Source organism: Pantoea sp. C8B4 (assembly GCF_051336905.1).
Lineage (GTDB): Bacteria > Pseudomonadota > Gammaproteobacteria > Enterobacterales > Enterobacteriaceae > Pantoea > Pantoea rwandensis_B.
The window spans coordinates 1-230,686 of the sequence record NZ_JBGMNK010000007.1 but is presented as its reverse complement, the minus strand read 5'-3'; the positions used below and the strand labels follow the sequence as shown (position 1 = coordinate 230,686).

The 230,686-nt window shown below is 54.7% G+C and carries 196 protein-coding genes, 2 tRNA genes, 1 riboswitch and 1 other annotated feature (1 of these 200 cut by a window edge); of the genes, 80 read left to right on the top strand and 118 right to left on the bottom strand.

All coding sequences use genetic code 11. From position 1 onward, the window contains the following. Positions 1 to 472 carry the end of a proline--tRNA ligase gene (gene proS / locus ACCW76_RS11520; RefSeq protein ID WP_045813798.1) on the top strand. Its footprint begins 1,247 nt before the window's first position, so the window shows 472 of its 1,719 coding nt (coding positions 1,248-1,719); its start codon lies beyond the left edge, outside the window; its stop codon occupies positions 470 to 472. Positions 473 to 502: 30 nt separating this feature from the next. On the opposite strand, the gene arfB is transcribed toward proS, so the two are convergent. After that, on the bottom strand, positions 503 to 913 hold the full coding sequence (arfB, locus tag ACCW76_RS11515; protein ID WP_038648886.1) for an alternative ribosome rescue aminoacyl-tRNA hydrolase ArfB: 411 nt from the start codon (positions 911 to 913) through the stop codon (positions 503 to 505). 216 nt (positions 914 to 1,129) lie between these two features. On the opposite strand from arfB, the gene ACCW76_RS11510 reads away from it, so the two are divergent. Further along, entirely contained in the window at positions 1,130 to 1,330 is a 201-nt protein-coding gene (locus ACCW76_RS11510) for a YaeP family protein (protein ID WP_013507964.1), read from the top strand. Further along, the gene (rof, locus tag ACCW76_RS11505; protein WP_038648888.1) at positions 1,317 to 1,580 is read left to right on the top strand and encodes a Rho-binding antiterminator; all 264 of its coding nucleotides are present in this window, start codon (positions 1,317 to 1,319) and stop codon (positions 1,578 to 1,580) included. Before ACCW76_RS11510 ends, rof begins: the two co-directional genes overlap by 14 nt. A gap of 40 nt (positions 1,581 to 1,620) precedes the next feature. On the opposite strand, the gene ACCW76_RS11500 is transcribed toward rof, so the two are convergent. The 21 genes from ACCW76_RS11500 to rpsB all read right to left on the bottom strand — a co-directional run bounded on the left by ACCW76_RS11500 (position 1,621) and on the right by rpsB (position 25,834). Next, the gene (locus ACCW76_RS11500; RefSeq protein WP_436338591.1) at positions 1,621 to 1,929 is read right to left on the bottom strand and encodes a c-type cytochrome; all 309 of its coding nucleotides are present in this window, start codon (positions 1,927 to 1,929) and stop codon (positions 1,621 to 1,623) included. Positions 1,930 to 1,943: 14 nt separating this feature from the next. Then, positions 1,944 to 3,245 (bottom strand): tRNA lysidine(34) synthetase TilS, encoded by a 1,302-nt coding sequence (gene tilS, locus ACCW76_RS11495; protein ID WP_436338585.1) that lies wholly within the window; start codon positions 3,243 to 3,245, stop codon positions 1,944 to 1,946. Positions 3,246 to 3,298: 53 nt separating this feature from the next. Continuing rightward, positions 3,299 to 3,688: a VOC family protein gene (locus tag ACCW76_RS11490; RefSeq protein WP_038648896.1), complete on the bottom strand. Its 390-nt coding sequence runs from the start codon at positions 3,686 to 3,688 to the stop codon at positions 3,299 to 3,301. Between the two features lie 72 nt (positions 3,689 to 3,760). Continuing rightward, complete coding sequence (locus ACCW76_RS11485) at positions 3,761 to 5,911, bottom strand: lysine decarboxylase LdcC (protein WP_097118392.1); 2,151 nt, start codon at positions 5,909 to 5,911, stop codon at positions 3,761 to 3,763. 204 nt (positions 5,912 to 6,115) lie between these two features. Then, the gene (gene accA / locus ACCW76_RS11480) at positions 6,116 to 7,075 is read right to left on the bottom strand and encodes an acetyl-CoA carboxylase carboxyl transferase subunit alpha (RefSeq protein WP_034829454.1); all 960 of its coding nucleotides are present in this window, start codon (positions 7,073 to 7,075) and stop codon (positions 6,116 to 6,118) included. Positions 7,076 to 7,087: 12 nt separating this feature from the next. Beyond that, on the bottom strand, positions 7,088 to 10,570 hold the full coding sequence (gene dnaE / locus ACCW76_RS11475; RefSeq protein ID WP_436338584.1) for a DNA polymerase III subunit alpha: 3,483 nt from the start codon (positions 10,568 to 10,570) through the stop codon (positions 7,088 to 7,090). Between the two features lie 31 nt (positions 10,571 to 10,601). Next, on the bottom strand, positions 10,602 to 11,228 hold the full coding sequence (gene rnhB, locus ACCW76_RS11470) for a ribonuclease HII (RefSeq protein WP_436338583.1): 627 nt from the start codon (positions 11,226 to 11,228) through the stop codon (positions 10,602 to 10,604). Next, positions 11,221 to 12,369 (bottom strand): lipid-A-disaccharide synthase, encoded by a 1,149-nt coding sequence (gene lpxB / locus ACCW76_RS11465; protein WP_038648907.1) that lies wholly within the window; start codon positions 12,367 to 12,369, stop codon positions 11,221 to 11,223. Before lpxB ends, rnhB begins: the two co-directional genes overlap by 8 nt. Positions 12,370 to 12,372: 3 nt before the next feature. Further along, the gene (gene lpxA / locus ACCW76_RS11460) at positions 12,373 to 13,161 is read right to left on the bottom strand and encodes an acyl-ACP--UDP-N-acetylglucosamine O-acyltransferase (RefSeq protein WP_045832791.1); all 789 of its coding nucleotides are present in this window, start codon (positions 13,159 to 13,161) and stop codon (positions 12,373 to 12,375) included. Between the two features lie 3 nt (positions 13,162 to 13,164). Then, entirely contained in the window at positions 13,165 to 13,620 is a 456-nt protein-coding gene (gene fabZ / locus ACCW76_RS11455; protein ID WP_013507953.1) for a 3-hydroxyacyl-ACP dehydratase FabZ, read from the bottom strand. Positions 13,621 to 13,814: 194 nt separating this feature from the next. Next, positions 13,815 to 14,840 carry a UDP-3-O-(3-hydroxymyristoyl)glucosamine N-acyltransferase gene (gene lpxD / locus ACCW76_RS11450; protein ID WP_436338582.1) on the bottom strand — a complete coding sequence of 342 codons (1,026 nt, stop codon included), beginning with the start codon at positions 14,838 to 14,840 and terminating at the stop codon, positions 13,815 to 13,817. Positions 14,841 to 14,843: 3 nt separating this feature from the next. After that, on the bottom strand, positions 14,844 to 15,344 hold the full coding sequence (locus ACCW76_RS11445) for an OmpH family outer membrane protein (protein WP_034829472.1): 501 nt from the start codon (positions 15,342 to 15,344) through the stop codon (positions 14,844 to 14,846). A gap of 95 nt (positions 15,345 to 15,439) precedes the next feature. Next, positions 15,440 to 17,851, bottom strand: coding sequence for an outer membrane protein assembly factor BamA (gene bamA, locus ACCW76_RS11440; protein ID WP_034829474.1), 2,412 nt, complete (start codon positions 17,849 to 17,851; stop codon positions 15,440 to 15,442). A gap of 51 nt (positions 17,852 to 17,902) precedes the next feature. After that, positions 17,903 to 19,252, bottom strand: a complete 1,350-nt coding sequence (gene rseP, locus ACCW76_RS11435) for a sigma E protease regulator RseP (protein WP_436338581.1) — start codon at positions 19,250 to 19,252, stop codon at positions 17,903 to 17,905. A 12-nt stretch (positions 19,253 to 19,264) separates the two neighbouring features. After that, positions 19,265 to 20,122, bottom strand: a complete 858-nt coding sequence (cdsA, locus tag ACCW76_RS11430; protein WP_038648924.1) for a phosphatidate cytidylyltransferase — start codon at positions 20,120 to 20,122, stop codon at positions 19,265 to 19,267. Between the two features lie 18 nt (positions 20,123 to 20,140). After that, entirely contained in the window at positions 20,141 to 20,893 is a 753-nt protein-coding gene (ispU, locus tag ACCW76_RS11425) for a (2E,6E)-farnesyl-diphosphate-specific ditrans,polycis-undecaprenyl-diphosphate synthase (protein ID WP_034829480.1), read from the bottom strand. A 166-nt stretch (positions 20,894 to 21,059) separates the two neighbouring features. Next, positions 21,060 to 22,262, bottom strand: a complete 1,203-nt coding sequence (gene ispC, locus ACCW76_RS11420; RefSeq protein ID WP_196250123.1) for a 1-deoxy-D-xylulose-5-phosphate reductoisomerase — start codon at positions 22,260 to 22,262, stop codon at positions 21,060 to 21,062. A gap of 238 nt (positions 22,263 to 22,500) precedes the next feature. Then, positions 22,501 to 23,058 carry a ribosome recycling factor gene (frr, locus tag ACCW76_RS11415; protein ID WP_038648929.1) on the bottom strand — a complete coding sequence of 186 codons (558 nt, stop codon included), beginning with the start codon at positions 23,056 to 23,058 and terminating at the stop codon, positions 22,501 to 22,503. Positions 23,059 to 23,201: 143 nt separating this feature from the next. Continuing rightward, complete coding sequence (gene pyrH, locus ACCW76_RS11410) at positions 23,202 to 23,927, bottom strand: UMP kinase (protein ID WP_034829488.1); 726 nt, start codon at positions 23,925 to 23,927, stop codon at positions 23,202 to 23,204. Positions 23,928 to 24,081: 154 nt separating this feature from the next. Further along, positions 24,082 to 24,933: a translation elongation factor Ts gene (tsf, locus tag ACCW76_RS11405; RefSeq protein WP_045813809.1), complete on the bottom strand. Its 852-nt coding sequence runs from the start codon at positions 24,931 to 24,933 to the stop codon at positions 24,082 to 24,084. 181 nt (positions 24,934 to 25,114) lie between these two features. Then, positions 25,115 to 25,834: a 30S ribosomal protein S2 gene (rpsB, locus tag ACCW76_RS11400; protein ID WP_038648935.1), complete on the bottom strand. Its 720-nt coding sequence runs from the start codon at positions 25,832 to 25,834 to the stop codon at positions 25,115 to 25,117. A gap of 320 nt (positions 25,835 to 26,154) precedes the next feature. Here rpsB and map point away from each other — a divergent pair, with 320 nt between their 5' ends. From map to ACCW76_RS11375, 5 genes are all read left to right on the top strand, one after another. Further along, the gene (gene map / locus ACCW76_RS11395; protein ID WP_038648936.1) at positions 26,155 to 26,949 is read left to right on the top strand and encodes a type I methionyl aminopeptidase; all 795 of its coding nucleotides are present in this window, start codon (positions 26,155 to 26,157) and stop codon (positions 26,947 to 26,949) included. 67 nt (positions 26,950 to 27,016) lie between these two features. Next, a complete protein-coding gene (gene glnD, locus ACCW76_RS11390) occupies positions 27,017 to 29,671 on the top strand; it encodes a bifunctional uridylyltransferase/uridylyl-removing protein GlnD (RefSeq protein WP_436338580.1) in 2,655 nt (884 codons plus the stop codon). A 202-nt stretch (positions 29,672 to 29,873) separates the two neighbouring features. Then, positions 29,874 to 30,698, top strand: coding sequence for a 2,3,4,5-tetrahydropyridine-2,6-dicarboxylate N-succinyltransferase (gene dapD / locus ACCW76_RS11385; RefSeq protein WP_436338579.1), 825 nt, complete (start codon positions 29,874 to 29,876; stop codon positions 30,696 to 30,698). Positions 30,699 to 30,991: 293 nt separating this feature from the next. Beyond that, positions 30,992 to 31,384 (top strand): DUF3461 family protein, encoded by a 393-nt coding sequence (locus ACCW76_RS11380; RefSeq protein ID WP_034829501.1) that lies wholly within the window; start codon positions 30,992 to 30,994, stop codon positions 31,382 to 31,384. A 142-nt stretch (positions 31,385 to 31,526) separates the two neighbouring features. Next, positions 31,527 to 32,231, top strand: a complete 705-nt coding sequence (locus ACCW76_RS11375) for a FadR/GntR family transcriptional regulator (RefSeq protein ID WP_436338578.1) — start codon at positions 31,527 to 31,529, stop codon at positions 32,229 to 32,231. 8 nt (positions 32,232 to 32,239) lie between these two features. Here the strand turns inward: ACCW76_RS11375 and ACCW76_RS11370 are convergent, their stop codons facing one another. The 4 genes from ACCW76_RS11370 to dgt form a co-directional block, all read right to left on the bottom strand. After that, positions 32,240 to 33,508 carry an alginate lyase family protein gene (locus ACCW76_RS11370; RefSeq protein ID WP_436338577.1) on the bottom strand — a complete coding sequence of 423 codons (1,269 nt, stop codon included), beginning with the start codon at positions 33,506 to 33,508 and terminating at the stop codon, positions 32,240 to 32,242. 25 nt (positions 33,509 to 33,533) lie between these two features. Beyond that, positions 33,534 to 34,691 (bottom strand): CdaR family transcriptional regulator, encoded by a 1,158-nt coding sequence (locus ACCW76_RS11365; RefSeq protein ID WP_038648948.1) that lies wholly within the window; start codon positions 34,689 to 34,691, stop codon positions 33,534 to 33,536. Positions 34,692 to 34,932: 241 nt separating this feature from the next. Continuing rightward, a complete protein-coding gene (degP, locus tag ACCW76_RS11360) occupies positions 34,933 to 36,378 on the bottom strand; it encodes a serine endoprotease DegP (RefSeq protein WP_038648951.1) in 1,446 nt (481 codons plus the stop codon). A gap of 136 nt (positions 36,379 to 36,514) precedes the next feature. Next, a complete protein-coding gene (gene dgt / locus ACCW76_RS11355) occupies positions 36,515 to 38,008 on the bottom strand; it encodes a dGTPase (protein ID WP_038648953.1) in 1,494 nt (497 codons plus the stop codon). Between the two features lie 98 nt (positions 38,009 to 38,106). Here dgt and mtnN point away from each other — a divergent pair, with 98 nt between their 5' ends. From mtnN to ACCW76_RS11340, 3 genes are all read left to right on the top strand, one after another. After that, positions 38,107 to 38,805 carry a 5'-methylthioadenosine/S-adenosylhomocysteine nucleosidase gene (mtnN, locus tag ACCW76_RS11350; protein ID WP_045813812.1) on the top strand — a complete coding sequence of 233 codons (699 nt, stop codon included), beginning with the start codon at positions 38,107 to 38,109 and terminating at the stop codon, positions 38,803 to 38,805. Further along, entirely contained in the window at positions 38,798 to 39,607 is an 810-nt protein-coding gene (btuF, locus tag ACCW76_RS11345; RefSeq protein WP_436338576.1) for a vitamin B12 ABC transporter substrate-binding protein BtuF, read from the top strand. Before mtnN ends, btuF begins: the two co-directional genes overlap by 8 nt. Before the next feature lie 107 nt (positions 39,608 to 39,714). Beyond that, positions 39,715 to 39,966, top strand: a complete 252-nt coding sequence (locus ACCW76_RS11340) for a hypothetical protein (RefSeq protein WP_436338575.1) — start codon at positions 39,715 to 39,717, stop codon at positions 39,964 to 39,966. Positions 39,967 to 40,001: 35 nt separating this feature from the next. On the opposite strand, the gene erpA is transcribed toward ACCW76_RS11340, so the two are convergent. Continuing rightward, the gene (gene erpA / locus ACCW76_RS11335; protein WP_034829523.1) at positions 40,002 to 40,349 is read right to left on the bottom strand and encodes an iron-sulfur cluster insertion protein ErpA; all 348 of its coding nucleotides are present in this window, start codon (positions 40,347 to 40,349) and stop codon (positions 40,002 to 40,004) included. A 222-nt stretch (positions 40,350 to 40,571) separates the two neighbouring features. Between erpA and hemL the strand changes: the two genes are divergently transcribed. Beyond that, complete coding sequence (gene hemL, locus ACCW76_RS11330) at positions 40,572 to 41,852, top strand: glutamate-1-semialdehyde 2,1-aminomutase (RefSeq protein WP_038648963.1); 1,281 nt, start codon at positions 40,572 to 40,574, stop codon at positions 41,850 to 41,852. 238 nt (positions 41,853 to 42,090) lie between these two features. Here hemL and fhuB read toward each other — a convergent pair whose 3' ends face one another. The 6 genes from fhuB to hrpB all read right to left on the bottom strand — a co-directional run bounded on the left by fhuB (position 42,091) and on the right by hrpB (position 53,370). After that, positions 42,091 to 44,067, bottom strand: coding sequence for a Fe(3+)-hydroxamate ABC transporter permease FhuB (gene fhuB / locus ACCW76_RS11325; protein ID WP_436338574.1), 1,977 nt, complete (start codon positions 44,065 to 44,067; stop codon positions 42,091 to 42,093). Then, a complete protein-coding gene (fhuD, locus tag ACCW76_RS11320; RefSeq protein ID WP_436338573.1) occupies positions 44,067 to 44,945 on the bottom strand; it encodes a Fe(3+)-hydroxamate ABC transporter substrate-binding protein FhuD in 879 nt (292 codons plus the stop codon). Before fhuD ends, fhuB begins: the two co-directional genes overlap by 1 nt. 9 nt (positions 44,946 to 44,954) lie before the next feature. Next, positions 44,955 to 45,749, bottom strand: a complete 795-nt coding sequence (gene fhuC / locus ACCW76_RS11315) for a Fe3+-hydroxamate ABC transporter ATP-binding protein FhuC (RefSeq protein ID WP_160868774.1) — start codon at positions 45,747 to 45,749, stop codon at positions 44,955 to 44,957. A gap of 92 nt (positions 45,750 to 45,841) precedes the next feature. Continuing rightward, positions 45,842 to 48,055, bottom strand: a complete 2,214-nt coding sequence (gene fhuA / locus ACCW76_RS11310) for a ferrichrome porin FhuA (protein ID WP_436338572.1) — start codon at positions 48,053 to 48,055, stop codon at positions 45,842 to 45,844. 216 nt (positions 48,056 to 48,271) lie between these two features. Beyond that, positions 48,272 to 50,800 carry a bifunctional glycosyl transferase/transpeptidase gene (mrcB, locus tag ACCW76_RS11305; RefSeq protein ID WP_436338571.1) on the bottom strand — a complete coding sequence of 843 codons (2,529 nt, stop codon included), beginning with the start codon at positions 50,798 to 50,800 and terminating at the stop codon, positions 48,272 to 48,274. Between the two features lie 98 nt (positions 50,801 to 50,898). Further along, positions 50,899 to 53,370, bottom strand: a complete 2,472-nt coding sequence (gene hrpB / locus ACCW76_RS11300) for an ATP-dependent helicase HrpB (protein ID WP_436338570.1) — start codon at positions 53,368 to 53,370, stop codon at positions 50,899 to 50,901. A gap of 25 nt (positions 53,371 to 53,395) precedes the next feature. Here hrpB and thpR point away from each other — a divergent pair, with 25 nt between their 5' ends. The 9 genes from thpR (at position 53,396) to panD (ending at position 60,473) form a co-directional block, all read left to right on the top strand. Beyond that, positions 53,396 to 53,935, top strand: coding sequence for an RNA 2',3'-cyclic phosphodiesterase (thpR, locus tag ACCW76_RS11295; protein ID WP_038648981.1), 540 nt, complete (start codon positions 53,396 to 53,398; stop codon positions 53,933 to 53,935). Further along, on the top strand, positions 53,936 to 54,652 hold the full coding sequence (gene sfsA / locus ACCW76_RS11290; protein ID WP_166934101.1) for a DNA/RNA nuclease SfsA: 717 nt from the start codon (positions 53,936 to 53,938) through the stop codon (positions 54,650 to 54,652). Positions 54,653 to 54,909: 257 nt separating this feature from the next. Further along, on the top strand, positions 54,910 to 55,365 hold the full coding sequence (gene dksA, locus ACCW76_RS11285; protein WP_034829547.1) for an RNA polymerase-binding protein DksA: 456 nt from the start codon (positions 54,910 to 54,912) through the stop codon (positions 55,363 to 55,365). Between the two features lie 70 nt (positions 55,366 to 55,435). Continuing rightward, entirely contained in the window at positions 55,436 to 56,371 is a 936-nt protein-coding gene (gluQRS, locus tag ACCW76_RS11280; protein ID WP_436338569.1) for a tRNA glutamyl-Q(34) synthetase GluQRS, read from the top strand. Positions 56,372 to 56,408: 37 nt separating this feature from the next. Continuing rightward, positions 56,409 to 57,824 carry a polynucleotide adenylyltransferase PcnB gene (pcnB, locus tag ACCW76_RS11275; RefSeq protein ID WP_205625007.1) on the top strand — a complete coding sequence of 472 codons (1,416 nt, stop codon included), beginning with the start codon at positions 56,409 to 56,411 and terminating at the stop codon, positions 57,822 to 57,824. Beyond that, positions 57,821 to 58,306, top strand: a complete 486-nt coding sequence (gene folK / locus ACCW76_RS11270) for a 2-amino-4-hydroxy-6-hydroxymethyldihydropteridine diphosphokinase (RefSeq protein WP_436338568.1) — start codon at positions 57,821 to 57,823, stop codon at positions 58,304 to 58,306. Before pcnB ends, folK begins: the two co-directional genes overlap by 4 nt. Before the next feature lie 82 nt (positions 58,307 to 58,388). Further along, positions 58,389 to 59,183, top strand: a complete 795-nt coding sequence (panB, locus tag ACCW76_RS11265; RefSeq protein ID WP_436338567.1) for a 3-methyl-2-oxobutanoate hydroxymethyltransferase — start codon at positions 58,389 to 58,391, stop codon at positions 59,181 to 59,183. Positions 59,184 to 59,198: 15 nt separating this feature from the next. Continuing rightward, positions 59,199 to 60,053, top strand: coding sequence for a pantoate--beta-alanine ligase (gene panC, locus ACCW76_RS11260; protein ID WP_038648994.1), 855 nt, complete (start codon positions 59,199 to 59,201; stop codon positions 60,051 to 60,053). Positions 60,054 to 60,092: 39 nt separating this feature from the next. Next, on the top strand, positions 60,093 to 60,473 hold the full coding sequence (gene panD, locus ACCW76_RS11255; protein WP_038648996.1) for an aspartate 1-decarboxylase: 381 nt from the start codon (positions 60,093 to 60,095) through the stop codon (positions 60,471 to 60,473). A gap of 37 nt (positions 60,474 to 60,510) precedes the next feature. Here panD and ACCW76_RS11250 read toward each other — a convergent pair whose 3' ends face one another. From ACCW76_RS11250 to hpt, 3 genes are all read right to left on the bottom strand, one after another. Next, complete coding sequence (locus ACCW76_RS11250; RefSeq protein ID WP_034829563.1) at positions 60,511 to 61,281, bottom strand: ABC transporter permease; 771 nt, start codon at positions 61,279 to 61,281, stop codon at positions 60,511 to 60,513. Next, entirely contained in the window at positions 61,278 to 62,201 is a 924-nt protein-coding gene (locus tag ACCW76_RS11245) for an ABC transporter ATP-binding protein (protein ID WP_034829565.1), read from the bottom strand. The genes ACCW76_RS11250 and ACCW76_RS11245 overlap by 4 nt, the downstream gene beginning before the upstream one ends. A 245-nt stretch (positions 62,202 to 62,446) precedes the next feature. Continuing rightward, complete coding sequence (gene hpt / locus ACCW76_RS11240) at positions 62,447 to 62,983, bottom strand: hypoxanthine phosphoribosyltransferase (RefSeq protein ID WP_034829567.1); 537 nt, start codon at positions 62,981 to 62,983, stop codon at positions 62,447 to 62,449. A gap of 166 nt (positions 62,984 to 63,149) precedes the next feature. Here hpt and ACCW76_RS11235 point away from each other — a divergent pair, with 166 nt between their 5' ends. Further along, complete coding sequence (locus ACCW76_RS11235) at positions 63,150 to 64,439, top strand: cystathionine gamma-synthase family protein (protein WP_045816818.1); 1,290 nt, start codon at positions 63,150 to 63,152, stop codon at positions 64,437 to 64,439. Between the two features lie 185 nt (positions 64,440 to 64,624). Here ACCW76_RS11235 and cueO read toward each other — a convergent pair whose 3' ends face one another. Then, positions 64,625 to 66,247 carry a multicopper oxidase CueO gene (gene cueO / locus ACCW76_RS11230; RefSeq protein ID WP_436338566.1) on the bottom strand — a complete coding sequence of 541 codons (1,623 nt, stop codon included), beginning with the start codon at positions 66,245 to 66,247 and terminating at the stop codon, positions 64,625 to 64,627. A gap of 177 nt (positions 66,248 to 66,424) precedes the next feature. Between cueO and ACCW76_RS11225 the strand changes: the two genes are divergently transcribed. The 3 genes from ACCW76_RS11225 to speD all read left to right on the top strand — a co-directional run bounded on the left by ACCW76_RS11225 (position 66,425) and on the right by speD (position 68,559). Further along, positions 66,425 to 66,772: a YacC family pilotin-like protein gene (locus ACCW76_RS11225; RefSeq protein ID WP_007888732.1), complete on the top strand. Its 348-nt coding sequence runs from the start codon at positions 66,425 to 66,427 to the stop codon at positions 66,770 to 66,772. 108 nt (positions 66,773 to 66,880) lie between these two features. Continuing rightward, on the top strand, positions 66,881 to 67,744 hold the full coding sequence (speE, locus tag ACCW76_RS11220) for a polyamine aminopropyltransferase (RefSeq protein ID WP_436338565.1): 864 nt from the start codon (positions 66,881 to 66,883) through the stop codon (positions 67,742 to 67,744). A 5-nt stretch (positions 67,745 to 67,749) separates the two neighbouring features. Continuing rightward, a complete protein-coding gene (gene speD, locus ACCW76_RS11215) occupies positions 67,750 to 68,559 on the top strand; it encodes an adenosylmethionine decarboxylase (protein ID WP_045816815.1) in 810 nt (269 codons plus the stop codon). 112 nt (positions 68,560 to 68,671) lie between these two features. On the opposite strand, the gene ACCW76_RS11210 is transcribed toward speD, so the two are convergent. Genes ACCW76_RS11210 through dtnK form a run of 3 tightly spaced genes read right to left on the bottom strand, consistent with a single transcriptional unit; the run spans position 68,672 to position 71,684 of the window. Beyond that, a complete protein-coding gene (locus ACCW76_RS11210; RefSeq protein WP_038649008.1) occupies positions 68,672 to 69,433 on the bottom strand; it encodes a DeoR/GlpR family DNA-binding transcription regulator in 762 nt (253 codons plus the stop codon). A 6-nt stretch (positions 69,434 to 69,439) separates the two neighbouring features. Further along, positions 69,440 to 70,420 carry a D-threonate 4-phosphate dehydrogenase gene (locus ACCW76_RS11205; RefSeq protein ID WP_034829583.1) on the bottom strand — a complete coding sequence of 327 codons (981 nt, stop codon included), beginning with the start codon at positions 70,418 to 70,420 and terminating at the stop codon, positions 69,440 to 69,442. Beyond that, on the bottom strand, positions 70,413 to 71,684 hold the full coding sequence (dtnK, locus tag ACCW76_RS11200; protein WP_436338564.1) for a D-threonate kinase: 1,272 nt from the start codon (positions 71,682 to 71,684) through the stop codon (positions 70,413 to 70,415). The genes ACCW76_RS11205 and dtnK overlap by 8 nt, the downstream gene beginning before the upstream one ends. A gap of 189 nt (positions 71,685 to 71,873) precedes the next feature. Between dtnK and ACCW76_RS11195 the strand changes: the two genes are divergently transcribed. The 6 genes from ACCW76_RS11195 to ACCW76_RS11170 all read left to right on the top strand — a co-directional run bounded on the left by ACCW76_RS11195 (position 71,874) and on the right by ACCW76_RS11170 (position 78,849). Next, positions 71,874 to 73,022 (top strand): iron-containing alcohol dehydrogenase, encoded by a 1,149-nt coding sequence (locus tag ACCW76_RS11195; RefSeq protein ID WP_436338563.1) that lies wholly within the window; start codon positions 71,874 to 71,876, stop codon positions 73,020 to 73,022. A 17-nt stretch (positions 73,023 to 73,039) separates the two neighbouring features. Continuing rightward, positions 73,040 to 73,924 carry a dihydrodipicolinate synthase family protein gene (locus tag ACCW76_RS11190; protein ID WP_045816812.1) on the top strand — a complete coding sequence of 295 codons (885 nt, stop codon included), beginning with the start codon at positions 73,040 to 73,042 and terminating at the stop codon, positions 73,922 to 73,924. Positions 73,925 to 73,978: 54 nt separating this feature from the next. After that, a complete protein-coding gene (locus tag ACCW76_RS11185) occupies positions 73,979 to 74,932 on the top strand; it encodes a phosphoglycerate dehydrogenase (protein WP_038649018.1) in 954 nt (317 codons plus the stop codon). Positions 74,933 to 75,081: 149 nt separating this feature from the next. Then, entirely contained in the window at positions 75,082 to 76,401 is a 1,320-nt protein-coding gene (locus ACCW76_RS11180) for an MFS transporter (RefSeq protein WP_436338562.1), read from the top strand. Between the two features lie 70 nt (positions 76,402 to 76,471). Then, a complete protein-coding gene (locus ACCW76_RS11175) occupies positions 76,472 to 77,809 on the top strand; it encodes an MFS transporter (protein ID WP_200678481.1) in 1,338 nt (445 codons plus the stop codon). After that, positions 77,806 to 78,849: a cyclase family protein gene (locus ACCW76_RS11170; protein WP_436338561.1), complete on the top strand. Its 1,044-nt coding sequence runs from the start codon at positions 77,806 to 77,808 to the stop codon at positions 78,847 to 78,849. Before ACCW76_RS11175 ends, ACCW76_RS11170 begins: the two co-directional genes overlap by 4 nt. A 289-nt stretch (positions 78,850 to 79,138) precedes the next feature. On the opposite strand, the gene yacL is transcribed toward ACCW76_RS11170, so the two are convergent. The 8 genes from yacL to ACCW76_RS11130 all read right to left on the bottom strand — a co-directional run bounded on the left by yacL (position 79,139) and on the right by ACCW76_RS11130 (position 89,147). Continuing rightward, positions 79,139 to 79,501: a protein YacL gene (gene yacL, locus ACCW76_RS11165; protein ID WP_436338560.1), complete on the bottom strand. Its 363-nt coding sequence runs from the start codon at positions 79,499 to 79,501 to the stop codon at positions 79,139 to 79,141. A 112-nt stretch (positions 79,502 to 79,613) separates the two neighbouring features. Then, positions 79,614 to 80,549 carry a Csu type fimbrial protein gene (locus ACCW76_RS11160; RefSeq protein WP_436338559.1) on the bottom strand — a complete coding sequence of 312 codons (936 nt, stop codon included), beginning with the start codon at positions 80,547 to 80,549 and terminating at the stop codon, positions 79,614 to 79,616. After that, on the bottom strand, positions 80,546 to 82,906 hold the full coding sequence (locus ACCW76_RS11155; RefSeq protein ID WP_436338558.1) for a fimbria/pilus outer membrane usher protein: 2,361 nt from the start codon (positions 82,904 to 82,906) through the stop codon (positions 80,546 to 80,548). The genes ACCW76_RS11160 and ACCW76_RS11155 overlap by 4 nt, the downstream gene beginning before the upstream one ends. After that, positions 82,903 to 83,667 (bottom strand): fimbrial biogenesis chaperone, encoded by a 765-nt coding sequence (locus ACCW76_RS11150; RefSeq protein ID WP_436338557.1) that lies wholly within the window; start codon positions 83,665 to 83,667, stop codon positions 82,903 to 82,905. Before ACCW76_RS11150 ends, ACCW76_RS11155 begins: the two co-directional genes overlap by 4 nt. 2 nt (positions 83,668 to 83,669) lie before the next feature. Beyond that, positions 83,670 to 84,185 (bottom strand): Csu type fimbrial protein, encoded by a 516-nt coding sequence (locus ACCW76_RS11145; RefSeq protein ID WP_436338556.1) that lies wholly within the window; start codon positions 84,183 to 84,185, stop codon positions 83,670 to 83,672. A 7-nt stretch (positions 84,186 to 84,192) separates the two neighbouring features. Continuing rightward, entirely contained in the window at positions 84,193 to 84,735 is a 543-nt protein-coding gene (locus tag ACCW76_RS11140) for a Csu type fimbrial protein (protein WP_436338555.1), read from the bottom strand. Positions 84,736 to 85,316: 581 nt separating this feature from the next. Further along, the gene (acnB, locus tag ACCW76_RS11135; RefSeq protein ID WP_200678483.1) at positions 85,317 to 87,914 is read right to left on the bottom strand and encodes a bifunctional aconitate hydratase 2/2-methylisocitrate dehydratase; all 2,598 of its coding nucleotides are present in this window, start codon (positions 87,912 to 87,914) and stop codon (positions 85,317 to 85,319) included. Positions 87,915 to 88,151: 237 nt separating this feature from the next. Then, complete coding sequence (locus ACCW76_RS11130) at positions 88,152 to 89,147, bottom strand: aldo/keto reductase (RefSeq protein ID WP_436338554.1); 996 nt, start codon at positions 89,145 to 89,147, stop codon at positions 88,152 to 88,154. Between the two features lie 98 nt (positions 89,148 to 89,245). On the opposite strand from ACCW76_RS11130, the gene ACCW76_RS11125 reads away from it, so the two are divergent. Together ACCW76_RS11125 and ACCW76_RS11120 are read left to right on the top strand one after the other, a co-directional pair. Continuing rightward, positions 89,246 to 90,145, top strand: coding sequence for a LysR family transcriptional regulator (locus ACCW76_RS11125; protein ID WP_436338553.1), 900 nt, complete (start codon positions 89,246 to 89,248; stop codon positions 90,143 to 90,145). A gap of 281 nt (positions 90,146 to 90,426) precedes the next feature. Beyond that, a complete protein-coding gene (locus ACCW76_RS11120) occupies positions 90,427 to 90,573 on the top strand; it encodes a Hok/Gef family protein (RefSeq protein ID WP_436338552.1) in 147 nt (48 codons plus the stop codon). Positions 90,574 to 90,718: 145 nt separating this feature from the next. Here the strand turns inward: ACCW76_RS11120 and lpdA are convergent, their stop codons facing one another. The 4 genes from lpdA to pdhR all read right to left on the bottom strand — a co-directional run bounded on the left by lpdA (position 90,719) and on the right by pdhR (position 97,779). Next, on the bottom strand, positions 90,719 to 92,143 hold the full coding sequence (lpdA, locus tag ACCW76_RS11115; RefSeq protein ID WP_038650261.1) for a dihydrolipoyl dehydrogenase: 1,425 nt from the start codon (positions 92,141 to 92,143) through the stop codon (positions 90,719 to 90,721). Positions 92,144 to 92,318: 175 nt separating this feature from the next. Continuing rightward, positions 92,319 to 94,205 (bottom strand): pyruvate dehydrogenase complex dihydrolipoyllysine-residue acetyltransferase, encoded by a 1,887-nt coding sequence (gene aceF / locus ACCW76_RS11110; protein WP_436338551.1) that lies wholly within the window; start codon positions 94,203 to 94,205, stop codon positions 92,319 to 92,321. A 14-nt stretch (positions 94,206 to 94,219) separates the two neighbouring features. Next, positions 94,220 to 96,886, bottom strand: coding sequence for a pyruvate dehydrogenase (acetyl-transferring), homodimeric type (gene aceE, locus ACCW76_RS11105; RefSeq protein ID WP_034829620.1), 2,667 nt, complete (start codon positions 96,884 to 96,886; stop codon positions 94,220 to 94,222). Between the two features lie 128 nt (positions 96,887 to 97,014). Then, positions 97,015 to 97,779, bottom strand: coding sequence for a pyruvate dehydrogenase complex transcriptional repressor PdhR (gene pdhR, locus ACCW76_RS11100; RefSeq protein ID WP_034829622.1), 765 nt, complete (start codon positions 97,777 to 97,779; stop codon positions 97,015 to 97,017). A gap of 513 nt (positions 97,780 to 98,292) precedes the next feature. On the opposite strand from pdhR, the gene aroP reads away from it, so the two are divergent. The 3 genes from aroP to ACCW76_RS11085 all read left to right on the top strand — a co-directional run bounded on the left by aroP (position 98,293) and on the right by ACCW76_RS11085 (position 102,167). After that, complete coding sequence (gene aroP, locus ACCW76_RS11095; RefSeq protein WP_436338550.1) at positions 98,293 to 99,648, top strand: aromatic amino acid transporter AroP; 1,356 nt, start codon at positions 98,293 to 98,295, stop codon at positions 99,646 to 99,648. A gap of 162 nt (positions 99,649 to 99,810) precedes the next feature. Beyond that, positions 99,811 to 101,217, top strand: coding sequence for a glycoside-pentoside-hexuronide (GPH):cation symporter (locus ACCW76_RS11090; RefSeq protein ID WP_200537438.1), 1,407 nt, complete (start codon positions 99,811 to 99,813; stop codon positions 101,215 to 101,217). Then, positions 101,214 to 102,167, top strand: coding sequence for a glycoside hydrolase family 43 protein (locus ACCW76_RS11085; protein ID WP_436338549.1), 954 nt, complete (start codon positions 101,214 to 101,216; stop codon positions 102,165 to 102,167). The genes ACCW76_RS11090 and ACCW76_RS11085 overlap by 4 nt, the downstream gene beginning before the upstream one ends. Here the strand turns inward: ACCW76_RS11085 and ampE are convergent. Continuing rightward, complete coding sequence (ampE, locus tag ACCW76_RS11080; RefSeq protein ID WP_436338548.1) at positions 102,149 to 103,003, bottom strand: beta-lactamase regulator AmpE; 855 nt, start codon at positions 103,001 to 103,003, stop codon at positions 102,149 to 102,151. The two genes, ACCW76_RS11085 and ampE, sit on opposite strands and share 19 nt — an antisense overlap. A 16-nt stretch (positions 103,004 to 103,019) precedes the next feature. Further along, the gene (ampD, locus tag ACCW76_RS11075) at positions 103,020 to 103,571 is read right to left on the bottom strand and encodes a 1,6-anhydro-N-acetylmuramyl-L-alanine amidase AmpD (RefSeq protein WP_045816802.1); all 552 of its coding nucleotides are present in this window, start codon (positions 103,569 to 103,571) and stop codon (positions 103,020 to 103,022) included. 181 nt (positions 103,572 to 103,752) lie between these two features. Between ampD and nadC the strand changes: the two genes are divergently transcribed. From nadC to hofC, 4 genes are all read left to right on the top strand, one after another. Then, entirely contained in the window at positions 103,753 to 104,649 is an 897-nt protein-coding gene (gene nadC, locus ACCW76_RS11070; protein ID WP_436338547.1) for a carboxylating nicotinate-nucleotide diphosphorylase, read from the top strand. A gap of 178 nt (positions 104,650 to 104,827) precedes the next feature. Further along, a complete protein-coding gene (gene ppdD, locus ACCW76_RS11065) occupies positions 104,828 to 105,271 on the top strand; it encodes a prepilin peptidase-dependent pilin (protein WP_200537435.1) in 444 nt (147 codons plus the stop codon). After that, entirely contained in the window at positions 105,271 to 106,659 is a 1,389-nt protein-coding gene (gene gspE, locus ACCW76_RS11060; RefSeq protein WP_436338546.1) for a type II secretion system protein GspE, read from the top strand. The genes ppdD and gspE overlap by 1 nt, the downstream gene beginning before the upstream one ends. Further along, positions 106,652 to 107,851, top strand: a complete 1,200-nt coding sequence (gene hofC / locus ACCW76_RS11055; RefSeq protein ID WP_436338545.1) for a protein transport protein HofC — start codon at positions 106,652 to 106,654, stop codon at positions 107,849 to 107,851. The genes gspE and hofC overlap by 8 nt, the downstream gene beginning before the upstream one ends. A 222-nt stretch (positions 107,852 to 108,073) precedes the next feature. On the opposite strand, the gene ACCW76_RS11050 is transcribed toward hofC, so the two are convergent. Next, positions 108,074 to 109,114, bottom strand: coding sequence for a GMP reductase (locus tag ACCW76_RS11050; protein ID WP_436338544.1), 1,041 nt, complete (start codon positions 109,112 to 109,114; stop codon positions 108,074 to 108,076). Between the two features lie 219 nt (positions 109,115 to 109,333). Here ACCW76_RS11050 and coaE point away from each other — a divergent pair, with 219 nt between their 5' ends. From coaE to yacG, 3 genes are read left to right on the top strand one after another with little or no spacing between them, the layout of a single operon-like run. After that, positions 109,334 to 109,942, top strand: coding sequence for a dephospho-CoA kinase (gene coaE, locus ACCW76_RS11045; protein WP_038649058.1), 609 nt, complete (start codon positions 109,334 to 109,336; stop codon positions 109,940 to 109,942). A 4-nt stretch (positions 109,943 to 109,946) separates the two neighbouring features. Further along, the gene (zapD, locus tag ACCW76_RS11040) at positions 109,947 to 110,690 is read left to right on the top strand and encodes a cell division protein ZapD (RefSeq protein WP_034829657.1); all 744 of its coding nucleotides are present in this window, start codon (positions 109,947 to 109,949) and stop codon (positions 110,688 to 110,690) included. 7 nt (positions 110,691 to 110,697) lie between these two features. Continuing rightward, on the top strand, positions 110,698 to 110,895 hold the full coding sequence (yacG, locus tag ACCW76_RS11035) for a DNA gyrase inhibitor YacG (RefSeq protein ID WP_034829659.1): 198 nt from the start codon (positions 110,698 to 110,700) through the stop codon (positions 110,893 to 110,895). 29 nt (positions 110,896 to 110,924) lie between these two features. Here yacG and mutT read toward each other — a convergent pair whose 3' ends face one another. The 22 genes from mutT to ilvI form a co-directional block, all read right to left on the bottom strand. Next, a complete protein-coding gene (gene mutT, locus ACCW76_RS11030; protein WP_034829661.1) occupies positions 110,925 to 111,320 on the bottom strand; it encodes an 8-oxo-dGTP diphosphatase MutT in 396 nt (131 codons plus the stop codon). 111 nt (positions 111,321 to 111,431) lie between these two features. Beyond that, complete coding sequence (secA, locus tag ACCW76_RS11025; RefSeq protein WP_436338543.1) at positions 111,432 to 114,137, bottom strand: preprotein translocase subunit SecA; 2,706 nt, start codon at positions 114,135 to 114,137, stop codon at positions 111,432 to 111,434. A 75-nt stretch (positions 114,138 to 114,212) separates the two neighbouring features. Beyond that, complete coding sequence (secM, locus tag ACCW76_RS11020) at positions 114,213 to 114,713, bottom strand: secA translation cis-regulator SecM (RefSeq protein ID WP_197079625.1); 501 nt, start codon at positions 114,711 to 114,713, stop codon at positions 114,213 to 114,215. 268 nt (positions 114,714 to 114,981) lie between these two features. Continuing rightward, the gene (gene lpxC, locus ACCW76_RS11015) at positions 114,982 to 115,899 is read right to left on the bottom strand and encodes a UDP-3-O-acyl-N-acetylglucosamine deacetylase (RefSeq protein WP_034829665.1); all 918 of its coding nucleotides are present in this window, start codon (positions 115,897 to 115,899) and stop codon (positions 114,982 to 114,984) included. Between the two features lie 101 nt (positions 115,900 to 116,000). Then, entirely contained in the window at positions 116,001 to 117,155 is a 1,155-nt protein-coding gene (gene ftsZ, locus ACCW76_RS11010) for a cell division protein FtsZ (RefSeq protein ID WP_034829667.1), read from the bottom strand. A gap of 71 nt (positions 117,156 to 117,226) precedes the next feature. Further along, a complete protein-coding gene (ftsA, locus tag ACCW76_RS11005; protein ID WP_013507861.1) occupies positions 117,227 to 118,483 on the bottom strand; it encodes a cell division protein FtsA in 1,257 nt (418 codons plus the stop codon). After that, complete coding sequence (gene ftsQ, locus ACCW76_RS11000) at positions 118,480 to 119,319, bottom strand: cell division protein FtsQ (RefSeq protein ID WP_436338542.1); 840 nt, start codon at positions 119,317 to 119,319, stop codon at positions 118,480 to 118,482. Before ftsQ ends, ftsA begins: the two co-directional genes overlap by 4 nt. 1 nt (position 119,320) lies before the next feature. Next, a complete protein-coding gene (locus ACCW76_RS10995) occupies positions 119,321 to 120,241 on the bottom strand; it encodes a D-alanine--D-alanine ligase (RefSeq protein ID WP_038649068.1) in 921 nt (306 codons plus the stop codon). Then, complete coding sequence (gene murC, locus ACCW76_RS10990; protein WP_436338541.1) at positions 120,234 to 121,709, bottom strand: UDP-N-acetylmuramate--L-alanine ligase; 1,476 nt, start codon at positions 121,707 to 121,709, stop codon at positions 120,234 to 120,236. The genes ACCW76_RS10995 and murC overlap by 8 nt, the downstream gene beginning before the upstream one ends. Positions 121,710 to 121,778: 69 nt before the next feature. Further along, positions 121,779 to 122,837, bottom strand: a complete 1,059-nt coding sequence (gene murG / locus ACCW76_RS10985) for an undecaprenyldiphospho-muramoylpentapeptide beta-N-acetylglucosaminyltransferase (RefSeq protein ID WP_436338540.1) — start codon at positions 122,835 to 122,837, stop codon at positions 121,779 to 121,781. Continuing rightward, on the bottom strand, positions 122,834 to 124,048 hold the full coding sequence (ftsW, locus tag ACCW76_RS10980; RefSeq protein WP_038649075.1) for a cell division protein FtsW: 1,215 nt from the start codon (positions 124,046 to 124,048) through the stop codon (positions 122,834 to 122,836). The genes murG and ftsW overlap by 4 nt, the downstream gene beginning before the upstream one ends. Further along, positions 124,048 to 125,364, bottom strand: coding sequence for a UDP-N-acetylmuramoyl-L-alanine--D-glutamate ligase (gene murD, locus ACCW76_RS10975; RefSeq protein ID WP_436338539.1), 1,317 nt, complete (start codon positions 125,362 to 125,364; stop codon positions 124,048 to 124,050). The genes ftsW and murD overlap by 1 nt, the downstream gene beginning before the upstream one ends. A gap of 2 nt (positions 125,365 to 125,366) precedes the next feature. Then, the gene (gene mraY / locus ACCW76_RS10970) at positions 125,367 to 126,449 is read right to left on the bottom strand and encodes a phospho-N-acetylmuramoyl-pentapeptide-transferase (protein ID WP_034829683.1); all 1,083 of its coding nucleotides are present in this window, start codon (positions 126,447 to 126,449) and stop codon (positions 125,367 to 125,369) included. Then, positions 126,443 to 127,804, bottom strand: coding sequence for a UDP-N-acetylmuramoyl-tripeptide--D-alanyl-D-alanine ligase (murF, locus tag ACCW76_RS10965; RefSeq protein ID WP_436338538.1), 1,362 nt, complete (start codon positions 127,802 to 127,804; stop codon positions 126,443 to 126,445). Before murF ends, mraY begins: the two co-directional genes overlap by 7 nt. Continuing rightward, complete coding sequence (gene murE / locus ACCW76_RS10960; protein WP_436338537.1) at positions 127,801 to 129,288, bottom strand: UDP-N-acetylmuramoyl-L-alanyl-D-glutamate--2,6-diaminopimelate ligase; 1,488 nt, start codon at positions 129,286 to 129,288, stop codon at positions 127,801 to 127,803. Before murE ends, murF begins: the two co-directional genes overlap by 4 nt. Then, complete coding sequence (locus ACCW76_RS10955) at positions 129,275 to 131,041, bottom strand: peptidoglycan glycosyltransferase FtsI (RefSeq protein ID WP_038649080.1); 1,767 nt, start codon at positions 131,039 to 131,041, stop codon at positions 129,275 to 129,277. The genes murE and ACCW76_RS10955 overlap by 14 nt, the downstream gene beginning before the upstream one ends. A gap of 20 nt (positions 131,042 to 131,061) precedes the next feature. Then, entirely contained in the window at positions 131,062 to 131,382 is a 321-nt protein-coding gene (gene ftsL, locus ACCW76_RS10950; RefSeq protein ID WP_034825986.1) for a cell division protein FtsL, read from the bottom strand. Then, positions 131,379 to 132,320 carry a 16S rRNA (cytosine(1402)-N(4))-methyltransferase RsmH gene (gene rsmH, locus ACCW76_RS10945; RefSeq protein WP_436338536.1) on the bottom strand — a complete coding sequence of 314 codons (942 nt, stop codon included), beginning with the start codon at positions 132,318 to 132,320 and terminating at the stop codon, positions 131,379 to 131,381. Before rsmH ends, ftsL begins: the two co-directional genes overlap by 4 nt. Positions 132,321 to 132,322: 2 nt before the next feature. Further along, a complete protein-coding gene (mraZ, locus tag ACCW76_RS10940; protein WP_038649082.1) occupies positions 132,323 to 132,781 on the bottom strand; it encodes a division/cell wall cluster transcriptional repressor MraZ in 459 nt (152 codons plus the stop codon). Positions 132,782 to 133,274: 493 nt separating this feature from the next. After that, positions 133,275 to 134,285, bottom strand: a complete 1,011-nt coding sequence (gene cra / locus ACCW76_RS10935; RefSeq protein WP_045832872.1) for a catabolite repressor/activator — start codon at positions 134,283 to 134,285, stop codon at positions 133,275 to 133,277. A gap of 197 nt (positions 134,286 to 134,482) precedes the next feature. Further along, positions 134,483 to 134,974, bottom strand: a complete 492-nt coding sequence (gene ilvN / locus ACCW76_RS10930; RefSeq protein ID WP_034825997.1) for an acetolactate synthase small subunit — start codon at positions 134,972 to 134,974, stop codon at positions 134,483 to 134,485. A 2-nt stretch (positions 134,975 to 134,976) separates the two neighbouring features. Then, positions 134,977 to 136,701 (bottom strand): acetolactate synthase 3 large subunit, encoded by a 1,725-nt coding sequence (ilvI, locus tag ACCW76_RS10925; protein ID WP_034825999.1) that lies wholly within the window; start codon positions 136,699 to 136,701, stop codon positions 134,977 to 134,979. Between the two features lie 733 nt (positions 136,702 to 137,434). Here ilvI and leuL point away from each other — a divergent pair. The 5 genes from leuL to leuD all read left to right on the top strand — a co-directional run bounded on the left by leuL (position 137,435) and on the right by leuD (position 142,293). Beyond that, positions 137,435 to 137,518, top strand: coding sequence for a leu operon leader peptide (gene leuL, locus ACCW76_RS10920; RefSeq protein WP_101749442.1), 84 nt, complete (start codon positions 137,435 to 137,437; stop codon positions 137,516 to 137,518). 98 nt (positions 137,519 to 137,616) lie between these two features. Continuing rightward, positions 137,617 to 139,179 (top strand): 2-isopropylmalate synthase, encoded by a 1,563-nt coding sequence (gene leuA, locus ACCW76_RS10915; protein ID WP_038649086.1) that lies wholly within the window; start codon positions 137,617 to 137,619, stop codon positions 139,177 to 139,179. Positions 139,180 to 139,181: 2 nt separating this feature from the next. Beyond that, complete coding sequence (gene leuB, locus ACCW76_RS10910) at positions 139,182 to 140,273, top strand: 3-isopropylmalate dehydrogenase (protein WP_436338535.1); 1,092 nt, start codon at positions 139,182 to 139,184, stop codon at positions 140,271 to 140,273. Between the two features lie 4 nt (positions 140,274 to 140,277). Further along, positions 140,278 to 141,684, top strand: coding sequence for a 3-isopropylmalate dehydratase large subunit (gene leuC, locus ACCW76_RS10905; RefSeq protein WP_436338534.1), 1,407 nt, complete (start codon positions 140,278 to 140,280; stop codon positions 141,682 to 141,684). A gap of 3 nt (positions 141,685 to 141,687) precedes the next feature. Next, positions 141,688 to 142,293 (top strand): 3-isopropylmalate dehydratase small subunit, encoded by a 606-nt coding sequence (leuD, locus tag ACCW76_RS10900; protein WP_038649091.1) that lies wholly within the window; start codon positions 141,688 to 141,690, stop codon positions 142,291 to 142,293. A gap of 83 nt (positions 142,294 to 142,376) precedes the next feature. Here the strand turns inward: leuD and ACCW76_RS10895 are convergent, their stop codons facing one another. Continuing rightward, positions 142,377 to 143,558: an MFS transporter gene (locus ACCW76_RS10895; RefSeq protein WP_436338533.1), complete on the bottom strand. Its 1,182-nt coding sequence runs from the start codon at positions 143,556 to 143,558 to the stop codon at positions 142,377 to 142,379. 253 nt (positions 143,559 to 143,811) lie between these two features. Here ACCW76_RS10895 and sgrR point away from each other — a divergent pair, with 253 nt between their 5' ends. The 4 genes from sgrR (at position 143,812) to thiQ (ending at position 148,908) form a co-directional block, all read left to right on the top strand. Beyond that, complete coding sequence (gene sgrR, locus ACCW76_RS10890; protein WP_436338532.1) at positions 143,812 to 145,473, top strand: HTH-type transcriptional regulator SgrR; 1,662 nt, start codon at positions 143,812 to 143,814, stop codon at positions 145,471 to 145,473. Between the two features lie 35 nt (positions 145,474 to 145,508). Continuing rightward, positions 145,509 to 145,603, top strand: a riboswitch (TPP riboswitch). A gap of 47 nt (positions 145,604 to 145,650) precedes the next feature. Continuing rightward, positions 145,651 to 146,637 carry a thiamine ABC transporter substrate binding subunit gene (thiB, locus tag ACCW76_RS10885; protein WP_436338531.1) on the top strand — a complete coding sequence of 329 codons (987 nt, stop codon included), beginning with the start codon at positions 145,651 to 145,653 and terminating at the stop codon, positions 146,635 to 146,637. Next, complete coding sequence (gene thiP / locus ACCW76_RS10880) at positions 146,637 to 148,223, top strand: thiamine/thiamine pyrophosphate ABC transporter permease ThiP (protein WP_436338530.1); 1,587 nt, start codon at positions 146,637 to 146,639, stop codon at positions 148,221 to 148,223. The genes thiB and thiP overlap by 1 nt, the downstream gene beginning before the upstream one ends. Continuing rightward, positions 148,207 to 148,908: a thiamine ABC transporter ATP-binding protein ThiQ gene (thiQ, locus tag ACCW76_RS10875; protein ID WP_436338529.1), complete on the top strand. Its 702-nt coding sequence runs from the start codon at positions 148,207 to 148,209 to the stop codon at positions 148,906 to 148,908. Before thiP ends, thiQ begins: the two co-directional genes overlap by 17 nt. Here the strand turns inward: thiQ and ACCW76_RS10870 are convergent. Continuing rightward, positions 148,905 to 149,669, bottom strand: coding sequence for a DedA family protein (locus ACCW76_RS10870; RefSeq protein WP_200537420.1), 765 nt, complete (start codon positions 149,667 to 149,669; stop codon positions 148,905 to 148,907). The genes thiQ and ACCW76_RS10870 overlap by 4 nt on opposite strands. A 166-nt stretch (positions 149,670 to 149,835) precedes the next feature. Here ACCW76_RS10870 and polB point away from each other — a divergent pair, with 166 nt between their 5' ends. The 3 genes from polB (at position 149,836) to rluA (ending at position 155,935) form a co-directional block, all read left to right on the top strand. After that, entirely contained in the window at positions 149,836 to 152,196 is a 2,361-nt protein-coding gene (gene polB / locus ACCW76_RS10865) for a DNA polymerase II (protein ID WP_436338528.1), read from the top strand. A gap of 152 nt (positions 152,197 to 152,348) precedes the next feature. After that, positions 152,349 to 155,255 carry an RNA polymerase-associated protein RapA gene (gene rapA, locus ACCW76_RS10860; RefSeq protein WP_200537418.1) on the top strand — a complete coding sequence of 969 codons (2,907 nt, stop codon included), beginning with the start codon at positions 152,349 to 152,351 and terminating at the stop codon, positions 155,253 to 155,255. A 20-nt stretch (positions 155,256 to 155,275) separates the two neighbouring features. Further along, the gene (gene rluA / locus ACCW76_RS10855; protein ID WP_045816732.1) at positions 155,276 to 155,935 is read left to right on the top strand and encodes a bifunctional tRNA pseudouridine(32) synthase/23S rRNA pseudouridine(746) synthase RluA; all 660 of its coding nucleotides are present in this window, start codon (positions 155,276 to 155,278) and stop codon (positions 155,933 to 155,935) included. 67 nt (positions 155,936 to 156,002) lie between these two features. Here the strand turns inward: rluA and djlA are convergent, their stop codons facing one another. Continuing rightward, the gene (gene djlA / locus ACCW76_RS10850; protein WP_034826068.1) at positions 156,003 to 156,815 is read right to left on the bottom strand and encodes a co-chaperone DjlA; all 813 of its coding nucleotides are present in this window, start codon (positions 156,813 to 156,815) and stop codon (positions 156,003 to 156,005) included. A gap of 181 nt (positions 156,816 to 156,996) precedes the next feature. On the opposite strand from djlA, the gene lptD reads away from it, so the two are divergent. The 6 genes from lptD to apaH are packed head-to-tail and all read left to right on the top strand — an operon-like array spanning position 156,997 to position 163,833. Beyond that, positions 156,997 to 159,381: an LPS assembly protein LptD gene (gene lptD, locus ACCW76_RS10845; RefSeq protein WP_436338527.1), complete on the top strand. Its 2,385-nt coding sequence runs from the start codon at positions 156,997 to 156,999 to the stop codon at positions 159,379 to 159,381. Between the two features lie 54 nt (positions 159,382 to 159,435). Continuing rightward, positions 159,436 to 160,731, top strand: coding sequence for a peptidylprolyl isomerase SurA (gene surA, locus ACCW76_RS10840; RefSeq protein WP_436338526.1), 1,296 nt, complete (start codon positions 159,436 to 159,438; stop codon positions 160,729 to 160,731). Beyond that, positions 160,721 to 161,713 carry a 4-hydroxythreonine-4-phosphate dehydrogenase PdxA gene (pdxA, locus tag ACCW76_RS10835; RefSeq protein WP_436338525.1) on the top strand — a complete coding sequence of 331 codons (993 nt, stop codon included), beginning with the start codon at positions 160,721 to 160,723 and terminating at the stop codon, positions 161,711 to 161,713. The genes surA and pdxA overlap by 11 nt, the downstream gene beginning before the upstream one ends. Then, positions 161,706 to 162,530, top strand: coding sequence for a 16S rRNA (adenine(1518)-N(6)/adenine(1519)-N(6))-dimethyltransferase RsmA (rsmA, locus tag ACCW76_RS10830; protein ID WP_436338524.1), 825 nt, complete (start codon positions 161,706 to 161,708; stop codon positions 162,528 to 162,530). Before pdxA ends, rsmA begins: the two co-directional genes overlap by 8 nt. Positions 162,531 to 162,534: 4 nt before the next feature. Continuing rightward, positions 162,535 to 162,912, top strand: a complete 378-nt coding sequence (gene apaG / locus ACCW76_RS10825; protein ID WP_034826077.1) for a Co2+/Mg2+ efflux protein ApaG — start codon at positions 162,535 to 162,537, stop codon at positions 162,910 to 162,912. Positions 162,913 to 162,963: 51 nt separating this feature from the next. Continuing rightward, positions 162,964 to 163,833, top strand: coding sequence for a bis(5'-nucleosyl)-tetraphosphatase (symmetrical) ApaH (gene apaH, locus ACCW76_RS10820; protein ID WP_436338523.1), 870 nt, complete (start codon positions 162,964 to 162,966; stop codon positions 163,831 to 163,833). 185 nt (positions 163,834 to 164,018) lie between these two features. On the opposite strand, the gene folA is transcribed toward apaH, so the two are convergent. The 10 genes from folA to ribF all read right to left on the bottom strand — a co-directional run bounded on the left by folA (position 164,019) and on the right by ribF (position 177,765). Next, the gene (folA, locus tag ACCW76_RS10815; protein ID WP_038649129.1) at positions 164,019 to 164,498 is read right to left on the bottom strand and encodes a type 3 dihydrofolate reductase; all 480 of its coding nucleotides are present in this window, start codon (positions 164,496 to 164,498) and stop codon (positions 164,019 to 164,021) included. A gap of 287 nt (positions 164,499 to 164,785) precedes the next feature. Next, positions 164,786 to 165,931 (bottom strand): porin, encoded by a 1,146-nt coding sequence (locus ACCW76_RS10810; protein WP_200537415.1) that lies wholly within the window; start codon positions 165,929 to 165,931, stop codon positions 164,786 to 164,788. A gap of 241 nt (positions 165,932 to 166,172) precedes the next feature. Beyond that, positions 166,173 to 169,397, bottom strand: coding sequence for a carbamoyl-phosphate synthase large subunit (carB, locus tag ACCW76_RS10805; RefSeq protein WP_038649136.1), 3,225 nt, complete (start codon positions 169,395 to 169,397; stop codon positions 166,173 to 166,175). A gap of 13 nt (positions 169,398 to 169,410) precedes the next feature. After that, positions 169,411 to 170,559 (bottom strand): glutamine-hydrolyzing carbamoyl-phosphate synthase small subunit, encoded by a 1,149-nt coding sequence (gene carA, locus ACCW76_RS10800; protein WP_034826093.1) that lies wholly within the window; start codon positions 170,557 to 170,559, stop codon positions 169,411 to 169,413. A gap of 471 nt (positions 170,560 to 171,030) precedes the next feature. Then, a complete protein-coding gene (gene dapB, locus ACCW76_RS10795; RefSeq protein WP_436338522.1) occupies positions 171,031 to 171,846 on the bottom strand; it encodes a 4-hydroxy-tetrahydrodipicolinate reductase in 816 nt (271 codons plus the stop codon). A gap of 222 nt (positions 171,847 to 172,068) precedes the next feature. Then, positions 172,069 to 173,022: a 4-hydroxy-3-methylbut-2-enyl diphosphate reductase gene (gene ispH / locus ACCW76_RS10790; RefSeq protein ID WP_034826097.1), complete on the bottom strand. Its 954-nt coding sequence runs from the start codon at positions 173,020 to 173,022 to the stop codon at positions 172,069 to 172,071. After that, positions 173,003 to 173,473: an FKBP-type peptidyl-prolyl cis-trans isomerase gene (gene fkpB, locus ACCW76_RS10785; protein WP_034826099.1), complete on the bottom strand. Its 471-nt coding sequence runs from the start codon at positions 173,471 to 173,473 to the stop codon at positions 173,003 to 173,005. The genes ispH and fkpB overlap by 20 nt, the downstream gene beginning before the upstream one ends. A 3-nt stretch (positions 173,474 to 173,476) precedes the next feature. Then, positions 173,477 to 173,980: a signal peptidase II gene (gene lspA, locus ACCW76_RS10780; protein WP_038649144.1), complete on the bottom strand. Its 504-nt coding sequence runs from the start codon at positions 173,978 to 173,980 to the stop codon at positions 173,477 to 173,479. Beyond that, positions 173,980 to 176,799, bottom strand: coding sequence for an isoleucine--tRNA ligase (gene ileS / locus ACCW76_RS10775; protein ID WP_436338521.1), 2,820 nt, complete (start codon positions 176,797 to 176,799; stop codon positions 173,980 to 173,982). Before ileS ends, lspA begins: the two co-directional genes overlap by 1 nt. Before the next feature lie 27 nt (positions 176,800 to 176,826). Continuing rightward, entirely contained in the window at positions 176,827 to 177,765 is a 939-nt protein-coding gene (gene ribF / locus ACCW76_RS10770) for a bifunctional riboflavin kinase/FAD synthetase (protein ID WP_034826105.1), read from the bottom strand. A gap of 318 nt (positions 177,766 to 178,083) precedes the next feature. On the opposite strand from ribF, the gene rpsT reads away from it, so the two are divergent. Continuing rightward, a complete protein-coding gene (gene rpsT, locus ACCW76_RS10765) occupies positions 178,084 to 178,347 on the top strand; it encodes a 30S ribosomal protein S20 (protein WP_034826107.1) in 264 nt (87 codons plus the stop codon). 52 nt (positions 178,348 to 178,399) lie between these two features. On the opposite strand, the gene nhaR is transcribed toward rpsT, so the two are convergent. The 7 genes from nhaR to tal all read right to left on the bottom strand — a co-directional run bounded on the left by nhaR (position 178,400) and on the right by tal (position 187,133). Then, on the bottom strand, positions 178,400 to 179,302 hold the full coding sequence (gene nhaR / locus ACCW76_RS10760) for a transcriptional activator NhaR (protein WP_436338590.1): 903 nt from the start codon (positions 179,300 to 179,302) through the stop codon (positions 178,400 to 178,402). 33 nt (positions 179,303 to 179,335) lie between these two features. Then, the gene (gene nhaA / locus ACCW76_RS10755; protein WP_045832857.1) at positions 179,336 to 180,514 is read right to left on the bottom strand and encodes a Na+/H+ antiporter NhaA; all 1,179 of its coding nucleotides are present in this window, start codon (positions 180,512 to 180,514) and stop codon (positions 179,336 to 179,338) included. A 167-nt stretch (positions 180,515 to 180,681) separates the two neighbouring features. After that, the gene (dnaJ, locus tag ACCW76_RS10750) at positions 180,682 to 181,827 is read right to left on the bottom strand and encodes a molecular chaperone DnaJ (RefSeq protein ID WP_436338520.1); all 1,146 of its coding nucleotides are present in this window, start codon (positions 181,825 to 181,827) and stop codon (positions 180,682 to 180,684) included. Positions 181,828 to 181,930: 103 nt separating this feature from the next. Next, positions 181,931 to 183,841 (bottom strand): molecular chaperone DnaK, encoded by a 1,911-nt coding sequence (dnaK, locus tag ACCW76_RS10745; RefSeq protein WP_034826116.1) that lies wholly within the window; start codon positions 183,839 to 183,841, stop codon positions 181,931 to 181,933. Positions 183,842 to 184,053: 212 nt separating this feature from the next. Further along, positions 184,054 to 185,355 carry an MFS transporter gene (locus tag ACCW76_RS10740; RefSeq protein ID WP_436338519.1) on the bottom strand — a complete coding sequence of 434 codons (1,302 nt, stop codon included), beginning with the start codon at positions 185,353 to 185,355 and terminating at the stop codon, positions 184,054 to 184,056. 113 nt (positions 185,356 to 185,468) lie between these two features. Further along, positions 185,469 to 186,056, bottom strand: coding sequence for a molybdopterin adenylyltransferase (mog, locus tag ACCW76_RS10735; protein WP_436338518.1), 588 nt, complete (start codon positions 186,054 to 186,056; stop codon positions 185,469 to 185,471). Between the two features lie 123 nt (positions 186,057 to 186,179). Further along, a complete protein-coding gene (tal, locus tag ACCW76_RS10730; RefSeq protein ID WP_034826122.1) occupies positions 186,180 to 187,133 on the bottom strand; it encodes a transaldolase in 954 nt (317 codons plus the stop codon). 213 nt (positions 187,134 to 187,346) lie between these two features. Here tal and yaaA point away from each other — a divergent pair, with 213 nt between their 5' ends. Then, positions 187,347 to 188,123: a peroxide stress protein YaaA gene (yaaA, locus tag ACCW76_RS10725; RefSeq protein ID WP_436338517.1), complete on the top strand. Its 777-nt coding sequence runs from the start codon at positions 187,347 to 187,349 to the stop codon at positions 188,121 to 188,123. Positions 188,124 to 188,186: 63 nt separating this feature from the next. On the opposite strand, the gene thrC is transcribed toward yaaA, so the two are convergent. The 5 genes from thrC to ACCW76_RS10700 form a co-directional block, all read right to left on the bottom strand. Next, positions 188,187 to 189,470, bottom strand: coding sequence for a threonine synthase (gene thrC, locus ACCW76_RS10720; RefSeq protein ID WP_436338516.1), 1,284 nt, complete (start codon positions 189,468 to 189,470; stop codon positions 188,187 to 188,189). A 3-nt stretch (positions 189,471 to 189,473) separates the two neighbouring features. Continuing rightward, on the bottom strand, positions 189,474 to 190,403 hold the full coding sequence (gene thrB / locus ACCW76_RS10715) for a homoserine kinase (RefSeq protein WP_436338589.1): 930 nt from the start codon (positions 190,401 to 190,403) through the stop codon (positions 189,474 to 189,476). Between the two features lie 2 nt (positions 190,404 to 190,405). Further along, entirely contained in the window at positions 190,406 to 192,868 is a 2,463-nt protein-coding gene (gene thrA / locus ACCW76_RS10710) for a bifunctional aspartate kinase/homoserine dehydrogenase I (protein WP_436338515.1), read from the bottom strand. Positions 192,869 to 192,894: 26 nt separating this feature from the next. Further along, positions 192,895 to 193,017 (bottom strand) — a sequence feature (Thr leader region). Beyond that, on the bottom strand, positions 192,953 to 193,024 hold the full coding sequence (gene thrL, locus ACCW76_RS10705; protein WP_128601299.1) for a thr operon leader peptide: 72 nt from the start codon (positions 193,022 to 193,024) through the stop codon (positions 192,953 to 192,955). (Overlaps the previous feature by 65 nt.) 202 nt (positions 193,025 to 193,226) lie before the next feature. Next, the gene (locus ACCW76_RS10700) at positions 193,227 to 193,916 is read right to left on the bottom strand and encodes a tRNA/rRNA methyltransferase (protein WP_038649173.1); all 690 of its coding nucleotides are present in this window, start codon (positions 193,914 to 193,916) and stop codon (positions 193,227 to 193,229) included. Positions 193,917 to 194,525: 609 nt separating this feature from the next. Between ACCW76_RS10700 and arcA the strand changes: the two genes are divergently transcribed. Beyond that, positions 194,526 to 195,242 carry a two-component system response regulator ArcA gene (gene arcA, locus ACCW76_RS10695; RefSeq protein ID WP_034826183.1) on the top strand — a complete coding sequence of 239 codons (717 nt, stop codon included), beginning with the start codon at positions 194,526 to 194,528 and terminating at the stop codon, positions 195,240 to 195,242. 48 nt (positions 195,243 to 195,290) lie between these two features. Here arcA and creA read toward each other — a convergent pair whose 3' ends face one another. Then, on the bottom strand, positions 195,291 to 195,764 hold the full coding sequence (gene creA / locus ACCW76_RS10690; protein WP_034826184.1) for a protein CreA: 474 nt from the start codon (positions 195,762 to 195,764) through the stop codon (positions 195,291 to 195,293). Positions 195,765 to 195,958: 194 nt separating this feature from the next. Between creA and robA the strand changes: the two genes are divergently transcribed. Continuing rightward, positions 195,959 to 196,840 (top strand): MDR efflux pump AcrAB transcriptional activator RobA, encoded by an 882-nt coding sequence (gene robA, locus ACCW76_RS10685; RefSeq protein WP_034826193.1) that lies wholly within the window; start codon positions 195,959 to 195,961, stop codon positions 196,838 to 196,840. A 187-nt stretch (positions 196,841 to 197,027) separates the two neighbouring features. Here robA and gpmB read toward each other — a convergent pair whose 3' ends face one another. Next, positions 197,028 to 197,675 carry a 2,3-diphosphoglycerate-dependent phosphoglycerate mutase GpmB gene (gene gpmB, locus ACCW76_RS10680; RefSeq protein ID WP_038649182.1) on the bottom strand — a complete coding sequence of 216 codons (648 nt, stop codon included), beginning with the start codon at positions 197,673 to 197,675 and terminating at the stop codon, positions 197,028 to 197,030. A gap of 51 nt (positions 197,676 to 197,726) precedes the next feature. Between gpmB and yjjX the strand changes: the two genes are divergently transcribed. Beyond that, positions 197,727 to 198,245: an inosine/xanthosine triphosphatase gene (gene yjjX, locus ACCW76_RS10675; RefSeq protein WP_038649184.1), complete on the top strand. Its 519-nt coding sequence runs from the start codon at positions 197,727 to 197,729 to the stop codon at positions 198,243 to 198,245. On the opposite strand, the gene trpR is transcribed toward yjjX, so the two are convergent. Beyond that, positions 198,246 to 198,569 (bottom strand): trp operon repressor, encoded by a 324-nt coding sequence (trpR, locus tag ACCW76_RS10670; protein WP_038649187.1) that lies wholly within the window; start codon positions 198,567 to 198,569, stop codon positions 198,246 to 198,248. Between the two features lie 44 nt (positions 198,570 to 198,613). Continuing rightward, positions 198,614 to 200,533, bottom strand: coding sequence for a murein transglycosylase (sltY, locus tag ACCW76_RS10665; RefSeq protein WP_436338514.1), 1,920 nt, complete (start codon positions 200,531 to 200,533; stop codon positions 198,614 to 198,616). 256 nt (positions 200,534 to 200,789) lie between these two features. Here sltY and atzF point away from each other — a divergent pair, with 256 nt between their 5' ends. From atzF to urtE, 8 genes are all read left to right on the top strand, one after another. Further along, positions 200,790 to 202,586, top strand: a complete 1,797-nt coding sequence (gene atzF, locus ACCW76_RS10660) for an allophanate hydrolase (RefSeq protein ID WP_436338513.1) — start codon at positions 200,790 to 200,792, stop codon at positions 202,584 to 202,586. 2 nt (positions 202,587 to 202,588) lie between these two features. After that, positions 202,589 to 206,206 (top strand): urea carboxylase, encoded by a 3,618-nt coding sequence (gene uca, locus ACCW76_RS10655; protein WP_436338512.1) that lies wholly within the window; start codon positions 202,589 to 202,591, stop codon positions 206,204 to 206,206. Between the two features lie 9 nt (positions 206,207 to 206,215). Continuing rightward, on the top strand, positions 206,216 to 206,914 hold the full coding sequence (locus ACCW76_RS10650) for a GntR family transcriptional regulator (protein ID WP_038649195.1): 699 nt from the start codon (positions 206,216 to 206,218) through the stop codon (positions 206,912 to 206,914). A gap of 28 nt (positions 206,915 to 206,942) precedes the next feature. After that, on the top strand, positions 206,943 to 208,211 hold the full coding sequence (gene urtA / locus ACCW76_RS10645) for an urea ABC transporter substrate-binding protein (RefSeq protein WP_167139160.1): 1,269 nt from the start codon (positions 206,943 to 206,945) through the stop codon (positions 208,209 to 208,211). 258 nt (positions 208,212 to 208,469) lie between these two features. Further along, positions 208,470 to 210,035: an urea ABC transporter permease subunit UrtB gene (gene urtB, locus ACCW76_RS10640; protein ID WP_436338511.1), complete on the top strand. Its 1,566-nt coding sequence runs from the start codon at positions 208,470 to 208,472 to the stop codon at positions 210,033 to 210,035. Next, positions 210,035 to 211,111: an urea ABC transporter permease subunit UrtC gene (gene urtC / locus ACCW76_RS10635; RefSeq protein ID WP_436338510.1), complete on the top strand. Its 1,077-nt coding sequence runs from the start codon at positions 210,035 to 210,037 to the stop codon at positions 211,109 to 211,111. Before urtB ends, urtC begins: the two co-directional genes overlap by 1 nt. Next, entirely contained in the window at positions 211,104 to 211,895 is a 792-nt protein-coding gene (gene urtD / locus ACCW76_RS10630; RefSeq protein WP_034826215.1) for an urea ABC transporter ATP-binding protein UrtD, read from the top strand. The genes urtC and urtD overlap by 8 nt, the downstream gene beginning before the upstream one ends. A 1-nt stretch (position 211,896) precedes the next feature. Continuing rightward, a complete protein-coding gene (gene urtE / locus ACCW76_RS10625) occupies positions 211,897 to 212,595 on the top strand; it encodes an urea ABC transporter ATP-binding subunit UrtE (RefSeq protein WP_038649204.1) in 699 nt (232 codons plus the stop codon). Positions 212,596 to 212,698: 103 nt separating this feature from the next. On the opposite strand, the gene ACCW76_RS10620 is transcribed toward urtE, so the two are convergent. From ACCW76_RS10620 to rbsK, 4 genes are all read right to left on the bottom strand, one after another. Continuing rightward, positions 212,699 to 214,285, bottom strand: a complete 1,587-nt coding sequence (locus ACCW76_RS10620) for a methyl-accepting chemotaxis protein (RefSeq protein ID WP_436338509.1) — start codon at positions 214,283 to 214,285, stop codon at positions 212,699 to 212,701. Between the two features lie 163 nt (positions 214,286 to 214,448). After that, a complete protein-coding gene (locus ACCW76_RS10615; protein WP_436338508.1) occupies positions 214,449 to 215,462 on the bottom strand; it encodes an aldose 1-epimerase family protein in 1,014 nt (337 codons plus the stop codon). After that, positions 215,459 to 216,784: an L-fucose:H+ symporter permease gene (gene fucP, locus ACCW76_RS10610; protein ID WP_436338507.1), complete on the bottom strand. Its 1,326-nt coding sequence runs from the start codon at positions 216,782 to 216,784 to the stop codon at positions 215,459 to 215,461. The genes ACCW76_RS10615 and fucP overlap by 4 nt, the downstream gene beginning before the upstream one ends. Before the next feature lie 9 nt (positions 216,785 to 216,793). After that, positions 216,794 to 217,711 carry a ribokinase gene (rbsK, locus tag ACCW76_RS10605; RefSeq protein ID WP_436338506.1) on the bottom strand — a complete coding sequence of 306 codons (918 nt, stop codon included), beginning with the start codon at positions 217,709 to 217,711 and terminating at the stop codon, positions 216,794 to 216,796. A 363-nt stretch (positions 217,712 to 218,074) separates the two neighbouring features. Between rbsK and deoR the strand changes: the two genes are divergently transcribed. Next, a complete protein-coding gene (deoR, locus tag ACCW76_RS10600) occupies positions 218,075 to 218,839 on the top strand; it encodes a DNA-binding transcriptional repressor DeoR (RefSeq protein WP_436338505.1) in 765 nt (254 codons plus the stop codon). 2 nt (positions 218,840 to 218,841) lie between these two features. On the opposite strand, the gene ACCW76_RS10595 is transcribed toward deoR, so the two are convergent. Further along, positions 218,842 to 219,789 carry a 2-hydroxyacid dehydrogenase gene (locus tag ACCW76_RS10595; RefSeq protein WP_436338504.1) on the bottom strand — a complete coding sequence of 316 codons (948 nt, stop codon included), beginning with the start codon at positions 219,787 to 219,789 and terminating at the stop codon, positions 218,842 to 218,844. A 174-nt stretch (positions 219,790 to 219,963) separates the two neighbouring features. Between ACCW76_RS10595 and ettA the strand changes: the two genes are divergently transcribed. Continuing rightward, complete coding sequence (gene ettA / locus ACCW76_RS10590; RefSeq protein ID WP_436338503.1) at positions 219,964 to 221,631, top strand: energy-dependent translational throttle protein EttA; 1,668 nt, start codon at positions 219,964 to 219,966, stop codon at positions 221,629 to 221,631. Positions 221,632 to 221,683: 52 nt separating this feature from the next. Here ettA and nadR read toward each other — a convergent pair whose 3' ends face one another. From nadR to serB, 3 genes are all read right to left on the bottom strand, one after another. After that, complete coding sequence (gene nadR / locus ACCW76_RS10585) at positions 221,684 to 222,910, bottom strand: multifunctional transcriptional regulator/nicotinamide-nucleotide adenylyltransferase/ribosylnicotinamide kinase NadR (RefSeq protein ID WP_038649223.1); 1,227 nt, start codon at positions 222,908 to 222,910, stop codon at positions 221,684 to 221,686. A gap of 176 nt (positions 222,911 to 223,086) precedes the next feature. Then, positions 223,087 to 224,469, bottom strand: coding sequence for a DNA repair protein RadA (gene radA / locus ACCW76_RS10580; protein ID WP_038649226.1), 1,383 nt, complete (start codon positions 224,467 to 224,469; stop codon positions 223,087 to 223,089). A gap of 13 nt (positions 224,470 to 224,482) precedes the next feature. After that, positions 224,483 to 225,460 carry a phosphoserine phosphatase gene (gene serB / locus ACCW76_RS10575; RefSeq protein WP_038649229.1) on the bottom strand — a complete coding sequence of 326 codons (978 nt, stop codon included), beginning with the start codon at positions 225,458 to 225,460 and terminating at the stop codon, positions 224,483 to 224,485. Between the two features lie 107 nt (positions 225,461 to 225,567). On the opposite strand from serB, the gene ACCW76_RS10570 reads away from it, so the two are divergent. After that, the gene (locus tag ACCW76_RS10570) at positions 225,568 to 226,245 is read left to right on the top strand and encodes a YtjB family periplasmic protein (RefSeq protein WP_436338502.1); all 678 of its coding nucleotides are present in this window, start codon (positions 225,568 to 225,570) and stop codon (positions 226,243 to 226,245) included. Here the strand turns inward: ACCW76_RS10570 and yjjJ are convergent. The 4 genes from yjjJ to ACCW76_RS10550 form a co-directional block, all read right to left on the bottom strand. Next, a complete protein-coding gene (gene yjjJ / locus ACCW76_RS10565) occupies positions 226,242 to 227,564 on the bottom strand; it encodes a type II toxin-antitoxin system HipA family toxin YjjJ (RefSeq protein ID WP_436338501.1) in 1,323 nt (440 codons plus the stop codon). The genes ACCW76_RS10570 and yjjJ overlap by 4 nt on opposite strands. 128 nt (positions 227,565 to 227,692) lie before the next feature. After that, positions 227,693 to 228,376, bottom strand: coding sequence for a pyrimidine 5'-nucleotidase (yjjG, locus tag ACCW76_RS10560; RefSeq protein ID WP_045832842.1), 684 nt, complete (start codon positions 228,374 to 228,376; stop codon positions 227,693 to 227,695). An 11-nt stretch (positions 228,377 to 228,387) separates the two neighbouring features. After that, entirely contained in the window at positions 228,388 to 228,828 is a 441-nt protein-coding gene (gene rimI, locus ACCW76_RS10555; RefSeq protein ID WP_038649241.1) for a ribosomal protein S18-alanine N-acetyltransferase, read from the bottom strand. Then, entirely contained in the window at positions 228,800 to 229,210 is a 411-nt protein-coding gene (locus ACCW76_RS10550; protein WP_045815935.1) for a DNA polymerase III subunit psi, read from the bottom strand. The genes rimI and ACCW76_RS10550 overlap by 29 nt, the downstream gene beginning before the upstream one ends. A 106-nt stretch (positions 229,211 to 229,316) precedes the next feature. Here ACCW76_RS10550 and rsmC point away from each other — a divergent pair, with 106 nt between their 5' ends. From rsmC to ACCW76_RS10535, 3 genes are all read left to right on the top strand, one after another. Further along, positions 229,317 to 230,351, top strand: a complete 1,035-nt coding sequence (gene rsmC / locus ACCW76_RS10545; RefSeq protein WP_436338500.1) for a 16S rRNA (guanine(1207)-N(2))-methyltransferase RsmC — start codon at positions 229,317 to 229,319, stop codon at positions 230,349 to 230,351. Between the two features lie 141 nt (positions 230,352 to 230,492). Further along, a tRNA-Leu gene (locus ACCW76_RS10540) sits at positions 230,493 to 230,579 on the top strand. Between the two features lie 38 nt (positions 230,580 to 230,617). Beyond that, positions 230,618 to 230,686: transfer RNA gene (locus ACCW76_RS10535), tRNA-Leu, on the top strand.

Below are 230,686 nucleotides of genomic sequence, written 5' to 3'. Positions count from 1 at the left end.
GCTGGGTACCAAATATTCTGACGCAATGAAAGCTGCCGTTCAGGGTGAAGAGGGTCGTAACCAGATTATGACCATGGGTTGCTACGGCATTGGTATCACCCGTGTTGTCGCCGCGGCCATTGAGCAGAACCATGACGAACGCGGCATCATCTGGCCGGCTGCGCTGGCACCGTTCGAAGTGGCGATTTTGCCAATGAACATGCAGAAATCTTTCCGCGTGAAGGAGCTGGCAGAAGAGCTGTACAGCCAACTCCGTGCCAAAGGCATTGATGTGATTCTGGATGACCGCAAAGAGCGTCCAGGCGTGATGTTTGCTGATATGGAACTGATTGGCGTGCCACACACCATCGTCATCGGTGACCGTAACCTCGATAACGAAGAGATCGAGTACAAGGCACGTTCATCCAGCGAGAAGCAGATGATCAAACAGCACGATATTGTCGAGTTCCTGGCAAAAGCGCTGAACAAGTAATACTGAAACGCCTCCAGCTGGAGGCGTTTATCATTGCACTTTTCCCCGCATCGCTTTCACATTACTGCGCCGTGATTTCCCCTCCAGCCTCCGCTCTTTAGAGGCACGCGTGGGTCGTGTCGCTCGCCGAGTTTTTTCCACCGTGGTTAACTCACGAATCAGATTGATCAGCCGCTGCAGGGCCGCCTCGCGATTCATTTCCTGGCTGCGATACTCCTGAGATTTGATGATCACCACGCCTTCTGCCGTGATCAAATGGTGGCTCGCAGCCAATAGACGTTCCTTGTAGAACGGTGGCAGCGAAGAGGCATGGATATCAAAACGCAGATGGATAGCGGTGGACGTTTTATTCACATGCTGCCCGCCGGCACCTTGTGCACGAATGGCACTGAGCTCGACCTCGTTGTCTGCAAGTGAGACTGAACGCGACAGCACGATCATCTGTCACCTGCCTTTAAGAACGATGTTGTGTCGCGGAATAACCTGTTCATCAACTTAACCTTTTGTGCGCCGCCTTCCTGCTTAAGGCCAGCGCTGTGTGTCACTTTTACACTTTTCTTTGCACAGATCGCGGCTTCCCCTGGCTGATTTCCATGAAAATCCTGTGATATAGTCGCTCATCAACCAGAGTATTTAAGCTCTGCTGAGGGGGTGTATGTGCAAAAGTATTGTGAGTTAGTTCGCCAGAAGTATGCCGAAATCGGCAGTGGCGACCTGGGGTATGTGCCAGACGCGATAGGTTGCGCGCTAAACGCACTCAACGATATTGCCGCTAATTCTGCGCTAAACTCTTCTGTCAGGGAACAAGCAGCTTATGCTGCTGCTAACTTATTGGTGAGCGACTATGTTGACGAATGAAGCCTACAAACCCATCAACTGCGATGACTACGATAGCCTCGAGCTCGCCTGCACCAAACACTGGACGCTGTCTTTGGAGTTAAAAAACGGCGATCAGCTTAAGGCGAAAGCCGTTGACATGGTCTCACGTAAAAACGTGGAGTACCTGACGGTCGATCTCTCCGGTGAAACCCGCGAACTGCGTCTTGACCATATCGCCAGCTTCAGTCATCCCGAGCTGGGCACCGTCATCGTTAGCGAAGACGAATAACTACCACATCCGGGCGGGAATGCTATCCCGCCCTCCTCGCTTACGGCTTCAGCGAACTGTAATACGCCGATAAATCTTCCATATCCTGATCGCTCAATCCTGCCACAAACGCTTTCATCACTTCGGCCTGACCACCGCTGCGCTCCCCTTTTTTATATGCCTGCAAGGAGTGCAGCAGGTAAGGCGCATGTTGCCCGGCAAGATTGGGATAAAGCGGCACAGCACTTTTTCCTTCCGCGCCATGACACGCCAGGCAGGTTGCTGCTTTTTGCGCGCCTGCATTTACATCGCCGTCGGCAAAAGCCGGCAACGCAGCGGCCAGCAATACTGCCGCCATCCAGTGTTTCATCATTGCTCTCCATCTTATTGTTGTTGTAACCAGATCGCTTGCCAGCCTTGCTCATCACTGGCCGCACCCTCTCGGGTAACAAAAAGTCCCGGTGCGCAGATCAGCATCTGGTTGTAGTAAATCAAAGGAATACGTTCACGCTGCCAGGGTGGCACACCTAACTCCTGCCACAGTTTTTTTATCTCGCGCCCTCCGGCGCGGCCCAGCAGATGATAATAGCCGCTGGCCTGAAAACGAACGTTGATCGATTCGTCCTCGGTGGGTTGACGCAAGGTGGCGATCGCCGGGTTTGCCTGTAATACGCCTAAATTCTCGGGCAGCCGCAGCGCTTGTTCACGATCATGCCAGGTTAGCGAGTGCTGACTCAGCGATGCATGCGCGTTAAGCCAATACAGCCGCTGGCGATAACGGCGGAGTGTAAAGGCAGCAAAACTCAGGCTGGGATTGGCATCTTCACGGCTACACATCACTTCATCGGTGATACGTTTTAAGGCATCACGTGAAGGCATCGCGCCGCCCTGCTGTGCAATCCAGCGACGCAAAAGCGCATGGCGTCGCACTTCGCTCATCGCCAGCAATGGCGGAAAATGCAGTGCGCCCTGTTCATCAGTGAGCTGGGCCAACTGTTCTGCCAGCAGTTCATCCAGCAATTGCTCCTGCTCACCACACAGCGCGGCACTGCGGGCGCTGGCGGCGTTAAAATGTGGCCAGCGCGTCTGCAGCAACGGCAGAATGTCCTGACGAAGAAAATTACGGTCATAGCGGCTGTCGGCGTTACTCTCATCTTCAATCCAGCCTAAGCCGTGTTCCGTCGCATAGGCTTCGAGTTGCTGACGACTGATATCCAGCAACGGACGCAGGTGCGAATTTTTCCCCACCTGGCGCAGGATGGGCATCCCCGCCAATCCTGCTGGACCACTGCCCCTTTTTAACGCCAACAACAGCGTTTCACACTGGTCGTCAAGGTGCTGAGCCGTAAGTAAGTGCTCACCGGGTTGCAGCTGTTGAAATAACGCCTGGTAGCGTGCTTCCCGGGCCGCCGCCTCAATGCCCTTTACACGACCATCCACCTGAACACGCAATACTTCGCAGGGAATCTGCCACTGCTGGCAGATATGCAGGCAATGTGACGCCCAGCGCTCCGCATTTGGGCTTAATCCATGATGGACGTGCAACGCGCGCACCTGCAACTCGGGCACCTGGCGTTGCCAACTCACCAGCTGATGCAGCAATACGGTGGAATCCAACCCGCCACTGAACGCCAGCACACAGCGGGCGTCGGGTGTCAGTAACGAAGCAAGATGGGAAAAGGACATAGCGTAATCCGTCAACGCGAACCGCCTGATTGCGGCCCGCAGCGGTGGCTAGTTTACGCTTGATACAGCTCCAGCGGCAAACCGTCTGGATCCGGAAAGAAAGTGCACGCTTTGCCGGTCAGGGCGTCAATGCGGATGGGTTCGCACACCACGCCTTTCGCAGCCAACGCCACAATCGACTGTTCAACATCATCAACACAAAACGCCAGATGACGCAGACCGCAGGCTTCCGGCCCACTGACGCGTGGCGGCGGCGAGGGGAACGAGAACAGTTCGATGGTATAAACCCCGTTCAATCCCAGATCCCCTTTCCACGAATCACGCTCGGCGCGGTAATACTCACCCAGCAAATCAAAACCTAACACGTCACAGTAAAACGCCTTACTGCGCTGATAATCGGTGGCAATAATGGCAATGTGGTGGATCTGTTTTATCTGCAGCATAGCGGCTCCTAAAGAATCAGCCGCTAAGCCTACGTGCTCGTTAGCGCGCTGAAAAGAGGCAATTGTCCGAAGTTAACGGCTGTTTTCCTCACGCAGCACGCGCACCAGATAGCGCCCATCGTCGGTGAGCGTTGCACCATGGATATCGGTTTCAAATCCAGGATAGTGCCGTCCAATAGTGCAGAGCATCAGCAGAAAATCGAGCACTGCACGGCTCTCCTCCGTGATCATCTCACCTGGCATCACCAACGGCACGCCCGGCGGGTAAGGCAGAATCATGTTGGCAGAGACCCGGCCCACTAACTCACGGATATCGACGGTTTCGACTTGCCCCTGCACCTGGCGCTGGAAGGCCTGATGCGGCGTCATTTTTGATTCAGGTAATACGTCGAAAGCCTTCAGCATCAGGCGTGGCAGATCGTGTTGTCGTATCAGGTTATGAATGCCCTGCGCCAACGTCTGAATGCGCATATTGCGATAGAAATCGGGATCTTCGGCATAAAGATCCGGCAGCATGTTTTTCACCCGCAGATTAAGATCGTAGGCGCGTTTGAATTCAGTCAGACCACGCAGCACGCTCATGGCTTTGGTTTTATCGATACCGATGCTGAACAGGAACAGCAAATTGTACGGCCCGGTCTTCTCTACCACCACGCCGCGCTGATCGAGGAATTTCGCCACCAGCGCCGCAGGAATGCCTTCATCCGCCATTTTCCCCAATTCACTCATTCCGGGCGTCAGGATGGTGACTTTGATCGGATCGAGGTACATGTGATCACGATCGGCATGGGTGAATCCATGCCAGTCCTCTTCGCCTGGCTGGATCGGCCAGCACTCAGCTTCATCGATCTGCTCAGGCTGCCAGATGTCGAAGAACCAGCCATCGCACTCTTCACGCAGTCGCTGAATCTCACGACGGAAATGCAGAGCGCGCTCAACTGAGCGATTGATCAATCGCTTACCCGGATTACCGCGCAGCATCGCCGCCGCCGTTTCAATCGATGAGACAATCGCGTAACTCGGCGATGTGGTGGTGTGCATCATGTAGGCTTCATTGAAGGTGTCGTGGTCGTAATCACCTTTGATGTGAATCAGCGAGGCCTGCGAAAACGCCGCCAGCAGTTTGTGCGTCGACTGCGTTTCATAAATCACTTTGCCGGGAATACGCTCGCCGCTCATACCACTTTTGCCGCTGTAGATCGGGTGGAAGTTAGTGTACGGCACCCAAGCTGAATCGAAATGAATCGACGGCACATCCAGCGTCTCTTTGATGTACTGGGTGTTATACAACAGGCCATCGTAAGTGGAGTTGGTGATGACGGCATGCACCGGCCAACTGGCGCGTGGTGTCTGATTAACTTTCTGCTGAATGCTATCACGCGTGAACTCCCGCTGCGGGATACCGCCCAAAATACCGAGTGCGTTGCGTGTCGGCTTGAGCCAGATCGGGATGATGTCGCTCATCATCAACAGATGGGTGAGTGATTTGTGGCAGTTACGGTCAATCAGCACCGTACTGCCTGCGGGTGCAGCGTACATCCCAACAATTTTGTTCGAGGTTGAGGTGCCATTGGTCACCATATAGCTTTGTTCAGCACCAAAAGTACGCGCCACATACTCTTCTGCTTCGAGGTGCGGGCCGGTGTGATCGAGCAGAGACCCCAGTTCGGTGACGGAGATGGAGACATCCGCCTTGAGCGTGTTTGCACCGAAGAAGTCATAGAACAGGCTGCCCACCGGGCTTTTCTGGAAGGCGGTGCCGCCCATGTGGCCCGGCGTACAGAAGGTGTATTTGCCCTCTTTCACGTAGGTGAACAGCGCCTTGGTGAGCGGCGGCATGATTTTATCGATGTATTCATCGGTGTACTGGCGGATGTGCAAGGCGATGTCGTCAGCGGCATTGAGTGCGTACTCAAAGAATTGCAGCGCCATGCGCATTTCGTTAATGCTGACATCCATCTGCGAATGGGTGTTGATAAAGGCATACAGCGGCAGATATTCGTTGAGTTGATTGATGTCGCTGCACAGCGCCAGACTGTAATCGTCCCAGTCAAAAACCACGCCGCAGATACGCGGGTTGTGTTCTATCAGTTTCAGCAGGTCACTGGCATTGTTGGGATAGACGGTCTGGAACCCTTGCAGCTTGAGGGCTGCGTCCAGTTCACGAATCGGTTCATCTTTGTAGAACGCGCCGTGCGGTCCCATGATCGCGATAATATTCAATGCTCACCTCCTGTGGTGTTATGGCACTGAATAAGGATAGCGAAAAGTGAGAGGTGAATGTTCTGGAATGCGGTGTTGTTGATGTGAAGTATTGTTAGATTGCCATTGCTGCCCGACTCATAGCGGTCCGTACGATCTCGCTCAGTCATCAACGGACATAAAAAAAGCGGACCGGAGTCCGCTTTTCTTTATGAGCAAGCAGGCTTACGCGTAGCCGTAGCTCATAAGGCGCTGATAGCGACGGTTAAGCAGCTCTTCCGTGCTCAGCACGTCGAGATCCGCCAGATCCGCCAGCAGTTGCTTTTTCAAGCTTGCCGCCATATCCACTGGTTGACGATGCGCGCCACCCAGAGGTTCAGGGATGATCGAGTCGATCAGCTTCAGCTCTTTCAGACGATCGGCGGTGATGCCCATCGCTTCGGCAGCCAAAGGCGCTTTATCAGCGCTTTTCCACAGAATAGAAGCACAGCCTTCCGGTGAAATCACCGAGTAGGTGCTGTACTGCAGCATGTTCACTTTGTCGCCCACGCCAATCGCCAGCGCGCCACCGGAACCGCCTTCGCCAATCACGGTACAGATGACCGGAATTTTCAGACCTGACATCTCACGCAGGTTGCGTGCGATGGCTTCTGATTGTCCACGCTCTTCGGCGCCCACACCAGGGTATGCACCCGGGGTGTCGATGAAGGTGATCAGTGGCATTTTAAAGCGTTCAGCCATCTCCATCAGTCGCAGCGCTTTGCGGTAGCCTTCTGGTGCTGGCATACCGAAGTTACGACGGATTTTCTCTTTGGTTTCACGGCCTTTCTGATGGCCAATGACCATCACCGGACGACCATCAAGACGGGCAATCCCGCCGACAATCGCTTTGTCATCGGCATAAGCGCGGTCGCCAGCCAACTCATCGAAATCATCAAACGCGTTGCGGACATAGTCCAGCGTATAAGGGCGCAGCGGATGACGCGCGAGCTGCGCAACCTGCCATGCACCTAAATCGGAGAAGATTTTACGGGTCAGCTCAACGCTTTTTTCGCGCAAACGCTGCACTTCTTCATCCAGATTAATATCGTGTTTCTCATCCGAACGGCCAATTGACTTCAGCGAGTCGATTTTCGCTTCCAGTTCTGCGATTGGCTGTTCAAAATCCAGGTAATTAAGACTCATAATGTTCCTGTTTTAGTCAAACTCCAGTTCCACCTGCTCCGATCCTACTAACGACCGCAAATCGTTGAGTAAACGATCGCTGGGCGAAATACGCCACGCTGCACCAAAGCGCAGCTTCGCCCGCGCATCTGCTCTCTGATAATAGAGATGCACCGGAATGGTCCCGGAGCGATGAGGCTCCAGAGACTGGCGGAGACGGTTTAAAAGCTGGTCATCAATTTGCCTGTCCGTCAGCGAGATAGCAAGTCCGCGCGCGTATTTTTCCCGCGCTTCGTCGATGTCCATCACTTCTCGAGCGGTCATTTTAAGGCCACCGCTAAAGTCATCAAAGCTGACCTGTCCACTGACGATCAGGATACGGTCTTTCTCCAGCAACTGCTGGTATTTATCTAACGCATCGGTAAATAACATCACTTCCAGACGACCAGAGCGATCGTCGAGAGTACAAATACCAATTCGGTTGCCGCGTTTCGTGACCATCACGCGGGCGGCAATCACCAGCCCAGCCGCGATGGTTACTTTACCACGATCCGTCGGATGCATGTCCTTCAGGCGCATGCCGCCAACGTAGCGATCAATTTCTTTAAGATACTGATTAATTGGGTGGCCGGTGAGATACAAACCCAGCGTCTCACGCTCACCGTCCAGTTGAATCTGTTCCGGCCATGGCGTGATGTTGGTGTATGACTTCTCCACCTGCTCAGGCTCTTCGGCCAGCACGCCAAACATGTCGGCTTGTCCGGTGGCTTCTGCTTTTGCGTGCTGATCCGCAGCTTTTAAAGCATCGCTGAGCGCGCTCATCAAGGCTGCACGATGCGGACCGAGGCGATCAAAAGCCCCCGACATGATCAGCTTTTCCATCACACGGCGGTTAATCTTTTTCGTATCGGTGCGAGCGCAGAGATCAAACAGCTCTTTGAAGTAGCCGCCTTCGTTACGTGCTTCGATGATGGCTTCAATCGGCCCTTCACCCACGCCTTTAATGGCGCCGATACCGTAGACGATTTCGCCTTCATCATTCACATGGAACGGATACAGACCGGAGTTGATATCGGGCGGCAGCACTTTCAGGCCCATGCGCCAGCACTCATCCACCAGGCCAACAACCTTCTCGGTGTTGTCCATATCGGCGGTCATTACCGCGGCCATAAATTCTGCTGGGTAGTGCGCTTTCAGCCACAGCGTCTGATAAGACACCAAAGCATAGGCTGCCGAGTGCGACTTGTTAAAGCCATAACCGGCAAATTTCTCTACCAGATCGAAGATCTTCATCGAGAGTTCACCATCCACGCCCATGCTTTCTGCACCGTCCTGGAACACCGAACGTTGCTTAGCCATCTCTTCGGGTTTCTTTTTACCCATTGCACGGCGCAGCATATCCGCACCACCCAGGGTATAACCCGACAGCACCTGAGCGATCTGCATCACCTGTTCCTGATACAGGATGATGCCGTAGGTTGGTTCCAGTACCGGCTTCAGGGTTTCGTGCTGCCACTGAATATCCGGGTACGAAATTTCTTCACGGCCGTGCTTACGGTCAATGAAGTTATCAACCATGCCCGATTGCAACGGTCCCGGGCGGAACAGTGCCACCAGTGCGATCATGTCTTCAAAGCAGTCCGGCTTCAGACGCTTAATCAGATCTTTCATGCCGCGTGATTCAAGCTGGAAAACCGCTGTGGTTTCCGAGCGTTGCAGCATATCGAAGCTTTTCTTGTCATCCAGCGGGATGGCGGCGATATCAATCGGCTCCAACCCTTCTTTGGCGCGGCGCGGGTTAATCATCTTCAGCGCCCAGTCGATGATGGTCAGCGTACGCAAGCCGAGGAAGTCAAACTTCACCAGGCCGGCATATTCCACATCATTTTTATCAAACTGGGTTACCGGGAATTGGCCATTCTCGTCACAGTAAAGCGGCGCAAAATCAGTGATTTTGGTCGGTGCGATAACCACCCCACCGGCGTGTTTACCGGCGTTACGCGTGACACCTTCCAGCTTGCGCGCCATATCGATCAGCGCTTTGACCTCTTCATCTGCCTCGTAGATTTCCGGCAGTTGCGGTTCCGCTTCAAAGGCTTTTTCCAGCGTCATCCCGGGATCTGGCGGGATCAACTTGGAGATGCGATCCACAAAGCCATACGGATGACCGAGCACGCGTCCTACGTCGCGGATAACCGCTTTCGCCGCCATGGTACCGAAAGTGATGATCTGCGAGACCGCTTCGCGCCCATACATCTCAGCGACATGATCGATCACCTGATCGCGCTTCTCCATGCAGAAATCAACGTCGAAGTCAGGCATTGAGACACGTTCCGGGTTAAGGAAGCGTTCGAACAGCAGGTCAAATTCCAGTGGATCGAGATCGGTGATCTTCAGCGCATACGCCACTAATGAACCCGCACCTGAACCACGGCCGGGCCCAACCGGGATACCGTTATCCTTCGACCACTGGATAAACTCCATCACGATCAGGAAGTAGCCAGGGAAGCCCATCTGGTTGATAACGTTAAGTTCAATCTCAAGACGTTCATCATATTCTGGCCGCTTTTCCGCACGCAGCTTGTCATCCGGGAACAGGAATTCAAGACGCTCTTCCAGCCCTTCACGAGATTTCATGACGAGGAAATCTTCGGTCGTCATTTCACCGGTGGGGAACTGCGGCAGGAAGTACTCACCCAGGCGTACCGTGACGTTACAACGCTTAGCAATCTCTACGCTGTTTTCCAGCGCTTCCGGGATGTCCGAAAACAGCTCGCACATCTCCTCTTCGCTGCGCATATATTGCTGAGGACTGTAATGACGTGGGCGTTTTGGATCGTCCAGCGTGAAGCCATCATGAATCGCCACGCGAATTTCATGGGCGTCAAAATCTTCTTCGTTGAGGAAACAGACTTCGTTGGTGGCCACCACCGGCACACCTTCGGCAATCGCTAGCTCAACGGCGGCATGCAGATAAGCCTCTTCATCAGCGCGTCCGGTCCGCGTCAGTTCGAGGTAATAACGATTAGGGAAGTGTTCCTGATAGAAACTGAGGCTCTGCGATACCAGCGCACTGTTGCCGCGCAGGAGACTGCGGCCAACATCGCCCTTGCGTCCACCGGAGAGCAGAATAATGCCTTCACCCAGTTCGACCAGCCAGTCACGGTCAATAATTGGCCCGGCAATACCATACCCACGCTGATACGCTCGCGAAATCAACAACGTTAGGTTCTGATAGCCAGTGTTGTTGGCGGCAAGCACCGTGAGCTGTGTCAGCTCATCGCCCATCAATTCGCTGGCGACGTGGAAATCCGCACCAATAATCGGTTTGATGCCTGCATCGTGCGCACTGCCGTAAAAACGCACCAACCCGCAAAGGTTGATATAATCGGTAATCGCAATCGCCGGCATACCAAGCGCAGCCGCCTTCTTGACCAATGGCTTAGTTTTCGCCAGGCCATCGACCATCGAATAGTCGCTGTGTACGCGCAAATGTATAAAACGAGGTTCAGCCATATCAGTTTCCGATTAAAACAGCGTCAGGCTATTAAAGCGTAGTCGGCTGGCGCGCGGTCAGCACATCAGCATCAATCAGGGCATTACGCACCGGTGCAAAGCTGCGGCGATGATGTGGCGTGGCACCAAACTGGGTCAATTTTTCCATATGCAACGCAGTTGGGTAGCCTTTGTGCTGAGCAAATCCATATTCCGGGAACAACAGATCCAGTTCGGCCATTTCACGATCGCGTGTGACTTTGGCAATGATCGAGGCTGCACTGATCTCTTGTACCAGGCTATCGCCCTTCACAACCGCTTGCGATGGCATGGCTAACGCAGGGCAACGGTTGCCATCGATCAACACAAAATCAGGCGTAACAGGCAGACCCGCTACCGCACGCTGCATCGCCAGCATAGTGGCGTGCAGAATGTTAAGCTGGTCGATCTCTTCAGGCTCTGCACGGCCCAGACTCCAGGCCAGCGCTTTCTCTTTGATCTCGTCATACAGCGCCAGCCGACGCTTTTCTGAGAGCTTCTTTGAGTCAGCCAGCCCTATAATCGGATTCGCGGGATCGAGGATGACTGCTGCCGTAACAACGGCACCTACCAGCGGACCTCGCCCTACTTCATCCACGCCAGCAATGCGCTGTGCGTTTGGGTAGATAAAATCAGCCATTGGCAATCTCCAGTACGGCGTCCGCGGCTTGCTCATCAGCATTCCAGCGAATCTGTTGATGCAACTCGTTGAAGGTATTCAGCAGGTCATCGCGCTCTGGTCCGGCATGCAACAGAGGTTCCAGCGCAGCCGCAAGCGCCTCTGGCTGGCACTCTTCCTGCAACAGCTCTTTGACCAACTCCCGACCCGCCAGCAGATTGGGCAATGAAACGTACGGTGTTTTCACCAAACGCTTCGCCAGCCAGAAGGTAAAGGGTTTCATGCGGTAACCGACCACCATCGGACACTTCGCCAGCATGCACTCCAGCGCAGCAGTGCCGGATGCGAGAATCGCCGCATCGCTGGCGATCATCGCCTGACGGCCTTTGCCATCCAGCAAATGCATCGGCAGCTCGGGTGCCACTTCAGCTTTAATCTGTTCAAACTGTTCGCGGCGTTTGGCATTGACCAGCGGCACCACAATTTCCAGCGCGGGATAACGCTGACGCAACAACTGCGCCGCACGCAAGAAATCCGCACTCAGCATTTCCACTTCTGCACCACGGCTACCCGGCAGCAAGCCCAGGCAGATCGCATCCTCCGCGATGCCTAACTCACGTCGCGCTGCCGATTTATCTGGCTGCAGCGGCATGGCATCCGCCATGGTGTGGCCGATAAAGCGGCAAGGTACGTTGAATCGATCGTAAAACGCTTTTTCAAACGGCAGAAACGCCAATACCAGATTGGTGTTGCGGCCAATTTTGAACACGCGTTTTTGTCGCCACGCCCATACAGAAGGACTGACGTAATGAATGGTGCGAATGCCTGCGCGCTTCAGGCTGCCTTCCAATGTGATATTGAAATCTGGCGCATCAATGCCGACGAAGACATCAGGCTTGAGTTCGGTGAAGCGCTGCGTCAAATCCTTGCGAATTTTCAGCAATCGGCGCAAGCGGCCGAGCACTTCAACAATGCCCATCACCGCCAGCTCTTCCATCTCATACCAGACTTCACAGCCTTCGGCCTGCATCAGCGGACCGGCAACGCCGACAAAGCGGGCATCGGGATGACGCGCTTTGAGCGCACGGATAAGACCCGCACCAAGAATATCGCCGGAGGTTTCTCCGGCGACCAGGGCAATCGTTAAGGGACGCACTGACATGGATTAACGAATCAATCCACGCGTCGAACGGGCAAAGAAGTCATAGAAAGGCTGCACTTCGCTGTGTTGTTTTGCCAGCTCCTCAATCTCTGGTTTCACTTCATCCAGCGTTTTGCCACTGCGATACAGCAGTTTGTACGCATTGCGAATCGCGTGCAGTGCTTCTTTGCTAAAGCCACGGCGTTTGAGGCCTTCGATGTTGATACCGAACGGTGTTGCGTGGTTGCCCTGCGCGATAACGTACGGTGGGACATCCTGCGCTACGCCTGAACAACCGCCAACCATCACGTGTGCACCAATGGTGCACCACTGGTGTACTGCCGTCATCCCGCCGATAATCGCGAAATCATCCACGGTGACATGACCGCCCAGCGTGGCGTTGTTGGCAAAGATGCAACGGTTACCGATCACGCAGTCATGCGCGATATGCGCATTAACCATCAGCAGGTTATCACTGCCGATTTTGGTGAGGTTGCCACCCTGCGTAGTGCCACGGTGAATGGTGACGCTCTCACGGATGCGGTTGCGATCGCCGATTTCAACACGGGTCGGCTCACCGGCATATTTCAGGTCCTGGTTCACTTCACCAATCGAAGCAAACTGATAGATCTGATTATCTTTACCGATACGCGTGTGGCCATTCACCACCACGTGCGATTTGAGCACCGTACCTTCACCAATTTCCACGTTAGCGCCGACAAAGCAGAACGGGCCGATGTGAACATTGGCGCCGATGACGGCACCTTCTTCAATGACGGAACTGGGATGAATATTGGCGGTTGAATCAATCACTAATTATGCCTCCCGGCTACGGGCACACATCATGGTCGCTTCACAGACAATCTTGCCGTCTACCGTTGCCACGCCTTTGAAGCGCGTCAGACCACGACGAGTTTTCTCGAAGGTGACTTCCATAATCATCTGATCGCCCGGTACCACTGGACGTTTGAAGCGGGCTTCGTCGATACCGGCGAAGTAATACAGCTCGCCGGGTTCCAGTTTTCCAACGCTTTTGAACGCCAGAATACCGGTTGCCTGCGCCATTGCTTCCAGAATCAGAACGCCTGGGAAAATCGGCTTACCAGGGAAGTGTCCCTGGAAAAACGGTTCATTAACAGAAACGTTCTTCACCGCACGCAGATATTTATGCTCTTCAAATTCCAGCACGCGGTCAACCAGCAAGAACGGATAGCGGTGCGGCAGCAGTTCTAAAATCTCTTCGATTTTCAGAGTATGCGTTTCAGTTGTCAAAATACTCTTCCTGTCCTAAAAAATCTGATGGCAATAATAACACGGCCTGCACAGATCAAAATGATCCTCCGCAGGCCGCAAATCAGTTCGGTGGCGTAACGCTTTCCTGAGAGACCTTCTTACGCTTTCGGGTTAAGCCGAAGTTGTGAAAAGGCACGCTGCTTTATTATGAAAGCGAGTAGCGAGCGATGCGTTTAGTCGTCTTTGCCGACCTTACGTTCGATGGCTTTTAAGCGTTTGCTTATTTCATCGATATTCATCACCAGCGCTGCCGTTTTACGCCAGGTTTTGTTGGGTTGCAGTGGGATACCCGATGAGTATACCCCCGGCTCTGTGATGGGGCGCATTACCATGCCCATGCCCGTTACGGTCACTTTGTCACAGATTTCCATATGGCCGTTAATGACGCTGGCGCCGCCAATCATACAATAACGTCCAATCTTCAGACTACCCGCCATGATCACACCACCCGCAACGGCCGTGTTATCTCCAATCACAACGTTGTGCGCAATCTGACACTGGTTGTCTATGATAACACCATTGCCGATCAGAGTGTTATCCAGTGCACCGCGATCGATAGTGGTACAGGCACCAATTTCTACCCGATCCCCAATCACGACAGTACCCAGCTGAGGGATTTTCACCCAAGTGCCACGGTCGTTAGCATACCCGAAACCATCGGCACCGATCACGGTACCCGACTGAATCAGACAATCCTGACCAATCTCGATCTCATGGTAAATCGTAACGTTAGCCCACAAACGTGAGCCGCGACCGATACGCGTCTGCTTACCCACAAAACATCCTGCGCCAATCACGACGTCGTCGCCCAGCTCAACGCCAGACTCGATCACCGCATTCGCGCCCACCGAAACGTTCTTACCCAGCGTCGCTGTCGGATCGATCACCGCACTGGGCGCGATATTCTGCGCGGGCTGCGGCGTTGTGTCCAGCAGTTGTGCCATGCGAGCGTACGTTAGGTAAGGATTTTTCACCACCAGGGCAGCGGTTTTACACCACTCCAGATCCGCTTCCGTCAGCACCACGGCTGAAGCCTGGATATGAGCGAGCTGCTCGCGGTAGCGGCTGTTTGCAAGAAAAGTGATTTGACCAGTGGTGGCGGATTGCATAGAAGCAATGCCGGAGATGGCGATATCGCCATCTCCGTGCAATTCTGCATCCAACTGCTGGGCTAAATCAGCCAGTCGAATTGATGACATCGATTATTTAACCTGTTTTACAACGTCAGCAGTGATGTCTTTAGCATCAGCAGAAGAGTACAGAACGGCCTGAGAATCCAGCACCAGATCGTAACCATCGCTTTTCGCTACAGACTGAACAGCGGTCTGGATTTTAGCCAGCAGCTTGTTACGCTCCTGCATCTGACGAGTCTGGTTGTCTTTGTCGAAAGCCTGCGCTTTCTGTTCAAAAGCAGCACGCTCAGAAGCAATCTGCTTCTCTTTCTTGGTGCGGTCGCTGGCCTTCATGGTTGACGCATTGCGCTGCAGATCCTGGATTTCACCCTGGATTTTCTGCTGCTGCGCCTGGAGGTCAGAAGCACGGCTTGAGAACTCGCCCTCAAGCTGTTTAGCAACAGCGGCACGCTGCGGAGACTGCTGGAATACCTGGCTCAGGTTCACGACGGCGATTTTATCGGCCGCCTGGGCACCCGCAGAAGCAGCTAATGCAACACCCAGAGCAGCAGCACAGAACAACTTTTTCACTATAAACTCCTTACCTCAACGTGTGTGTTTGCAGCGTGTCACGCCAGAGCGCGACACGGATGCAAGACGGTATTTTCACTTCCTTGTTCAGAGCCTTACCAGGTTTTACCAATGTTAAACTGGAACTGCTCTGACTTGTCTCCCTCGACTTTCTTCATCGGCTGAGCATATGAGAATACCAGCGGACCTAATGGCGACATCCATTGCAGCGCAATACCGGCAGAGACGCGAATGTTATTCGGATCGCTGTAGTCCGGAATGCCCGCCGCACGTGTTTCTGCGGTGTTCTGCCATTTGGTATCCCAGACAGTACCGGCGTCCATGAACACCGATGTACGGACTGAGTTAGCGTATTTCTCGCTCAGGAACGGCGTTGGCGTGATCAGCTCAAGGCTGGCAATTGCCATCGCGTTACCACCCACCGCATCATCTGACTTACAGACGCCATTGGCATCCGTCAGGTTACAGGTGGAGGAGTGATCGTTCAGATAAGCCGCTTTCGGACCAATGGTATTGGACTGGAAGCCACGAACCGTACTTGAACCACCGCCGTAGAAGTTCTCATAGAACGGCATCTCTTTTCCACCGAGCCCGTCACCATATCCGACACGGCCACGTCCCAGCACCACCCAGGTGCCATCACGGTTCAGTGGCACGTACTGCTGAGAATCCAACGTCGCTTTGTAGAAGGCGTTATCGGAACCTGGAATGGTCACTTTGCCGTTCAGGTTGGTACGGTTACCCCTGGTCGGGAAGAAACCGCGGTCCAGCGTGTTATATGTCCAACCGTAGTTGAAGGTGAAGTCATCTGCAGAGAAATCACCTTTATCATTCAACTCCTGATGACGGCCAACCGAGTCAAGATAACGCCACATCGCGATCTGTGGTTGCATGTTGGACAGGTCGTTATGTACGTAACCCAAGCCGACACGCAGCGTGTTGTTCTCGTTAACTGGGAAGCCTAACGTGCCATCAACACCATAACTTCTGTTGGTGTAATCGGACAGGTCAGCATCATTCGCTTTAAAGTCGTTGTAGAACAAACGACCACCCAGGCTGACACCATCGACCGTGAAGTACGGATCGGTCAGTGAGAATTCAGCATAGGTCTGATAATCGTTTTTAGTCCCGCTGATGCCAACGGTATTACCGGTACCGAGCCAGTTATCCTGGGTTACACCCACCTGGAAGCTGACGCCACTTTCAGTGCCGTAACCCACACCAAAGTTGAAGGTGCCGGTGTTACGCTCTTTCACTTTGTAAACCACATCGACCTGGTCCGGAGAACCTGGCACGCGCTGCGTGTCTACATCAACCGTTTCAAAGTAACCGGTGCGGTTCAGGCGTTCTTTACCCTGATCAACCAGGTCGCTGCCCAACCATGCGCCTTCCATCTGACGCATCTCACGGCGCAGTACGGAATCTTTCGACGTATCGTTACCTTCGAAGCGCACTTTACGCACGTAATAACGGTTACCGGCATCCACATTGATATGCAGTTTAACGGTTTTGTCTGCATCGTTAATTTCCGGCTGTGTCACCACACGCGGATAGGCATAGCCATAACGACCCAGCAGTTTTTTGATGTCGTCTTCCATCTGGGTGACTTTGGTGCCGTTGTACAGCTCACCCGATGGAATACGCGTCATCTTTTCGATTTCCGCAGAGTGACCCGCCATGCTGCCGTTCACGATAACGCCGGCAATCTTATACTGATCGCCTTCGTTGATGTTCACGGTGATGTAGATGCCTTTTTTATCTGGCGTCAGGCTCACCTGAGTGGAATCGATGTTGAAGCGCGCATAACCGCGATCCAGATAGAAGCTACGCAGAGTCTCAAGATCCCCGGCCAGCTTTTGTTTCTGGTATTTACGATCGCCTACCACGTTCCACCACGGCACTTCATCACGCAGTGAGAAGCGCGAGATCAATTCGTCAGAGCTAAAGGCTTTGTTACCAACGATGTTGATCTGCTGAATCTGAGCAGACACGCCTTCCTGGAAGACGAATTTCAGATCCACACGGTTACGGGGCAACGGTGTCGCAATCGCTTTCACGCTGGCGGTGTATTTACCGACGCTGTAGTAGAAGTCTTCCAGGCCCTTCTCAATCGAAGAAAGCGTGGTGCGGTCGAGTGCTTCACCGACGCGCACACCAGAAGCTTCAAGGTTCTGCTTCAGCTGATCTTCTTTCACCGCTTTGTTGCCGGAGAAAGTGATGCTGGCAATGGTCGGACGCTCTTTCACCTGAACAATCAGGGTTGTTCCATCACGCAGAACCTGAACATCTTCAAAGTTGCCGGTGGCGAACAGAGAGCGAATGGTGTTTCTGACGTCATCGTCAGAAATGGTATCACCGACACGTACGGGCATGCTGAGCAGAGCCGCGCCGACGGCGACTCGCTGGAGACCTTCGAAATGAATGTCCTTCACTACGAAATCGTCTGCACCGTAAACGGTGGCGCTGCTAAACAGCAGCGACGCTATGAGCAACTTTTTCATCGCCATCGTTGTTATGCGTTTTCCTAACACATCCCGCGCCTGTCCGCAGTCCAGCTATTACAGACGTGAGAAATCATTGAAAAGTGCAAGCCCCATTAATAACACCAGCAGAATTGAGCCAATGCGATAACTGAAGTCCTGAACTCGCTCGGACACCGGTCCACCTTTGATCTTTTCGATCGCCAGAAAGAGCAGATGTCCACCATCTAATACCGGCAGAGGGAACAGGTTGATGATCCCCAGATTGACGCTGATCAGCGCCAGGAACATCAGATAGTAAATCACCCCGTATTCCGCTGATAACCCTGCACCTTGCGCAATCGAAATTGGCCCGCTCAGATTATTCAGCTTCACATCCCCGGTAATCAACTTGCCCAGCATTGAGACCGTTAACTTCATCAGTTGCCAGGTTTTGACACTGGCTTCACAGATAGCGGCAAAGGGCCCATACTGCCTAACCGTTTTATACTCGTCCGGCAGCGGAATGACGCGCGGAATCACTCCCGCAAAGCCTTCCGCTTCATTGCCCGGTTTCGCTTCTGGCGTTAACGTCAACGCCACGAGTTCGCCGTTACGTTCCACATCCAGCGCCATGTTTTTGCGCGGATTATCGCGTACCTGCGCCGCAAAAGCCTGCCATTGTGTTAACGGCTGACCATCGACTTTAACGATCCTGTCGCCTGCTTGCAAACCGGCAGCGCTGGCCGGCGAATTTGCCTGCACTTCAGCTAAGGTCGTTTCGATTTGTGGCCCACGAGGACGAATCCCTAATGCCACAACCGGGTCCTGTTTATCCGGTTCGAACTGCCATTCGCGCAAATCGACCTGCTTCTGCTGCGTGGCATCTTCACCGAATTGCGAGACGGTAAGCGTGGTACTGCTGTCGCCGATTTTTCCGATCAGCGCCATGCGCACTGCATCCCAATCAGGCGTTTCGATACCATCTACCGCTTTAAGTTCCATGCCGGAGGTAATTTGCGCTTCAGCCGCGACGGAACCGTTCAGAATTTCGCCAACAACCGGACGTACACCGGGTACGCCGTGAATAAAGACGACCCAATAAGCGAAGACGGCAAAGATGAAGTTAGCAATGGGACCGGCCGCAATGATCGAAGCACGCTGCAGCACAGTTTTATTGTTGAAGGCCTGATGGCGGAGTTCAGCGGGAACGCTCTCTACGCGTTCGTCGAGCATTTTGACGTAGCCGCCGAGCGGGATCAGGGCAATGACGTATTCAGTGCCCTGACGGTCGCTACGACGCCACAACGCTTTGCCAAAGCCAATCGAGAAACGTTCGACTTTGACACCGCAGCGGCGGGCGACCCAAAAGTGGCCGAATTCGTGCACGGTGATAAGTACGCCAAGTGCCACGATAAAGGCGACAAAACTCCAGAGTATGCTCAACATTGTCGCTAATCCTCAGAGGGTGCGGAACACCAGCAGCAGCAGGCAGGCAAAAACCGGCACCGCAGCGGTCAGGCTGTCGATACGATCGAGGATACCACCGTGACCCGGAATCAAGTTACCGCTGTCTTTGATGCCCGCTTCACGTTTGAACATGCTCTCGGTCAAATCACCCAGTACCGAAGCCAGCGTAGCAATAACGGCACAGATAATCAGCGTACCCGGCGCCACAGAAAGCGGAGCCAGCAGCGCAAACAGCCAGGCGATAATCGCGGATGACAGCAGACCGCCAAAGAAGCCTTCCCAGGTTTTACCCGGTGACACTTTTGGCGCCAGCTTATGTTTACCAAACAAACGGCCAAACATGTAAGCGCCAGAATCTGCGCCCCAGACCAGCAGCATCACAAACAGCAGCCACCATGCTCCCGCAAAGTGATCGGTATCGTAATGATACTGGCGCAGCGCCATCATGCCCCAGAAGAAGGGAATCACGGTCAGGATGCCGAATAGCACGCGGAGTGGGCGCGAAGTGCGCCACAACGCCGCAGAGGCAGGATAAAACAGCACGAGAAACAGGGCGACAATCCACCATCCCAGCGCGGCCCAAAGTGAGCCTTCCATCTGGAACTGGTGCAGATTGCGTTGATAGGGTTGCAGAGTGAACAGCATCACTGAGAGCAATAGGCCGCATAGCACGGCGAGCCAGATACGCTGCTGACGTGTCTTCATACCCGCCAGCTGCCCCCATTCCCAGGCGGCAAGCATACAGATGATGATGGTGGTAATCGCAAATCCGGACAGCGGCAACCAAAACAGAGCAGCGATCACCAGCGGAATCAAAATAAGCGCGGTGATCAGACGAGACTTCAGCAAAGGTTACCCCCAGATTGCTCAGGCGCCGCCTGGTGCCGCGCCGCCAAAGCGTCGCTCCCGCGAAGAGAATGCATTCAGTGCACCTTCAAAAACGTGTTCATCAAAATCAGGCCAAAGAACATCGGTAAACCAAAACTCAGCATAGGCGATCTGCCACAGCAGGAAGTTGCTAATCCGATGCTCTCCCCCGGTCCTTATCACTAAATCCACCGGCGCCAGCTCCTGCATACACAGATAGGGAGCCAGACTTTCTTCGGTTATCTGGTCAGGACGTAATAAACCTTCCTGAACCTGTTCAGCCAGTTTTCTGGCACCCTGGATAATATCCCAACGGCCGCCATAGTTGGCAGCAATGTTGAGGGTGAGTCCATTATTTTGCTGAGTCAGTTCCTCGGCGCGACGAATGCGTTCCTGAATACGATTATTGAAACGACTAATATCGCCAATCACGCGCAGACGCACGTTGTGTTTGTGCAGGCTTTTGACTTCGCTGTCGAGCGCCCAGACAAACAATTCCATTAAGGCCGTCACTTCCTGTACCGGTCGGCTCCAGTTTTCACTGCTGAACGCATAGAGCGTGAGCGCTTCCAGTTTATGGCTGACCGCAAAGCTGACGGCCCGGCGTACTGATTTTACCCCGGCTTTGTGGCCTGAAATACGCAGTTTGCCCTGATTTTTTGCCCAGCGACCATTACCATCCATAATGATGGCCACGTGACGTGGCGTGCAGTACGACTCGTCATCGATTGTGTTGTGATTGTTGGACGACATAACGCGTAATAATTCCTTTCATCAGAAATGCTGTGGTTTCTGAATACATTGCGCCTGCGGCAAACCCCGGCATCGCTACCAGATGACATCGAAACAATGTCGGGCCGAAAAACGCGAGCGAGCGACTATACCATTTTCACCCTGAGCGAACAAATAGCGGGAAGTATCAACCTGCTAAACGAAAGCGTGGTAGCAATTCTGTGGCACAGATACGCGCTAACCGATCGATCTCCATCACATCCTCAATGCTGCCCGGTTCCTGGCACATCAGGGACGCCAGCACTTCGCTGTTGATGGCGGCGATGTCGGTAAAGCGAATCTGATGCTGCAGAAATGCCGCGACGGCCACTTCGTTTGCCGCATTCAGCGTGGTGGTGGCGGCCTGCCCTGTTGAGCAAGCATCGATTGCCAACTTCAGGCAGGGATAGCGCTCATAGTCCGGCTCTGCAAACGTCAGTGACTTCATTCGCGTGAAATCGAGTGGCGTTACGCCGGCCGAAATACGTGCTGGCCATGCCATGCTGTGCGCGATGGGGGTTCGCATATCAGGCGACCCCAGTTGCGCCAGCACACTGCCATCGCAGTAACGCACCATGGAGTGAATCACCGACTGCGGATGCAGGATGACTTCCATCTGTGCGTCAGTGGCATTAAATAGCCAGCGGGCTTCAATGTATTCAAGACCTTTATTCATCATGGTGGCCGAATCAACGGAGATTTTACGTCCCATTGACCAGTTCGGATGCGCACACGCTTGATCTGGCGACATAGCGGCTAAATCCGCTAATGGCGTGTCACGAAAAGGGCCACCCGATCCCGTAAGGAGAATAGAATCAATGCCATTCTCTCGCAGATCAGCGTACCCCAACTGATGCTGTATGGAAGCGGGTAAACTCTGAAAAATGGCGTTGTGCTCGCTGTCGACTGGCAACAGCTGCGCCTTGTGATGACGCACGGCCTCCATAAACAGGCGGCCGCACGTGACAAGTGACTCTTTATTCGCGAGTAAAACGGTTTTGCCAGCACGAATCGCGGCAAGCGTGGGTTGCAGCCCAGAGGCGCCAACAATAGCCGCCATCACCTGATCCACTTCATCGAGTGCAGCCAGCTCGCAAGCCGCCTGAACGCCGGAGAGCACTTCGGTAGGAAGATTCAATGCTCTCAGTCGCTCACGCAGCGCTTGTGCGGAGGCTTCATCAGACATCGCCGCATAGCGTGGGGTAAATTGCTGACACTGTTCAGCCATCAGCGCTACGTTTTGACCCGCCACCAGCGCGGTGACCTGGTACAGGTCTGGATTGGCTGCGATGACGGCCAGCGTGCTGGTACCAATCGAGCCGGTGGAACCCAGCAGAGTTAATCGCTTCATCATGCTATCCCTGTGACGTCGTGGATCGTGCCTGCAACAGCGCCAGGCACAATGTAAAACGCCGCCAGAGTCGCACAACGTCTCTGAACGGCGTTTTATACCCGTCATACTTCAAGCAGCAGGTGCGTTGGCTACGCTCATTCACCCCAGTCACTTACCTGAGTAAGCTCCTGGGAATTCATTCTCTTGCCGCCTTCCTGCACCCTGAATTATTTTGGGTATAGGTAATCTGATGGAATTAGAAATCCATCAGTTCCTTTTCTTTTTCGGCCAATGCGACATCAACATTTTTGATGTAGCCATCGGTCATTTTCTGGATCTCATCCTGCGAGCGACGTTCGTCGTCTTCGCTGATCTCTTTGTCTTTCAGCAGTGCTTTGATCTTGTCGTTAGCATCACGGCGCACATTACGAACAGAAACACGCCCCTGCTCCGCTTCACCACGCACGACCTTGATCAGATCTTTACGACGCTCTTCGGTCAGCGCTGGCAGTGGCACACGAATATCGGTACCTGCTGAGCTTGGGTTCAGACCCAGGTCAGATGCCATAATCGCTTTTTCAACGGCCGGGCTCAGTGAGCGGTCAAACACGTTGATTTTCAGCGTACGAGAATCTTCTACCGTGACGCTAGCCAGCTGACGCAATGGCGTAGGTGTACCGTAGTAAGGCACCATAATGCCGTCGAGCAGTGAAGGCGAAGCACGACCGGTGCGCACTTTGCTGATTTGGTTTTTGAATGCATCCACGCATTTTTCCATGCGCGTGTCGGCATCTTTTTTAATGTCGTTAATCACGTTAAAACCCTTGGATTCGGTTTGACCTGGCCATTTCCGGGCAACCCGGAAGTGGTATCGATAAACATCGATCATCCTGAAAGCTGCGCGATGCCACTGCATCGCGCCAACAGAATATACCTTATTTTATCTTGCGTCGGGTATTAATGCGTAATCAGAGTGCCTTCTTTTTCACCCATCACTACGCGACGCAGTGCGCCAGGCTTGTTCATATTGAAGACGCGGATCGGCAATTGATGGTCGCGAGCCAATGTAAAGGCCGCCAGATCCATCACTTTTAGCTCTTTATCCAGTACTTCGCCATAGGTCAGCTGTTCATACAGCGTCGCGTCCGGGTTTTTCACCGGATCATCTGAATAAACACCGTCAACTTTGGTGGCTTTCAATACCACATCGGCTTCGATTTCGATGCCACGCAGACAAGCGGCGGAGTCAGTGGTAAAGAACGGGTTGCCAGTACCGGCGGCGAAAATCACCACGCGGTTATTGCGCAGCAGGCTGATTGCTTCTGCCCAGCTGTAGTTATCACACACGCCATTCAGCGGAATCGCGGACATCAGACGCGCGTTAACATACGCACGGTGCAATGCGTCTCGCATTGCCAGACCGTTCATCACGGTTGCCAGCATACCCATATGATCGCCGACCACACGGTTCATGCCTGCCTGTGCCAGGCCAGCGCCACGGAACAGGTTACCGCCACCAATAACCACACCCACCTGGATGCCCAGCTCAACCAGCTCTTTCACCTCTTGCGCCATACGGTCAAGCACGCTCGCGTCAATACCAAAACCTTCGGCACCTTGCAGTGCTTCGCCACTCAGTTTTAGCAGGATACGTTGATATACAGGTTTTGCGTTGGTCGCCATGGTCAATTCTTCCTGGAAGATATGATGAATGAGAAGTTAAATCTGATCGATCATCCGCTTAGCGAACGAAAAAAGCTATTGGGATGAGACTGAAAAGTGGTCCACGCAAAACGCAGACAAAAAAGAACCGCCTTCCGGCGGTTCTTTCGGAGCATTAAGACTGTTTGGACATTGCAGCAACTTCTGCTGCGAAGTCAGCTTCAACTTTCTCGATGCCTTCGCCCACTTCGAAGCGGATGAAGTTAATCACGTCTGCGCCTTTCTCTTTCAGAGCCTGGCCAACAGTTTTGCTTGGATCGATAACGAAAGCCTGACCGGTCAGAGAAACTTCGCCGGTGAATTTCTTCATGCGGCCTTCAACCATTTTCTCTGCGATTTCTTTAGGCTTGCCAGACTGCATGGCGATGTCCAGCTGAACCTGGTACTCTTTCTCGACCACATCAGCAGACACGTCTTCTGGCTTAACGAATTCTGGCTTGCTTGCCGCAACGTGCATCGCAACTTGCTTGCTCAGCTCTTCATCAGCACCGGTGGTTGAAACCAGAACGCCGATACGTGCGCCGTGCTGGTAGCTGTTCAGCTGTGCACCTTCCAGGATAGCAACACGACGGATGTTGATGTTCTCACCGATTTTAGCAACCAGCGCTACGCGTTCTTCTTCGAACTGCGCTTTCAGAGCTTCAACATCAGTCACTTTACCTGCAGTGGCTGCATCCAGCACTTTGTCAGCGAAAGCCTGGAAACCAGCATCTTTAGCTACGAAGTCGGTCTGGCAGTTAACTTCCAGAATCACTGCGAAACCGTCAGCGATTTTGGTTTTGATCACGCCGTCAGCAGCCACGTTGCCTGCTTTCTTAGCGGCTTTGATCGCGCCAGATTTACGCATGTTCTCGATCGCCAGCTCGATGTCGCCGTTCGCTTCGGTCAGCGCTTTTTTGCAATCCATCATGCCTGCGCCAGTACGCTCACGCAGTTCTTTTACCAATGCAGCGGTAATTTCAGCCATTCCAGAATCCTCGATTCGTCTCTGTGTGCGTTAACACTGTCAGAAACTTGTTGCGGAAAATTTACTCTGCCCCGCTTACCCGAAAGAAGCGTGACAAACTTAGATAAATAAAAGGGGCCTGTGCGGCCCCCTTAACAGATAACATCTGATGTCTAAGGGCTCTTAGAAAGAGCGAACCTTATTAAGCTTCAGCAGCTTCTTCAGCCTGCTCAGCCAGATCCTGTGAACGGCCTTCGCGCACGGTAGTCGCAACAGCAGTCAGGTACAGGCTTACAGCACGGATCGCATCGTCGTTACCAGGGATAACGAAATCAACGCCATCTGGATCAGAGTTGGTATCAACGATAGCAAATACTGGGATACCCAGGTTGTTTGCTTCTTTGATTGCGATGTGTTCGTGGTCAGCGTCAACGACGAACAGTGCATCCGGCAGACCGCCCATATCTTTGATACCGCCCAGGCTGTTTTCCAGCTTGGCCAGTTCACGAGCACGCATCAGTGCTTCTTTTTTGGTCAGTTTGTCGAAAGTACCGTCCTGAGACTGAGTTTCCAGATCTTTCAGACGCTTGATTGACTGGCGAACAGTTTTCCAGTTGGTCAGCATACCACCCAACCAGCGGTGGTTAACGAAGAACTGGTCGCAGCTCAGAGCTGACTCTTTTACAGATTCGGCAGCAGCGCGCTTAGTACCAACGAAAAGGATTTTGCCTTTACGTGAAGAGATCTTCTGCAACTCAGCCAGAGCTTCGTTGAACATTGGTACAGTTTTCTCAAGGTTGATGATGTGAACCTTGTTACGAGCACCGAAGATGAATGGCTTCATTTTCGGGTTCCAGTAACGGGTCTGGTGACCAAAGTGAACACCAGCCTTGAGCATGTCGCGCATTGAAACAGTTGCCATGATTACCTCTAAAGTATGATTGGGGTTGGGCCTCCATGTATCCCATACAACCGACCTCTTTCAAGGCACCCCGGCGTATGTGTCGATACATGTGTGTTTTAGTACACATAATGAGTTTTATGCGTTTCCTGCCAGCCAACGAAACGAAGGTGACAGAGAATCGTCGGCGCGCTTTATACCATAATGCGCAGGAATACGCCAACAGTTGTTAGCAGCTTGAGCGAGGAGTCATCCCGATTTGGCAGCCTAATGACTGACTGCTAACATGACTGCCACAGAACTCATTATTGTCGAAAATGTCGGCAATTGCGGATTATTTAATGGCCATTTCAATCAAAACCCCTGAAGAAATCGAAAAAATGCGCGTGGCGGGCCGTCTGGCTGCTGAAGTGCTGGAAATGATCGCCCCGCACGTGGTGCCGGGTGTGACCACAGGTGAACTCGACCGTCTCTGCCACGATCACATCACGAATAAGCAGCAGGCTATCTCAGCCTGCCTTGGCTATCACGGCTTCCCGAAATCAGTGTGTATTTCGGTTAACGAAGTGGTGTGCCACGGCATCCCGAGCGATGATCGCGTATTAAAAGATGGCGATGTGGTCAACGTCGACGTCACCGTGATTAAAGACGAGTATCACGGCGATACCTCGAAGATGTTCATCGTCGGCAAACCGACTATTCAAGGCGAGCGCTTGTGCCGTGTCACCCAGGAAAGCCTCTACATTGCGCTGCGTCTGGTTAAACCGGGCATCCGCCTGCGTGAGTTGGGCCGTGCGATTCAGCAATATGTTGAAGCACAGGATTTCTCTGTGGTACGTGAATACTGCGGCCACGGCATCGGCAAAGGTTTCCACGAAGAGCCACAGGTGTTGCACTATGATGCCGATGACGGCGGCGTGGTGTTGCAGGCGGGGATGACTTTCACCGTTGAGCCGATGGTCAATGCCGGTGATTATCGTATCCGCACCATGAAGGATGGCTGGACCGTAAAAACCAAAGATCGCAGCTTGTCCGCGCAGTATGAGCATACTATTGTGGTGACAGAAAACGGCTGTGAGATTCTTACGCTGCGTGAAGATGACACCATTACTGCGGTGCTTGAAAACAACGCGTAACGTTCTTCAGGACAGTACCAGGCCGGCATAATGCCGGCCTTTTTTATGGCGCTTACGAGGCATGTCGATGAGTGGTAGCGTGACCGAAGCAGTACACAAAGGCCTGACTGATTCCCCCGCCAGCTGGCCCGATGAAGCCCTGACGCGTGACAAATTAAAACTCTATCTGGAGCAATTCCAGCAGCATCTCGGTATGGCCTTTGATGCCGGTACTGACGTTGAATCACTGATTGATGCCCGCACGCTATTTATCGATCGTCTGTTGCGCCGACTGTGGCGCTTCTACGGCTTCGATAAAATGAAAGAGATTGCGTTGGTTGCGGTGGGCGGCTATGGCCGTGGTGAACTGCATCCGCTCTCCGATATCGATGTCTTGATACTCAGCCGCCAGCCACTGGATGACGCGGCCGCGCAACGCACCAGCGAACTCCTGACGCTGATGTGGGATTTAAAACTCGAAGTTGGCCACAGTGTGCGCACGTTGGAAGAGTGCTTACTGGAGGGGTTGTCCGACCTTACTGTCGCCACCAACCTGATTGAATCACGCATGCTGACAGGCGATGTCGCCCTGTTCCTTGAGTTGCAGAAGAACATTTTCAGCGATGGCTTCTGGCCGTCCTCTCGCTTTTTTGCGGCAAAGATTGAAGAGCAACAGGAACGCCATCAACGCTACCACGGCACCAGCTACAATCTCGAACCCGATATCAAAAGCAGTCCCGGCGGCCTGCGCGACATTCACACCTTACAGTGGGTGGCGCGCCGCCACTTCGGTGCCACCACCATGGATGAGATGGTGGGGTTTGGCTTTATCACAGAGGCCGAGCGCAATGAAATTAATGAATGCCAGGAGTTCCTCTGGCGGATTCGCTTTGCGCTGCACTTAACGTTACCACGCTACGACAACCGCTTATTGTTTGATCGCCAGCTCACTGTGGCACAGCGGCTCAACTATCTCGGCGAAGGCAATGAGCCGGTTGAGCGCATGATGAAAGATTTTTACCGGGTGACGCGCCGCATTGGTGAGCTCAATCAGATGCTGCTGCAGCTGTTTGATGAAGCGATCCTCGCACTCTCCACCACCGAGAAACCGCGCAGCATTGATGATGATTTCCAGCTGCGCGGCAATTTGATCGATCTGCGTGACCCCACGCTGTTCGAACGTGAACCGCAGGCCATTCTGCGCATGTTCTATGTGATGGTACGTAATGAGAACATCACCGGCATTTACTCCACCACGCTACGTCACTTGCGCCATGCGCGTCGTCATCTGAAGCAGCCGCTGTGCCAGATTGCCGAAGCGCGTGAAACCTTCATGGCGATTCTGCGCCATCCGGGCGCGGTAAAGCGAGCGCTGGTGCCGATGCATCGCCACAGTGTCCTTTGGGCGTATACGCCGCTGTGGGGCAATATTGTCGGCCAGATGCAGTTTGACCTGTTCCATGCTTACACGGTGGATGAGCACACCATTCGCGTCCTGCAAAAACTGGAAAGCTTCGCCAACGAAGCCACGCGTCCGATGCACCCATTGTGTGTAGAACTCTGGCCGCGCTTGCCACAGATCGAACTGCTGCTAATGGCTGCCTTGTTGCACGATATCGCCAAAGGGCGCGGCGGTGACCACTCGATTCTGGGGGCGCAGGACGCGCTTGATTTTGCCGAATTGCATGGACTCAACTCGCGGGAAACGCAGTTGGTGGCCTGGCTGGTGCGCCATCATCTGTTGATGTCGGTCACCGCCCAGCGTCGCGATATTCAGGACCCAACGGTGATTCAGCAGTTCGCTGAAGTCATGCAGAATGAAAACCGCCTGCGTTATCTGGTGTGTCTCACCGTGGCCGACATCTGCGCCACCAACGAAAGCCTGTGGAACAGCTGGAAGCAGAGCCTGCTGCGTGAACTGTTCTTTGCGACCGAAAAACAGCTGCGTCGCGGCATGGAAAACAGCCCGGACTTGCGCGAACGCGTACGTCATCATCGCTTACAGGCCCTCGCGCTGTTGCGGATGGAAAACCTCAACGAAGAGCGCCTGCACCATATCTGGAGCCGCTGCCGTGCTGACTATTTCCTGCGTCACACGCCGAATCAGCTGGCATGGCACGCGCGTCATCTGATCGACCACGATCTCACCAAACCCCTGGTGCTGGTCAGCCCGCAGGCCACACGCGGTGGGACTGAAATCTTTATCTGGAGCCCGGACCGCCCTCACCTGTTTGCCGCAGTAGCCGGTGAACTGGACCGCCGAAACCTGAGCGTGCACGATGCCCAGATCTTTACCAGCCGCGACGGCATGGCGATGGATACCTTCATTGTGCTGGAGCCGGATGGCAGTCCGCTGGCCGCCGATCGTCATCCGATGATTATGCAGGCACTGGAGCAAGCGATTACCCAAACCGAGTGGGTGCCGCCGCGCACTCGTCGCCAGTCTGCACGACTTAAGCACTTCAGTGTCGATACCGAAGTGAATTTCCTGCCGACGCACACTGACCGTCGAAGTTATCTGGAATTGGTGGCGCTGGATCAGCCAGGCTTACTGGCGCGTGTAGGGGAAGTGTTTGCCGACCTCGGCGTTTCTCTGCACGGCGCGCGCATCAGTACGATTGGCGAACGAGTTGAGGATCTTTTCATCCTGGCGGACAGCGAACGGCGCGCACTTGATGTAGAAATGCGCAATGTGCTGCAACAACGGTTGACAGAGGCCCTCAATCCAAACGATAAACTGTGACCTGGCTTCCATCCTTAACGCTGCAGGTGCGTTGGCTTTATTGCCCGGCCCTTCCATGGGCCTCACCCCTGCGGGGCCAGCGCGAGCGCTGTTCAAAACACACCTCGTGTTTTGTCCTGCAACGTGAATGATGTTTGCCAGGCAATTTTACTATGTACGCTTTTTTGCGTGCATTCCGTTATGACAGAATCAGGAAAAAAACATGCAACAGTTACAGAGCGTTATCGAATCTGCCTTTGAGCGCCGCGCCGAGATCACACCAGCCAGCGTGGACAGCGCAACTCGTGAAGCCATTGAACAGGTTATCGGCCTGCTGGATAGCGGCGAACTGCGCGTGTCTGAAAAGATCAACGGAGAGTGGGTAACGCATCAGTGGCTGAAGAAAGCAGTGCTGCTGTCGTTCCGCATCAATGACAACCAGGTGATGGAAGGCGCAGAAACCCGTTTTTACGACAAAGTCCCAATGAAGTTCGCGAACTGGGATGAAGCACGCTTCAAAAATGCGGGCTTCCGCGTTGTCCCACCTGCTGCCGTGCGTCAGGGCGCGTTCATTGCACGTAACACCGTGCTGATGCCTTCTTACGTCAACATCGGCGCTTACGTTGATGAAGGCACCATGGTTGACACCTGGGCCACCGTAGGTTCTTGTGCGCAGATCGGTAAAAATGTTCACCTGTCTGGCGGCGTCGGCATCGGCGGTGTTCTGGAGCCACTGCAGGCTAACCCAACCATCATCGAAGACAACTGCTTCATCGGCGCACGTTCTGAAATCGTTGAAGGCGTGATCGTTGAAGAAGGTTCAGTAATCTCCATGGGCGTTTACATCGGTCAGAGCACCAAAATCTACGATCGTGAAACTGGCGAAGTGCATTACGGCCGCGTGCCAGCGGGTTCAGTGGTGGTATCGGGCAACTTGCCGTCTAAAGATGGTAGCTACAGCCTGTACTGCGCCGTGATTGTGAAGAAAGTGGACGCTAAAACGCTGGCGAAAACCGGCATCAACGAACTGCTGCGTACCATCGACTAAGTCAGACTTGAGTCAAAACACCCGCCAACGGGCCTGTATTCAGGCCCGTAATTTTTTCTTTACACTCTTGCCTTAACTACCTGCTTCGCGCCGCGAATTATCTGGTGCGTTTATTTTTCAAACAGTTCATAATCCGCGCCAGTTAACTCCGGTCGCGCACTGTTCATCCCGGTTTTTGTGTCTACAGTTGATTAAGTATGCCGTAAGCGTTCCGGTTGCTGCGTATCTGCCGCATCCCGAATGATGATGATAGTCCTGCGCGCTCACCCACTCTTAGATGGAATATAAACGCTATGTACGACAACCTGAAAAGCTTAGGTATCAGCTCTCCTGAAGACATCGACCGTTACAGCCTGCGTCAGGAAGCCAGTAACGACATTCTGAAAATCTATTTCCGCAAAGACAAAGGTGAATTCTTCGCCAAAAGCGTGAAATTCAAATACCCGCGTCAGCGTAAAACCGTTGTGGCCGATCACACCAGCCAGGGCTATAAAGAAGTACAGGAAATCAGCCCGAACCTGCGTTACGTGATCGATGAACTGGACCAGATCTGCCAGCGCGATCAGGTTGAAGTTGATCTGAAGCGCAAAATCCTCGCCGATCTGCGTCATCTGGAAAACGTGGTATCGAATAAGATCGCTGAAATTGAATCCGATCTGGATCAACTGACCCGCAACGGTCGTTAATTTCCCTCCGCGTTCCCAGGGCCAGCTTATGCTGGCCTTTTTTTTGCCTTATTTCAGTTTTATCTGGGCCTGTTTCACCTATCTGAATCCATAATCCCTGGCTAGTATCGGGTTATGTCTGACTTCAGGTATAACAAAAACTATGCAATTCGCAGCCATCACCTCAGGACAGCGCGGTCTGGATGTTCATATCGCCGGTGACCTCGCGCAAAAAATTCTCTCAGGAACGCTTAAAGCCGGTGATGTTCTGCCCAGTGAAGTGGAACTGTGCAGCCACTTTGGCGTCAGCCGAACGGCCGTGCGTGAGGCGCTCAAACTGCTCTCTTCGAAGGGATTAATAGAATCGCGCCCCAAACTCGGCACACACGTGCGCGACCGTACATACTGGAATCTGCTTGATGTGCAGCTGCTGGAATGGATGCAGGGCATCGAATCTACAGCAGAAATGTATCAACAGTTTCTGGCCTTCCGTGAGGCTATCGAACCGCAGGCTGCCAGACTGGCTGCGCTACACGCCACGCAGGCACAACGCACCGAACTTTCTCAATTATTTCGCGAAATGATCGCTGTTTGCGCGGCGAGTAAATTCGATCTTGCTCGCTGGCTGGAGGCAGACAGTGCCTTTCATCGCCTGATCTTTCACTCAACGGACAACTGTTTTTACATTCCGTTAGGTAATTTGCTGGAAACCATCTTTAAATGCTTCTTTACCTGGCCTTCCAGCGCGCAGGATATTTTTTTGGACGAACACCGTAAGATTTATGAAGCGATCATGATTGGCGATGCCGATGCTGCGCACAGGGCGTCGATGAGTCTAATGCTTAACAGCACGCAGCCTCGGATATAACCTTCCCATCACCGATACGTGGGTGGCCGCGATAACAACCACACATCACGCAGTGCTTCTCTTTCCGCACCGCGCGCTTCTGGGCTGGTATTGGCCGTCGATTGCGTTTCGATCGCGCGATGGATCCAACGCTGATAGCGGTCGCTGTTCAGGCTGTTATCGGTAAGCTTGAGAAGCGGAATCAAGCGCAGAGTGACACGATCGCGATTTTTCCATGGCCAGGTTTTGCTGCCATCACTGAAAGGTGCCATGTAATCCAGCGCACTCAACAGCGAACCACCCTGCTGATGATAGTGCCAGAGATCGCCGGTTCCGCTTCGCTGTGACAACTGCGCAAGGCTCGTCAGTGCCTGCAAATTGAAATAGCTATAATGGAACGAGCGCGTGCGTGCCAGTTCCAGTGGCTGCGTTCCGTCCGCACGAATTTGTCCGGCAATTTTATCCTGAGCTAAAACCACCATCTGCTGAATGACCTGAGGTTGATGCAAATACCACGCGATGCCCGCCACCTGAGCCGCATACCAGCTGCCATGGTTATTAGGCGCATCACGCTCGCCTTGTGCCAACTGACTGTGCAATAGCCAGTCGAGATAATCGCTAAACCATGCCTGCAGTGCAGCCTGATCCTGTTGGCGCCAGCCGGGCGAATCCTGCAGTAGCTGCAGTGCATCCACTATGCGCGTGGCAAAGTAGCGCCCATCCAGCACACCAGTGTGGCGGCCCTCCGCCTTACCCGGCACGCCCTGAGCATAATTAAGATTGGGATTCATGCGGGTGGCGGCATCGATAAACCAGCTGCGAATCATCGATTGGGCTTTGGCTGCATAACGGGTTTCGCCGGAGAAATACCAGGCAAGCGCCAATGCCTGCACATCTGCGGTGAAACGAGCCAGACGCACACCATCGCTTTGATCGTTTTTACTCGCCGGATTGACCGCACCATCACGACGTTCCCATGGCAAGCCATTGGGCTTGTCGGGATTCGGCCACCAGTAAGCACTCAGGCTGAGATAATCATGGCGGGAACCGCTGGGAGGTAACATCCCTTTCTGCGTCACGCTGGGATTGGGCTGTTTCAGCGCGCGATCGGCAGCCTGCTTGAGTTGCTGCCACGCCTCCTCAGTCTGTGGCGCAGCCTGATGATTTTGCAGCGCAGTTCGCGTCTGTTGCATCTCTTCGCCAGATAAAAAGGCCAGCGAAACGGCTTTGGCATGACAGGTCGCGGTCAACAGCAAGCCGGCCAACAGCCAGACCAGGCGAACATTCAATCGGGACATCTTCCTCTCCTGGCCATGCTAAGGGTTAGCTCTGTTCATCCAGTTGCAGCGCCACATACAGCAGCAATCGATCGTCAAAATTGCCGAGGTTCAATCCGGTCAGCTCGGAGATGCGGTTCAGGCGATACTCGAGCGTATTACGATGGATAAACAGTGCGCGTGCCGTGGCGCTTGGCTGCACGTTATGACTGAACCACGCCACCAGCGTACGCCGCAATAATCCATTATTATCATTGGCTTTGAGTTTCGCCAACGGGCGCGCCAGTTCATTCGCTTGCCAGCCACCGCGCAGGCTATCCAGCAGTACGGGGAGCACCAAATCCTGATAGAAGAAGCTGCGCTGTTCCGGCATGCGCTGTTTACCCACCATCATGGTGGTGCGCGCCGTACGGTAGGAACGCGCAATACTGCCGGGACCGGTAAAGAAATTACCCAGCGCGATGCGCATTCGCACCTGCCCACTCTCTTTCATACGCTGTAATAACTGATCCACGCGACGGCGATGATCGTCTTGATCGTAACGGCCGTGGGCGTTGAGCGCCGGTTTCAACACCACCATTTCAGTGAGTGAGACGATAGCAATCAGGTTGTCACGATCCGGCGTTGTCAGCAGTGTTTGTAACTGCTGCAATTCCGACATCGCACTGTCAACGCCAAGCTGGCCGCTGTCGACTTCCACCACCGCCACCACGCGCGGTTGATTGAGATCGATGCCCAGGCGCTGCGCCCACTCGCTCAACGCCGGTGAAAGCGTATCGCTACGAATCAGGTTCAGCACCAGCTCTTCGCGCAAACGGCTATCCTGCGCCAGCATGTGCAACAGCCGCGCTTGTTCCAGCATCATTTCGGCGGTCATACACACCAGTTCACCGTAGTGACGCAGCGCTGCCGGCTGGCCGGTCAGGCCAATTACACCGACAATCTCACCATCAATACGCAACGGCAGGTTGATGCCAGGACGCACGCCGTGCAGATGTTTCGCCACGGCCTCATCAATGTCCACTACCCTTCCCTGCGATAACACCAGCAGCGCACCTTCGTGCAATTCGCCAATACGCTCACGATCGCCGCTGCCAATAATGCGGCCGCGTGCATCCATCACGTTGACATTACTGTCAATAATTTGCATGGTGCGGGCAACAATATCCTGAGCCAGTCGCGCATCGAGATGATAGGTGGCCATCAATCACTCCAGAGAAAGGGAAGAATTGACAGAATACGCATCCCACGCACGCCTGGCATTGTGCAACTGCACATAGCCGGATAGAGAATACGGGAATTGCGGTAGGCGTCACATTGCGAAACGGACATCTGCACAATGTGGACCACACTAAAATGGTGTTGATGCTAGCCAATGGCGCAGTTCTGCCTGACAAAAACAAAAAAGGCGAGCCGAAGCTCGCCTGTACTCAATTATCTAAGACTTACTGCATCAGCAGATAGAGGCTGCTGTCACCACGCTGCACGTTCAGGGCCAGCACAGACGGTTTGGTGTCGAGAATTTTGCGCAGTTCACCAAGGTTGGCAATCGCCTGCTGGTTAACGCCCATAATCACATCACCTTTCTTCAGACCAATACGCGCTGCAGCACTGCCCGCCTTCACATTATCCACGCGCACGCCTTTCTGGCCGTTGCTGTCGATGTTGCTCAGGTCGGCACCTTCAATGCCGGTGTAGATAGTGGCGGACTGCACTTTTTCCTGCGAACTCTGCTGCAGTTCAACCGTGATAGTCACCGGTTTACCGTCACGTAACAGACCCAGCTGCAGTTTGGTGCCCACTGGCAGTGAGCCCACTTCTGCACGCAGCGCGGCAAAACTGGTCAACGGTTTGCCATTCATCGACACCACGACATCGCCAGCTTTCACACCCGCTTTTGCCGCTGCTGAGTTAGGCAGAACCTGGCTAACAAAGGCACCACGCTGGGCATCGACTTTCATCGCTTTCGCCAGCTCCGAGTTTAACTCGGTACCCATAATACCCAGCTCGCCACGCTTAACCTGGCCATACTCGATCATCTGCGCCGTCAGGTTTTTCACCATCGCACTTGGGATAGCAAAGCCAATACCGATATTGCCGCCGTCTGGTGCCAGAATCGCGGTGTTAATCCCGATCAGCTCACCGTTCAGGTTCACCAGCGCACCACCAGAGTTACCACGGTTGATGGCGGCATCGGTCTGGATAAAGTTCTCGTAGTTCTCGACGTTAAGGCCGCTACGACCCAGTGCAGAAACAATACCGGAGGTCACCGTTTCACCGAGGCCATACGGGTTACCTATCGCGACCGTGTAATCACCGACGCGTAAGTCATCGGAATCAGCGATCTTAATCGCCGTCAGGTTCTTCGCGTCCTGCAGTTGAATCAGAGCGATATCAGACTGCGGATCTTTACCAATCACTTTGGCGTCATAGCGACGGCCATCGCTCAGCTGCACCTGAATTTTGGTGGCGTTATCCACCACATGGTTGTTGGTGACGACATAGCCTTTATCGGCATTAATCACGACACCCGAACCGAGTGCACGGAATTTTTGCTGTTGGGTGTTGGCGCCGCCGTTGTCACCGCCCTGGCTACCATCACCGCCGCCCTGGCACATTGGCGAGCTTTGGAATGGCGAACCGTCCTGGCAGAATGGCGAGTTATCACCAAAAAATTGCTGGAATTGCTGCGGCATGCGTGGGGTTTTCACCGTGGTGCTGCCTTCAACGCTAATACTCACCACGGAAGGCATCACTTTTTCCAGCATCGGCGCCAGGCTTGGCAACTGTTGGTTCGAGGAGGAAGCACTTTCCGCCGCGAAACTGACAGGGCTCAATGCCATGCCCAGACTAAGCGCCAGCGCACTTAACATTAATGTGCTTTTTTTCATTTGTCTGTGTCTCTCTAAGATTTACGGCCAGACCATTGCTGTGGTCGTGATGGTGAGATTAAGTTTTTAGCGCGAAGTTCCTAATGAAGTTTTGGGCAAAGGTAAAAATTTATTCTTCATCTTTACAAAACTCAGCTTATTCCACGGCCATCAAACGACGATACTCATCCCAGGCATAATTGTCTGTCATCCCGCTGATATAGTCCTGAATCAACCGCGAACGATAATAACGCTCCCACAACAAGCGTTGATATTTATGCTCGACAATCAGTGCCCGCATCTGCTGCTGATAAGCTTTTCGATGTTTTCCTGAAAGCTTATGAAACAGTCGCGTTTCAATCGGATATTTCGGCAGAAAATCGTCGTTCATCAGCGTAGTAAATTGTTCATAATCCAGCAACATTAATGACTGATAGATTTCCAGCAGCCCTTTTATCACCCGATAACCTTGTAATTCGAGCTGTTCAACCTCTGGATGATTAAATACCTGCTGGCGCGCCACGGTTTTAAATAATTTCAACAGACGGCCTTCATCACCGTCATCTTCCAGCAGCGCATGATTGAAGTTCCCTTCAAAAATAGCTGGAAGGTTATCGACAAAACGGCGCACGGCATGGCTAACCAACACATTTTGCACGTTAACTCGTAAGGACATGAAAAATTGATCGCTCAGGCTACGGCGTTTTTTCTGGTTGGCTTCTTTCCATGCCTCGCTCACTGTGCGACTGAACGCATCACCACTATTTACCGTCCCCCAGGCTTTAAGCAGAGACTTATACAAGGTCTCAACATCAAAAATGTCTTTTTCGACCGCATCATCTAAATCGGCAATACAGTATGAGATATCGTCAGCGGCTTCCATAATCCAGGTGAGTGGATAGCGATGATGCTCTTTAATATGGGTGGCTGCGCGTAAGTCAGCCACATATTCACGCTCGGACAAATAAAAACCCGGCTTTTTCATCAGCACGCTAAATTCTGCCGGCTTATCGCCCTGCCACCATGCGGGGGCGGTATATTTTAAAATACAGGCCACTTGCGCATAGCTAAGATTGAGCTGCAGCAGCGTATGCACCAGGCGAATCGCCTGTGCATTGCCTTCGAAGTGGCACAAATCCTGACGAATCATTGCATTTAGCTGGTTAAAATCGGCGCGCTGATGCTCATCTGCCACGCCCGCCACCAGCGGGTCAACGAGTTCAAGAGGCAGATTGTCGTCAAACCAGTCATTGATGGCGGCTTCACCAAAGTGACCAAACGGCGGATTACCCACGTCATGCAGCAGGCAGGCCATCTCGATCAGACTCTCAAACGCGCCTTCAAACTCATCCAGCCCGTAATGTGCCAGTCCGCCGCCCTGCGTTTTCAGGTATTGCAGGATCTCTTTGGTGATATAGCGCCCGGTTTGCTGCACTTCCAGCGAGTGGGTCAAACGTGACCGCACCGCTGCATTACGCTCCAGTGGAAATACCTGAGTCTTTTGTTGCAGACGGCGGATCGCGGCAGAATTGATGATGCGGCCACGGTCACTCTCAAAGTGCCGTGTAATAAAGTATTCGCCCTCAGGATCTTTGCGGCTGGTATAAGGGCGGGTGAAACTGATCTTATTTTTGAAATTGATCGGCGCCATCATTACCCCTTATTTTTTGGTGAATTCATCCTCTGCCAGCCATGGTAGACTATGCCTCACTTTTAAGCTTTACATCCATAACTACAGCGAGATTCTTTATGAAAGCAGGCATTATTGGCGCGATGGAGCAGGAAGTCACCCTGCTGCGTGACAAAATCGAAAACCGTCAGACGCTGACGCTGGCTGGTTGTGAAATTTATACCGGCACGCTGAACGGTGTTGAGGTTGCTCTGCTGAAATCAGGCATCGGTAAAACCGCGGCGGCGCTCGGCACGACCCTGCTGCTGGAGCTGTGCAAACCCGACCTGGTGATCAACACCGGCTCTGCGGGTGGTCTGGCCGCTTCACTGAAAGTGGGCGATATCGTGGTCTCCGATGAAGTGCGTTATCACGATGCCGACGTTACCGCATTTGGTTACGAACCGGGTCAGATGGCCGGTTGCCCGGCAGCCTTTGTGGCGGATGAAAAACTGATCGCCGCTGCAGAGCAGGTGATTAAGCAGCTGGATCTCAACGCGGTGCGCGGTTTAGTGGTCAGCGGTGATGCCTTCATCAACGGTGCTGAGCCACTGGCGCGCATTCGCACCACCTTCCCACAGGCGATCGCCGTGGAAATGGAGGCCACCGCCATCGGTCACGTTTGCCACCAGTTCAAGGTGCCGTTTGTTGTGGTGCGTGCAATTTCCGATGTCGCGGACAAAGAATCCCACCTGAGCTTTGATGAGTTCCTGGTTGTTGCCGCTAAGCAATCGTCGCTGATGGTTGAAAACCTGCTGGCACAACTGGCGCGTGGCTAAATATTGGCTGCTGGGGCTATTGCTGATCGGCAATAGCCTGTTTGCCGCTGCCCCGCGCGTTATCACGCTATCGCCCTATCTCACCGAACTGGCTTTCGCTGCAGGCATTACGCCGGTAGCGGTCAGCGCCTATTCAGATTTTCCGGCGCAGGCCCAACAGCTAGAGCAGGTGGCAAACTGGCAGGGCATCAACGTTGAACGCATCCTGCAACTGAAACCGGATGTGGTGCTGGCCTGGCGCGGCGGCAATCCGCAGCGGCAGATCGATCAACTGCAACGTCTGGGCATTAAAGTCGAATGGATTGATCCGCAGACCATTGATCAGATGATTGATGCGCTAGCAGCGCTCAAATCGTGGAGTCCACAGCCTCAGCAGGCGGCGGCTGCCGCACAGGCGCTGCGCCAGCAAGAGGATGAGTTGCGTCAACAGTATCAACAACGCACGCCGATCCCCCTGTTTTTGCAGTTTGGTCAACAGCCGCTGTTTACTGCATCGCGTAATACGTTGCAAAACGAAGTGATCACGCTGTGTGGCGGTAAAAATATCTTTGCTGACAGTCGCGTAAGCTGGCCACAGGTGAGCCGTGAGCAAGTGCTGGCGCGTCATCCCCAGGCGATTGTGATTGGCGGTGACCGTGCGCAAGCCGCGAATATTGTGAAATTCTGGCAGCCACAACTGGCGGTGCCGGTGATTGCCATTAACGATGACTGGCTGAGCCGACCGGGTCCGCGTATCCTGCTGGCAGCCAAACAGCTGTGTGCAGATTTACATCCGGCGAAAAATAGCACCAAAAAAGATTAAAGATCCAGCAAAAATTGTCGAAAATCAAAATACAAGGCACTGCGGCCACGTATGCTCAGTGCCCTTTTTGCGCAACGCGCAACTTTTGACTTCACCAGGAATTATCAATGACCAGAGCACTGCTCCTGGCCATAGGGCTCGCGATGGCTGCGCCAATTGGCGCGGCGACCTCCACCGGCTCTATTGCCGTCACGCTGACACTCTTTTCCCGCTGCGATATCTCACGCCAAAGCGAACAAACACTGCCATCGATTGATTGTGGACGTCACTTCAGTGCACAGCCGCGCGTGACCGAAAGCGTGCTAAAAAGCGATGCGAAGCGTCGTGAGACGTCACGATTAGTGACTGTTGAGTGGTAGAGTTCTGACCGCCAGAACGGCGGTCAGAAAAGGGATCAGATGCTGAAGGAAGAGCCGCAACCGCAAGTGGTTTTCGCGTTCGGGTTTGTCACGATAAAACGTGAACCCTCAAGACCTTCGGTGTAATCAACCGAACCGCCCACCAGATACTGCAGGCTCATTGGATCAACAACCAGCGCCACGCCCTGCTTTTCAATGGTCATGTCGCCGTCATTCATTTGATCGTCAAACGTAAAACCGTACTGGAATCCACTGCAACCGCCACCGGTGATGTACACGCGCAGTTTCAGCTCTGGATTTTCTTCATCCGCGATCAAATTTTTTACTTTTTTCGCTGCTGCTTCAGTGAATTGCAAAGGCAGCGCTGCTACGTCGTCACTCATGTTTTACTCCGGGTAAACGTCCAGGTCAGAAAACGACCTTAATTCCGCTATTATCTGCCAGCCGCCCAGTGCAATCAAGTACTGCGCTTGACACTGTGTGCCGCCTGCGCTGCGCTAAAGTATAGCTTTAAAAGGCTTTCGCACCCGCTTGCCTTTCTAATCAGGCGACTCTTCCCTTAGAATGGCGCCAGAATTTTTTTCCAGAACAGCAGGAGCCGAGCAATGAGTAAGTCAGAAAACCTGTATGCCGAAGCGCAACGCCTGATCCCTGGCGGTGTGAACTCCCCGGTACGTGCTTTTACCGGTGTGGGCGGCGTGCCGCTGTTCATCGAACGCGCCGACGGCGCTTATCTGTATGACGCCGATGGCAAAGCCTACATCGACTATGTCGGTTCATGGGGCCCAATGGTGCTGGGGCATAACAACGCCAATATCCGCAATGCGGTGATTGAAGCGGCATCTCGTGGTTTAAGTTTCGGTGCCCCAACCGAAATGGAAGTGAAAATGGCCGAGCTGGTGTGTGAGCTGGTGCCAAGTATGGACATGGTGCGTATGGTGAACTCCGGCACCGAAGCCACCATGAGCGCCATCCGTCTGGCCCGTGGCTTCACCCATCGCGATAAAATCATCAAATTTGAAGGCTGCTACCACGGCCACGCAGATTGCCTGCTGGTGAAAGCCGGTTCCGGCGCGTTGACCCTGGGCCAACCAAATTCTCCGGGTGTTCCCGCTGATTTCGCTAAACACACCCTGACCTGCACCTATAACGATTTGGCGTCTGTGCGTGAAGCCTTCGAGCAGTATCCTGACGATATCGCCTGTATCATCGTTGAGCCGGTTGCCGGCAACATGAACTGCATCCCTCCGCAGCCAGACTTCCTGCCGGGCCTGCGCGCACTCTGTGATGAATTTGGCGCACTGCTGATTATCGATGAAGTGATGACCGGCTTCCGCGTGGCGCTGGGTGGTGCTCAGGCTTATTACGATGTGACGCCGGATCTGACCTGCCTCGGCAAAATCATCGGTGGCGGCATGCCGGTGGGCGCATTTGGTGGTCGTCGTGATGTGATGGCTGCACTGGCGCCAACGGGGCCGGTTTACCAGGCGGGTACGCTTTCCGGTAACCCGATTGCCATGGCGGCCGGTTTTGCTTGTCTGACGCAGATTGCTCAACCAGGCACGCACAGCACCCTGACCGACCTCACCACTCAACTGTCTGAAGGCTTGCTGGCAGCAGCAAAAGCAGAAAACATTCCGCTGGTGATCAACCACGTTGGCGGCATGTTCGGCATTTTCTTCACCGATGCCGAGAGCGTAACTTGCTATGCCGACGTGACAAAATGCGACGTTGAGCGCTTTAAGCGCTTCTTCCACCTGATGCTGGAAGAAGGCGTTTACCTCGCACCTTCTGCTTTTGAAGCGGGCTTTATGTCACTGGCACACAGCCAGGAAGATATTCAGCGCACCATTGATGCGGCACGCCGCAGTTTCGCGAAGCTGTAGGCCATTAGCGGGCGCCATGAATGGCGCCCCTGCATTGATGTGCACGTCTGTCCCTTAGGCGCTGCTGCTCCGCAGACACCTATTACCGTAATTTGCGCATTTATCCGCAGCCGCCTTACAGACACCGAATGCCGTAGCTTGCGCATTTATCCCCAGCCGCTTTACAGGCACCGAATGCCGTAGCTTGCGCATTTATCCGCAGCCGCTTTACAGGCTCCGAATGCCGTAGCTTGCGCATTTATGCGCGACGCAACAGCCAGATAAAATACGGCGCGCCGAAGAAGGTCGCCATTAAACCTGCAGGGATCTGATCCGGGAACGCCAGCATCCTGCCGCACCAGTCTGCAAACACCATCAATCCGCCACCTAATAATCCCGCCATCAACACCTGCGGTAATGCGCGCCTGAACCCCAGCATGCGCACGATATGCGGCGCCATCAAACCGACAAAACTCAACGGGCCGATGGTCAAGGTCGCCGTGGCCGTTAACGCCGCCGCCAGCAGCAGCAGGGCCAGACGCGAACCCGTTAATGCCATCCCTGCTGAACGTGCCGTCGCACTACCCAGCGGCAGCAGTGTGAGCCAGCGGCTCGCCAGTGGCGCGAGCGCAATGAATACGATACCCACCACGGCGCTTTGCACTGCCTGCGGCATATTGATGTTGTAAGTTGAACCGGAAATCCAGCTCAGCAGGCCGCCCATGCGCGGATCGCCACTCGCCATTAGCACCATCAGCAAGGTGACAAAGGCACTGTTGAGCGCCATGCCCGCGAGCAACATACGCTCCGGTGAGAAACCTCCGCGACTGGCGACCAGCATAATCACCAGTAGCGTCAGCGCCGCGCCTAATGCACCAGCGGGCAGCAGCCACGCCACGGCGTCACCCGGCACAAAGAACATCATCACGACCACACCACAGGCCGCACCGGAACTGATGCCTAACACTTCCGGACTTGCCATCGGGTTGCCAGTGAGACGCTGAATCAACGCACCTGCAACACCCAGCATCATCCCCACGACTAACGCCGCCAGCACGCGTGGTGCACGCCACGGCAGCAGCTGATGCAGCATCTCGCCACTCACCCAGGTCCAGCTGTGTGCATCACGACCAAAGGAGATGCCGATAACGCTCAGCAGCGCCAGCACCCCAAGGCCAATGACACACCACAGCACCACCTTTTGGCGTTCTGCCGGCACCTTGTCACCCATATTCATCGCCGGTGGAACCGAGCCGGTACGTAAACGCGGCAACAGCCACAGCAGAATCGGTACGCCAATCAACGCGGTCGCTGTGCCGGTGGAAACCTCGCGCCAGTGGCTGGTCAGCCACAATACGCACTGATCGGCCAGCCACAGCAGCAAGGCACCAATCAGCGGAGCCAGCAGCATACGGCTGAGTAAGCGACGCCCTCCGAGCATTTTCGCCAGCAGTGGTGCAAACAGCCCGATAAAACCGATAATCCCGGCGACGTTCACCAACTGCGCACTCAACAGAATCGCCAGAGCGAGTGCGCCGACGCGCGCAGCAGACAGTGCCAGACCGAGGTTTTTTGCTACGCCGTCATCAAGCCCCATAAGCGTCAGGGGACGCAGCAATGCCAGCGCCACCACAAAAGCCAGCAGCAGACGCGGCCACAGCATGGCGACGTTGTGCCCATCCATCTGATTCAGTGCGCCGGTGCTCCACAGGAACATATTCAGCAGTTGGTCGTGATTAAAGATGGCAAAGATTTGATTCACCGAGCCGGCATACAGGCTCAGGACCAGCCCGGCGAGGATCAGCGTCACGGGTGACAGCCGTTTGCCCCAGGCTACGCCAAATACCAGGATGCCCACCAGCACTGCGCCCGCCATCGCAGCAAATTGCTGCGTCAGCTCACCACCCGGCAAGTGCCAGAGCGTGGCGACCGTGATACCGAGCTGTGCGCCGGATGACACACCCAACGTGGTCGGTTCCGCCAGAGGATTGCGCAGCACCTGCTGAAACAGTAAACCGGCCAATCCGAGACCCGCCCCCACCAACAGCGCCAGCGCCAGACGCGATAACAGGCTGTGATGGAATACCACCTGTTGGATACTGTTGATGTCCGGCGCAAAGAAGGCTTGTGACCACTGCGCGGTTGGCAGCGCGTCACGCAGATTGATAAAAGTCAGCGCCAGCGCCAGTAAAAACATGCTGCTTAGCAGCATCACAGGAAAGAGACGATGGCGCATCAGTGCGACTCCAGCGCGTGTTCCAGCACGCGGACAAATTTCAGCGCTGAATAGGTCGCGCCGTAATACCAGACGGCAGGCACACGCTGGAAGCGGCCCGCGCGGATAAACGGCAGCGCCTGCCACAGCGCAGTTTTCATCACCTGCTGCATGTCACGATCGTTATCGTGATCAAAACAGATCACCTGCACATCGCCGACATCGGCTAACCGCTCAAGCCCAACCACGGCACTGCCCCAGAAATTGGTTTCACTCTGCCAGGCGTTACTCAGGCCAAGGATTTCCATCACTTCGAGGAACAGACTGTTGGTGCCAAACGTGATGGCGTGACGGCTGTCCATCAATGACATCAGCAGCACCGGACGATCTGCCCAGGGTTTAAGACGCTCGCGCGCTGCCGCGAGCTGCTCATCCAGGAATTGCAGATGCTGTACCGCCTGCGCTTCCCGTCCCAGCCGGGCACCGAGCGCATGCAGTGATTTGCGAGCAGTACTTAATGGTTTACCGTCCCCGCTATTCAGATCAAAGCCCATGGTCGGCGCGATGCGATCAAGTTTATCCAATCCCGGACCGTAGCCGTTGGAGTGCAGAATTAAGGAAGGTTCGAGCTGCGTCATCAGTTCCAGATTGGGTTCGGTGCGCAGGCCGAGATCGATGGTGCTGGCCGATAGCATCGGCTCGCCAACCCAGATGTTGTAGTTGCGCAAATCAGCCACACCGAGTGGCGATACACCGAGCGCCATCAGTAACTCAACGGGTAGCCATTCCAGCGCCAGGATGCGCTGCAGATCGGGCGTTGCCGCACGCAATGGGGCAACGTTCATCAGTGGCGTCAGTGCCAGCGCCGTCAGCAAGCGACGGCGTGAAATGTCGAACATGGCGAGGCCTCAGTAAACAAAACTGACGGGAGCACCGCCTTGTGGATGGGGTAAGATGCCCATCGGAATACCGTAGATATTGCCCAGCACATCGGCCTGCATGATGACTTCAGGCCCGCCTTCCGCAATCATTTCGCCGCCTCGCAGCGCCACCAGACGGTCGCAATAACGCGCCGCCATGTTGATGTCATGCAGCACGGCAATCACCGTTAACCCGCGCTCACGGCTGAGACGTTGAATCAATGCCAGCACATCAACCTGATGGGCGATATCCAGCGCTGAAGTGGGTTCATCCAGCAGCAGGCAGCGGCTATTTTGCGCCACCAGCATCGCCAACCACGCTCGCTGACGTTCGCCGCCGGACAGGCTATCCACCAGACGCCCGGCAAACGGTTTCAGTCCCACCAGCGTAATCGCTTCCTCTACGCGGTCGCGATCTTCCTGACCATAGCGCCCTAGCGCACCGTGCCAGGGATAACGACCAATCGCCACCAGCTCACGCACCGTCATCCCTTCTGCCGCCGGTAACTGCTGCGGCAAATACGCCACCTGGCGGGCAAAATCTTTGCTGCCCCAGTTCTCCACCGCATCGCGGTTCAACAGCACCTGGCCTTCACTCGCCGCATGGTGACGCCCCAGCATTTTCAGCAAGGTGGATTTACCCGAGCCGTTGTGGCCAATCAGCGCCGTCACTTTACCCGGCGCAAAGGTGAGTGAAAGTGGATGCAGCAACGTGCGCCCAGGCACGCGAAAGCTGACATTATCCAGCGTGAAGGTGGTTTCTTCGTGGTGCGGATGCTGCATGGTGATTCCTGGTTAATAAGCACAAAACCGATTTGATTCTGAAGGGGCGGCCCTGAGGCCGCCCAAAATCACAACATATTCGCCCTGACGAATCAGAAGCGGAAGGTGGCAGTACCAACGATTTGACGTTCAGCGCCCCAGTAGCAAGCGTAATCACGGTAGCAGCTGGCAACGTATTCACGATCGAACAGGTTGTTGATATTAACACCCACAGAAGAGCCTGGCAGACCGAAACGGCCGAGGTCATATTTCAGCGCTGCATCGACGGTGGTGTAACCCGCTACGTCGAAGTTTTGGGTTGAGTTACTGCCATTCTGCGCATTCTCTGCATATAACCCTTTGCTTTCACCTACATAACGCACACCCGCACCCAGTGTCACACCTGACAATGCCGTTTCGTGGAAGGTGTAATCCCCCCACAGCGATGCCATATGCTTCGGCACCTGCACTGGTGTTCTACCTTTCAGCACTGTGTCTTCAGTGTATTCGGCATCGGTATAGGTGTAAGACGCCGTCATGTTGATGTTGGCGTTCAGTGCTGCCTTGGCTTCCAATTCAACACCGCGTGAACGGATTTCACCGCTCTGTACGCTAAAGTTAAGGTTGTTTGGATCGGCGGTGAGGTTCTTGGTTTTAGTCAGCTCATACACTGCTGCTGTCACAACAACCGGACGATCTTTTGGAACGTACTTCACACCGGCTTCATACTGCTTAGCACGCGATGGATCAAACGGCTGGCCAGATACCGTGGTGCCTGAGTTAGGGATAAAGGACTCGCTGTAGCTAAAGTACGGCGCAATACCGTTATCAAACACATAGTTCAAACCACCACGCCAGGTGAAAGCCTGATCGTGATTTTTTACTTCGGTATTGCCATTACGATTTAGTGCTGAAGTCATCGCATAATCGTAGCGGCCGCCTAAGGTCAGAACCCAGCGGTTCCATTCCATCTGATCTTGAGTATATAGGCCAGTTTGTTCCTGGCGATTCAGATATTGATAAGGGAACGCAGCACCATCTAGTGCATCGTTACCGTATTGAGGATTGGTCGCACTAATAGGAAATGCTGAGCCAAACGCCGCATCAATGTCATTACGCGTACGCTGATAATCGACGCCCATGAGTAATGTATGGTCCAATGCGCCAGTTGCGAATTTCGCCTGTGCCTGAGTATCGACAGCAAATTGATTAAGCTTTTCGTCGGAAACGGCTGACCCACGGTTTATCTCAAGTTCATCGGCATTGAAACTACTGCCATAAATACTGCGATAATTCGTTTTTAATTCCGCATAACGCAGATTCTGGCGCACTGTCCAGGTATCGTTGAAGCTGTGTTCGAAGTTGTAGCCCACCAATTTGGTGTTACGCGAAATCTTATTGCTGTCTTCGCCTTCATCAAAGTTGGTGGGCAGTTTGTAGCTGCTGCCGTCCGGGCGGGTAATGCCGACCACGGTGCCCTGACGCGGTAACCAGCCGTAATAACCGGTTTCCGGCTCGTTCTGGAAATAGGTCAGCAAATCAAAGCGGGTATTGGCATCCGGACGCCAGCTGAACGAAGGCGCGATGGTATAACGCTTCTCTTTGTTCATATCCTGCTGCGCGTCTGCACTGCGAGCCAGACCAGTCAGGCGATAGCTGTACACGCCGTCATCATCCAGCGATCCGCCGAAATCGAAGCCGGTAGAGAACAGGTTATCGGTGCCCATCTGGAACTGCACTTCACGCAGTGTTTCCTGCGTCGGGCGCTTGCTGACCAGTGACACCACGCCGCCTGGGTTGCTCTTGCCGTACAACACTGAAACCGGGCCACGCAACAGTTCCGCACGCTCAAGGAAGTAAGGATCGATGGCAAACTCGGAGTAGTTGTCACCCTGCAGTTTCAAACCATCAAGATACTGATTGGTGTTGGTTTCACTAAAGCCACGAATCGACAGCGCATCGATCACACTGGAGCTACCGCGGTTACCGGTCAGCACACCCGCCGTGTAATTGAACGCCCCTTTCACGCTGGTCACCGCGTGCATCGCCATCTCTTCCTGCGTCACCACCGAAACCGACTGCGGGTTTTTCTCAATGGGCGTATCCGTTTTCGTGCCGGTGGCACTGTGCTTGGCGGCAATGGTAGGAGCCGGGCCCCAGGCGCTTTCCTGCGCAACGGTGTTACCGCCATTGGCGGTCACCACCACGGTATCTTCTGCCAGCGCCTGCGCGCTCAGCGTACCCAGTGTTAAAGAAATCAATAAAGCGAGCGGACGACGGGAGGTCGCAGCACGCGCAGAACAAGGATTGAAATTTCGCGCATTCATAAAAAAGGATCTCTCGAAAAAGGAAACGATGCAGGCGAATGAAAACGAGAATGATTATTAGACGCACGAATTTTAGGCGAAGTCCTGCAAGATCCGCAAGATGTAATGGCTATTGCCGGTGCGTTTGCGACCAGATCGTGCATATCCATGATCGCGAATAACAATCGTGCAGACGTAAAAAAGGGCGCCGAAGCGCCCTGTGCTTTCTGCAGCTAACTATTTGCTGCCGAACATATCTTTGATCCAGCCTGCTACGCCATCAGCATCTTTTTGCTCGTTCTGCGGCTGCTGAGGTGACTGCTGCTGCGGTTGCGACTCTTGCTGCTGTTGGATCTGCTGCTGCTGTTGCTGGCACAGCGAGGCAGGATCCAACGTCCACACTGGCAGCGAACGCCAGGTGCTGCTGCCCGAACCACAGACGAAGTTACCGGCAGAATCGACATTCATCTGCGTAATATCTTCCGGCGGTGTCAACTGCAGCGGCATCGGGGCCTGGTTATCGAGATAGCGACGATAAATTTGCATCGCCCCGCTCGCACCATACAGCTTCGAGGTTTGGTTATTGTCGCGGCCCACCCAGGTGATGGCCACTTCTTTGCCATCAACGCCCGCAAACCAGCTGTCAATCAGGTCATTGGTGGTACCCGTTTTACCTGCCAGATGGGCATTAGGATAACGCGCGCCCAGCGCGCGCGCCGTACCGTGATCGGCGACCTGCTGCATGCTGTACAACGTCAGATAAGCCGCCTGTGCCGGTTCGACACGCTGCGCCTGCGGGAAGCTCTGATACAGCACAGTCCCATCTTCCGCAATCACCGAGCGCACCGCAGAGAGATCTGCGCGGTTACCGCCACTGGCAATCGACTGGAATGCCTGAGCGACTTCAATCGGTGTCAGGTTCAGGGCACCCAGCAGCATCGCTGGCACCGGATTCAGCTGATCCTTCGGTACGCCGAGCTTCGTCCAGGTATCAACCACGGAATTCAGCCCTAACGTCATACCCAGATTAACCGTTGGCACGTTCATTGAGTTGGTCAGCGCATCCACTAACATCACTTTGCCACTGAAGCGCTTGTCGTCATTCATCGGTTTCCAGATCGATCCATTAGGCTGTTTCAGCGCAATCGGTTCGTCGGCAATCCAACTGTTCAGACGATAGGTATTGGGTTGGCCTAAGGCCGTGAGATAAGTCGCCGGTTTAGCCAGTGAGCCGATGGAACGACGCGCCTGCAGCGCACGGTTGTAACCGGCAAACTGCGGATCGGCACCACCCACCATCGCACGCACTTCGCCGCTGAAGCGGTCAACTACCACCATCGCGGTTTCCAAATCCTTCAGACCGCGCTGTTTCTTCAGTGCCGGAATGCCATCTTCCACCGCTTTTTCTGCGGCATCCTGCGAAATCGGATCCAGCGTGGTGAAGATCTTCACGCCAGAGAGATCTTTCACCTTGTCGCCCAGTTTGGCCTGCAATTCGTTACGCACCATCTGCATAAACGCAGGCTGAGGCGTAATCACCCCGCCTTTCGGCTGCACGCCCAGCGGACGCGCTGACAGCATGTCGTACAGCTCCTGATCGATGACATTCTGCTGTTGCAGCAGACGCAGGACCAGGTTACGACGCTCCAGCGCCAGTTTCGGGTTGCGCCACGGGTTATACAGCGACGCCCCTTTCACCATGCCGACCAGCATCGCCTGCTGGTCGAGGCTCAGCTCATCCACCGGACGACCGAAGTAATACAAACTCGCCAGCGGGAAGCCACGGATCTGATCGTTGCCTGCCTGACCGAGGTACACCTCGTTGAGATACAGCTCAAGGATGCGATCTTTGCTGTAGCGCGCATCCATGATCACCGCCATGTAAGCTTCACGCGCTTTACGCCAGAGTGAACGCTCGTTGGTCAGGAACAGGTTTTTCACCAGCTGCTGGGTCAAGGTACTGCCGCCCTGCACCGCTTTACCGGCGGTGATATTGGCAAGGAATGCACGACCAATCGAGTACGGGCTTATGCCGTCGTGTTCGTAGAAATGGCGGTCTTCGGTCGCGATCAGCGTGCTAACCAGCAGATCCGGGAAGCCCGCGCGCGGCACGAACAGACGCTGCTCACCGTTCGGCGATTGCAGCATGGTGATCAAGCGTGGATCGAGGCGGAAGAAGCCAAAATCACGCCCGGTATCGAGGTTTTTGATCTCGCTCAGTTCGTTGTTGCTAAACGTCAGACGGGCGTTGATCTGCCCCTCTTTGCTGTCCGGGAAATCAAACGGACGACGCAGCAGATCGATGGTGTTGCCTTTGACGCTAAACTCGCCAGGGCGGGTAATGCGCGACACTTCGCGATACTGCGTGCCTTCCAGCAGCGCAATCATCTCTTTTTTGTCGTACGACATCCCCGGCTCAAGGCTCACCATGCGGCCGTAAACAGCGGCGGGCAACTGCCACACTTTACCGTCGATGCGGCTGCGGATTTCAGAGTCGAGATAGATGCCCCAGGCAACCATCACTACCACAAAGACCAGGAAAAGCTTAATTAACCAGCCTAACCAACGACGTTTGCCGCGTGGCGGACGTTTTCCTTTCCCTTTACCTTTTGGTGGCACCGGTGTGCTCTCCTCATCATCTTCGTCAAAATCGTCCTGATCGATATCATCATCAAGCTCCCTGCGGCGACCCCGGCGCGCAGTGGTGCGCGGCGGCTTTGGCGCTTTTCCTTTACGCCCAATAGGTTCGCGATCGTTCCCAGACATGCTTTTATTCTCCAGGCATAGCTACGGCTGCGGCCGTTACTCTAACTGCTTTCTCGTGCTGCGCATGGCAGAACCCTCTGAATTCGATCCACTGCGTGTCACGATGAAAATTTCTTGGTGCGCCTTGTCGGTAAGGCGCTGGCCGGATCGTCGGGCCAGGGATGTTTGGGATAGCGTCCTTTCATCTCTTTTTGCACTTCTGGATACGCTCCCCGCCAGAACGCTGCAAGGTCACGGGTGATCTGCAACGGCCGGTGCGCGGGTGAGAGCAACTCCAGCACCAGCGGAATGCGGCCTTCGGCCACCGCGGGATTTTGCGCTTCACCAAACATCTCCTGCATACGCACTGCCAACGCCGGAGGCTTTTCAGCATCGTAACGAATAGGCAGGCGACTTCCGGTCGGCACAGTGTAATGAGTTGGCAGCACAGTATCCAGCCGCTGACGTTGTGACCATGTCAGCAAATGTAATAATGCGCTGACAAGATTGACGCCCTGCAGACTCCTGAGATCGCGCACGGATCCCATCTCGGGTAACAGCCAGCGTTCAAGCGAATCGAGCAAACTCTCATCATCCAGCGCTGGCCACGCCTCTTCCGGCAGCCAGGCCGCGGCACAGTGCAAGCGCAAGCGCAGCTGTTCGGCTTCGGGGGTCCAGCCGAGTACCGAGAGCCCTTTTTCGCGGATCCAGCGCAACATCGCCGGGTGTAAAATCTCCGGTTCCGGTCGCGCCTGCGGCTGTGCTTTTAGGACCAGCGCACCCACGAGTTCCCGTTTCCAGGCGCGCAATGTCCCTTTCTCTTCATCCCATTCCACATCAATGCGCTGCGACACCAGTTCAGGACATTGCTGGCGTAACGCACTTATCTCTACCGGCAGCGCCAGTAACATGCGGGCTTCAGCGGCACTGGCGCCCTGTAACAGGGTCGGCGCGATTAACCACTCATAGCGGCTCAGGCCATCCTGTTCATCCAGCATGGCGCCAATACCGTTAGCCAGCTGATAGCGTGCGCTTTCGCCTCGCCGCTGCGCCAGACGATCGGCAAAACCTGCCACCAATAATGCGGGGAAAAGATCGGGATTGACGCGGCCATCGCTGGCATTCAACCGTTGCTGCCATTGACGCGCGCGCCTTTGCCAATGCAGCTGTGGTCGATTAAGGGCATCGCGCAAATCTGCACTACCGTTGCGCGGTGGATCTTCCAGTATCGCCACCAGCAGAGCGGCACTGGCGATGGCATCATGACTCTGTGCCGCACACAGAATCGCCGTCAAACGCGGATCGCTGCCAAGCGTCGCCATTTTACGGCCGCGCGCGTTAAGCCTGCCGTTTTCTAATGCGCCTAAGCGCGTTAGCAAAGCCTGTGCCGCTCGCAAGCTGCGTGGCGGTGGCGCGTCCAGCCAGCAGAGCTGTGACGCATCCTGGCAACCCCATTGCAGCAAATCGATCTGCAGCGCGGCCAAATCGCTATTGAGGATTTCGGGTTCACTTTGCGCCGCTGCACGCATCGCCTGCTCCTGCGGCAGCAAATGCAGGCAAATGCCGGGTTCAAGACGCCCGGCTCGCCCCGCACGCTGGGTCATGGAAGCCTGGCTGATGCGTTGCGTTTGCAGGCGCGTTACGCCGCTACGCACATCAAACTGTGCCGAACGCTCCAGTGCGCTATCCACCACTAAGCGGATACCTTCAATGGTGAGACTGGTTTCGGCAATGTTAGTGGCGAGCACCACTTTGCGGCGACCAGCGGGCGCTGGCAGAATCGCGCGACGCTGCGCATCCAATGAGAGCGCACCATATAAAGGAGAGAGATCCACGTCTTCACCGACGCGGGATTCCAGCTCACGCTTCACGCGCTCAATCTCTGCCACGCCAGGCAGGAACAACAGCAGTGAGCCCGACTCCTCACGCAGCAACTGCGCCACTTCTCGCGCCACCGCTTCGTCAAAACGCTGTTGCGGGTTGAGAGAGGCATAACGGCGTGTCACCGGAAAGCTGCGTCCTTCAGAGACAATAAAAGGCGCAGCAGGCAGCAGCTGACGCAACCGATCGTTATCCAGCGTTGCGGACATCAGCAGAATTTTCAGGTCATCGCGCAGCCCCTGTTGTACATCCAGCAGCAGCGCCAGTGCTAAATCGGCCTGCAGACTACGCTCATGAAACTCATCGAGGATCACCAGCGACACGCCTTCAAGCATCGGATCGCGCTGCAGCATGCGTGTCAGAATGCCTTCGGTCACCACTTCCAGTCGCGTATGGGGGCCGCAGCAGTTTTCGCCGCGCATACGGTATCCCACGGTGGCTCCGGGCTGTTCACCCAACTGATCCGCCAGGCGCTGCGCCACATTACGCGCCGCCAGACGACGCGGCTCAAGCATAATGATGCGCCCCGGCAACACCGACTGCTGTAGCAATTGCAGCGGCAGCCAGGTCGATTTTCCCGCGCCGGTGGGTGCCGCCAGTAAAACTTGTGATGACTGAGACAATGCATCGAGCAATGCAGGCAGCACCTCACTTACCGGTAATTCACTCACACTTAACTCCCACTCTGCCTGTGCTAACATGGCGCGCATTGTAGCACTCAATGGCCACGTCACCATGTCGATACAACGTCTGTTTTTTGCCCTCGAACTGCCCGCGCCGCTCCAGCAACAGCTGGTACAGTGGCGTGCAGATCACTTTGCAGAAGAGGCAGGAAAACCGGTGGCCGCCGCCAATCTGCATCTGACGCTGGCGTTTCTGGGGGATGTCAGTGCTGAGACCTCGCAGCAGTTACAGCAGTTAGCTTCGCGCATTGTCCAGCCCGGTTTTAGCCTGGATTTGGATGATGCGGGGCATTGGCCGCGCCCCGGCGTCGTGTGGCTTGGCTGCCAACGTGCGCCGCGCGGCTTATTGCAGCTAGCCAGCTTGCTGCGTGCTCAGGCGGCACGACATGGCTGCGCGCAGAGTGCGCAGCCTTTTCATCCGCATATCACCCTGTTGCGCCACGCCACACAAAAAGTGGCCTTACCACCGCGCGGCTTTCACTGGCGCTACGATGTCAGTGACTTTGCGCTGTTCTCATCGACTTTTAGTCAGGGACGCACCCGTTATCGGCGGCTGGCGCGCTGGCCATTGCCTTCTTCGTCAGGAGCCTGAATGCAGTTTGATCCACCGCTAAAACCCGCTCGTCTTATCGCGCGCTATAAGCGCTTTCTTGCCGATGTCGTGACACCAGAGGGTGAGACACTGACCATTCACTGCGCCAACACCGGCGCGATGACCGGCTGCGCCACACCGGGTGATACCGTGTGGTATTCCACTTCAGACAGCACCACGCGCAAGTATCCGCACAGCTGGGAACTGACCGAGACACAACAAGGCCACTGGATCTGTGTGAACACCCTCAGAGCCAATCAACTGGTGCGTGAAGCCTTAACCCTTGACGCGATTCCAGAATTGTCCGCTTACAGCCACTGCCAACCTGAAGTGAAATACGGTACGGAAAAAAGCCGAATTGACTTCCTGCTGCAAGCGGAGGGCAGATCAAACTGCTATATTGAAGTCAAGTCCGTCACCCTTTTACAGCAGGGTAAAGGCTTTTTTCCGGATGCGGTGACGGCTCGGGGACAGAAGCATCTGCGCGAACTCAGTGCTATCGCGGCAGAGGGTCATCGAGCTGTTTTGTTGTTCGCCGTTCTGCATACGGGGATTGAGGACGTCTCCCCGGCGCGCCATATCGACGCACACTACGCAGAACTACTGGGACAGGCTCAACGCTGTGGAGTGGAAGTGTTGGCGTATCAGGCTCAGATTTCACCTGCTCAAATGTTACTCACTCAGCCCGTCGCCGTGACGATTAACGCAGAGTTGTAATATTTATAGCAATTTGCTGTGATAGGAATGTTCTGGGCGGTGCGCTAAATACGCTGTTCCTCACAGGCTTGTCAAGGTGCGAATATGAATAATTGCCAACCTTGACTGCTTCTGCTATTTATAGCGGCCTGTTTTTTCCCTGATGGGAATCGATATACCCCTTAATAATTCGCGTTGCAGGCAGTCGGTGGTCATTTAGCCAATGCACATGCAACCTGAAGTATGACGGGAAGGGCGTGTTATCCAGGAGAAACAACATGCAAGAAGGGCAAAACCGTAAAACATCGTCCCTGAGTATCCTCGCCATCGCTGGTGTGGAGCCGTATCAGGTGAAACCGGGCGAAGAGTATATGAACGACGCCCAACTGAGCCATTTCCGCAAGATTCTGGAAGCCTGGCGCAACCAACTTCGGGATGAAGTAGACCGCACTGTGTCGCATATGCAGGACGAAGCTGCTAACTTCCCGGATCCGGTAGACCGTGCCGCACAGGAAGAAGAGTTCAGCCTGGAATTACGTAACCGCGATCGTGAGCGTAAACTGATCAAAAAGATCGAAAAAACGCTGAAGAAAGTGGATGACGACGATTTCGGCTACTGTGATTCTTGTGGTGTAGAAATTGGTATTCGTCGCCTTGAAGCGCGTCCGACCGCCGATCTCTGCATCGACTGCAAAACGCTGGCTGAAATCCGCGAGAAGCAGATGGCAGGCTAATGGCCGTGAGCAGACTGTCGCCGCACTGCCGGGAAAACCACTGTTTTCCCGACGTGCGGTGCACCTCAAAATGACCGCACTCCTCTCCTCCTGCGTTGGGCGCTTCGCCCCCTCTCCTTCTGGTGATCTGCATTTTGGTTCGCTGATAGCCGCATTAGGCAGCTATCTGAGCGCACGTGCGCAACAAGGCCGCTGGCTGGTGCGCATTGAAGATATCGATCCACCACGGGAAGTGGCAGGCGCAGCCACGCGCATCCTGCAACAGCTGGAACACTATGGCCTGCATTGGGATGGCGACGTGTTATGGCAGTCGCAGCGCCATGATGCCTACCGGGAAGCGCTGAGCTGGCTGCAACAGCATCGTCAAAGCTACTTCTGCACCTGCACACGCAGTCGTATTCAGCAGCTCGGGGGGTTCTATGACGGCTACTGCCGGGAATTGCATCTCCCCGCAGAAAACGCCGCGCTGCGTTTGCGTCAGCATCGGCCGGTGTATGGCTTTGACGATCGCTTGCGAGGTCACTTAGCCGCCGAACCCTCGCTGGCGGAAGAGGACTTTATTATCCATCGTCGGGATGGGCTGTTTGCTTACAACCTGGCGGTGGTGGTGGATGACCATTTTCAGGGTGTAACGGAAATCGTTCGTGGGGCAGATTTGATCGAACCCACGGTGCGTCAAATCGCGCTCTACCAGCAGTTCGGCTGGCCGGTGCCGGCTTATCTGCACCTGCCGCTGGCCATCAATGATGATGGTAATAAGCTCTCGAAACAGAATCATGCGCCCGCTTTACCCGCGGGGGATGCGCGTCCATTGCTGGTGCACGCGTTGCGTGTGTTGGGTCAGCCGGTACTGGAGGGTTGGCAAGATGCCACCACGGAGCAATTACTGAAGCACGCAGTGGCCCGGTGGAGTATCCAACTGATCCCACAACAGAACGCGCGAATCGCGGATGAGACGACATCGCCATTCCTAAATGGTTCGCAACAGGCTATGATTAGCCGCTGATTTATTAACACCCTTTTTATCACTGTCGAGGTGTCCCATTTTTACCCGAGTCGCAAATTTTTGCCGGAGAGTCCTCAAGCGTGACGAGGAAGCGCCTGAAGAGGTGGAAACTGAAAGTCTGATGACCGTCATTCCCCGTGAAAGCCATAACATCTCACGCAAAGATATCAGCGAAAACGCCCTTAAAGTGCTGTATCGCCTGAATAAAGCCGGTTTCGAAGCTTACCTGGTAGGCGGCGGCGTGCGCGATTTACTGCTGGGTAAGAAGCCAAAAGACTTTGATATCACCACTAACGCCACGCCTGAGCAGATGCGTAAACTATTCCGCAACTGCCGCCTCGTGGGCCGTCGTTTTCGCCTGGCGCATGTGATGTTCGGTCCTGAAGTGATCGAAGTCGCGACCTTCCGTGGTCATCACCAGGAAGAAGCGGAAGACGATCGCAACAATTCCCAGCGCGGCCAGAACGGCATGCTGCTGCGTGATAACATTTTTGGCAGCATCGAAGATGATGCGCAGCGCCGCGATCTCACCATCAATAGTCTGTATTACAGCGTGGCGGATTTCTCCGTACGTGATTACGTGGGTGGGTTGCAGGATCTGGAAGACGGCGTGATCCGACTGATTGGCGATCCGGAAACGCGTTACCGCGAAGATCCGGTACGTATGCTGCGCGTGGTGCGTTTTGCCGCCAAACTGGAGATGCGCATTGCCGCGGAAACTGCCGAGCCGATTCCGCGCCTGGCAACGCTGCTGAATGACATCCCGCCTGCGCGCCTGTTCGAAGAATCCCTCAAACTACTGCAAGCCGGTTACGGATTCCGTACCTATCAGATGATGCGTGAGTACCATCTGTTCCAGCCGCTGTTCCCTACCCTGACGCGTGGCTTCACTGCCGAGAGCGACAGCCTGATGGAGAAAATGCTGGCGCAGGTGCTGAAGAACACCGACAACCGCATTCAGAACGATATGCGCGTCAATCCGGCCTTCCTGTTTGCCGCGATGTTCTGGTATCCGCAGCTGGAATCGGCCCAACGCATTGCGCAGGAAAGCGGACTGACCTATTACGACGCCTTTGCGCTCTCGATGAATGAAACGCTGGATGAAGCCTGCCGTGCGCTGGCGATTCCTAAGCGTATCACCACCCTGATTCGCGATATCTGGCAGCTGCAGCTGCGCATGTCGCGTCGTCATGGCAAACGCGCCTGGAAGCTGATGGAGCATCCTAAATTCCGTGCCGCTTATGATCTGCTGGCGCTGCGAGCCGATGTGGAAAACAACCGCGAACTGCAAAGCCTGACCCATTGGTGGGGCGAGTTCCAGGCGGCGGCTCCGGTCGAGCAGAAAACCATGATGAACACGCTGGGCGATGATCCGGTGGCACCGCGTCGCAAACCGCGTCGCCCGCGCCGTCGTCCAACCGGCCCACGCCGCGATACCAATAGCGCATCATGATTCGCGTTTACCTCGCACTAGGCAGTAATCTGGCCGATCCGCTGCATCAGGTTGATGCAGCGCTGGCCGCGCTTGATGCGATACCGCACACCTCGCGCGTTGCAACGTCTTCACTGTACCGCACACCACCGTACGGCCCGCCAGATCAGCCTGATTACCTGAATGCAGTGGTCGCGCTGGACACCACGCTGGAAGCTGAAGCCTTGCTCGATCATACGCAACGTATCGAGCTGGAGCATGGGCGCGTGCGCAAAGCGGAGCGCTGGGGACCGCGCACCCTCGATATCGACATCATGCTGTTTGGTCAGCAGACGATTCACACTCCACGCCTCACCGTGCCGCACTACGACATGCACAACCGCGCGTTTATGCTGGTACCGCTGCTGGAAATCGCGCCAGGCCTGCGCTTGCCCAACGGTCAGCCATTGGCCGGCATCCTCGCCACGCTGGATCGCAGCACCATCCGCTTGTGGTCTGAGTAGGCGGCAATAATCGCACTACGGTCGTATCGCCTTTTCAATCAATCCAGTACACTGCGCGCATCAGAAAACTCTGGAGTGTGCGATGAAACCGACAACCCTCTCCCATTTACGCCAGCTCAAAGCCAGTGGCCGCAAATTTGCCACCCTGACGGCCTACGATTTTAGCTTTGCCCGCCTGTTTGCCGATGAAGGCATTCAGGTGATGCTGATTGGTGACTCCCTTGGCATGACCGTGCAAGGCCATGAATCCACATTACCTGTCACCGTGGCGGATATCGCTTATCACACCGCTGCCGTGCGCCGTGGCGCGCCGAATGCGCTGGTGATGGCCGACCTGCCGTTTATGAGTTACGCCACACCGCAGCAAACCTTCGATAACGCCGCTCAACTGATGCGTGCCGGTGCCAACATGGTGAAGCTGGAAGGCGGTGAATGGCTGGCAGACACCGTGCGTATGCTCACCGAGCGCGCCGTGCCGGTCTGTGGTCATCTAGGCCTGACGCCGCAGTCAGTGAACATCTTTGGTGGCTACAAGGTGCAGGGCCGTGATGAAGCGGGCGCTGAGCGTTTGCTGGCCGATGCACTGGCGCTGGAAGCCGCTGGAGCACAATTGATGGTGCTGGAGTGTGTGCCGGTGGCGCTGGCAGAGCGTATCACCAAAGCGTTGAGCATTCCGGTCATCGGTATTGGTGCGGGTAACGTCACCGATGGACAGATTCTGGTGATGCACGATGCCTTTGGTATTACCGGCGGTCATATTCCTAAATTTGCCAAAAATTTCCTCGCGGAAACCGGCGACATTCGCGCGGCAATTCGCCAGTATATTGCCGACGTTGAGGCTGGCATCTACCCTGCCGCCGAACACAGTTTCCAGTAAATCAGGAGATTTGCAGTGCTGATTATTGAATCGCTGCCGATGCTGCGCCGAGAAATTCGTCGCTGGCGGCAGGAAGGCAAACGTATCGCGCTGGTGCCCACCATGGGTAACCTGCATGACGGCCACCTGACGTTGGTGGATGAAGCGCGCGAGCGAGCCGATATCGTGGTGGTCTCGATTTTCGTCAACCCGATGCAGTTTGAACGCGCCGATGACCTGGCGCGCTATCCTCGCACCTTGCAGGATGATTGCGAGAAGCTTAATCGCCACAGCGTCGATTTGGTATTTGCCCCTGCGCCAGCGGATGTTTATCCCAAAGGGCTGGATAGCCAAACCTTCGTTGAAGTCCCCGGGTTATCATCACTGCTGGAAGGTGCCAGCCGCCCTGGTCACTTCCGCGGTGTTTCCACCATCGTGAGTAAACTGTTCAATCTGGTGCAGCCCGATATCGCCTGTTTTGGCGAGAAGGATTTCCAGCAGTTAGCCATTATTCGCAAGATGGTGGCTGATATGGGCTTCGATATCGAGATTGTTGGTGTACCGACCGTGCGCGCGCAAGATGGTTTGGCATTGAGTTCACGTAACGGCTACCTCACCAGCGAAGAGCGCGCGATCGCCGCCGGTCTGAGCCAGGTGATGAACAGCATGGCCGAGCGTCTGAACAACGGCGAGCGCCATGTCGAAGAGATTATCGAAACGGCCGAGGCCGCATTGCGTGAGAAAGGTTTCCGCCCTGATGGCCTGGCCATTTGCGATGCCGACAATCTGCAGCCGCTGACGGTAGATAGCCAGCGCGCCGTCATTCTGATGGCCGCCTGGCTGGGCAATGCGCGCCTGATCGATAATCAGCAAGTGGATCTGACGGAGTAATCTCCGTCGTTTAATCGCAGCTTAACAAGGTTATTCGTTATGATTCGTACCGTGTTACAGGGCAAACTGCACCGCGTGAAAGTCACTCAGGCAGATTTGCACTACGAAGGCTCCTGCGCCATCGACCAGGATTTTCTTGATGCGTCCGGCATTCTGCAATACGAAGCCATCGACATTTATAACGTCACCAACGGTCAGCGCTTCTCGACCTACGCGATTGCCGCTGAGCGTGGGTCGAAGATCATCTCCGTCAACGGTGCCGCCGCCCGTTGTGCCTGTGAAGGTGACATCATGATCATCTGCTCGTATGTGCAGGTGGAAGATGAAGTCGCCCGTAGCTGGCAGCCCAAAGTCGCTTATTTCGAAGGCGACAACGACATGAAACGCATCGCCAAAGCGTTGCCGGTTCAGGTGGCTTGATACAACGGGGGCGGCCATTAGGCCGCCCCCGTAAAACTTAAGTACGCAATCCGCGACCGCGCTGAATCAACGCATACACCAGTACGTAAAACACCACGATAAAGGCAATCAGCACTGACAGGGTAAACACCAGCGGCACATCATTGATGCCGAGGAAACCGTAGCGGAATCCACTGATCATATATACCACCGGGTTCAGTTTCGACACCGCCTGCCAGAATGGCGGCAGCAGCGTCAGCGAATAGAACACCCCTCCGAGATAGGTTAACGGCGTCAGCACGAAGGTGGGGATCAGGCTGATATCGTCAAAGGTACGCGCAAACACCGCATTCAGCAGGCCAGCCAGCGAGAACAGAATCGCAGTCAGCAACAGCGTCAGGGCCACCATTGACCAGGAATGCACGTGGAACGGCACAAAGAACAGTGAAATTGCTGTTACCAGAATGCCGACGCACACGCCACGCGCCACACCACCACCGACATAACCGGCGATAATGATGTGCGTGGGCACCGGCGCCACCAGCAGCTCTTCAATATTGCGCTGGAATTTAGCGCTGAAAAACGAAGAGGCCACGTTGGCGTAAGCGTTAGTGATCACCGCCATCATGATCAGGCCCGGCACGATGAACTGCATATAGCTGAAGCCATGCATATCGCCGATGCGTGAACCAATCAGATTACCGAAGATGATGAAATAGAGCGTCATGGTGATCACCGGTGGCACCAGCGTCTGAATCCAGATGCGGGCAAAACGGTTGATCTCCTTGGCCCAGATACTCTTGAGCGCCACCCAGTATAAATGTGTCATGCTTTCACTCCTTTACCCTGGGTCAGGCTGACGAACAGCTCTTCAAGGCGGTTCGCTTTGTTACGCATACTCAGCACCTGCACGCCCTGCGCACTCAGCTGGCTGAACACGCTGTTGAGCCCCTGCTCACGCATCACTTCCACTTCCAGCGTAGAGGTATCCACCAGACGATACTGGAAGCCTTCCAGCTGTGGGAGCGGGCTGCGCGGCGCCAGATCGAGGATGAAGGTTTCCGATTGCAGCTTCGACAGCAGGCCTTTCATCGAGGTGTTTTCCACCAGCTCACCGCTCTGAATAATGCCGATATTGCGGCACAGCATTTCTGCCTCTTCCAGGTAGTGCGTGGTGAGAATAATGGTGGTGCCTTTAATGTTGAGATCTTTCAGGAAGGTCCACATTGAACGACGCAGTTCGATATCGACGCCTGCAGTCGGTTCATCCAGAATCAGCAGTTTTGGCTCGTGCATCAGAGCACGGGCGATCATCAAACGGCGTTTCATCCCGCCCGACAGCATGCGTGCACGCTCGTTGCGTTTGCCCCATAGATCGAGCTGGTTAAGGTATTTTTCCGCGCGCTTGTTGGCTTCAGCCCGCTCCACGCCGTAATAACCCGCCTGATTGACCACAATCTGCATCACGGTTTCAAACGGGTTAAAGTTAAACTCTTGCGGAACCAGACCCAGCTGGCGTTTCGCATTGACCACGTCTTTTTCCAGGTCATAGCCAAACACCCGCACGCTGCCGCCGGATTTATTCACCAGCGAACTGATGATGCCGATAGTGGTCGATTTACCCGCGCCGTTTGGCCCGAGCAGTGCGTAAAAATCGCCTGCCTCAACGTTGAGATCAAGCTTCTTCAGCGCCTGAACGCCGCCGGGATAGGTTTTGGTGAGCCCGGAAAGTTCCAGTGCATAAGTCATTGCGAATCCATACCCTGTTGTAGTGACATCAAAGCCCTATGAAATGATAGTGCGCTCACGCCGAGCATGCGGGGTTATTCAGAGATAACGAGTGAAAAATCAAAGATGAAGCGCTGAGCGATAACCCGCGACACTTTACCACTCTGCATGCGGCAGGGGAACGCAAGCGCAGCCCGTTAGTCAATGACTCGCGGGCTGCGCATCTTATCGCAGGCTGGCGGGATTAGCCTTGGAAGATTGTGCGGTTATTCACCGGTCGGGATAACTTTGCCAATATACGGCAGATGACGATAGCGCTGCGCGTAGTCGATACCAAAGCCGACCACGAACTCATCGGGAATGGTAAAGCCAACGTATTCCACGGTGACGTCCACTTCACGGCGCTCTGGCTTATCCAGCAAGGTGCAGATGGCCAGTGATTTTGGCTCGCGCAGGCGCAGGATCTCGCGCACTTTGCTCAGCGTGTTGCCGGAATCGATGATGTCTTCCACGATCAGCACGTCTTTGCCGCGAATGTCCTCATCCAGATCTTTCAGGATTTTCACGTCGCGGGTCGATGACATACCGCTGCCGTAGCTGGAGGCGGTCATAAAGTCGACTTCATGCGGGACATCGATGGCACGGCAAAGATCGGCCATAAACATAAAGGAGCCACGCAGCAGACCCACCAACACCATTTCGCTGCCGCTGCTGCGGTAGTGTTCGCTAATCTGCTTGCCCAGTTCGGCAATACGGGTTGCAATCTCCTGCTCAGAGATCATCACGTCGACGGTGTGTTTCATTGCATTCGCCTGGTTAAGGTTTTCAGAAAGCCACGAAGTCTATCATAGTCGAACCAACCTCTAACGCCGCGCACAGAACGCAAACGATACCGTGGCAAAATTTATTGCGCTGACCTTAACTACAGAAAACCCACCCGCACTCTCACCGGTAATCTCTGGAGATCCTATGGCCGCTTCATCCAGTAAAAAAACACAGATTGGCACCCACGATCTGCATCCGGAAACGCAGATGCTTAATTACGGTTACGATCCGCGGCTATCGGAGGGCGCAGTCAAACCTCCTGTATTCCTGACTTCGACTTTTGTGTTCAACAGCGCCGAAGAGGGACAGGACTTTTTTGATTTCGTCGCCGGACGCAAGCAGCCGCCTGAGGGCAAGAGCGGTGGGCTGGTTTACTCACGCTTTAATCATCCCAACAGCGAGATTGTGGAAGATCGGTTGGCCATCTATGAACAGGCAGAAAGTGCCGCGCTATTCTCCTCCGGAATGTCGGCCATTGCGACCACGCTGCTGGCGTTTGCGCGGCCAGGTGAAGTGATTTTGCATTCACAACCGCTGTACGGCGGCACTGAAACGTTGCTAAGCAAAACGCTGCACGATTTAGAAATTAAAGCCGTGGGCTTCAGCGATGGCACCGATGAAGACAAAGTGTATGAAGCAGCCAAACTGGCGTGGCAGCGCGGTCGTGTAGCCCTGATTCTGATTGAGACGCCGGCCAACCCGACCAACAGCCTGGTGGATATTCAGTTGATGAAGCAGGTGGCAGATGTGATCACCCAGCAGCAAGGTTCGCGTCCGATTCTCGCCTGCGATAACACCTTGCTCGGCCCGCTGTTTCAGCGTCCTTTGCAGCACGGTGCAGACTTGTCGCTCTACTCGCTCACCAAATATGTCGGCGGCCATTCGGATCTGATTGCCGGTGCGGTGCTGGGCAGCAAAGCGCTGGTGAGCAAGGTGCGATCGCTGCGCAGTGCCATCGGCACCCAGCTTGATCCGCACTCCAGTTGGATGATTGGACGATCGCTGGAAACGCTGTCGTTGAGGATGGAGAAAGCCGCCAGCAATGCAGAAAAAGTCGCCGCGTTTTTACGCGATAACCCGCAGGTGGAAAAACTGCACTGGCTGCCCTATCTCGATGCGGACAGCTCCGCGGGAGAAACCTTCCAGCGACAATGCAGCGGCGCAGGTTCCACGTTCTCTTTTGATATCAAAGGTGGTCAGCCGGCAGCGTTTCGTTTTCTCAATGCTCTTGCGTTGTTTAAATTGGCCGTGAGCCTGGGCGGTACCGAATCACTCGCCAGCCATCCGGGCAGCACCACCCATTCCGGCGTGCCGCAGGAGGTACGCCAGCGTATTGGCATTACCGATGCCACGGTACGTTTGTCGATTGGTATCGAACATGCTGATGATTTGATTGAGGATATCCGGCTGGCACTGGAAGCGGCTCAGGCCTAATCCCTTGCCCGGCACGCTCATTGAGTGAATGGCGGCGTTGATTACACATCGGACAGCAGGATAAGGCTGCCCGATGTCCACGCTTACACCCTGATGCTGAGCATTAAAATACGCCGCTTATGCCCTTGTGTTGCTCAATCCCCTGCAGCGAAGCTGTTTTAGCTTCGCTGCAGTACGGCAATCACTTAGCTGACGGTAAAGCCCAGCATCATGCCGGTATCTTCATGCTCCAGCAGATGACAATGCGCCATGTAGGCGTTATCCGCATTGGCAACGTAGTTAAAGCGCACCAGCACTTCACTGCGCCAGCCGTTCACGCTCACCATGTCTTTCCAGCCAGCACGATGCGGCGCTGGTGGCTTGCCGTTTTCTGACAGGATGCGGAACTGGGTGCCATGAATGTGGAACGGATGCAGCATGGCGTCGCCCTCACCAGAAATGGTCCATTTTTCCAGCTTACCCAGTTCGGCATTGAACATTGGCTTGGTCATATTAAACGCCTGGCCGTTGATTTTATTGCCGTTATGGAAATCATAAGCCGCCGTTTTTCCGTGATCCATCGGCATGCTGCCATGGTCCATCGTCATGGCGCCGCCGCTCATTTTCATGCTGCCATGATCCATCTGCATCGCCCCGCCCTTCGAGTCCATGCTGCCGTGATCCATTTTCATCCCGGCCATGGCTTGATGACCGTAACGATCCATCAGCGCCTGCATGCCTTGTTGATCCAGCTGCGGATCCATCATCAGTTGTAGCCAGCGGCTTTGCACGCCTTCCACTGATGGCAGCGGCGGCAGATCCACCAGCTTATCCGGCATAGAACCACTTGCCATCACGCGCAGTGGCAGAATTTGCACCAGCGGCAAGGGTTGATCAAAGGGTGCCAGCGTCATGCCCATCTGCGTCACCGGCAGCGTCACCATGTCGAAGGTTTTGCCGTCTGAAGTATCAATCATCACTTCGAAACGCTCGCCAGGCAGCAGCGGCAGGCTATCCACTTTTACCGGCTCGGCCAGCAAACCGCCATCGCTGGCAATCACGTACATCGGGCGTTTATCACTGGTGGCGATATCCAGCGAGCGGGCATTGCAGCCGTTCAACAGACGCAGTCGCAGCCAGCCGCGTGGCACCGCTTGCTGCGGATACTGCACGCCGTTGGTTAACATCATGTCACCAAACCAGCCCACCGCCGCGCGCATAATGTCGAGTTGGTAATCGATTTTTGCGCCGTCCTGGGTCAGCTGTTTATCCTGGAAGATCAGCGGCACGTCATCTTCGCCCCACTGCATCGGCAGACGCAATTTTCCGGAATCCTCGTCCTCTAACAGCACCAATCCCGCCAGCCCCTGCGCCACCTGATAGCCGGTTTTGCCATGCTGATGCGGATGGAACCAACAGGTGGCAGCCGGTTGATCGGGCGTAAAGGTCACCTGACGTGAAGCACCGGGCGCAATCAGTGCTTGCGGCCCACCATCGACATCGCCAGGAATTTCCAGACCATGCCAATGCAATGTCGTTGCTTCCGCCAGCCGATTATGAATATTCACCGTAACGGCTTTCTCGCGCGGCAACCGCAGCGCCGGGCCGAGCAGACTGCCGTTATAGCCCCACGTCGGGACGGATTTGCCGTTCCATTGGCTGGTGCCACTCATCGCGGTAAGCGTGTACGCTCCGCGTGCATCGGGCTGCAAAATAGAGGGGATTGGTAACAGCGGGCGCGTAGCCGCCATTAATGAACGGCTCCACAACGGCAGCGCACCTGCCGCGCTGAGTGCGGCGGTCAACTTTAGAAAATGACGACGTTGCATATTCTTATCCTTGTCGTGAATAAGGGCACAGCGTAAACCTTTACCCTGCGGGAGGGTCAAGCCCCTTAACAGAATGCGCTGATAAAAACCGTGGGAATGCCCCATTTAGGCAAATTTAGCGGAATCCCTGCAATAACTGTGCTAACGTCAATTCATTGCCCCTTGTTGAGAATGATTATGACGAAAAGCATCAAGATCCTGCTGCTGGCGGGACTCCTTGGCTTCTCCTCCACCAGTTTTGCCCTGAGCGAATCCGAAGCAGAAGATCTGGCCGATCTGACCGCGGTGTTTGTTTACCTGAAAAACGATTGTGGCTATCAGGATCTGCCCGATGCGCAAATTCGCAAAGCGCTGGTGTTTTTTGCCCAGCAGAACCGCTGGGATCTGAGTAATTACAGCAACTACAACATGAAGTCGCTCGGCGAAGAGAGTTACAAAGATTTGAGCGGCATCGCCATTACCAATGACAAGAAGTGTAAGTCGCTGGCACGTGACTCGCTGAGTCTGCTCGCTTACGTCAAATAGCCCGCCATCCCGCTCTGCTGCTGAAGATTTGACCGTGCAACCACGGTCATATTTCGCTATGCTTTTTCCCCTAATTTCATGGCGATGACATTCGAGGAGAGCCCCATCATGGCCCAGAATGAAATGTGGTATGAGACGCTTCATGCCGGATTTGGACAGTATTTCACGGTAGATAAACTGCTCTATCGCGACAAAACGGCGCATCAGGATCTGGTGATCTTTGAAAATGCCGCTTTTGGTCGTGTCATGGCGCTGGACGGTGTAGTGCAAACCACCGAGCGCGATGAGTTCATCTACCACGAAATGATGACCCACGTGCCGATCCTGGCGCACGGCAAGGCGAAACGCGTGCTGATCATTGGCGGTGGCGATGGCGCCATGCTGCGCGAGGTCTCACGTCACCAAACGATTGAACAGATCACCATGGTTGAGATCGATGCCGGCGTGGTGAGTTTTTGCAAGACGTATCTGCCCAATCACAACGCCGGTGCCTATGACGATCCGCGTCTGAATCTGGTGATTGATGATGGTGTGAATTACGTCACCCAGACGCAAGAGAAGTTCGACGTCATTATTTCCGATTGCACCGATCCCATCGGTCCCGGCGAAAGTCTGTTTACCTCCGAATTCTATGCGGGCTGTAAACAGGCGCTAAATCCTGGCGGAATCTTTGTGGCACAGAACGGCGTCTGTTTCCTGCAGCAGGAAGAAGCGATCAACAGCCATCGCAAACTCAGCCACTACTTCTCTGACGTCAGCTTTTATCAGGCGGCGATCCCCACCTATTACGGCGGTATCATGACGTTTGCCTGGGCAAGCGACAACGAGACACTACGCCAGTGGGATGCAGCCACCCTGCAATCACGCTTTGACGACGCTGGCCTGCGCTGCCGCTACTACAATCCCGCGATTCATGTCGGTAGCTTTGCCTTACCGCAATACCTGCTGAATGCCTTGTCGTGTGAGGAGTGACGAAATTGCAAAAGCTGAAACTACACGGCTTCAATAATCTGACGAAGAGCCTGAGTTTTTGTATTTACGATATTTGCTACGCCAACAGCGAAGCCGAACGTGATGGCTACATCGCCTATATTGATGAGCAATATAATGCGAATCGCCTCACCGAAATCCTGACTGAAACCTGCTCTATCATTGGTGCCAACGTGCTGAACATCGCGCGTCAGGATTATGAACCGCAGGGTGCCAGCGTCACGATTCTGGTCAGCGAAGAGCCGATCAATCCGCAGGATATCGACAAATCAGAGCATCCGGGTCCGCTGCCCAATTCGGTGGTGGCACATCTGGATAAGAGCCATATTTGCGTGCACACCTATCCAGAAAGCCATCCTGAGGGGGGATTGTGCACCTTCCGCGCCGATATCGAAGTCTCCACCTGTGGAGTGATTTCGCCGCTTAAGGCACTGAATTACCTGATTCACCAACTGGAATCTGACATCGTGACCATTGATTATCGTGTGCGTGGTTTTACCCGCGATGTGAATGGCCTAAAGCACTTTATCGATCACGAGATCAATTCGATTCAGAACTTTATGTCCGAGGATATGAAGTCGATGTACGACATGGTGGATGTGAACGTCTATCAGGAAAATATCTTTCACACCAAGATGTTACTGAAGGAATTTGACCTGAAATATTACCTGTTCAATACCAAGCCTGAAGAGCTCAGCCCGCAGGAGCACAAGCGCATCACCAATCTGCTGTGGAAAGAAATGCGTGAAATCTACTACGGCCGTAATATTCCGGCGACGGGATTGAAGCTATCGTAGTGGGCTGCGATTAACGTCCGATGCGCACCCTGCGCAAGCAAGTGTCGTTGCAGGGCTAGCACTGGGTTATATCTATTGATGAAGGGTCGCCATTGATGGCGACCTTGTTGCATCAGGCTGTTAGCTGCAAACCAATGCCACGCTCACGCAAAGCGCGACAAACTGCGTCGTCGAGACGCGCATCCGTCACCACATCGGTCAAACTATCAATCGGCGCGGCGCAGTATAGCGACCAGGAACCGTACTTACTGCTGTCAGCCAGCAGGATGCGGCGGCGTGCATTCGCCAGCAGATCCATCTTCAGACCGGCTTTATCTTCCGTCGGCGTGGTAATCCCGCGTTCGATACTCCACGAGTTACAGCTGACGAACGCGATATCCGGATTGATGCCGCGCAGCAGGCGTCGGCCATGCTCGCCAATACAAGACTGACTGGAGTCATCGATACGGCCACCAATAATGGTGGTTTCAATCTGCTTGAATTCAGACAGGAACAGCGCGATATGCAGGTCGGCGGTGATGACTCGCAGTTGCAGATGCGTGAGCTGGCGCGCCAGTTCCAGCATGGTGGTGCCGGCATCCAGCACGACGGAGTCACCCGACTGCACATAGCTGGCGGCAAACTGCGCGATGGCCTGCTTCTCTGCCAGATTACGCTGCATTTTTTCCAGCGTGGTCGGCTGCGCAGGAATAAAACGATTGAGCGTCACTCCGCCATGGCTGCGGCTAATGACGCCTTCCTTGTCGAGCTTGATCAGATCGCGGCGGATCGTCGCCGGTGAAGCCGAGATCGCACTCACCAGCTGTTCTACAGTGACCAGATTATGACTTTTCAGATAGTCCATAATCTGGTCGAGACGGCTTTGTCCCTTCATATTTCCCTATGCTAGCTGCATCGCGAGTTTAATGGAGATCGCCATGCTCGCAGAGTTCGCTTTACCTGTCCAGGCGATATCAAACGCCGTACCGTGGTCCGCAGAAGTGCGGATAAACGGCAGGCCAGCGGTGATATTGACGCCATCATAAAAGCCTAACAATTTCAGAGGGATGTGCCCCTGGTCGTGATACATCGCCACCACCATATCGTACTGACCTTGCTGACACTGCAGGAACACCGTATCCGGCGGGCACGGGCCATAAACATCGATACCCTGCTCTTTCATCACTTTGATCGCCGGTGCCACGGTAGTGATCTCTTCGTCACCAAACAGGCCATTTTCGCCCGCATGCGGATTCACCCCGGCTACGGCAATGCGCGGCTTGTCGAAACCGACGCGGCGCAGGAAGGTATCCGCCATGCCGATCACCGTCTGGATACGATCGCCATTCAAAGTGTCGAGGAACTTACGCAGCGCGATATGCGTCGTGACGTGGATCACCTTCAGATGATCGGTGTACAACACCATGGCGTAGTTTTTCGTGTTAGTCAGTTGCGCCAGCAGTTCGGTGTGTCCCGGATAAATGTGCCCTGCTGAGTGCAGTGCTTCTTTATTGAGTGGAGCTGTCGCGATCGCGTGCACTTCACCGGCCAGTGCCAGTTCGGTGGCGCGTTTCACACAGCGCCAGGCCAAATCACCGGCTTCTTTTTGCACCACGCCTGGTTTTAACGCTTCAGGATTGGCCAGCGGTTCATCGATAACGTTGATGATGCCCGGTGCGAAATGCGCGTCTTTGACGTTATCCAGCACGCGTAGTTCTGCCTGCGGCGTAATGTTCAATCCCATCACCCGACGCAGCGTGCTGGCACAGCCGACCACCACCGCCGGGATCCCCGCCAGGTCGCCTTCCGCTAACGCTTTAATGATAATCTCCGGGCTGATGCCCGCCGGATCGCCCATGGTCACCGCAATAATTTTATTCACTCGACTTCTCCTCAATGAAACGGATGGCTTCTACCAGGGTGTTTTCGTCACCAAAGCCACCCGCTTTGGTCATCACCGGCAGGTGTAATTCGCTATTTAGCAGAACCCCGTGCGGCACACAGCCCGCCACCAGGCCCTGAATCTGAAAACCACTGGCGCCGAGCGCCTGTGCGACGGCAATCGCCACGTCGCCGCCCGAAAGATACAACCCGGCAGGCAAGGCCTGGCGGCAAACGTTCTGGGTCAATTGGGCGAGGAAGTGGCAGATGCGTTCTCCCAGCTCCTGGCGTGACACCTGATGTTGCTGACACAGCTGTTCAATCTCATGGCGTTGCTCTGCATGCTGTGTGGTGCGCACCACGCAGTGTGCGCCGTCGCGTAGGGCCTGTTGCATCGCCTGCTGCCACTCGACAGCCTGCGGCCACGCGGGTTGAGCAAACAGCTGACGGATATCAATATCGATAATGCGAATGTCACGTTGGGTCGCAAGGTGGGCGATTTGCAGCTGCGCGATGGCGCTCATGGAACCCACCACTGCCAGCACCGGCCTGGCCGGACGCGCCGCCAGATATTCGCCCAGGGCATCACCCAATCCGGAAGCGCCGGCCAGCAGGGGCCGTGTGGATAAACTCGCCGCCGCCGCCACGATCAGCGCAATGTCAGCATCCTGCTCGGCATCCAGCACCACCAGGCCCTGCTTACTGGCGAGCACTTGTGCCAACTTGCCACTGCGCACCGTCGCCAAATCCAGGGTTTCACCGGCCAGATCACTCTGCATATGCAGGCGGGTTAACACATGGCTACTGGTCACCGGGGTTTTCGGGTCGCTGACAAATTCGGTGTCCGTCAGACGCTGCATATTGATCCATACTTCACCTTCACGCGTGGTGCGGCCCAGTTTCGGCACTGCGGGCACCACCAGCGCTAAGGTTTTTCCGCTGGCGTGTAACGCCGCTTCTATCTCTGCGCCCGGATTGCCACGTAGCGTGGAATCAATCTTTTTAAACAGCCAGCCATCCTGGGCAATCGCCTGATGCTGCTGTAATGCTAGCGTTGTACGATGCGCTGCTTCTGACGCGCTGACTGCACGGCTGTCGGTGCTGATGACCAGCACATCGGCGCTGTTAGCATCGTGTGGCGTGCGGCTATCAAACAACACATGCACCTTTGCACCCGCACGTGCCAACCCGCTACCCGCGTCATTGGCACCGGTAAAATCATCCGCAATCACTAAGACGGGTGTTTTCCATGGCTGTGAAGTCATTCTCTTTCCTCTGCCGGCAGCTCGCCGTGTTGAGATTGATTATATTCAATCACGATTGATTATATGTGAGCAAGATCAAATTATTTGAAATCAATTTGTCCTATAAATTTAGGCACTGTAGTGACAGAACCCGCACTGAATGAGCAAAGTTAATCATTTAGTACGAAAAAACCGCGATAAGGGTATGAAATGAATATCAACAGCACCGTGATCAGTGGCTTTCAGGCGCTTAATGACCTCAGCTATTTGCTGCAGGGTAAAGAAAAAGCGCTTCTGGTAACCGATAAAAATATCGAAGGCATTCCAGCGGTTCAGTCGCTGATCGCGCAGCTGAAGCAGCAGATCAGCAGTTTGAGCATTGTGAACAGCGTGCCACCCGAGCCGAGCCAGCACGATGTCGCCGCCATTGTGGCCGCGTTGCCCTCAACCGACATTGATCTGGTAATTGGCGTGGGCGGTGGCAGCGTGTTGGATGTCGCCAAACTGCTGTCAATTCTGTGCGTTGACGGTGCACCGACACTGGATGCCCTGCTCGCCGGTGAGAAACCCCTGACCCGCACCACGTCACTGTTGATCCCGACGACTGCCGGTACGGGCTCCGAAGCCACGCCGAACGCGATCCTGGCGATCCCAGAGAAAGAGACCAAAGTCGGCATCATCACTCCGATTATGCTGCCCGATTATGTCGCACTGGTGCCCGAACTGACCACCAGCATGCCGCCGCATATCGCCTCTTCGACGGGTATTGATGCACTGTGTCATCTGATCGAGTGCTTTACCGCCACCGTGTCCAATCCGGTGAGTGATAACTATGCGCTGATCGGCATGAAAAAGCTGTTTGCCAGCCTTGAGACCACGATTGCCGAACCAGGCAACCTCGAAGCGCGCCTCAACATGCTGTGGGCCTCTTATTACGGTGGCGCATCGATTGCCCACGCAGGCACCCATCTGGTGCATGCGATGTCCTATCCGCTGGGCGGCAAATATCATCTGCCGCACGGTGTAGCGAACGCCATTTTGCTGGCACCGTGCATGCGCTTTGTGCGCCCCGCTGCCGTGAGCAAATTCGCGCAGGCCTACGATCTGCTGCCGGACGCCGATGCCTCACTGGATGAAGAGGCGAAATCGCACGCGCTGGTGGAGTATTTCGCCGCGCTGGTGAAACGTCTCAAACTGCCTGCCAGCCTCGAAGAACTGGGCATCGGCCCGGATCATCTGCCGTATCTGGTTGAAGCCGCGCTCGACGTGCAGCGCCTGATGAAGAATGTACCGATGAAAGTGAGCGCCGATGACGTACGAAACGTCTACCTGACACTCTTTCCGGCTTTGAATCACTAAGGATTAATGAGGGCATCATGAGCAAGAAAATTCAGGGCGTATTAACCGCCATCGTCACCACCTTTGACAGTGAAGGTGCATTTAATCCCGCGGCTCAGCGCCTGCAGGTACAACGTCAGCTTAGCGCCGGCAACGGCATCTTCTGCGGCGGCACCAACGGTGAGTTCTTTGTGCTCAACGAGCAGGAGAAATTAGCGGTCACTGAAACCTGCGTGGACGAAGTGAACGGCGCGGCGCCAGTGGTGGCACACATCGGTGAAATCTCCACCCGTGAAACCATCCGTCTCGGCAAGCAAGTCGCCAAACTGGGCGTGGATGCGGTTTCAGTGATCACCCCGTATTTCGTGCCGCTGAAGCAGGAAGAGTTGATTGCGCACTACCGCGCGGTAGCGGATGCGATTGAAGTGCCGCTGTATCTGTACAACATCCCTGCGCGCACCGGCAACACTTTGCAGCCGGAAACCGTGCGTGCGTTGGCTTCGCATCCCAACATCATCGGCATTAAAGACAGCGCGGGCAGCTATGAAAGTCTGAGCGGTTTCCTTAAGGCTGCGGAAGGCATGGAGAACTTCAACGTGCTGACCGGTCCAGATTCGCTGATCCATCGTGGTTTTGTAGAAGGCTGCACCGCCTGTATTTCGGGTCTCGCCAACGTGGCACCGAAAGAGATCAACGCCATTTGGGCACGCTTCCACGCGGGTGATATTGAAGGCTCGCGTCAGGCGCAGGAAAACATTACTGGCCTGCGTACCGATCTCTACAGCGTCGGTTTCCCGCCCGCTACCGTGAAGAAAGCCGTTTCACTGCTGGGTTCAGATGTGGGTAACAGCCGCTATGCGGTGAGCTTCTCTGCCGAAGAAGAGCAGAAGATCCGCCAGATCGTGAATCAGTATCTGCAGTAATGACCGATTGGGCAGCCTTTGCTGCCCGCTCCAACACCAGGATTGGGAAACGCTATGAAAGTTATCTGTACTTCACCGTCTTTCGCCAAATACGACGCTGCGCCTATCAACACCTTGCAACAGCATGGTTTTGAGCTGATCACGCTGCCCGCCGATGCACCGCTCAGCGCGCTGGAACCGCATCTGGCCGAGACTGTGGCGATGATCGTTGCCTTCACCGATGTGAACGAAGCACTGCTGGCGCAAGCGCCTCAGCTGAAGATCGTGTGTAAGCATGGCGTCGGTGTCGACAACATCAATCTGGATGCCACTCGCGCACGCGGCATTTACGTCACCAATGTGCCGGATGCCAACAAACATGCCGTGGCCGATTTCGCCTTTGCCCTGATCCTCAACAGCGCGCGTCAGATCACTCAGGCCGCCATTGAAACCCGTGCCGGCAACTGGCCGCGCATCTTTGCCACCGATGTGTATGGCAAAACGCTGGGTATTATCGGCCTCGGGAATATCGGCAAACAGGTCGCGCTACGTGCCAAAGGCTTCAATATGCGCGTGATTGCGTTCGATTTTTATCCGGATGAAAAATTTGCCGCCGAGCATGGCATCGAATTCGTCAGCCTCGATCAGTTGACCGAAAACAGCGATTTCATCACGTTGCACAAGCCGCTCACCGATAAAACCCAGAATCTGTTCGATGCTGCCCGCATCAAGCGCATGAAGAAGAGCGCTTTCCTGATCAATGCCTCTCGCGGTGGCATTGTCAATGAACAAGATTTGTATCAGGCGCTGCTGGATAACGTCATCGCCGGTGCCGCTGCCGATGTCTTCGAGCAGGAACCGCTGGCGGAACATCCGCTGTTCACGCTCAGCAACTTTATCCCCACTTCGCATATCGCGGGTTACACCGACGGCGCCATCAGCGCGATTGGTGAACGCTGCGTCGCGCAGATTGTGCAGTGCATTAAACAGGGCGAGCGCCCGACAAATGTTATGAACGGGCTGGATTAATTTTCTCAAAACCCTACTTAATCCAAATTTTAATCCCCAGTCATGAATGCTGTAGCCAGTGATAAGGTCATTTACCCCCGACGAGTGGGGTAAATGATTGCCGTCAACGCCGCTATCGCACGAAAGACGCCGGGAAGGTGAAAAATATTATGAACAACACCTCTCGCTCTACCCGCATTCGTTGGTGGATTGCTGGCCTGATGTGGCTGGCAATCGCCATTAACTATATTGACCGTACCGTACTCTCTGCGGCTGCCCCGCATTTGATCAAAGAGCTCGACATCAATCCAGAGATGATGGGCTTTATCATGGCGGCGTTCTTCTGGTCTTATGCGCTGTTGCAGATCCCGGCGGGCTGGTTCGCCGATCGCTTCGGTCAGAAAAAAGGTCTCGGTATTGCGGTGGCCTGGTGGTCAATTGCTACCATGGCGATGGGCCTGGCAACCGGCTTTAAATCACTGCTGGCGCTGCGTTTAGCGCTCGGCGTCGGTGAAGCCGCCGCGTACCCCAGCAACGCGGGTATCACCGCACGCTGGTTCCCGGATCGCGAACGTGCCACGGTGTCAGGCCTGTTCGACAGCGCATCGAAATTTGGCGGTGCCGTTGCCATGCCGCTGATCGTGTTTATGATCGCCATGTTCGACTGGCGCATCACCTTCCTGGTGATTGGTTCACTCGGTGTGTTCTGGGTCATTGCCTGGTACTTCATTTATTCGGAAAACCCGGAAGATCACAAAGCGATCAGCCAGGAAGAAGTGCGCTTTATCCGTGATGGTCAGGCACAGAAACACGGCGACAAAAGCGTCCGTCCGATGAAGTGGTACAAGTTGCTGCGCTACCGCAATATCTGGGCAATGTGCATTGGCTTCTTCACCATCAACTACACCTCATACTTCTTTATCACCTGGCTGCCGACCTACCTGGTGAAAGATAAAGGCATGGATTTCCTCAAAATGGGGATGGTGGCTGCACTGCCGTTGATTTGCGGCATGGTGATTGAAGTGCTGGCAGGTTGGGCATCGGATCGCATGGTGCACAACAAGGTGCTGTCGCTGACCGCTACGCGCAAGCTGTTCCTGACGATTGGTCTGCTGATGGCACTGTGCATCGGTTTTGCCCCGTTCACTGACTCGGTATTTATGACCGTGCTGCTGCTGTGTATCGCTAAATCAGGTACCACCGTTGCGGCTTCTCAGGTCTGGGCGCTGCCAGGCGATGTGGCACCAAAGAACAGCGTCTCCATTGTGGCGGGCCTGCAAAATACCGTTTCGAATATGGGCGGTGCCGTGGGTCCCATCATTACCGGCGCTATCGTCGGGGCGACAGGCCACTTCACCTGGGCGCTGGTGTTCTCTGCTGTATTAGTGGTTATCGGTATTGTTAACTACCTGTTCCTGATGGGTAAAGTTGAACCTATCGTGGATGAGGAACAGGCGCATCATCCACACTCCGTGGTAAGCGGCGCGTAAGTGCCAAACTCGCCGCATCGTCCTGATGCGGCGTTTCCCCTACAGAAAATAAAAAATAATTGGAGGCGACATGTCGCTGAATTCCAATGGATCACCTGCTGCAATTCAGGCAAGTAAAGCGAAAGGGAAATTTCGTTTCGTCATTCTCACGGTGCTGTCAGTCGGCATCGCCATCAACTACATCGATCGCGCCGCCATGAGTGTCGCCATGCCGTTTATGAGCCAGGAGTTGCACTTCTCGCCCACAGACAGCGGCCTATTGCTCTCGGCGTTTTTCTGGAGCTATGTGCTGTTCCAGCTGCCCGGCGGCTGGCTGGTCGATAAACTCGGTCCACGCATCACTTTTGCCGTCAGCAGCCTTGGCTGGGGTTTAGCCACCGCCGCCTGTGGCCTGGCCAGTTCTATTGCCGCACTGGTGGGCTTCCGCTTTGTGCTCGGCGCGGTAGAAGCCCCCAGTTATCCCGCCAGTTCTTCAACGGTAACACGCTGGTTCCCACGTCAGGAGCGCAGCTTCGCGGCGGCCACTTTCAACAACGGCAGTAAAATCGGCGGCACGCTGGCGATTCCGATTATCTCCTTCCTGATTGCGCTGGTCGGCTGGCGTATGACTTTCGTCATCTCCGGCGTGGTGGCGGTAGTGTGGGCGCTGGCGTGGTATTTGTGGTATCGCGATCCACGCGATCACAAAACGGTGACGCGTGAGGAAGTGGAGTTCATTGAGGCCAACCAGGATCCACAAACCGGCGATCCAATGAGCGTGCGCCAGTTGTTGGGCCAACGTGCCGTACAGGCGATGATGGCTGGCTTCTTCTGCATTAACTTCGTTTCTTACTTCTTCTTTACCTGGTTCCCAACCTATCTGGTGGAAACCTTTCACTTGTCACTGATGAAATTCGGCCTGCTAGGCATGCTGCCTGGACTGGCGGCGATTGTGGGCGGCTGGTGTGGCGGGTTGCTGTCCGATTCACTGGTGCGTCGCGGTTACTCGCTGAGCGTGGCGCGCAAGATCCCGCTGGTCGGCGGCATGCTCGGTAGCGCCACCATCGGTCTCGCGGCGTTTTCCCCCACTGTTGGCCTGGCGCTGGCAGCACTCTGCTTTGCCAACTTCGCCGCCACCTTTGCGTCTGCCGCGCTGTGGGCGCTGCCGTCAGATGTCGCGCCAAACCGCGCTAACGTTGCCACCATCGGCGGTATCCAGAACATGGCGGCCAATCTGGCCGGGATTATTTCGCCTATCCTGATCGGGGTGATCATGCAATACACGCACTCCTTTGTGATCCCACTGGAGATCGCCGGGGTGATCGGTGTTGTGGGGGCGTTGATTTACGCCTTCTGGCTGCCGCGTGTGCAGCCGATGGGCACCGAATCTGCCGCAGCACTGGAAGGCAACTTAAGGAGAGAAGTATGAATGCTCGCTGGAAGCAACGCCCGGCACAGTCGACCTGGGGGGATTTTGGTCCCGACGATCAGCTCGGTCGATTGAATCTTTTAACCGCGCAAAAGGTGCTGGAAGGCGTAGCCGAGGTAAAAACCGGGCAAACTTTCTGCCTGAGTTTACCGCTCGATCTACCGGGCGGCACGGCGATGAATCCACGTCGGCCGCCGCCTCAGCTCAATGCGACACGCCGTGGCGAACATGCCAATATGACCTATCCGCTGTCGCGTGATAACCCGCTGCTCACCGATGTGATCTGTGATGATACCGTGACGCTGGCACTGCAATATTCGACGCAGTGGGACAGCCTGGCACACATGGGGCAGTGGTTCGACGTCAACGGCAACGGCGAACCAGAGATGGTGTTTTACAACGGCTATAAAGCCAATGTGGATATCGTTGGGGAAACTGATTATCGCGGCGGTTGCGGCTGCGATCACGGCAGCCATTTGGGCGCGAAGAAACTCGGCATCGAAAATGTGGCGCAGCACGGCATGCAAGGCCGCGCCGTGATGATTGATATTAAACGTCACTTCGGCACCGAGCGGTTCGCCTTTGGTTATCAGCATCTGCAGCAAATTTTACAGGCAGATGGCATCGAGGTGCGCCAGGGCGACATGGTGTGTTTCCGCACCGGCATGGATGAAGCGATTCTGGCGATGCAGGGCGAGCCGGATATGACGTTTTTGAACAGCCACTTTGCGGGTCTGGATGGCAGTGATGAGCAGCTGCGCAACTGGATCGTCGAGAGCGGCGTAGTGGCGCTGATTGCCGATAATCCGGCGGTGGAAATTTTACCGGCACGCCCAATGAACGATGATTTTTATCCGTCGCATCCACTGCATGATTTATGTCTGTTCAGATTGGGGGTGTATCTCGGCGAGCTGATGTTACTCAGTCCGCTGGCGGATTGGCTGGCGCAGCACCAGCGCCATGCGTTTCTGCTCACCGCCCCACCTTTGCGTTTACCGGGCGCGGTGGGGTCGCCCGCCACGCCGGTGGCGACGGTTTAGGTTGTGTGCAGAGTTGTGGCAGATCGCTCCAAATAAAGCGATGATCAACCCAACAGGACAGAGAAGCCTCGCCCGAAGGGCAAAGCGTCCGCCACATGGATGTGGCGGTCGATCAGCATGGATGCGTGATTCCTTTGCGATCGGGCGGGGATTTTCTGGACCGAGCACCAAGCCCGGCCGCAAAAAAACAGCAACACAATTTACCAAGTGCGCATAAATGCGCACCCGACGAAAACAATGCCAGGCTTGGCGTCACAGACTTTGACTACGACATGTACGTGTATCCAACTTACTTACCGGCGAGAAACTGCCGATAAGCCGCAATCACCGCCAGAAAATCTTCCACACCGCAAAACGACAGGCTCTCTTCGTCGTAATAGGCCATGCCCTCTTCCATGCCATCATCTTCCAGCGCCAGTTGGTTGGCACGGATCATCACCTCTTCTTCATCCAGCCAGATGGTGTACTCATGTCCGACACGCTGCCACTGATTGATGGTGCCCTTCACTTCCCGCGCTGCCGCTTCCACTTCATCCAGCAGGGCCAGGTTTTCGCTGACCTCTTCATTGAACCAGTGCCCCACCGCTTCGTGGTCCATCGACATACGTACTTTGACCTGCCCGGTCAAATCACGCAGAAATTCATACTCCATGGGTTTGCCTCGTGTAGCTAATGGCGCGACGTGCAGCACCGGTTAGGTGCATTTTGTGCGTAGCGCGCTGAATAAAGTGGGATCGCGCTCGCATTATGCCAGAAGCTGCCGCTCAATAGGTGACGGTAACCGTCACGGTATCACTGTAGCTCCCGGCAGGCTGATTGGTTTGGTCGGGATTGACTCTGGCGGAGTAGTTAATGCTTTGCGCGGCGCCGGTGCCGGTTTCACTCAGGTCATTGCCGGGCGTCCATGCCGTACCATCAGCCTGATATAACTGATATTGCAGCAGAGAAGATCCATTGCTCATTTGTCGCCAATCGCCACTGGTGGCGTTACTGCTGGCAAGGTTAACGCTGTACGCCGCATTCAGCGTGCAGCGAATGGCCAGCGCAGATGAAGCCGTGCTAAAACTGGCGGGCAATGAAGCGCTACCAAAGTCCAGATCGGGCGCGCTGTCGATGGCACAATCATTGGTCACCTCAAACTGGATTTGGATGGTTGAGGTGGCCGTGCCGGTGGTATAGGCGCATATTCCGAGAACACCGACAAAACAAATACTGTAACTCCAGTTCAGCGTGATGGTGTCGGTATAGGTTCCCGCAGGCACATTAACGCCTGCGGTGCTTTTCAAATACAGCGGCAGTGAGCCATCGCTGGCATTAAACAACCCCAGCAGACCCAGCAGTGAGGTTGAGCTCCAGGTTTTACTGCTGCCGATGCTGTAGGTGGTGCTGCACGCGCTGTCACCGCAAATCGTATAAGGGATATAACTGCCGGTGCTGCTGTTGTAAGCCTGTGGCGAAGTGCCGGATGTATTGGCTGAGCTGCTGATGGTGCCCGTCACGGTATTGGTGCTCAGCAGGGATAGAGCGCTGCCCGAACACGTGAAGCCGGTACCGGTTTCAACCACCTGTGCGGTGCTGGCTAACGTAAAAGAGCTGACGCTGCCAAAGTCTGTACTGCTTGAGCTGGCTGTACAGGCCGCCCAGAGCGATCCGCTCCAACCGGACAGTAAGACAATCAGCGCCACTAGCACCCTTTTCATTGATGTTCCTCCTGATTTTTAGCCATGGCGCACACCAGTGGCCCTGCGCGAAATTGTTCGCTGTTAATCGTTAACGCATGTCGGCACTGTCCCGCCGGCAACGACACGCTGATTTCACTGTGCTCAGGCACATCGTCAAACCACGCCTGGCCGCCATATCCCATTTGGGTGGTTTGCCCACTGTGCACTTCCGTCACCAGCGTTCCCGGCGGTAAAGGGTGATGTTGCGCATCCACCAGCGTCAGCAATAGCGGTCGGGTCTTGCGCAGCGGAAAATTCACCAGCGCACCGCTCGCTTCACGCACCGATATGCGTTGTTCGACCTGTGGCGTATTAACATCCGTAGGCAAATTCAGCGGATCGATGGTCAGTTTGGCGGGATACCACGCGCTGACCCACGGCACCAGGATATGGCCCCGGCTGTCGGTGTTACCCAGCAGTTGGTTTTCATAGCGAACCGGCACACCGCTGTAGCCGGAAGTGCTGACCACGATAAAAGCATCATTAATTTTGCTGGTGGCAAACAGCGCGTTGTCCATCCACACGAAGGCACCGCTGGCATCAAACCATTGCGTACGATCGCCCGAGGTTCCGTACATGCCGCCGCTTAACACCGAGTAGCGGTTTTTCCAGGTAACATCCGCCTGACGATAGCCGTCGTTGTTTTGTGATGCCGCCAGATTCCAGCCAATGCCACCTGCCGCCGGTGCTGCACGACTGTAACTCAGGGTTTGTGCACTCTCGCCGTTGCTATCACGCTGGTTGGAGAGTGAAATCGAGCCCGCCTGATCAAACGGAATGAGTAATTGGATTTGCGCCGCCATACCGTGTTCGCCAAGGGTTTTATTCAGAGCCACGTGCACGCTGCTATTGCCCCATAGGCCACGGCTCCAGGATAAATTGGCTAAGCGAGTGCGCGTGCTGTCATGGGCGGTGATATCGAAATAACCAAGGCCAAAGGTGCCCGCCCAGCGACCAAAAGGTGCAACACTGAGCGTGGCTTGCTCGGCCCGGCGGCTAAGGCTCGCGCTGGTGTGATAAACCGACAGATCGCTGAAACTCGCAGTACGCTGAACGTGGCTCAGGCTGAGACTAAAGCGCGGGGCGTACCACGAATAGCCGGCAGAGTATTGCTGTCCACCTTGACCGGCCTGAGACTGGCTGGCACTCAACGAAAGCGTGCCCAAACGCGCCACCGCCATATCCACGCCCGCGCCCATCCGCGTCAGCCCTTCACGACCTTCACCCTGTAACGCCAAAGTCAGATGATCATTCACGCCATAGCGATAAAATCCACTGACGGCGGCGGCATCGTAATCGGCACTGCGAATGCCATAGTTTTGCCGCAATGCGCCTGCGCTAAAGTCAAAATCGCTCAATCCACTGCGCAGCAATTGGTTAGATACGTAAAAGGGAATGCTGGTTTCAACCTGCCGCCCCAGTGCATCGGTGGTGACAACGGTCGCTTCCCCCGCACCGTTGATATAAGGGGTACTGGTCAACGTCCAGGGGCCAGCATCGAGACGGTTGCTACTGGTTTTGTAGCCGTTGATAAACACATCAACACTGCCAGGTACCGCGGCGGTGCCTGACCAGTTGAGCATCGGATAGGTCACTAAATCGGGTCGGACGGCAAAACTGCGGCTGATACGCAGCCCGCCTAATCGCACCGAATTGCTCCAGCTGAGTGAGTTGCTGATGACGTCTCCCAGTTGAAAACTCACCATGCGATCAACATCGCTGTATTTCCAGGTGGTGTCATAACGTAGATAGCCCGCGCGGCTGTCGCTATCTGCCTCTCCCTGCCAATACTGCCGCCAGGTGCCCGTATTCGACAGGTAACCTGAGGTAGAGAAAAAACGTTGTTCCAGCCAAACCGCACTATAGCTGCTGTCATCAGCGCTTTTCACGTTGTAGGCATCGTAGTTCAACAACATGCCGGGTGAGCTGATGGCCTGATACGCCGTTTGCGGCCTGTCACTCAGCGTTTGCTCTGGCAGCCAACTGTCGGGCACCTGCAGCTGTAATACCTGGTGCACACTGTCATAACTGACACGGACCTGCGGCAACACGCTAACATCCTGCACACCCCTTGCCGTAGGCGGCAATTGCACGTTATTACGCCGTAGCACCACTACATCCAGCAGATAATGTGCGTTATGCACCGTGACGGGCACGACGTTGCCATCATTACGGCCATTGACACTCAGTGTGAGCCACAGGGTGTAATCGTTTTGCTCACTCTGCAGTGCGCGCGGTGGGGGCAATCCGTCATACACTTCGGCATGAGCGTCCACGATGCCGCACAACAACAAGCCGGGTATCAAAGCCAGCCTGCGCGCACATGCTGCATTCATGGTGAGATCGCAACCACGGGGCCGTTATCAGTGAGATGGGTAAACAGCGTGCTGCCGATGGGCATCGTGTTTCCCGTTGGCAGGGGGAATTGCATGCTTTGTCCGGCCAGCACATAACCCAAGAATCCTTTTGCCACGATCAATGACGCTTTACTGACGTCCGCTTCCCGACCCCAGAACACCTCACTCAAGCGCGCATGGACCTTGCCTGCATTACGAATGCGCAGCAGCGTTTTCCCCTGCTCCGTCACCAACTGCCAGCTCAGTTGTGGTTGACTGGCGGTGGCGGGATCGCGCCGTACATCGCTGCGTGGCTGAGTCCATATCCCTTTGCTATCAAGGAACAGCGGCAGCACATAACGCATCTGCAATCGCAATCCGGCGCTGTTTTTGACCGCAGGCACGTTCGCATTGGGTATCTCATCCAGGATGATGCGATAGGCCTGTTCACCCTGATCTGGTGGTGCCGCAGTCCGGATCAGCCGCACCAGTTGGCGCTGCTGCGGCGGAATGGTGGTAAAGGGAGGACTGGCAACCACTTCCCCCTGGTCAGCATATCGGTCGCGATACGCCTGCTGCTGCCAGGCTAAAATACGGATCTGCAAGCGCACTGGCTGGCTGCCACGGTTCTCTAACCACAAGGCACTGCCGTGCTGGTCGGCTTCTATCACCTGGAATATCGGCCAGACCAACACCGAACTGGCGGCATGCAACATCGAGCTCTGCAAAGCAAGCAGAGTAATCAGGAGCCATTTTTTCATCTTCAATAGGTCAGAGTGACCGTTACGGTATCGCTATAAGTGCCAGAAGTGGGTAAGCCAGCCGTGGCAAACAAGCGTCCATAAACAGTATAAGTTTGAGTACTATCGGGAAATGACGACACGCTGTAAGCCAGGGAATCACTGCCCCATACCCTGCTGTGCGCCGCATCCTGATAGAGCTGATACGCCAGTGTTGCGCTGCCGTTACTCAGGTATCGCGAACCGGAACTTCCGCCATTTTCACCGTAGTCCAGTGCGAGAGTGATGGCGGTTCCCGGCGTGCAGGTCACCACAATCGACCCCGCACCACTGCTGCTCGCCACATCGACATTGCTGCTGATTGCAGACATCGTGCCAAAATCCAGCGTGCCGAAATCGGTGGTGCTACTGCTGCCCGAAGTGCCAAACGCACAACCGCTGGTTATCTCGGCAGTCACCTGAAAACTGTCAGTGGTGCTGCTGGCGAAACTGGGTAATGCACTCAGCAACCACCCTGCGGCGATAAGGTAGCGCACCATGGCGCGATTACCAGGCGAGTGTCGCCGTCACGGTATCAACATAAGTGCCTGAGGTCGGCGCCGTGGTGCTTTGGTCAGAAGGTAAAATGCGACCGTAAATCGGCACATCCTGTGCGGTTCCGTCAGCAGAGAGTGACACGCTGCCATTCACGGCAATTTCCGTGCTGCGAGATGAGTCAGAATAGAGTCGATAAGGGATTAAGGTGGTACCGGAAGCCATGTTGCGCAGCGTACTGCTGCCGTTTAATCCGCCGTCTAACGTTAGCGTAGGGGATAATCCGCTGGTGCAGGTGACCGTGACACTGCTGCTGCCATCCGATCCCAACACGCTGCCATCAATGATATTGGCAAGATCGGCATAGGTACCGAAATTAATCGAACCCCAATCATTGGTGGTGCCACTGGAATCATTGTTCCCGACAGTGCAGCCATCGCTGATGACCACCTGAATGCCCACTTGCCCGGTCAATGTGCCTGCCGCTTGCACAGTTAAAGGTGAACTACAGATAACAGCTATCGATAAAGCACAGAATGCGGATTTGAATTCCATTTTTCCCCCACACAATTGCATTGGATAGATTGAGGTAGCGATATCTGGAAATGATTAAACACTTTTACACTGTGATGCATTCCACTGCGTACACCCTTTGAACAAGTGTTAAGTATTTATCAATGAACATCGCAAATTAAGTGCACCCAGTTATTTCTTAAGCGAAGCGCCAGATGTCACTTTTTTTAAACATAACTGGATGGGATAAATTTGGGAAGGACCGAATTCAGAATAATCCGAATACAAGCCAACTCGCTGAATTTGCGTTAAGTACTGGCATTAGTGCTGACTTAAATCCATTTTAAGTAGCATATTGCTTGGTTATTTCGTTATGAAAAAATTAAAGCTCACACGATGTTAATACCGACATTTACGATTTACTCACATAATACTGCGCAAATAGTGTTAACACATCGCGATAATTAAATTTTAAACATAAAATCGAGGAGGGTTAAAAATAAAATAATTGATGACCATCACTTATTATTTTTAAAAAATGACAATGTGATTTATTTGATCTATTACTCAGCACAAAAAAAAGGGGACGATTCGCATCGTCCCCTCTTCATCCTTCGCGCCGATTAAACAGCGGTCTGGAAGATCACGCCGTCAGCTTTCTCGGTGTACTGACCCAGTTGGTCAAAGTTGAGATAGCGGTAAGTATCTGCCGCCGTCTTATCAACCTGAACCATAAACTGCTGATACTCATCTGGCGTTGGCAATTTACCCAGCAGGGATGCTACCGCAGCCAATTCAGCCGAAGCCAGGAACACGTTCGCGCCAGTACCCAGACGGTTCGGGAAGTTACGGGTTGACGTGGAAACCACTGTCGCACCGTCTTTCACACGCGCCTGGTTACCCATGCAAAGTGAACAGCCTGGGATTTCGATACGCGCACCACTCTTACCGAAGACGCTGTAGTAGCCCTCTTCCGTCAGCTGTGCGGCATCCATCTTGGTTGGTGGTGCAACCCACAGACGGGTTGGCAGCTGGCCTTTGTGCGCATCCAGCAGTTTACCGGCTGCACGGAAGTGACCGATGTTGGTCATGCAAGAGCCGATGAACACTTCATCGATTTTCTCGCCCTGCACATCAGACAGCCAGCGCGCATCATCCGGATCGTTTGGTGCACACAGAATTGGCTCTTTGATCTCCGCCAGATCGATGTCGATCACCGCGGCGTACTCTGCATCCGCATCGCCTTCCAGCAGTTGCGGATCCGCCAGCCATTTCTGCATGCCTTCAACGCGGCGCTCCAGCGTACGACGATCGCCGTAACCTTCGGAGATCATCCACTTCAGCAGCACGATGTTTGAGTTGAGGTACTCAATGATCGGCTCTTTATCCAGCTTGATGGTACAGCCCGCCGCAGAACGCTCAGCAGATGCATCGGTCAGCTCAAACGCCTGCTCCACTTTCAGTTTCGGCAGACCTTCGATTTCCAGCACGCGGCCAGAGAAGATGTTTTTCTTCCCTTTCTTCTCAACGGTCAGCAGGCCGGCTTTGATCGCGTATAGCGGAATCGCATGCACCAGATCACGCAAGGTGATGCCCGGCTGCATTTCGCCTTTGAAGCGCACCAGCACTGACTCAGGCATATCCAGTGGCATCACGCCGGTCGCAGCAGCAAACGCCACCAGACCAGAACCTGCCGGGAAGGAGATACCGATTGGGAAACGGGTGTGTGAATCGCCGCCGGTACCCACGGTATCTGGCAGCAGCATGCGGTTCAGCCAGCTGTGGATAACGCCGTCACCCGGACGCAGTGAAACACCGCCACGGTTCATGATGAAGTCTGGCAGAGTGTGGTGCGTGGTCACGTCAACCGGCTTAGGATAGGCCGCAGTGTGACAGAATGACTGCATCACCAAATCGGATGAGAAGCCCAAGCACGCCAGGTCTTTCAGTTCATCACGGGTCATTGGACCGGTGGTGTCCTGAGAACCCACAGAAGTCATTTTAGGTTCACAGTAGGCACCCGGACGGATACCTTCAACGCCACAGGCACGGCCAACCATTTTCTGCGCCAGTGAATAACCACGGGTGCTGGCAGCCACATCTTTCGCCTGTACAAACACATCGCTGTGCGGCAGACCGAGAGATTCGCGTGCTTTGGTGGTCAGGCCACGACCAATGATCAGTGGAATACGACCACCGGCACGGACTTCATCCAGCAGCACTTCGGTTTTCAGCTCGAAGGTCGCCAGCAGTTCGTCGGTTTCGTGATTGCGCACTTCGCCTTTGTAAGGGTAAACGTCGATGACGTCGCCCATTTCCAGACGGTCAACGTCGACTTCAATTGGCAGCGCGCCCGCATCTTCCATGGTGTTGAAGAAGATCGGTGCGATTTTACCGCCGAGGCACAGACCGCCGCCTTTTTTGTTTGGCACGTACGGAATGTCATCGCCCATGAACCACAAGACCGAGTTGGTGGCGGATTTACGGGAAGAACCTGTACCCACAACATCACCGACGTAGGTCAGTGGGAAGCCTTTTTTCTGCAGTGCTTCGATCTGTTTGATCGGCCCAATGTTACCGGCATCGTCGGGTTCGATACCATCACGTGGGTTTTTCAACATCGCCAGTGCGTGCAGTGGAATATCCGGGCGTGACCATGCATCCGGTGCCGGAGAGAGGTCATCGGTGTTGGTTTCGCCGGTCACTTTAAACACGGTGGTGGTGATTTTTTCTGCCAGCTTAGGACGCTTCAGGAACCACTCTGCATCGGCCCAGGACTGGATAATTTTTTTCGCGTGGGGGTTACCCGCTTTCGCTTTCTCTTCGACATCGTAGAAGTTATCGAACATCAGCAGCGTGTGGGACAGGGCTTCAGCGGCAATCGGAGCCAGTGCTTCATCGTCAAGCGCTTCAATCAGGGCATGGATGTTGTAGCCACCCTGCATGGTGCCCAGCAGTTCAACTGCCTTTTCGCGAGTAACCAGAGGAGAGAGGGCTTCGCCCTTCGTGACAGCTGCCAGGAAACCAGCTTTTACATAAGCCGCTTCATCAACACCTGGGGGTACACGGTTGACCAATAGATCGGTCAGGAATTCTTCTTCACCCGCTGGCGGGTTTTTCAGCAGTTCAACCAGCGCGGCCATTTGGGAAGCATCTAACGGCTTAGGTACGATTCCCTGGGCAGCACGCTCGGCAACGTGCTTACGGTATTCTTCTAGCACGACGTTCTCCTCGCTCTCATTGTATAGCTTTCCGGTACACCCCTTGAGCTGTCAAACAGTAGGGTGAGGTGCCCGGTTCCGCGTCGGCCAGCATAGCAGCATTTCGGCTGATTGTTAATCTGTTTACAAAAAAGCAACATCCGTGCGTTATTTAGCAGATTTATCTGGAGATTGAGCGCGATCACACAAAAAAGCAGGCCACCTGAGCCCGCTTTTTTGTGTTTTAAGAGCTAGAAATTAGCGATCGACCAGGGTGAACTCGCTTTCGTTGTAGCGCTCACCTTGAATGTTTTCTGGATTGAACAGCGTATCCAGGGCCTGAATATCTGCCGAATGAATGGTGAGAGCAGCCGCAGCACAGTTTTGTTCCAGATTGGCAATTTTACTGGCACCAGGGATCGGCACAATATCCTCACCTTTCGCCAGCACCCATGCCAGCGCCAGTTGTGCTGCCGTCGCATCATAACCTGCAGCCATCTCTGAGAGCTGATTCACTAACTTCTGGTTATGCGCCTGTGCGTCCTGCTGGAAACGCGGCAGGGAGCGACGAAAATCATCGTCCGCCAGCGTGGCCGCCGCCGGGAATTTGCCGGTGAGGAAACCTCGGCCTAACGGACTGTAAGGGACAAATCCGATATTCAGCTCACGGCAGGTCGCAAGAAGCTCTTGCTCTGGATCGCGCGTCCACAGCGAGTATTCACTCTGCAGGGCGGAGATCGGATGCACCGCCTGCGCGCGGCGTAAAGTGGCGGATGAGACTTCGGATAAGCCGAGATACTTCACCTTCCCTTCACGCACCAGATCCGCCATCACGCCTACCACATCCTCTATCGGCACGGCCGGATCAAGACGATGCTGATACAGCAATTCAATGGTTTCGACACCGAGTCGCTGGAGTGAACCTTCCACGGCGCGGCGGATATGCGCCGGTTCGCTATTGGCACCGGTAATACGCTCCCAGCCCTCACCATGATCGGTGATGCGGAAACCAAACTTGGTGGCGACCTTGATATCACTGCGGCCTTTGATTGCTTTAGCCAGCAACGTTTCATTGGTGAAGGGGCCATAAACTTCAGCGGTATCGAGGAAATTGACACCGAGATCAAACGCACGTGCCAGCGTATTCAACGCCTGCTTCTCATCATTCTGACCATAGGCAAAGCTCATGCCCATGCAGCCTAATCCTAACGCTGAAACCTGTAATCCCTGACTGCCTAATTGACGCTGTTGCATTGATTTATCCTCTTCGCTTACGGTGTTAATGTTATAAGCCTCAGCAATCGCAGCAACAATTGCGCGATTTTCGTTGATTTAGTGAATGGAATTCAGCAATGAACAACTATCGTGCATCAATGCAGGAACTGGAGATGTTTGCCGCTATCGCGCAGCATCTGAGTTTTCGCAAAGCCGCCGAGGAGCGTAACGTGACGCCCTCCAGCCTGAGCCACGCCATGCGCAATTTTGAAGCGCGTTTAGGAGTACGGCTGCTACATCGCACCACGCGCAAGGTGGCACTGACCGAAGCCGGCGAGCGATTTTTGCTGCGCATCCAGCCTGCATTGGCCGATCTTTCACAAGCGGTGGATGAACTGAATGACTGGCGTAGCGATCCTCGTGGTGTGTTGCGCATCAGCATGCCGCGTTCCGCGGAGGCGCTGTTTTTTCAATCCCTGATACTGCCGTTTGTGCAACGCTACCCGGAGATTACGCTAGAGCTCGACAGCAATGACGCACTGGTCGATATCGTTGAGAGCGGTTTTGATGCGGGCGTGCGCTATGGCGATGTGCTGGCGCAGGATATGATCGCCGTGCCCTTTGGCAAGCCGATGCGGGCACTGGCGGTGGCCAGCCCGGCTTTTCTTGCGCAACATGGCGTTCCGCAGTTCCCGGCAGAGCTATTGCAGTTTCCCTGCATTGAAAGACGCTTTCCCAGCGGACGTCGTTATCGTTGGGAATTTTGGCAGGATGGGCGCAAACAGGAAGTGGCGGTAAAAGGCTCATTGGTGCTGGATAATAACGAGCGCATTCTGCAAGCGGCTCGCGCCGGATTAGGCATCGCCTTTTTGCATCAGGATGCCGTCCACACGGCTTTAGCCAAAGGGGAATTAGTTGAAATACTGGCTAATTATACCCAGGTTGAGGAAGGGTTCTGGCTCTATTATCCCAGCAGGAAATACCTTTCCGCACCGCTCAGGCATTTTATTGACTGGATTAAAAATATTGAAAATTAATTAAGGCAACACCTAACACCTTTAACTAAAGGCGAACAATAAAACCGATAAATTTAATTGAAATTAAAGATAATTTAAACGTGAAATAAAAAGGAAATCGCGTAGACTGCCTGCGGGCGCTTGAGGCAATCTGCCTCAAGCATTATCAATTGAGGTGGGTTGTGGAAGGAGAAACTCATGCGGTCAATTTTCATCAACCGCACGAGCAGGCAACTACCCAGATACACATAAGCAATGTTAGGGTAGTTGCTTGCTCATGCTAATGCAAGGAGTAAGTGATTATGAAGTTATCATTCAGCAAGCTGATTATCGGCGGGCTCATGTTATTCGTGTTGTGCCTGGTGAATCGTAATACACTTTGTGAGTTACGATTTAAGATATTCGCTGCTGAATTATCTGCGGTAATGGCTTACGAAGTTAAGCAGTAAAACTTCAATAGCAGGGGTTCGCCCCTGCTATTTCCGGCAGGGCTTATGCGTTAGCTCCAGCGCCTTATTTATCGTTTTAATTAAATAGAACCCGTAATAAAAAACGGCTCCATTAAGGAGCCGTTTCTTTATTTAGCACGAAAAATTATTTCTTTTTCGCTTTCGGGTTTGGCAGGTCAGTGATGCTACCTTCAAACACTTCAGCCGCCAGACCCACTGACTCATGCAAGGTTGGGTGCGCGTGAATGGTCAGTGCGATGTCTTCTGCATCACAGCCCATCTCGATCGCCAGACCGATTTCACCCAGCAGCTCGCCGCCGTTGGTACCGACAATCGCACCACCGATGACACGGTGAGTCTCTTTGTCGAAGATCAGCTTAGTCATGCCGTCTGCGCAGTCAGAAGCGATTGCACGACCAGAAGCGGCCCACGGGAAGGTGGAAACTTCGTAGCTGATGCCTTTCTCTTTGGCTTCTTTCTCGGTCAGACCAACCCAGGCAACTTCTGGCTCGGTATAGGCGATTGAAGGGATCACTTTCGGGTCGAAGTAGTGCTTCAGACCAGAAATCACTTCTGCCGCTACGTGGCCTTCGTGCACACCTTTGTGCGCCAGCATTGGCTGACCGACGATATCGCCGATAGCGAAGATGTGCGGCACGTTGGTACGCAGTTGCTTATCGACGCGGATGAAACCACGGTCGTCCACTTCCACGCCCGCTTTACCGGCATCCAGGCCTTTACCGTTTGGTACGCGGCCGATTGCTACCAGCACTGCGTCATAACGTTGTGCTTCAGCCGGGGCTTTTTTACCTTCCATTGATACGTAGATACCATCGTCTTTCGCTTCAACAGCGGTCACTTTGGTTTCCAGCATCAGATTGAATTTCTTGCTGATACGTTTGGTGAAGACTTTCACCACGTCTTTATCGGCAGCAGGGATAACCTGGTCGAACATCTCAACCACGTCGATCTCTGAACCCAGCGCGTTATACACGGTGGCCATTTCCAGACCGATGATGCCGCCGCCCATAACCAGCAAACGCTTAGGCACTTCTTTCAGTTCCAGCGCGTCTGTAGAGTCCCACACGCGTGGGTCGTTGTGTGGAATGAAAGGCAGTTCGATTGGGCGAGAGCCCGCAGCGATGATCGCGTTATCGAAGTTGATGGTGGTTGCGCCACCCTCACCTTCCACTACCAGGGTGTTCGCGCCGGTAAATTTACCCAGACCGGTAACCACTTTCACTTTACGGCCTTTCGCCATACCGGCCAGACCGCCAGTCAGTTGAGTGATGACCTTCTCTTTCCAGGTACGAATCTTGTTGATGTCCGTTTGCGGCTGGCCAAACACGATGCCGTGCTCTTCCAGTGCTTTGGCTTCTTCGATCACTTTCGCAACATGAAGCAGCGCTTTTGACGGGATACAGCCCACGTTCAGACAAACACCACCGAGGGTGCTGTAACGCTCAACGATTACGGTTTCCAGACCTAAATCAGCGCAACGGAAGGCTGCAGAGTAACCTGCAGGACCTGCCCCAAGTACCACGACTTGAGTTTTAATCTCTGTACTCATCATGACCTCTTATTAGATTGCCGGCGGCCAGACGTAGAGCCTATCCCAGGCTCTGCATGCCCTAAATCCACCGGGACATTTCACCGCAAGAGTTTACAGAATTGTTAATAAACTGCCAACCGCGGCAACTCCGAATGCTTACAACAAGGCCGGCATTTGCCGGCCTTGGTTAACTTCACATCACCAGACGGCGAATGTCGGACAGTGTGTTGTTGATGATGGTGATAAAGCGCGCACCATCAGCACCGTCGATCACGCGGTGGTCGAAGGAGAGTGAGATTGGCATCATCAGACGCGGTTCAAACTCTTTACCGTTCCACACCGGCTCCATCGCAGACTTAGACACACCGAGGATCGCCACTTCTGGCGCATTCACGATAGGTGCGAAGTGCGTGGTGCCCAGGCCACCAAGGCTGGAGATGGTGAAGCAACCGCCCTGCATATCGCCAGCGGTCAGCTTGCCATCACGCGCTTTCTTAGAAATCGCCATCAGCTCACGTGACAGTTCAGTGATGCCTTTCTTGTTCACATCTTTGAACACTGGAACCACCAGACCGTTTGGCGTATCAACCGCCACACCGATGTTGATGTATTTCTTCAGCGTCAGTCGTTGTGCATCTTCAGACAGTGAACTGTTGAAACGCGGCATCTGCTCCAGCGCAGCGGCAACGGCTTTCATGATGAACACCACAGGGGTGAACTTCACATCCAGCTTACGTTTTTCCGCTTCGGCGTTCTGCTGCTTACGGAACGCTTCCAGATCGGTGATATCGGTTTTATCGAAGTGCGTAACGTGCGGAATAACCACCCAGTTACGGCTCAGGTTAGCACCCGAAATTTTCTGGATGCGGCCCAGCTCCACTTCTTCGACTTCACCAAATTTGCTGAAGTCCACTTTCGGCCAAGGCAGCAGACCTGGCAGGCTTCCGCCGCTCGCTGCAGCAGCCGGAGCGGCTTCCGCACGTTTCACCGCATCTTTCACATAAGACTGCACGTCTTCTTTCAGGATGCGCCCTTTGCGGCCAGTGCCTTTGACTTTCGCCAGATTCACACCGAACTCGCGCGCCAGGCGACGGATCACCGGGGTCGCGTGAACGTAAGCGTCGTTCTCAGCAAACTCACCTTTCGCGTCAGCTTTTGCTGCTGGTGCAGCGGCAGGTTTCGCTGCCGCCGGCGCTGGAGCCGCTTCCTGTTTCGCCGCAGGTGCCGCAGCAGCAGGCGCAGCGCCTTCTACTTCGAACACCATGATCAGTGAACCGGTGCTGACTTTATCGCCGGTAGACACTTTCAGCTCTTTCACGGTACCGGCGAATGGCGCAGGCACTTCCATTGACGCTTTGTCGCCTTCAACCACGATCAGTGACTGCTCAGCGGTGACTTTGTCGCCCACTTTGACCAGCACTTCGGTGACTTCAACTTCATCGCCGCCAATGTCTGGCACGTTGACGTCTTTCGCGCCACCCGCAGCAGCATGGGCCGCAGCGGGAGCCGCTTCCTGCTTCGCAGCTGGGGCCGCAGCCGGTGCAGCACCTTCGGCTTCGAAGATCATGATCAGCGAGCCGGTATTCACTTTATCGCCAGTAGCGATTTTGATCTCTTTCACCACGCCCGCGAACGGTGCTGGCACTTCCATAGAAGCCTTATCGCCTTCAACGGTAAGCAGAGATTGTTCAGCTTCAACTTTATCGCCAACTTTCACCAGAATCTCGGTGACTTCAACTTCATCACCGCCGATATCAGGCACGTTCACTTCTTTGCTTACTGCCGCAGCAGCAGGCGCCGGAGCGGCTTCGGCTTTTTTCTCTTCTGCTGCAGGGGCAGCGGCCGCGCCTTCAGCGTCGAAGATCATGATCAGTGAACCGGTATTCACTTTGTCACCGGTCGCGATCTTGATCTCTTTGACGACGCCCGCTTGTGGCGAAGGCACTTCCATTGAGGCTTTATCGCCTTCCACGGTTATCAGCGACTGTTCAGCTTCAACTTTGTCGCCCACCTTCACCAGGATTTCGGTGACTTCAACTTCGTCTGACCCGATATCCGGTACGTTAATTTCGATAGCCATTACTCTCTTACCTCTTAAGCCAGACGCGGGTTAACTTTATCGGCATCGATGCTGAATTTGGTGATTGCTTCCGCCACCACTTTCTTATCGATTTCGCCGCGTTTAGCCAGCTCACCCAGCGCAGCAACCACAACATACGATGCATCCACTTCGAAGTGGTGACGCAGGTTTTCGCGGCTGTCTGAACGACCGAAGCCATCAGTACCCAGTACGCGATAATCGCTTGAAGGTACGTAGCTGCGAACCTGTTCTGCGAACAGCTTCATGTAGTCCGTTGAGGCAACAGCTGGCGCTTCGTTCATTACCTGAGCGATGTACGGCACGCGAGGCGCTTCAGTTGGGTGCAGCATGTTCCAGCGCTCACAATCCTGGCCATCACGCGCCAGTTCAGTGAACGAGGTGACGCTGTAAACGTCAGAACCGATGCCGTAGTCTTTCGCCAGGATCTGTGCGGCTTCGCGCACGTGGCGCAGGATAGAACCTGAACCCAGCAGCTGCACTTTGCCTTTGCTACCGTCTACAGTTTCCAGCTTGTAGATACCCTTACGGATACCCTCTTCCGCACCCTGCGGCATCGCAGGCATGTGGTAGTTTTCGTTCAGCGTGGTGATGTAGTAGTAGATGTTTTCCTGCGCTTCGCCGTACATACGCACCAGACCATCTTGCATGATGACCGCAACTTCGTACGCGTAAGACGGATCGTAAGAGATACAGTTCGGGATAGTCAGCGACTGAATGTGGCTATGGCCATCTTCGTGCTGCAGACCTTCACCGTTCAGCGTCGTACGACCTGAGGTACCGCCGACCAGGAAGCCGCGCGCCTGTTGGTCGCCCGCCAGCCACATCAGATCGCCAATACGCTGGAAACCGAACATTGAGTAATAGATGTAGAACGGAATCATCGGCAGGTTGTTGGTGCTGTAAGAGGTCGCCGCCGCCAGCCAGGATGAACCTGCGCCCAGCTCGTTGATCCCTTCCTGCAGAATCTGGCCTTTCTCGTCTTCTTTATAGTAAGCAACCTGCTCACGGTCCTGCGGGGTGTACTGCTGACCGTTCGGGCTGTAAATACCAATCTGACGGAACAGACCTTCCATACCGAAGGTACGTGCTTCATCCGCAAGGATTGGCACCAGACGATCTTTGATCGACTTGTTCTTCAGCATCACGTTCAGGGCACGTACAAACGCGATGGTGGTCGAGATCTCTTTGTTCTGCTCTTCCAGCAACGGTTTGAACTCTTCCAGCGTTGGCATTTCCAGCTTCTCGCTGAACTCTGCCTGACGGGTTGGCAGGTAGCCACCCAGCTTCTCACGCTGACCGTGCAGGTAGTTATATTCGTCAGAACCTTTCTCGAAGGTTACGTACGGCAGGCTTTCGATCTGATCGTCAGCCACTGGCACGTTGAAGCGATCACGGATGTAGCGAACGCCATCCATGTTCATCTTCTTCACCTGGTGCGCGATGTTTTTACCTTCCGCAGTGTCACCCATACCATAACCTTTGATGGTATGGGCCAGGATCAGGGTCGGCTGACCTTTGGTGTCCTGCGCTTTTTTCAGTGCCGCGTAGATTTTCTTCGGATCGTGACCACCACGGTTCAGGGCGAAGATCTCTTCGTCTGACCAGTCTTTCACCAGTGCTGCGGTCTCCGGGTATTTACCGAAGAAGTGCTCACGCACGTACGCGCCATCACGGGATTTGAAGGTCTGGTAGTCACCATCAACGGTTTCGTTCATCAGCTGGATCAGTTTACCGCTGGTGTCCTGCTTCAGCAGTTCATCCCAACGTGCGCCCCAGATCACTTTGATCACGTTCCAGCCAGCACCGGCAAAGATGCCTTCCAGCTCGTTGATGATTTTGCCATTACCGGTAACCGGGCCATCAAGGCGCTGCAGGTTACAGTTAATGATGAACACCAGGTTGTCCAGCTTCTCACGGGTGGCGATGGTGATCGCACCTTTAGATTCTGGCTCATCCATCTCGCCATCACCGAGGAAGGCGTAAACGGTCTGGTTAGACGTGTCTTTCAGGCCACGGTGTTCCAGATATTTCAGGAACTTCGCCTGATAGATCGCGTTCAGTGGACCCAGGCCCATAGAAACGGTTGGGAACTGCCAGAAGTCAGGCATCAGTTTCGGGTGCGGATAAGACGAGAGACCTTTACCGTGCACTTCCTGACGGAAGTTGTTCATCTGCTCTTCGGTCAGACGGCCTTCAAGGAAAGCACGTGAGTAGATGCCTGGAGAGATATGGCCCTGGAAGTAAACCAGATCGCCGCCGTCTTTATCACTGCGCGCACGGAAGAAGTGGTTGAAGCACACTTCATAAATGGTGGCAGAAGACTGGAAAGATGAGAGGTGACCACCCAGCTCCAGATCTTTCTTCGATGCACGCAGGACCGACATAATGGCGTTCCAGCGAATTGCGGAACGGATACGACGTTCAAGAGAGGTGTTGCCCGGATAGTCCGGTTCATCTTCAACAGCAATAGAGTTGATGTAGTTACTGATAGCCGACGCACCGCCAGCCACTTTCACGCCACCTTTGCGTGCTGCGTTCAATACCTGATCAAGCAGATACTGCGCGCGCTCAACACCTTCTTCACGGATGACCGATTCGATCGCCTGTAGCCAGTCACGAGTTTCGATCGGATCCACGTCATTCTGTAAACGTTCTGACATGGGGTGTGTTCCTTATCTGTGTCTAATACGTTGAATTATCAGGAGCCTGTCTGCTTGTGCTTTGCTTCTGGTTCACAGCACAAGTAAGACAGGCCCGTCGTTTATGTCCGCACGTTCGTTGCCGTGCGTTATTCCTTACGTTGCTGTAAACGACGCAGGGAGCGTTCACGACGGCTCTGCTCCCGACTTCTATCCAGCAAGATTTCCTCAATAAACGCCAGGTGACGATGGGATGCCTCGCGTGCTTGTTCTGGCTCACGAGCCACAATCGCCTCAAAGATACTGGCGCGGTGACCGCTCACTTTCGCCAGCATTTCCCGGCGAGCGTAAAGCAATTCGAAATTCTGACGGACGTTTTGTTCCAGCATAGGGCCCATGGAACGCAGCAAATGTAAAAGCACCACATTATGGGCGGCTTCTGTGACAGCGATCTGATACTTCATCACTGCATCTGCTTCGGCATCCAGATCGCCGCTGTCCTGCGCCTGTTGGATGTGAACATGGCAGTCGCGGATACGCTGCAAGTCTTCATCCGTGCCACGTAGCGCCGCATAATAGGCAGCAACACCTTCCAGTGCGTGACGGGTTTCCAGCAGGTCAAACTGGGATTCTGGATGTTCGGCAAGCAGGCTGACTAAGGGATCGCTCATGCTTTGCCAGAGATTTGTTTGCACGAAGGTACCACCGCCCTGACGGCGTAGCAGCAGGCCTTTGGCTTCCAGGCTCTGAATTGCTTCGCGCAGGGATGGACGTGAGACATCAAACTGTTTCGCCAGTTCGCGCTCGGGGAGAAGCTTTTCACCTGGCTGGAGCGTCCCTTCCATAATGAGAGACTCCAACTGTTGCTCGATCGCATCGGAGAGCTTGGGTTGGCGAATTTTACTGTAAGCCATCTTCCCTTCTTATTGTGAAAACGTCCGGAGTAAATTGGTAATACCAATTGAAAAATGGTGCCCGTAAAGTAACAAAGTATTCACCTTGTGTCTATATGGCAGGCATCACACTTCCGGGGTATATCGCTGTTACAGCGCGCTAACTTACCGTGATAAAGGCATATATTTGCTACGTAAGTGAATTGTTAACAGATTTCACTTTTACCAAACCTTACACTGAGTTAGCCCTAAGCCTTACAGGCAACCATAAGGGAAAGCTATTCGTGTTTATTGATTTTTCATGTCAGAAATAGCGCGAGCGATACCTAGTGGATAGTGCTGCTTTTTCAGCCATCTCTCAGCACAAAAAGCAAAAGCAGGTGCAAAGCGGCGCGCTTATCACTATTCTGGTCGCCATGGTAGTTTCAGCATGCACACAGCACGCCAAATACCGTAAAGAAAAGAATACATTGCGTAAAACAGCCTTACAGTGCGCGCACTGCAGGTGCACAATAACAACATCACGAGGTTTGTATGGAACAACAGCATGGCGAATCGCTGCACCGCGGCCTGAAAAATCGCCATATTCAGCTGATTGCGCTGGGCGGTGCCGTGGGTACTGGCCTGTTTCTGGGCAGCGCATCAGTGATTAAATCGGCCGGCCCGGCCGTGATTCTCGGTTATGCAATTGCAGGATTCATTGCCTTTCTGATTATGCGCCAGTTAGGTGAAATGGTAGTGGAAGAGCCGGTAGCCGGCAGCTTCAGCCACTTCGCTTACAAATACTGGGGCAACTTTGCCGGTTTTGCCTCAGGCTGGAACTACTGGGTGCTGTACGTTTTGGTCGCGATGGCCGAACTGAGTGCGGTCGGTAAATACATCCAATTCTGGTATCCCGAATTCCCTACCTGGGCCAGTGCGGCGATCTTCTTCGTCGTCATTAACGCCATCAACCTGACCAACGTTAAAGTGTTCGGGGAAATGGAGTTCTGGTTCGCGATCATCAAGGTTGTCGCGGTTATCGGCATGATCCTGTTCGGCGGCTGGCTGCTGTTCAGCGGCAACGCCGGCCCGCAGGCCAGCGTAACCAACCTATGGAGCCAGGGTGGTTTCCTGCCACACGGTATGACCGGCCTGGTGATGATGATGGCGATCATTATGTTCTCGTTTGGTGGTCTTGAGCTGGTGGGTATCACGGCGGCTGAGGCTGACAATCCGCAAGAGAGCATCCCGAAAGCCACTAACCAGGTACTGTGGCGTATCCTGATTTTCTATATTGGTTCACTGGCAGTGTTGCTGTCATTGCTGCCATGGACGCGCGTCACCGAAGAGACCAGCCCGTTCGTGCTGATCTTCCATGAATTGGGTGATGCACTGGTGGCGAATGCCCTGAACGTGGTGATCCTGACAGCCGCGCTGTCGGTCTATAACAGTTGCGTGTATTGCAACAGCCGTATGCTGTTCGGCTTAGCGCAGCAGGGCAATGCGCCAAAAGCGCTGCTCAATGTTGATAAACGCGGCGTGCCAGTTGCTACGATTCTGGTGTCTGCAGTCGCCACAGCGCTGTGCGTCCTGATCAACTACCTGATGCCGGGTGAAGCGTTTGGCCTGCTGATGTCACTGGTGGTTTCTGCGCTGGTGATCAACTGGGCGATGATCAGCCTGGCACACATGAAATTCCGCAAGAAGAAAGACCAGCAGGGTGTGACTACGCGCTTTAAAGCGGTGCTCTATCCGTTTGGTAACTGGCTCTGCCTGGCCTTCATGGCGGCAGTACTGGTGATCATGGCGATCACACCGGGTATGGCGATTTCTGTTTGGTTGATTCCTGTCTGGATCATTATCCTGGCTGTGGGTTACACCATCAAAAATAAAGTGCAAAAAGCCTAATGTATGCCCTTGCCCGGCGCGCCGTCGCCGGGCAACACTTCTGATCTGCCTCACACTTTTCTACGCCCACCTGTTTTGTCCATCTACGTGACCAATTGTTCCCCAGCAGGTTACTGATTTAACGCTGATAATTTCGTCTCACCTTGTCGCTGGAGACGAACAATGAAAGGCGCAGCACTCTCATTCAGAGAGAAACTGGGATACGGCATGGGCGATGCCGGATGTAATATGATCGGCGGCGCGATCATGCTTTTCCTTAACTATTTTTACACCGATGTGTTTGGCCTTGCGCCTGCGCTGGTCGGTACACTGCTACTTTCTGTTCGCGTGCTGGATGCGGTCACCGATCCGATTATGGGCGCCATCGCCGATCGTACTCAAAGCCGCTGGGGACGATTCCGCCCGTGGCTACTGTGGGTTTCCGTACCCTATGTGCTGTTCAGCGTGTTGATGTTCACCACCCCAGACTGGAGTTATGACAACAAAGTTATCTGGGCCTTTGTCACCTACTTCCTGATGTCGCTCACCTACACCGCCATCAATATTCCTTACTGCTCGTTGGGCGGTGTGATTACCAACGATCCCGGTGAGCGTGTGTCCTGCCAATCTTACCGCTTTGTGATGGTTGGCGTGGCGACACTGATTCTGTCGCTATCACTGCTACCGATGGCCGAGTGGTTTGGCGGTGACAATAAAGCGCGCGGGTATCAGATGGCGATGAGCGTGCTGGCGCTGATAGGTCTGGTGATGTTCCTGTTCTGTTTTGCCACGGTACGCGAACGTATTCGTCCAGCCGCGCCCAGTAATGATGATTTGAAGAAAGACCTGCGTGACGTCTGGAAGAACGATCAATGGGTGCGCATTCTCCTCCTCACCTTCTGCAATGTTTGTCCCGGCTTTATCCGCATGGCCGCCACCATGTATTACGTTACCTGGGTGATGGGGCAATCCACGCATTTTGCCACGCTGTTTATTAGCCTGGGTGTGATTGGCATGATGTTCGGCAGTACGCTGGCAAAAATCCTCACCGACCGCTGGTGCAAGCTGAAGGTGTTTTTCTGGACCAATATCGCGCTGGCACTCTTCTCCTGCGGTTTCTATTGGATTGATCCTCACGCGACAGTGGCAGTGGTTGTCGCTTACTTCCTGCTTAATATCCTGCATCAAATCCCGTCGCCACTGCATTGGTCGCTGATGGCGGATGTCGATGATTATGGCGAATGGAAAACGGGGAAACGTATCACCGGTATGAGCTTTTCCGGCAATCTGTTCTTCCTGAAAGTCGGCCTGGCTGTGGCTGGCGCGATGGTCGGTTTCCTGCTCTCGATTTATGGATATGACGCAAGCGCTCAACAGCAACAGCCTTCGGCCATCAACGGCATCATGCTGCTGTTTACCGTGATTCCCGGTGTCGGCTATCTGATCACCGCCGGTGTGGTGCGCTTGCTGAAGGTGGATCGCAAACTCATGCGCATCATTCAGGATGATCTTGCGCTACGCCGTGCCAACGCACGTGAATTATCCCCTGCCTCACTGACTGTCACCCCGCAACCTGGAGAGATCAAATGAGCTGGCCAAATCCCTTTATTACCCAACGCGCCGATCCATTTATCCTGCGTCATGCCGCAGGCTACTTCTTCGTGGCATCGGTGCCAGAGTATGACCGACTCGAAATTCGTCACGCTGACACGCTGAACGGCCTGATTGAGGCCGAAGCGGTGACGGTGTGGCGTAAACCCGATACCGGACCGTTCAGTGCGTTGATTTGGGCACCCGAACTGCATCATATCAATGGGCAATGGGTGATTTACTTTGCTGCTGCCCCAACGCGCGACATCAAAGATGGTCTGTTTCAGCATCGCATGTATGCGCTGGTGTGTGATGACAACGATCCGCTTTCCGGCCACTGGCAACCTGTTCGCCGTGTGTTTACCCCAATCGACTCTTTTTCGCTCGATGCGACGCATTTCGTGCATCAGGGCAAAAACTGGTATCTGTGGGCACAGAAGGATCCCGCTATTCCGGGCAATTCCAATCTCTATCTCGCGGAATTGCTGAATCCCTGGACGCTGAAAAGCGCACCGGTGATGCTCAGCCGGCCGGAGTATGAGTGGGAGTGTGCAGGCTTTAGCGTCAATGAGGGCCCAGCGGTTATTCAGCACGGCGATCGGCTGTTTGTCACCTATTCCGCCAGCGCAACTGATGAGAATTACTGTCTGGGAATACTCAGCATCGACATGATGGCCGATCCCCTCGACAGCACTGCCTGGCAGAAATCTGCGCGTCCAGTCTTCACCACCAGTTGGGAAAATCAACAGTATGGGCCGGGGCATAACAGCTTTACGCGGGACGAAAAAGGCAGGGATGTGCTGGTGTATCACGCACGGAATTACACTGAAATTGAAGGCGATCCGTTATGGGATCCGAACCGTCATACACGACTGAAGTACATCGAATGGCGTGAAGACGGCACACCGGATTTCGGTGTACCGCCAGCCGATCACACCAGCGTGCCGTAAATGGTCAGCAGCGCGACCACGACCACCAGCACTAACGATATCCGCTTCGCCAGCGCCACGGCCACCCGTGGCGTTTCCACTTTATCCATATGCGGATCGCGCGCCAGCGAGAACTGCGCCAGACTGGTCAGCACCTGATATTGCGAACGATGCCGATCGCTTAGCGAGGCAAACCACGCAGGCAATGCCCGCTCACCATGGCCTAACAGCGCATAAGCCACCCCCGCCAGACGCACCGGTATCCAGTCCAGCACGTGCAGTATGCTGTCTACACCTGACTGCGCGCGCTCCAGTGGAGAATGGTGTTTTGCCAGCCAACTCTGCCAGGCGCGCAGGAAGGCATACCCCACCAGCAGCACAGGGCCGTAAGGCCCTCCCACCACAAACCAAAACAGTGGCGCGAGGTAAAAGCGGAAGTTAATCCAAATCAGCGCATTTTGTAGCTCACGCAAAAACTCACGCTCACTGCACTCAACGGGTACACCATGAATCAGTGTCAGTTCCGCTGCCATGGCCTGATGCGCCGCTTCATCATCGTGGCTGGCGGCTTTCAGGTAGCGATGATAGTGCAGACGCACAGAACCTGCGCCGATACACAACAAGCCCACCACAATCCAGAATGCCAGTTGTGCCACGCCAAACAGAATGCCTTTCAGGCTCCACACCAGCAGCCAGACAATCAGCATCGCGATGAGGGTCATCACCACTGTGCGCAACAGTGAAAATCGCTGGCGTCCGCGAAACAGCGGCTCCAGACGATGATCCAGTTGCCAATGCTCACCCAATTTAAACAGGCGTTCCCAACCTAACACTAATAACAAGCTAAACAACGTCATACCTGCTCCTGCTGTTTCAGGGATTCTCCTGCCTGATAGACTCTTTATAGCGTATCCAGTCAAATGCGGGGCCTGGATCGGTTTTGCGCTGTGGCGCGATATCGCTGTGTCCGGTGATGCGTTCCAGCGTCAGCGGATAGTGCTTAAGCAACAAGGCCGTGACCTTTTTTAAGGTCTTATACTGCGCGTCGGTATACGGCAACGTATCCGTGCCTTCCAGCTCAATGCCCATTGAGAAATCATTACAGTTTTCTCGCCCGGCAAATTGCGACACACCGGCATGCCAGGCACGCTGATCAAACGAAACATACTGCACCAACTCACCATCACGACGAATCAGGCAGTGCGCCGCCACGCGCAGCTGCGCGATATCGGCAAAATAGGGGTGGGCATCCGGCGGCAAGGTCCCGGTAAACAATTGATCAATCCACGGGCCACCAAATTCACCCGGAGGCAAACTGATGTTATGAATAATCAGCAACGAGGGAATTTCATTTTCCGGTCGTTGATTAAAGTGCGGCGAGGGCACTTTGCGCGCGCTGGTGATCCAGCCATCTTCCAGTTTCATGCTCTAAATCCCAGGCAAAATCAGGCTGAGAATAACATGTTTCCCCTTTTCGGCTTGTGACTTAATGCGAACGGCGATAGATGTTAAGGATACTAAACATTTCAGCTATCACGACTGGCAATAGGCCATAAATCAGGCTAAGGTGAGCGCAGTTAAATCCGATTAATGGAGTGGCATAAGCATGGCATCGCGTCGTTACGATCCCGATCATCGTCGTCAGGAACTGATTAAGCGTATTGAACAGGACATCCCCGAAGCCGTTGCGCGCGCACTTCAGGAGGATTTAGGTGGTGAGGTGGATGCTGACCGTGACATCACTGCCCTACTCTTACCGGAAGAAAAACAGGCCGAAGCACAGATCATCACGCGTGAACCCGGTGTTTTTTGTGGTAAACGCTGGGTACAAGAAGTGTTCATCCAACTGGGTAACAAAGTCGCGATTATCTGGCATGTTGAAGACGGCCAGCCCGTGGTGGCTGATCAGCTGCTGTTCGAATTAAAAGGCCCGGCTCGTCTGCTCTTAACCGCTGAGCGGACCGCATTGAACTTCGTACAAACGCTTTCCGGCGTAGCCACAGAAGTCAGTCATTATGTCGAGTTGCTCGATGGCAGCGAAACGCAATTGCTGGATACACGCAAGACCTTGCCAGGCCTGCGTACAGCGCTGAAATATGCCGTATTGTGCGGCGGCGGCAGTAACCATCGGCTAGGTCTTTCCGATGCCTTCCTGATCAAAGAAAACCATATTATCGCCAGCGGTTCGGTTCGCAAAGCCGTTGAGAAAGCGCTGTGGCTGGATCCCGATGTACCGGTTGAAGTTGAGGTAGAAAGCCTGCAAGAACTGCAGGATGCGATTGATGCCGGTGCCGACATTATCATGCTGGATAACTTTAGCTTCGAGATGATGCATGAAGCCGTCCTTCTCACCGACAAACGTGCCCTGCTGGAAGTTTCCGGTAACGTCACGGAAGCAACACTGCCGCAGATAGCTAAAACGGGCGTCGACTTCGTTTCGGTGGGCGCTTTGACCAAGCATGTGCGCGCTATGGATCTCTCCATGCGTTTTCGAGAACACTAATTTCCCTCCTCTTACCGCCGCCTCTGCGCGGCGGTTTGTGAGTTATCTTCCCGTTTACTGTTACTTCTTCTGCAAACGCTGCGATTCATTACATCCTGCCTTCCAGCGTTAAACAGTCTCACTATCGCTTTCTGACGCCGTTTTCTACCTTAGCCGCTCCACAACCAGGAGCTGAATAATGGATAGACAACAAGGTTTTACCCTCATCGAATTGATGATAGTGATTGGCATTGTGGCCATTCTTAGTGCTATTGGCCTGCCCAGCTACCAAAATTATCTACAACGCGCCGCGCTGACCGACATGCTGCAAACCATGGTGCCTTATAAAACCGCCGTGGAACTCTGCGCAATTGAACGTGGCGGCCCCACTCAGTGCCAGGCGGGCACAGGCGGGATTCCTGCTGCCAAAGGTTCGCGCTATGTGGCCTCGCTCAGCGTCGTGAATGGCGCAATCACCTTAACGGGTCAGGAGAGTCTTACCGGGTTGAGTGTGGAAATGACACCAATATGGAACACCACGGAAGGCACTCTGGACTGGCAACGCAGTTGCACCAGTACCAATGCCAGCCTGCGTGACAGCTGCCTTGAACAGTTCCGCTTCACCGATAAGGACACGCGCTGATGCCACAGCCCAACACCCCACTACAGATATTATGTGCACGTTACCAGGCTGTGATGCTTCAGCATGACGCCACATCACTGCGCGTCGCAGTAGCCGAGACGCCCGATCCGCTGCTGCTGGAAGCCCTGCAATTCGCCAGCCAGTGCAAAGTCGAAGTCGAGTGCTGGCCTGCGGCACGACTGGAGCAACTCCTGCACAACCCTGATGACTCAGCGAAGTTACACGAACCGGCCGCCACCGAAACAGCGATTAATGCCGTTGAACAGATTTTGCGTCAGGCGATCCAACGCCGTGCTTCTGACGTGCATTTTGAACCTCAGCAGCAGGGGTTACGCGTCCGATTTCGTATTGATGGTGTTTTGCACAAGCTGTCACATTTGCCAGATGCACCAACGGCTGCGGTGCTTGCCAGACTGAAAATCCTCGGCGGGCTGGATATCGCCGAGCGTCGCTTGCCACAAGATGGGCAATTCACACTGAACCTTGACGATCAACAGGCCGCATTTCGCCTCTCTACTTTACCCATTAGTCACGGTGAGAAAGCCGTGGTGAGACTGCTGCAAAGTGAAAACAGCGCGATCACACTGGATAAACTCGGCATGCCGGTTGCCCAACTCCGGTTACTGAAGCACGCGCTGGCTAAACCTCAGGGACTGATACTGGTCACCGGGCCTACCGGCAGCGGTAAAACCTTCACTCTTTATAGCGGATTAAGCGCTCTGAATGTGCCGGATAAAAATGTCTGCAGTGTAGAGGATCCCGTTGAAATTCCTTTGGAGGGCATTAACCAGACGCAAATCCAACCGCGTAGCGGGCTCGATTTTAACCGTGTACTGCGGGCTCTGCTGCGACAAGATCCGGATGTGATTATGGTGGGTGAAATCCGCGATGCCGAAACGGCCAGCATTGCCGTTAAAGCGGCGCAGACCGGGCACCTGGTGCTATCAACATTGCACACCAATTCGACGGCGGAAACACTCACTCGTCTGCGACAGATGGATATTCCCGGTTACTTGCTCGGCCCGGCCTTACAGTTAGTCATCGCGCAGCGTCTGGTACGACGGCTCTGCGAGCACTGCCGCCAGCCAGCACAGGCCCTTGCACATCTGCCACACGACATTTGGCCTGGCACCTTACAAACCTGGCGCGCCCCAGGCTGTGACCACTGCTTCTCGGGCTATTACGGGCGTCTGGCATTATTTGAGGTGCTGCCGATGAGTAACAAATTACAAAACGCGATTTCAGCTGACATGCCGCTGGAGCACATTATCTCACTGGCCAGTGAAGGCGGGATGAAAACCCTGCTCGCCGCCGGGTTGGAGGCTGTGAGTCGCGGTGACACCTCCTTTGAAGAAGTTCAGCGGGTTGTGGGATTGGAGGATGGCTAATCTCTACCATTATCGCTGGCAGGCGCTGGACACCCAGGGTGCGTTACGGCAAGGAACCTCATTAGTTGCCAGTCAGGAAGTGCTCCTGCAGCAACTCTCAGATCGCGGTATGCTGCCGGTTAGCTGGCAGCGTGGACAATGCTGGCGCACGCGTGACTGGAAGTGGCAGCACAAAATTGACCTTGTTCGTCAGTTGGCTACCTTGCTCAAGGCAGGATTGCCGCTAGCGGAGAGTTTGACCTTGCTGGCTGAGGGGCACCCGCATGCTGGCTGGCGCGAACTGCTTAATGAATTGCAACGTCGGGTCATGGCCGGAGAGGCATTTTCATCTGCACTTCGCGCCTGGCCGCAGATCTTCCCTGCGCTGTTTCCGGCATTAATGGAAGTGGGTGAACTCACCGGTCAGCTCGATGAATGCTGTCGCCAGCTGGCGGTACAGCAAAGCAAGCAACAGCACTTGAGACAGAAAGTGGTTAAAGCTCTGCGCTATCCACTGTTTATCTTGCTGGTAGCGCTGGCGGTGAGTGCGGGCATGTTGCTGTTTGTGCTGCCCGAATTTGTCTCCGTATATGCCAGTTTTGATGCCCCCCTTCCCGCCTTCACCGCCGCCGTGATGAGTCTGTCAGCGTTTTTACAACAGGCGGCGATCCCCCTGGCGCTAACGATAATGTGCATATTGTTCGGCGCAAGGTGGCTTTACCGTGGTTCCGTGCACTGGCAAATACGTGTTCATCATTGGCTATTGCGTCTGCCGTTACTTTCAACACTCTGGCGCGGTGGTCAGCTCAGCCAGATTTACGCCGTCCTGCAATTAACGCAGCAGGCCGGACTCACTTTATTACAAAGCCTGCAAGCCGTTGAGGTCACGCTGGGATCGCCACTGTGGCGTGAAGCGATTATCGCGTTACAGCGGCATATCGCTGGCGGCTCACCACTGCATCAGGCTATGCAGCATCATCTGCTTTTCACCGCACTCTGTGCACAACTGATCCGGGTCGGTGAGGAAGCGGGGGCGCTGGATGTCATGCTGGCACGATTAGCGGAGTGGCATGAAGCACAAACGCTGATGAGGGCTGATGCACTGGCGGCTTCGCTCGAGCCCTTGATGATGATTGTGATCGGTGGAATTGTCGGGACGTTAGTGATTGCCATGTATCTGCCGGTATTTGGCTTAGGCGATGCGATTCGTTGACAGGTGCGCGCGGTGCGCACCTGTCTTCAACCTTCAGCCTTCAGCCTTCAGCCTTCAGCCTTCAGCCTTCAACCTTCAACCTTCAACTTTCAACTTTCAACTTTCAACTTTCAACTTTCAACCATCGATAATCGACCATCAGCCATCAGCCATCAGCCATCAGCCATCAGCCATTAGCCATTAGCCATTAGCCATTAGCCATTAGCCATTAGCCATTAGCCATCAGCGCGTGAATACCCGATTTTCCTGTTCCGCCACACGAATAAACGTGGTGCGCTTTGTCAGTTCTTTAAGGCGTGCTGCCCCTACGTAAGTGCAGGCCGAACGCAGGCCGCCGAGGATATCCTTCACGGTGTCCTCCACCGGGCCACGCAGTGGCAGACGAACGGTTTTCCCTTCTGCAGCACGATACTGGGCAACACCGCCGACATGGCGTTTCATCGCGGATTCAGAGCTCATACCATAGAACAACATAAACTGTTCGCCCTGCTCTTCGACGACGTTCCCCTCGCACTCATCGTGCGCCGCCAGCATGCCGCCGAGCATGACAAAATCTGCCCCGCCGCCGAAAGCTTTCGCAATATCACCCGGCACCGAACAGCCGCCATCGCTGACGATCTGGCCGCCGAGGCCATGCGCCGCATCTGCACACTCAATCACCGCAGACAGTTGCGGGTAGCCGACGCCGGTTTTGACTCGCGTAGTGCAGACAGAACCGGGACCAATGCCGACTTTGACGATATCTGCGCCAGAAAGAATCAGCTCCTCGACCATTTCACCGGTCACCACATTACCCGCGCAGATGGTTTTGCCTGGAAAACTTTCACGCACTCGTTGCAGGAACTCAACAAAGTGCTCGGAGTAACCATTGGCAACATCAATGCAGATGAAATTGAGCTGTGACGATAGGGCGAGAATCGCGGTGAGTTTACTGAAATCGGCTTCGGAGGTACCGGATGACACCATCACATGCCCGAGCACTGCAGCCGGTACGCGCTGGATAAATGCCTGCCAGGCTTCCACGCTGTAGTGTTTATGCACTGCAGTCAGAACATTGAAGCCCGCCAGCGCTTCGGCCATGGTGAATGTGCCCACGGTGTCCATATTGGCGGCAATCACCGGAACGCCGGTCCAGTGCAGACCTGAATGCTTGAAAGCGTAGGTGCGTTCGAGTTCAACCTCAGAACGGCTTTTCAGGGTGGAGCGTTTGGGGCGGATCAAAACATCTTTAAAGCCCAGTTTTAAATCTTCTTCAATACGCATAGCTGAGTGTCCTGGTTAGTGACGACGAACCGCAGTTCGGGTAGCGCTCACGGCTCCAGTGTCGTTATCATACGCGCCATTCGTTCCGCGACAAGACTGCGAATTTCACTTTATTTAAGCTACAATCCCTTAAATTTAGCTGAGAAAATTGATTGTGATCATGCTCTCATCTTATTGCGGCTGATGGTCGCCCAATGAAGACAATTTTGAGAGAACGCTATGCCTTTTACCGTTGCGCTCACCGGAGGAATTGGCAGTGGTAAAAGCACCATTGCCAACGCTTTCGCCGCGCTAGGCGTTGATATTATTGATGCTGATGTGATTGCACGAGAAGTGGTTGAACCTGGTTCACCCGCCCTGCAGGCGATCGTTAAACGCCATGGTGAGTCAATATTGACCGCCGAAGGAGCGTTGTATCGGGCACGGCTGCGCGAGATTATTTTTCAGCAGCCGAAAGAAAAAAACTGGCTAAATCAGCTGCTTCATCCTCTTATCAATGCCCGTACGCAGCAGCTAAAATTATTGGCAACGTCACCCTATGTGTTATGGGTGGTGCCACTATTGGTGGAAAACGGGTTACAGCATCAGGCTGACCGGGTTCTGGTGGTTGATGTGGATGAAGCTACGCAGTTGCGGCGTACTCAGCAGCGTGATGGCATCACACTTAGCCAGGCAAAAAATATTCTTGCCGCACAGGCCAGCCGCGAGCAGCGTCTGGCCTGTGCGGATGACATCATCGATAACAGTGGTACGCCCGAGCAGGCGTTGCCGCGCGTTGCTGAACTTCACCAGCGTTATTTACGCCTGGCAGCAACCGGACAGGATTAACATCATGAGTACAGTCGTTCTGTTTGAACACCCGCTGAATGAGAAGATGCGCACATGGCTGCGCGTGGAGTCATTACTTAACCAACTGCATGAAACGGTGCCTGTGGTGAATTCCGTCTCTGCATTAGGGGTATTTCGCATCATTGGTGATCTGTTAGATATCTTTGAGCGCGGTGATATGCGTACCGAGCTATTGAAAGAGCTGGAGCGCCAGCAGCAGAAACTTCGCGCCTGGCTTGATGTGCCTGGTGTGGACGAACACACCGTCAGCAGCCTGCGTGATCGATTAAAACAGCAATCCAGCGAGCTGAATGCGGCACCACGTATGGGTCAGCAGTTGCGCGAAGATCGGTTGATTGGATTGGTACGCCAGCGATTGAGCATTCCTGGTGGCTGCTGCAGTTTTGATTTGCCGAGCCTGCATATCTGGCTGCACCAGCAGCAGTCCCAGCGGGATTCGCAGGTTAACGGCTGGCTAGCGTCACTGGTTCCTCTGCGCAATAGTCTGACCATGATCCTCGATCTGGTGCGTCAGTCAGGCGTATTTCGCCATCAAACCAGCCTGAACGGTTTTTACCAGGATAATGCCGAAGGTTCGGATTTGTTGCGTCTCCAGCTCACCCTCGAAGATGCGCTGTACCCGCAGGTTTCAGGCCATAAAAGCCGTTATGCCATTCGATTCCTGCCACTGGACAGCGAGCGCGGTGAAGTGCCAGCCCGATTGAATTTTGAATTAGCGTGTTGTTGAGGTTGTTATGCAGGAAGAGATGATTACCGTACCTTGTCCCAACTGCGGTAAAGATGTGATGTGGGATGAACTGAGTCCGTGGCGCCCGTTCTGCAGCAAGCGCTGCCAGCTGATTGATTTGGGCGAATGGGCCGCGGAAGAGAAGCGCATTCCCAGCGATAGCGATCTGACCGACAGCGATGACTGGAGCGAAGAACAGCATTAACAAGAGATAAGGGGCTTACGCCCCTTCGCTTAAATTTCGTCAGCCACCAGGCGAGCGATAAGTTCGTGGTTGGCAGGAGGAAACTCTTCCGCGACTAAATCACGCTGTTCCACCCAACGCTGAGGCTGTCCTTCACGGCCGTACGGCTCACCGTTCCATCCTTCCACCAGGAAGAAGTGCAATGTGACGCGCAGATCGTCATAGCTATGATCGGCCAGACCAATCGCCTTCGCGGCTGTCACCTCAATGCCGGTCTCTTCCATCAACTCGCGTTTTAACGCTTGTTCAGCGGTTTCATCCTGTTCAATTTTTCCGCCAGGAAACTCCCATTTATTCGCCATGTAGGAGCTTGCCGCACGCTGGGCAAGGAAGATCTGACGGCTGGCATTGCGAATGATGCCCACTGCGACTTGCAGGTGTTTCATAAGCTGAATTCCGCTTTTAATTAATGAGCGCTGATAGTAATGCAGTCGCCAGGCAATGTTAACTCTGTGGCGACGGCCAAAAGAAAAAGGAGCCCGAAGGCTCCTCGTTTATCAGGCCAGGCGGCCATGACACTGTTTGTATTTCTTACCGGAACCGCATGGGCACAAATCGTTGCGCCCTACTTTGCGCTCCCCACCCTGCGCAGCCAGCGCGGCGGCCGCAGCGGTTTCGTCATCAACGTGGCTCAGCTGTTGCTGCTGTGCCAGACGCTCAGCCTCTTCACGGCGTTGCTGTTCCATCGCTTCGACTTCCTCCGGCATGCGCACCTGTACTTTGCTCAGGGTGCTGATCACTTCATACTTCAGCGACTCCAGCATCGCCGCGAACATTGAGAAGGACTCGCGCTTGTATTCCTGCTTCGGATCTTTCTGCGCATAACCGCGCAGATGGATGCCCTGACGCAGATAATCCATCGCCGCCAGATGCTCTTTCCACAATGAATCCAGGGTTTGCAGCATCACGCCTTTTTCGAAGTTACGCATCATTTCAGCGCCAACCACTTCTTCTTTCGACGCATAGTTTTCATGCGCGCGGCTCATGATACGTTCACGCAGCGTTTCTTCATGCAGGTCCGGCTCTTTGTCCAGCCACTCAGCAATCGGCAGATCCAGATCGAAATCGTTACGCAGGCGTTCTTCAAGCGCCGGTACATCCCACATTTCTTCCAGTGACTGAGGTGGAATGTAGGTGTCGATGGTGGCTTTGAACACATCTTCACGGATGCTGTTGATGGTTTCAGACACATCAGACACGTCCAGCAATTCATTACGCTGGCTGTAGATGGCGCGGCGCTGATCGTTCGCCACATCATCGTATTCCAGCAGCTGCTTACGGATGTCGAAGTTACGGCTTTCCACTTTACGCTGTGCGTTGGCAATCGCTTTGGTGACCCACGGATGCTCAATCGCTTCGCCTGGTTTCATGCCCAGTTTACGCATCATGTTAGATACGCGATCCGAGGCGAAGATACGCATCAATGCATCTTCCATCGACAGATAGAAACGGGATGAACCGGCATCACCCTGACGACCCGCACGGCCGCGCAACTGGTTATCGATACGGCGCGATTCGTGACGTTCAGTACCAATGATGTGCAGACCGCCCGAAGCCAGCACCGCATCATGGCGCAGTTTCCAGGCTTCTTTGATGGCCTGAATCTGCTCTTCTGAAGGTTCATCCAGCGCTGCCACTTCGGCCTGCCAGCTACCGCCCAACACGATATCGGTACCACGACCTGCCATGTTGGTTGCGATGGTGACTGCAGCTGGTTGACCCGCCTGTGCCACGATATCCGCTTCGCTGGCGTGGAACTTGGCGTTCAGTACGCTGTGTTTGATACCCGCGCGCGTCAGTTCGTTAGAGACCACCTCTGATTTCTCAATCGAAATGGTACCGACCAACACCGGCTGGCCTTTCGCAGTGCAAGTACGAATGTCTTCGATGATCGCGTCGATCTTCTCTTTCTCGGTCATATAGACCAGGTCAGCCATATCTTTACGCACCATCGGACGGTTAGTTGGCACCACGATGGTATCGAGTTTATAGATCGAGCTGAATTCAAACGCTTCGGTATCAGCAGTACCGGTCATACCGGCCAGTTTTTCGTAAATACGGAAGTAGTTCTGGAAGGTGATGGAAGCCAGCGTCTGGTTCTCGTTCTGGATTTCCACGCCTTCTTTGGCTTCAACAGCCTGATGCAAACCATCAGACCAGCGACGGCCCTGCATGGTACGGCCGGTGTGCTCATCGACGATGATCACTTCGCCATCTTTCACGATGTAATCGACATCACGAGTAAACAGCGCATGCGCACGCAGTGCAGCCGTCACGTGATGCATCAGCATGATGTTGGTTGGCGAGTAAAGTGACTCACCTTCTTCCATGATGCCCTGGCTCACCAGCAGCTCTTCAACTTTTACCAGACCACGCTCGCTCATGTGAGCCTGACGTGCTTTCTCATCGACCCAGAAGTCACCTTCACCCTGGAAGGTTTCTGAATCTTCCTTCTCCTGGCGCACCAGGTGAGGAATGATTTTATTCACTTTGGTGTACAGCTCAGAGCTGTCTTCGGCAGGACCGGAGATGATTAACGGCGTACGCGCTTCATCGATCAGGATGGAGTCCACCTCATCCACCAACGCGTAGTGCAGTTTACGCTGGACGCGTTCTTCCGGGCTGAACGCCATGTTGTCGCGCAGGTAGTCGAAGCCGTATTCGTTGTTAGTACCGTAGGTGATATCCGCAGCATAGGCTGCGCGTTTGGCCACCGCGGGCATGTTTGGCAGGTTGATACCGATAGACAGACCCAGGAACTCGAACAGTGCACGGTTGTTTTCGGCATCACGCTGTGCCAGGTAGTCGTTCACCGTGACCACGTGCACGCCTTTACCGCTTAATGCGTTCAGGTAAGCCGGCAGTGTTGCCGTCAGGGTTTTACCTTCACCGGTACGCATCTCGGCGATGCAACGCTCATTCAGCACCATGCCGCCAATCAGCTGTACATCGAAGTGGCGCATACCAAACACACGTTTACTGGCTTCACGTACCGTAGCAAAGGCTTCAGGAATCAGGCTTTCAAGGCTTTCACCTTTCTTCAGGCGTTCACGGAATAGGTCGGTTTTGGCTTTCAGTTCGTCATCCGAGAGCTTGACGAAATCCGGCTCCATCTTATTGATGACATCGACAATTTTGCGCATACGGCGCAGGGTACGATCGTTACTGCTGCCAAAGACTTTGGTTAACAATTTGATTAACATGATAAATTTTTCTCAATTCAGCCGCATTCATGCGGTCTGGAAAATCTAAAACAGGATGTGGAAAATCGTTAGCTGTTAAGCAATGGCAGGCCCGGCGCGGATGCCATGAATAGCAGCCTGCCAGTCAGCAGAAGTGTGAATTTGAGGTTCGCGATGACGCAGCGTTTCCTGCGGCTCTAATGCAATAGCGGGTTGAGCTGGCGATGTGAGTAGCGCCTGCAGCGAATCGATTAACGCCAGCTTTTGTGCCGCCAGCGGGACTGTATGACTCTGTTCCGCTTCTGCAGGTGGCGTCATACTAAATGAGAGGTGGCGAATGACCGTGCGAATGGCATGCTGATGCCAGTAATCGACATTGAAATTAGGTCGACGCGCACTTTCCTGCAGACGGATTAAATGATCGAAATGAACAACATTGCCGACAAACAGGCTGCTGATAGGCGAGTCTGTCGCCGTGGACTCCGCACTTTGCGCACAGGCAGGCAAGCCCAAACTGGCCGCCACCATCCCTAATAAGAGATGAGGCCAGAAGTAGCGTCTGCCTAATTGTCGCCAGCGTGAGAAAATCCCGATCACAACCTGTCCACAGTTAAATAAAGTAATGAAGCCGTTGCGGTTATCCGCGAACCTGCTCATATGAGCGCCAGATAATAGCACTTATGTGGGGCCAGGACACCAGTGATTAAAGGGCTTACGGGGGATTTCACGTTTATTTGTACAGGCTTTCGCCAGTGATAGCAGAGAATTGAGAGCGGTCTTGCAGGAATAAAAAACAGGCAATAAAAAACGGCAGCTTCCACTGACCGGAGAGGGTGTCAGGGAAACTGCCGTTTTTATGACTGACTTACGCCAGGACTAAATTTGGTGCTTTGAATGCCAGTGGCAGTTCAGCTTCGTCTTCGAAGGTTGCCCATTCCCAGGCTTCCTGCTTCGCCAGTACCGCTTGCAGCAATTTATTGTTTAAAGCATGACCAGATTTGAACGCAGAGAAAGCGCCAATCACGTTGTGGCCACACATAAACAGATCGCCGATCGCGTCCAGCATTTTGTGACGAACGAACTCATCTTCAAAGCGCAGACCGTCTTCGTTAAGTACACGGAAATCATCAAGACCAATCGCACAATCTAAGCTACCGCCCAGGCACAGGCCTTTAGACTGCAGATATTCGATTTCACGCATAAAACCAAAGGTGCGCGCACGACTGATTTGGCGAACAAACGCCTCAGCCGAGAAGTTCAGCTGGTAACGCTGCGAGCTTGAATCAATTGCCGGATGTTTGAAGTCGATAGTAAAGTCGAGTGAGAAACCGTTATAGGGTTTGATCTCGGCCCACTTATCGCCATCTTCAACACGCACCGTCTGCTTAACGCGTACGAATTTCTTCGCACTGTTCAGCTCTTCGACGCCTGCATCCATCAGCAAGTAGACAAAAGGCGCGGCACTGCCATCCATAATCGGGATTTCGGGCGCATCGACTTCAACAATGATGTTGTCGATACCCAAGCCAGCCAATGCAGCATTCAGGTGTTCAACCGTCGATATACGCACGCCTTCATCATTCACCAGGCAGGTACTCAGCATGGTGTCGCGCACGTATTTTGCATCAGCCGGGAAATCAACCGGTGGATTCAAGTCAGTGCGACGATAGATGACCCCGGTATTAGCCGACGCAGGGCGTAAGGTCAGCGTGACTTTCTTGCCGGTATGTAAACCGACACCAGTCGCCTGAACAATACGTTTTAATGTCCTTTGTTTGATCATCGCATTATCTCGCAATATTACCCATCCGACCGCCAGTATAAATTACCAGCGGGCGAATACTTTAGCACAAAGAGCGGAGAATCCCAATTCTCAGGATATTCTTAGTCTGCCTGTTTACGCAGGAAGGCTGGAATATCAAGATAATCTGGCTCTTTATTGGACGATGCTGGCTGGTCGTTGACCACTTTCGCTGCCGGCTTCTGCTCCTGCGGCAACGGCGCCATGCCGTGCTGCTGGTAGCGATGATCCATCACTGGCTGCGAAGCCGGTTTGTTGGTCACCAGCGTAATTTCTGGACGCTTGTCCATGCCAATACCGGTAGCAACGACGGTCACGCGCAGTTCGTCGTTCATCTCTGGGTCCAGAGAAGTACCGATTACCACGGTCGCGTTGTCAGAGGCGAAGGCGCGGATAGTGTTACCCACGGTTTCGAACTCATCCAGACGCAGGTCGAAGCCCGCCGTGATGTTGACCAGCACGCCGCGCGCACCAGACAGATCGATATCTTCCAGCAGTGGGCTGGAGATCGCCATTTCGGCTGCTTCTTCGGCACGGTCTTCACCGCATGCCACGCCGGAGCCCATCATGGCGTAACCCATTTCTGACATCACGGTACGCACGTCCGCGAAGTCAACGTTCATCAAGCCTGGGCGAGTAATCAGCTCGGCGATACCCTGCACCGCACCTTTCAGTACGTCGTTGGCTGCACCAAAGGCATCCAGCAGAGAGATACCGCGACCCAGCACTTTTAACAGCTTGTCGTTCGGGATGGTGATCAGTGAATCGACATGCTTAGACAGCTCAGCGATACCCTGTTCAGCAAAAGCCATACGCTTTTTGCCTTCGAAGTTGAAGGGCTTGGTCACCACCGCAACGGTCAGGATACCCAAATCTTTTGCTACTTCTGCCACGACTGGCGCTGCACCGGTACCGGTACCGCCGCCCATGCCTGCAGCGATAAACACCATGTCTGCCCCTTCCAGTGCAGAACGCAGTGCTTCACGATCTTCCTCAGCTGAGGTACGCCCCACTTCCGGGTTTGCACCCGCACCGAGACCCTTGGTGATACCGGTCCCGATCTGGATCGTCTGGCCAACCGCTGTCTTACGCAACGCTTGCGCGTCGGTGTTTACAGCGAAGAATTCTACACCTTCGATACGCTCGCGTACCATGTGCTCTACGGCGTTGCCACCGCCGCCGCCGACGCCGATGACTTTAATCACCGCGTCATTGGTTAATTCCATAGGTTCAAACATGATTTCTCTCCGTTATGTGCCTGTCGCCTGGAGATCATAAACATTGCCTGCATGATCTCCTTTTTCAAAAATTAAAACTCTTTCTTCAGCCAGCTATTGATACGTTTAAACCAGTTGCCCACTGAAGCACGTTTTTCCGTTTCTGCATCACCGTTCATGTGTGACTCTTTGCCGTAATGCAGCAGACCGACTGCAGTTGAGTAATACGGCTCCTGCGCATAATCCGTCAGGCCGGTGATGTTAAGTGGCTGACCAATACGCACCTGCGTATGGAACACACGCTGGGCGCAAGCGGCCAAACCTTCAATCTGTGCTGCGCCACCGGTCAGCACGATGCCTGCTGCCAGGTGGTGTTTCACGCCCTGCTGGCGCAGTTGCTCCTGCAGTTGCAGAATCTCGTCATTCACCAGATTCAGCAATTCGGTGTAACGCGGCTCAATCACTTCTGCCAGCGTTTGGCGTTGCAGACTACGCGGTGGACGTCCACCGACGCTCGGCACTTCGACGTTTTCATCTTTGCCAACAATCGAACCCAGCGCACAACCATGGCGTACTTTGATCGCTTCCGCATCGGTTGGCGGTGTGCCGAAGGCATAGGCGATATCACTGGTCACCACATTCCCTGCATAAGGGATCACTTTGGTGTGACGCAGTGCGCCGCCGGTATAAACCGCGATATCCATTGTACCGCCACCGATGTCAACAACACAGACGCCCAGCTCACGTTCATCTTCAGTCAGAACCGAGAAACTGGATGCCAGTCCGGCAAAAATCAGTTGGTCAACTTTCAGGCCGCAACGTTCAACGGCTTTAACAATATTTTTCGCCATATCATTGTGGCAGGTGATCAAGTGCACTTTCGCCTGCATACGCACGCCGGAAAGTCCCACCGGATTCTTGATGCCTTCCTGATAATCAATGGCATATTCCTGAGGAATAACATGCAGGATACGATGTTCATCGCGCACGCGTACGGATTTCGCCGTATGTACCACGTTCTCTACATCATCCTGAGTCACTTCCTCTTCCGAAATCGGAACCATCCCGATTTCGTTCTGACAACTGATATGTTTGCCCGATAAAGCAAGGTAAACCGACGAAATCTGGCAATCAGCCATCAGTTCAGCCTGGTCGATGGCGCGTTGAACGCATTTCACCACCGACTCAAGGTCATTTACGCCGCCTTTATCCATACCGCGAGACGGGCAGCTGCCCACCCCAATAATGTTGACCATACCATCAGGCAGAATTTCCCCAACCAGGGCGGCAACCTTTGCGGTGCCGATTTCAAGTCCTACTACCAGTTTTCTGTCCGTTGCCTTGATCATTGTGGTTTAGCCTGTGCCTGGTTTTGTTGCTGATTACTGTCCTGTGGCTCCAGCGGGGCCGCTGCCCAGCCTACTGCGGCACCGGAGTCGTAGCGCAAATCGACATAGGTAATGCGCTTGTTCTGACTCTGGCCTTGCTGCAGCAGCTCCGGATAGAGCTCAATAAAACGGTTCAGACGCTTCATGGTGTCGCTGCGTCCCAGTTCGATGCGCACATCGTCGCTGGTCACTAACTGCCACGAGCGCCGCGCCGTCATCGACGCGACCTTCAGGGTAAACTTGCCGGCTTTGAGCACATCACTCATGGTGTGATAGCCCGCCAACACCTCTGTTTCACTGCCTTCCGGGCCATATAACATCGGCAATGTTTCTTTACCGATGTGACTGGCCGGGACGCTGAAGGAGACGCCATCGGCGTCTACCATGTGTGAGTCATTCCAGCGAGCCACCGGAACGTACTCCACCAGGTTAATCTTCAGCTCATCAGGCCACTGCTTACGCACACTGACCTGTTTGATCCAGGGTAAACGCTCAATCTGTTGCTGGATGATGTCCACGTTTTGCGACATAAACGTGCCAGGCGCACCGAGCGACAAAATGGCCTGGCGAATGTCATCATGCGTGGTGTAATGCGTTTCCCCGGTCACCACCAGCTTCGACAGCGGTAAACGCGACGCATCATTCATCCACTTCAGCACCACCAGCCCACCGGCGGTCATGATGCCCAACACAATCAGCAGGAATACGACGCCAAACAGTCGGGCACCGTTGCTACGCCCGGTGCGCGCACGCTCCTGGGGTTCGCGATTTCGTACACGTATCGCCGCCTGAGACATATCAGTCAGCCAGTTCCAGAATACGCGCCACCAGCTGCGGGAAACTGTATCCTGCCTGCTTCGCGGCCATCGGCACCAGACTGTGGCTGGTCATGCCCGGTGAGGTATTCACTTCCAGCAACTGGAATTTACCCTCAGCATCCGTCATCACATCGACACGCCCCCAGCCGCTGCATCCCAGTGCACGCCAGGCTGCCCATACTAACGTCTTCAATTCTGCTTCCTGCTCTGCACTCAAACCGCTTGGGCAGAAGTATTCAGTATCGTCAGAAATGTATTTCGCTTCATAGTCATAGAACTCGCTGGCGGTTTTTATTCTGATAGAAGGCAGAATTTCATCACCCAGAATGCCAACGGTATATTCCGCACCGCTCAGGAAGGCCTCAATCAAGACATCATTGTCGTGGCGAAACGCTTCATCCAACGCAGCAGGCAATGCTTCTAACGTGTTCACTCGGCTGATGCCGACACTTGAACCTTCACAGCTTGGTTTCACAAACAGCGGCAGGCCGAGCGCATCGATTGCAGCCTGGGTTTGTGCATCTAAACCCAATTCCCGCTGCTGGCGCGTTAACCAAACAAATTTTCCTGATGGCAGTCCCCTGCCCTGCCACAGCAATTTGCTGCGCAGTTTATCCATGGTGATCGCCGAAGCCATCACGCCGCTGCCGGTATACGGCAACTGGAGGAACTCCAATACCGCCTGCAGCGTGCCATCTTCACCGCCACGACCATGCAGGGCGATAAAGGTTTTTTCAAAACCCTGTGCTTTGAGGTCCAGCACTGACACATCACGGGTATCCACGCCGTGTGCATCAATGCCCATCTCACGCAATCCTGCCAACACGGCACTGCCCGACATTAGCGATACATCACGCTCTGCGGAGGTTCCCCCCATCAGGACGGCGACTTTCTCAGCCATGGCGCACCTCCGTTTTCGCAGCTGGCTGCAACTCAAGCTCAGCCAGCTTGCGGGCGATTTTGCCGATATTGCCGGCGCCCTGCACGATCACCAGATCGTCACCTGACAACAACGGTGCCAGCGCTTCCGGCAACGCATCGTGCTCAGAGACCAGAATCGGGTCAACCTTACCGCGATGGCGAATCGCGCGGCACAGTGAACGGCTATCTGCGCCTGGAATCGGCGCTTCACCGGCCGGATAAACATCCAGCATCAGCAATACATCAACCTGTGACAGCACGTTAGCGAAGTCATCGAAAAGATCACGAGTTCGCGTGTAACGGTGCGGCTGGAACACCATCACCAGTTTCTTATTTGGCCAGCCGGCACGGGCGGCTTTGATGGTGACGTCGACTTCCGTTGGGTGATGACCGTAATCATCTACCAGCATCGCGCTGCCTGGATTGCCATTGACCGCTGCGGTATCAAATTCGCCCAGCACATCAAAGCGGCGTCCAGTGCCCTGGAAACTCTCCAGCGCGGCCAAAATCGCGTTATCTTCAATGCCTTCTTCCGTCGCCACTGCAATAGCGGCGGCTGCGTTTAAGGCATTGTGACGACCCGGCGCATTCAGTGTCACTTTCAGCACCGGCTTGTCCTGACGAATCAGGGTAAAGTGCCCCTGCGCGCCACGTTGTTCATAGTTTTCGATGCGCACATCGGCGTCATCACTGAAGCCGTAAGTGGTGACCTGACGGCCCACGCGTGGGATCAAATCGCGGATCACCACATCATCCACACACATCACAGCACGTCCATAGAACGGCAGGTTATGCAGGAAGTTAATGAACGTCTGCTTCAGGTTCTCGAAGTCGCCCTGATAGGTGTCCATATGGTCCGCTTCGATATTGGTGACAATCGCCACCATCGGCTGCAAATGCAGGAACGACGCGTCACTCTCATCCGCTTCCGCAATCAGGTAACGACTGGTGCCCAAACGCGCATGGGTGCCCGCCGCTTTCACCAGGCCGCCATTCACGAATGTCGGATCCAGTCCACCTTCGGCATAAATACTGGTGACCATCGCTGTGGTGGTGGTTTTGCCGTGCGTACCGGCAACCGCGATACCATGACGGAAGCGCATCAGCTCAGCCAGCATCTCTGCACGGCGGATCACCGGGATACGCTGCTCGCGGGCCGCGACCAGTTCCGGATTGTCCTGTGCCACCGCTGTCGACACCACCACCACGCTCGCATCCGTCACGTTTTCCGGGCGATGGTTGAAATAAATGGTCGCACCTAACGAGGCCAGATGCTGGGTCACCGGGTTAGGCGCCAGATCCGAACCGCTGATGTGATAACCTTCGTTCGCCAACACCTCGGCAATACCGCCCATGCCAGCACCACCGATGCCGACAAAGTGAATGTGCCGGACGCGACGCATCTCGGGCACAATAGAACGCAGTTTTGCCAATTGTTGTGTATTCATCTGTCTCAATTACCTGTTGATCTCATGTGTACCTGCATTCAGGTACAGCCGGTCAAACCGACCTATTAATTACTTCGCGACGCGTGCCACTTCCTGCGCAACCCGATCGGTTGCATCAGGAATCGCAACCTGGCGCGCTTTCTCAGCCATCGCCAGCAGCGTTGTGCGATCCCAGTGGCGCAACGTGTCTGCTACTGCAGTCGCGGTAAATTGCGGCTGCTCGAAAATTTTGGCTGCGCCCGCTTGCTCCAGCGGCAACGCATTCCAGTACTGCTGGCGGTCTTTATGCTGAAACGGCACAAAGATCGCTGGTAAACCTGCGGCGGCGACTTCGCTCACCGTTAAGGCGCCCGAACGACACACCACCACATCCGCCCAGGCATAGGCTTCCGCCATATCATCGATAAACTCGGTGACCTTGTGCTGTGGCTGTCCGGCATCGCGATAAGCCTGCTGCACCATCTCCAGCGCACCTTTGCCGCTTTGATGCCAAATCGTGATGGCATCACCCAGTTCCGCGGCCACCTGCGGCACCGTCTGATTCAATATGCGTGCGCCCTGGCTTCCGCCAACTACCAGCACACGAATCGCACCGCTGCGTCCACTCAGGCGTTCAGCAGGCAGCGGCAGGGTCAACACATCGGTACGCACGGGATTGCCAACCACATCGGCCTTCGGGAATGCACCCGGAAACGCCTGCATCACTTTGGTGGCAATTTTCGCCAGCCATTTGTTGGTCAGCCCGGCAATGCCGTTCTGCTCATGCAGCACCACCGGGATACCGCAACTCCAGGCGGCTAATCCACCCGGGCCGGAAACATATCCGCCCATACCGAGTACCACGTCCGGCTGCCAACGCTTCATAATACGACGCGCCTGGCGCCATGCATTGAAAATACGTACGGGTGCCAGTAACTGTGCTTTGACACCTTTGCCGCGCAAACCACTGATGCGGATAAAATCGATCTCAATGCCATGCTTCGGCACCAAATCCGCTTCCATTCGGTCAGCGGTTCCGAGCCAGCGCACCTGCCAGCCCTGTTCGATCAGATGGTGTGCCACCGCCAGACCAGGGAACACGTGTCCACCGGTTCCACCGGCCATCACCATCAGCCGCTTACTACTCATCGAGCACCTCGGGTAAACGCCTGCGCTTTTGCCAGACGCGTTTCATAATCAATGCGCAATAAAAACACGATGGCGGTCGACATGATGATCAGACTTGAGCCACCGTAACTGATCAGCGGCAGTGTCAGACCTTTGGTCGGCAGCATGCCTGCAGCCGCACCGACGTTAACCAGCGCCTGGAAGCTAAACCACACGCCAATTGAGCAAGCGAGGAAGCCAGAAAAGCGCTGATCGATCTCCAGAGCACGGCGACCAATCGACATCGCGCGAAAAGCCACGAAGAATACCATTAACAGCGCCAAAACCACACCGACATAACCCAACTCTTCACCAATGATGGAGAAGATAAAGTCGGTATGTGCCTCCGGCAGATACTCGAGTTTTTGCACCGAGTTGCCGAGGCCCTGGCCCCAGAATTCGCCACGGCCAAACGCCATCAGAGACTGAGTCAGCTGGTAGCCGCTGCCAAAGGGATCTTCCCATGGGTTCCAGAAAGAGGTCACACGGCGCATACGATAGGGTTCAGCGATGATCAGCAGCACCACGGCAAAAATACCGGAGCCGATGATCGCCAGGAACTGCCACATTTTGGCGCCCGCGAGGAACAACATCGCCAGCGTTGTGACGAACAGCACCACCACCGTGCCGAGATCGGGTTGCGCCAGTAGCAGAACGGCCAGCACCACCATCACACCCATCGGCTTGCAGAAGCCCCAGAAGTTGTTACGCACTTCTTCTACTTTGCGCACCAGATAGCTGGCGAGATAGCAAAACAGGGACAGCTTGGATAATTCAGCCGGCTGAATACGCAATGGGCCGAGGGCAATCCAGCGCGATGCACCGTTAACCGAGCTGCCCACCACCAAGACAATCAGCAGCATTGCCACAGACGCCATCAGCATCACGTTGCTGTAGCGCTGCCAGAAATCCATTGGCACGCGCAATGTCACCAGCGCCATACCTACCGCCAGGGCAATATAAAAAGCGTCGCGTTTAGCGAAGTAGAACGGGTCTTCGTTAAGACGCTGGCCGACCGGCATCGACGCTGAAGTCACCATCACAAAGCCGATAATCGCCAAACCAAAGGTCAGCCACAGCAGCGTGCGGTCATACAGCACCACTGGCGCATCATCATTTTCACGGCCACCCATCACCCAATCGCGTAAACGCACGGAGAGGAAGCTGGCAATACTGGCACCCGGAATGCGCATCAGCTCAGCTCCTTCGCCAGTTGCGCGAAAATATCACCGCGCTGTTCAAAATTACGGAACTGATCGAGGCTGGCGCAGGCCGGTGACAGCAGCACCATGTCGCCCGCCTTCGCCTGAGGGGCAATCTGCTCCATGGCCTGCTGCATCGTTTCTGTGCGCGTAGCGATCTCAGGGCGCAATGCAGCGAGCGCATCGCCGTCGCGGCCAAAGCAATAGAGACGTACGTTGTCGCCCTGCAAAAAGCGCGTCAGCGAACTGAAATCAGCAGATTTGCCATCGCCGCCCATCAGCAGCCATAAGGTGCCTTTCACCTGCAAACCATTGAGTGCCGCTTCAGTGCTGCCGACGTTGGTGGCTTTGGAGTCATTGATCCAGCGCACACCGTTCGCTTCATGCACCAGCTGAAAACGGTGTGCCAGGCCAGTGAAAGTGGTTAACGCTTTCAGACTGGAAGCGCGCGGGATATTCACCGCATCTGCCAGCGCCAGCGCCGCCAGTGCGTTGGTGTAGTTGTGCTGGCCCACCAGAGCCATTTCATCAGTGTTTAGCACTCTTTCGCCCTGCGCCCGCAACCAGGTGCTGCCTTGCTGCTGGGTCAGGTGATAATCACCCAGATTAATGCCAAAACTGACACATCGTGCATCAACACCACGCACGGGCATGGTCATACCATCATCGGCATTGACCACACAGACGCGGGCGTTTTCATAAATGCGCAATTTCGCCGCACGATACTGCTGCATGCCCAACGGATAGCGATCCATATGATCTTCCGTTACGTTGAGAATGGTGGCAGCCGCTGCTTGCAGACTGTAGGTGGTTTCAAGTTGGAAGCTGGAAAGTTCCAGCACATACAACTGTGCCGGAGATTTCAGCAGGGTTAGCGCCGGTAAACCGATGTTGCCACCCACGCCAACCTGCCAACCTGCTGCACGGGCCATTTCACCCACCAGCGTGGTGACAGTGCTTTTACCGTTCGAGCCGGTGATCGCGACAATCGGAGCCTGAGCTTCACGGCAGAACAGTTCGATATCACCAACGATTTCGATACCGGCATCCGCAGCTTCACTTAATGCAGGGTGCGCCAGCGCGATGCCTGGACTGGCAACGATCAAGTCCGACGCCAGCAACCAGTCGCTGTTGATACCGCCCACATAGCGTTCAACCGCCTCAGGCAACTTGTCGAGGCCAGGCGGAGACACACGGGTATCCATCACGCGAGGCGTCACGCCCTGCGCGAGGAAGAAATCAACACAGGACAGGCCAGTGATGCCGAGTCCAATGATGACGACTTTTCTGCCCCGATAGTCAGCCATGATTAACGTACCTTCAGCGTTGCCAGGCCAATCAGCACCAGCATCAGTGAAATAATCCAGAAGCGCACAATGACGCGCGGCTCCGGCCAGCCCTTCAATTCATAGTGGTGGTGAATCGGCGCCATGCGGAAAATGCGTTGGCCGCGCAGCTTGAACGATCCCACCTGCAGGATCACCGACAGCGTTTCCACCACAAACACGCCGCCCATGATCACCAGCAAAAATTCCTGACGCAGCAGCACGGCGATGGTACCTAACGCGCCACCCAGTGCCAGTGAACCCACATCGCCCATAAAGACCTGAGCCGGGTAGGTGTTGAACCACAGGAAGCCAAGACCTGCACCGACAATCGCGGTACAGACAATCACTAATTCACCGGCATGGCGCAGATACGGAATATGCAGATACTCAGCAAACTTCACGTTACCGGTCGCCCATGCCACCAGCGCAAAGCCTGCTGCCACGAAGACGGTTGGCATAATCGCCAGGCCATCCAGACCATCAGTCAGGTTGACCGCATTACCGGTGCCGACAATCACAAAGTAAGCCAGCAGCACATAGAACAATCCAAGCTGCGGCATGATGTCTTTAAAGAAAGGCACGACCAACTGTGTGGCCGGTGTACCTTTACCCGCAGCGTAAAGCGCAAAAGCCACGCCAAGGGAAATCACCGACATCCAGAAGTATTTCCAGCGGGCAATCAGGCCTTTGGTGTCTTTGCGCACCACTTTGCGATAGTCATCCACAAAACCGATGATGCCGAAACCAATCAGCACCGCCAGCACGCACCACACATAAGGGTTGGATGGATACGCCCACATCAACACCGATACGGTGATGGAGGTGAGGATCATGATGCCGCCCATGGTTGGCGTACCGCGCTTACTAAAGTGCGATTCAGGACCGTCGTTACGCACCACCTGGCCAATCTGCAGCTTCTGCAGCCAGGCGATCAGACGTGGGCCCATCCAGAGTGACAGGAACAGGGCGGTCAGCAGGCTGACAATGGCGCGAAACGTCAAATACGAGAAGACGTTAAAGCCGGAATAAAGTGCGACCAAATGTTCGGCCAGCCAGACTAGCATGTTCCTTTCTCCTGTAAGCTCTCGACGACCTGCTCCATGGCGGCGCTACGTGAGCCTTTAACCAAAATAGTGATGTCCTGATGTTGGGACAGCAATGCGCGTAAACGTTCAGTCAGCTCGGCTTTGGTGGCGAAATGCTCGCCTTTGCCGCTACTTTCACCGATCAACCGACTCAAAGTGCCGGTACTCAGAACACAATCAATACCTGCTGCCCTGGCGGCTTCACCCACCTGCTGATGGCAAGCTTCCGCTTCATCGCCCAGTTCGGCCATATCACCGACTACCATCACGCGGAACCCCGGCATATCGCCCAGTACCTGTGCGGCCGCCGTCATCGAGCCGACGTTGGCGTTGTAGCTGTCATCCAGCAGCAGTTGGTTATCTGCCAGGCGTATCGGGAACAGACGGCCCGCTACGGGCTGCAGTGTTTTCAAACCGGTTTGGATCGCGCTTAGCGGAGCATCAACAGACAGTGCCAGCGCAGCAGCAGCAAGTGCATTCGCGATGTTGTGGCGGCCTGGCAGAGGCAGCGCAACATCGATATCTCCGCGCGGCGTATGCAAAGTAAACAGCGTGGCATCAGCGCGCAGCACGATTTCACTGGCACGGAATTCAGCATCCGCCATCGGCTGGGGTGAGAAGCGCCACAGCGTTTTATCGACAAACTGCGACTGCCAGTTAGCGAGGTCGTTGCTATCCGCATTGATGATGGCAGTGCCGTGTACTGGCAATCCACCAAAGATTTCGCCTTTGGCTTTCGCCACACCGGCCAGTGAACCAAAGCCTTCCAGATGCGCTGCAGCCAGGTTGTTCACCAACGCCGTTTCGGGACGCACTAAATCGGTGGTGTACGCAATTTCGCCCTGATGATTGGCACCCAGCTCAATCACCGCGAACTCGTGTTCTGGGGTCAGACGCAGCAACGTCATCGGCACGCCGAAGTCGTTGTTCAGGTTGCCAGCGGTATACAGGGTTTCACCACACTGACGCAAAATGGCAGCGGTCATCTCTTTGACGGAGGTTTTACCGGATGAACCGGTCAAGGCTACCACTCGCGCCTTCGATTGCTGGCGCACCCAGGCGCCGAGCTGGCCAAAGGCGATGCGTGTATCAGCGACCACCACTTGTGGCACATCTAAAGGCAAGTGCTTACTCACCAGCAGCGCTTTGGCACCCTTGGCAATAGCATCCTGAGCAAAGTCATGCGCATCAAAACGCTCACCGACCAGTGCGACAAACAGGCTGCCATCAGCGACTTTACGCGTGTCGCTGGTCACATCATTCAGCGTCAAATCAGCGCCATGCAGTTGACCGCCGCTGATTTCAGCCAATGTTTTCAAAGAAACCGGAATCATGCCATCACCCCCAGTAAACGGGCGACGGTGTCGCGATCGGAGTAATCCAGACGACGGTTACCAATAATTTGATAATCTTCATGGCCTTTACCCGCCACCAGCACGATGTCATCGACACTGGCCTGCATCACAGCGTTAGTGACCGCTTGCGCACGTCCTGCGACCACGCGGGCACGACCGGGATCGAGCAAGCCAGTCAGAATGTCATTCACAATCGCGGTCGGCTCTTCGCTGCGCGGATTGTCATCAGTGATCACCACGATGTCAGAGAACTGTTCAGCTATCGCGCCCATCAGTGGACGTTTGCCTTTGTCGCGATCGCCGCCACAGCCGAATACGCACCAAAGCTTGCCTTTGCAGTGCAAGCGCGCGGCTTCCAGCGCTTTTTCCAGCGCATCAGGGGTGTGGGCATAATCCACCACCACTGTGGGTTTTTCTGGTGCCGTGAACACTTCCATACGGCCACATACCGGTTGCAGCTGTGCAGCGCTTGATACCAGTGCCTCCAGCGGATAATCGAGCGTCAGCAAGGTGGCCAGTGCCAGCAGCAGATTGCTGACATTGAATGCGCCCATCAAACGGCTATCAAATTCACCGTCACCCCAGCTGGAGCTGAACTGGATGTGCGCACCGCCATCGTGATAATTCACCGCTGTGGCTTTCAGCCAGCGCCCACGACAGCCAGGCTGCAAGTTGTCATCCATGGTGACGGCAACGGCATCCGGCAGTTTTTCCAGCCAGCGACGTCCGACCTCGTCATCGGCGTTGATAATGGCTTCGCCAACCTGATGCTCAGAGAACAGCAGCCATTTGGCGGCTTCGTAGCCCTGCATATCACCGTGATAATCCAGGTGATCGCGGCTCAGATTGGTGAACACGGCAGCCGCGAAGGGCAATGCCGCCACGCGATGCTGTACCAGGCCGTGAGAAGAGACTTCCATCGCGGCCAGCGTGGCACCCTGCTCCACCAGATCATTCAATACATGTTGTACATCCACTGCGGAACCGGTGGTGTTCTCGGTGGCCACCAGTTGGCCATATAAGCCATTACCCACGGTGCCCATCACGGCACCGGTTTCACCCAGCAGATTGGCCCACTGCGCCATCAGCTGGGTGGTGGTGGTTTTTCCGTTGGTGCCGGTGACACCGATTAATTTGAGTTTTTCAGCAGGCTGCTGATAAAAGCGCCCGGCCAGTGCAGAGAGACGCTGCTGCAACTGCGCCAGGTAGATAACCGGGACGCCGTGCATCTCGCGGATATCTCCATCGCTGGCTTCGCCTTCGGCTTCGGCAATCACTGCCGCTACGCCCTGAGCAATAGCCTGCGGAATAAAACGACGTCCATCAGCATGATGGCCCGCCACGGCGATAAACAGATCGCCAGCAGCCGCAGCGCGGCTATCCAGTGTCATGTCACGGAGTGGACGCGCCGGCGCGCCCGGCACCCACGGGGCCAGTAAATCGCGCAGGTTACGATCGGTCACTTGGTTCCTCACTTCTGTTCTTCACCAACTCGTCTTTATCAATTGTCGGCAGCGCATCCGGTTCAATATTCATGGTGCGTAATACACCGCCCATGATGGCGCCAAACACCGGTGCAGAAACCGCACCACCATAATATTTGCCGGCCTGAGGATCGTTGATCACCACCACCAGCGCAAAACGAGGGCGACTGGCAGGCGCAACGCCTGCCGTGTAAGCAATGTATTTATTGACGTAGCGTCCGTCCGGTCCCACTTTTTTCGCAGTACCCGTTTTAATCGCGATGCGATAGCCCTTGATGGCGGCTTTAACCCCACCGCCGCCAGGCAACGCCACGCTCTCCATCATGTGCATTACCGTTTTCACCAGGTCTTCCTGGAAAACGCGTTCACCCGCCACTGGCGGGTCAACTTTGGTGATCGACAGCGGGCGATTGATGCCGTAGCTGCCAATAGTTGCGTAGACTCGCGCTAACTGTAACGGCGTTACCATTAGCCCGTAGCCGAAAGAGAAGGTGGCCCTCTCTATGTCAGACCACCGTTGTTTTTGAGGGTATAAGCCACTACTTTCCCCGACCAGCCCCAAATTGGTCGGTTTACCCAGTCCAAAGCGCGCGTAAGTGTCTACGAGTGCTGAGGAGGGCATCGCTAACGCCAAACGTGAAACCCCGACGTTACTCGACTTCTGTAAAACCCCGGTAAGGGTCAATTCGTTGTAGCGCGCCACGTCCTTGATCTCATGACCATTGACGCGGTACGGCACGGTATTCAGTACGCTGTTCTCTTTCACCACACCACGCTGCAGCGCGGTCATCACCACCATTGGTTTCACGGTGGAGCCGGGCTCGAAGATGTCGGTAATGGCACGGTTGCGCATCACATCTTTCGGCGTGTTGGAGAGATTGTTCGGGTTGTAAGCTGGGCTGTTTGCCATCGCCAGCACTTCGCCGGTGTTCACATCCACCAGAACGGCAGTGCCTGACTCCGCCTTGTTGAAGGCTACGGCATTGTTCAATTCGCGGTAAACCAACGCCTGCAAACGCTCGTCGATACTGAGCGTCAGGTTGTGCGCCGCGCGGCTGTCCACGGAGGAGATATCTTCGATCACGCGACCATAGCGATCTTTACGCACCGTACGCTCGCCTGGCGCACCGGTCAGCCACTTGTCGAAGCTCTTTTCGATGCCCTCAATACCCTGGCCATCAATGTTGGTAAAGCCGATCAGATGCGCAGTGACCTGACCCGCTGGATAGTAGCGGCGCGACTCTTCACGCAGATAAATGCCGGGTAACTTGAGCTTTTTGACGTACTCGCCAATGGCCGGATTCACCTGGCGCGCCAGATAGATAAAGCGCCCTTTGGGATTGGCATTCACGCGCGCGGCGAGTTGATCGAGTGGGATAGATAAGGCATCTGAGAGGGCTTTCCAGCGGCTGTCGAGTGACACACCGCCATGTTCCATCAGTTCTTTAGGGTCAGCCCAGATGGCATTCACCGGTACACTGACAGCCAATGGACGGCCAGCACGGTCGCTGATCATGCCACGTGCAGTAGGAACAGATTGCACCCGCAGCGAACGCAAATCCCCTTCTTTCACCAGTTTGTCCGGGCTGATGACCTGTAACCACGCCACGCGTGACAGCAATCCGCCCAAAGCCAGTAAAATACAGCCGCACAGCAACGCAAAACGCCAGCTTATAAAGCTGGCCTTATCTTCCTGTTTTTTTAACTTCAGCGTTTTGCCTGCGCCGCTCATTGAGGTCTGCGATTCCTTATTTATCTCTGCACCACGATATTTTCCTGTGAAGGATCAACATGCTGCATCTGCAGCTTATCGGTTGCTATTCGCTCAACCCGGCTATGATCGCCGAGCGCATTCTCTTCCAAAATCAGGTTACGCCACTCGATATCGAGCGCATCACGTTCTAAAACCAACTGTTCGCGCTGCGCCGTTAACAGGCGCGTTTTGTGTGTGGTGGTGACCACTAACACTGAGGACACAAGCACCGCAATCAGTAGCAACACCGGGATCTTGCCGAATCGCAGCAGGTCACCGCCGATGACGCCAGGCAGGCTGTGTCGCTCGTTGCCAATCATGTCGCGGTCCTCTCAGCAACTCGCAGTACCGAACTGCGCGCGCGTGGGTTCTCGTTAACTTCTGCTTCGCCCGGAATCAGCTTGCCTAAGGTTTTCAGCTCACGTCCGCCCAGCGCTTTAAGCTGGCTTTCGGTCATTGGAATACCCGCTGGAACTTGTGGGCCACGGCTCTGATCGCGCATAAAGCGTTTGACCAATCGATCTTCCAGCGAGTGGAAGCTGATAACCGATAAACGACCGCCAGGTGCCAGCACCGACATTGCCCCTTTCAGCGCGGTATCGATCTCTTCCAGTTCGCTGTTGATCCAGATACGAATTGCCTGGAAGGTGCGCGTGGCCGGATGCTTAAACTTGTCTTTCACTGGCATCGCAGCAGCGATCACAGTGGCTAATTCCTTGGTGCGCGTCATAGGCTGTTCACGATTGCGCTCGACGATGGCGCGTGCGATACGTTTGCCAAACTTCTCTTCACCGTAGGTCTTGATGACGAAAGCGATATCGGCTTCCTCGGCGTTCATCAGCCACTCGGCCGCAGACTGGCCCCGTGTCGGGTCCATACGCATATCTAGTGGCCCATCACGCATAAACGAGAAACCGCGCTCTGCGTCATCCAACTGCGGTGATGACACGCCAAGATCGAGCAATACGCCATCGATTTTGCCGGTGAGACCACGCGCTTCGACATACTCTGCCAGCGCCGAAAAGGGTCCGTGCACAATCGAAAAACGTGGATCCTGAATTTCAGCTGCGGCGGCTATGGCTTGCGGATCGCGATCGATCGCCAGTAACTGCCCCTTCTCGCCCAGTTGCGAAAGGATCAGACGTGAGTGACCGCCGCGCCCAAAAGTGCCGTCAATGTAAATGCCGTCTTCCCTGATATTGAGGCCGTTAACCGCCTCATCCAGCAGCACTGTGGTGTGTTTAAAATTATCCTGCATAGCTATAGCGACAAGTCCTGCAACCGCTCAGATAAAGGCTCCTGAGCCGACTGTTCTGCGTCAATATCGTCCTTAACTTGTTGATACCAGGTCTGTTCATCCCACAGCTCAAACTTATTGAACTGTCCAACCAGCATCACTTCTTTGGTCAGGCTCGCATGTTGCCGTAGCGTATTCGCCAGCAACAAACGACCTGCATTATCCATCTGGCATTCACTGGCATGTCCTAACAGCAATCGCTGCACGCGACGTTCATTCGGATTCATGCTGGATAAGCGCGCCAGTTTTTTCTCGATGATTTCCCATTCGGGCAGGGTATAAAGCAACAGACATGGCTGGTGGAGGTCAATGGTGCACACCATTTGCCCCTGAGACTCCGCGACAAGCAATTCACGATAGCGTGTTGGTACCGCCAATCGGCCTTTGCCGTCGAGATTGACTAACGTTGCTCCTCGGAACATGTCAGTCCTACCCCCCAATCACCCGTTTTCACCACTTTATCCCACTTTTTACCACGAAACGAGTTTACGGAGCCTATGAAATCCTTGTCAAGCCGCAACGACAAGTGAATATCACTCTTTACAAGGGTGAGAATTATTTAATGGAGGGCAATTAAGGGGAATGATTGGCAAAATAAGAAATTAACCTGATGAATAATGGAATAAAAATTTTCACGATTTGAAAAATGGCGAAAAATAAAGCGTTTTAATCGCAAAAGATAATTATCCCGGGATATGCGACAGCGGCTGCATTTTAGGGGATTTCTGAAAGGAAGCCCAGCACCATCGCGCCAGCTCTGCTACGCGTCACTGCTGAAGATGTAAACAAATAAGAAAATTCAGCGCAGTTAATTCGTTAGGGAAAGTGGTGACAATTTACGCTTTTTTACCCCAGTCCTATGGCAGAAAAATATCTGAATGATTAATAAGTGCGGGCAGCGATCTGCCCGCGATTTCATTTTGTACGTCGGCTTAATTGGCCACGACGGAATAAATTGCGGCGAATACGGGTTAATCCCGGCTTCGGTTTACGCGGTTCATCCAGCGAGGCCAAAACTAATTCCAGCACGCGCTCGGCGACATCGCGATGACGCTGCCCCACCGCCAGTACCGGGCACTCTAAAAAGTCCAGTAATTCGTGGTCGCCAAAGGTAGCGATAGCCAGATCAGTGGGCAGGCGGCCATCACGCTTCAGGGTGATATCCATCACGCCCTGAAGCAGACCGAATGAAGTGGTAAACAACGCATCCGGCATCGGATGATCTTCGAGGTATTTCTCGAACAGTGAGGCAGCCGCAGCGCGATCAAAGCTGTTGCAGTAGAGGTAATCCACTGTACGTTCATCGTCTTTCCACGCATCGCGGAAGCCCATTTCACGCAGGAAACTGACTGAAAGCTCAGGCAAGGCCCCAAGGAACAGCACGTTTTTCACCGGAAGCTGACGCAATTCAGCCGCCAGCGCATGCGCATCGTCCTGATCGGCACCGACCACACTGGTGAAGTGTTCACGATCCAGCGCGCGGTCCAGCGCGATAATCGGCAGCGGATCGTTGATCCAGCGCTGATAAAACGGGTGTTCTGGCGGCAGTGAGGTTGAAACGATGATCGCATCCACCTGGCGCTGTAGCAGATGTTCAATACAGCGCATTTCATTGTCAGGCTGATCTTCCGAGCAGGCAATCAGCAGCTGATAGCCACGTTGACGTGCCTGGCGCTCCAGATAATTGGCAATGCGCGTGTAACTGGTGTTCTCAAGATCCGGGATCACCAGACCAATTGAACGCGTACGCCCGGCGCGCAGGCCTGCCGCAACAGCATTGGGGTGATAATTATGTTCACGCACCACCGCCATCACTTTTTCGACGGTTTTGTCGCTGACACGATACTGCCGCGCTTTGCCATTAATAACGTAGCTGGCCGTGGTGCGCGACACGCCCGCCAGGCGCGCAATTTCATCCAGTTTCACGATGACACCTTAATTCTGATAAGCCAGGGCTGGGCAAATGTCCGCAGAGTAGCTATGGGTAAAACATTTGTAACATCTAACCGCAGAACACTACGCTGAGCAACCGCTTTTATCGGGCAGCACTCACAAGCGCATTAAATAAAAAAACCCGGCATTACGCCGGGTTAGCTTTGAAGCAGGATGATAACTCTGCGGAATTAACGCATCACACGATCGCCACGTGACACGCCCACAATCCCTGATCGCGCCACTTCAACGATCTCAGCAACATCGCGCACCGTGTTAAGGAAGGCGTCGAGTTTATCGCTGGTGCCTGCCAGCTGAACCGTGTACAGCGTTGGCGTCACATCGATAATCTGGCCACGGAAAATTTCCGCGCTGCGCTTCACTTCTTCACGGCCATACCCGCTTGCCTGAATCTTCACCAGCATGATTTCACGTTCAACGTAAGCACCCTGCCCTAACTCGCTGACACGTAACACGTCCACCAGCTTGTGCAGTTGCTTTTCAATCTGCTCCAGCACTTTTTCATCGCCGACCGTCTGAATGGTCATGCGTGACAGCGTTGGATCGTCGGTTGGCGCAACGGTCAGGCTTTCGATGTTGTAGCCGCGCTGTGAGAACAAGCCCACCACGCGAGACAATGCGCCGGATTCATTTTCCAGCAATACCGATAACACACGACGCATAATTAAGTCCTCTCCGTTTTGCTCAGCCACATCTCATCCATCGAACCACCGCGAATCTGCATCGGGTAAACGTGCTCGCTGCCGTCGATATTCACATCAACAAACACCAGACGCCCTTTCGCCAGGGTATCCAATGCCAGCTGCAGCTTCTCTTCCAGCTCAGCGGGGTGCGCGATGGAAATACCCACGTGTCCGTAGGCTTCGGCTAAACGCACAAAGTCAGGCAGAGATTGCATGTAGGATTGCGAGTGGCGGCCGGAATAAATCATATCCTGCCACTGTTTCACCATACCGAGGAAACCGTTGTTGAGGTTCAGTACCAGCACCGGCAAATCGTACTGCAGCGCAGTCGACAGTTCCTGGATGTTCATCTGAATACTGCCATCACCGGTCACGCAGATGACGGTTTCATCCGGCAGCGCCATTTTCACGCCCAGTGCAGCCGGTAAGCCGAAGCCCATGGTGCCAAGGCCACCGGAGTTGATCCAGCGGCGCGGCTTATCAAACTGATAATAGAGCGCGGCGAACATCTGATGCTGACCGACGTCAGAGGTAACGTACGCATCCCCCTTAGTCAGACGCCAAATGGTTTCGATAACCGCTTGCGGTTTGATCTTGTCGCTGGTGCGATCAAATTCCAGGCACTTACGGCTACGCCAGCCATCAATGGTCTGCCACCAGTCGCGCAGGCTATCCAGCTCTTGCTTCGCATCGCTTTGCGCCAGCAGTTCCAGCATCTGCGACAGCGTCTGCTTCGCATCACCCACAATGGGGATATCGGCGCTAACGGTTTTGGAAATCGAGGTCGGATCGACGTCGATATGCATGATGGTGGCGTTCGGGCAATATTTTGCCAGGTTGTTGGTGGTACGATCATCGAAGCGCACACCAATGCCGAAAATCAAATCGGCATTGTGCATGGTCATGTTGGCTTCGTAAGTACCGTGCATGCCCAGCATGCCTACACTCTGGCGATGCGTGCCAGGGAACACGCCGAGGCCCATCAGTGACATGGTGACCGGAATATTCAGCTGTTCAGCTAACTGCAGCAGCTCCGCCTCACAGCCTGACATAATCGCACCGCCACCGGCATAAATCACCGGCTTATGCGCGGCCAGCAGCGTTTGCAGTGCACGCTTAATCTGTCCTTTATGTCCCTGAATCGTCGGGTTATAAGAGCGCATGCTGACCGACTCAGGATAGACGTACGGCAGTTTGTTCGCTGGGTTAAGAATGTCTTTTGGCAGGTCGATCACCACCGGGCCTGGGCGGCCGCTTGCTGCCAGCCAGAAGGCTTTTTTCAGCACGGTTGGGATCTCTTCGGCGTTTTTCACCAGGAAGCTGTGTTTGACCACCGGACGGGAAATCCCGACCATGTCGCACTCCTGGAACGCATCGTAGCCGATCAGTGAAGACGGCACCTGACCCGACAGAATCACCATCGGAATCGAATCCATATAGGCCGTCGCAATACCGGTAATGGCATTGGTTGCGCCTGGACCTGAGGTGACCAGCACCACGCCGACTTCGCCGGTCGCGCGTGCCAGACCATCTGCCATATGCACTGCGCCTTGCTCGTGACGCACTAATACGTGGTCAATACCACCGACCGTTTGCAGCGCATCGTAAATGTCGAGCACTGCTCCGCCCGGATAGCCGAATACCTGCTTAACGCCCTGATCGATTAACGAACGGACGACCATTTCGGCTCCTGACAACATCTCCATTTTCTGCCTCCAGGCTTGAGGAACCGGATCCCGTGGCGCGCATTGCCCCTGCGCCACTGGCACCCAGCCCCGTATTCGCCAGTTAAGATCAAAACCTTATGTTTATGCTCAGATGACAGAATTCATTTCTGCCTTCCAGGTACAGGGAATCTACTTGAGTTGATTCTTTTAAGAGTAGGTCGATTACCATAACCGCAGAAAACCCGGCCTGCAAACGACAGGACGCTGCGACAGGCTTATTTCGGCACAAAAGGCACTGACACGTGATAATCGCTCGCGAGGATTAAACTAATGCCATCCCACAACCACAGATGAAAATGCTGGTTTCATGATTATTTGCAGCGTGTTCTAAGAAATATGATTTTCATATTGCCTGGCCGGTTAGCCCACAATTTTTCCTGAATATTACTTTCTGGCGTGATTAACTTCAAAATCCGCTTCTTGCATGACATTGTGCTAAGCAACCCGCCAAATCTTGTTTTTATGATTGTATCGAAAACCCAGATAAACCCATTAAATTCAATGTATTAAAATTAATTCGCTTTTATAAAAAATTTTTTAGGCTGTTTAAGCCATTATGCATGCAGCTAATTAATGCCAAAGCTCTGTATAGCGGGATATTCGCAGCAGATCACCCTTAACCGACAAAAGAAATACCCTTTCACTTAGGGTTGACTTCCCGCAGCAATCCCAGTATCAATATGTGCAGCACAAAATTTACGAGGTTTGATTCATGTTTCATTCTTTCCGCCTACTCGGTCTACTACTAAACGCATTCAGTTTGCGCGGTAGACTTGTGGGTGGAATCAATCACTGATTCGAACCTGAAGAAGTTTAAAGAACCCGCGCCGATGCGCGGGTTTTTTTATGCTCGTTACACCGGCGAAGTTGAGTTAAAGCAAAAGGAAGATGACCATGAGCCAGCAAGTTATTATTTTCGATACCACTCTGCGCGACGGCGAGCAGGCATTACAGGCCAGCCTGAGTGTTAAAGAAAAACTGCAGATCGCCCTGGCGCTGGAGCGTATGGGCGTGGATGTAATGGAAGTCGGTTTCCCTATCTCTTCGCCTGGCGATTTCGAATCGGTGCAGACCATCGCGCGCTCGGTGAAAAACAGCCGCGTTGCCGCCCTGGCTCGCTGCGTGGATAAGGATATTGATGCCGCCTACGAGGCCTTGCGTGTGGCTGAAGCATTCCGCATTCATACTTTCCTCGCCACTTCGCCAATGCATATCGCCACCAAATTGCGCAGTACGTTGCCTGATGTGATTGACCGCGCGGTAGCCTCGATTAAACGTGCCCGCAACTACACCGATGACGTTGAGTTCTCTTGCGAAGACGGCGGTCGTACACCGATTGACGATCTGTGCCGCGTAGTAGAAGCCGCGATTAACGCCGGTGCGACCACCATCAACATCCCGGATACGGTCGGCTACACCTTACCGCACGAGTACGCCAACATCTTCAGCCAGTTGCGCGAACGTGTACCGAACATTGATAAAGCCATTCTGTCTGTTCACACCCATGATGACTTAGGCATGGCAACCGGCAATGCCGTAGCAGCGGTGTTAGCGGGTGCGCGTCAGGTTGAAGGCACCATCAATGGCCTGGGTGAACGTGCTGGTAACTGTGCACTGGAAGAAGTGATCATGACGATTAAAACCCGTCAGCAGATCATGAACCTGCACACCAATATTCATCATCAGGAAATCTACCGCACCAGCCAGTTGATCAGCCAAATCTGCAACATGCCGATTCCGGCCAACAAAGCGATCGTCGGCACCGGTGCTTTCGCCCACTCTTCCGGTATCCATCAGGATGGCGTGTTGAAGAATCGCGAGAACTACGAAATCCTGACTCCGGAATCCATCGGCCTGCATAAAATCCAGTTAAACCTGACCTCACGTTCAGGCCGCGCTGCGGTAAAACATCGCATGGAAGAGATGGGCTACAAAGACTCTGACTATAACGTTGATGCTTTGTACGATGCCTTCCTGAAACTGGCCGATAAGAAAGGCCAGGTATTTGATTACGACCTGGAAGCGCTGGCCTTCATCAACAAACAGAATGAAGAGCCAGAGTATTTCCAACTGAACGAATTCAATGTGCAGACCGGTTCCAGCGTGACTGCCACCGCGTCTGTGCAGTTGGGCTGTGGCGAAGAGACCAAAGCCGATGCCGCGACCGGTAACGGCCCAGTGGATGCCGTGTATCAGGCCATCAACCGCATCACCGGCTTTGAAGCCGAGCTGGTGAACTACAAGTTGACGGCGAAAGGCCACGGCGAGAACGCGCTGGGCCAGGTTGATATCGTGGTGAACTACAACGGTCGTAAATTCCATGGCGTTGGCCTGGCGACCGATATCGTCGAATCTTCTGCCAAGGCTATGGTGAACGCCCTGAACAACATCTGGCGCGCCAAACAGGTAGAAAAAGAATTGCAGCGTAAATTTAAAGATCAGAAGGAAACGGTGTAACTATGACTCAGTCTTATCATATTGCGGTAATGCCAGGCGACGGAATCGGCCCGGAAGTGATGGCGCAGGCCATCAAAGTTCTCGATGCAATTCGCGCACGCTTCGACATGCGTATCACCACCAGCGAATATGATGTTGGCGGTATCGCCATCGATCGTCACGGTGAACCGCTGCCGCCTGCCACCGTGGCCGGTGCTGAGCAAGCCAATGCGATTCTGTTCGGCTCTGTTGGTGGTCCAAAATGGGAACACCTGCCGCCGGCGGGTCAGCCTGAGCGTGGTGCACTGTTGCCGCTGCGTAAACACTTTAAGCTGTTCAGCAATCTGCGCCCCGCTTCCTTATATAAAGGTCTGGAAGCGTTTTGCCCACTGCGCAGCGACATCGCCGCACGCGGTTTCGACATCCTGTGCGTGCGTGAATTAACCGGCGGTATCTATTTCGGTCAGCCAAAAGGTCGCGAAGGTAGCGGTCCGCATGAGCGCGCATTTGATACCGAGGTGTATCACCGTTTCGAGATCGAGCGTATTGCGCGCAACGCCTTTGAAGCCGCACGCAAGCGTCGTAACAAAGTGACGTCAGTGGATAAAGCCAACGTGTTGCAGACTTCAGTGATGTGGCGCGAAATCGTTAATGAAGTGGCAAAAGATTATCCGGATGTGCAGCTGAGCCACATGTACATTGATAACGCCACCATGCAGCTGATTAAAGATCCATCACAGTTTGACGTGCTGCTCTGTTCTAACCTGTTCGGTGACATCCTGTCAGACGAATGTGCAATGATCACCGGTTCCATGGGCATGCTGCCTTCTGCCAGCATGAACGAAGAAGGTTTCGGTTTGTATGAGCCTGCGGGCGGTTCTGCGCCAGATATCGCCGGTCAGAACATTGCCAACCCGATTGCACAGATTCTCTCGTTGTCTCTGCTGTTGCGCTTTAGCCTGAATGCAGGTGAAGCCGCAGACAGTATCGAGCGTGCGGTCAGCCGTGCGCTGGAAGCGGGCCATCGTACCCGCGATTTAGCCGGTAACGGCCCAGCTGTGAGCACAGATGAAATGGGCAGCATCATTGCCGGTTTTATCGCTGAGGAAAAATAATAAAATGAAAAGCTTATACCAGAAGTTATTTGATGCACATGTCGTCCACGAAGCACCTAACGAAACCCCGTTACTGTACATCGATCGCCATCTGATCCATGAAGTGACGTCACCGCAGGCCTTCGATGGCCTGCGCGCGCACGGCCGCAAAGTGCGCCAGCCGTCGAAGACGTTCGCCACCATGGACCACAACGTTTCTACCCAGACCAAAGACATTAACGCGTCGGGTGAGATGGCGCGTATTCAGATGCAGGAGCTGATCAAGAACTGTGCTGAGTTCGGCATTCAGCTGTATGACCTGAATCACCCGTTCCAGGGCATCGTGCACGTTATCGGACCTGAGCAAGGGATGACACTGCCGGGCATGACCATCGTCTGCGGCGATTCCCATACCGCAACCCACGGCGCATTCGGCTCGCTGGCATTCGGTATCGGTACCTCCGAAGTTGAACACGTGTTTGCCACCCAGACCCTGAAGCAGGGTCGTGCCAAAACCATGAAGATTGAAGTGCTGGGCGAAGCTGCGCCGGGCATTACCGCCAAAGACATCGTGTTGGCGATTATCGGTAAAACCGGCAGCGCCGGCGGTACCGGTCACGTTGTCGAATTCTGTGGCCCAGCGATTGAAGCGCTGAGCATGGAAGGCCGTATGACGCTGTGTAACATGGCGATTGAAATGGGTGCCAAAGCGGGTCTGGTCGCACCGGATGACACCACTTTCGCTTACCTGAAAGACAAGCAGTTCGCACCGAAAGGCGAACAGTGGGATGAGGCCGTCGCTTACTGGCGCACGATGAAGTCCGACAGCGATGCCAAATTTGACACCATTGTCACTCTGAACGCGGCCGATATTGCTCCGCAGGTGACCTGGGGCACCAACCCAGGCCAGGTGATGGCGGTTGATCAGGCGATCCCAAATCCTCAGTCCTTTGCCGACCCGGTTGAACGTGCTTCTGCCGAGAAAGCATTGGCTTACATGGATTTGCAGCCGGGTATCAAACTGACTGAAGTCTCTATCGACAAAGTCTTTATTGGCTCCTGCACCAACTCACGAATTGAAGATTTGCGCGCTGCGGCAGCCATCGCTAAAGGCCGCAAAGTCGCCCCTGGCGTTGTTGCCATGGTCGTCCCTGGCTCAGGCCCAGTGAAGGCACAAGCCGAAGCCGAAGGTCTGGACAAAATCTTCCTCGAAGCCGGTTTTGAATGGCGTTTGCCAGGCTGTTCCATGTGTCTGGCGATGAACAATGACCGTCTGAACCCAGGCGAGCGTTGTGCCTCCACCAGTAACCGTAACTTTGAAGGTCGTCAGGGCCGTGGCGGTCGCACTCACTTAGTGAGCCCGGCGATGGCTGCAGCGGCGGCAGTAACCGGTCGTTTTGCCGACATTCGTGAATTGACTCAGGGAGCTTAAGCCATGGCGAACAAATTTACTCAACACACTGGCATTGTAGCGCCACTGGATGCCGCAAACGTCGATACCGATGCCATCATTCCAAAGCAATTCCTGCAAAAAGTGACGCGCACCGGTTTTGGCGCGCACCTGTTCCACGACTGGCGTTTTGAAGATGATGCGGGCACCGTGCCAACCCCAGGTTTCGTGCTGAACAAGCCGGAATTTAAAGGCACCAGCATCTTGCTGGCGCGTGAAAATTTTGGCTGCGGCTCATCACGTGAGCACGCCCCATGGGCACTGACCGATTTCGGTTTCCACGTGGTGATTGCACCAAGCTTCGCGGATATTTTCTATGGCAACAGCTTTAACAACCAGCTGCTGCCGGTGAAATTGAGCGATGAAGAAGTGGATGAGATGTTCAAACTGGTGGCCGCGCAGCCAGGCGTGACCTTTACCGTGGATCTGGAAGCCCAGACCGTCACGGCGGGTGATAAGTCTTACAGCTTTGAAATCGACAGCTTCCGCCGTCACTGCATGATTAATGGTCTCGACAGCATTGGTTTAACGCTGCAACACGAAGCGTCCATCTCCAACTACGAGACCACTCAGCCAGCATTCCTGCGTTAATGCCCTTTTCGGTGCGCTTCAATGCTTACCGAAAAGATTCGCCCTGAATGTCTATCAAGTCGCCTTTGTTGGCGACTTTTTATTTATTGGGCATCACGCACGCGCGACGCCAGCCCCAGCGCCACAACCGCCATCGCTAATGCCAGCCAATACACCGACTCATGGCCAAAGCGCTCGCTCAGCGTGCCCTGTATCAATCCCGCAATAATCAAACCGGTCGATATCGAGGTGGTAAACATCGTGGTCGCCGCGCCCGCGCGTCCCGGCATGAGATCCTGAAACCACAACATGCCAATCCCGGCGACGATGCCGATAAACGCCGCGTTGAACAGCTGCAGCACCATCAATGCCGTGCGCGACTGGAACAACACCAGTCCGAGATAGAACAGGATCGCCGCCACTAGCGCTAACAGCACCAACTTGCGCTTACCAAAGCGTTTGGCATAGTGCCCAGCCAGCAGCATGATAGGAATCTCCAGCCCTGCCGCCGTCCCCATCAATAATCCCGCCAACTTTTCCGGCAGCCCCAGCGTTGAGCTGATATACAGCGGCATGTCGATGATATACATGGTGTTGCACGCCCACATCACCACGGAGGCGATAAACAGCATCCGCACCTGGCTATCTTTCCACGGGCTGAGCTGGGTCAATACCTGCTCTGGCGTCGCGGCCACGCGCGGTACCGATGGCAGAGTACGCCAAATCAACAGCATACTGAGCAGGAAGATCGCCGCCGCTACGCAGAACAGCGTCACGAAGCCATAATTGAGGGCTAAGGCGAACGACAGCGGCGGGCCAATGACCCACGCCAGCGACAATTGCGCACGCATCACCGAACTGAACATCACCACTTCACGCGCCGACTGATCGGCATATTCCCGTGCCAGCGCAAATATCTGCGGTATTGCCACGCTGGCCAGTGCCGATAGCAACACCCCCACGCTGATCAGCGTCAGGTAATGACGATTAAAGGCAAACAGCAGCGCATTCAGTATCGCCATCAGGCAGCAAAATAGAATCAGATTGCGACGATCGCCACGATTGTCCGAACGCTTCGCCATTAGGAGGCTAATCACGATCCCGGCAATCGCGTTAATGGTAAAAAACAGCCCAACCCAAAACGGTCGCACCTGCACTTCGCGCGTCAAAAATAAACTGAGCGTGGGCGCCTGTAGAGCACCGGCGACGCCGGTCATAAACGACACCGCCATAAAAGAGAGATAAACCGGGTTGAGACGACGCTGGCGCGTTAACAGCGATTTCATGCAGAAATCCCTTTGCGGAGAAATGAGGCTAAGACAAAGAGGGTAGAAGATTTCACAGCAAAACGAAAAAAGCCAGCAGAGAAAACGCTGCTGGCGGTGAAATGCACCCTACTCAGAAAAGGCTCCACGTCGGCGGAACCGCTGGCAGAGCGCCATTCACTGCTGAATGCCTCCCGCTCTTCCATTACCTGGCAGTATGCCTCTAATATGGGGCAGGAAAAACTGAGCGATTCTGAGAAGGAGTTCCCCTTTTATGTCCTCTGCGCGACTGCAACAGCAGTTCATCCGCCTATGGCAAAGCTGCCAGGGAGTGGACCAGGAAACCACCTTAAGCGATCTGGCTGAACGGCTGCACTGTTCGCGACGCCATATGCGCAATCTGCTAAATGCCATGCAGGATGCGGGCTGGCTGATTTGGCAGGCAGAAGCCGGGCGCGGCAAACGTTCTAGTCTGAGCTTCAATTACACCGGCTTAGCACTGCAACAACAGCGCGCGGAAGATTTACTGGAGCAGGACCGCATCGAACAGTTGGTGCAACTGGTGGGCGATAAGAATCAGGTGCGGCAGATGATTGCGGCCCATCTCGGGCGTAGTTTCCGCCAGGGCAAGCATATCCTGCGCGTGCTCTATTACCGCCCGCTGCCCAATCTGCTGCCTGGCTCGCCGCTGCGTCGTTCGGAAACCCATCTGGCGCGACAAATCTTTAACGGCCTGACGCGAATAAATGAGGAAAAGGGGGAAATCGAAGCGGATATCGCCCACCACTGGCAACAAACATCCCCGCTCCACTGGCGTTTCTTTTTACGACCCGCGATTCGCTTCCACCACGGCCGCGAACTGGAGATGGAAGACATCATCGCCTCACTGGAACGTGTACGCAGTCAGCCGCTGTTCTCACATATCGATAAACTGCACTCTCCCGCGCCCTGGACACTGGATATTCATCTGACGCAGCCTGATGACTGGCTGCCCTGGCTGCTGGCCAGCGTCAGCGCCATGATCCTGCCGCGTGAGTGGCCGACGTTGCGCCATTTTGCCCGTCAACCCATCGGCACCGGCCCCTACAGTGTGGTACGCAACCAGCAGACGCAGCTGAAAATTGCTGCCTTTGATGACTATTTTGGCTATCGCGCGCTGATTGATGACGTGTCGATTTGGGTGCTGCCGGAAATCAGCGACGAGCTGGTGTATGCCGGCGTGAAGCTGCAGGGGGAAACCGCCGATGAGAAGTCCGAAGAGAGCCGTCTGGAAGAAGGCTGCTATTTCCTGCTGTTCGACCAGCGCTCAGAGCGTGGTAAGGATACCCATTTCCGCCGCTGGGTGAGCTATCTACTCAATCCGATTGCCCTGCTCAACCATGCGGGTGTGGGCTATCAGCGCTACTGGTTCCCGGCATACGGTTTCTTACCGCGCTGGCACCATCGCCGCGATCTCACCCCGGCCGAAAAGCCTGATGGGCTAACGCAACTGACCATCAGCTGGTACAGCCATCATGTTGAGCATGAAGGGATTGCTAACGCCCTGCGCCCGTTGCTGGCTGAACAGGGTGTCGAACTGATTACGCGCGAGCTGAGTTATGAAGCATGGTTCGAAGGTGAAGGAGAGAGTGACATCTGGCTCGGCAGCGTCAACTTCACTCTGCCGCTCGACTACGCACTGTTTGCGCAGCTCTACGAATTGCCGCTCATGCATCACTGCGTTCCGATTGACTGGCACGCAGATGCACAACAGTGGCGACAGAAAGCCTTGCCGCTGGCCGAGTGGAGCAAACAGTTGGTGAACAGCGACTTTGTTCATCCGCTCTTCCATCACTGGTTACTGCTGGAAGGCCAGCGCAGTATGCGCGGTGTGCGGCTCAACACGCTCGGCTGGTTTGACTTTAAATCGGCCTGGTTTGCGCCACCGGAGCTGTGACACTTTCGCGCTGTCACAGAAGTGTCTAAAATAAGCCGTTCTCAACGGGGTGCCCTGGTTTTGGGCTGAGAGAAACCCGTCGAACCTGATCCGGCTCATACCGGCGTAGGGATTTGAGATGAGCGATAACTCAGATCCTTTGCGACTCAACCTTATCTTCTCCTCAAGGAGCGCAAAGTGTTAAACAAAGTCTTGCCCGTGTTGCTGTTGGTCTCTGCCCCTGTGTTAGCTGCCAAGCCTGTTCTTACTGTTTACACCTACGACTCGTTCTCTGCAGATTGGGGCCCCGGCCCTGCCGTCAAAAAAGCCTTTGAAGCCGAGTGCGGCTGCGAACTGAACTATGTGGCGCTGGAAGATGGCGTGTCGCTGCTCAACCGCGTGCGGATGGAAGGCAAAAACAGCAAAGCCGATGTGGTGCTGGGCCTCGATAACAACCTCGTGCAAGCCGCCGAAAAAACCGGCCTGTTCGCGAAAAGCACCGTCGACACCAGTAAATTGCAACTGCCTGATAGCTGGCATAACGACACCTTCGTTCCGTTCGATTACGGCTACTTCGCCTTCGTCTACGATAAAAACAAGCTGAAGAACCCACCGAAAAGCCTGAAAGAACTGGTCGAAAGCCCGGAAAAGTGGCGTGTGATCTATGAAGATCCGCGCACCAGCACGCCGGGATTAGGCCTGCTGCTGTGGATGCAAAAAGTGTATGGCGATAAATCACCTGACGCCTGGCAGAAGCTGGCACAGAAAACGGTCACCGTCACTAAGGGCTGGAGCGAAGCCTATGGCCTGTTCCTGAAAGGCGAAGGCGATTTGGTGCTGAGTTACACCACCTCTCCCGCTTATCACATCATTGAAGAGAAGAAAGATAACTACGCCGCTGCGCCGTTTAGCGAAGGCCATTATCTGCAAGTGGAAGTGGCTGCACAGCTCGCTAGCAGCAAACAGCCGAAACTGGCGCAGCAGTTTATGCAATTTATGGTGTCGCCAGCCTTCCAGCAGACCATTCCGACTGGCAACTGGATGTATCCGGTGATCAAAAGCGATCTGCCTGCCGGTTATCAGTCGCTGACCGTTCCGGCGAATGCGCTGCAATATCGCTCAGCCGAAGTGGCCGATCATCGCGCTGACTGGATTCGCACCTGGCAACAAGCCGTTAGCCGTTAATGCCAGCCTGGTTAATTCCTGGAAGTGCCGTTGCGCTGCTATTGTGCGCAGTGGCACTGCTGGCGTTTGGTGCCTTAACGCTGGCCGCGCCCGTCACTGACTGGCGCGCCTTGCTCACTGACAGCTATCTGCATCACGTGCTGGCGTTTTCGTTTGAGCAGGCGCTGCTGTCCGCATTGTTCTCGGTGCTGCCATCAATTCTGCTGGCACGCGCGCTGTATCGCCGTCGCTTTCCAGGGCGCACGCTGCTGCTGCGTCTGTGCGCCATGACGCTGGTCTTGCCGGTTTTGGTTGCGGTATTTGGCTTGCTCAGTGTCTACGGTCGCAGCGGCTGGCTGGCACAACTCTGCGCCTTAGCAGGACTCGACTACCACTTCTCACCCTATGGCCTGCAGGGCATTCTGCTGGCACACGTGTTCTTCAATCTGCCGCTCGCTACCCGCATGCTGTTGCAGGCGCTGGAAAGTATTCCCGGCGAGCAGCGTCAGTTAGCCGCCCAGCTTGGCCTGCGCGGGTGGAACCAGTTTCGTTTCGTCGAGTGGCCATGGCTGCGACGCCAGATTCTGCCCACCGCCGCACTGATTTTTATGCTGTGCTTCGCCAGCTTTGCCACCGTGCTGGCACTAGGCGGTGGACCGCGCGCCACCACGCTGGAACTGGCCATCTACCAGGCGCTGAGTTTTGATTACGATCCCAGCCGTGCAGCCCTGCTGGCACTGTTACAGCTTGGCTGTTGTCTGCTGCTGGTGCTGTTAAGCCAGCGCTTCAGCAAAGCCATCCCCACCGGCAGCCAAAATATTCGAGGCTGGCGTGATCCCCAGGATTGCTGGCATGCCCGGATCGGCGACACGCTACTGATTGTCTGTGCGCTACTGCTGTTACTGCCGCCGCTCGCTGCGGTGATCGTTGATGGCTTGCGCGGTGGTGTTGCAGGTGCGCTGCAACAACCCGCGTTATGGCAAGCGACCTTCACCTCACTGCACATCGCCCTCGGCGCCGGATTGCTGTGCGTGGTACTGACGATGATGTTGCTATGGAGCAGCCGTGAGCTACGGCAGCGCCAGCGCAATATGGCGGCACAGGCGATGGAACTGAGCGGCATGCTGATTCTGGCGATGCCAGGCATCGTGCTGGCCAGCGGCTTTTTCCTGCTGTTCAACGCCACCATCGGCCTGCCGCAGCGTGCCGATGGCTTAGTGATCTTCACCAATGCGCTGATTGCCATCCCCTATGCGATGAAAGTGCTGGAGAACCCGATGCGCGATATCAGCGCTCGCTACAGCCCGCTCTGCGCCTCACTGGGCATTGCTGGTATTCATCGCCTGAAACTGATTGAACTGCGCGCGCTGAAGCGGCCCATTGCGCAAGCGCTGGCGTTTGCCTGCGTACTGTCGATTGGTGATTTCGGCGTGGTGGCACTGTTTGGCAGCGCCGATTTCCGTACGCTGCCATTCTATCTGTTCCAGCAAATTGGCGCTTACCGCGGCGCAGACGGTGCCGTGACGGCACTGCTGCTGTTACTACTGTGCCTGTTACTCTTTACCCTGATGGAAAAACTGCCGGGTCGCCATGCTGACACTGAATAACCTCACTTACCTTTACCAGCATCTGCCAATGCGCTTCCGTTTTGAAGCCCAGGCGGGTGAACGTTTGGCAATCCTTGGTCCCAGCGGCGCAGGCAAAAGCACCTTGCTCAGTCTGATCGGTGGTTTTTTGCCAGTGAGCCAGGGAAGCCTGATGATGAATGGCGTCGATCACACGCGCAGCGTGCCCTCTGCACGACCAGTGTCAATGCTATTCCAGGAGAACAATCTCTTCCCGCACCTGACAGTGCAGCAAAATATGGGGTTAGGTTTGCATCCGGGCTTGAAATTGACGCGGGAACAGCAACAACAACTGGCCACCATCGCTGAGCAGACCGGATTAGCGGAGATGCTGAACCGCTTGCCCGCGGAGCTTTCTGGTGGTCAACGCCAGCGTGTGGCCTTAGCACGCTGCCTGTTGCGCGATCGGCCAATCCTGCTACTGGATGAACCCTTCTCTGCGCTCGATCCGGCGCTGCGCGGTGAGATGCTGCAACTGGTGCGTTCGGTGTGCGAAAGCCGCATCATTACTTTGCTGATGGTGTCGCATAGCCTGGAAGACGCTCAGCAAATTGCGCCGCGTAGTCTGGTGGTGGTTGATGGTCGGATTTACTGGGATGGCAGCACGGCGAGCTTAATCAGTGGAGAGAGTGAAGCGGCTGCCATCCTTGGCGTGAAAAGGCCTTAAGCGAAGAACACCTTCCACAACAGATGGCGGAAGATGGGCATCATCGGGTGATACTGAATGGCGATAAACGCGGCCACGCCGATAACAGCGGCCAGCGGTGCCAGCCAGCGCAAGCGCGCCTGCGGCAGATATTTCGTTGCCCAGTCAGTGGTTTTGCCACTGCGCCACCAGCGCCACATCAGCCAGCAACCCATCCACACCAGCAACGCCACCAGCAACAGCAGCCACTTAAAATTGCCGCCTTGCGCGGCCTGCGGCACATCAATCGCCACACCGGCGAGGATACCCGGCATCAGATAAGCCGGCGGCCAGAGAATACAGCCAATCAAATTGGGCGGCAGGAATTTGCGCACTGGCAGCTCCAGCATGCCCGCTGCCAATGGAATCAACGGCCGCGTCGGGCCGACGAAGCGCCCCACCAAAATCGTAAACATGCTGTGTTCATGCAGCGCGTGCTCGGTTTTATCCAGCAGCCCCTGATACTTTTTCAGATATTTCCAGCGGTGTAATGGCCCCTGAAACTTCCAGCCGATGCCATACGAGACCCAGTCGCCAATCAGGCAACCGGCAAAACCCGCCGCCCAGGCAGGATAAAGGCCAATCTGTCCGCTGCCCACCAGCGCCCCAAGGCTGGCCATTAATACGGTTCCTGGCAACAGCAATCCCACGAACGCCAGCGACTCAAGGAAGGTCACCAGCGCCACGGCCATCAGCGCGTACTCCAGCGATTGCGAAAACAGATGTTGAATCCAGGCTTCCATAACTATCCTCTGCGGAATATAGAGGCTGGATTGTCCGGAGCCAGCGCCGAACCGTCAAGGCAAGAATTGTAGAACGATGTTGACAGAGTGCTGACACTATCGCCACACACAGGCACTGTATAAACATCCATGATATACTTCAGGCAATTCATTTCCCGGAGTTAACGTGACCGAACCGCGTGCAGGTTTTCTGCTTACCCGCCACTGGCGAGATACCCCAATCGGCAGCGAAGTGGTGCTGTGGCTGGCGACTGATGAGGGTCCACAGCGGCTGGTGCTACCGGCACAGGAGTCCGTGGCTTTCATTCCAGAAGAATTCCGCCAGCAAACCGAAACGTTGATCCGAGGCGAGCGGCATACCCGTGTGCAATCGCTCAAACTGAAAGATTTCCGCCGTCGTCCGGTGTTTGGTCTTTATTGCCGCAGCCACCGCCAGCTGCAAAACCTTGAAAAGCGGCTGCGGGAAAATGGCATCGCGCTGTATGAAGCCGATATCCGCCCGCCAGAGCGCTATTTGATGGAGCGTTTTATCACCGCACCGGTGTGGTTTAGCGGCGAGGTGCGCGGCGATAGCGTGGTCAATGCTCGTCTGAAACCGCATCCAGATTATCGCCCGCAGCTAAGATGGGTTTCGCTAGATATTGAAACCACGGAACACGGTGAGCTGTATTGCATCGGGCTGGAGGGCTGCGGTCAGCGCCAGGTTTACATGCTGGGTCCGCCCAATGGCGATGCCAGCACGCTCGATTTCGATCTCATCTATGTGGATAGCCGCCCGCAGTTGCTGGAGCAGCTCAATGCCTGGTTCGCTCGCCACGATCCTGATGTGATCATCGGCTGGAGCGTGGTGCAGTTCGATCTTCGCGTCTTGCAGAAACACGCTGATCGTTACGGCATTCCGCTGCGTTTAGGTCGCCAAAATCAGGCACTGGAGTGGCGTGAGCACGGTTTTAAACCTGGGGTATTCTTCGCACAAGCCACAGGACGATTAGTGATCGATGGCATTGAAGCGCTGAAATCCGCGTTCTGGGATTTTCCCTCTTTCAGTCTTGAGGCGGTGTCACGCCAGCTCCTCGGCGAAGGAAAAGACATCGACAACCCGTGGCAGCGCATGGAAGAGATCAACTGGCGCTTTGCCCATGACAAACCCGCGCTGGCGAAGTACAACCTGAAAGATTGCGAGCTGGTGACGCGCATTTTCCAGCACACCGCCATCATGCCATTTTTGCTGGAGCGCGCCACGGTGAACGGCCTGGCGGTCGATCGTCACGGCGGTTCGGTGGCGGCGTTTGGTCATCTTTATATTCCACGCATGCATCGCGCTGGATTCGTGGCACCTAACCTCGGTGAAGTCGCCCCCGAAGCCAGCCCCGGCGGTTATGTGATGGACTCACGGCCCGGCCTGTACGATTCGGTGCTGGTGCTCGATTACAAAAGCCTTTATCCCTCCATTATTCGCACCTTCCTGATCGATCCCGTCGGTCTGGTGGAGGGGCTGGCGCATCCAGACGATGCCGATTCCGTGCCCGGCTTCCGTCATGCGCGCTTCTCACGCCAAACCCATTGCCTGCCAGCGATTGTGGAGCAGATTTGGCAAGGCCGTGAAGCAGCGAAACGCGACGGCAATCAACCTTTGTCACAGGCGCTGAAAATCATCATGAATGCCTTTTACGGCGTGCTTGGCACCAGCGCCTGTCGCTTCTTTGATCCACGTCTTGCGTCTTCTATTACCCTGCGTGGCCACGCCATCATGCAGCAAACACGCGAGCTGATTGAGGCCGAAGGGTTTGATGTGATTTATGGCGACACCGACTCGACCTTTGTCTGGCTCAAAGGCGCGTACAGCGAGGCGGAGGCCGCCGCCATTGGGCATCGTCTGGCTAAACAGGTCAATGCGTGGTGGCAGCAACATCTGCAGCAGACTTACGGGCTAGAGAGCGCACTGGAATTAGAGTACGAAACCCATTTCAGTCGCTTCCTAATGCCGACCATTCGCGGTGCCGAGCAGGGCAGTAAAAAGCGTTACGCCGGGATGATTCGCAGCGACGGAACAGAGCGGTTGGTGTTTAAAGGGCTGGAGTCGGTGCGCACCGACTGGACGCAACTGGCGCAGCAGTTCCAGCAAAATCTGTATGGCCGAATTTTCCGTGGCGAACCGTGGCAGGATTATATCCGCGAGACCGTGGCCCAGTTGCTGGCAGGCGAACTGGACGAATTACTGGTCTATAAAAAGCGTCTGCGCCGCCCGTTAAAAGATTACGAAAAAAACGTGCCACCCCATGTGCGCGCCGCGCGCCTCGCCGATGAGCAAAATCGGAAATTACAGCGTCCGCTGCAGCACCAAAATGGTGGGTCCATACGCTATGTGATGGCGACCGCTGGCCCGGAACCGCTGGAAGCACGTACCACGCCGCTCGACTACGATCACTACGTCACCAGGCAGTTACAACCGGTGGCAGATGGAATTTTACCTTTCGTTGGCGATGACTTTGCTACACTTATCACCGGGCAGCTGGGGCTTTTTTGACAGGTGACGAATGCCCTGCCATCCAGTACCATAGCGCCCTTCCTGTTTCTCACCGCATAGACACCCTGACCAAACTCTTGTTTGGCGGTGTTGTATTGCCTGAGTGCAGGTGAACTTCTTTATGGCATGTCAGAGAGTCGAGCTAAAAATATATGGTTTTTACACTGGGTCAGCGCTGGATTAGTGATACGGAAAGTGAACTGGGATTAGGAACGGTGGTGGCGATCGATACGCGCATGATCACCATGATGTTCCCGGCAACCGGCGAAAACCGCCTGTATGCCCGTAATGATGCTCCCGTCACCCGTGTGATTTTCAATCCGGGCGACACCATCACCAACCACGAAGGTTGGCAGATGAGCGTCGATGAAGTCCGCAACGATAACGAATTAATGACTTACATCGGCACGCGTCTCGACACCGAAGAAAGCGGCGTGGTGATGCGCGAAGTGATGCTGGACAGCAAACTGGTGTTCAGTAAGCCTCAGGATCGCCTGTTCGCCGGTCAGCTCGACCGTATGGACCGTTTCTCCCTGCGCTTCCGTGCGCGTAAATACCAGAGCGAGCAGTATCGCCTGCCGATCAGCGGTCTGCGTGGCATGCGCACCAACCTGATTCCGCATCAGCTGCATATCGCCCATGATGTCGGCCGTCGTCATGCGCCACGCGTGTTGCTGGCGGATGAAGTGGGCCTGGGTAAAACTATTGAAGCCGGGATGATCATTCAGCAACAGCTGCTGGCCGGTCGTGCCGATCGCGTACTGATCGTGGTGCCGGAAACGCTGCAGCACCAGTGGCTGGTAGAGATGTTGCGCCGCTTCAACCTGCGCTTTGCCCTGTTTGATGACGACCGCTACACCGAAGCCCAGCATGACAGCGATAACGCCTTCGAAACCGAGCAGTTAATTATCTGCTCGCTAGACTTCGTGCGTCGCAATAAGCAGCGTTTGGAATTACTGGCTGATGCCGACTGGGATTTACTGGTGGTCGATGAAGCTCACCATCTGGCCTGGAGCGAAGAGGCACCCAGCCGTGAATATCAGGTAATTGAACAGCTGGCGGAAAAAACGCCTGGCGTATTGCTGCTGACGGCAACGCCGGAACAGCTGGGCCTGGAAAGTCACTTTGCCCGTTTACGTCTGCTCGATCCAAACCGCTTCCACGACTTCAGCCAGTTTGTGGCTGAGCAGCAGAATTATCGTCCGGTGGCTGATGCCGTCAGCTCATTGCTGGCCGATCAGGCAATCACCAAAGAAGAGATGAACCTGATCAATGACCTGATCGGCGAGCAGGACATCGAGCCGCTGCTGCAAGTGGCGAACAGCGATCGTGAAGGCAAAGAAGATGCGCGCAAAGAGCTGGTCTCGATGTTGATGGATCGCCACGGCACCAGCCGCGTGCTGTTCCGTAACACCCGTAACGGCGTGAAGGGCTTCCCGAAACGCGAGCTGCACCAGATTCGTTTGCCACTGCCCGCGCAGTATCAAACCGCGATTAAAGTTTCCGGTATTATGGGCACGCGCAAGAGCGCAGAAGAACGCGCACGTGACATGCTGTATCCGGAAAAGATTTATCAGGAATTTGAAGGTGATAGCGGTACCTGGTGGAACTTCGACCCGCGCGTAGAGTGGCTGATGGGTTACCTGACCAGCAACCGTAAAGAGAAAGTGCTGGTGATTTGCGCTCAGGCCGCCACTGCGCTGCAACTGGAACAGGTGCTGCGTGAGCGTGAAGGTATTCGTGCCGCGGTGTTCCACGAAGGATTATCCATTCTGGAGCGTGACCGTGCTGCGGCATTTTTCGCTTCAGAAGAAGAAGGTGCGCAGGTGCTGCTGTGCTCGGAGATCGGTTCTGAAGGCCGCAACTTCCAGTTCGCCAGCCGCCTGGTGATGTTCGACCTGCCGTTTAACCCGGACCTGCTGGAACAGCGTATTGGTCGTCTCGACCGTATCGGCCAGATGCACGACATCCAGATTCTGGTGCCGTGGCTGGAAAAAACCGCCCAGGCGGTGCTGCTGCGCTGGTATCACGAAGGCCTGGATGCGTTTGAACATACCTGCCCGACTGGCCGCACCATTTATGACAGCGAATACAGCAAGCTGATTGAATACCTTGCCGCGCCAGAGAATCCGCAAGGGCTGGATGAGTTCATTGCAGAAAGCCGCAAACAACACGACACGCTGAAATCACAGCTGGAACAGGGTCGTGACCGTTTGCTTGAGCTGAACTCCAACGGCGGCGAAGCGGCACAAGCGCTGGCGAATGCGATTGGTGAACAGGATAACGACACTGACCTGGTCAACTTCGCACTGAATCTGTTCGATATCGTCGGTATCAATCAGGAAGATCGCAGTGACAGCCTGATCGTGCTGACGCCATCCGATCATATGCTGGTGCCGGATTTCCCAGGTTTGCCGGAAGACGGCTGCACCGTGACCTTCAACCGTAACCAGGCGCTGTCGCGTGAAGACACCCAATTCATCACCTGGGAACATCCGCTGATCCGTAATGGTCTCGATTTGATCCTGTCCGGCGATACCGGCAGCTGTGCATTATCACTGTTGAAAAACAAAGCGCTGCCGGTGGGTACGCTGCTGGTTGAGATGGTCTATGTGGTTGAAGCGCAGGCACCGAAAAGCCTGCAACTCACTCGCTTCCTGCCGCCAACGCCGGTGCGTTTGCTGATGGATCGTGCGGGCAACAACCTGGCAGGCAAAGTGGAGTTTGAAAGCTTTAACCGCCAGTTAAATGCCGTGAATCGCCATACCGGTAGCAAACTGGTTAACGCAGTGCAGCAGGAAGTGCACGAGATTCTGACGCAGGCCGAAAAAGTGGTGATTCCGGAAGCACAGGCGATCATCGCAGCGGCGAAAGTCGAGGCGGATGAGAAGCTGAGTGCCGAGCTGTCACGTCTTGAAGCGCTGCGAGCGGTCAACCCCAACATCCGCGATGATGAAGTTGAAGCGCTGGAAAGCAATCGCGAACAGGTGCTGGCAAGCCTCGGTGATGCGGGCTGGCGTCTGGACGCGCTGCGTCTGATCGTTGTTACGCACCAATAATTGCTGAAGGCCACTACGACATGTTGATGGAAGCCTACAATCCGCCGCTCGAACCCTGGCTACATATTCTGTATCAGGACGAGCACATTATGGTGGTCAACAAGCCAAGCGGGTTGTTGTCGGTGCCGGGCCGGCTGGAGGAGCACAAAGATAGCGTGATGACGCGTATTCAACGTGATTTCCCCCAGGCGGAATCGGTGCATCGACTGGATATGGCGACCAGCGGGGTGATCGTGGTGGCACTGAATAAAGCCGCAGAGCGCGAGTTGAAGCGGCAGTTCCGCGAGCGTGAGCCGTCAAAGTACTATGTGGCGCGCGTTTGGGGTCATCCAGCCGCGGAAGAAGGATTGATCGATCTGCCGCTGATTTGCGACTGGCCCAATCGCCCGAAGCAAATGGTGTGCTTCGAGAACGGCAAAGCGGCGCAGACGGAATATCAGGTGCTGGAGTACGAAGCCAGCCACAGCGCGCGAGTGCTGCTCAAGCCGATTACCGGGCGCTCGCATCAGCTGCGCGTGCATTTACTGGCGCTGGGTCACCCGATTTTGGGCGACCGCTTTTATGCTCATGAAGAAGCGCTGGCAATGGCGCCGCGTCTGCAACTGCACGCGGAGTCATTAACCATTACCCATCCGGCGTTTGGCAATAGCATGACGTTTAAGCAGCCAGCAGATTTTTAATCTGCAGGTCATAAAAAAGGGCCGTCAGTCATGACGGCCCTTTCAAATTCAATCTTAACGTTCCAGGCTATTTAAATCCTTTCTCCTTACGAATCAAATCGTAAGCCGCCTGAATCTCCTGCGCCTTCTGCTTCGCCATCTCCATCATTTCTGGCGGTAACCCTTTCGCCACCAGTTTGTCTGGATGGTGCTCACTCATCAGCTTGCGGTAGGCTCGCTTAATCGTGGTGCTGTCGTCACTGCTTTTTACCCCCAGCACACTACAGGCATCATCCAGCGTCGGTCCGCGTTTCGCCTGTTGATAAGCACCGCCATATGAGGAGCCACCGCCGCCAAATTGTTGCCCACCTTCCATCATGCGCAGGAACTGATCGAACTGTGCCCGCGAAATGCCCAGCTCTTCCGCGATCACATACAGCACCTGGCGTTCATTGGGATGCAGCGAACCGTCAGCAAATGCCGCCTGAATCTGAATTTCCAGAAACATCCGAATCAGATCAAAACGGCCAAAGCAGGCACTGCGCAGTTCACGCAACTTATTACGCAGCGGATAGTCACTTTGCTTCCCTTCGCGGAAAGCGCGCTGCGCTGCCGTGCGGGCATCGCCATGCAATTGCATACGATCCATAAATAAGGAAGCAATCTGGATATCTGCCTCGGTGACGCGCCCTTTTGACTTGGTCAAATGACCCATCACCTGAAAAGTGGTACTGAAAAACAGCGTCTGTCGCGCCTGATTATTGGCGAAATAGCCCTGTCCTTTTACGCTGCGCACTTTGTCAAACATATGACCAATGATCAGACCCAGTACAATGCCCCAGAAGCCTGCTCCGGAAAGTAAGCCGAGAGCCAGACCAATAACTTTTCCCCAGTAGCGCATAAACTCCTCAATTCGCCATGCTTGCGGCTGAAAATTGCATTATCATACCTTTCATTTACTTCAGTGCCTAACAGCAACGCGATCAGACAAGGATTAACACTGGCACAACGCCGGGCAGTAAGTTAGTCTCTGAGCCGATTGTCGGCATGATGCCCGTTCTCATGGAAATCCCGAACCGCGTATGAAAAAACAGATACCTACCCTGCTGGCAACCATGATTGGTGCAGCGCTCTACAGTCAGCAGTCATTCGCCGACGATCTGATGTCGCAATGTATGCTGGGCGTGCCGAGCTACAACCGTCCGCTGGTCAGCGGCGACACCAATTCGCTGCCTGTCACCATCAACTCTGATTCGGCCAAGGGTAACTACCCGAATGACGCGGTATTCACGGGCAATGTTGATGTGCAGCAGGGCAATAGCCGCTTACGTGCCGATGAAATGCAACTGCATCAGCGTCAGCAGGATGGACAGACAACGCCAGTGCGCACCGTGGATGCGCTGGGTAATGTGCACTATGACGACAACCAGGTCATCCTGAAAGGTCCGAAAGCGTGGTCCAATCTGAACACCAAAGACACCAACGTGTGGAACGGTGATTACCAGATGGTGGGCCGTCAGGGCCGTGGCGTCGCCGATCAGATGAAACTGCGCGGCAATAACCGTTATACCATTCTGGAAAATGGCAGCTTTACCTCCTGTTTGCCGGGTTCCAACAGCTGGAGCGTCGTCGGTTCCGAAGTGATCCAGGACCGCCAGGAAGAAGTGGCGGAGATATGGAACGCACGCTTTAAACTCGGCAATGTGCCGGTGTTTTACAGCCCTTATATGCAGTTACCGATTGGCGATCGCCGTCGCTCCGGTTTCCTGATCCCGAATGCCAAGTACGGTAGTAACAACGGCTTCGAATTTATGCTGCCGTATTACTGGAACATCGCGCCACAGGCAGATGCCACGATTACGCCGCATTACATGAGCAAACGTGGTCTGCAATTGCAGAACGAATTCCGCTATCTGACCGTATTTGGTTCCGGTTTGATGGAACTGGATTATCTGCCGTCCGATAAGCAGTTCGATAACGACAAAGCGGTGCGTGGCATCTCTCAAGATGCCAGCTCTAATCGCTGGTTATTCTACTGGCAGCATGCTGGGGTGTATGAGCAGCACTGGCGCTTTAATGCCAACTATACCAAGGTCAGCGATCCGTACTACTTCAACGACCTTGATTCGAAGTACTACAGCTCAACGGATGGCTACGCGACTCAGAAATTTAGCTTCGGTTATGCTGATACTAATTGGGACGCCACACTGTCGACCAAAGATTTCCAGGTATTTGGTACGACAGATACCACCAATGTTTATCGTGCGATGCCTCAACTCGATCTGAATTTTTATCAGAACGATATGGGACCGTTTGATGGGCGTGTTTATGCGCAGGCGGTGAAATTCACCAACGTAAATAGCCGTATGCCAGAGGCAACACGGTTACATATCGAACCGACCTTGAGCTTGCCACTTTCCAACGGCTGGGCAAGTCTGGACACCGAAGCTAAACTCCTGGCAACTCACTATGAACAGACTGGCATCGAAAACTACAACAGTAATGTTGATGCAGACAGTGCCAGCGGACAGTTGAAAAGTTCAGTCAACCGAACCATGCCTCAGTTCAAAGTGGATGGGCGTTTAGTGTTTGACCGCGATATGGATTGGGAACCGGGTTACACGCAAACGCTGGAACCGCGTGTTCAGTATCTCTATATCCCTTATCGCAACCAGAGCAATATCTACCCATACGATTCGACATTGCTGCAAACCGACTACACCGGACTGTTCCGCGATCGTACTTATAGCGGCCTGGATCGCATCGCATCGGCTAACGAACTCTCAACCGGTGTCACTACGCGAATTTATGATAACGATCTGGTTGAACGTTTTAACGTTTCTGTGGGTCAAATCTACTCGTTTACCCCGTCTCGTACCGGCGTAAACCAGACAAATGATGATGATGACACCGGCAGCCTGGTATGGGCTGGTGACACCTATTGGAAAATCAGCGATCGCTGGGGCGCACGCGGTGGCATTCAATATGACACACGCCTGGACAATGTATCTCAGGGTAATGCCATTCTGGAGTACCGACAGGATACCGATCGCATGGTGCAGTTGAGCTACCGCTATAGCAGCCCTGAGTATGTCGCTCAGGCACTCAGCGGCTCAACACTGGTTACCGATCCTAATTATCGCAAAATTTACGAAAAAGGGATTTCACAAGTCGGTGCGACCGCGAGCTGGCCAATTGCTGATGCCTGGTCACTGGTCGGCGGTTATTACTACGATACCCGCAACAGTCGTCCGGCTGAACAACTGGTAGGCCTGCAGTACAGCTCGTGCTGCTACGCCATTCGTCTGGGTTACGAGCGCAAGATCAACGGCTGGGAAAACAACGACAGTAAGTACGACAACCAAATCTCATTCAACATTGAGCTACGTGGTCTGAGTTCTAACTATGGCTTAGGCACCAATGAAATGCTGCGTCAGGGCATCATCCCTTACCAGCGCGCTTTCTGATGTTGTGATGTTTGACAGGCTATCCCGCAGTGCGGAAACAACAATGGATAAAGTATGAAGAACTGGAGAATGCTGATTCTTGGTGTAGCGATCACCGCTAACACTGCGTTCGCAGCCCCACAAGAGGTTGATAAAGTTGCTGCCGTCGTGAATAACGGCGTGGTACTGGAAAGTGACGTTGATAACATGATGCGCACCGTAAAATCACAGGCGCAGCAGGCTCATCAACAGTTACCTGATGACAAAACCTTGCGTCATCAGATCCTTGAGCGTCAGGTCATGGATGCCATCATTCTTCAGATGGGCGAGAAAGCCGGCTTGCAGGTCAGCGATCAGCAGTTAGATCAGGCCATTCAAAATATCGCCGCACAAAATAAGATGAGCATGGACCAGTTGCGTAGCCGCCTGGCCTATGACGGAATGAACTACAACGCTTACCGTGCGCAGATCCGTCAGGAAATGCTGATCTCTGAAGTGCGTAATAACGAAGTGCGCCGCCGTGTCACCATCCTGCCGCAGGAAGTGGATACGCTGGCAACGCAGATTGGTTCTCAGAACACTCAGGGTACCGAACTGAACGTGAGCCAGATCTTGCTGCCGCTGTCAGAAAATCCGACGCAACAGCAGGTTGACGATCAGGAAGCGCTGGCGCGTCAATTAGTTGGTCAACTGAAAAGCGGTGCCGATTTCGGCAAAATGGCAGTGACTTACTCTGCCGATCCGCAAGCGCTGAAAGGCGGCAACATGGGTTGGGCAAAGATTGAAGAGCTGCCTACCCTGTTCTCGCAAGCGTTGAGCACCGCGAAGAAGGGTGACATTGTCGGCCCAATCCGTTCTGGCGTTGGCTTCCACATTCTGAAAGTGAACGACCTGCGCGGTGAAAGCAAAAACATCTCTGTCACCGAAGTGCATGCGCGTCACATTCTGCTGAAGCCTTCTCCGATCCTCACTGACGCGCAGGCGCAAGCGAAGATCGAGCAGATTGCTGCAGATATCAAAAGTGGTAAAACCACCTTTGCCGCCGCAGCAAAACAGTTCTCTGACGATCCGGGTTCAGCCAATCAGGGCGGCGATCTCGGCTGGGCAACCCCGGAAATCTACGATCCAGCCTTCCGTGATGCGCTGCTGAAGCTGCAAAAAGGCCAGGTCAGCGAGCCGGTACACTCATCCTTCGGCTGGCATTTGATTCAGTTACTGGATACCCGCCAGGTTGATAAAACCGATGCGGCGCAGAAAGAGCGTGCTTATCGTCTGCTGTTCAACCGTAAATTTGCCGAAGAAGCACAAACCTGGATGCAGGAACAACGCGCCAGTGCTTACGTGAAGATTCTGGACAGCAATGGTCAGTAATTATCGTGTGGTGATCACGCCCGGCGAACCCGCCGGGATTGGTCCTGATCTTACCGTTCAACTGGCTCAGCTCGACTGGCCAGTTGAACTGGTGGTCTGTGCCGATGGCCATGTGCTGCGTCAGCGCGCCCAGCAACTGGGCTTACCGCTGACGCTGCGCGATTACCAACCGGGTGTTGCGGCACAAGCACAGCAGGCCGGTACGTTAACGCTGCTGCAGGTTGATACTGCGCAGCCGGTCACGCCCGGTGAATTAACCGTAGCGAATGGGCACTACGTATTGGAAACGCTGGCGCGTGCCTGCGACGGTTGCCTTAACGGTGAATTTGCCGCGTTGATTACCGGACCGGTGCACAAAGGCGTCATCAATGACGCTGGCATTCCGTTTACCGGTCATACCGAATTTTTCGCCGAACGCGCGGGTGGCGATCGCGTCGTGATGATGTTGGCTACCGAAGAGTTGCGTGTCGCCCTCGCGACCACGCATTTGCCGTTGAAAGATGTCGCTGACGCCATTACTCGCGACTGCCTGCATGAAGTCATTACGATTCTGCATCAGGATTTACAGCAGAAATTCGGTTTACCGCATCCCCATATCTTCGTCTGCGGCCTGAACCCGCATGCGGGCGAAAGCGGCCATATGGGCCGTGAAGAAATTGATACTATTATTCCGGCACTCGACGAACTGCGTCAGCAAGGTATTCAGCTCACCGGCCCATTACCGGCTGATACGCTGTTCCAGCCGAAGTATTTACAGCATGCCGATGCGGTCCTGGCGATGTATCACGATCAGGGCTTACCGGTGCTAAAATTTCAGGGGTTTGGTCGCGCGGTGAATATCACCCTTGGCCTGCCCTTTATCCGGACTTCTGTCGACCATGGTACCGCGCTGGAATTAGCCGGCCAGGGCAAGGCGGAACCGGGCAGCTTTATCACGGCGCTTAATCTCGCCATCACTATGATCAAGAGCAGTAATGAATAATCGCGTCCATCAGGGGCATTTTGCCCGTAAACGTTTCGGGCAGAACTTCCTGAACGATCAGTACATTATCGACAGCATTGTCTCCGCTATTCACCCGCAGAAGGGAGAAGCGATTGTGGAGATTGGTCCCGGCCTTGGTGCCTTAACTGAACCGGTGGGCGAACGCCTCGATGAACTGACCGTTGTAGAACTGGACCGCGATCTGGCTGCACGTTTGCAGACCCATCAGTTCCTCGGACCGAAGCTGACCATTTATCAGCAAGATGCCATGACTTTCGATTTCTCGGCGCTGGCGCAGGAGAAAGGTCAGCCACTGCGCGTCTTTGGCAACCTGCCTTACAATATTTCGACCCCGCTGATGTTCCACCTTTTCAGCTATACTGGTTCGATTAAAGACATGCACTTCATGCTGCAGAAAGAAGTGGTAAACCGTTTGGTTGCCGGACCAGGCAGTAAAGCCTATGGCCGCCTGAGCGTGATGGCGCAGTACTATTGCCAGGTGATTCCGGTGTTGGAAGTACCACCCGAATCCTTTACGCCTGCGCCAAAAGTCGATTCCGCCGTGGTGCGTTTGATGCCTTACCCAGAGCCGCCTTATCCGGTGAGCGATATTCGCCTGCTGAGCCGCATCACCACTGAAGCCTTTGGTCAACGCCGTAAAACCCTGCGTAATAGCCTTGCACATATGTTTACTGCGGGTGCGTTGGATGAACTGAACATTGATGCCTCGCTGCGTGCTGAGAATGTCACCGTGGCGCAGTATTGCCAATTGGCGAACTGGCTGGGTAATCATCAGGCTGAAACCCCGGAGAAATAAGTGTATGAGTGAACTGGCCCGCGTCTGTATTCATGTATTGAGTCAATATGTGGAATCACAATCCTTGCCCGACGAGGATCGCTACGTGTTTGCCTACACCATCACCATACGTAATCTGGGACGAAATAGCGTTCAACTGCATAGCCGCTACTGGCTTATCACCAATGGCAACGGTCGTGAGACTGAAGTTCAGGGGGAAGGTGTGGTTGGCGAGCAACCGCACATTGCCGCTGGCGGTGAGTATCAGTACACCAGCGGTGCGATTCTGGAAACCCCAATGGGCACCATGCAAGGTCATTATGTGATGATCGACGATGAAGGTGAAGAATTTCACGTCGACATTCCGGTGTTCCGACTCGCCGTGCAAACCCACATACATTAATCCCCCTCCGCCCGGCCTGTCCGGGCGGCGCGTTTTGATCGGACTGACGTAATGAGTACATACCTGATTGGCGATATTCACGGCTGTTATGACGAGCTACGTGCGCTGCTGGCGCAGGTTGATTTCGATCCGCAGCAAGACGAGCTTTGGCTCACCGGCGACTTAGTGGCGCGTGGCCCGGGTTCGCTGGATGTGCTGCGCTATGTGAAATCGCTGGGAGATTGCGTGCGACTGGTGCTCGGCAATCACGATCTGCATCTGCTGGCGGTTTATGCGGGCATCAGCCGTAACAAACCTAAAGATCGTCTGACGCCATTGTTAGAGGCGCACGACGCTGATGAACTGATCAACTGGTTACGTCGCCAGCCGCTGTTACAGGTAGATGAAGAGAAAAAGCTGTTGATGGCTCATGCGGGTATCACACCGCAGTGGGATCTCGACACAGCAAAACTCTGTGCGCGTGAAGTTGAAGCCGTGCTGGCCAGCGACACCTACCCGCTGTTCCTGGATGCAATGTACGGCGACATGCCGAACAACTGGACACCGGAATTGAGCGGTTTGGCACGTCTGCGCTTCAGCACCAATGCTCTGACGCGTATGCGCTTCTGCTTCCCCAACGGTCAGCTGGATATGATCTGCAAAGAAGCCCCCAACTCTGCGCCACCGCCATTGAAACCCTGGTTCCTCGTTCCGGCCAAAATCGACCGCGACTATACGCAGGTGTTTGGCCACTGGGCTTCGCTGGAAGGTAAAGGGACACCTGAACACATAATCGGACTGGATACCGGTTGCTGCTGGGGCGGAACGTTAACGCTGCTGCACTGGGAATCACAACGCTATTATGTGCAGGCCTCCAACCGCGAAAAGGCGATGGCAGAGAGTGCCACCAGCGCACATCCGCCATTGAGCGACATGCATTAATAAATGCCTCGGCCAATTAACCATTGCCGCAGATCATAAACAAAAAGCCCCGCAAATTGAGCGGGGCTTTTTTTCTTTCGCCATAATCGATGGTGCTGAGATTTCCCGGTCGCCGAAATGGCGACACTACGACGATATGGCACAATTTTCGTCAGGGGCGCATTGATGCGCACCGGGATAAACCATCAACGGCGATCTAAAATCTCAAAGCAGTAGCTGTGCGAGTTTTGCGCATCGGCGTCATGAAACTCGCTAAAGGTCGATTGCCACTCATCCGGCTCGTAATCCGGGAATTGGGTGTCACCTTCGACTTCGGCATCAATGTGTGTGAGATACAAACGATCGGCACGCGCCAGCATCTGTTCGTAAATGCGACCGCCACCGATCACCATGACCTCTTCCACGTCTCCCGCCGCTTTCACTGCTTCGTCCAGTGAAGTCACCCAGGTCACGCCGTCATGGGTGCCAGGCTGGCTGCTCACCACAATATTTAAACGTCCCGGTAGCGGGCGGCCGATTGATTCAAAGGTCAGACGCCCCATAATCACCGGCTTATTCAGCGTATTACGTTTGAACCACGCCAAATCAGCAGGCAGGTTCCATGGCATGGCGTTTTCCATACCAATAATGCGATCGGCTGCCAGTGCTGCGATCAGACTAATCATGTTAAAAGACCTACAGGAAAAAAATTGGCGCCATCATACGTAAAGGCGAAAGTTTCGTCGATAGGCCGCCCCCGCTATTTGCGTAAAGCTCCTATGCGACCGCATTTTTGTTATTGGACAGAGTTTTACACCGACTTTCCCACCATACATGGAAATAGACGCCAGATTAGTCCAGCTGAACGCTACAACTCAGGGCGAAATGAGGCTTTGACGTGATGGAGTGTAAAGAAAACAGCACTGTCTGCGACAAAGAAAAACGGCTCCCGCAGGAGCCGTTGTCACTTCGATTAGAAATCGTAGCGCAGACGCACCAGGTTCATGTTACCCAGTGATTTGTCGGTGCTTGAGGTGATCACGTATTCGTAGTCCACCTGGAAGCCGTAATCCAGTTTAGTGCTGATACCGACACCATTGTCGATACGTTTGTAGTTACGTCCATTGACGAACTCCAGACGGTCGCCCATGAAGTATGGCTGGATCGATTTAACCGCATACTGATCGATAGCGAATTTGTAGCCCGCGAAGTATTCAACGCCCCACGCATCATCTGCGAAGTAGTTGTTGACGTTCTTCACTGTGGTTGGGGAGAAGTTCTGGTACCAACCCGCACCGGCAGACAACGTCCAGTTATCAGGTTTCCAGCTCAGCGCGGTACCGTAGATGTTCTGGTTGTAATCTTTGTCATCGCCATTGGCTGCATTACGCATGGTGGCGCGCGTATAGTTCCACGCGGTTCCCCATGTTAAATCTTTCGTGATGTGGTAATCGATACCCAGTGAACCACCGCTCTTACGCTTATAGCGCAGGCTGTTGTTCTTCTGCAGCAGTTCATTATCTGCAAACAGATAAGACGCATAAACATCGACGTCGCCGAAGGTGTTTTTGTACTTCAGCATCTTACGTGAACGGTATGAACCGTCGTAATCGCCGTTGATACCATTGCCCGGTGCCTGAGCCAGCATGTCGTAGTCCCAGATATCGGTCTTCGCGCCAACCACATCATAGTAAACGCTGTTCTGCTGACCAAAGGTCAACTGACCCCAGGTTTTGCTTTTCAGACCGGTATACAGCTGTCGGCGCGTGGTGTTGTTCTGGCCATCGGCATAGTGGTGATCCCAACCCCACCAAGCCGGGAAGTTCACGCCCAGCTCGTAGTAGCTGACCCAGCTAATGTCATCAAACAGGTAGTAATCAGCGGAGAAACGGAAACGTGAACCGCCATCGTAGCCGTTACGTTTATACGATTGGTCACTGACACCAGCCTGATGCTGGAACTGAGGACGAATACTGCCGCCGACTTTGAAATCAAGACGACTAAGTGGATCGCCCGCCTGCGGATCCTGCTTCAGCAGGGTAATTTCCGCCTGGCTGGCGAGAGGCGCAGCAACTAATAACGCAGCCACTGCGCTGAGGGTGAAAGCACGCATTTTCATTTTTTATATCCCAGTTAAGGTGAGCGCTCTATTGATGAGCGCTCAAGATAGTACGGTGCGCTTACCGGGATCGTATTTATAAATTTGTGCGGATAATCCGAGGTGTAACCGTTATCGCATCAACTGATAAAAACTATGTCAAATCAATAGATTTTTCACACATAACCTTATTCAACCAATGATAAACAGGCGAAAAAAAACGGCTCCCGGAGGAGCCGTTTTAAGTCGGTCAACTTATTGATTAACCTTTGATTTGCGCATGCATTTCCTGCACTGAAATCACTTTCTCAGTCGGGTCGGCATTCAACGCCATCGCCGTAGCAAATCCACCGTTCAGCGTGGTGTCATAATGCACTTTATATTGCAGCGCACTGCGGCGAATCAGTTTGGAATCTTCAATCGCCTGACGACCCGCGGTGGTATTAACGATGTAGGTGTACTCACCATTCTTCAGACGGTCCTGAATGTGTGGACGACCTTCATGCACCTTGTTAACCAGACGTGGGTTGATACCGGCTTCACCCAGCACCACAGCGGTACCGTGTGTGGCATCTAACTCGAAGCCAAACTTCTGCAGCTTCGCCGCCAGGTCAACAATACGTTTCTTATCGCCTTCGCGCACTGACAGTAACGCACGACCGGTTTTCTTCATGTTGCTCTGCGCACCCAGCATCGCTTTGGCAAACGCCTCAGCGAAGGTACGGCCGACACCCATCACTTCACCGGTAGAACGCATCTCTGGGCCAAGAATCGGGTCAACACCCGGGAACTTGTTGAACGGCAGCACCACTTCTTTCACCGAATAATACGGTGGAATGATTTCTTTCGTGACGCCCTGCTCAGCCAGGGTTTTCCCTGCCATCACACGCGCAGCCACTTTCGCTAAAGGTACACCGGTCGCTTTAGACACGAATGGCACGGTACGCGCCGCACGTGGGTTCACCTCAATCAGGTAGACTTCGTTGTCCTTCACCGCAAACTGCACGTTCATCAAACCGCGCACGTTCAGCTCGAAGGCCAGTTTCTCGACCTGTTGACGCATCACGTTCTGGATTTCAGTGCTCAGCGTATAAGCCGGCAGTGAACAGGCGGAGTCACCGGAGTGAACACCGGCTTGCTCGATGTGCTCCATGATGCCACCAATCAGCACACGTTCACCGTCGCAAATCGCATCCACGTCGACTTCCACTGCATCATCCAGGAAGCGGTCCAGCAGTACCGGTGCATCGTTGGAAACAGAAACCGCGGTCTGGAAGTAACGCTTCAGGTCGATTTCATCATAAACGATTTCCATCGCACGGCCGCCCAGCACATAAGAAGGACGCACCACCAACGGATAACCGATACCTGCGGCTTTCTCGACGGCTTGTTCCAGCGTAGCCACGGTGGCGTTAGCCGGTTGCTTCAGGCTCAGGCGATCAACCGCCTGCTGGAAGCGCTCACGATCTTCAGCGCGGTCAATCGCATCTGGGCTGGTACCAATCACGGGTACGCCTGCCGCTTCCAGCGCACGCGCCAGCTTCAGCGGGGTCTGGCCGCCGTACTGCACGATGACGCCTTTAGGCTTCTCGATGCGCACGATTTCCAGCACGTCTTCCAGCGTCACCGGTTCGAAGTACAAGCGGTCGGAGGTGTCGTAGTCAGTCGATACGGTCTCTGGGTTACAGTTCACCATAATGGTTTCGTAACCGTCTTCGCGCAGCGCCAGCGCCGCATGTACGCAGCAGTAATCGAACTCGATTCCCTGACCGATACGGTTTGGACCGCCGCCCAAAATCATGATTTTGTCACGATCCTGGTTTGGATTCGCTTCGCACTCTTCTTCATAAGTGGAGTACATATAAGCGGTATCGGTGGAGAATTCTGCCGCACAGGTGTCTACGCGTTTGTAGACTGGGTGCAGGTTGAACTGCTGACGCAGCTTGCGAATTTCGCTCTCCGCCACGCCCGCCAGGTTTGCCAGACGCACGTCAGCAAAGCCTTTGCGCTTCAGTGCACGCAGGAAATCAGCATTCAGTGAGTTAACACCTTCACGCGCAACCTGCTCTTCCAGGCGCACCAGCTCTTCGATTTGCACCAGGAACCAGCGGTCAATGTTAGTCAGGTTGAACACGCCATCCACCGACATACCGGCACGGAACGCATCGGCGATGTACCAGATACGGTCAGAACCGGCATCTTTCAGCTCACGGCGGATGCGGGTCAGCGCTTCGGCATCATCCAGATCCACTTTCGGGTCGAAGCCGTTTGCACCGACTTCCAGACCGCGCAGCGCTTTCTGCATTGATTCCTGGAAGGTGCGGCCAATTGCCATCACTTCACCCACAGATTTCATCTGCGTGGTCAGGCGGTCATTGGCGCCAGCGAACTTCTCGAAGTTGAAGCGAGGGATCTTGGTCACAACGTAGTCGATTGACGGCTCAAACGACGCCGGCGTACGACCGCCGGTGATGTCATTCATCAGCTCATCAAGGGTGAAGCCCACCGCCAGTTTCGCGGCGACTTTTGCAATCGGGAAACCGGTGGCTTTGGAGGCCAGCGCTGACGAGCGCGACACACGCGGGTTCATCTCGATAACAACCAGACGACCATCTTTCGGATTGACTGAGAACTGGACGTTAGAACCGCCGGTTTCAACACCGATTTCACGCAGTACCGCCAGCGAGGCGTTACGCATGATTTGGTATTCTTTATCGGTCAGGGTTTGCGCCGGTGCCACGGTGATCGAGTCACCGGTGTGGATACCCATCGCATCGAAGTTTTCGATTGAGCAGACGATGATGCAGTTGTCGTTTTTATCACGCACCACTTCCATCTCGTACTCTTTCCAGCCAATCAGCGACTCATCAATCAGCAGCTCATTGGTAGGGGACAGATCCAGGCCACGCTCGCAAATCTCTTCGAACTCTTCGCGGTTGTAAGCGATACCGCCACCCGTCCCGCCCATGGTGAACGAAGGACGAATGATGCACGGGAAGCCCACATCTTCAGCCACGGCCAGTGCTTCTTCCATGGTATGCGCGATACCAGAGCGAGCAGTACCCAGACCGATACTTTTCATCGCTACATCAAAGCGGCGGCGGTCTTCGGCTTTATCGATGGCATCTGCGGTCGCACCAATCATGGTGACACCAAACTCTGCCAGTACACCCTGACGTTCCAGTTCCAGCGCGCAGTTCAGCGCTGTCTGGCCGCCCATGGTCGGCAGAACCGCATCCGGGCGCTCTTTTTCAATGATCTTACGCACCACTTCCCAGTGAATCGGCTCGATATAGGTCGCATCGGCCATTTCCGGGTCGGTCATAATGGTAGCCGGGTTGGAGTTTACCAGAATGACGCGGTAACCCTCTTCACGCAGCGCTTTACACGCCTGTGCACCGGAGTAGTCAAATTCACATGCCTGGCCGATAACGATCGGGCCAGCGCCAAGGATCAGGATGGATTTTATGTCTGTACGTTTTGGCATCGTGGGCTCCTGATTACTTCGCGTTAGAACGGTAAGCTTCGATCAGTTCGATAAAGTGATCGAACAGCGGCGCCGCATCGTGCGGGCCTGGGCTCGCTTCAGGGTGTCCCTGGAAGCTGAAGGCCGGTTTATCTGTGCGGTGAATACCTTGTACCGTCTGGTCGAACAGCGACACATGCGTGACACGCAGATTCGCTGGCAACTGGCTGTCATCAACCGCAAAACCGTGGTTCTGCGCGGTAATCATCACCACATTGTTGTCGAGATCTTTGACCGGATGGTTGCCGCCGTGGTGGCCGAGTTTCATCTTGATGGTTTTCGCACCGCTTGCCAGTGCCAGCAGCTGATGGCCAAGGCAGATACCGAACACTGGAATATCGGTTTTCAGGAACGCCTGAATTGCATTGATGGCGTAGTCACACGGCTCCGGGTCACCAGGACCGTTCGACAGGAAGATGCCATCTGGATTCAGTGCCAGCACCTCTTCTGCGCTGGTTTTGGCCGGGACAACCGTCAAGCGGCAGCCACGATCCACCAGCATACGCAGGATGTTGCGCTTAGCGCCGAAGTCATAGGCAACAACGTGGAACGGCAGCTCTGCAGCCGTTTTCTGCTCAGGCAAATCCCCTTCCAGGGTCCAGCTACCCTGCTGCCACGCGTAAGTTTCTGCGGTAGTCACTTCTTTTGCCAGATCCATCCCTTTCAAGCCCGGGAACGCCTGCGCCTTTTGCAGCGCCAATGCCGCATCCGGATTATCACCCGCAATAATGCAGCCGCTCTGTGCGCCTTTCTCACGCAGCAAACGGGTCAGTTTGCGCGTATCAATATCGGCGATGCCTACAATGTTATTGCGCTGCAAGTAAGCTGACAGGCTTTCTTCACTGCGGAAGTTGCTGGTGATCAGCGGCAGGTCGCGAATAACGAGGCCTTGAGCATGGATTTGGCTGGATTCTTCATCGGCGGCATTAACGCCAACATTGCCGATATGGGGATAAGTGAGGGTAACGATTTGGCGGGAATAGGAAGGATCAGTGAGGATTTCTTGATAACCAGTCATTGACGTGTTGAAAACGACTTCCCCCACTGCCGACCCCGTTGCCCCGATGGCCCGACCGTGGAATTGGGTTCCGTCTTCCAGAACCAAGAGCGCTGACTTAATCAAAACATCCTCCAGGGAATAAACAGTCACAATATTTGCATATTAATTCAAAATACATGCCCGAATCAATGCAAAATCCGCCTGAATGCTCGAATTTTGGCAAATTGCGCGCATTCTAATGATCGACCTTCAGCTTGTCTACCCTGAGCGACTATTTTTTTGTATTTTTAAGGCTGTTGAATGTTAAAAAGCGAGAAAGGCGATAAAAGAGTGAGATAAGTGAGGAAAATAAACGGTTGCTAAGCGGCAATAATCGCAAACACGTGCTACCACGCATAAATTTTTGACCAAATGGTCAAAAATCGCATCTTACTGACTCCTTAATAGACATAAAGCTTGTGAAATGGCCATCACAAGACAAAATAGCAACCAACCCATCATTTTAACAAGTAAAATAAAGGGCAATGATCACATTGCCCTATTCAATCATCATCTTACCGATTGAAATAACCACATCACGATGGTTCACAACACTCACAACATCGATAAATCCAGCACATCTCGCATATCATAGAGGCCAGATTTCTTATTCTTCAACCAACTTGCCGCCTTAACTGCGCCATTAGCAAAGGTCATGCGGCTGGAAGCCTTATGGGTAATCTCTACACGCTCGCCAACATCAGCAAACATCGCGGTATGCTCACCGACAATATCACCCGCGCGCACGGTCGCGAAACCGATGGTCTGCGCTTTACGCTCGCCGGTATGGCCTTCGCGGGCGTAGACGGCGTGCTCATCTAAATTCCAGTTCATCGCATCGGCAATGGCTTCGCCCATCGCTAACGCTGTACCTGATGGTGCATCAACTTTATGACGGTGATGCGCTTCCACGATTTCAATATCGGCATAGTCACCCATCACTTTGGCCGCTTGCTGCAGCAGATTCAGCACCAGGTTCACTCCAACACTAAAGTTCGCGGCAAACACAATGCCAATTTCTTCCGCAGCAGCGCGAATCGCTTCTTTGCCCGCTTCATCGAAACCTGTGGTGCCGATCACCATCGCTTTTTGATGCTCACGGCAGAACGCCAGATATTCCAGCGTGCCTTCCGGGCGAGTAAAGTCGATTAGCACATCAAAATCATGGACCACTTTCAGCAAATCATCGGTAACGGTAATACCGGTTTTACCGATACCAGCCAGTTCACCTGCGTCAGCGCCCAGCAGTGAAGAACCGCTGCGTGCCAGTGCTGCGCCTAACGCGACACCTTCCGCTTGCTGCACGGCCTGAATTAAATTGCGTCCCATGCGGCCCGGCGCACCAACGATAGCAATGCGGATATCACTCATAATTATTCATTCCTGATACAAATCTATGCATGCAAAGCGTAAACAGGTTAACGGTCAGATAACAGTCACGCCACAATAAAAAAGGGATAATAAGAATTTTATGCCAGCCGCCAAACATTATCAGTAAAAGCAATCCCACCTGCTGGAAGTGGTCTTTTTGGCGACGACAGATAAAGAAAAGGCCGAACGATGTCGGCCTGATTCTGTTTCGGTAGCAAACGCTTACTGGACGTTGCGCACTTCGACACGCAACTCTTTCGGCACTTCAAACACAATGTTCTCTTCGCGGCCAATCAGCTCAATCGCGGCTTCACCGCCATACTCTTTCAAGCGCTGAATCACCTGCTGCACCAGAATATCCGGTGCCGACGCGCCCGCCGTCACACCGATGATCTGCTTGCCTTTAACCCACTCTTCCTGAATGTCATCCGCTGAATCGATCAGCTTCGCCAGTTTCCCCGCACGCTGTGCCAGTTCGGCCAGACGGTTGGAGTTAGAGGAGTTTTTCGAGCCAACCACCAGCACCACTTCCGCATCACGCGCCAGAACACGCACGGCTTCCTGGCGGTTAGTGGTGGCGTAACAGATATCATCTTTGCGTGGGCCAATAATTGCCGGGAAGCGCTGACGCAGTGCATCAATCACATCTGACGTATCATCAACCGATAAAGTAGTCTGTGTCATGAAGCACAGATTGCCTTCGTCCTTAACGCTCAGCTTGAACACATCTTCCGGTGACTCCACCAAATACATGCCACCATTGGGGTTGTTATACTGCCCCATGGTGCCTTCCACTTCAGGATGTCCGGCATGACCAATCAGAATGGCTTCCACACCTTTACGGCTGGCGCGCGCCACTTCCATATGTACCTTGGTCACCAGCGGACAAGTGGCGTCAAACAGCATAGTGAGATTGCGCGCCTTCGCTTCCGCCCGCACCGCCTGAGAAACGCCGTGAGCGGAGAAGATCAGGATGGCATCGTCCGGCACTTCGCTGATCTCTTCAATGAAGATCGCTCCCCGATCGCGCAAGCTACTTACCACGTAGCGGTTATGTACCACTTCGTGACGCACGTAGATCGGTGCACCGTACATCTCCAGCGCGCGCTCCACAATACTGATGGCGCGATCCACGCCTGCACAGAAACCGCGAGGGTTAGCTAACAGGATTTGCATCGCTGGCCTCCAGCACCGGATCAATCTCCAGTACTTCAATTTCAAACTGAATGCGCTGGCCGGCCAACGGATGGTTAAAATCAACGGTGATAGAGTCACCGGAAATTTCACGGATCACACCCGGCATCTCGCTGCCACCTCTGCCGCTGAACAGCATGATGGAACCGACTTCAGGTTCGCCAGCATCTTTAAAGTCACGGCGCGAAAAGTACTGAACCAGGTCCGGACTGGTGCCACCAAAGGCATCTTCCGGTGCCAGCGTAAAGGCATGCTTATCGCCGACTTTACGTCCTAACAGTTCCTGTTCCAATGCACCCGACAAGCTGCCATCTCCAAGACGGAACAGCGCTGGTTTGCCGTTGGCGCGTGTGGATTCCGCTGTTGAGCCATCTTCCAGCTTCAGCGTGAAATGCACCAGCAACGCGCTATCGCGCTGTACGGACTCAGTCATTTGTTACCCTTTCTCTTTGACCTGTTTGTCTTTCGGCGTGAGGAATCCTTCCAGCACCACCAAGGCCGCACCAATACAGATGCCGCAGTCAGCGATGTTGAAGGTGGCAAAATGCCAGTCACCAACGTAGAAGTCGATGAAATCCACCACGAAGCCGTGATATGCACGGTCAAACAGGTTACCCAACGCCCCGCCGATAATCAGCGCGTAGGCAATATTGGTTAATTTGTTACTTGCACGGTTGCGATACATCATCACCACCAGCGCGACCACAATCGCAATCGCGATGCCGGCAAAGAACCAACGCTGCCAGCCACCTTTATCCGCCAGGAAGCTAAACGCCGCGCCATAGTTGTGCGCGTAGAACAGATTCAGGAACGGTATCAGCGGCTGTGTTTCATGCAGCATCATGTTGTTCATGATCCACTGCTTGCTGGCGAAATCGACCACGATCACCACCAGCACCAGCCACAACCAGCGCAATCCGGTAGAGCAGAGCTTACTCATCAGGCAAATTTCCGCACTTCACCGTTGCCGGCTACGTTGGTGTAACAACGTCCACAGACCGCAGCATGCTCCGGATTCTGGCCAACGTCAGTAGTGTAATGCCAGCAACGCGGACATTTCTCGCCTTCTGCTTTATGAAGTGCGATTTTCAGACCTTTCAGTACTTCGCTCTGCTGCGCTTCATCGTTGGCAGTGGCGTAATCCGCCACCGTCGCGCCGGAAGTCAGCAAGACAAAACGCAACTCATCGCCCAGCGCCTGCAGTTTAGCGGCCAGTTCAGCATCCGCGTAAAGCGTTACTGCGGCTTCCAGTGCGCCACCGATACGTTTATCGCTGCGCGCTTGCTCGATCACTTTGTTGACTTCGCCGCGCACTTTCAGCAGCTCATCCCAGTAGGCGTCGTTCAGTGCTTCGTTATCCGCCAGACCAAACAGGCCTTCATACCACTCTTCAGTGAATACGTATTTAGCACGTTCACCCGGCAGGTAGCCCCAGATTTCATCAGCAGTGAAGGACATGATTGGCGCCATCCAGCGCACCAGCGCTTCAACAATGTGCCACAGCGCGGTCTGGCAACTACGACGCGCGAGGCTGTCACCTTTCGCGGTGTACTGACGATCTTTGATCACATCAAGATAGAACGAGCCCATTTCGATGGAGCAGAAGTGCATCAGACGCTGCACCACTTCATGGAAATCGTAGTTCTCGTACGACTGGACGATGTCTTGCTGTGCAGCCAGCGCACGGCCAACCGCCCAGCGATCCACGACCACCATCTCTTCTGGCTTCACGCAATCCGTCGCCGGGTTGAAGCCCGCGAGGTTAGCCAGCAGGAAACGCGCGGTGTTACGGATACGACGATAGCTGTCAGCGGCACGCTTCAGGATCTCATCGGACACCGCCATTTCACCGGAGTAATCGGTTGAGGCGACCCACAGACGCAAGATATCCGCGCCCAGTTTGTCCATCACATCCTGCGGCGCCACGGTGTTGCCGATAGATTTCGACATCTTGCGGCCCTGACCGTCCACGGTGAAACCGTGCGTCAGTACCTGACGATAAGGCGCTTTGCCTTTCATCGCCGTCGAGATCATCAGCGAAGACATGAACCAGCCACGATGCTGATCTGAACCTTCCAGATACATATCCGGCGCATGGCCGCCAAATTCTGGGCGCGCATCGACCACGGAGTAGCTGGTTGAGCCTGAATCGAACCACACATCCAGCGTATCCGGTACTTTGACGTAGTTGTCAGCGTCGTCGCCCATCAGATCGCGCGGATCGAGATCCCACCATGCCTGAATGCCATCCTGCTCTACGCACTTCGCGACTTTTTCCATCAGCTCCAGCGTATCCGGATGCAGCTGCTCGGTCTCTTTGTGTACGAACAGCGCCATCGGCACGCCCCAGGTACGCTGACGTGAGATACACCAGTCTGGACGGTTCGCCACCATCGCTTCGATACGCGCCTGGCCCCAATCCGGGATCCATTGCACGCCTTTGATCTCTTTCAGCGACTGCGCACGCAGGCCTTTCTGATCCATGCTGATGAACCACTGAGGGGTAGCACGGAAGATGATCGGGGTTTTGTGGCGCCAGCAGTGCGGATAGCTATGCAGCAGTTTTTCAACGTGCAGCAGTGCGCCTTTCTCTTTCAGCAGCTCAACGATCATGTCGTTGGCTTTAAACACGTTTACGCCGTCCAGCGTTGGATAGGTGCCTGGCAGGTACGCGCCATCTGGACCGACAGGGTTAGCGGTTTCCAGACCGTATTTCTGGCCGATCACATAGTCATCCGGGCCGTGTCCAGGTGCGGTATGCACTGCACCGGTACCCGCTTCCAGCGTAACGTGCTCGCCCAATACGACTTTCGACTGGATCTGCTCAAGGAACGGGTGCTGGAACAGCTGCAGCTCAAGTGCTGCACCGTTGCATTCGCCCAGGACCGTCCACTCAGCGATGCCCGCGCGCTTCATCACGCTCTCAACCATCTCTTTCGCGAGGATCAAGCTGCGGCCTTCGATTTGCAGCAGCTGATATTCAAATTCTGGATGCAGTGAGATGCCACGGTTGGCCGGCATGGTCCACGGGGTGGTGGTCCAGATAACCAGAGAAACCGGGCCTTCAGAGGTTGCAACGCCAAACTTAGCGCGTACCGCATCAGCATCAACGGCGTTAAACATCACGTCGATGGAAGGGGAGGTTTTGTCGTAGTACTCCACTTCCGCTTCAGCCAGTGCTGAACGGCAATCCATGCACCAGTGCACCGGTTTGGCACCTTTGTGCAGGTGGCCATTGCCAATAATTTTACTCAGCGCACGAATGATGTTGGCTTCAGTTTTGAAGTCCATAGTCAGGTAAGGACGATCCCAGTCACCCAGTACGCCCAAACGGATAAAGTCTTTCTTCTGGCCTTCAACCTGCTCAGCAGCATAGTTACGGCAGGCGGCACGGAATTCCGCTGCGGAGACTTTCTCGCCCGGTTTACCGATCATCTGCTCAACTTTGTGCTCAATCGGCAAGCCGTGGCAGTCCCAACCGGGTACATATGGCGAGTCGTATCCCGCCATGCCTTTCGACTTAACGATAATGTCTTTCAGAATCTTGTTAACGGAGTGACCAATATGAATGCTGCCGTTCGCGTATGGAGGGCCATCATGCAAAATAAAGGTTTTTTTCCCTTTTTTGGCTTCGCGGATGATGCCGTACAGGTTGTCATCAGTCCAACGTTGCAGCATTCCCGGTTCGCGTTTGGCCAGATCGCCACGCATCGGGAACCCCGTTTCCGGCAAATTCAGGGTAGATTTATAGTCACTCATCAGATTCTCGGTTCCGTATTTCGGTCATTAAGCCGGTGCGTTAAGCCCAAAAAATTGGCGGGCCGTCACCACATCTTTCGCAATTTGTTCTTTCAACGCGTCCAGCGAAGCGAAACGCTGTTCGTCGCGAATCTTCTGTTTCAGCACCACCTCAATGTGGTGGCCATAAAGATTCATATGTGTGTCAAGCAGGTGAACTTCAAGCTGCTGACGCAGACCTTTTACCGTCGGACGTGTGCCAATGTTGGCCACGCCAGCGATGGGCTTGTCGCCCAGGCCTAACACTTCTACCGCAAACACCCCTTTCACCGGCGTTACTGTGCGGCGTAATGGAATGTTAGCGGTGGGGAAACCAATGGTGCGCCCCAGTGCATCACCGTGCACGACGCGCCCTGAAATACTGAATGGATGGCCCAGCAGCGCTTCCGCCTGCGCAAAATCATCCTGGGCCAGTGCCTGACGTACCGCCGTGCTGCTGATACGCGCACCGCCATCACAATAGGTCTGGGTGCTGATGACGTCGAAGCCATACTCGACACCGGCTTTCTGTAATAACAGGAAATCCCCCTGGCGACCAGCGCCAAAGCGGAAATCATCACCCACTGCGAGAAACTTCACGTTGAGTTTATCGACCAGCAGTTCAGCGATAAAACTTTGTGCGGAGTGTGCCGCAAAACGGCGATCAAAGCGGACGCAGAGCACCGCATCAACACCTGCCTGTTCGAGATACTTCAGCTTCTCGCGCAAACGCGTCAGGCGTGCCGGGGCTTTGTCACCGGCAAACAATTCAAGTGGTTGCGGTTCAAACAGCATCACCACCACCGGCAGATTGCGTTGACGTCCTTCAGCAATCAACTCCGCCATCAATGCCTGGTGGCCGCGATGTACGCCGTCAAAATTGCCAATGGTCAGGACGCAGCCGCGATGCTGCTCTTTCAGATTATAAATACCGCGGATAAACTTCATGGCTGACTCAAACCGGTGGAAATCGGCGGATTATACCCTTGAATGGCCTTCAGGTTAACCCGTCTGCGTGCCTTTCCTGCGTATGGTGCAGCCTAATGCGCACGCAACCCATTGCTCAGGCAGGTAATGAAGATTTTTAATGCGAAATACTGTATTCAGCGACGTGTTGCTGGTAGAATCCTGCGCCATCAATTACGTAATCAAGCGCCGTTGCTAAAACGACGCTTATTTGCACAAATCCATTGACAAAAGAAGGCGCAAAAGGCATAGTCCTCGGCCTTTGATTTGTCCATATAGATCACATTTGGGAGTTGGACCTTGGCTAATATCAAATCAGCTAAGAAACGCGCCGTAACATCTGAGAAACGTCGCAAGCATAACGCAAGCAACCGTTCAATGATGCGTACTTTCATCAAGAAAGTATACGCGGCTATCGCAACAGGCGACAAAGCTGCTGCGCAGAACGCATTCAACGAAATGCAACCAATCGTGGACCGTCAGGCTGCTAAAGGTCTGATCCACAAAAACAAAGCTGCACGCCATAAAGCAAACCTGGCTGCACAGATCACCAAACTGGCTTAATCGCCTGTTAGGTTATCGCTTTGTCGAAAGAACCGGCGCTTAGCCGGTTTTTTTATGCCTGCGATTTGGCATTAAAGAGTGCGCTGAAATCACGATTGCAGATGCGCTGTACCGCCGGATGTTGAATCATGCGCTCGGCAAAGATCACGTGATACTCCTCCATGACCGCCTCCAGACGCCCTATTTCACGGATCGTATCATCGCGATAAATCTCAGCGCCATAGAGTGTCGGCGCGACAAAAATCGCATGGTTCTGCGCACCAAAGGCCTTCATCAAGGCCGCATCATCAAACTCACCCAGAATATCCACCTGCAACCCCTGGCTGTGAATCCAGTTTAGCAACTTGCGGCCGAGCATCGAGCGACGTCCAGGAATGAGCAGGCGACGCTGCTCTAAACATGCCGGGAAAGGACGATCGGGCAGCGGTGCATTGCACCAGAAACTGATTGGGCATTCGCCGAGTTTCACTGAGAACAAACCTTCCTGCTGAGTGGAGTCGATTGGGCAATCCGAGACAATCATGTCGAGCTTGTGCTGGCTTAGTTGCTCCAGCAACATCTCGTGCGTTGACTCGAAACAGCGCAGATGAATTTTCTCCTCCGACACCACGGCCGCTTCCAGCACTTTGCTCACCAGTGGTTTTGATAACGCATCCGCCACACCCACGTCGAACAACAGGTGCGACTCTTTGCGATAGTTAACGATATCCAGCATCTCCTGGCTGAGCATGAACATGCGGTCGGCGTAGCGAAACACCAGTTGTCCGAGTTCATTAGGCACCAAACCACGCCCCTGGCGGCGAAACAGCGCGCCACCCAATTGTTCTTCCAGTGCTTTAATCTGCCCCGTTACCGTTTGCGGCGTCAGGCAGAGAACATCGGCTGCGCGCACCACGGAGCCAGTTTTACACACCTGCCAGAAATAATAGAGATGATTGAAATTGAGCTGATTCATCATAAAAAAGGAGGCTTGTGCCTCCTTCCCTGTTTATCGCAGTTTGATACGCAACAGTGTGTAACCGATCACTGCCGACAGCAGTGAGCCACTGAGGATACCGAGTTTAGAGAAAGTCACCAGCTGCTCATGTGCGGCGTCAAAGGCCAGTGAGCTAATGAAGATCGACATGGTAAAGCCAATACCGCACAGCACACCGATCGCCATGATATCGCGTATTGCGGTGCCGTTCGGCAACACCGCCAGTCGCCACTTCACTGCCAGCCAGCAGAACAACGTAATGCCCAGCGGTTTACCGATTAACAGGCCGAGGATAATGCCCAGTGGCTCCGGTGACAGTACGTCGCCAAATGTAATGCCACTTAAAGAGATGCCGGCGTTAGCGAAAGCGAACAGCGGCAGAATCAGCCAGTTCACCCAGGGCATCAAACCGTGTGCTAAATGTTCTGCAGGCGAATGGCCATCCTTCTCTTCCAGCGGCACGAAGAAGCCCACGATCACCCCTGCCAGCGTGGCATGCACGCCGGATTTAAGCACAGCGGTCCACAGCACCACACCCACCAGCATGTAAATCGCAATGTTACGCACACCGCAGCGGTTCAATATCGCCAGCAATACGATAGCACCAGCGGCGACGCTCAACGACAGCACCGAGAGATCGCTGGTATAGAACAGCGCGATGATCACGATAGCGCCGAGATCATCAATAATCGCTAGTGCCATCAGGAACACTTTCAGTGCGGCAGGTACGCGGCTGCCGAGCAGTGCCAGCACACCTAAAGCAAAGGCAATGTCAGTGGCAGTTGGGATCGCCCAGCCGTTACGAGCGATTTCATCAGCATGATTTAAACCGAAGAAAATCAGCCCGGGAACCACCATACCACCGAGGGCTGCAATCACCGGGAAGATGGCACGGTCGCGACTGGCTAACTCACCAATCATCAGCTCACGCTTCACTTCAAGGCCGATTAATAAAAAGAACAACGCCATCAACGCATCGTTGATCCACAGCAACAGGTTTTTGCTGATATCCAGTGCGCCAAAACGAATTTGCACCGGCTCAGCGAGGAACGATTGATAACCTTGCGCGGTTTCTGCACTGTTGGCGAGGATCATTGCCGCAACAGCGGCAAGAATAAGCACGATGCCGTTGCTGGCATCACTCGCGATAAAGCTCTTCAGTAGGCTTCGAATACTACGGGGTTTGTTCACAACTCCTCCTGAGCAGGACAATTTTTAGCGGCTAGTTTAGCGGCGTAAATACCTCGTTAAAAGCAGCTTATGTCTCGTTTATAGATCGGTAATACCGATCTATTAAATCATAGCCATAAAAAAAGCGGAGAGTCGCCTCTCCGCTTCATTGTGAACCACTTACCCGATTAGCGGGTCAGATCGTCAAAGAACTTTTTCACACCATCGAAGAAGCTTTTAGAGCGCGGGCTGTTTTTCTCTCCCGTTGGGCCGCCAAAGCTCTCTTCCAGCTCACGCAACAGCGCTTTCTGTTTGTCGTTGAGGCTAACTGGGGTTTCCACCACCACACGACACAGCAGATCGCCCACTGCGCCACCGCGCACTGACTTCACGCCTTTACCGCGCATGCGGAACAGCTTGCCGGTTTGGGTTTCAGACGGCACTTTCAACTTCACGCGACCATCAAGAGTAGGCACTTCGATCTCGCCGCCCAATGCCGCCATCGCGAAGTTGATCGGCACTTCACAGTACAGGTTGTTATCTTCACGCTCGAAGATCGGGTGTTTTTTCACCGAGACCTGAACGTACAGATCGCCCGCTGGCGCACCATGTTCACCCGCTTCACCTTCGCCGCTCAGACGAATGCGATCGCCGGTATCTACGCCTGCCGGGATTTTCACCGACAAGGTTTTCTGGCGTTCAACGCGACCATGTCCATGACAGGCGTTGCACGGGTCTTTGATCACCGAACCACGACCGTGACAGGTCGGACACGCCTGCTGTACGGTAAAGAAGCCTTGGCGCATCTGCACCTGGCCTGCACCATGACAGGTCGAACAGGTTTGCGGCTGAGTACCCGCTTTAGCCCCGCTACCGTGGCAGACATCACACTCTTCCAGGGTTGGAATGCGGATCTCTTTGGTCACGCCGCGTACCGCTTCTTCCAGCGACAGCTCCATGTTGTAGCGTAAATCGGCGCCACGGGCAGCACGCTGACGGCGTCCACCACCAAAAATATCGCCAAATACGTCGCCAAAGATATCGCTGAAGTCAGCACCGCCGCCGCCAAAGCCGCCGCCACCGAATCCACCACCACCCATGCCACCCTGTTCGAAGGCTGCATGGCCGTACTGGTCATAGGCCGCACGCTTTTGCGCATCGGTCAGGATTTCGTAGGCTTCTTTAATCTCTTTAAACTTAGCTTCGGCTTCTTTATTGTCCGGGTTACGGTCCGGATGGTATTTCATCGCCAGGCGCTTGTAAGCCTTTTTGATTTCACGCTCATCTGCGGATTTAGAGACGCCTAAGATCTCGTAAAAATCACTCTTAGCCATTTTGTTCTGCCCTTAACATGATCGCACGGGCGTGGAGAGATCTCCTACGCCCGTGCTGGTTTCAACGGCTGTCAGGCCAGCCGTCGCGCCCGGTCAGGGGCAATTATTTTTTATCTTTAACTTCTTCGAATTCAGCGTCGACAACATCGTCATCTTTCTTCGCTGAAGCGTCGCCAGCATCTGCTGCGCCCGCCTGGCCTTGCTGCTGCGCCAGTTCCATCAGTTTGCTTGAAACTTCCATCAGAGCCTGCATCTTGGCTTCGATTTCCGCTTTGTCTTCGCCTTTCAGCGCAGTGTTCAGCTCGGTCAGCGCAGACTCGATCGGTGCTTTGTCTTCAGCAGACAGTTTGTCACCGGCTTCATCCAACTGCTTACGGGTGCTGTGCGCAATCTGGTCACCCTGGTTGCGCGTCTGCACCAGCTCTTCGAACTTACGGTCAGACTCGGCATTCGCTTCTGCGTCACGCACCATTTTTTCGATCTCTTCTTCATTCAGACCTGAAGAAGCTTTGATGGTGATCTTCTGCTCTTTACCGCTGTTCTTGTCCTTCGCAGACACGTGCAGGATACCATCGGCATCGATATCGAAGGTCACTTCGATCTGCGGCATACCGCGCGGTGCAGCCTGGATACCGTCGAGGTTGAACTGGCCCAGAGATTTGTTATCACCTGAACGTTTACGCTCACCCTGCAGCACGTGAATGGTCACGGCAGACTGGTTATCTTCAGCGGTTGAGAACACCTGGCTGTGCTTGGTTGGGATGGTGGTGTTCTTGCTGATCAGCGCAGTCATCACGCCACCCATGGTTTCGATACCCAGCGACAGCGGGGTCACGTCCAGCAGCAGAACGTCTTTTACTTCACCGGCCAACACACCGCCCTGAACCGCAGCACCTACAGCAACCGCTTCATCCGGGTTCACGTCTTTGCGTGGCTCTTTACCAAAGAACTCAGTAACTTTGGCCTGAACCATTGGCATACGGGTCTGACCACCAACGAGGATAACGTCGTTGATATCAGAAACAGACAGGCCAGCGTCCTGCAGCGCAACTTTCAGTGGCTCGATAGAACGGGTCACCAGGTCTTCGACCAGTGATTCCAGTTTTGCACGAGTCACTTTGATGTTCAGGTGCTTAGGACCGGTCGCATCTGCCGTGATGTACGGCAGGTTAACGTCGGTCTGCTGCGCTGAAGACAGTTCAATCTTCGCTTTCTCAGCGGCTTCTTTCAGACGCTGCATCGCCAGCGGATCGTTATGCAGATCGATGCCCTGGTCTTTCTTGAATTCAGCGACTAAGTAGTTGATCAGACGGCTGTCGAAGTCTTCACCACCGAGGTGAGTATCACCGTTGGTCGCCAGCACTTCGAAGGTTTTCTCGCCATCAACTTCATCGATCTCGATGATAGAGATATCGAAAGTACCACCACCCAGGTCATATACCGCGATAGTGCGGTTGCCCTGACCTTTGTCCAGACCGTAAGCCAGTGCAGCTGCGGTAGGTTCGTTGATGATACGTTTTACGTCCAGACCCGCGATACGGCCGGCATCTTTGGTTGCCTGACGCTGTGCATCGTTGAAGTAAGCTGGAACAGTGATAACCGCTTCGGTTACCGCTTCACCGAGGAAGTCTTCCGCGGTTTTCTTCATCTTTTTCAGCACTTCAGCAGAGATTTGCGGAGGTGCCATTTTCTGGTCTTTCACGTTCAACCATGCGTCACCGTTATCAGAACCGATGATTTTGTACGGCATGATTTTGATATCACGCTGCACTTCTTCGTCCTGGAAACGACGGCCAATCAGGCGCTTGATCGCGAACAGGGTGTTCTGCGGGTTAGTCACCGCCTGACGTTTAGCCGGCTGACCGACCAGAGTTTCGCCATCTTGTGTATATGCAATGATTGACGGTGTGGTGCGATCGCCTTCGGCGTTTTCAAGCACACGTGCTTTACCACCATCCATAACCGCAACACATGAGTTGGTTGTACCCAAGTCAATACCAATAATCTTACCCATCTAAACGTCTCCCACTTAAATTCTTTGTCAATTAGCGTTGTTAGCAGATGTGCGGTCAAACTGACCCTTTTCAACTGCTGTGACAGGCTTTTTTTGCTGCCTGACATCACTCGATGACAACTAGATGGGGCCGCTTCAGAGCGCATCAAGGGTTAAAACTAAAATATTTTTAAAAAAATGCGGAAAAGAAAAAGGCGCTTACGCGCCTTGGGTTAGACATTTACCTGATTGAGCAGCGTCGATCGCTGTTTTTCGCTCTGAAGCCAGAGGCCGACCAGCAAACCAATCAACGCCAGCGCCAACACATACCAGGCGGGTGCCATCGGCGTGAGTTGCATTATTAGCGTCACGCTAATGGGTGTCAAACCGCCGAAAATCGCATAGGCCACATTGTATGAGAAGGAGATGCCGGTGAAACGCACCGCCGCCGGGAACGCTTTAACCATCACAAAAGGCACCACACCTACCACGCCAACACTCAATCCCGCCAGTCCATACCAGACAAACAGCATCTCCGGCGCACCTCCCAGTTGGTGGAAGAAGTTCCAGCTGAAGATGGCCAGCAGTATGGAGCCGCCAATCAACGTACGGGCCGCACCGAAGCGATCCACAACCCAGCCCGCGATGACGCAGCCGATCAGCAACATAACGGTGGCGACGCTGTTGGCCTGCAGACTCAATGCTGCGGGGATGCCATGCTGTTTCTGCATCAGCGTGGGCGCCATCAGGATCACCACCACAATGCAGGCCGAGAGCAACCAGGTCAGCAGCATCGAAATCACAATGCCGCGCTTGTGGCTGGCAAGGATGGTTTGCAGCGGCAGCTTGTCAGACAGCGCTTTACGCTGCTGCATCTGCTTAAACACCGGCGTTTCATGCAGCCAGCGGCGCAGATACATCGCCAGCAAGCCGAATAAGCCACCGAGGAAGAACGGAATGCGCCAGCCGTGATCGCGAATCGCAGCCGGTGAAAGCGTGGTGTTCAGCACCGTCGCCACTAGCGAACCCAGCAAAATGCCCGCAGTTAAACCCGCTGTCAGCGTGCCACAGGCAAAACCTATGCGTTTTTCCGGCACATGTTCAGCCACGAAGACCCACGCACCCGGCACCTCGCCACCAATCGCGGCGCCCTGCAGCACGCGCATCAGCAGCATCAAAATCGGCGCTGCAATACCAATACTGGCATAAGTCGGCAGTGCGCCCATTGCCAGCGTGGGTAACGCCATTAGCAGAATACTCAGGCTAAACATCTTCTTGCGCCCAACTTTGTCACCAAAGTGCGCCATGATGATGCCGCCCAGCGGACGCGCCAGATAACCTGCGGCGAAAATCGCGAAGGTCTGTACCTGACGCAACCACTCTGGGATATCCGGTGGAAAAAATAGCTCGCCAATTACGGCCGCGAAGAAAACGAAGATGATGAAATCGTAGAATTCCAGCGCCCCGCCGAGGGCGGCCAGCGACAGGGTTTTATAATCCTGGCCGTTGAGACGGCGCGTTGTATGTGCATCCATAGTCGTGCGGTATCCAGAGACAAAGTCAGTGTGGTTGTAAAGCTGGAGTTACTATACCGTCAATATTTCGCCACACCAGTATCGCTGAATTTTATGCCTGAAAACGGCGATTTTCAGACGTTTGTCTCACGCCTTGCACTTTTAGGGCGAAATGCTGCTACCACTTCGGGATCGGTTTCCACGTAGGGCCCTTCCAGCAACTGTAAACAATAAGGTACAGCAGCAAAAATACCCGGCACTTTCACTGCACCATTTTCTGCTTTCAGCCCTTCCAGCGTCTCTTTGATGGATTTGGGCTGCCCCGGCAGATTGAGGATCAGCGACTGTTTGCGGATCACCCCCACCTGACGCGAAAGGATCGCAGTCGGCACAAACTGTAGGCTGATTTGACGCATCTGTTCGCCAAAACCCGGCATCTCACGATCGGCGACTGCCAGGGTAGCATCGGGCGTCACATCACGGCGCGCTGGTCCGGTGCCGCCGGTGGTCAGCACCAAATTGCAGAACAGTTCATCGACCAGTTCACAGATCGCCTGTTCAATCATCGGCTGCTCATCGGGTACTAAACGGGTTTCGATTTCAAACGGGGTAGTCAGCGCGGCGGCGAGCCAGCTTTCCAGCGCCGGAATGCCTTGATCCTGATAAATGCCATTAGCAGCACGATCGGAAACGGAAATTAATCCAATACGCAAAGTATCCATTGAGTTATCGCTGTGGTTGACCGCAAGGCGGCAAATAAAGAGGGATGCAAAGAGGATAATACAAAGCGGAGTCGAGGGAAAAGCGTAAAACCGTGGCGACAGTTGCCGCCACGGTAAATCACCTTACAGCAGTTCGGCGATCATCTTCTCAAGTTTGCCCTGATCGATGGCAAAGTTGCGGATACCTTCAGCCAGTTTGGTCACGGCCATTGGATCCTGGTTGTGCTGCCAGAAGAACTCAGCTTCGGTCATTTTCGCAGGGCGCGCTTTGACTTCACCGGTGTAGCTCAGCTTGCGCTCAACCGCACCTTCGCTCTCTGCCAGCTCTTTCAGCAGGCCCGGAGAGATGGTCAGACGGTCACAGCCGGCCAGTTCAATGATCTCACCGATGTTACGGAAGCTGGCACCCATTACCACAGTTTCATAACCGTGCTGTTTGTAATAGTTGTAGATTTCCGCCACCGACACCACGCCTGGATCTTCATGCGCAGCGTACTCTTTCTTATCGGTGTTCTGCTTGTACCAGTCGAGGATACGGCCTACGAATGGCGAGATCAGGAATACGCCTGCTTCCGCACATGCACGCGCCTGCGCGAAGGAGAACAGCAGAGTCAGGTTACAGTTGATGCCTTCTTTTTCCAGCTGCTCAGCAGCACGGATGCCCTGCCAGGTTGAAGCCAGTTTGATCAGGATACGGTCGTTGCTGATGCCCGCATCGTTGTACAGCTTGATCAGGCTACGTGCCTTCGCGATGCTCGCTTCGGTGTCGTAGGAGAGACGTGCGTCAACTTCGGTAGAGATACGGCCTGGGATCAGTTTCAGAATTTCCAGACCAATGTTGACGGCCAGCTTGTCAGAAACCAGTGCCAGCTGCTCTTCTTTGTTGCTGCTCTGCTGACGTGCCCAGGTAATGGCTTCGTCAATCAGCTTGCGGTATTCAGGGATTTGAGCGGCGTTGAGGATCAAAGAAGGGTTGGTGGTCGCATCTTGCGGCTGATAAAGCTTCATCGCCGCGATATCACCGGTGTCGGCGACCACAGTAGTCAGCTGACGCAAGGAAGTAAGTTTGTCCGTCATGGTTCTCTTTCTCTTAGGTTGACTGTCAGGGTGTAAAAGGCTGTTGGGATAATATCACGCACAATTCAGTGCGCAACATCACGAAGTGCCTCATTACGATAGCGCTAACAAATGGGAGCGATTTGCCGATCCGTGCAGCTTTTTTGCTACACTCGTCGCAACTTAATTCCCATCAATCCCCTGTTAACAGGCGGGTCAACAAGGACAAACACGATGCTGATGGTTATCTCGCCAGCGAAGACACTGGATTTTGAAAGCCCGCTGGCGACACAGCGCTTTACGCAGTCAACACTGTTAGAAAAATCACAACAGCTGATCGATGTTGCGCGCGATCTTTCACCGGCGCAGATCAGTTCACTGATGAGCATCAGCGATAAACTGGCACATCTGAATGCCGAACGCTTCAACCAGTGGCAGCCGCCCTTCACGCTCGACAATGCCCGACAGGCAATTCTGGCGTTTAAAGGCGACGTGTACACCGGCTTGCAGGCTGAGACGTTCAGTGAGGCGGATTTCGATTTTGCTCAACAGCACTTGCGCATGCTGTCCGGTCTATACGGCGTGCTGCGTCCGCTGGATTTGATGCAGCCTTACCGTCTGGAAATGGGCATCAAGCTGGCCAACCCGGCGGCGAAAGATCTCTACGGTTTCTGGGGCGATTTACTGACGCAGAAGCTGAATGACGCGATGGCCGAGCAAGGCGATGAGGTGCTGATTAACCTGGCGTCCGATGAGTACTTCAAAGCGGTGAAACCGAAGCAACTGAACGGTGAGTTGATCAAGCCGGTGTTCCTCGATGAGAAGAACGGCAAGTTTAAAGTGATCAGTTTTTACGCCAAGAAAGCGCGTGGCCTGATGAGCCGCTATGTGATTCAGAACCGCCTGAGCAAGCCCGAGCAACTGAAACAGTTTGATGTCGATGGCTACTTCTTTGCAGCTGACGAGAGCAAGGGTAACGAGCTGGTGTTTAAGCGCCGCGAGCAGAAATAAAAAAAGGTCGCCAACAGGGCGACCTTATTCTTCCAGACGCGCATCAATGCGCGCCTGTTTGCATCACTTCAGCAAAAACTTACGCAGCTCAGCAAAGTCTGCCGTCATATTATGCGACAGCAGTGGCAGCTCAGCGCGCTCTGCCAGTTCTTTCGGCAGCGGCAGTTCCTGACCCAAAATCTCATCCACGCTCTCTTTAAACTTGGCAGGATGCGCGGTGCCAAGGAACAGACCAAATTCGCCTTCCTGCAGGTTGTCACGCAGCATGCGATAAGCAATCGCCGCGTGCGGCTCAGAGATATAGCCAATTTCCGCCAGCTCACGCATGGTGGCTTTGGTGGTCTCATCCGATACCGCGCCAGAAGCCAGATCGGTCAGGCGCCAGGTTTTACGACGGAACAGCTCTTCCACGCGCGGCCAGTTATTCGGCTGGCTGACATCCATGGCGTTCGACAGGGTTGCCACTGTCGCATTCGGCAGCCATTCGCCGTTGCCCAGGAAGCGAGGCACGGTGTCGTTGGCGTTGGTTGCCGCGATAAAGCGCTTGATCGGCAAGCCGAGGGATTTCGCCAGCAGGCCAGCGGTCAGGTCACCAAAGTTACCGCTTGGCACGGAGACCACCAGCTGATTGCGCTGCTCTTGTGGCAGTTGCGCCACCGCTTCGAAGTAATAGCAAATCTGCGCCAGCAAGCGGCTGATGTTGATGGAGTTAGCTGAGTTCAGGCCAATCGCTTTCTTCAGCTCTTCGTCATCAAACGCCTGCTTCACCAGCGCCTGGCAGGCATCGAAATCGCCTTCCACCGCGATGGTTTCAATATTGCCGCCCAGCGTACAGAACAGTTTTTCCTGCAGTGGGCTGATCTTGCCCTGCGGATAGAGGATAACGACGCGCACGTTTTCCATGCCGTAGAAGGCATGGGCCACCGCGGCACCGGTGTCGCCTGAGGTCGCGGTCAGAATGGTGATTTGCTCATCAGCGCCCGACACATAAGAGAGCATCTGCGCCATGAAACGACCGCCGAAGTCTTTGAATGCCAGCGTTGGGCCGTGGAACAGTTCGAGGCAGGACACATCGTCACTGACTTTCGCCACTGGCGCCGGGAAGGCAAAGGCGTTTTTCACGCGCTCAGCCAGCTGGTGCGCGGCAATCTCATCGCCAATATAAGCTGAGAGAATTTTGCTGCTGCGGCTGACGAAATCCATCTCCAGCATCGCATCGATGTCGGTCAGTTCGAATTCCGGCAGTTCGAGCGGGAAGAACAGCCCTTGCTGCGAGCCGAGGCCCTGTTTAACGGCCTGAGCAAAACTAACCTGCTCGTTGTGATCCTTAAGGTTGTAGAGTTTCATGCGTTATCCCAAGTTACGTGCGCCAGCCGTATCAAGACGGCAGATATGGACGAAGCCTTCATCGTTCTGCAGATAGTGCTGGCTCAGCCAGTCTGCCATCCGCTGTGCCGTTGCCATCTCGTTGCAAACGGCGAAAAGTGTCGGACCGGAGCCCGAAATACCGCAAGCCAACGCGCCGATATCGGCAGCCGCCTGACGCGCTTCAGCGAAGCCCGGCAGCAGTTTGGTGCGGTAAGGTTCTGCAATCACATCCTGCATCAGTTTAGCTGCCAGCATCGGCTGACGGGTATGACAGGCGTGAATAAAGCCCGCCAGCAGACGGCCATGCTTGATGGCATCGTCTTTGCGATACTGCGCAGGCAAAATCGCGCGTGCTTCAGCGGTTGAGACTTTAATGCCTGGGTAGGCCATTACCCACAGCCAATCATCAAAGCACGGCACATCCTGTGAGATGATACCGTTCTCTTCAATCATCAGCTGCACACCGCCGAGGAAGCAAGGCGCAACGTTATCAAAGTGCACGCTGCCCGAAATACGCCCTTCCAGCTCGCCCATCAAGGCCAGCAGCTCGGTATCGTTCAACGGCTTGCCGCAGAACTCGTTCATCGCCATCAAACCGGCCACCACCGAACAGGCGCTGGAACCCAGACCTGAACCGATCGGCATATTCTTTTCCAGCGTCATCGCGACAGGCACTTCTTTGCCAATCGCCTGGCAGAAACGTTCCCAGCACTGATAAACGATATTCTCTTGCGGATTGGTTGGCAGCTTGCTGACAAAGCGCCCGGTGTTCACCAGGCTGAAGCTGTCGGCCGCTTTTACCGATACGCAGTCACCCAACAGGGTGCCATCCACCGGCGAAACCGCCGCGCCCAGCACATCAAAGCCGACGCTGACGTTACCTATCGAGGCCGGTGCATAAATTTTTACCATCATCAAACTCCCAACTTCCACGACAGTGTACGCAGCAAGTCGGCAAACACGCCGGCCGCTGTGACATCATTCCCCGCGCCGTATCCACGCAGAACCAGCGGGATCGGCTGATAATAGCGGCTGTAAAACGCCAGCGCGTTCTCGCCGTTCTTCACTTTGTACAGCGGATCGTTGCCGTCCACCGCATCGATTTTCACTTTGCAGACGCCGCCTTCTTCAATGGCGCCGACGAAGCGTAACACTTTACCTTCATCACGCGCTTTGGCAACGCGGGCGGCAAAAGCATCATCCAGTTCCGGCAGGCGCGCCATAAACTGCTCAACGTCAGCGATGTCGGTGAGTTCAGATGGCAGCAGCGGCTCAATCTCGATATCGCTCAGCTCCAGTTGATGTCCCGCTTCACGCGCCAGAATCAGCAACTTACGCGCCACATCGGTACCGGAGAGATCGTCACGCGGATCCGGTTCGGTAAAGCCCATCTCACGGGCTGTTTTGGTGGCTTCTGATAACGATACGCCCTCATCCAGTTTACCGAAGATAAAGGAGAGCGAACCGGAGAGGATACCGGAGAATTTGATCAGCTCATCACCCGCATTCAGCAAGTTTTGCAGGTTTTCGATCACCGGCAGACCCGCACCGACGTTGGTGTCGTACAGGAACTTACGGCGCGACTTGGCCGCTGCCGCACGCATCTGCTGGTAATAGTTCCAGGATGAGGTGTTGGCCTTCTTGTTAGGCGTCACCACGTGGAAACCTTCAGCGAGGAAGTCAGCATATTGATCGGCCACCGCCTGGCTGGAAGTACAGTCCACAATCACCGGGTTCAGCAGGTGATACTCCTTCACCAGACGCATCAGACGACCGAGATTGAACGGCTCTTTGGCTTCGCTCAGTGCGCCTTTCCAGTTGCTAAGATCGATGCCGTGCACGTTGGTTAACAGCGCACGCGAATTGGCGATACCGCACACGCGCAGATCGATATGTTTTTCTTTCAGCCACGCCTGCTGACGATGCAGCTGCTCCAGCAACGCCGCGCCGACACCGCCCACGCCCACGACGAACACTTCGATCACCTGGTCGGTGGCGAACAGCATCTGATGCACCACGCGCACGCCAGTGGTGACTTCATCGTTGCTTACCACCACAGAGATGGAACGCTCGGAAGAGCCCTGCGCAATCGCCACGATGTTGATGTTGGCGCGTGCCAGTGCCGAGAAGAATTTGGCGGAGATGCCGCGCAAGGTGCGCATGCCATCGCCGACCACGGAAATCACCGCCAACTGCTCCAGCACATCGAGTGGATCCAGCAGGCCATCTTTCAGCTCCAGATAGAACTCCTCCTCCAATACGCGGCGCGCACGCGCCTGCTCACTCTGCGGCACGCAGAAACTGATGCTGTATTCAGAAGAGGATTGGGTGATCAGCACCACTGAGATGCCGGTGCGCGACATCGCCGCAAACACGCGTGCTGCCATGCCGACCATGCCTTTCATACCCGGACCGGAGACGTTAAACATCGCCATATTATTCAGGTTGGTGATGCCTTTCACCGGGTTTTCATCCAACTCACCTTCACCCCCGATTAAGGTACCGGGCGCTTGCGGGTTGGCGGTATTTTTGATCAGGCAAGGAATCTGGAACTGGGCAATCGGCGCGATGGTACGCGGATGAAGCACTTTTGCACCGAAGTAAGACAGCTCCATCGCTTCCTGGTAGGACATCGACTTCAGCAGTCGCGCATCCGGCACCTGACGCGGGTCGCAAGTATAAACGCCGTCTACGTCAGTCCAGATCTCGCAACAATCTGCACGCAAGCATGCCGCCAGCACCGCTGCCGAGTAATCAGAGCCATTACGGCCCAGCACCACCAGTTCGCCCTTCTCGTTACCGGCGGTGAATCCCGCCATCAGGATCATGTGATCGGCAGGGATCTGGCTGGCCGCGATGCGACGGGTTGATTCGGCGATATCCACGGTGGATTCAAGGTAATGACCGACAGCCAGCAGTTTCTCCACCGGGTCGATCACCGTGACTTTGTGGCCGCGCGCCTGCAGCAGCGCTTCCATGATGGCGATAGAAAGTTTCTCACCACGACAGATAATGCCGGCATTCACCGCATCCGGGCACTGGCCCAGCAGGCTGATGCCGTGCAGCACCTGTTTCAACTGGGCAAATTCCAGCTCAATGCGGGTTTTCAGGCCATCATAATCGAAGCCCGGCTGCGCCTCCGCCAGCCCCTGCAGCAGGTCGGCAAAAATCCGTTCGGCATCGCTGATATTCGTCAGTGCGTCCTGGCCGCTAATGGTTTTCTCAATCATCGCCACCAGATGATTGGTGATTTTCGCTGGCGCAGAGAGCACGGTAGCAACCTGTCCCTGTTGCGCGTTGCTTTCCAGAATATCTGCCACGCGGAGAAAACGTTCCGCATTGGCTACTGAGGTTCCGCCGAATTTCAGCACTCGCATGATTGAAGCTCTCCTGAATTTTTGCCGAAAAAAAAGCCCGCACTGTTTAGGTGCGGGCTTTTTTCTTTGTTTTTCCTGTATGCGTCAGCCCGCACCGTTACCTGTGGTAATGGTGGTGGTAATAATAATTGTGGTGTTCAGGCTGTGATTACGCATTGAGATTTTTTCTGTCTGTCTTTGTCTTGTCCGTCTGCCTTCCAGAAGTAAAGCAAAGCGCACGTTAAGTCAACGAATTTGTCTTAGCCGCGATTTTAAGGCGATTGCGCAGAGTTCGGTTTCTGCGCGTAAATCATATTGGGATCGTTCAACTGATCGCCCGGTTTCCCGATCAGTCACTATTAAAATCGATATTCACCGATTATTTATCTATAAGTTTTTTTTCTACATCATGTAGCAGGCGATGCAGCATGGCGCTATCGCGCTGTTCCAGCAGGCCAATACGCTGATCGATCCAGTCTGCCATTTTGGCATCATCGCTCACCTCCAGTTTCACCAGCAGTTGGTGGAAGCGCTCGCGCAGCGCCTGCAGCTGGTGTTCGTTCGCTACCTCTTTCACTTCTGCCGCGACCTGATTCAGCGCCGACAGCTGATAGCAGTACACCATCACCGCCTGTCCGAGGTTGAGTGAAGGGTAATCATTGGCCATCGGAATGCCGGTCAGCAGATCGACCTGATCCAGCTCTTCATTGGTTAAGCCGCTGTCCTCACGACCAAACACCAGCGCGATTCGGCTCAGCCACTGGCGCTTTTCTTGCAGAATGGTTTCGACTTGCGCCGGCGTGGCGTAGTAGCGGAACTTCGCACGACTGCGGGCGGTGGTGGCGACCGAGAAATCGACATCGGCCAGCGCCTCACTCAGCGTGGCGTAGGTTTTGACATTATCGAGAATCTCACCGGCACCGTGCGCAACACGACGCGCGGCCGGGTCTTGCCAGGCATCGCTGGCGACAATACGCAGTTCGCTAAAACCCATGGTTTTCATGGCACGAGCGGCCGCGCCGATATTTTCCGGACGGGCGGGTGAGACAAGGATCAGGGGGAAATGCATGATTTTTCCATCGAACTGTTAACAACTCGCCCTATGTTGGCACGCAGTGGCAAAAATACCAACCGCACGGACAAGAGAAAATAAGATGTTAAGGATGTTAAAAGAGGATAAAAGCGATGGGGAGAAGATATTGTGGGATATAACTAAAATTTCCACGCTTAATTAATATAAATCTATTGTTTTTCATATTATTAAAATATTATTTCCTGCAGGTTTTAGTTTTACCGTTATGCAGCCAAAATGTAGCAAAAATGCTGCTTTTTGTGAGCTAAGCTGGCATTCCTGGAGAAGTTTTTCATAAAAGTGTTAACGTGCTACACTTGCATTTGATATAAGTCAACGAAGCGTTGTTTTTATGCTTATCGGTTGTTGTTGGTGCTGTTAGGTTGCTGTTAATACGGTTAGGATAAGCGCCAGTCCGATACCCACGGGGCACGCAAATATTCATCCTGACTGGCTGAGCTAACACTGAAGTTGACATAGATGGATGGTGTATTCCGAAGATTATTTCGTACACCGGTTGCGTAAGGCACGCTGTTTTGATGAACAGTAAACGCAGCCATCGTACGCCCTGTTTTCGATTTGTTGGCAAATTTTAGGTAGCGAAACATGCAGACCCCGCACATTCTTATCGTTGAAGACGAACTGGTCACGCGTAACACCCTCAAAAGTATTTTTGAGGCGGAAGGTTACGTGGTCTATGAAGCCACCGACGGCGCCGAGATGCATCAGGTGTTGACGGAAAATGACGTCAATCTGGTGATCATGGATATCAACCTGCCAGGCAAAAACGGTTTGCTGCTGGCACGCGAATTGCGTGAACAAGCAAACGTTGCGCTGATGTTCCTGACAGGTCGTGATAACGAAGTGGATAAAATCCTCGGCCTGGAGATTGGCGCCGATGATTACATCACTAAACCGTTTAACCCACGTGAGCTGACGATTCGTGCACGCAACCTGTTATCGCGCACCATGAATCTGGCGATGCCAAGCGAAGAACGTCGCGCGGTTGAAAGCTATCGCTTTAACGGCTGGGAGCTGGATATTAACAGCCGCTCACTGATTAGCCCGAACGGTGAACAGTATAAGCTGCCACGCAGTGAGTTCCGCGCGATGCTGCATTTCTGCGAAAACCCGGGCAAGATTCAAACCCGTGGCGATCTGCTGAAGAAGATGACGGGGCGTGAGCTGAAGCCGCATGACCGCACCGTGGATGTCACCATCCGCCGCATTCGTAAGCATTTTGAATCCACCCCGGATACGCCAGAAATCATCGCCACCATTCATGGCGAAGGTTACCGCTTCTGTGGTGAATTGCAGGATTAAGTTTGCTGCAGTAAAAGAAAAACGCCCATCAGGGCGTTTTTTTATGCCTCAATGCCACGGCATGATTGGCACAGCGCTCAGCGCATTTTTCGGCGAACCGTCCACCACTTTATCTGAGTAGCTCAGGTAAACCAGCGCATGACGTTTTTGATCATAGAAGCGCACCACCTGCAGCTTCTTAAATACCAATGAAGTGCGCTTTTGGAACACCACTTCTCCTTGCGCCTTGCCTTGTGCGATTTTATCGCTAAGCTCTACAGGCCCAACCTGCTGGCAGGAGATGGCCGCGTCGGAAGTATCTTCCGCCAGACCTAATCCGCCCTTGATCCCACCGGTTTTCGCCCGGCTGATATAACAGGTTACATTTTTTACGTCGGGGTCGTCGAAGGCTTCCACCACGATCTTATGGTCGGGGCCAAACATCTTGAAAACCGTGTCTACCGAGCCGATCTCCTCGGCCTGAACGCCCGCGCTGAAGAGACAAGTTGCAAGCGTGATTATAAGAAAGCGAGTTATTGTCATTGAGTTACCATTGGCAATCGAATAGATGAGACTGTAATGTACTGTCAATCGAACCCGGAACCAAACCTAAACGGGTTGTCACCCGCATTGATTTAGCACAGCCGATTGACAAACCGCCCCCACGCTTTTGTGCATTTCGTGCTATTATTCGACGACTTCATAGTTGCGCCACCAGAGAGTTATGAGGATGTTTTATGGACCAAGCCGGTATCATTCGCGATTTGCTTGTCTGGCTGGAGAGCCATCTGGATCAACCCCTTTCATTAGATAATGTTGCGTTGAAAGCGGGCTATTCCAAGTGGCACCTGCAGCGTATGTTCAAGGAAGTGACGAGCCACGCCATCGGCGCTTACATCCGCGCGCGTCGCCTGTCGAAAGCCGCTGTGGCCTTGCGCCTGACCAGCCGCCCGATCCTCGACATCGCTTTACAATACCGCTTCGATTCACAGCAGACTTTTACCCGAGCGTTTAAAAAGCAGTTTAATCAAACGCCCGCCTGGTATCGTCGCTCATCGGAATGGAACTCCTTCGGCATTCGTCCGCCGATTCGTCTGGACGATCACCACATGCCTGAGGCCACGTTTGTCACGCTGCCGGAAACGGTGCTGGTCGGGCAAACGCAGAGTTACACCTGTACGCTGGAGCAAATTTCCAGCTACCGTGACGAAATGCGCATCCACTTCTGGAAACAGTTCCTGCTGGAAACCGATACCGTGCCACCGGTGTTATACGGTCTGCATCAGGTACGTGCCAGCCATGAAAAGGATGACGAGCAGGAGATTCTCTACACCACGGCAGTGCCTGCCGATCAACAGGCATTGAGCATGCAGTCGAATCAAAATGTGATTCTCGAAGCCGGGGATTACGTGCAGTTCACCTATAACGGTGCTCGCAGCGCGCTGGGTGAGTTTATCCTGCTGCTGTACGGCACCTGCATGCCAACGTTGGGTCTGGTGCGTCGCCAGGGTCAGGATATTGAGCGCTTCTTCACGCATGGCGGTAAGAAACGCAGCGAGCCGCCAACGGAAATCCGTTGCGAATACCTGATTCCCATTCGCCCGCAGCAGAATCGCTGATATGAAAATGCCGTCATGATGACGGCATTTTTTTGGCTTCAATAACGGCAGGTCGTCATACATGACGCCCCTACGATTTAACCGCGTGCGCGTTGATCACGAACCCGCAATTTGACAGGGTGCGTATTCTTCACGCCCGCACGAATTTGTAGGGTGCGCATTCATGCGCACCGATACCAGATGACGCTTAACGCTGCAATTCGTCCAGCGCAGGGGCATCCAGATGCGACACATCGCCTGCCGTCTCGACCACCCAACCTGCTGCCAGCCACGCGCTCTGTTGATGGTCCACGCGTGAAATAGAGCAGTTGCGCAGGCGCAAACGGCGCTCAGCGTGCGCCGGCAATCCCAATAGCGTACTCACTAACACGCCTAACGCCATACCGTGGCTGACAATCAACGGACGGCTGCCCGCTGGCAGTTCCAGCAACGCGTTCAGCGCTTCGTGCATGCGCGTCGCCATCTCCAGCATCGATTCACCGCCAGGGATGCGGCCGTCCTGGGTGCCATCCACCAGCGTTTTACGCCAGCTCTCCTCTTCCGGCGTTAAGCCATCAAGGGGGCGCTGTTCGAGACAACCCATATTCAGCTCACGCAAACGTGCATCAACCGTGACCGTACAACCACAGGCATCCGCGATGATCTCGGCGGTGCGGCGCGTGCGGCCTAAATCGCTGGCAATCACATGGGTGATCCCCTGCGATTTCATCCGTTCGCCCACTTGTTGGGCCTGTTGCTCACCTTTTTCCGTCAGCGGACTGTCGGATTGACCTTGAATGCGTCGGGCCGCATTCCATACCGTTTCGCCGTGACGAACAAGATAGACCTGTAGCATGCTTAATTTCCGTTATACTGCGACAAATTTGCCTTGAGGGTTCAAACAATTATGTACCACGTTGTCGCAGCCACCATCAACCCGGCAAAAATTCGCGCGATTGCTCAGGCGTTCAACGACGTCTTTGGTGAAGGATCCTGCCATATTGAAGGGGTCGAGGTCGAGAGCGGCGTTGCCGCACAGCCGTTAAGCGATGTCGAAACGCGAACTGGCGCACGTACCCGCGTGGCGAATGCGCGTTTGCAGCGTCCTGAGTCTGACTACTGGGTAGCGATTGAAGCCGGTATCGAAGGCGATTGTGCTTTTGCATGGATGGTGATTGAAAACGCCCAGCAGCGCGGCGAATCACGCTCCGCCAGCTTCACCTTGCCGCCGATTGTCATGGAGGGATTAGCCGCCGGACACGAACTCGGTCACGAGATGGCGCGCTTAACTGGCGTTGATAATATTAAGCAGAAAGGCGGTGCCATCGGTGCGTTTACCAACGGCCTGCTGAGCCGCTCCAGCGTTTACCATCAGGCGCTGATACTGGCACTCTGCCCGTTCACCCATCCGCTGTATCAGCAGTAATTAATGGCGGCCTAAGCGCGCTTCCAGCCAGCGTTTCAGCTCGGGAGGCGCTTCTTTTAGACTGTTAGATCCACGCGTGATCGTGGCGATACCGACGCCCAGCTCATTCTTCAGCTCACGCTGGCTCATGTCGCCGTTCATCAGCTCTTCGATAATGCGCAGGCGCGTGCCAAACGCTTCACGTTCATCGGGCGTCATCATCAGTTGCAACAACGGCAACGACACACCGTCCGCGAAAGCGTTCTGCATCAAATCGATAAAACGCAGCCAGTTATCTTCAACAGGCTGAGCCGCATCCGGCTGGGAAGAAAGAGGTTGGCTCATGAAGGGCTTCCGTACTCATTAGCGAGTACGGAAGCATAGCACAGCTAGTAACGGCGATTCCACTCGCCATCGGCGAGAATCTTATCCGGCTTGCCCATGAAGTAACGATAGTAGGCGTCATACGCCAGCACGTTTTTCACGTAGCCGCGTGTTTCCGAGAACGGAATGGTTTCGATGAATGCCACCGCATCCAGTTTGCCACCGCTGTTGTTCAACCAACTGCGCACCCTGCCCGGCCCGGCATTATACGCCGCCGAGGAGAAGATACGGTTCTGATCGAACTGCTGATAGACATACTCCAGATACTGCGTACCAATCTGGATATTGGTCTGCGGATCCAGCAGCTGGCTGCTGTTCACATAGCCGGGGATGTTGTACATCTTCACAGTATGCGCTGCTGTCGCTGGCATCACCTGCATCAAACCACTGGCACCAACCGGTGAACGCGCTTTCGGATTCCACGCACTCTCCTGGCGGGAGATCGCCATAGCATAGCTCTGCGGAATACCTTTATCGCTGGTGTATTGCTGATACAAATTGCGCCATGCCAGCGGGAAGCGCTCTTTCAGGCTATCCCACATTTTCGCGGTAATAGTGGCCTGCACACTGAGATCCCACCAGTCTTGCTCGTTGGCGTAACGCGCCAGCATCTGTTGCTGCGAATGGGTCTTACTAGAGATCAGATTGGCCCACTCACTGCGCGCCAGGTTATCCAGCCCCCAATACATCAGCTCACGCACGCGCGCCAGTTCGGGCCCCTGCACCACCGAGCTGTCTGCCGCCGGGGCCTGATCGATCTGCAATGGATATTCCACACCGAGACGTTGCGCCGCCACCATCGGGTAGAAGCCACGTGCCTGCATCAATTTACGCAGGATCTCATCGGCCTCGTCTTTACGACCCTGAGAGATCAGCAGATCGGCCTGCCAGTATTGCCACTCATCTTTCTCTTTGGCTTCTACTGGCAAACGCGCGATCCAGGTGTTCAGTCCACGACGATCGTTCTGACTCAGTGCCAGCCGCACACGCCGTTCCACCAGCGCAGTGGATTCACTGTTCATCACCACTGCATCACGCCAGCGCGCCTGCTCGGAAGTCAGATCCGCGCCCATCATGCGCCACACCACGGTTTCCTTGAGATCCTGCTCTTCCGCCGGGCTCATTTTCTGCGCCTGCACCAGTTGCGGGATCATCATGCGCGCATTATCCATGTCTTCACGCGCGACGCGGGCAAAGGCATAACTGGTGGCCATCCGAGTGAAATCGGTCGGACCGAGGCTGCTGGCAAACGTGGTGACGGTCTGCGGATTTTGCTGCAGCGCAATCAGCGCGCTGGAGGTGGTCTGGTAATCCGCCGGCAGCATTTTGGCCAGGTAATTGACCAGACTGTCGTTGCCAGCTTTCATCGCCAGGCGAATACGTTCGAGAATGGTAATCGGCGACATCTGTCCGGACGCTTGCCACACCGAGAACAGCTGATCGCAATCATTCGGTAACGCGGAACCGCGCAGCCAGATCGATTTCGCGCCATCAAACGCCACCTGCTGTTGGCCGGTAGCCCACTTGGCGTAATACCAGTTACAGCGCGCCTGCACCGGTTTTGGCTCATCCGGGCTGAAGCTCAATACGCCCTGCCAGTCCTGACGATGTGCCAGCACGTTGACGAAGCGTGTCGAGAGCGAACGCGCCGGTGGCAGCGTTGGATATTGCTGAATGAAATTCTTCACCGCCAGCGGCGTCTCTTGATCGAGATCCTGCGCCAGCAAACGGTATTGCAGATACGGATAGAGCGGATAATCCTGCAGCGTTGGCATCAGCTGCGAGACCTGGTCCATTTGATTGTTATCCCAGGCTTGTTTGATTTGCGCATAGCGCTGTCTTTGTTGATCCAGCGAGTCGGCCCACACGCTGCTGGCCGTGCTGACCAGACAGATCCCTATCATCCAGTTACGCCACTTCTCCACTCTGCTCTCCTCTCTGCTGCGATCCAGCTCATGCCAGACTTAACTCATGCTAACCAGGCCAACGGTCTCTTGCCATGTTCTTCACAAAATTTACGCAGGCGCACCGTGATTGCACACCGTCTGCGCTGTGACTGTGCAAATTATCATCACAAAATCTTATGTCATATCAATTAGCTACAACTATTCATTCACTTACAAAAATGGCACGCGCTTTGCTCTGTTGAATTCCATCTTGTATACCAGTTGGAATTCACTCATGGCAGCAACCTTCGGATACACGCTTCAGGATTGGCAACACCGCTATCAGCAGGACCCACAGTGCATCAGCACCTTGTTGGCAGCACACCTCGACGCCATCGACCAGCAGGATAACGCCTGGCTGTATGTCGCTTCGCCCGCTCAATTGCAGGCGCAAATTGAACCCTTGCTGGCCAGCTACTTGCGCAATCCCGCTGCACTGCCGCTGTTTGGCGTGCCGTTTGCGGTGAAAGACAATATCGATGTGGCAGGCTGGCCGACCAGTGCCGCCTGCCCGGCCTTAACCTACACGGCTGAAACCGATGCCTTTGTGGTCGCACAGCTCAAAGCAGCCGGTGCGGTGGTGATCGGCAAAACCAACCTCGACCAATACGCCACAGGGTTAGTCGGCACGCGTTCTCCGTTTGGCGCAGTGAGTAACACCTTTAACCCCGAATATGTGAGCGGCGGTTCCAGCTCCGGTTCTGCTTCGGTGCTGGCGCGCGGCCTGGTGGGCTTCTCGCTGGGCACCGATACCGCCGGTTCCGGTCGCGTCCCAGCAGGTTTTAACAACATCGTCGGTCTGAAACCGACCAAAGGCTGGTTCTCGGCCAGCGGCGTCGTGCCTGCTTGCCGTTTGAATGACACCATCTCCGTCTTCGCCCTGACCGTGGAAGATGCCTTCGCCGTTGCCACCGCTGCAGGCGGTTACGATGCCGGAGATGCCTACTCGCGCAGCAATCCGCACACCGCGCCTGCCAGCTTCAAGGCTCAACCTGATTTCGCCATTCCCGCCACGCCTGAATTCTTTGGTGATAAGCAGGCCGAAGCGGCGTGGTTGAGTGCCCTGGATCAACTGCAAGCGGGCGGCGCGACGCTGCATCCGATCGACTTCACCGCATTCCACCAACTGGCGGAACAGCTTTATTACGGCCCGTGGGTTGCCGAGCGCACTGTCGCTGTCGGTGAGATGATCAATCGCCCGGAAGAGATGGACCCGGTGGTGTACGGCATTGTCAGCAGTGGCCTGAAATACACCGCCGTCGAGGCTTATCAGGCGGAATACCTGCGCGCTGAGCTGACGCGTCAAATCCAGCAAACCCTGGCGCAGTTCGATGCGGTCGTGGTACCGACCTCGCCGACCATTCACACGCTGGAAGAGATGAAGCAGGAGCCGGTGCACTACAACTCGCAGTTTGGCACCTACACCAACTTCACTAACCTCGCTGACCTCAGCGCGCTGGCGCTGCCTGGCCCGTTCCGCGCTGATGGCCTGCCTGCTGGCATCACCCTGATTGCACCGGCCTGGCAAGATCGCGCATTAGCAGGCTTCGGCATTCAGTGGCAGCAGCAGATGGCGCTGACGTTAGGCGCTACCGGCAAAGCTCAGCCCTCTCAACACAGTGCCTTCCCGCTCTCTGCCGATCACGTACGCGTGGCAGTCGTCGGTGCGCACCTCACCGGCATGCCGCTGAATTTCCAGCTCACCACCCGTGATGCGGTGTGGGTAGAAGAGACGCAAACCGCCAGCCACTACCGTCTGTTTGCGCTGCTCGATGGCCCCATAAAGAAGCCCGGCCTGCTGCGCGGCGACAGCGGTGCCGCTATCACCGTGGAACTGTGGGATATCCCGCTGGCACGCTTTGGCGAATTCGTGGCGGAAATCCCGGCACCGCTCGGCATTGGCTCACTGACGCTGGCTGATGGCCGCGTGGTGAAAGGCTTTATCTGTGAACCGGCGGTGCTGTCGCAGGCGCTGGAAATTACCGAATTCGGCGGCTGGCGCAACTGGCTGGCCTCTCAGGGGAGTAAATAACCATGTTCAGCACCGTACTGATCGCTAACCGTGGCGAAATCGCCTGCCGTGCGATTCGCACCCTGAAACGTCTTGGTGTGAAGAGCGTCGCCGTTTACTCCGATGCCGACCGTAACGCGCGCCATGTCAAAGAAGCCGATGTGGCGATTGCGCTGGGTGGCGATAAAGCCAGCGACAGCTATCTGCGCATCGATAAGATTCTGGCCGCCGCCAAAGAGACCGGCGCGGAAGCCATCTGGCCGGGCTACGGCTTCCTCTCCGAAAGCCTGCCGTTTGCCGCCGCCTGTGAAGAAGCGGGGGTTGCTTTTGTTGGCCCGACGGCGCAGCAGATTGGCGAGTTTGGCCTGAAGCACCGCGCGCGTGAACTGGCGGCCAGCGCAGGTGTGCCGATGACGCCTGGCACACCGCTGCTCAACTCGCTGGAAGAGGCGCTCAGCGCGGCAGAAAACATCGGTTATCCGGTGATGCTGAAAAGCACGGCGGGCGGCGGCGGCATTGGCTTAACACGCTGTGACGATGCTGATGCGCTGCACAATGCGTGGGAGAGCGTACGTCGTCTCGGCGAACAATTCTTCAGTGATGCAGGCGTGTTCCTGGAGCGCTTTGTTGACCGCGCGCGCCATGTTGAAGTGCAGATTTTTGGTGACGGCAGCGGCAAAGTGATCGCCCTCGGTGAGCGTGACTGCTCATTGCAGCGTCGCAACCAGAAAGTGGTGGAAGAGACCCCGGCACCGAACCTGCCGCAGGCGACGCGTGAGGCGCTGCTTTCTTCGGCCGTGCGTCTGGGCGAGTTAGTGAGCTATCGCAGCGCCGGTACCGTGGAATACATCTACGACGCCGCACAGGATGCGTTCTATTTCCTCGAAGTGAACACCCGCTTGCAGGTTGAGCATCCAGTGACGGAGTGTGTCACCGGGCTCGATCTGGTGGAGTGCATGCTGCAAGTCGCCGCCGGTGATGCCATCGACTGGGCGCGACTGCAACAGGCACCCAAAGGCGCATCGATTGAAGTGCGTATCTACGCCGAAGATCCGCTGAAAAACTTCCAGCCAAGCCCCGGCACTCTGACCGGCGTCAGTTTCCCGGATGGCGTGCGTGTCGATGGCTGGATCGATACCGGCACCGAAGTCTCAGCGTTTTACGATCCGATGATTGCCAAACTGATCGTTCACGCCGACACGCGTGAGGCGGCGCTGGCGAAAATGCAGCAGGCGCTGGATGCCACGCAGCTGCACGGCATCGCCACCAACCTCGATTATCTGCGCCAGATTGTTGCCACCGAAGCGTTCAGCAGCGGCAAAGTCTGGACGCGTTTCCTCGACAGTTTTACGCCGTCTGCCAGCGTGATTGAAGTGCTGCAACCGGGTACCTTCAGCAGCATCCAGGATTTCCCTGGCCGCCTCGGCTATTGGGATATTGGCGTGCCGCCTTCTGGCCCGATGGATGACTTCGCTTTCCGCCTCGCAAACCGCATTGTCGGCAACCACGACAGCGCCGCCGGGCTGGAATTCACTCTGCAAGGCCCGACGCTGCGTTTCCACAGCGATGCGGTGATTGCGCTAACCGGCGCGGATTGCCCGGCAGAACTGGATGGCGCCAGCCTCAATTACTGGCAGCCAATCAGCGTCAAAGCAGGGCAAACCTTGACGCTGGGCCGCGCTCAGAGCGGTTGCCGCACTTATTTGGCGGTACGCAACGGTTTCGATGTGCCGGAATATCTTGGCAGCCGTTCAACCTTCTCACTCGGCCAGTTTGGCGGCCATGCCGGACGCACCCTGCGCGTCGCGGATATGCTGCCGATCTCTCAGCCGCTGCTGGCCGCCTGCACCACGCCCGCGCCGATCAGTGAACCGCAAGCGCTGGATCATGCGCTGGTGCCGCACTATGGCAGCGAATGGCGCATCGGCGTGCTGTACGGCCCGCACGGCGCACCGGATTTCTTCACCCAGGCTGCCATCGACGAGTTCTTTGCCAGCGACTGGCAGGTGCACTACAACTCCAACCGCCTCGGCGTACGTTTAGTCGGGCCAAAACCGACCTGGACGCGTGCCAACGGCGGCGAAGCCGGGCTGCACCCTTCTAATGTGCACGACTGCGAATACGCGATTGGCGCGGTGAACTTTACCGGTGACTTCCCGGTGATCCTGACCCATGACGGCCCGAGCCTCGGTGGCTTCGTCTGTCCGGTGACGATTGCCAAAGCGGAGCTGTGGAAAGTCGGTCAGGTAAAACCAGGCGACCGCATTCGCTTCCACCCGATCAGCGCTGACGAAGCGGTGGCGCTGGAGAAAGCGCAGGCGCACAGCGTGGAAACTCTGCGCAGCACTCATGCGCCAGCCTTTGAGGTGCCTTCACTGGCGGCCAGTAACATCGGCTCTGCTACCCTGCTGGCGGCATTACCTGCGACGTCCACCACGCCTGCTGCCGTGTATCGCCAGGCCGGGGATAAATACGTGCTGATTGAGTACGGCGATAACGTGCTGGATCTGGCGCTGCGTCTGCGTGTGCATCTGCTGATGAATGCGCTGCGTGAACGTGCGGTGCCTGGCGTGGAAGAGCTATCGCCTGGCGTGCGTTCATTGCAAGTGCGTTATGACAGCCTGATCCTCAGTCAAAAGCAGTTGATGAATCTGCTGCTGGAACTGGAAGCCGGACTCGGTGATGTCAGCCAGCTGAAGGTGCCGTCACGTATTGTCTGGATGCCAATGGCGTTTGAAGACAGCGCCACACTCGGTGCCGTCGAGCGTTACAAAGAAACCGTGCGGGCCACTGCGCCCTGGCTGCCAAACAACGTCGATTTTATCCAGCGTATTAATGGCCTCGAGAGTCGTGAAGCCGTCCGTGACACCCTTTTCGGCGCCAGCTATCTGATCCTCGGCTTGGGGGATGTCTATCTCGGTGCGCCTTGTGCAGTGCCGATCGATCCGCGTCATCGCCTGCTCAGTTCCAAATACAGCCCGGCACGTACCTTTACCGCCGAAGGCACGGTCGGTATTGGCGGGATGTACATGTGCATCTACGGCATGGATTCCCCAGGTGGCTATCAACTGGTGGGCCGCACGCTGCCAATCTGGAACAAATTCCTCAAGAACGACCAGTTCGCGGCGGATGAGCCATGGCTGCTGCACTTCTTCGATCAGGTGCGCTTCTATCCGGTGACCGAAGATGAACTCACTCAGCTACGCGATGACTTCCGCGAAGGGCGCGCCACGGTACGCATCGAAGAAACCCTGTTTGATTTCGCTGCCCACCAGCAATTCCTCGCTGAACACGCCGACTCGATTGCCGAATTCCGTCAGCGCCAGTCAGCCGCTTTCGAACAGGAAGTGACGCTGTGGGCGCAGGAAGAGCAGAACGCGCCGCTGACCAGTGAAGAGACGCTGATGGCCCCGGAAGCCGACGAAGATGCACTGGCGGTCTGTGCCGATATGAACGGCAACATCTGGAAAGTGCTGGTGCAGCCAGGTGACGCGGTGGAAGCCGGTCAGACGCTGATCATCGTCGAAGCAATGAAAATGGAACTGGCGATTGTCGCGCCGCAGGCCGGCACGGTGAAACGCATCGCCTGCCAGGCAGGACGTCCGGTGAGTCCGGGCGATACCTTGCTGTGGCTGGAATAAGGAATTCACATGAATCAAAGCCCACGTAGCAAAGGCCGCCCGGAAGCACTGGCGGAGAAGGTTTACCAGGCACTGAAACAAGACATTTTTGAGTTTCGTTTGATGCCCGGTGACCGCTTTAGCGAAAACGAAATCGCCGATCGGCTCGACGTGAGCCGCACGCCGGTGCGACAGGCGCTGTTCTGGCTGGAGCGCGAGGGCTATGTCGAAGTGTGGTTCCGCAGCGGCTGGCAGGTGAAGCCGTTCGACTTCGAATACTTCGAGGAACTGTACGACTTCCGCACCGTGCTGGAGCGCGAAGCAGTACGCCGCCTGTGCGCACTGCCGCCGCTGGCCTGTGCGGAGATACTGACCGAACTGAAAGGTTTCTGGATCGATGCGCCACGCCTTGAGGATGGCAAAGCGGTGTCGGCGCACGATGAAGCCTTTCACATGGCGCTGGTGGCCGCCGCTGGCAATCAGGAGATGGCACGCATCCACGCCGAACTGACCGAAAAAATCCGCATCATCCGTCGTCTCGACTTTACCCGTGACGACCGGGTAGATGCGACATACCGCGAACACGCTCAGATTTTACGGGCGATTTTCCAGCAAAAAACCGAGGAGGCACAACGCATTTTAACCGACCACATCGCTGTCAGTAAGGCAGAGGTCAGAAAGATCACATTGCATATGTTACAGCAGGCCCGGCTTCAACCCATTGAATAAAAACACTAACACATTTAGAGGGTTAACGATGAAAAGACGTTCGTTGCTAAAAGCTTTTGCGCTCTCCGCCACTGTGGCCAGTTTGGGCTTTACCTTTGGTGCCCAGGCCGCTGATACCATCAAAGTCGGCATCATGTCGTCGCTTTCCGGCACCATGGCGATCTCCGAGACGCCGCTGAAAGACGTGGCCCTGATGACCATTGATGAAATCAACGCTAAAGGCGGCGTGCTGGGCAAAAAGCTGGAACCGGTGGTGGTCGATCCGGCATCTAACTGGCCGCTGTTCGCGGAAAAAGCGCGCCAGCTGTTAACGCAGGATAAAGTCGCGGCTGTATTCGGTTGCTGGACCTCGGTATCACGTAAGTCGGTGCTGCCGGTGTTTGAAGAGCTGAACGGCCTGCTGTTCTATCCCGTGCAGTATGAAGGCGAAGAGATGTCGCCAAACGTGTTCTATACCGGTGCCGCCCCTAACCAGCAGGCGATTCCGGCGGTGGAATATCTGATGAGCGAAGACGGCGGCAGCGCCAAGCGCTTCTTCCTGCTGGGTACCGATTACGTCTACCCGCGCACCACCAACAAGATCCTGCGCGCCTTCCTGCACACCAAAGGCATTCAGGATAAAGACATTGAAGAGGTCTACACGCCGTTTGGCTACAGCGATTATCAGACCATCGTTTCTAACATCAAGAAGTTCTCTGCCGGTGGCAAAACTGCAGTGATCTCCACCATCAATGGTGACTCCAACGTGCCGTTCTACAAAGAGCTGGCTAACCAGGGCATCAAAGCCACGGATATTCCGGTAATCGCCTTCTCGGTTGGCGAGGAAGAACTGCGCGGGATTGATACCAAACCGCTGGTGGGTCAGTTAGCCGCATGGAACTACTTCGAATCGGTGGATAACCCAACTAACGCGAAATTCGTGGCGGATTACCGTGCTTATGCCAAAGCGCACAACCTGCCGAACGCAGGCACCGTGGTGACCAATGACCCGATGGAAGCGACCTATGTCGGCATCCATATGTGGGCGCAGGCGGTAGAAAAAGCGGGCACCACCGATGTGGACAAAGTACGTGCGGCGATGGCCGGACAGACCTTTAAAGCACCGGACGGCTTCACGCTGACCATGGATAAAACCAACCACCATCTGCATAAGCCAGTGATGATCGGTGAAGTGGAAGAGAACGGCCAGTTCAACGTGGTGTGGCAGACCGATAAAACGGTACGTGCCCAGCCGTGGAGCCCGTATATCGCTGGTAATGATAAGAAGCCGGATTATCCAGTGAAATCGACGAAGTAATGCCGTGGTCGCCTTCAAGGGCGACCCTACAAACTTCGCTCGGATAATGTCGAGGCGTCATTCATGACGTAATGACGCTCACTTAAGCCAATGAGTCCGTATTTAACCCGGCGTTCATGAATGCGTTCCCTATGAAAAGGCACCGGACAATGTAGGGGCGTCAATTAGGGTGGCCCTGCAAAATTTGCCCGGACAACGTAGGGTCGTCATTCATGGCGACCGTTTTCAACACTGCACCACCGTAACAGGACGATAACCATGATCCTCCGCCGTTATCTTTGCTGTCTGCTGCTGCTCCTGCCGTGGCTCGCCCAGGCGGGCGATGGCGCTGATTTCGCCGCCGCCAACCGCACTGAACAGGCCAATCTGCTGCAACAGTGGGCGGCCACTCCGCAAGCCAGCCGCTTGCCGCTGCTGCAGGCGCTGCGTAACGAAAGCATGGTCATCGACCAAAATAAACAGCCGTTCAGCAAGCAGGATGACAAACTCATTCCGCTGGACAGCGCACAACAGCCGACGGGTGAGACCAAAAAGCTGTTTATGAACAACCGGCTGCGCGTGTTAATCGCCAGCGCCCTCGCCGCCCACCAGCTGGTGAGCGATGATCCGGCTATCCGCCTGCGTGCCGCACAACAGTTGCAAAACGATGGAGCGGCCGATCAGTTGCCGCTGATCGAACAGCGCCTCGCCGTGGAAAAAGACACTCAGGTTCACGCCGTGCTCGCCATGGCCGCCGCCAACCTGCAACTGGCCAGCCCGGATGCCGCCGTACGCCTCAAAGCCGTCACGCTGCTCGGTGAATCCAGCGATCCTAATATGCAGGCCAGCCTCAATCGCTTAACGCAGGCCAGCAACGAACCCGATGCGCAGGTGCGCGCCGCGGCCACGGAGAGCCTGCAACAAATCAAACATCGCCTGATGTGGGGCGATCTGTTCGGTCAGGCGTTTACCGGCCTGTCACTCGGCTCGATCCTGCTGCTGGCTGCGCTGGGTCTGGCGATCACTTACGGCCTGCTTGGCGTGATCAACATGGCGCACGGTGAGATGCTGATGCTCGGCGCGTACGCCACCTGGTTTGTACAAAACCTGTTCCAGCAGTTCGCACCGCAGTGGCTGGCGTGGTATCCGCTGCTGGCGCTGCCTGTGGCATTCCTGATCACCGCAGGCATTGGCATGCTGCTGGAGCGCACCATCATTCGCCATTTATACGGCCGCCCGCTGGAAACCCTGCTCGCTACCTGGGGCATCAGCCTGATGCTGATCCAACTGGTGCGCATGCTGTTTGGCGCACAGAACCTGGAAGTGGCTAACCCAAGCTGGCTGTCTGCCGGCTGGCAAGTGCTGCCTAACCTGGTGCTGCCGTACAACCGTATTGCGGTGATTCTGTTTGTGTTTGCGGTACTCGGCCTCACCTGGCTGCTGCTCAACAAAACGCGTTTGGGCCTGAGCGTGCGCGCCGTGACGCAAAACCGTGCCATGGCCGATTGCTGCGGCGTACCAACCGGGCGCATCGATATGCTGGCGTTTGGGCTGGGTTCCGGCATTGCAGGACTGGGCGGTGTGGCGCTGTCGCAGCTCGGTAACGTCGGCCCGGAACTGGGCCAGGGTTACATCATCGACTCTTTCCTGGTGGTAGTGCTGGGCGGCGTAGGCCAACTGGCGGGGACTGTGGTTGCCGCCTTTGGTCTGGGCATCCTCAACAAAGTGCTGGAACCGCAGATTGGTGCGGTGCTGGGTAAAATCCTCATCCTCGTGCTGATCGTGCTGTTCATTCAGAAACGTCCACAGGGCCTGTTTGCCTTCAAAGGGAGGGTAATAGACTGATGAGCCAACCCCTGACGTTAACGCTGACGCGCAAAGCGCCGCGCCTCAGCATCAGCCTCGGCATCGTAATCACCTTGCTGCTGCTGGTGCTGCCGTTCTGCGCTCTGCTACCGGCCACGCATCCACTGGCGATCTCCACCTACACGCTGACCTTGATCGGCAAAATCCTCTGCTATGCGATTGTCGCGGTGGCGCTGGATCTGGTGTGGGGCTATGCCGGATTGCTGTCTCTTGGACACGGCCTGTTCTTCGCATTGGGCGGCTATGCGATGGGCATGTACCTGATGCGCCAGGCATCGGGCGAGGGCTTACCGGCCTTTATGTCGTTCCTGTCATGGAATGAGCTGCCGTGGTTCTGGGCGGGTACCCAGCACTTTGCCTGGGCGCTGTGTCTGATCATGCTGGTGCCGGGTTTGCTGGCGCTAGTGTTCGGCTACTTCGCCTTCCGCTCAAAAATCAAAGGCGTTTACTTCTCAATCATGACGCAGGCGCTGACCTACGCGGGCATGCTGCTGTTCTTCCGTAATGAAACGGGCTTTGGCGGTAACAACGGTTTTACCGGTTTCACCACCCTGCTCGGCTTTAACGTGACCGCCACCGGCACGCGTATTGGACTGTTTGTCGCCACCGTGCTGCTGTTGTTAATCAGCCTTGGCATTGGCTTCGCTCTGGCGCGCAGCAAACTTGGCCGGGTGCTGACCGCCGTGCGCGATGCAGAGAACCGTTTGATGTTTGTCGGTTACGACCCCAAAGGCTTCAAGCTGTTTGTCTGGACGCTGTCGGCAGTGTTGTGTGGTCTCGCGGGTGCGCTGTACGTGCCGCAGGTCGGCATTATCAATCCCAGTGAAATGTCGCCGACCAACTCGATTGAGGCAGCTATCTGGGTGGCACTCGGCGGGCGCGGCACCTTAATTGGCCCGCTTTTAGGGGCCGCGATTGTGAACGGAGCCAAAAGCTGGTTCACCGTGGCCTTCCCGGAATATTGGCTGTTCTTCCTCGGCCTGATGTTTATCCTCGTCACGCTGTTCCTGCCGCGTGGTGTGATTGGCCTGCTGCGCCGGAGGCGTGATGACTGAGCAACTGTTTACCCAACCCCATCCCGCCGATCGCCATCGCGATCAGAGTGATCCGGTGCTGCAACTGGAGAAGATCAATGTCTCCTTTGACGGCTTCCGCGCACTCACCGATCTGTCGCTGAAGATCGGCGTTGGCGAGCTGCGTTGTGTGATCGGCCCCAACGGCGCGGGCAAAACCACGCTGATGGATGTGATCACCGGCAAAACCCGTCCCGACAACGGGCAAGTGATCTATGACCAGGACACCGATCTCACCCGCATGTCGTCGGTGGAGATCGCTCGGGCCGGCATTGGCCGCAAGTTCCAGAAACCCACGGTGTTTGAAGCCTTAACGGTGTTTGAGAATCTGGAAATCGCGCTGAAAAACGATAAGTCGGTGTGGGCTAGCCTGCGTGCACGACTCAACGGCGAACAGCAGGATCGCATCGATGAGGTGCTAAAACTGCTGCGGCTGAGCGGTGAACGCCAGCGCAAAGCGGGCTTGCTGTCGCACGGTCAGAAGCAGTTTCTCGAAATCGGCATGTTGTTAGTGCAGGACCCGCATCTGCTACTGCTCGACGAGCCCGCGGCGGGTATGACCGACGCGGAAACCGAGTACACCGCCGAGCTGTTCCGCAGTCTGGCGGGCAAGCATTCGCTGATGGTGGTGGAACACGACATGGGTTTTGTCGAGACCATTGCCGATCACGTCACGGTGCTGCATCAGGGCCAGGTGCTGGCAGAGGGATCGTTACGCGAAGTGCAGGCGAACGATCGGGTCATCGACGTTTATCTGGGGCGCTAAGATGCTGCAAGTATCCGAACTGAATCAATATTATGGCGGCAGCCATATTCTGCGCGGTCTTTCGTTTGAGACGAAACCGGGCGAAATTACCTGCCTGCTGGGCCGCAACGGCGTGGGTAAAACCACGCTGCTGAAATGCCTGATGGGGCTAATCCCGGCAAAATCCGGCGAGATTCGCTGGCAGGATAAGGTGATCAACAGCCGTAAGCCGCACCAGCGTGTGCAGGCGGGTATTGCTTATGTGCCGCAGGGCCGTGAAATTTTCCCGCGCCTGACGGTGGAGGAGAATCTGCTGATGGGGCTGGCACGCTTCTCGGGATCGCAGTCCAAATCCGTGCCCGAGGAGATTTACCAGCTGTTTCCGGTGCTGCGCGAAATGAAGGCCCGACGTGGCGGCGATCTGTCCGGTGGGCAACAGCAGCAGCTGGCAATCGGTCGTGCTTTGGCATGCAAGCCGCAGCTGTTGATCCTTGACGAGCCGACCGAAGGGATCCAGCCGTCGGTGATCAAAGAGATCGGCGCGGTGATCCGTCAGTTAGCCCAGCGCGGTGATATGGCGATCCTGCTGGTTGAGCAGTTTTACGATTTCGCCGCCGAGCTGGCCGATCAGTATCTGGTAATGTCGCGTGGAGAGATCGTACAACGCGGCGCGGGATCCAATATGGAAGCAGAAGGCGTGCGCGGATTAGTGGCGATTTGACCGTAGGATGCGCATTCATGCGCACCTGAATGCCAGGACGCCATAAATGGCGCCCCTACGGCTCAATGCCTATCGCTATAGCGGCGCCATTTTTTGTGTGAAATTACTGAGCCGGTTTCGACTCCAGCTGGAACACGCTGATATTCTCCACCAGCGAGCCGACCTGCTGATTCAGCGCGCGCGCCGATTGAGCGGACTGCTGTGACAGCGTGGCGTTCTGCTGGGTGGCAGCATCCATATGCGTCACCGCCAGGTTCACCTGCTCAATACCCACGCTCTGCTCCGCGCTAGCGGATGAGATGTTCTCCATCAACTCGCACAGCTGCTTCACGCTCTCGACGATCTCCTGCATCGACGATCCCGCGCCTTTCACCAGCGTATTGCCCTGCGCAATCAAACTCACTGAACGATCGGTCAAACCACGAATATCACGCGCTGCGGAAGCCGATCGCTGGGCCAGCGCACGCACTTCCGAGGCCACCACCGCAAAGCCACGACCATCATTACCCGCACGCGCCGCTTCCACCGCCGCGTTAAGTGCCAGAATATTGGTCTGGAACGCAATGCCATCAATCACCGTCACGATCTCATTGATCTCACGTGAGAACTGGTGAATCTCGCCCATCGCCACCACCACTTTTTCCACCACTTCACCGCCATCACCGGCACGCTGGCGGGTATCACGCGCGATATCGCTGGCATGGCGTGCGTTCTCGGCATTGTTTTTCACCACGGAAGTCAGCTGCTCCATTGAGGCTGCGGTCTCTTCCAACGCACTGGCCTGCGCTTCGTTGCGTGCCGACAACTCGCGGCTGCCGTGTGCGACCTGATCGGTGGTATCGGCTATTGCCTCAGTCCCCGAACGCACACCGGTCACAATACGCGTCAGGTTATGATTCATATCACGCAGCGCCGCCATCAGCTGTGCGGTTTCATCACGTCCTGAGACCGCAATCTGGGCACGCAGATCCCCTGCCGCCACGGTCTTCGCTACGTTAATTGCCTGCTTCAACGGACGCGTGATGCTCTGCACCAGCCAGGCCGTAATGCACACGCCGACCAGCAAGATACAGCCCATCGCGATCAACAGCAGCATGCGGGTTTTCTGGTAATGGGCGAGGTTGTTGGCTTCGATCTCCTGATGCATCTGCTGCGCGCGTTTCAGCGTGGCAGCCACCAGATCGTCGATTTGCTGTGTCGGTGCACGGTCAATACCGGTGACCAGATGGTCAACGCGTGCCGCACTGTTAATATCGCTGATACTGTAGTTTTCCAGCGCCGCCAGATATTTGCTCTCCAGCCCTGCATGCACCGCGCGCGCCTGTTCCACGGGAGCATCAGGTAACCCCAGCGACGTCTGAATCTGGCTCAGCTTACTCAGCAGCGCCTGCGTTTGTTGGCTCTCTTTCAAAAACGCCTTTTTGTACTTATCGAAGGTCTCCTGCCCTTGGGTGCCGCGCAGCAGGGTATTTTTCCACTCCTGTACCTGTATCTTGAACTGCACCTGCGCACTGCGCGCGGTGTCGATGCTGTCGGCAATCAGCACTTCACGTGCCATCACGTCCTGATTGTTTTCCAGCGCCTGCATATTGACTTGCAGTCCGTGCAGTCCCATCAACAATGTGGCGAGCAACAGCAGCGTGGCGAGAAAACCCAGCCGCTGGCCAATTTTAAACTGATTGAGCTTCATAAATCTGAACCCTGGTAAAGAGAGAGGAGAACCAATGTGACGAATGTCGCAAGGGTTATCGTCCAACAGGGAGATGGGCTTTATACGATTGGCAAGGATATTGCGTGACAGTTTTGTGAATAGCGAAGCGGTAAAATTGAGGCGGCACTCAGGCCGCCTGCGATTAGAGAATTCCGGTCTCCACGCTGAAATGGCGCTGCTCGCCCGATGCCAGCTCAATCAAGGTTCCAGCACGCTGTGCCGCCTTAAATCCTTCTGGCCGACAAGTTGAGGGCAGCACGTAAGCCGCGACCTGCTGATCGTGATTGTGCAGCAGCCAGCGTGTGGCGTGGGGGAACTGTCGGCTATCGAAGCGCGTCATCAAGGCATAGCCTTCCGGGGCATGCAGTTCGAACTGCACCTCGTTGCCGTATTGCGGCAGATCATCGGCAAAGAACACGATTTCCGGATCGCACATCTCCGGTTGATCTAGCTGCTGTAATGCCTGGGGATCGCGCGCCAGCCGATCGGTGTACGCGGTCCACTGGGGCGTTGGTTTCACATGTGCCGGGATCGAGGTGCGTAACTTGAACGCATCCTGCGGGATCGACTGCTTAAAGCGGCCATTTGCCAGCCAGGCGCTGTTCAGGTGACACATGTACTGTAACGGCATCGGCGCGCCCGCCAGATTGGTGACGTTCATCTCAATCTGCAAGCGCGGCGCGTTAGCGTGCAACCGCACTGCTGGAGAAGCCAGATAGTGATGACCAAAACCTTTCACATATTCGGTTTCCCCTTCCAGAGAAACGCGATCTTGCTCCAGCACGATCCATGCGCTGTCCATACGCGCGCAGGCCATTTCACCGTGCAGTGGATGTTCGTCATCCGGCGCAGGACAGCCATTCGCCAGCAAGCCTGAATGGAAGGCAAAACAGCCGTAGGTATCGATAATTGAACTGCCCAGCAGCGGCTGTTTAAAGCTGTGTCCCATGGTGAGGGAATGCCCATCAAAGGTCGCCTCCCACACCATTTGACCGTAAAACGGCAGCACAATCACCGTGCCGCGCTGGTTGCTGATACGCACCGCTTCGACACCCGCCGCATAGCGAAACAACTCGACGTGGAAATACTCATTGTGCAACAGCGTGCTGGGCGTTTCATGAAACTGTTCACGTCTCAGCGGTAATCGGGTTTTCATGGCATCTCCTCAACCAAACGACCAGCCTGAATGGCCTGATTTTTATGGCGCAGCTCGCCCCAGAAATAGAACCCTACCCAGGCAAAGCACAACAGAGACACGCCAAACGCCAGCTGCATCGATCCCAGATGATCAGAGGCGAATCCCTGTATAGCCGGGATAAACGCCGCACCCACAATCGACATGACAATAAACGCGCCCGCCACTTCAGTGTACTTGTTATCCACTGTGGCTAACGTGCCTGCATAGATAGTGGCCCAGCAGGGTCCAAACAGCACACTGACAAACACTGCCGCGTACACGGTGGTAAAGTTTGGCACAAACATCACCCACGCGAGGGTGATCACGCCCAGAATCGAGTAGGCAATCAGCACTTTTTCCGCACGGAAGCGCGTCATCAGGAAGTTGGCGACAAACTTGCCGATAAAGAAGCAGATAAAGCTGTAAATCATAAAGTTAGAGGCGTGACGTTCGTTCGTTGCCCCCAGCGTCAATGCCAGACGAATGGTGAAGGACCACACCGCCACCTGCATCCCGACATAGAGGAATTGCGCCACGATGCCACGTTTGAAGTGACGATTACCCGCCAGATAGCGGAAGGTTTCACCCAGCGAGGGCAACGATTTCTCACTGGATTCCGGCTTGCAACGTGGGTAGCGGGTGAACAGAAACAGCAGCATCACCACCACTAACACCATCACCAGATATTTGTAGGGTTCCAGCGTGTGCTCCAGCATGCTAAGACGGAAAGCATGGGCCTGCTCTGGGTTCATGCCTGCCATCTGCGCATGCAGGCTTTCGCCATCCTGGAATACCAAATATTTACCCAGTACGATGCCCATCAGCGCACCGATCGGATAGAACGTCTGGCTGATGTTAAGACGTAGCGTGGCGTGATCGCGGTGACCAATCATCGAGCTATAGGTGTTGGCGGCCGTTTCGAGGAAGCTAAGACCAATGGCGATGGCGAAGATCGCCGCGAGGAACATGGTGTAAGTCGCCATATGTGACGCCGGATAGAACAGCACGCAACCGACGATATACAGCACCAGTCCCATCAAAATCGCCAGCTTGTAAGTGGCTTTACGGATCACCAGCGAGGCGGGAATCGCGATTAGGAAGTAGCCACCGTAAAACGCACTCTGCACCAGTGCACTGGCAAAATCGCTCAGCGCAAACACGCTTTTGAATTGCGTAATCAGGATATCGTTTAAGCTCGCGGCACAACCCCACAATGGGAACAGGCACGAGAGCAAAATGAACTGAAACAGTGGCGTCTTATTCAGATAGCCGTCAGGTTGCTGAACAATGTTCTGTTGCATGACTCGACCTCAGTTTAGGTTGAGAAAACGCTGGAAGGTTTCCGCGTCAGGATAGGAGCGCTGCGTGCCACGGCCGGTCACGCTGCACGCGGCATAAGCCGAGGCTTGCGCCATCGCGGCCGCGATATCGCCGGTTTTTACCAGCTCGTGGGCAAAACAGCCGATAAAGGCATCACCGGCGCCGCTGGTATCCACCGCCTGCACTGCCGTAGGCGCCACATGATGCAGATGGTCGCCGGACATCCACAGTGAACCGCGTCCACCCAGGGTGATAATCAGGTTCTTCAGACCGCGCTTGAGTAATACCTGCCCCGCCCGTTTCACCTCATCATCCGTGCCCACCGGCATACCGGTGAGAATCTCCAGTTCGGTTTCATTGGGCATAAAGAAGTCACATTTGCAGGCGTAGTCGATATCCAGATTCGCCACCGCCGGTGCCGGATTGAGAATCACTTTGATGTCGTGTTGACGTGCAAAATCAATCGCGTAGTAGACGGTTTCCAGAGGAATTTCGAGTTGCAGGATGATCAGCTGGCAGGCTTTCAGTGCCTCGGCTGCCGCATCAATATCGGCGGGTTTGAGCTGCTGGTTGGCGCCTTTGATGATGAGAATGCGGTTCTGCGATTGGTCATCAACAAAGATCGGTGCCACGCCGCTGGAGGTGCCCGGCGCGGTGGTGACAAATTGGGTATTGACGCCCTGCTGCTTGAGGTTCGCTACCGTGTTCGGTGCAAACAGGTCGTCGCCCACTTTGCTGACCATCATCACGCTGGCACCCATTTTCGCGGCGGCCACCGCCTGATTCGCCCCTTTGCCACCACAGCCGATGGCGAAATCAGGCGCTTCCAGTGTTTCGCCCGCTTTCGGCATCTGATTGGTGTAGGTAATAAGGTCCACCATATTCGACCCAATAACCGCGATATCCATTGTTTACTCCCCGGTGAATTTTTTAGCTTTTAAATGTTATTTAAATCACATTAGCAGGTATAAAAAGTGATCGGTGTGACAAAATTCACATCCTGAGCAGCCCGTGAAAACGATTTATTCAACAACAGCGGCAATAGATATGTGATTATTTTAACAAAACCACATCAGCGCCGTTGACGCTTTCAGCACGGTGTGGGAAGTTTGCGGGGCGATCTCATTACAGGTAATATTGAAAAATTGCCGGCTGGAAAAGTCGCAAATCATTAAAATATGAGAGATTTACCGCGAAATTTCGGTGGCGCGTCTGCCACGCCAACGGGTAAAACCTTTCTTCCTCAGGATAGTCATTACACAGAGATGCTCATGGAAACCCGGCGCGAAGAACGTATTCACAAGCTGGCGCAAGCACTGAAGCGCACCGATAAGCTGCACCTGAAAGATGCGGCGCAACTGTTGGGCGTCTCGGAGATGACCATTCGTCGCGATCTGACCGAGCCAGCCTCTACGGTGGTCCTGTTGGGGGGTTATATTGTCAGCGATCCGAAAAGCCATGCCGGGCACTATTTCGTCTCCGATCAGCACGGGCAAAATGCCGCACGCAAACAGCGCCTGGCGCAGGCCGCAGCCAGTTTGATCGGTGAAAACGACACGGTGTTTTTCGACTGTGGCACCACCCTGCCTTATATCGTGGATGCCATTCCGGACACGCTAGCGTTTACCGCGATTTGCTGCGCCATGAACACCTTCCTCGCGCTGAAAGAGAAACCCGCCTGTAATGTGATATTGAGTGGCGGCGAGTTTCATGCCGATAACGCGCTGTTTACGCCGATTGGCGCGCACTCGATCCTCGACGATCTCTGCCCGACGCTGGCCTTTATCTCAGCCGCGGGGATCGATCAGGAACAGGGCGCAACCTGCTATAACATCAATGAGTTAGCGATGAAACATCACGCCATGCTGCGTTCGCGCACGCGCGTTTTAGTGGCGGACAGCAGCAAATTTGGCAAAGTGCTGCCCGCGCGCATTGGCGAGCTACGTCGTTTTGATTTACTGGTGAGTGATAGCGCGCCAGAACCGGCGATGAAGGGCTGGCTGGCGCAACATAATATCCCGCTGCGCCTGCCTTAAAATTATGCCTTGCGATCGATCACCGCGTCGCCATCGCGCAGACGGCGCAGGTTATCGCAGATCCCTTTGATAATTCCCTTCATTGAGACATCGGTGACGCCGCCAATATGCGGCGTCGCGATCACGTTATAGCGAAACACCGGATCTAGCGGATCGGGTGGTTCCTGCCAGAACACATCCAGCCCGGCGCCAGCCAATTTTTTTGTCTCCAGCGCTGCCAGAAACGCCTGCTTCTCGATCAGGCCACCGCGCCCCAGGTTGATCAGGAAACTGTCTGGTTTCATCTGCGCCAGCGCATCGGCATTAATGATGTTATGCGTCGCAGCATTGTCAGGCAGGCTGAGCACGACAAAATCGGCCTGCTGCAACAGTTCCGGTAGCTGCGCCATATTGCCGACCCAGTCGAGTTGATGTTGGCGCGCAAAAGCTTCATCCGCTTCACGTTTTACACCGATCATACGCATGCCAAACGGAGCCAGTCGCTTCGCCAAAGCTTTGCCGATGCCGCCCAGCCCCACCAGTCCCACGGTTTTGCCCATCAGACCTAAACCAATGGGTTGACCCAGCCTCTGCTGTGCCAGGCAATCGGCGATCTCATGCTGACGACGTGCCAGGCCAATCATCATCCAAATCCCCAACTCCGCCACCGAATCGGCATTACCGGAATGATCGGAGGGAACGTTCGCCACCATAATGCCGGCCTTTTTGGCCGCTTCAAGATCGACACCTTCCAGCCCGACACCCGCCTGCTGCACCAGCTTCAGGCGATCGGCCGTGGCGATCAATCGGGCATCCACCCGGCACATACCAGGAATTAGCGCATCAAAACCGGCCAGACTCTCCGCCGCATGGCCCGCCGAGGCAATAAACTCCATATCCGGTAACGTCTGACGAATGGCCGGAATTAATCCGCCCCAGGCATGTTCATCCGCAGCAATCAGCACTCTCATCGAACCCCCTCCGTTTTCCAGGCAAAAAAGCAGCATAGCGACTGTTGAGTGAGAATCAATCAGTTATGGGCGCTCCTGAAGATTCAACGCCATGCGGCTGTGATTGCCAGGTGAAAACGGCTAAACTTCAGCATCTGAGGTTCCACCATTCACAGACCAGAGGCTCATTACAACGTGGCTCAATTCGTCTATAGCATGCATCGCGTCGGCAAAGTGGTTCCGCCGAAGCGTCACATTCTGAAGAACATCTCTCTTAGCTTCTTCCCTGGCGCCAAAATCGGTGTACTCGGCCTGAACGGCGCGGGTAAATCCACCCTGCTGCGCATCATGGCCGGTATTGATACCGAAATCGAAGGGGAAGCACGCCCACAACCGGGCATTAAAGTCGGCTATCTGCCGCAGGAACCTAAACTCAACCCAGAGCACACCGTGCGTGAATCTGTGGAAGAAGCGGTTTCTGAAGTGGTTGGTGCACTGAAGCGTCTCGACGAAGTGTACGCACTGTATGCCGATCCTGATGCCGATTTCGATAAACTGGCTGCCGAACAGGGTCGTCTGGAAGAAGTGATCCAGGCGCACGATGGCCATAACCTCGACACCCAGCTAAACCGTGCTGCTGATGCGATGCGTCTGCCAGACTGGGATGCCAAAATTGGCAACCTGTCCGGTGGTGAGCGTCGCCGCGTTGCGCTGTGCCGTCTGCTGCTGGAAAAGCCAGACATGCTGCTGCTCGACGAACCGACCAACCACCTGGATGCAGAATCCGTGGCCTGGCTGGAGCGTTTCCTGCACGACTTCGAAGGCACCGTAGTGGCGATCACGCACGACCGTTACTTCCTCGACAACGTTGCTGGCTGGATTCTGGAGCTGGACCGTGGCGAAGGTATTCCGTGGGAAGGTAACTACTCTTCCTGGCTGGAGCAGAAAGATCAGCGTCTGGCGCAGGAAGCTTCTTCTGAAGCGGCACGTCGTAAGTCGATTGAGAAAGAGCTGGAGTGGGTTCGTCAGGGCGCGAAAGGCCGTCAGTCCAAGGGCAAAGCCCGTCTGGCGCGTTTCGAAGAGCTGAACAATACCGAATACCAGAAACGTAACGAAACCAACGAATTGTTCATTCCACCAGGTGCGCGCCTCGGCGACAAAGTGCTGGAAGTGACCAACCTGAGCAAATCGTATGGCGACCGCGTACTGATCGACGATCTGACTTTCTCAGTGCCGAAAGGCGCGATTGTCGGCATCATCGGCCCGAACGGTGCCGGTAAATCGACCCTGTTCCGCATGATGTCCGGTCAGGAACAGCCCGATTCTGGCACCATCGAGCTGGGCGAAACCGTCAAGCTGGCGTCCGTGGACCAGTTCCGTGACGCGATGGACAACTCGAAAACCGTGTTTGAAGAAGTGTCAGGTGGTCAGGACATTATGCGCGTCGGCAACGTTGAGATGCCAAGCCGTGCCTATGTTGGCCGCTTCAACTTCAAAGGCACCGATCAGGGCAAACGCGTTGGCGAACTGTCCGGTGGTGAGCGTGGTCGTCTGCACCTCGCGAAACTGCTGCAGGTTGGCGGCAACCTGTTGCTGCTCGATGAACCGACCAACGACCTGGACATCGAAACCCTGCGCGCGCTGGAAAACGCCCTGCTGGAGTTCCCTGGCTGTGCCATGGTGATCTCGCATGACCGTTGGTTCCTCGACCGTATCGCCACCCACATCATCGATTATCAGGATGAAGGTAAGGTGGAGTTCTTCGAAGGTAACTTTACCGAGTACGAAGAGTACAAGAAACGCACCCTCGGCGCTGACGCGCTGGAGCCAAAGCGTATCAAGTACAAGCGTATGGCGAAGTAATTGTCATGATATGAAAAAGGCGCCGATTGGCGCCTTTATTATTGCTGTAGGGTTAAGCCCCCAGCATCTGCTTCACCAGCTCAACGCAGCGCAGGAAGCGCGTATCGTAGTCATCCTCTTTCACATGGACGAACTCAATGTTGTTTTCCCGCAACATGGTCACCAGCATCGACTGAAACTCGCGGCGATCCATCGAACTGCCCAGGCTGCGCAAACCGTCTGCCACCCACGGCACGTTGTTTTCCAGCAGAATCACCAGATCGAAACGGTACTCATCGATCAGCGCCTGCACAAACGGGTGCTCGCGCCCTTCATACTTGAGGCAAAACGCCTGTGTGGTAACAAAATCGGTATCGATAAACGCCACTTTGCTGGCGTATTTCACTGCGAAATCAATGTACTGCGCCTGACCCAGCGCAATCTTATCGTAGTCGGAATACTGCAATGCCATCTCATCGCCACCGAGGTGCGAGAAGACATAATCGCGGCCATATTCCCAGGCACTGGTGGTGTTAAAGATATTCGCCAGCTTGTTCACCAACGTGGATTTGCCACTGGATTCACCGCCGAGGATCGCCACAGTGCGCACAAAGAACGGCTTCACTTCAGTCGGAATGTATTCCCAGTAACGGAACGGATCCTGACGAATCTGCCCGCCGCTGATGTTCATAAAGGATCGATTGGGATCGATCACCACCGTCGAAATACCGAGATGCTGTTGGTACATTGCCGCATCAGCTTCTTCACTGGTGTAAATGCAATCCGGCTCAATACCCTGCTCGGAGAGGAATTTCTTCACCCCTTCGCTCCACACATCCCAGCCGTGCGGATAGGGTTCAATTCCCTCTTCATCAAACGAGTGGATGCGGATGTTCTTCTGGTATTTGAAGGTCTGCAATAGCCAGCGCAGGCGATCGCTCACGGTCGGCTGCTGCGACATGGCGCTGTTTTCAAACAGCTCACGATCGCGCGGATCGTCGTGCCCCATGATGATATGCAGCTCATCCACCTGGCTGCAGGCGCGCTGGATCAGATAGATGTGGCCGGTGTGCAGTGGGTAGAACTTACCGAACACCACGCCAACGGTTTTGTCACGGCGGGGGAATTCCAGCCCGAGAAAACGGTGCAGCGCTTCCAGCTTCTGAGCGCTTGGGCTTTTGATTTTGGCATTCAGCAGCTGGCTTAAATAGCCTTTGGTCATCCCGCTGGCATCTGCAACCTGCTGCAGCGTGTGACCCTGCTGGCGTATGGCGGTTTTCAGGTAGTCGAACGATGACATTTGGTGCCTCCTGCATGGGAAATAATGGGATGGGGTATGCGCTGGCCCTCACCCCGGCCCTCTCCCGTTTAGGTAAGAGGGAAAAGTCTGTGCGGTACGTTTATCAAGATGCGCATGAATGCGCACCTTAAATTGACGGTGAACGGTAGGGGCGGCAGGTATGCCGCCCGGTGAAATTACAGCTCGTCCAATATCGCCAGTGCATCCGCCAGCTTTTTGGCGCTATACACTTTCATGCCATCGATGGCTTTTTTCGGTGCATTGCCCGCCGGCACAATCGCGCGCTTGAAACCGTGCTTGGCCGCTTCGGATATGCGCTCCTGGCCGCTTGGCACCGGACGAATTTCACCGGCCAGCCCTACTTCACCGAAGATCACCAAATCCTGCGGCAGTGGACGGTCACGCAAGCTTGATACCATTGCCAGCAGTAGCGCAAGGTCAGCACTGGTTTCGGTAACTTTCACACCACCGACCACGTTGACGAACACATCCTGATCCGCCATCTGTAAACCGCCGTGTCGATGCAGCACTGCCAGCAAAATCGCCAGACGGTTTTGCTCCAGGCCAACAGCGACGCGACGCGGGTTGCCCATCATAGAGTGATCCACCAGCGCCTGAATCTCCACCAGCAGCGGGCGCGAACCTTCCCACACCACCATAACCGAACTGCCAGAGGTAACTTCATCTCCGCGTGACAGGAAAATGGCTGACGGGTTGCTGATTTCACGCATGCCCTGCTCGGTCATGGCAAACACGCCCAATTCGTTCACCGCACCGAAGCGGTTTTTGTGACTGCGCAGCGTGCGGAAACGGGAATCGGCATCGCCATCCAGCATCACTGAACAGTCGATGCAGTGTTCCAGCACTTTTGGCCCGGCCAGCGAGCCATCTTTGGTCACGTGGCCGACCATCACAATCGCTACGCCGCGTGTTTTAGCGAAGCGCGTCAGGTAAGCGGCCGTTTCACGCACCTGCGCTACGCTCCCGGGCGAAGACTGGATATCCGCCATGTGCATCACCTGGATGGAGTCGATAACCATCAGTTTCGGCTGTTCCTGCTCGGCGATCAGACAGATCTGCTCGATACTGGTTTCCGACAACATATTCAGGTTTTCAGTGGGTAATCCCAGACGATGGGCGCGCATTGCGACCTGTTGCAGTGACTCTTCACCGGTGACATACAGGGTTTTCATCCCTTCGGACAGCTTGCACATCACCTGCAGCAGCAGCGTCGATTTACCGGCTCCCGGATTACCACCGATCAGTATCGCGCTGCCGGGCACCACGCCGCCGCCCAGCACGCGATCGAACTCTTTGAAGCTGGTGGAGAAACGCGGCACGGCTTCGAGGCTGATTTCGGACAGCTTCTGCACCCGGCTGGGTCCCGCGCTACCGGCATAGCCGCTCAGACGCTCGTTACGCGCTGCCGCTGGCGAGGCGGCAATACGCACCTCGGTGATGGTGTTCCACGCGTTGCAGGCGCTGCACTGCCCCTGCCAGCGTGGATAATCTGCGCCGCACTCGTTACAAACGAAGGCGCGTTTTGCCGCTTTGGCCAAATCAAATCCTCAGTTAACGCTCTTCGTGAATCAGGCTGCCGGTCAGGATGCAGAACACACCCATCAAATCGGCATGGCGGATAATGATCGACGCCTGCTCATTCACTTTGGGTTTAGCGTGATAAGCGATACCCAATCCCGCCGCCTTGATCATCGGCAGATCGTTGGCGCCATCGCCAATCGCGACAGTTTGTTCTGGCGCAATGTCATGGCGTTCGGCGAGATTTTTCAGGGTATCGGCTTTAAATTGCGCATCGACAATCTGCCCCAGCACTTCGCCCGTCAGCTTGCCATCGCGCATTTCCAGCTCGTTGGCGACGGCCGCAGCCAGATGTAATGTCTGACGCAAATGGTCGGCATAGTAGGTGAATCCACCGGAGGCAATCGCCACCTGCCAGCCCAGCGCCTGCAGTTTATGCACCAGCGTGGTCAGGCCTGGCATCAGTGGCAGCGTATCGCGCACCTGCTTGAGGATGTTGGCATCAGCACCCGCCAGTTTTGCCACGCGCTCACGCAGGCTGGCTTTAAAGTCCAGCTCACCGCGCATCGCACGTTCGGTGACTTCTGACACCTGCTCGCCGCAGCCCGCCAGTTTGGCAATCTCGTCGATGCATTCAATCTGAATGGCGGTGGAATCCATGTCCATCACCAGCAATCCTGGGGTTTTCAGATGCGGGATTTTGCCAAGCGGCGCCACATCAAACCCCGCATCGTGCGCCAGTTTGGTCGCACGTGGCGTCAGTGAACCAGCCAGACGAACCACCTGATACTCATCGACATTCCAGGCGCTGACGATCACCATCGCCGCACCCAGCAGATGCTGATAATCGGTCAGTTTTTGTTTATCGAGTCCTCGCCCATACAGCAACCAGCCAGTCCGACCGGCACGGTAATCCAGCGGCATCACTTCATCACCGCTAAGAGAGAGGGGTAGACCCGGCCAGAGTGAAACATCGGCGGGCAGATCGCACCAGGTAAGACGATTTGGCATTACAGCTCCTGTAGGGACAACAAAACCACGCAAGAGGCTACCTTGTCTGCGCGGGTTCTGGCAACATAATTGCCAGCCTTTCTGCTGTTACGTCACACGGGTTTCTGATGGTTAAAACCGCACTGAAATTTCGCCTGCATCGCACGGTGATTGTTCTTATCTCGCTGGCCCTGTTAGTGGTGCTGATGCAAGGGGCATCCTGGTTCAGTCTCGGCCATCAAATGGCACGCTCTGAGCAGGTGGAAGAACTGGCGCACACACTGACGCGTCAGGTAGCATTTAGCCTGAAACCGCTGATGGACAACAGCGACGACAATCGTACGCAAATCGAAGCCATCCTTAATCAGATGACCGATAACAGCCGCATTCTGGATGCCTCAGTCTATGCCGACGACGGCAGCCTGGTGGCACACAGCGGTGAAAGCATTAATGTGCGCGATCGCCTGGCGCTGGATGGTAAACGCGCCGGCAGCTACTTCAACCACCAAATCGTGCAGCCGCTGGAAGGCAAAGAGGGGCCGCAAGGCTTCTTACGCGTGACGCTGGATACCCACGTGCTGGTCACCGAATCACGTCAGGTGGATAACACCACCAACATTCTGCGCTTGATGATGCTGCTGGCGCTGGCGATTGGCATCATCCTCACCCGCACCCTGCTGCGCGACCGTCGCACCCGCTGGCAGCAATCACCGTTCCTGCTCACCGCCAGCCGCGCGGTGAAAGAAGATAAGGAACGAGAGGAAGAAGAAGCGGTCACCACCTCAGAGAATGAAAAAAGCCCTTAAGCCATTTTATGGATGGTCTCATCCAGCGTATCCAACTGCTGCAATGCTTGCGTGGCGATACGCTGGAAATTGGCGCTAAACATTTCGTCATCCGCAACCGCCTGCCAGTATGTTTTCGCCATTCCACAAGCTGTGCGCCACACTTCACCCGGTAATGAGATATCTAACTTTAATGCCAGTTCATCACGCATATGCCCCTGCGAGTTAGGAGCCAGTGCCATTGGCAGCATGTCGTAGGCAGGTGTCAGATTGAATGTTTCCCGGTCGGTGAAGAAAGATAAATTCCCTGCGTGCATATCACTATTACCAATCAGGCGACCAAATGCCCATTGCAAAGTGCCACGCTGTAGGGTGACATCATCAATGCGCTGCTGACGGTGCAGTTCACGCAGCGCAGCAGGCCAGTGTTGTTGATGACCAACAAACTCTGCGCTGACGGCCTCAAGTGAACTCATCTCGCGTCGACCACGCTCACCGATGCGATCAAAACGCTGTACTTCAAGAAATAGCTGCTCTTCACCTGCAATCAATTGGCTTTGCGCCGCCGTCACACCTGCGGCTTGAAGATGCTGCAATGCCAGATGTTCCGCACGGAGCAAATCACGCCAGCGCTGCGCATTATCGCTGTGGCGCGACACAGTGAATTTCACCAGACAGTGACGCTCGCCATTCGCTGTCGTGGCATAGCAGAGAAATTTCGGTTGCTCGCCGCCCGCCGATGACCCTGGCTCATCGCCACTTAGCGCATGCAGTGCTCGCTGCGGGTAAGATGACGCTTTCTCTTCTTCACTGATGGCGCGCGGTGCTTCCTGCTCTAACCAACGCTGATAGGTGCGCTCACCGATGATGAATGCGCCCGGCATGTCGACGCCACCGCTTGCCAGCGCCATTAAACACTGATCGTCACTCCACAGGCGAATGTCGTCATTTAATCCCAATGGATGGGCATTCTCTCTGCCCCACTGACGACCAATAAAACCTTGCGGGCGCATATCCTGTAAAAACCACGGCAACCCTTCATAAAAGTGCCCTCGCCCCTGCTCATCGTTATGCAGGCAACTGCCCTGCGGCCAGGTCGGTAATAAAGTGCCTGCGGGCTGCGCCTGGCCATGTGCAGAGATGCGATACAGCGGGAAGCAGTCTTCACCGCGAATCGGACGGAGCAAAGCATAACGCGTCGCACGGGCTCTGCCCCATTTCACGATTTGGGGCTGTTGCCGTAATTGCCGCGACAACGTCGCCTGACTGATGCCAGAGCGTTGCAGTAAATCGGCTGCACCGAGCGGTCCCGCCAGCAGCAAATTTTGCAGATCGACCATTGTCGTTCACCCTATCAGCGCCTGATGAATAGATTCGTGAATAGATTTACGCATAGATTTTATCATAAAAAAAGCCCGCACAGCGGGCTTCTTCGAATCATCACAACGTTAACGGTGAATAGATACTTTTAGCGTTGTGTCAGCAACGCCTGCAGCTCTGCCAGCGTCTTCACCTGCCAGGTGGGTTTGATATGTTCCGGCAATGGACGCGTACCGTGATCGATCCAGCAGGTTTTCAGCCCGGCATTCATCCCGCCCAGAATGTCAGACTCAGGGGTATCACCGACCATCAACACGCGGCTGCGATCCGGGTTGCCGAGCAACGCCAGCGTGTGGTCGAAAATCGCCACATCCGGCTTCGGTACGCCGACCTGCTCAGAAATCACCAGCTCATCAAAGAACTCGCGAAATCCGGTACGTTCCAAACGCGCCTGCTGCAAAGCGGTGAAGCCGTTGGTAATGATGGCGATCTTCACTTTACCCTTCAGCGCGTTGAGCAACTCAGCTGCGCCGTCGAGAGGCAGGCAAATATCTGCCATCGCACTGAGGAAATCGCTGTTCAGCACTTCAGGCGCGACGCTGAGTTTTTCACCCCACAAGGTGAAACGACGTGTTTGCAGCTGCAAGGCTGAAATGGTGCCGTTTTGATAATCGACCCACAGCGGTTTGTTGATCGCCTGATAATCGGCGTAATCTTGATCGCTAAAGTGCACGTCATAGCTGGCAAACATTCGCTGTAAACCGGCGTAGGCGTCAAAATGAAAAAGTGTGTCATCCGCATCAAACAGGATGCAGTCCCAGTCGTTTAACATAGTGTCCCTTTTTACAGAGTTAGCGCCATGATAATGGCATCTTCACGGCCGTTGGCGGTGGGATAGTAGTTGGGTCGAACGCTGACCTGATGGAAATCCAGTTGCTCATACAGCGCAATCGCCGGGTGATTCGAGGCTCGCACCTCAAGCCACAGCGTCATCACATCGCGCTTTTCCAGCTCAGCAATCAAATGTTGCAGCAGCTGGCGCGCATAGCCGCGGCGCTGAAAATCGGGATCGACCGCAATGTTGAACAGCGAGGCTTCATCCAGCACCACTTGCGTAATGGCGAACCCTGCCAGTTTACCCTCGGCTTCCAGACGATAATTCACAAAACGTTCGCCCTGATTGCTGGCAAACGTCTGCTCGCTCCACGGAAACGCGTGGCTGCGACGTTCAATGGCCAGCAGCTGCGGCTGGTCTTCAGGGATGACTAAAGAGATGGCTGTCATGGTTACACATCTGTTGCCACAGGGCGCGTTTTGCCGCACCGCTGCTGATTAATTCGTTGAAAACGGCGGTGGAAAAGGTGATGCCGTTAAAGGTGTATTCGCTCTCGACGCCCAGCAACCAACCGGCACAATCCACCTGCTCAGGCAGCATCGGCAGCTGTTCCGGCGTCAGCGTCATCACCTGCGAAGGCTGAATATTCAGGGCTCGCAGGACATCGCGAATTAAGGGTTCCTGCAGCGCGGGGGCATGTTCAGCCACCATCACCAGACGGGTGTCCGGGGCCAGCGTCACGGCAATTTCGCCCTGCAGCACGCGCGGACGCCGCAATTGATACTGCGTAATCCCCATTTGCTGTAGAAGCCAGTCGCGCCTTGTGCTCATGCTATTACCCGTTATGCTGCCAGAATGCGACGCTATGCTAGCAAACCCATCGAACATGCGCCAACAAAGCACTATAATCCCCGCTCTGATTTAACAGGAGCGTTCCATGTCTGCTTTTACCCCGGCCAGCGAAGTCATTCTGCGCCACAGTGATGAATTTACCGCCCGCCATGTTTTGTTTGCTGGCGACCTGCAGGATGACCTGCCCGCCCAGCTGGAAACCGCATCAACACGCGTGCACACCCAGCAGTACCATCACTGGCAGAACCTGAGCCGTCGCCTCGGTGAACGTGCGGTTTACAGCATGGTGGCCACCGCCGCCGATGTTGAAGGCTGCGATACGCTGGTTTATTTCTGGTCGAAGAACAAACCAGAAGCGCAGTTCCAGCTGCAAAACCTGCTGTCGCTAATGCCGGTCGGCTGCGATATCTTTGTGGTCGGTGAAAACCGCAGTGGCGTGCGCAGTGCAGAAGGCATGCTGGAAGACTGGACGAAACTGGAAAAAGTCGACAGTGCGCGTCGTTGCGGTCTCTATCATGGTCGTCTGGATACACAGCCAACCTTTGATGCCAGCAGCTACGGCAATACTTACATGATCGAGCACCTCACCATCCACACGCTGCCGGGCGTATTCAGCCGCGATGGCCTGGATATTGGTAGCGATCTGCTGCTCTCCACGCTGGAGCCGCACTTCCGTGGCAAAGTGCTGGATATCGGCTGTGGCAGCGGCGTGCTCGCCACCGTGATGGCACAAATCTCCCCACGCATCCGTTTGTGGCTGTGTGATGTGCATGCTGCTGCCATCGAAGCCAGTAAACTGACGCTGGCCGCCAACGAACTGGAAGGGGAAGTGTTCGCCAGTAACGTCTTCTCGGATGTCACTGGCCGTTTCGATATGATCATCTCTAATCCACCGTTCCATGACGGCCTGCAAACCAGCCTCGATGCGGCCAACACGCTGATTCGTGGTGCCTTAAAGCATCTGAACAGCGGCGGTGAACTGCGTATTGTGGCTAACGCCTTCCTGCCCTATCCGCAGATTCTGGATGAAACCTTCGGTAACCACGAAGTGCTGGCGCAGACCGGACGCTTTAAGGTCTACCGTGCCGTGTACGGACGCGGCGCCAAAGCGCGGAAATAACCCATTTTGCGTTTCCCGACGGTGAAAATGTTGTTTTTTGCAGCAATCGTTTCATCGTCGTGAAATATGTATTGACGCAAAGAGTAAAATCTCTAGAATGCGCCTCCGTGGTTAGCAATACTTTAGGGTGTTGCATGGTACGCGACGGTGGCGGAATTGGTAGACGCGCTAGCTTCAGGTGTTAGTGTCCTTACGGACGTGAGGGTTCAAGTCCCTCCCCTCGCACCAATAATCACAAAGTTTATATCATAGCACTGAGCGATGGTGGCGGAATTGGTAGACGCGCTAGCTTCAGGTGTTAGTGTTCTTACGGACGTGAGGGTTCAAGTCCCTCC

What these genes read in the sequence shown, in the direction of transcription:
- ACCW76_RS11235 (WP_045816818.1), top strand. Translation starts at nt 63,150, where the DNA reads ATGGCCGCTTCATCCAGTAAAAAAACACAGATTGGCACCCACGATCTG.
- ACCW76_RS11250 (WP_034829563.1), bottom strand. Translation starts at nt 61,281, where the DNA reads ATGACACATTTATACTGGGTGGCGCTCAAGAGTATCTGGGCCAAGGAG.
- ppdD (WP_200537435.1), top strand. Translation starts at nt 104,828, where the DNA reads ATGGATAGACAACAAGGTTTTACCCTCATCGAATTGATGATAGTGATT.
- folK (WP_436338568.1), top strand. Translation starts at nt 57,821, where the DNA reads ATGATTCGCGTTTACCTCGCACTAGGCAGTAATCTGGCCGATCCGCTG.
- tilS (WP_436338585.1), bottom strand. Translation starts at nt 3,245, where the DNA reads ATGTCCTTTTCCCATCTTGCTTCGTTACTGACACCCGACGCCCGCTGT.
- ACCW76_RS11145 (WP_436338556.1), bottom strand. Translation starts at nt 84,185, where the DNA reads ATGGTGCGCTACCTTATCGCCGCAGGGTGGTTGCTGAGTGCATTACCC.
- ACCW76_RS11180 (WP_436338562.1), top strand. Translation starts at nt 75,082, where the DNA reads ATGAACAACACCTCTCGCTCTACCCGCATTCGTTGGTGGATTGCTGGC.
- murG (WP_436338540.1), bottom strand. Translation starts at nt 122,837, where the DNA reads ATGAGTAGTAAGCGGCTGATGGTGATGGCCGGTGGAACCGGTGGACAC.
- ispC (WP_196250123.1), bottom strand. Translation starts at nt 22,262, where the DNA reads ATGAAGCGATTAACTCTGCTGGGTTCCACCGGCTCGATTGGTACCAGC.
- fhuD (WP_436338573.1), bottom strand. Translation starts at nt 44,945, where the DNA reads ATGTTCGACATTTCACGCCGTCGCTTGCTGACGGCGCTGGCACTGACG.
- panB (WP_436338567.1), top strand. Translation starts at nt 58,389, where the DNA reads ATGAAACCGACAACCCTCTCCCATTTACGCCAGCTCAAAGCCAGTGGC.
- leuC (WP_436338534.1), top strand. Translation starts at nt 140,278, where the DNA reads ATGAAAAGCTTATACCAGAAGTTATTTGATGCACATGTCGTCCACGAA.
- ACCW76_RS10595 (WP_436338504.1), bottom strand. Translation starts at nt 219,789, where the DNA reads ATGAGAGTGCTGATTGCTGCGGATGAACATGCCTGGGGCGGATTAATT.
- gspE (WP_436338546.1), top strand. Translation starts at nt 105,271, where the DNA reads ATGCCACAGCCCAACACCCCACTACAGATATTATGTGCACGTTACCAG.
- murF (WP_436338538.1), bottom strand. Translation starts at nt 127,804, where the DNA reads ATGATTCCGGTTTCTTTGAAAACATTGGCTGAAATCAGCGGCGGTCAA.
- ACCW76_RS11175 (WP_200678481.1), top strand. Translation starts at nt 76,472, where the DNA reads ATGTCGCTGAATTCCAATGGATCACCTGCTGCAATTCAGGCAAGTAAA.
- leuL (WP_101749442.1), top strand. Translation starts at nt 137,435, where the DNA reads ATGTTTCATTCTTTCCGCCTACTCGGTCTACTACTAAACGCATTCAGT.
- apaH (WP_436338523.1), top strand. Translation starts at nt 162,964, where the DNA reads ATGAGTACATACCTGATTGGCGATATTCACGGCTGTTATGACGAGCTA.
- mutT (WP_034829661.1), bottom strand. Translation starts at nt 111,320, where the DNA reads ATGAAACACCTGCAAGTCGCAGTGGGCATCATTCGCAATGCCAGCCGT.
- ACCW76_RS11225 (WP_007888732.1), top strand. Translation starts at nt 66,425, where the DNA reads ATGACGAAAAGCATCAAGATCCTGCTGCTGGCGGGACTCCTTGGCTTC.
- urtA (WP_167139160.1), top strand. Translation starts at nt 206,943, where the DNA reads ATGAAAAGACGTTCGTTGCTAAAAGCTTTTGCGCTCTCCGCCACTGTG.
- sfsA (WP_166934101.1), top strand. Translation starts at nt 53,936, where the DNA reads ATGCAGTTTGATCCACCGCTAAAACCCGCTCGTCTTATCGCGCGCTAT.
- trpR (WP_038649187.1), bottom strand. Translation starts at nt 198,569, where the DNA reads ATGAGCCAACCTCTTTCTTCCCAGCCGGATGCGGCTCAGCCTGTTGAA.
- mraZ (WP_038649082.1), bottom strand. Translation starts at nt 132,781, where the DNA reads ATGTTCCGAGGAGCAACGTTAGTCAATCTCGACGGCAAAGGCCGATTG.
- panD (WP_038648996.1), top strand. Translation starts at nt 60,093, where the DNA reads ATGATTCGTACCGTGTTACAGGGCAAACTGCACCGCGTGAAAGTCACT.
- nadR (WP_038649223.1), bottom strand. Translation starts at nt 222,910, where the DNA reads ATGTCATCGTTCGACTACCTGAAAACCGCCATACGCCAGCAGGGTCAC.
- ACCW76_RS11130 (WP_436338554.1), bottom strand. Translation starts at nt 89,147, where the DNA reads ATGCAACAGCGTCAATTAGGCAGTCAGGGATTACAGGTTTCAGCGTTA.
- ACCW76_RS11370 (WP_436338577.1), bottom strand. Translation starts at nt 33,508, where the DNA reads ATGTCCCGATTGAATGTTCGCCTGGTCTGGCTGTTGGCCGGCTTGCTG.
- lpxD (WP_436338582.1), bottom strand. Translation starts at nt 14,840, where the DNA reads ATGTCATCAATTCGACTGGCTGATTTAGCCCAGCAGTTGGATGCAGAA.
- ampD (WP_045816802.1), bottom strand. Translation starts at nt 103,571, where the DNA reads ATGAAACTGGAAGATGGCTGGATCACCAGCGCGCGCAAAGTGCCCTCG.
- fhuB (WP_436338574.1), bottom strand. Translation starts at nt 44,067, where the DNA reads ATGCGCCATCGTCTCTTTCCTGTGATGCTGCTAAGCAGCATGTTTTTA.
- fhuC (WP_160868774.1), bottom strand. Translation starts at nt 45,749, where the DNA reads ATGCAGCATCCGCACCACGAAGAAACCACCTTCACGCTGGATAATGTC.
- atzF (WP_436338513.1), top strand. Translation starts at nt 200,790, where the DNA reads ATGGCAGCAACCTTCGGATACACGCTTCAGGATTGGCAACACCGCTAT.
- lspA (WP_038649144.1), bottom strand. Translation starts at nt 173,980, where the DNA reads ATGAGTAAGCTCTGCTCTACCGGATTGCGCTGGTTGTGGCTGGTGCTG.
- thpR (WP_038648981.1), top strand. Translation starts at nt 53,396, where the DNA reads ATGTCGATACAACGTCTGTTTTTTGCCCTCGAACTGCCCGCGCCGCTC.
- pyrH (WP_034829488.1), bottom strand. Translation starts at nt 23,927, where the DNA reads ATGGCGACCAACGCAAAACCTGTATATCAACGTATCCTGCTAAAACTG.
- ACCW76_RS11085 (WP_436338549.1), top strand. Translation starts at nt 101,214, where the DNA reads ATGAGCTGGCCAAATCCCTTTATTACCCAACGCGCCGATCCATTTATC.
- tsf (WP_045813809.1), bottom strand. Translation starts at nt 24,933, where the DNA reads ATGGCTGAAATTACCGCTGCATTGGTAAAAGAACTGCGTGAGCGTACT.
- dapB (WP_436338522.1), bottom strand. Translation starts at nt 171,846, where the DNA reads ATGAGTGATATCCGCATTGCTATCGTTGGTGCGCCGGGCCGCATGGGA.
- hrpB (WP_436338570.1), bottom strand. Translation starts at nt 53,370, where the DNA reads ATGCGCGCCATGTTAGCACAGGCAGAGTGGGAGTTAAGTGTGAGTGAA.
- thrC (WP_436338516.1), bottom strand. Translation starts at nt 189,470, where the DNA reads ATGAAACTCTACAACCTTAAGGATCACAACGAGCAGGTTAGTTTTGCT.
- ACCW76_RS10810 (WP_200537415.1), bottom strand. Translation starts at nt 165,931, where the DNA reads ATGAAAATGCGTGCTTTCACCCTCAGCGCAGTGGCTGCGTTATTAGTT.
- yaaA (WP_436338517.1), top strand. Translation starts at nt 187,347, where the DNA reads ATGCTGATGGTTATCTCGCCAGCGAAGACACTGGATTTTGAAAGCCCG.
- lptD (WP_436338527.1), top strand. Translation starts at nt 156,997, where the DNA reads ATGAAAAAACAGATACCTACCCTGCTGGCAACCATGATTGGTGCAGCG.
- ftsW (WP_038649075.1), bottom strand. Translation starts at nt 124,048, where the DNA reads ATGCGCATTCCGGGTGCCAGTATTGCCAGCTTCCTCTCCGTGCGTTTA.
- folA (WP_038649129.1), bottom strand. Translation starts at nt 164,498, where the DNA reads ATGATTAGTCTGATCGCAGCACTGGCAGCCGATCGCATTATTGGTATG.
- ACCW76_RS11490 (WP_038648896.1), bottom strand. Translation starts at nt 3,688, where the DNA reads ATGCTGCAGATAAAACAGATCCACCACATTGCCATTATTGCCACCGAT.
- ACCW76_RS11185 (WP_038649018.1), top strand. Translation starts at nt 73,979, where the DNA reads ATGAAAGTTATCTGTACTTCACCGTCTTTCGCCAAATACGACGCTGCG.
- rapA (WP_200537418.1), top strand. Translation starts at nt 152,349, where the DNA reads ATGGTTTTTACACTGGGTCAGCGCTGGATTAGTGATACGGAAAGTGAA.
- ACCW76_RS10570 (WP_436338502.1), top strand. Translation starts at nt 225,568, where the DNA reads ATGGTTAAAACCGCACTGAAATTTCGCCTGCATCGCACGGTGATTGTT.
- dnaJ (WP_436338520.1), bottom strand. Translation starts at nt 181,827, where the DNA reads ATGGCTAAGAGTGATTTTTACGAGATCTTAGGCGTCTCTAAATCCGCA.
- ilvN (WP_034825997.1), bottom strand. Translation starts at nt 134,974, where the DNA reads ATGCGTCGTGTGTTATCGGTATTGCTGGAAAATGAATCCGGCGCATTG.
- ACCW76_RS11375 (WP_436338578.1), top strand. Translation starts at nt 31,527, where the DNA reads ATGCAATTCGCAGCCATCACCTCAGGACAGCGCGGTCTGGATGTTCAT.
- ACCW76_RS11160 (WP_436338559.1), bottom strand. Translation starts at nt 80,549, where the DNA reads ATGAAAAGGGTGCTAGTGGCGCTGATTGTCTTACTGTCCGGTTGGAGC.
- dnaE (WP_436338584.1), bottom strand. Translation starts at nt 10,570, where the DNA reads ATGGCTGAACCTCGTTTTATACATTTGCGCGTACACAGCGACTATTCG.
- zapD (WP_034829657.1), top strand. Translation starts at nt 109,947, where the DNA reads ATGAGTACAGTCGTTCTGTTTGAACACCCGCTGAATGAGAAGATGCGC.
- ACCW76_RS11125 (WP_436338553.1), top strand. Translation starts at nt 89,246, where the DNA reads ATGAACAACTATCGTGCATCAATGCAGGAACTGGAGATGTTTGCCGCT.
- rnhB (WP_436338583.1), bottom strand. Translation starts at nt 11,228, where the DNA reads ATGGCTGATTTTATCTACCCAAACGCACAGCGCATTGCTGGCGTGGAT.
- hemL (WP_038648963.1), top strand. Translation starts at nt 40,572, where the DNA reads ATGAGTAAGTCAGAAAACCTGTATGCCGAAGCGCAACGCCTGATCCCT.
- erpA (WP_034829523.1), bottom strand. Translation starts at nt 40,349, where the DNA reads ATGAGTGACGACGTAGCAGCGCTGCCTTTGCAATTCACTGAAGCAGCA.
- ACCW76_RS11090 (WP_200537438.1), top strand. Translation starts at nt 99,811, where the DNA reads ATGAAAGGCGCAGCACTCTCATTCAGAGAGAAACTGGGATACGGCATG.
- urtC (WP_436338510.1), top strand. Translation starts at nt 210,035, where the DNA reads ATGAGCCAACCCCTGACGTTAACGCTGACGCGCAAAGCGCCGCGCCTC.
- murD (WP_436338539.1), bottom strand. Translation starts at nt 125,364, where the DNA reads ATGGCTGACTATCGGGGCAGAAAAGTCGTCATCATTGGACTCGGCATC.
- dapD (WP_436338579.1), top strand. Translation starts at nt 29,874, where the DNA reads ATGCAACAGTTACAGAGCGTTATCGAATCTGCCTTTGAGCGCCGCGCC.
- ACCW76_RS10995 (WP_038649068.1), bottom strand. Translation starts at nt 120,241, where the DNA reads ATGGCTGAGAAAGTCGCCGTCCTGATGGGGGGAACCTCCGCAGAGCGT.
- dnaK (WP_034826116.1), bottom strand. Translation starts at nt 183,841, where the DNA reads ATGGGTAAGATTATTGGTATTGACTTGGGTACAACCAACTCATGTGTT.
- rimI (WP_038649241.1), bottom strand. Translation starts at nt 228,828, where the DNA reads ATGACAGCCATCTCTTTAGTCATCCCTGAAGACCAGCCGCAGCTGCTG.
- carB (WP_038649136.1), bottom strand. Translation starts at nt 169,397, where the DNA reads ATGCCAAAACGTACAGACATAAAATCCATCCTGATCCTTGGCGCTGGC.
- creA (WP_034826184.1), bottom strand. Translation starts at nt 195,764, where the DNA reads ATGACAATAACTCGCTTTCTTATAATCACGCTTGCAACTTGTCTCTTC.
- leuA (WP_038649086.1), top strand. Translation starts at nt 137,617, where the DNA reads ATGAGCCAGCAAGTTATTATTTTCGATACCACTCTGCGCGACGGCGAG.
- aceE (WP_034829620.1), bottom strand. Translation starts at nt 96,886, where the DNA reads ATGTCAGAACGTTTACAGAATGACGTGGATCCGATCGAAACTCGTGAC.
- ACCW76_RS11210 (WP_038649008.1), bottom strand. Translation starts at nt 69,433, where the DNA reads ATGAAGGGACAAAGCCGTCTCGACCAGATTATGGACTATCTGAAAAGT.
- ampE (WP_436338548.1), bottom strand. Translation starts at nt 103,003, where the DNA reads ATGACGTTGTTTAGCTTGTTATTAGTGTTAGGTTGGGAACGCCTGTTT.
- lpxC (WP_034829665.1), bottom strand. Translation starts at nt 115,899, where the DNA reads ATGATCAAACAAAGGACATTAAAACGTATTGTTCAGGCGACTGGTGTC.
- arfB (WP_038648886.1), bottom strand. Translation starts at nt 913, where the DNA reads ATGATCGTGCTGTCGCGTTCAGTCTCACTTGCAGACAACGAGGTCGAG.
- serB (WP_038649229.1), bottom strand. Translation starts at nt 225,460, where the DNA reads ATGCCAAATCGTCTTACCTGGTGCGATCTGCCCGCCGATGTTTCACTC.
- ribF (WP_034826105.1), bottom strand. Translation starts at nt 177,765, where the DNA reads ATGAAGTTTATCCGCGGTATTTATAATCTGAAAGAGCAGCATCGCGGC.
- mrcB (WP_436338571.1), bottom strand. Translation starts at nt 50,800, where the DNA reads ATGTCTGGGAACGATCGCGAACCTATTGGGCGTAAAGGAAAAGCGCCA.
- ACCW76_RS11365 (WP_038648948.1), bottom strand. Translation starts at nt 34,691, where the DNA reads ATGGCCACCTATCATCTCGATGCGCGACTGGCTCAGGATATTGTTGCC.
- hofC (WP_436338545.1), top strand. Translation starts at nt 106,652, where the DNA reads ATGGCTAATCTCTACCATTATCGCTGGCAGGCGCTGGACACCCAGGGT.
- lpdA (WP_038650261.1), bottom strand. Translation starts at nt 92,143, where the DNA reads ATGAGTACAGAGATTAAAACTCAAGTCGTGGTACTTGGGGCAGGTCCT.
- leuB (WP_436338535.1), top strand. Translation starts at nt 139,182, where the DNA reads ATGACTCAGTCTTATCATATTGCGGTAATGCCAGGCGACGGAATCGGC.
- ftsZ (WP_034829667.1), bottom strand. Translation starts at nt 117,155, where the DNA reads ATGTTTGAACCTATGGAATTAACCAATGACGCGGTGATTAAAGTCATC.
- yjjJ (WP_436338501.1), bottom strand. Translation starts at nt 227,564, where the DNA reads ATGGTCGATCTGCAAAATTTGCTGCTGGCGGGACCGCTCGGTGCAGCC.
- urtB (WP_436338511.1), top strand. Translation starts at nt 208,470, where the DNA reads ATGATCCTCCGCCGTTATCTTTGCTGTCTGCTGCTGCTCCTGCCGTGG.
- pdhR (WP_034829622.1), bottom strand. Translation starts at nt 97,779, where the DNA reads ATGGCTTACAGTAAAATTCGCCAACCCAAGCTCTCCGATGCGATCGAG.
- robA (WP_034826193.1), top strand. Translation starts at nt 195,959, where the DNA reads ATGGACCAAGCCGGTATCATTCGCGATTTGCTTGTCTGGCTGGAGAGC.
- yjjG (WP_045832842.1), bottom strand. Translation starts at nt 228,376, where the DNA reads ATGTTAAACGACTGGGACTGCATCCTGTTTGATGCGGATGACACACTT.
- fhuA (WP_436338572.1), bottom strand. Translation starts at nt 48,055, where the DNA reads ATGAATGCGCGAAATTTCAATCCTTGTTCTGCGCGTGCTGCGACCTCC.
- gpmB (WP_038649182.1), bottom strand. Translation starts at nt 197,675, where the DNA reads ATGCTACAGGTCTATCTTGTTCGTCACGGCGAAACGGTATGGAATGCG.
- nhaR (WP_436338590.1), bottom strand. Translation starts at nt 179,302, where the DNA reads ATGAATCAGCTCAATTTCAATCATCTCTATTATTTCTGGCAGGTGTGT.
- ftsQ (WP_436338542.1), bottom strand. Translation starts at nt 119,319, where the DNA reads ATGTCTCAGGCGGCGATACGTGTACGAAATCGCGAACCCCAGGAGCGT.
- mog (WP_436338518.1), bottom strand. Translation starts at nt 186,056, where the DNA reads ATGGATACTTTGCGTATTGGATTAATTTCCGTTTCCGATCGTGCTGCT.
- degP (WP_038648951.1), bottom strand. Translation starts at nt 36,378, where the DNA reads ATGAAAAAAAGCACATTAATGTTAAGTGCGCTGGCGCTTAGTCTGGGC.
- ACCW76_RS11170 (WP_436338561.1), top strand. Translation starts at nt 77,806, where the DNA reads ATGAATGCTCGCTGGAAGCAACGCCCGGCACAGTCGACCTGGGGGGAT.
- nadC (WP_436338547.1), top strand. Translation starts at nt 103,753, where the DNA reads ATGGCATCGCGTCGTTACGATCCCGATCATCGTCGTCAGGAACTGATT.
- aroP (WP_436338550.1), top strand. Translation starts at nt 98,293, where the DNA reads ATGGAACAACAGCATGGCGAATCGCTGCACCGCGGCCTGAAAAATCGC.
- thrA (WP_436338515.1), bottom strand. Translation starts at nt 192,868, where the DNA reads ATGCGAGTGCTGAAATTCGGCGGAACCTCAGTAGCCAATGCGGAACGT.
- glnD (WP_436338580.1), top strand. Translation starts at nt 27,017, where the DNA reads ATGAGTGGTAGCGTGACCGAAGCAGTACACAAAGGCCTGACTGATTCC.
- dgt (WP_038648953.1), bottom strand. Translation starts at nt 38,008, where the DNA reads ATGGCGCCGATCAATTTCAAAAATAAGATCAGTTTCACCCGCCCTTAT.
- ACCW76_RS11190 (WP_045816812.1), top strand. Translation starts at nt 73,040, where the DNA reads ATGAGCAAGAAAATTCAGGGCGTATTAACCGCCATCGTCACCACCTTT.
- rluA (WP_045816732.1), top strand. Translation starts at nt 155,276, where the DNA reads ATGTTGATGGAAGCCTACAATCCGCCGCTCGAACCCTGGCTACATATT.
- ftsL (WP_034825986.1), bottom strand. Translation starts at nt 131,382, where the DNA reads ATGATTGGCAACGAGCGACACAGCCTGCCTGGCGTCATCGGCGGTGAC.
- ACCW76_RS10895 (WP_436338533.1), bottom strand. Translation starts at nt 143,558, where the DNA reads ATGAAATCGCTGTTAACGCGCCAGCGTCGTCTCAACCCGGTTTATCTC.
- ACCW76_RS10700 (WP_038649173.1), bottom strand. Translation starts at nt 193,916, where the DNA reads ATGCATTTCCCCCTGATCCTTGTCTCACCCGCCCGTCCGGAAAATATC.
- pdxA (WP_436338525.1), top strand. Translation starts at nt 160,721, where the DNA reads ATGGTCAGTAATTATCGTGTGGTGATCACGCCCGGCGAACCCGCCGGG.
- lpxB (WP_038648907.1), bottom strand. Translation starts at nt 12,369, where the DNA reads ATGTCAGTGCGTCCCTTAACGATTGCCCTGGTCGCCGGAGAAACCTCC.
- rpsB (WP_038648935.1), bottom strand. Translation starts at nt 25,834, where the DNA reads ATGGCAACTGTTTCAATGCGCGACATGCTCAAGGCTGGTGTTCACTTT.
- speE (WP_436338565.1), top strand. Translation starts at nt 66,881, where the DNA reads ATGGCCCAGAATGAAATGTGGTATGAGACGCTTCATGCCGGATTTGGA.
- mraY (WP_034829683.1), bottom strand. Translation starts at nt 126,449, where the DNA reads ATGCTAGTCTGGCTGGCCGAACATTTGGTCGCACTTTATTCCGGCTTT.
- ACCW76_RS11140 (WP_436338555.1), bottom strand. Translation starts at nt 84,735, where the DNA reads ATGGAATTCAAATCCGCATTCTGTGCTTTATCGATAGCTGTTATCTGT.
- cueO (WP_436338566.1), bottom strand. Translation starts at nt 66,247, where the DNA reads ATGCAACGTCGTCATTTTCTAAAGTTGACCGCCGCACTCAGCGCGGCA.
- ACCW76_RS11150 (WP_436338557.1), bottom strand. Translation starts at nt 83,667, where the DNA reads ATGAAAAAATGGCTCCTGATTACTCTGCTTGCTTTGCAGAGCTCGATG.
- thiP (WP_436338530.1), top strand. Translation starts at nt 146,637, where the DNA reads ATGCCAGCCTGGTTAATTCCTGGAAGTGCCGTTGCGCTGCTATTGTGC.
- sgrR (WP_436338532.1), top strand. Translation starts at nt 143,812, where the DNA reads ATGTCCTCTGCGCGACTGCAACAGCAGTTCATCCGCCTATGGCAAAGC.
- djlA (WP_034826068.1), bottom strand. Translation starts at nt 156,815, where the DNA reads ATGCGCTACTGGGGAAAAGTTATTGGTCTGGCTCTCGGCTTACTTTCC.
- gluQRS (WP_436338569.1), top strand. Translation starts at nt 55,436, where the DNA reads ATGACCGCACTCCTCTCCTCCTGCGTTGGGCGCTTCGCCCCCTCTCCT.
- uca (WP_436338512.1), top strand. Translation starts at nt 202,589, where the DNA reads ATGTTCAGCACCGTACTGATCGCTAACCGTGGCGAAATCGCCTGCCGT.
- surA (WP_436338526.1), top strand. Translation starts at nt 159,436, where the DNA reads ATGAAGAACTGGAGAATGCTGATTCTTGGTGTAGCGATCACCGCTAAC.
- yacG (WP_034829659.1), top strand. Translation starts at nt 110,698, where the DNA reads ATGCAGGAAGAGATGATTACCGTACCTTGTCCCAACTGCGGTAAAGAT.
- leuD (WP_038649091.1), top strand. Translation starts at nt 141,688, where the DNA reads ATGGCGAACAAATTTACTCAACACACTGGCATTGTAGCGCCACTGGAT.
- hpt (WP_034829567.1), bottom strand. Translation starts at nt 62,983, where the DNA reads ATGAAACACACCGTCGACGTGATGATCTCTGAGCAGGAGATTGCAACC.
- ftsA (WP_013507861.1), bottom strand. Translation starts at nt 118,483, where the DNA reads ATGATCAAGGCAACGGACAGAAAACTGGTAGTAGGACTTGAAATCGGC.
- mtnN (WP_045813812.1), top strand. Translation starts at nt 38,107, where the DNA reads ATGAAAGCAGGCATTATTGGCGCGATGGAGCAGGAAGTCACCCTGCTG.
- apaG (WP_034826077.1), top strand. Translation starts at nt 162,535, where the DNA reads ATGAGTGAACTGGCCCGCGTCTGTATTCATGTATTGAGTCAATATGTG.
- rsmA (WP_436338524.1), top strand. Translation starts at nt 161,706, where the DNA reads ATGAATAATCGCGTCCATCAGGGGCATTTTGCCCGTAAACGTTTCGGG.
- rsmH (WP_436338536.1), bottom strand. Translation starts at nt 132,320, where the DNA reads ATGCAGGATAATTTTAAACACACCACAGTGCTGCTGGATGAGGCGGTT.
- rof (WP_038648888.1), top strand. Translation starts at nt 1,317, where the DNA reads ATGTTGACGAATGAAGCCTACAAACCCATCAACTGCGATGACTACGAT.
- rsmC (WP_436338500.1), top strand. Translation starts at nt 229,317, where the DNA reads ATGTCTGCTTTTACCCCGGCCAGCGAAGTCATTCTGCGCCACAGTGAT.
- ACCW76_RS11340 (WP_436338575.1), top strand. Translation starts at nt 39,715, where the DNA reads ATGACCAGAGCACTGCTCCTGGCCATAGGGCTCGCGATGGCTGCGCCA.
- deoR (WP_436338505.1), top strand. Translation starts at nt 218,075, where the DNA reads ATGGAAACCCGGCGCGAAGAACGTATTCACAAGCTGGCGCAAGCACTG.
- ilvI (WP_034825999.1), bottom strand. Translation starts at nt 136,701, where the DNA reads ATGGAGATGTTGTCAGGAGCCGAAATGGTCGTCCGTTCGTTAATCGAT.
- thiQ (WP_436338529.1), top strand. Translation starts at nt 148,207, where the DNA reads ATGCTGACACTGAATAACCTCACTTACCTTTACCAGCATCTGCCAATG.
- tal (WP_034826122.1), bottom strand. Translation starts at nt 187,133, where the DNA reads ATGACGGACAAACTTACTTCCTTGCGTCAGCTGACTACTGTGGTCGCC.
- rbsK (WP_436338506.1), bottom strand. Translation starts at nt 217,711, where the DNA reads ATGGATATCGCGGTTATTGGGTCGAATATGGTGGACCTTATTACCTAC.
- aceF (WP_436338551.1), bottom strand. Translation starts at nt 94,205, where the DNA reads ATGGCTATCGAAATTAACGTACCGGATATCGGGTCAGACGAAGTTGAA.
- ACCW76_RS10620 (WP_436338509.1), bottom strand. Translation starts at nt 214,285, where the DNA reads ATGAAGCTCAATCAGTTTAAAATTGGCCAGCGGCTGGGTTTTCTCGCC.
- ACCW76_RS10870 (WP_200537420.1), bottom strand. Translation starts at nt 149,669, where the DNA reads ATGGAAGCCTGGATTCAACATCTGTTTTCGCAATCGCTGGAGTACGCG.
- ACCW76_RS10740 (WP_436338519.1), bottom strand. Translation starts at nt 185,355, where the DNA reads ATGGATGCACATACAACGCGCCGTCTCAACGGCCAGGATTATAAAACC.
- ACCW76_RS11050 (WP_436338544.1), bottom strand. Translation starts at nt 109,114, where the DNA reads ATGCGTATTGAAGAAGATTTAAAACTGGGCTTTAAAGATGTTTTGATC.
- ACCW76_RS10650 (WP_038649195.1), top strand. Translation starts at nt 206,216, where the DNA reads ATGAATCAAAGCCCACGTAGCAAAGGCCGCCCGGAAGCACTGGCGGAG.
- bamA (WP_034829474.1), bottom strand. Translation starts at nt 17,851, where the DNA reads ATGGCGATGAAAAAGTTGCTCATAGCGTCGCTGCTGTTTAGCAGCGCC.
- ispU (WP_034829480.1), bottom strand. Translation starts at nt 20,893, where the DNA reads ATGTCGTCCAACAATCACAACACAATCGATGACGAGTCGTACTGCACG.
- fucP (WP_436338507.1), bottom strand. Translation starts at nt 216,784, where the DNA reads ATGCAACAGAACATTGTTCAGCAACCTGACGGCTATCTGAATAAGACG.
- secA (WP_436338543.1), bottom strand. Translation starts at nt 114,137, where the DNA reads ATGTTAATCAAATTGTTAACCAAAGTCTTTGGCAGCAGTAACGATCGT.
- urtD (WP_034826215.1), top strand. Translation starts at nt 211,104, where the DNA reads ATGACTGAGCAACTGTTTACCCAACCCCATCCCGCCGATCGCCATCGC.
- ACCW76_RS11245 (WP_034829565.1), bottom strand. Translation starts at nt 62,201, where the DNA reads ATGACTTATGCACTGGAACTTTCCGGGCTCACCAAAACCTATCCCGGC.
- rseP (WP_436338581.1), bottom strand. Translation starts at nt 19,252, where the DNA reads ATGTTGAGCATACTCTGGAGTTTTGTCGCCTTTATCGTGGCACTTGGC.
- ACCW76_RS11380 (WP_034829501.1), top strand. Translation starts at nt 30,992, where the DNA reads ATGTACGACAACCTGAAAAGCTTAGGTATCAGCTCTCCTGAAGACATC.
- ACCW76_RS10955 (WP_038649080.1), bottom strand. Translation starts at nt 131,041, where the DNA reads ATGAGCGGCGCAGGCAAAACGCTGAAGTTAAAAAAACAGGAAGATAAG.
- ACCW76_RS11155 (WP_436338558.1), bottom strand. Translation starts at nt 82,906, where the DNA reads ATGAATGCAGCATGTGCGCGCAGGCTGGCTTTGATACCCGGCTTGTTG.
- dksA (WP_034829547.1), top strand. Translation starts at nt 54,910, where the DNA reads ATGCAAGAAGGGCAAAACCGTAAAACATCGTCCCTGAGTATCCTCGCC.
- ACCW76_RS10615 (WP_436338508.1), bottom strand. Translation starts at nt 215,462, where the DNA reads ATGAAAACCCGATTACCGCTGAGACGTGAACAGTTTCATGAAACGCCC.
- fkpB (WP_034826099.1), bottom strand. Translation starts at nt 173,473, where the DNA reads ATGACTGAGTCCGTACAGCGCGATAGCGCGTTGCTGGTGCATTTCACG.
- ispH (WP_034826097.1), bottom strand. Translation starts at nt 173,022, where the DNA reads ATGCAAATCCTGTTAGCTAACCCTCGCGGTTTCTGTGCAGGCGTGGAT.
- ACCW76_RS11195 (WP_436338563.1), top strand. Translation starts at nt 71,874, where the DNA reads ATGAATATCAACAGCACCGTGATCAGTGGCTTTCAGGCGCTTAATGAC.
- ACCW76_RS10550 (WP_045815935.1), bottom strand. Translation starts at nt 229,210, where the DNA reads ATGAGCACAAGGCGCGACTGGCTTCTACAGCAAATGGGGATTACGCAG.
- coaE (WP_038649058.1), top strand. Translation starts at nt 109,334, where the DNA reads ATGCCTTTTACCGTTGCGCTCACCGGAGGAATTGGCAGTGGTAAAAGC.
- dtnK (WP_436338564.1), bottom strand. Translation starts at nt 71,684, where the DNA reads ATGACTTCACAGCCATGGAAAACACCCGTCTTAGTGATTGCGGATGAT.
- ACCW76_RS11120 (WP_436338552.1), top strand. Translation starts at nt 90,427, where the DNA reads ATGAAGTTATCATTCAGCAAGCTGATTATCGGCGGGCTCATGTTATTC.
- yjjX (WP_038649184.1), top strand. Translation starts at nt 197,727, where the DNA reads ATGTACCACGTTGTCGCAGCCACCATCAACCCGGCAAAAATTCGCGCG.
- ileS (WP_436338521.1), bottom strand. Translation starts at nt 176,799, where the DNA reads ATGAGTGACTATAAATCTACCCTGAATTTGCCGGAAACGGGGTTCCCG.
- ACCW76_RS11500 (WP_436338591.1), bottom strand. Translation starts at nt 1,929, where the DNA reads ATGAAACACTGGATGGCGGCAGTATTGCTGGCCGCTGCGTTGCCGGCT.
- thrB (WP_436338589.1), bottom strand. Translation starts at nt 190,403, where the DNA reads ATGGTAAAAATTTATGCACCGGCCTCGATAGGTAACGTCAGCGTCGGC.
- map (WP_038648936.1), top strand. Translation starts at nt 26,155, where the DNA reads ATGGCCATTTCAATCAAAACCCCTGAAGAAATCGAAAAAATGCGCGTG.
- arcA (WP_034826183.1), top strand. Translation starts at nt 194,526, where the DNA reads ATGCAGACCCCGCACATTCTTATCGTTGAAGACGAACTGGTCACGCGT.
- accA (WP_034829454.1), bottom strand. Translation starts at nt 7,075, where the DNA reads ATGAGTCTTAATTACCTGGATTTTGAACAGCCAATCGCAGAACTGGAA.
- murC (WP_436338541.1), bottom strand. Translation starts at nt 121,709, where the DNA reads ATGAATACACAACAATTGGCAAAACTGCGTTCTATTGTGCCCGAGATG.
- yacL (WP_436338560.1), bottom strand. Translation starts at nt 79,501, where the DNA reads ATGGAGTATGAATTTCTGCGTGATTTGACCGGGCAGGTCAAAGTACGT.
- urtE (WP_038649204.1), top strand. Translation starts at nt 211,897, where the DNA reads ATGCTGCAAGTATCCGAACTGAATCAATATTATGGCGGCAGCCATATT.